216 protein-coding genes, 1 tRNA gene and 2 riboswitches (1 of these 219 only partly in view) are annotated in these 228,318 nt (G+C 69.1%); of the genes, 85 read left to right on the top strand and 132 right to left on the bottom strand.

Annotated elements, in window-relative coordinates; genetic code table 11:
* The 3 genes in view from AB0M48_RS26860 to AB0M48_RS26850 are tightly spaced (each overlapping or abutting the next) and all read left to right on the top strand, a layout consistent with a single transcriptional unit that may run on beyond the window.
* Positions 1-2,528 carry the 3' portion of an alpha/beta fold hydrolase gene (locus AB0M48_RS26860; RefSeq protein ID WP_363846953.1) on the top strand. 319 nt of this gene lie to the left of the window's left edge, so only the last 2,528 of its 2,847 coding nucleotides appear in the window; its start codon lies beyond the left edge, outside the window; its stop codon occupies positions 2,526-2,528.
* Positions 2,521-2,709: a hypothetical protein gene (locus tag AB0M48_RS26855; RefSeq protein WP_319982050.1), complete on the top strand. Its 189-nt coding sequence runs from the start codon at positions 2,521-2,523 to the stop codon at positions 2,707-2,709. Before AB0M48_RS26860 ends, AB0M48_RS26855 begins: the two co-directional genes overlap by 8 nt.
* Positions 2,706-3,632 carry an ABC transporter permease subunit gene (locus AB0M48_RS26850; protein WP_363846950.1) on the top strand — a complete coding sequence of 309 codons (927 nt, stop codon included), beginning with the start codon at positions 2,706-2,708 and terminating at the stop codon, positions 3,630-3,632. Before AB0M48_RS26855 ends, AB0M48_RS26850 begins: the two co-directional genes overlap by 4 nt.
* Before the next feature lie 156 nt (positions 3,633-3,788).
* On the opposite strand, the gene AB0M48_RS26845 is transcribed toward AB0M48_RS26850, so the two are convergent.
* Positions 3,789-4,181 (bottom strand): VOC family protein, encoded by a 393-nt coding sequence (locus AB0M48_RS26845; RefSeq protein ID WP_363846948.1) that lies wholly within the window; start codon positions 4,179-4,181, stop codon positions 3,789-3,791.
* Between the two features lie 171 nt (positions 4,182-4,352).
* Here AB0M48_RS26845 and AB0M48_RS26840 point away from each other — a divergent pair, with 171 nt between their 5' ends.
* Positions 4,353-4,520, top strand: coding sequence for a hypothetical protein (locus AB0M48_RS26840; protein WP_363846946.1), 168 nt, complete (start codon positions 4,353-4,355; stop codon positions 4,518-4,520).
* Here AB0M48_RS26840 and AB0M48_RS26835 read toward each other — a convergent pair.
* The 4 genes from AB0M48_RS26835 to AB0M48_RS26820 all read right to left on the bottom strand — a co-directional run bounded on the left by AB0M48_RS26835 (position 4,517) and on the right by AB0M48_RS26820 (position 9,059).
* Entirely contained in the window at positions 4,517-4,867 is a 351-nt protein-coding gene (locus tag AB0M48_RS26835; RefSeq protein WP_319982053.1) for an MmcQ/YjbR family DNA-binding protein, read from the bottom strand. The two genes, AB0M48_RS26840 and AB0M48_RS26835, sit on opposite strands and share 4 nt — an antisense overlap.
* Positions 4,868-4,874: 7 nt before the next feature.
* Positions 4,875-5,306: a MarR family winged helix-turn-helix transcriptional regulator gene (locus AB0M48_RS26830; protein ID WP_319982054.1), complete on the bottom strand. Its 432-nt coding sequence runs from the start codon at positions 5,304-5,306 to the stop codon at positions 4,875-4,877.
* A gap of 417 nt (positions 5,307-5,723) precedes the next feature.
* Positions 5,724-7,886, bottom strand: a complete 2,163-nt coding sequence (gene uvrB, locus AB0M48_RS26825) for an excinuclease ABC subunit UvrB (RefSeq protein WP_363846943.1) — start codon at positions 7,884-7,886, stop codon at positions 5,724-5,726.
* A gap of 66 nt (positions 7,887-7,952) precedes the next feature.
* A complete protein-coding gene (locus AB0M48_RS26820; protein WP_363846941.1) occupies positions 7,953-9,059 on the bottom strand; it encodes a DUF5685 family protein in 1,107 nt (368 codons plus the stop codon).
* Between the two features lie 50 nt (positions 9,060-9,109).
* Between AB0M48_RS26820 and AB0M48_RS26815 the strand changes: the two genes are divergently transcribed.
* Both AB0M48_RS26815 and AB0M48_RS26810 read left to right on the top strand, forming a co-directional pair.
* The gene (locus AB0M48_RS26815) at positions 9,110-9,619 is read left to right on the top strand and encodes a DUF402 domain-containing protein (protein ID WP_363846939.1); all 510 of its coding nucleotides are present in this window, start codon (positions 9,110-9,112) and stop codon (positions 9,617-9,619) included.
* Positions 9,620-9,761: 142 nt separating this feature from the next.
* On the top strand, positions 9,762-10,226 hold the full coding sequence (locus AB0M48_RS26810) for a hypothetical protein (protein WP_245983218.1): 465 nt from the start codon (positions 9,762-9,764) through the stop codon (positions 10,224-10,226).
* On the opposite strand, the gene coaE is transcribed toward AB0M48_RS26810, so the two are convergent.
* From coaE to rpsA, 3 genes are all read right to left on the bottom strand, one after another.
* A complete protein-coding gene (coaE, locus tag AB0M48_RS26805; RefSeq protein ID WP_363846937.1) occupies positions 10,202-11,350 on the bottom strand; it encodes a dephospho-CoA kinase in 1,149 nt (382 codons plus the stop codon). The two genes, AB0M48_RS26810 and coaE, sit on opposite strands and share 25 nt — an antisense overlap.
* 22 nt (positions 11,351-11,372) lie before the next feature.
* On the bottom strand, positions 11,373-11,990 hold the full coding sequence (locus tag AB0M48_RS26800) for a hypothetical protein (RefSeq protein WP_363846935.1): 618 nt from the start codon (positions 11,988-11,990) through the stop codon (positions 11,373-11,375).
* A 322-nt stretch (positions 11,991-12,312) separates the two neighbouring features.
* Positions 12,313-13,803 (bottom strand): 30S ribosomal protein S1, encoded by a 1,491-nt coding sequence (gene rpsA, locus AB0M48_RS26795; RefSeq protein ID WP_053737214.1) that lies wholly within the window; start codon positions 13,801-13,803, stop codon positions 12,313-12,315.
* A gap of 179 nt (positions 13,804-13,982) precedes the next feature.
* On the opposite strand from rpsA, the gene AB0M48_RS26790 reads away from it, so the two are divergent.
* The 6 genes from AB0M48_RS26790 to AB0M48_RS26765 all read left to right on the top strand — a co-directional run bounded on the left by AB0M48_RS26790 (position 13,983) and on the right by AB0M48_RS26765 (position 19,792).
* Positions 13,983-14,816 carry a class I SAM-dependent methyltransferase gene (locus AB0M48_RS26790; protein WP_363846932.1) on the top strand — a complete coding sequence of 278 codons (834 nt, stop codon included), beginning with the start codon at positions 13,983-13,985 and terminating at the stop codon, positions 14,814-14,816.
* 11 nt (positions 14,817-14,827) lie between these two features.
* Positions 14,828-15,748 (top strand): GNAT family N-acetyltransferase, encoded by a 921-nt coding sequence (locus tag AB0M48_RS26785; RefSeq protein WP_363846930.1) that lies wholly within the window; start codon positions 14,828-14,830, stop codon positions 15,746-15,748.
* A gap of 78 nt (positions 15,749-15,826) precedes the next feature.
* On the top strand, positions 15,827-16,456 hold the full coding sequence (locus AB0M48_RS26780) for a hypothetical protein (protein ID WP_363846928.1): 630 nt from the start codon (positions 15,827-15,829) through the stop codon (positions 16,454-16,456).
* Complete coding sequence (locus AB0M48_RS26775) at positions 16,453-18,369, top strand: YhgE/Pip domain-containing protein (RefSeq protein ID WP_363846926.1); 1,917 nt, start codon at positions 16,453-16,455, stop codon at positions 18,367-18,369. The genes AB0M48_RS26780 and AB0M48_RS26775 overlap by 4 nt, the downstream gene beginning before the upstream one ends.
* A complete protein-coding gene (locus tag AB0M48_RS26770; RefSeq protein ID WP_363846924.1) occupies positions 18,366-18,941 on the top strand; it encodes a TetR/AcrR family transcriptional regulator in 576 nt (191 codons plus the stop codon). Before AB0M48_RS26775 ends, AB0M48_RS26770 begins: the two co-directional genes overlap by 4 nt.
* A gap of 389 nt (positions 18,942-19,330) precedes the next feature.
* Positions 19,331-19,792, top strand: coding sequence for a hypothetical protein (locus AB0M48_RS26765; protein ID WP_363846922.1), 462 nt, complete (start codon positions 19,331-19,333; stop codon positions 19,790-19,792).
* Between the two features lie 3 nt (positions 19,793-19,795).
* Here AB0M48_RS26765 and AB0M48_RS26760 read toward each other — a convergent pair whose 3' ends face one another.
* The 6 genes from AB0M48_RS26760 to AB0M48_RS26735 all read right to left on the bottom strand — a co-directional run bounded on the left by AB0M48_RS26760 (position 19,796) and on the right by AB0M48_RS26735 (position 24,406).
* Positions 19,796-20,308, bottom strand: a complete 513-nt coding sequence (locus AB0M48_RS26760) for a hypothetical protein (RefSeq protein WP_363846920.1) — start codon at positions 20,306-20,308, stop codon at positions 19,796-19,798.
* Complete coding sequence (locus tag AB0M48_RS26755; protein ID WP_363846918.1) at positions 20,305-20,877, bottom strand: AAA family ATPase; 573 nt, start codon at positions 20,875-20,877, stop codon at positions 20,305-20,307. Before AB0M48_RS26755 ends, AB0M48_RS26760 begins: the two co-directional genes overlap by 4 nt.
* 106 nt (positions 20,878-20,983) lie before the next feature.
* Entirely contained in the window at positions 20,984-21,187 is a 204-nt protein-coding gene (locus AB0M48_RS26750; protein ID WP_030476842.1) for a cold-shock protein, read from the bottom strand.
* A 170-nt stretch (positions 21,188-21,357) separates the two neighbouring features.
* Entirely contained in the window at positions 21,358-21,873 is a 516-nt protein-coding gene (locus tag AB0M48_RS26745; protein WP_363846915.1) for a hypothetical protein, read from the bottom strand.
* 37 nt (positions 21,874-21,910) lie between these two features.
* The gene (locus AB0M48_RS26740; protein ID WP_363846913.1) at positions 21,911-22,957 is read right to left on the bottom strand and encodes a Gfo/Idh/MocA family oxidoreductase; all 1,047 of its coding nucleotides are present in this window, start codon (positions 22,955-22,957) and stop codon (positions 21,911-21,913) included.
* A 183-nt stretch (positions 22,958-23,140) separates the two neighbouring features.
* Entirely contained in the window at positions 23,141-24,406 is a 1,266-nt protein-coding gene (locus AB0M48_RS26735) for a Gfo/Idh/MocA family oxidoreductase (protein WP_363846911.1), read from the bottom strand.
* A 70-nt stretch (positions 24,407-24,476) separates the two neighbouring features.
* Here AB0M48_RS26735 and AB0M48_RS26730 point away from each other — a divergent pair, with 70 nt between their 5' ends.
* Entirely contained in the window at positions 24,477-25,382 is a 906-nt protein-coding gene (locus tag AB0M48_RS26730) for a nucleoside hydrolase (protein ID WP_363846909.1), read from the top strand.
* Between the two features lie 53 nt (positions 25,383-25,435).
* On the top strand, positions 25,436-25,933 hold the full coding sequence (locus AB0M48_RS26725; protein WP_363846907.1) for a hypothetical protein: 498 nt from the start codon (positions 25,436-25,438) through the stop codon (positions 25,931-25,933).
* Positions 25,934-25,997: 64 nt separating this feature from the next.
* On the opposite strand, the gene AB0M48_RS26720 is transcribed toward AB0M48_RS26725, so the two are convergent.
* Positions 25,998-27,470 carry a hypothetical protein gene (locus AB0M48_RS26720; protein WP_363846905.1) on the bottom strand — a complete coding sequence of 491 codons (1,473 nt, stop codon included), beginning with the start codon at positions 27,468-27,470 and terminating at the stop codon, positions 25,998-26,000.
* 170 nt (positions 27,471-27,640) lie between these two features.
* On the bottom strand, positions 27,641-28,147 hold the full coding sequence (locus tag AB0M48_RS26715) for a GNAT family N-acetyltransferase (RefSeq protein WP_363846903.1): 507 nt from the start codon (positions 28,145-28,147) through the stop codon (positions 27,641-27,643).
* A gap of 77 nt (positions 28,148-28,224) precedes the next feature.
* Here AB0M48_RS26715 and AB0M48_RS26710 point away from each other — a divergent pair, with 77 nt between their 5' ends.
* Positions 28,225-28,671 carry a helix-turn-helix domain-containing protein gene (locus AB0M48_RS26710; RefSeq protein ID WP_266041747.1) on the top strand — a complete coding sequence of 149 codons (447 nt, stop codon included), beginning with the start codon at positions 28,225-28,227 and terminating at the stop codon, positions 28,669-28,671.
* Positions 28,672-29,187: 516 nt separating this feature from the next.
* On the opposite strand, the gene AB0M48_RS26705 is transcribed toward AB0M48_RS26710, so the two are convergent.
* A complete protein-coding gene (locus AB0M48_RS26705) occupies positions 29,188-29,790 on the bottom strand; it encodes a TetR family transcriptional regulator C-terminal domain-containing protein (protein WP_363846901.1) in 603 nt (200 codons plus the stop codon).
* A gap of 63 nt (positions 29,791-29,853) precedes the next feature.
* Between AB0M48_RS26705 and AB0M48_RS26700 the strand changes: the two genes are divergently transcribed.
* A complete protein-coding gene (locus tag AB0M48_RS26700) occupies positions 29,854-30,300 on the top strand; it encodes a DUF1453 domain-containing protein (RefSeq protein WP_363846899.1) in 447 nt (148 codons plus the stop codon).
* Positions 30,287-31,504 (top strand): aminotransferase class V-fold PLP-dependent enzyme, encoded by a 1,218-nt coding sequence (locus AB0M48_RS26695; protein ID WP_363846897.1) that lies wholly within the window; start codon positions 30,287-30,289, stop codon positions 31,502-31,504. Before AB0M48_RS26700 ends, AB0M48_RS26695 begins: the two co-directional genes overlap by 14 nt.
* On the opposite strand, the gene AB0M48_RS26690 is transcribed toward AB0M48_RS26695, so the two are convergent.
* The 4 genes from AB0M48_RS26690 to polA form a co-directional block, all read right to left on the bottom strand.
* Entirely contained in the window at positions 31,485-32,537 is a 1,053-nt protein-coding gene (locus AB0M48_RS26690) for an Hsp70 family protein (RefSeq protein WP_363846895.1), read from the bottom strand. The genes AB0M48_RS26695 and AB0M48_RS26690 overlap by 20 nt on opposite strands.
* 55 nt (positions 32,538-32,592) lie before the next feature.
* Positions 32,593-33,717 carry a DUF2716 domain-containing protein gene (locus AB0M48_RS26685; RefSeq protein ID WP_363846893.1) on the bottom strand — a complete coding sequence of 375 codons (1,125 nt, stop codon included), beginning with the start codon at positions 33,715-33,717 and terminating at the stop codon, positions 32,593-32,595.
* Positions 33,714-34,358, bottom strand: coding sequence for a precorrin-3B C(17)-methyltransferase (locus tag AB0M48_RS26680; protein ID WP_363846891.1), 645 nt, complete (start codon positions 34,356-34,358; stop codon positions 33,714-33,716). The genes AB0M48_RS26685 and AB0M48_RS26680 overlap by 4 nt, the downstream gene beginning before the upstream one ends.
* Before the next feature lie 423 nt (positions 34,359-34,781).
* Complete coding sequence (gene polA, locus AB0M48_RS26675) at positions 34,782-37,454, bottom strand: DNA polymerase I (RefSeq protein ID WP_363846889.1); 2,673 nt, start codon at positions 37,452-37,454, stop codon at positions 34,782-34,784.
* Between the two features lie 106 nt (positions 37,455-37,560).
* On the opposite strand from polA, the gene AB0M48_RS26670 reads away from it, so the two are divergent.
* Complete coding sequence (locus AB0M48_RS26670) at positions 37,561-37,920, top strand: hotdog fold thioesterase (RefSeq protein WP_266041867.1); 360 nt, start codon at positions 37,561-37,563, stop codon at positions 37,918-37,920.
* Between the two features lie 76 nt (positions 37,921-37,996).
* Entirely contained in the window at positions 37,997-39,169 is a 1,173-nt protein-coding gene (locus AB0M48_RS26665; RefSeq protein WP_363846887.1) for a lipase family protein, read from the top strand.
* A gap of 54 nt (positions 39,170-39,223) precedes the next feature.
* Here AB0M48_RS26665 and AB0M48_RS26660 read toward each other — a convergent pair whose 3' ends face one another.
* From AB0M48_RS26660 to AB0M48_RS26640, 5 genes are all read right to left on the bottom strand, one after another.
* On the bottom strand, positions 39,224-39,940 hold the full coding sequence (locus tag AB0M48_RS26660) for an ABC transporter ATP-binding protein (RefSeq protein WP_363846885.1): 717 nt from the start codon (positions 39,938-39,940) through the stop codon (positions 39,224-39,226).
* Positions 39,937-40,755 carry an ABC transporter ATP-binding protein gene (locus tag AB0M48_RS26655; RefSeq protein ID WP_266041734.1) on the bottom strand — a complete coding sequence of 273 codons (819 nt, stop codon included), beginning with the start codon at positions 40,753-40,755 and terminating at the stop codon, positions 39,937-39,939. The genes AB0M48_RS26660 and AB0M48_RS26655 overlap by 4 nt, the downstream gene beginning before the upstream one ends.
* Positions 40,752-42,464, bottom strand: coding sequence for a hypothetical protein (locus AB0M48_RS26650; protein ID WP_363846883.1), 1,713 nt, complete (start codon positions 42,462-42,464; stop codon positions 40,752-40,754). The genes AB0M48_RS26655 and AB0M48_RS26650 overlap by 4 nt, the downstream gene beginning before the upstream one ends.
* A complete protein-coding gene (locus AB0M48_RS26645) occupies positions 42,461-43,375 on the bottom strand; it encodes a branched-chain amino acid ABC transporter permease (protein ID WP_319982093.1) in 915 nt (304 codons plus the stop codon). The genes AB0M48_RS26650 and AB0M48_RS26645 overlap by 4 nt, the downstream gene beginning before the upstream one ends.
* Before the next feature lie 76 nt (positions 43,376-43,451).
* On the bottom strand, positions 43,452-44,681 hold the full coding sequence (locus AB0M48_RS26640) for a branched-chain amino acid ABC transporter substrate-binding protein (protein ID WP_363846880.1): 1,230 nt from the start codon (positions 44,679-44,681) through the stop codon (positions 43,452-43,454).
* 450 nt (positions 44,682-45,131) lie between these two features.
* On the opposite strand from AB0M48_RS26640, the gene AB0M48_RS26635 reads away from it, so the two are divergent.
* Positions 45,132-46,535, top strand: coding sequence for a hypothetical protein (locus tag AB0M48_RS26635; RefSeq protein WP_363846878.1), 1,404 nt, complete (start codon positions 45,132-45,134; stop codon positions 46,533-46,535).
* On the opposite strand, the gene AB0M48_RS26630 is transcribed toward AB0M48_RS26635, so the two are convergent.
* From AB0M48_RS26630 to AB0M48_RS26615, 4 genes are all read right to left on the bottom strand, one after another.
* Entirely contained in the window at positions 46,536-47,147 is a 612-nt protein-coding gene (locus tag AB0M48_RS26630; protein ID WP_266041729.1) for a response regulator, read from the bottom strand.
* 42 nt (positions 47,148-47,189) lie between these two features.
* Complete coding sequence (locus tag AB0M48_RS26625; protein ID WP_363846876.1) at positions 47,190-48,011, bottom strand: hypothetical protein; 822 nt, start codon at positions 48,009-48,011, stop codon at positions 47,190-47,192.
* Positions 48,012-48,215: 204 nt separating this feature from the next.
* Entirely contained in the window at positions 48,216-48,758 is a 543-nt protein-coding gene (locus tag AB0M48_RS26620) for a hypothetical protein (RefSeq protein ID WP_363846874.1), read from the bottom strand.
* 56 nt (positions 48,759-48,814) lie between these two features.
* Positions 48,815-49,171 carry a PLDc N-terminal domain-containing protein gene (locus AB0M48_RS26615; RefSeq protein WP_363846872.1) on the bottom strand — a complete coding sequence of 119 codons (357 nt, stop codon included), beginning with the start codon at positions 49,169-49,171 and terminating at the stop codon, positions 48,815-48,817.
* Positions 49,172-49,633: 462 nt separating this feature from the next.
* Here AB0M48_RS26615 and AB0M48_RS26610 point away from each other — a divergent pair, with 462 nt between their 5' ends.
* The 5 genes from AB0M48_RS26610 to AB0M48_RS26590 all read left to right on the top strand — a co-directional run bounded on the left by AB0M48_RS26610 (position 49,634) and on the right by AB0M48_RS26590 (position 54,237).
* Positions 49,634-51,220 carry a thiamine pyrophosphate-binding protein gene (locus AB0M48_RS26610; protein ID WP_363846870.1) on the top strand — a complete coding sequence of 529 codons (1,587 nt, stop codon included), beginning with the start codon at positions 49,634-49,636 and terminating at the stop codon, positions 51,218-51,220.
* Between the two features lie 28 nt (positions 51,221-51,248).
* Positions 51,249-52,628, top strand: a complete 1,380-nt coding sequence (locus AB0M48_RS26605) for a glycosyltransferase family 39 protein (RefSeq protein WP_363846868.1) — start codon at positions 51,249-51,251, stop codon at positions 52,626-52,628.
* Between the two features lie 110 nt (positions 52,629-52,738).
* Positions 52,739-53,572, top strand: coding sequence for a helix-turn-helix transcriptional regulator (locus AB0M48_RS26600; protein WP_363846866.1), 834 nt, complete (start codon positions 52,739-52,741; stop codon positions 53,570-53,572).
* A 12-nt stretch (positions 53,573-53,584) separates the two neighbouring features.
* The gene (locus tag AB0M48_RS26595; RefSeq protein ID WP_363846864.1) at positions 53,585-53,755 is read left to right on the top strand and encodes a DUF397 domain-containing protein; all 171 of its coding nucleotides are present in this window, start codon (positions 53,585-53,587) and stop codon (positions 53,753-53,755) included.
* A complete protein-coding gene (locus AB0M48_RS26590) occupies positions 53,752-54,237 on the top strand; it encodes a DinB family protein (RefSeq protein ID WP_363846862.1) in 486 nt (161 codons plus the stop codon). Before AB0M48_RS26595 ends, AB0M48_RS26590 begins: the two co-directional genes overlap by 4 nt.
* A gap of 3 nt (positions 54,238-54,240) precedes the next feature.
* On the opposite strand, the gene AB0M48_RS26585 is transcribed toward AB0M48_RS26590, so the two are convergent.
* Together AB0M48_RS26585 and AB0M48_RS26580 are read right to left on the bottom strand one after the other, a co-directional pair.
* Positions 54,241-54,429, bottom strand: a complete 189-nt coding sequence (locus AB0M48_RS26585) for a hypothetical protein (protein ID WP_363846860.1) — start codon at positions 54,427-54,429, stop codon at positions 54,241-54,243.
* A gap of 80 nt (positions 54,430-54,509) precedes the next feature.
* Positions 54,510-55,427 carry a LysR family transcriptional regulator gene (locus AB0M48_RS26580; RefSeq protein ID WP_363846858.1) on the bottom strand — a complete coding sequence of 306 codons (918 nt, stop codon included), beginning with the start codon at positions 55,425-55,427 and terminating at the stop codon, positions 54,510-54,512.
* Positions 55,428-55,508: 81 nt separating this feature from the next.
* Between AB0M48_RS26580 and AB0M48_RS26575 the strand changes: the two genes are divergently transcribed.
* The 6 genes from AB0M48_RS26575 (at position 55,509) to AB0M48_RS26550 (ending at position 62,151) form a co-directional block, all read left to right on the top strand.
* A complete protein-coding gene (locus AB0M48_RS26575) occupies positions 55,509-56,993 on the top strand; it encodes an aldehyde dehydrogenase family protein (protein ID WP_363846856.1) in 1,485 nt (494 codons plus the stop codon).
* Positions 56,974-58,134 (top strand): FAD-binding oxidoreductase, encoded by a 1,161-nt coding sequence (locus AB0M48_RS26570; protein ID WP_363846855.1) that lies wholly within the window; start codon positions 56,974-56,976, stop codon positions 58,132-58,134. Before AB0M48_RS26575 ends, AB0M48_RS26570 begins: the two co-directional genes overlap by 20 nt.
* 8 nt (positions 58,135-58,142) lie before the next feature.
* Positions 58,143-59,261: a Glu/Leu/Phe/Val dehydrogenase dimerization domain-containing protein gene (locus tag AB0M48_RS26565; RefSeq protein WP_363846853.1), complete on the top strand. Its 1,119-nt coding sequence runs from the start codon at positions 58,143-58,145 to the stop codon at positions 59,259-59,261.
* Positions 59,258-60,343, top strand: coding sequence for a CoA transferase (locus AB0M48_RS26560; RefSeq protein WP_363846851.1), 1,086 nt, complete (start codon positions 59,258-59,260; stop codon positions 60,341-60,343). The genes AB0M48_RS26565 and AB0M48_RS26560 overlap by 4 nt, the downstream gene beginning before the upstream one ends.
* 1 nt (position 60,344) lies before the next feature.
* Positions 60,345-61,505, top strand: coding sequence for an acyl-CoA dehydrogenase family protein (locus AB0M48_RS26555; RefSeq protein WP_363846849.1), 1,161 nt, complete (start codon positions 60,345-60,347; stop codon positions 61,503-61,505).
* A gap of 103 nt (positions 61,506-61,608) precedes the next feature.
* Positions 61,609-62,151 carry a helix-turn-helix domain-containing protein gene (locus tag AB0M48_RS26550; RefSeq protein ID WP_363846847.1) on the top strand — a complete coding sequence of 181 codons (543 nt, stop codon included), beginning with the start codon at positions 61,609-61,611 and terminating at the stop codon, positions 62,149-62,151.
* A 10-nt stretch (positions 62,152-62,161) separates the two neighbouring features.
* Here AB0M48_RS26550 and AB0M48_RS26545 read toward each other — a convergent pair whose 3' ends face one another.
* Genes AB0M48_RS26545 through AB0M48_RS26530 form a run of 4 tightly spaced genes read right to left on the bottom strand, consistent with a single transcriptional unit; the run spans position 62,162 to position 64,997 of the window.
* Positions 62,162-62,857 (bottom strand): peptidylprolyl isomerase, encoded by a 696-nt coding sequence (locus tag AB0M48_RS26545; RefSeq protein WP_363846845.1) that lies wholly within the window; start codon positions 62,855-62,857, stop codon positions 62,162-62,164.
* 50 nt (positions 62,858-62,907) lie between these two features.
* Positions 62,908-63,240: a hypothetical protein gene (locus AB0M48_RS26540; protein WP_363846843.1), complete on the bottom strand. Its 333-nt coding sequence runs from the start codon at positions 63,238-63,240 to the stop codon at positions 62,908-62,910.
* Between the two features lie 60 nt (positions 63,241-63,300).
* A complete protein-coding gene (locus tag AB0M48_RS26535; protein ID WP_363846841.1) occupies positions 63,301-63,927 on the bottom strand; it encodes a response regulator transcription factor in 627 nt (208 codons plus the stop codon).
* The gene (locus AB0M48_RS26530) at positions 63,924-64,997 is read right to left on the bottom strand and encodes a histidine kinase (RefSeq protein WP_363846839.1); all 1,074 of its coding nucleotides are present in this window, start codon (positions 64,995-64,997) and stop codon (positions 63,924-63,926) included. The genes AB0M48_RS26535 and AB0M48_RS26530 overlap by 4 nt, the downstream gene beginning before the upstream one ends.
* A 108-nt stretch (positions 64,998-65,105) precedes the next feature.
* On the opposite strand from AB0M48_RS26530, the gene AB0M48_RS26525 reads away from it, so the two are divergent.
* The 5 genes from AB0M48_RS26525 to AB0M48_RS26505 all read left to right on the top strand — a co-directional run bounded on the left by AB0M48_RS26525 (position 65,106) and on the right by AB0M48_RS26505 (position 70,722).
* Positions 65,106-65,789 (top strand): ABC transporter ATP-binding protein, encoded by a 684-nt coding sequence (locus tag AB0M48_RS26525; RefSeq protein ID WP_363846837.1) that lies wholly within the window; start codon positions 65,106-65,108, stop codon positions 65,787-65,789.
* Positions 65,786-67,561: an ABC transporter permease gene (locus tag AB0M48_RS26520; protein WP_363846835.1), complete on the top strand. Its 1,776-nt coding sequence runs from the start codon at positions 65,786-65,788 to the stop codon at positions 67,559-67,561. The genes AB0M48_RS26525 and AB0M48_RS26520 overlap by 4 nt, the downstream gene beginning before the upstream one ends.
* Before the next feature lie 58 nt (positions 67,562-67,619).
* Complete coding sequence (locus AB0M48_RS26515) at positions 67,620-67,814, top strand: antitoxin (protein ID WP_191302704.1); 195 nt, start codon at positions 67,620-67,622, stop codon at positions 67,812-67,814.
* 147 nt (positions 67,815-67,961) lie between these two features.
* Entirely contained in the window at positions 67,962-69,977 is a 2,016-nt protein-coding gene (locus AB0M48_RS26510) for an NACHT domain-containing protein (RefSeq protein WP_363846833.1), read from the top strand.
* Positions 69,978-70,029: 52 nt separating this feature from the next.
* Entirely contained in the window at positions 70,030-70,722 is a 693-nt protein-coding gene (locus tag AB0M48_RS26505; RefSeq protein WP_363846831.1) for a hypothetical protein, read from the top strand.
* 5 nt (positions 70,723-70,727) lie between these two features.
* Here AB0M48_RS26505 and recQ read toward each other — a convergent pair whose 3' ends face one another.
* Positions 70,728-72,725 (bottom strand): DNA helicase RecQ, encoded by a 1,998-nt coding sequence (gene recQ, locus AB0M48_RS26500; RefSeq protein WP_363846829.1) that lies wholly within the window; start codon positions 72,723-72,725, stop codon positions 70,728-70,730.
* A gap of 39 nt (positions 72,726-72,764) precedes the next feature.
* Positions 72,765-74,615 carry a Xaa-Pro dipeptidyl-peptidase gene (locus AB0M48_RS26495; protein WP_363846827.1) on the bottom strand — a complete coding sequence of 617 codons (1,851 nt, stop codon included), beginning with the start codon at positions 74,613-74,615 and terminating at the stop codon, positions 72,765-72,767.
* A 101-nt stretch (positions 74,616-74,716) separates the two neighbouring features.
* Between AB0M48_RS26495 and AB0M48_RS26490 the strand changes: the two genes are divergently transcribed.
* The 4 genes from AB0M48_RS26490 to AB0M48_RS26475 all read left to right on the top strand — a co-directional run bounded on the left by AB0M48_RS26490 (position 74,717) and on the right by AB0M48_RS26475 (position 81,707).
* Positions 74,717-75,655 (top strand): maleylacetate reductase, encoded by a 939-nt coding sequence (locus tag AB0M48_RS26490; RefSeq protein WP_363846825.1) that lies wholly within the window; start codon positions 74,717-74,719, stop codon positions 75,653-75,655.
* Positions 75,656-75,758: 103 nt separating this feature from the next.
* Positions 75,759-77,045: an alpha/beta hydrolase-fold protein gene (locus AB0M48_RS26485; RefSeq protein ID WP_363846823.1), complete on the top strand. Its 1,287-nt coding sequence runs from the start codon at positions 75,759-75,761 to the stop codon at positions 77,043-77,045.
* Entirely contained in the window at positions 77,012-79,492 is a 2,481-nt protein-coding gene (locus tag AB0M48_RS26480) for a DUF2156 domain-containing protein (RefSeq protein WP_363846821.1), read from the top strand. The genes AB0M48_RS26485 and AB0M48_RS26480 overlap by 34 nt, the downstream gene beginning before the upstream one ends.
* A 64-nt stretch (positions 79,493-79,556) precedes the next feature.
* On the top strand, positions 79,557-81,707 hold the full coding sequence (locus AB0M48_RS26475; RefSeq protein WP_363846819.1) for a LuxR C-terminal-related transcriptional regulator: 2,151 nt from the start codon (positions 79,557-79,559) through the stop codon (positions 81,705-81,707).
* Here AB0M48_RS26475 and AB0M48_RS26470 read toward each other — a convergent pair.
* The 4 genes from AB0M48_RS26470 to AB0M48_RS26455 form a co-directional block, all read right to left on the bottom strand.
* A complete protein-coding gene (locus tag AB0M48_RS26470) occupies positions 81,704-82,312 on the bottom strand; it encodes a LysE family translocator (protein WP_363846817.1) in 609 nt (202 codons plus the stop codon). The two genes, AB0M48_RS26475 and AB0M48_RS26470, sit on opposite strands and share 4 nt — an antisense overlap.
* 19 nt (positions 82,313-82,331) lie before the next feature.
* The gene (locus AB0M48_RS26465) at positions 82,332-82,940 is read right to left on the bottom strand and encodes a LysE family translocator (RefSeq protein ID WP_363846815.1); all 609 of its coding nucleotides are present in this window, start codon (positions 82,938-82,940) and stop codon (positions 82,332-82,334) included.
* A gap of 68 nt (positions 82,941-83,008) precedes the next feature.
* On the bottom strand, positions 83,009-83,494 hold the full coding sequence (locus tag AB0M48_RS26460) for a GNAT family N-acetyltransferase (protein ID WP_363846813.1): 486 nt from the start codon (positions 83,492-83,494) through the stop codon (positions 83,009-83,011).
* Positions 83,491-83,991, bottom strand: a complete 501-nt coding sequence (locus AB0M48_RS26455; protein ID WP_363846811.1) for a DUF4232 domain-containing protein — start codon at positions 83,989-83,991, stop codon at positions 83,491-83,493. Before AB0M48_RS26455 ends, AB0M48_RS26460 begins: the two co-directional genes overlap by 4 nt.
* A gap of 47 nt (positions 83,992-84,038) precedes the next feature.
* Between AB0M48_RS26455 and AB0M48_RS26450 the strand changes: the two genes are divergently transcribed.
* The gene (locus tag AB0M48_RS26450; protein WP_363846809.1) at positions 84,039-84,218 is read left to right on the top strand and encodes a hypothetical protein; all 180 of its coding nucleotides are present in this window, start codon (positions 84,039-84,041) and stop codon (positions 84,216-84,218) included.
* Here the strand turns inward: AB0M48_RS26450 and AB0M48_RS26445 are convergent.
* Both AB0M48_RS26445 and AB0M48_RS26440 read right to left on the bottom strand, forming a co-directional pair.
* A complete protein-coding gene (locus AB0M48_RS26445) occupies positions 84,203-84,874 on the bottom strand; it encodes a response regulator (protein WP_363846807.1) in 672 nt (223 codons plus the stop codon). The genes AB0M48_RS26450 and AB0M48_RS26445 overlap by 16 nt on opposite strands.
* On the bottom strand, positions 84,871-86,379 hold the full coding sequence (locus AB0M48_RS26440; protein WP_363847155.1) for a sensor histidine kinase: 1,509 nt from the start codon (positions 86,377-86,379) through the stop codon (positions 84,871-84,873). Before AB0M48_RS26440 ends, AB0M48_RS26445 begins: the two co-directional genes overlap by 4 nt.
* A 204-nt stretch (positions 86,380-86,583) precedes the next feature.
* Between AB0M48_RS26440 and AB0M48_RS26435 the strand changes: the two genes are divergently transcribed.
* Genes AB0M48_RS26435 through AB0M48_RS26425 form a run of 3 tightly spaced genes read left to right on the top strand, consistent with a single transcriptional unit; the run spans position 86,584 to position 89,535 of the window.
* Positions 86,584-87,558, top strand: a complete 975-nt coding sequence (locus tag AB0M48_RS26435; RefSeq protein WP_363846805.1) for a tripartite tricarboxylate transporter substrate binding protein — start codon at positions 86,584-86,586, stop codon at positions 87,556-87,558.
* Complete coding sequence (locus tag AB0M48_RS26430) at positions 87,555-88,046, top strand: tripartite tricarboxylate transporter TctB family protein (protein ID WP_363846803.1); 492 nt, start codon at positions 87,555-87,557, stop codon at positions 88,044-88,046. Before AB0M48_RS26435 ends, AB0M48_RS26430 begins: the two co-directional genes overlap by 4 nt.
* Entirely contained in the window at positions 88,039-89,535 is a 1,497-nt protein-coding gene (locus AB0M48_RS26425) for a tripartite tricarboxylate transporter permease (protein ID WP_363846801.1), read from the top strand. The genes AB0M48_RS26430 and AB0M48_RS26425 overlap by 8 nt, the downstream gene beginning before the upstream one ends.
* Here AB0M48_RS26425 and AB0M48_RS26420 read toward each other — a convergent pair.
* Complete coding sequence (locus tag AB0M48_RS26420; RefSeq protein WP_363846799.1) at positions 89,532-90,122, bottom strand: TetR family transcriptional regulator; 591 nt, start codon at positions 90,120-90,122, stop codon at positions 89,532-89,534. The two genes, AB0M48_RS26425 and AB0M48_RS26420, sit on opposite strands and share 4 nt — an antisense overlap.
* Before the next feature lie 10 nt (positions 90,123-90,132).
* A complete protein-coding gene (locus AB0M48_RS26415) occupies positions 90,133-90,924 on the bottom strand; it encodes an SDR family oxidoreductase (protein ID WP_363846797.1) in 792 nt (263 codons plus the stop codon).
* A gap of 129 nt (positions 90,925-91,053) precedes the next feature.
* Between AB0M48_RS26415 and AB0M48_RS26410 the strand changes: the two genes are divergently transcribed.
* Positions 91,054-91,422 (top strand): helix-turn-helix transcriptional regulator, encoded by a 369-nt coding sequence (locus AB0M48_RS26410; RefSeq protein WP_319982134.1) that lies wholly within the window; start codon positions 91,054-91,056, stop codon positions 91,420-91,422.
* A gap of 203 nt (positions 91,423-91,625) precedes the next feature.
* Here AB0M48_RS26410 and AB0M48_RS26405 read toward each other — a convergent pair whose 3' ends face one another.
* The 6 genes from AB0M48_RS26405 to AB0M48_RS26380 all read right to left on the bottom strand — a co-directional run bounded on the left by AB0M48_RS26405 (position 91,626) and on the right by AB0M48_RS26380 (position 96,299).
* Positions 91,626-92,216 (bottom strand): ATP-dependent Clp protease proteolytic subunit, encoded by a 591-nt coding sequence (locus AB0M48_RS26405; RefSeq protein WP_089917037.1) that lies wholly within the window; start codon positions 92,214-92,216, stop codon positions 91,626-91,628.
* Positions 92,213-92,827 (bottom strand): ATP-dependent Clp protease proteolytic subunit, encoded by a 615-nt coding sequence (locus AB0M48_RS26400; RefSeq protein WP_090012159.1) that lies wholly within the window; start codon positions 92,825-92,827, stop codon positions 92,213-92,215. The genes AB0M48_RS26405 and AB0M48_RS26400 overlap by 4 nt, the downstream gene beginning before the upstream one ends.
* Before the next feature lie 85 nt (positions 92,828-92,912).
* A complete protein-coding gene (locus AB0M48_RS26395) occupies positions 92,913-93,752 on the bottom strand; it encodes a cellulose-binding domain-containing protein (protein WP_363846794.1) in 840 nt (279 codons plus the stop codon).
* A gap of 178 nt (positions 93,753-93,930) precedes the next feature.
* On the bottom strand, positions 93,931-95,517 hold the full coding sequence (locus tag AB0M48_RS26390) for a LamG-like jellyroll fold domain-containing protein (RefSeq protein ID WP_363846792.1): 1,587 nt from the start codon (positions 95,515-95,517) through the stop codon (positions 93,931-93,933).
* Between the two features lie 374 nt (positions 95,518-95,891).
* Positions 95,892-95,965, bottom strand: a tRNA-Leu gene (locus tag AB0M48_RS26385).
* A 52-nt stretch (positions 95,966-96,017) separates the two neighbouring features.
* Positions 96,018-96,299 carry a metal-sensitive transcriptional regulator gene (locus AB0M48_RS26380; protein WP_090067635.1) on the bottom strand — a complete coding sequence of 94 codons (282 nt, stop codon included), beginning with the start codon at positions 96,297-96,299 and terminating at the stop codon, positions 96,018-96,020.
* Between the two features lie 324 nt (positions 96,300-96,623).
* Here AB0M48_RS26380 and AB0M48_RS26375 point away from each other — a divergent pair, with 324 nt between their 5' ends.
* Positions 96,624-96,965 (top strand): Lsr2 family protein, encoded by a 342-nt coding sequence (locus AB0M48_RS26375; RefSeq protein ID WP_030476951.1) that lies wholly within the window; start codon positions 96,624-96,626, stop codon positions 96,963-96,965.
* Positions 96,966-97,075: 110 nt separating this feature from the next.
* On the opposite strand, the gene pabB is transcribed toward AB0M48_RS26375, so the two are convergent.
* The 3 genes from pabB to AB0M48_RS26360 form a co-directional block, all read right to left on the bottom strand.
* Positions 97,076-99,061: an aminodeoxychorismate synthase component I gene (pabB, locus tag AB0M48_RS26370; RefSeq protein ID WP_363846789.1), complete on the bottom strand. Its 1,986-nt coding sequence runs from the start codon at positions 99,059-99,061 to the stop codon at positions 97,076-97,078.
* A 93-nt stretch (positions 99,062-99,154) separates the two neighbouring features.
* Complete coding sequence (locus AB0M48_RS26365; protein WP_363846787.1) at positions 99,155-100,006, bottom strand: hypothetical protein; 852 nt, start codon at positions 100,004-100,006, stop codon at positions 99,155-99,157.
* Entirely contained in the window at positions 100,003-100,500 is a 498-nt protein-coding gene (locus AB0M48_RS26360) for a SigE family RNA polymerase sigma factor (protein ID WP_363846785.1), read from the bottom strand. The genes AB0M48_RS26365 and AB0M48_RS26360 overlap by 4 nt, the downstream gene beginning before the upstream one ends.
* An 88-nt stretch (positions 100,501-100,588) precedes the next feature.
* On the opposite strand from AB0M48_RS26360, the gene AB0M48_RS26355 reads away from it, so the two are divergent.
* From AB0M48_RS26355 to AB0M48_RS26340, 4 genes are all read left to right on the top strand, one after another.
* The gene (locus AB0M48_RS26355; RefSeq protein ID WP_363846783.1) at positions 100,589-101,773 is read left to right on the top strand and encodes a metallophosphoesterase; all 1,185 of its coding nucleotides are present in this window, start codon (positions 100,589-100,591) and stop codon (positions 101,771-101,773) included.
* A 108-nt stretch (positions 101,774-101,881) separates the two neighbouring features.
* The gene (locus tag AB0M48_RS26350) at positions 101,882-103,048 is read left to right on the top strand and encodes a type III PLP-dependent enzyme (protein ID WP_030476956.1); all 1,167 of its coding nucleotides are present in this window, start codon (positions 101,882-101,884) and stop codon (positions 103,046-103,048) included.
* Positions 103,049-103,082: 34 nt separating this feature from the next.
* Positions 103,083-103,478, top strand: a complete 396-nt coding sequence (gene speD, locus AB0M48_RS26345; RefSeq protein WP_030476957.1) for an adenosylmethionine decarboxylase — start codon at positions 103,083-103,085, stop codon at positions 103,476-103,478.
* Positions 103,479-103,507: 29 nt separating this feature from the next.
* On the top strand, positions 103,508-104,323 hold the full coding sequence (locus tag AB0M48_RS26340; protein WP_363847153.1) for a spermidine synthase: 816 nt from the start codon (positions 103,508-103,510) through the stop codon (positions 104,321-104,323).
* Between the two features lie 62 nt (positions 104,324-104,385).
* On the opposite strand, the gene AB0M48_RS26335 is transcribed toward AB0M48_RS26340, so the two are convergent.
* The 3 genes from AB0M48_RS26335 to AB0M48_RS26325 form a co-directional block, all read right to left on the bottom strand.
* Positions 104,386-106,437, bottom strand: coding sequence for a prolyl oligopeptidase family serine peptidase (locus AB0M48_RS26335; RefSeq protein ID WP_363846781.1), 2,052 nt, complete (start codon positions 106,435-106,437; stop codon positions 104,386-104,388).
* 482 nt (positions 106,438-106,919) lie between these two features.
* Positions 106,920-107,690 carry a DUF1295 domain-containing protein gene (locus AB0M48_RS26330; RefSeq protein ID WP_363846779.1) on the bottom strand — a complete coding sequence of 257 codons (771 nt, stop codon included), beginning with the start codon at positions 107,688-107,690 and terminating at the stop codon, positions 106,920-106,922.
* Positions 107,687-108,913, bottom strand: coding sequence for a cyclopropane-fatty-acyl-phospholipid synthase family protein (locus tag AB0M48_RS26325; protein WP_363847151.1), 1,227 nt, complete (start codon positions 108,911-108,913; stop codon positions 107,687-107,689). Before AB0M48_RS26325 ends, AB0M48_RS26330 begins: the two co-directional genes overlap by 4 nt.
* Positions 108,914-109,073: 160 nt before the next feature.
* Here AB0M48_RS26325 and AB0M48_RS26320 point away from each other — a divergent pair, with 160 nt between their 5' ends.
* Positions 109,074-109,745, top strand: a complete 672-nt coding sequence (locus AB0M48_RS26320) for a hypothetical protein (protein WP_363846777.1) — start codon at positions 109,074-109,076, stop codon at positions 109,743-109,745.
* A gap of 162 nt (positions 109,746-109,907) precedes the next feature.
* Here the strand turns inward: AB0M48_RS26320 and glyA are convergent, their stop codons facing one another.
* The 8 genes from glyA to AB0M48_RS26280 form a co-directional block, all read right to left on the bottom strand.
* Positions 109,908-111,173, bottom strand: coding sequence for a serine hydroxymethyltransferase (gene glyA / locus AB0M48_RS26315; protein ID WP_363846775.1), 1,266 nt, complete (start codon positions 111,171-111,173; stop codon positions 109,908-109,910).
* A 13-nt stretch (positions 111,174-111,186) separates the two neighbouring features.
* Entirely contained in the window at positions 111,187-112,281 is a 1,095-nt protein-coding gene (gcvT, locus tag AB0M48_RS26310; protein ID WP_363846773.1) for a glycine cleavage system aminomethyltransferase GcvT, read from the bottom strand.
* 96 nt (positions 112,282-112,377) lie between these two features.
* Positions 112,378-112,472: riboswitch (glycine riboswitch) on the bottom strand.
* Positions 112,473-112,578, bottom strand: a riboswitch (glycine riboswitch).
* Positions 112,579-112,623: 45 nt separating this feature from the next.
* Positions 112,624-112,926, bottom strand: coding sequence for a DUF3817 domain-containing protein (locus AB0M48_RS26305; RefSeq protein WP_030476965.1), 303 nt, complete (start codon positions 112,924-112,926; stop codon positions 112,624-112,626).
* A 14-nt stretch (positions 112,927-112,940) separates the two neighbouring features.
* A complete protein-coding gene (locus AB0M48_RS26300; RefSeq protein WP_363846770.1) occupies positions 112,941-113,294 on the bottom strand; it encodes a hypothetical protein in 354 nt (117 codons plus the stop codon).
* A 201-nt stretch (positions 113,295-113,495) separates the two neighbouring features.
* Positions 113,496-113,987: a transcriptional regulator gene (locus AB0M48_RS26295; RefSeq protein ID WP_090012227.1), complete on the bottom strand. Its 492-nt coding sequence runs from the start codon at positions 113,985-113,987 to the stop codon at positions 113,496-113,498.
* Positions 113,988-114,151: 164 nt separating this feature from the next.
* Entirely contained in the window at positions 114,152-114,349 is a 198-nt protein-coding gene (locus tag AB0M48_RS26290) for a hypothetical protein (RefSeq protein ID WP_093597123.1), read from the bottom strand.
* 319 nt (positions 114,350-114,668) lie between these two features.
* Entirely contained in the window at positions 114,669-115,793 is a 1,125-nt protein-coding gene (locus tag AB0M48_RS26285) for a CaiB/BaiF CoA-transferase family protein (protein WP_363846768.1), read from the bottom strand.
* Positions 115,790-116,926 carry an acyl-CoA dehydrogenase family protein gene (locus AB0M48_RS26280; protein ID WP_363846766.1) on the bottom strand — a complete coding sequence of 379 codons (1,137 nt, stop codon included), beginning with the start codon at positions 116,924-116,926 and terminating at the stop codon, positions 115,790-115,792. The genes AB0M48_RS26285 and AB0M48_RS26280 overlap by 4 nt, the downstream gene beginning before the upstream one ends.
* Before the next feature lie 106 nt (positions 116,927-117,032).
* Here AB0M48_RS26280 and AB0M48_RS26275 point away from each other — a divergent pair, with 106 nt between their 5' ends.
* Genes AB0M48_RS26275 through AB0M48_RS26265 form a run of 3 tightly spaced genes read left to right on the top strand, consistent with a single transcriptional unit; the run spans position 117,033 to position 120,756 of the window.
* Positions 117,033-117,467 (top strand): GNAT family N-acetyltransferase, encoded by a 435-nt coding sequence (locus AB0M48_RS26275; protein ID WP_363846764.1) that lies wholly within the window; start codon positions 117,033-117,035, stop codon positions 117,465-117,467.
* A gap of 55 nt (positions 117,468-117,522) precedes the next feature.
* Positions 117,523-118,725, top strand: a complete 1,203-nt coding sequence (locus AB0M48_RS26270) for an acetyl-CoA C-acetyltransferase (RefSeq protein ID WP_363846762.1) — start codon at positions 117,523-117,525, stop codon at positions 118,723-118,725.
* A gap of 3 nt (positions 118,726-118,728) precedes the next feature.
* Positions 118,729-120,756 carry a 3-hydroxyacyl-CoA dehydrogenase NAD-binding domain-containing protein gene (locus AB0M48_RS26265; RefSeq protein ID WP_363846760.1) on the top strand — a complete coding sequence of 676 codons (2,028 nt, stop codon included), beginning with the start codon at positions 118,729-118,731 and terminating at the stop codon, positions 120,754-120,756.
* Here the strand turns inward: AB0M48_RS26265 and AB0M48_RS26260 are convergent.
* Together AB0M48_RS26260 and AB0M48_RS26255 are read right to left on the bottom strand one after the other, a co-directional pair.
* A complete protein-coding gene (locus tag AB0M48_RS26260) occupies positions 120,753-121,703 on the bottom strand; it encodes an AraC family transcriptional regulator (RefSeq protein ID WP_363846758.1) in 951 nt (316 codons plus the stop codon). The genes AB0M48_RS26265 and AB0M48_RS26260 overlap by 4 nt on opposite strands.
* A 206-nt stretch (positions 121,704-121,909) precedes the next feature.
* The gene (locus AB0M48_RS26255; protein WP_363846756.1) at positions 121,910-122,458 is read right to left on the bottom strand and encodes a DM13 domain-containing protein; all 549 of its coding nucleotides are present in this window, start codon (positions 122,456-122,458) and stop codon (positions 121,910-121,912) included.
* A gap of 62 nt (positions 122,459-122,520) precedes the next feature.
* Between AB0M48_RS26255 and AB0M48_RS26250 the strand changes: the two genes are divergently transcribed.
* Positions 122,521-122,871 carry a hypothetical protein gene (locus tag AB0M48_RS26250; RefSeq protein WP_319982155.1) on the top strand — a complete coding sequence of 117 codons (351 nt, stop codon included), beginning with the start codon at positions 122,521-122,523 and terminating at the stop codon, positions 122,869-122,871.
* An 849-nt stretch (positions 122,872-123,720) separates the two neighbouring features.
* On the opposite strand, the gene AB0M48_RS26245 is transcribed toward AB0M48_RS26250, so the two are convergent.
* Together AB0M48_RS26245 and AB0M48_RS26240 are read right to left on the bottom strand one after the other, a co-directional pair.
* Positions 123,721-124,746 carry a LacI family DNA-binding transcriptional regulator gene (locus AB0M48_RS26245; RefSeq protein WP_363846754.1) on the bottom strand — a complete coding sequence of 342 codons (1,026 nt, stop codon included), beginning with the start codon at positions 124,744-124,746 and terminating at the stop codon, positions 123,721-123,723.
* Positions 124,747-124,824: 78 nt separating this feature from the next.
* On the bottom strand, positions 124,825-125,847 hold the full coding sequence (locus AB0M48_RS26240) for a GNAT family N-acetyltransferase (protein ID WP_363846752.1): 1,023 nt from the start codon (positions 125,845-125,847) through the stop codon (positions 124,825-124,827).
* A 72-nt stretch (positions 125,848-125,919) separates the two neighbouring features.
* On the opposite strand from AB0M48_RS26240, the gene AB0M48_RS26235 reads away from it, so the two are divergent.
* Positions 125,920-127,119, top strand: coding sequence for an esterase-like activity of phytase family protein (locus AB0M48_RS26235; protein ID WP_363846751.1), 1,200 nt, complete (start codon positions 125,920-125,922; stop codon positions 127,117-127,119).
* A gap of 76 nt (positions 127,120-127,195) precedes the next feature.
* Here AB0M48_RS26235 and AB0M48_RS26230 read toward each other — a convergent pair whose 3' ends face one another.
* From AB0M48_RS26230 to AB0M48_RS26180, 11 genes are all read right to left on the bottom strand, one after another.
* Positions 127,196-128,602, bottom strand: a complete 1,407-nt coding sequence (locus AB0M48_RS26230; RefSeq protein WP_363846749.1) for a GH1 family beta-glucosidase — start codon at positions 128,600-128,602, stop codon at positions 127,196-127,198.
* Between the two features lie 36 nt (positions 128,603-128,638).
* Positions 128,639-129,463, bottom strand: coding sequence for a carbohydrate ABC transporter permease (locus AB0M48_RS26225; RefSeq protein WP_363846747.1), 825 nt, complete (start codon positions 129,461-129,463; stop codon positions 128,639-128,641).
* Positions 129,464-129,467: 4 nt separating this feature from the next.
* A complete protein-coding gene (locus AB0M48_RS26220; protein WP_363847149.1) occupies positions 129,468-130,367 on the bottom strand; it encodes a sugar ABC transporter permease in 900 nt (299 codons plus the stop codon).
* A 74-nt stretch (positions 130,368-130,441) separates the two neighbouring features.
* Positions 130,442-131,704: an extracellular solute-binding protein gene (locus AB0M48_RS26215; RefSeq protein WP_363846745.1), complete on the bottom strand. Its 1,263-nt coding sequence runs from the start codon at positions 131,702-131,704 to the stop codon at positions 130,442-130,444.
* 481 nt (positions 131,705-132,185) lie between these two features.
* The gene (locus tag AB0M48_RS26210) at positions 132,186-134,708 is read right to left on the bottom strand and encodes an FtsX-like permease family protein (RefSeq protein ID WP_363846743.1); all 2,523 of its coding nucleotides are present in this window, start codon (positions 134,706-134,708) and stop codon (positions 132,186-132,188) included.
* Between the two features lie 7 nt (positions 134,709-134,715).
* A complete protein-coding gene (locus tag AB0M48_RS26205; protein ID WP_363846741.1) occupies positions 134,716-135,468 on the bottom strand; it encodes an ABC transporter ATP-binding protein in 753 nt (250 codons plus the stop codon).
* Between the two features lie 119 nt (positions 135,469-135,587).
* A complete protein-coding gene (locus AB0M48_RS26200; protein WP_363846739.1) occupies positions 135,588-138,560 on the bottom strand; it encodes an AAA family ATPase in 2,973 nt (990 codons plus the stop codon).
* Positions 138,561-138,571: 11 nt separating this feature from the next.
* A complete protein-coding gene (locus AB0M48_RS26195; protein WP_363846737.1) occupies positions 138,572-138,727 on the bottom strand; it encodes a hypothetical protein in 156 nt (51 codons plus the stop codon).
* A 70-nt stretch (positions 138,728-138,797) separates the two neighbouring features.
* On the bottom strand, positions 138,798-141,632 hold the full coding sequence (locus AB0M48_RS26190) for a BTAD domain-containing putative transcriptional regulator (RefSeq protein WP_363846735.1): 2,835 nt from the start codon (positions 141,630-141,632) through the stop codon (positions 138,798-138,800).
* A 320-nt stretch (positions 141,633-141,952) separates the two neighbouring features.
* Positions 141,953-142,153 carry a DUF397 domain-containing protein gene (locus tag AB0M48_RS26185; RefSeq protein ID WP_363846733.1) on the bottom strand — a complete coding sequence of 67 codons (201 nt, stop codon included), beginning with the start codon at positions 142,151-142,153 and terminating at the stop codon, positions 141,953-141,955.
* A gap of 12 nt (positions 142,154-142,165) precedes the next feature.
* Positions 142,166-143,011 (bottom strand): helix-turn-helix transcriptional regulator, encoded by an 846-nt coding sequence (locus AB0M48_RS26180; protein ID WP_319982168.1) that lies wholly within the window; start codon positions 143,009-143,011, stop codon positions 142,166-142,168.
* Positions 143,012-143,175: 164 nt separating this feature from the next.
* On the opposite strand from AB0M48_RS26180, the gene AB0M48_RS26175 reads away from it, so the two are divergent.
* Together AB0M48_RS26175 and AB0M48_RS26170 are read left to right on the top strand one after the other, a co-directional pair.
* Positions 143,176-143,493, top strand: coding sequence for a hypothetical protein (locus AB0M48_RS26175; protein ID WP_089917134.1), 318 nt, complete (start codon positions 143,176-143,178; stop codon positions 143,491-143,493).
* Between the two features lie 382 nt (positions 143,494-143,875).
* Positions 143,876-146,104 (top strand): SulP family inorganic anion transporter, encoded by a 2,229-nt coding sequence (locus AB0M48_RS26170; RefSeq protein WP_363846730.1) that lies wholly within the window; start codon positions 143,876-143,878, stop codon positions 146,102-146,104.
* 55 nt (positions 146,105-146,159) lie between these two features.
* Here the strand turns inward: AB0M48_RS26170 and dacB are convergent, their stop codons facing one another.
* Positions 146,160-147,689 (bottom strand): D-alanyl-D-alanine carboxypeptidase/D-alanyl-D-alanine-endopeptidase, encoded by a 1,530-nt coding sequence (gene dacB, locus AB0M48_RS26165; RefSeq protein ID WP_363846729.1) that lies wholly within the window; start codon positions 147,687-147,689, stop codon positions 146,160-146,162.
* The gene (gene gndA / locus AB0M48_RS26160) at positions 147,686-149,116 is read right to left on the bottom strand and encodes an NADP-dependent phosphogluconate dehydrogenase (RefSeq protein ID WP_363846727.1); all 1,431 of its coding nucleotides are present in this window, start codon (positions 149,114-149,116) and stop codon (positions 147,686-147,688) included. The genes dacB and gndA overlap by 4 nt, the downstream gene beginning before the upstream one ends.
* 121 nt (positions 149,117-149,237) lie before the next feature.
* Here gndA and AB0M48_RS26155 point away from each other — a divergent pair, with 121 nt between their 5' ends.
* On the top strand, positions 149,238-149,540 hold the full coding sequence (locus AB0M48_RS26155; RefSeq protein WP_093597188.1) for a DUF2218 domain-containing protein: 303 nt from the start codon (positions 149,238-149,240) through the stop codon (positions 149,538-149,540).
* Here AB0M48_RS26155 and AB0M48_RS26150 read toward each other — a convergent pair.
* Positions 149,523-150,116, bottom strand: a complete 594-nt coding sequence (locus tag AB0M48_RS26150; RefSeq protein WP_363846724.1) for a LysE family translocator — start codon at positions 150,114-150,116, stop codon at positions 149,523-149,525. The two genes, AB0M48_RS26155 and AB0M48_RS26150, sit on opposite strands and share 18 nt — an antisense overlap.
* Before the next feature lie 60 nt (positions 150,117-150,176).
* On the opposite strand from AB0M48_RS26150, the gene AB0M48_RS26145 reads away from it, so the two are divergent.
* A complete protein-coding gene (locus AB0M48_RS26145) occupies positions 150,177-150,683 on the top strand; it encodes an Lrp/AsnC family transcriptional regulator (protein ID WP_363846722.1) in 507 nt (168 codons plus the stop codon).
* Here AB0M48_RS26145 and AB0M48_RS26140 read toward each other — a convergent pair.
* The 3 genes from AB0M48_RS26140 to pyk all read right to left on the bottom strand — a co-directional run bounded on the left by AB0M48_RS26140 (position 150,680) and on the right by pyk (position 153,789).
* A complete protein-coding gene (locus AB0M48_RS26140; protein WP_363846720.1) occupies positions 150,680-151,246 on the bottom strand; it encodes a Uma2 family endonuclease in 567 nt (188 codons plus the stop codon). The two genes, AB0M48_RS26145 and AB0M48_RS26140, sit on opposite strands and share 4 nt — an antisense overlap.
* Positions 151,247-151,348: 102 nt before the next feature.
* Positions 151,349-152,260 (bottom strand): acyl-CoA thioesterase II, encoded by a 912-nt coding sequence (gene tesB / locus AB0M48_RS26135; RefSeq protein WP_363846718.1) that lies wholly within the window; start codon positions 152,258-152,260, stop codon positions 151,349-151,351.
* 104 nt (positions 152,261-152,364) lie between these two features.
* Positions 152,365-153,789, bottom strand: a complete 1,425-nt coding sequence (gene pyk / locus AB0M48_RS26130; RefSeq protein ID WP_319982176.1) for a pyruvate kinase — start codon at positions 153,787-153,789, stop codon at positions 152,365-152,367.
* Between the two features lie 64 nt (positions 153,790-153,853).
* Here pyk and AB0M48_RS26125 point away from each other — a divergent pair, with 64 nt between their 5' ends.
* Both AB0M48_RS26125 and AB0M48_RS26120 read left to right on the top strand, forming a co-directional pair.
* Positions 153,854-154,201, top strand: a complete 348-nt coding sequence (locus tag AB0M48_RS26125; RefSeq protein WP_363846715.1) for a VanZ family protein — start codon at positions 153,854-153,856, stop codon at positions 154,199-154,201.
* Between the two features lie 53 nt (positions 154,202-154,254).
* Entirely contained in the window at positions 154,255-155,457 is a 1,203-nt protein-coding gene (locus tag AB0M48_RS26120; RefSeq protein ID WP_363846714.1) for a transposase, read from the top strand.
* A gap of 16 nt (positions 155,458-155,473) precedes the next feature.
* Here the strand turns inward: AB0M48_RS26120 and AB0M48_RS26115 are convergent, their stop codons facing one another.
* Positions 155,474-156,115: a DUF2461 domain-containing protein gene (locus AB0M48_RS26115; RefSeq protein WP_363846712.1), complete on the bottom strand. Its 642-nt coding sequence runs from the start codon at positions 156,113-156,115 to the stop codon at positions 155,474-155,476.
* Positions 156,116-156,190: 75 nt separating this feature from the next.
* Here AB0M48_RS26115 and AB0M48_RS26110 point away from each other — a divergent pair, with 75 nt between their 5' ends.
* A complete protein-coding gene (locus AB0M48_RS26110; RefSeq protein ID WP_363846710.1) occupies positions 156,191-158,110 on the top strand; it encodes a helicase-associated domain-containing protein in 1,920 nt (639 codons plus the stop codon).
* A 52-nt stretch (positions 158,111-158,162) separates the two neighbouring features.
* Complete coding sequence (locus AB0M48_RS26105; RefSeq protein ID WP_363846708.1) at positions 158,163-161,027, top strand: NACHT domain-containing protein; 2,865 nt, start codon at positions 158,163-158,165, stop codon at positions 161,025-161,027.
* Here the strand turns inward: AB0M48_RS26105 and AB0M48_RS26100 are convergent.
* From AB0M48_RS26100 to AB0M48_RS26085, 4 genes are all read right to left on the bottom strand, one after another.
* Positions 161,017-161,829, bottom strand: a complete 813-nt coding sequence (locus AB0M48_RS26100; protein WP_363846706.1) for a DNA/RNA non-specific endonuclease — start codon at positions 161,827-161,829, stop codon at positions 161,017-161,019. The genes AB0M48_RS26105 and AB0M48_RS26100 overlap by 11 nt on opposite strands.
* 158 nt (positions 161,830-161,987) lie before the next feature.
* Entirely contained in the window at positions 161,988-163,316 is a 1,329-nt protein-coding gene (locus AB0M48_RS26095; protein WP_363846704.1) for a SulP family inorganic anion transporter, read from the bottom strand.
* 12 nt (positions 163,317-163,328) lie between these two features.
* A complete protein-coding gene (locus tag AB0M48_RS26090; protein ID WP_363846702.1) occupies positions 163,329-163,802 on the bottom strand; it encodes a carbonic anhydrase in 474 nt (157 codons plus the stop codon).
* Positions 163,803-163,959: 157 nt separating this feature from the next.
* On the bottom strand, positions 163,960-164,277 hold the full coding sequence (locus AB0M48_RS26085; RefSeq protein WP_363846700.1) for a hypothetical protein: 318 nt from the start codon (positions 164,275-164,277) through the stop codon (positions 163,960-163,962).
* A gap of 249 nt (positions 164,278-164,526) precedes the next feature.
* Here AB0M48_RS26085 and AB0M48_RS26080 point away from each other — a divergent pair, with 249 nt between their 5' ends.
* The gene (locus tag AB0M48_RS26080) at positions 164,527-166,593 is read left to right on the top strand and encodes a toll/interleukin-1 receptor domain-containing protein (protein ID WP_363846698.1); all 2,067 of its coding nucleotides are present in this window, start codon (positions 164,527-164,529) and stop codon (positions 166,591-166,593) included.
* Positions 166,594-166,920: 327 nt separating this feature from the next.
* On the opposite strand, the gene AB0M48_RS26075 is transcribed toward AB0M48_RS26080, so the two are convergent.
* From AB0M48_RS26075 to dctA, 3 genes are all read right to left on the bottom strand, one after another.
* Complete coding sequence (locus AB0M48_RS26075) at positions 166,921-168,426, bottom strand: glutamate synthase subunit beta (RefSeq protein ID WP_363846696.1); 1,506 nt, start codon at positions 168,424-168,426, stop codon at positions 166,921-166,923.
* A complete protein-coding gene (gltB, locus tag AB0M48_RS26070; protein WP_363846694.1) occupies positions 168,419-172,942 on the bottom strand; it encodes a glutamate synthase large subunit in 4,524 nt (1,507 codons plus the stop codon). The genes AB0M48_RS26075 and gltB overlap by 8 nt, the downstream gene beginning before the upstream one ends.
* Before the next feature lie 541 nt (positions 172,943-173,483).
* Positions 173,484-174,845, bottom strand: a complete 1,362-nt coding sequence (gene dctA, locus AB0M48_RS26065; protein ID WP_363846692.1) for a C4-dicarboxylate transporter DctA — start codon at positions 174,843-174,845, stop codon at positions 173,484-173,486.
* Between the two features lie 112 nt (positions 174,846-174,957).
* Between dctA and AB0M48_RS26060 the strand changes: the two genes are divergently transcribed.
* Complete coding sequence (locus tag AB0M48_RS26060; RefSeq protein WP_363846690.1) at positions 174,958-175,857, top strand: TAXI family TRAP transporter solute-binding subunit; 900 nt, start codon at positions 174,958-174,960, stop codon at positions 175,855-175,857.
* On the opposite strand, the gene AB0M48_RS26055 is transcribed toward AB0M48_RS26060, so the two are convergent.
* Genes AB0M48_RS26055 through lgt form a run of 3 tightly spaced genes read right to left on the bottom strand, consistent with a single transcriptional unit; the run spans position 175,826 to position 178,933 of the window.
* Positions 175,826-177,199: a HAMP domain-containing sensor histidine kinase gene (locus tag AB0M48_RS26055; protein ID WP_363846688.1), complete on the bottom strand. Its 1,374-nt coding sequence runs from the start codon at positions 177,197-177,199 to the stop codon at positions 175,826-175,828. The genes AB0M48_RS26060 and AB0M48_RS26055 overlap by 32 nt on opposite strands.
* Before the next feature lie 48 nt (positions 177,200-177,247).
* The gene (locus AB0M48_RS26050) at positions 177,248-177,910 is read right to left on the bottom strand and encodes a response regulator transcription factor (protein ID WP_363846686.1); all 663 of its coding nucleotides are present in this window, start codon (positions 177,908-177,910) and stop codon (positions 177,248-177,250) included.
* A 3-nt stretch (positions 177,911-177,913) separates the two neighbouring features.
* Entirely contained in the window at positions 177,914-178,933 is a 1,020-nt protein-coding gene (gene lgt, locus AB0M48_RS26045) for a prolipoprotein diacylglyceryl transferase (RefSeq protein ID WP_363847147.1), read from the bottom strand.
* 555 nt (positions 178,934-179,488) lie between these two features.
* Here lgt and AB0M48_RS26040 point away from each other — a divergent pair.
* Positions 179,489-180,637 (top strand): FAD-dependent monooxygenase, encoded by a 1,149-nt coding sequence (locus tag AB0M48_RS26040; protein WP_363846684.1) that lies wholly within the window; start codon positions 179,489-179,491, stop codon positions 180,635-180,637.
* Here the strand turns inward: AB0M48_RS26040 and AB0M48_RS26035 are convergent.
* The 6 genes from AB0M48_RS26035 to AB0M48_RS26010 form a co-directional block, all read right to left on the bottom strand.
* Entirely contained in the window at positions 180,634-181,203 is a 570-nt protein-coding gene (locus tag AB0M48_RS26035; protein ID WP_363846682.1) for a Uma2 family endonuclease, read from the bottom strand. The two genes, AB0M48_RS26040 and AB0M48_RS26035, sit on opposite strands and share 4 nt — an antisense overlap.
* Positions 181,204-181,597: 394 nt before the next feature.
* Positions 181,598-182,389, bottom strand: a complete 792-nt coding sequence (trpA, locus tag AB0M48_RS26030) for a tryptophan synthase subunit alpha (RefSeq protein ID WP_363847145.1) — start codon at positions 182,387-182,389, stop codon at positions 181,598-181,600.
* Positions 182,386-183,606 carry a tryptophan synthase subunit beta gene (gene trpB / locus AB0M48_RS26025; protein ID WP_319982197.1) on the bottom strand — a complete coding sequence of 407 codons (1,221 nt, stop codon included), beginning with the start codon at positions 183,604-183,606 and terminating at the stop codon, positions 182,386-182,388. The genes trpA and trpB overlap by 4 nt, the downstream gene beginning before the upstream one ends.
* 35 nt (positions 183,607-183,641) lie before the next feature.
* The gene (gene trpC, locus AB0M48_RS26020) at positions 183,642-184,451 is read right to left on the bottom strand and encodes an indole-3-glycerol phosphate synthase TrpC (RefSeq protein WP_363846680.1); all 810 of its coding nucleotides are present in this window, start codon (positions 184,449-184,451) and stop codon (positions 183,642-183,644) included.
* Positions 184,452-184,583: 132 nt separating this feature from the next.
* Positions 184,584-184,985 carry a hypothetical protein gene (locus AB0M48_RS26015; RefSeq protein WP_363846678.1) on the bottom strand — a complete coding sequence of 134 codons (402 nt, stop codon included), beginning with the start codon at positions 184,983-184,985 and terminating at the stop codon, positions 184,584-184,586.
* Positions 184,975-186,513, bottom strand: coding sequence for an anthranilate synthase component I (locus AB0M48_RS26010; protein ID WP_363846676.1), 1,539 nt, complete (start codon positions 186,511-186,513; stop codon positions 184,975-184,977). The genes AB0M48_RS26015 and AB0M48_RS26010 overlap by 11 nt, the downstream gene beginning before the upstream one ends.
* A 38-nt stretch (positions 186,514-186,551) precedes the next feature.
* Here AB0M48_RS26010 and AB0M48_RS26005 point away from each other — a divergent pair, with 38 nt between their 5' ends.
* Complete coding sequence (locus AB0M48_RS26005) at positions 186,552-187,163, top strand: TetR family transcriptional regulator (RefSeq protein WP_363846674.1); 612 nt, start codon at positions 186,552-186,554, stop codon at positions 187,161-187,163.
* 4 nt (positions 187,164-187,167) lie between these two features.
* Here AB0M48_RS26005 and hisI read toward each other — a convergent pair whose 3' ends face one another.
* From hisI to hisF, 3 genes are read right to left on the bottom strand one after another with little or no spacing between them, the layout of a single operon-like run.
* The gene (hisI, locus tag AB0M48_RS26000; protein ID WP_363846672.1) at positions 187,168-187,518 is read right to left on the bottom strand and encodes a phosphoribosyl-AMP cyclohydrolase; all 351 of its coding nucleotides are present in this window, start codon (positions 187,516-187,518) and stop codon (positions 187,168-187,170) included.
* Positions 187,515-187,874 carry a hypothetical protein gene (locus tag AB0M48_RS25995; RefSeq protein ID WP_363846669.1) on the bottom strand — a complete coding sequence of 120 codons (360 nt, stop codon included), beginning with the start codon at positions 187,872-187,874 and terminating at the stop codon, positions 187,515-187,517. Before AB0M48_RS25995 ends, hisI begins: the two co-directional genes overlap by 4 nt.
* The gene (hisF, locus tag AB0M48_RS25990; protein WP_363846667.1) at positions 187,871-188,629 is read right to left on the bottom strand and encodes an imidazole glycerol phosphate synthase subunit HisF; all 759 of its coding nucleotides are present in this window, start codon (positions 188,627-188,629) and stop codon (positions 187,871-187,873) included. Before hisF ends, AB0M48_RS25995 begins: the two co-directional genes overlap by 4 nt.
* A 45-nt stretch (positions 188,630-188,674) precedes the next feature.
* Here hisF and AB0M48_RS25985 point away from each other — a divergent pair, with 45 nt between their 5' ends.
* The gene (locus AB0M48_RS25985) at positions 188,675-189,055 is read left to right on the top strand and encodes a PPOX class F420-dependent oxidoreductase (RefSeq protein WP_363846665.1); all 381 of its coding nucleotides are present in this window, start codon (positions 188,675-188,677) and stop codon (positions 189,053-189,055) included.
* A 379-nt stretch (positions 189,056-189,434) separates the two neighbouring features.
* The gene (locus tag AB0M48_RS25980) at positions 189,435-190,136 is read left to right on the top strand and encodes a Clp protease N-terminal domain-containing protein (protein ID WP_363846663.1); all 702 of its coding nucleotides are present in this window, start codon (positions 189,435-189,437) and stop codon (positions 190,134-190,136) included.
* Here AB0M48_RS25980 and priA read toward each other — a convergent pair.
* From priA to AB0M48_RS25945, 7 genes are all read right to left on the bottom strand, one after another.
* Positions 190,102-190,833, bottom strand: a complete 732-nt coding sequence (gene priA, locus AB0M48_RS25975; RefSeq protein WP_363846661.1) for a bifunctional 1-(5-phosphoribosyl)-5-((5-phosphoribosylamino)methylideneamino)imidazole-4-carboxamide isomerase/phosphoribosylanthranilate isomerase PriA — start codon at positions 190,831-190,833, stop codon at positions 190,102-190,104. The genes AB0M48_RS25980 and priA overlap by 35 nt on opposite strands.
* Positions 190,830-192,266 (bottom strand): hypothetical protein, encoded by a 1,437-nt coding sequence (locus AB0M48_RS25970; protein ID WP_363846658.1) that lies wholly within the window; start codon positions 192,264-192,266, stop codon positions 190,830-190,832. The genes priA and AB0M48_RS25970 overlap by 4 nt, the downstream gene beginning before the upstream one ends.
* Before the next feature lie 103 nt (positions 192,267-192,369).
* Positions 192,370-193,005, bottom strand: a complete 636-nt coding sequence (gene hisH, locus AB0M48_RS25965; RefSeq protein ID WP_363846656.1) for an imidazole glycerol phosphate synthase subunit HisH — start codon at positions 193,003-193,005, stop codon at positions 192,370-192,372.
* 10 nt (positions 193,006-193,015) lie between these two features.
* Positions 193,016-193,828 carry a hypothetical protein gene (locus AB0M48_RS25960; RefSeq protein ID WP_363846654.1) on the bottom strand — a complete coding sequence of 271 codons (813 nt, stop codon included), beginning with the start codon at positions 193,826-193,828 and terminating at the stop codon, positions 193,016-193,018.
* A gap of 8 nt (positions 193,829-193,836) precedes the next feature.
* The gene (locus AB0M48_RS25955) at positions 193,837-194,610 is read right to left on the bottom strand and encodes a hypothetical protein (protein WP_363846651.1); all 774 of its coding nucleotides are present in this window, start codon (positions 194,608-194,610) and stop codon (positions 193,837-193,839) included.
* 96 nt (positions 194,611-194,706) lie between these two features.
* Entirely contained in the window at positions 194,707-195,600 is an 894-nt protein-coding gene (locus AB0M48_RS25950) for a transketolase C-terminal domain-containing protein (protein ID WP_363846649.1), read from the bottom strand.
* On the bottom strand, positions 195,600-196,262 hold the full coding sequence (locus AB0M48_RS25945) for a thiamine pyrophosphate-dependent enzyme (RefSeq protein ID WP_363846647.1): 663 nt from the start codon (positions 196,260-196,262) through the stop codon (positions 195,600-195,602). Before AB0M48_RS25945 ends, AB0M48_RS25950 begins: the two co-directional genes overlap by 1 nt.
* A gap of 56 nt (positions 196,263-196,318) precedes the next feature.
* Here AB0M48_RS25945 and soxR point away from each other — a divergent pair, with 56 nt between their 5' ends.
* The 3 genes from soxR (at position 196,319) to AB0M48_RS25930 (ending at position 198,768) form a co-directional block, all read left to right on the top strand.
* On the top strand, positions 196,319-196,783 hold the full coding sequence (gene soxR, locus AB0M48_RS25940; protein ID WP_090009799.1) for a redox-sensitive transcriptional activator SoxR: 465 nt from the start codon (positions 196,319-196,321) through the stop codon (positions 196,781-196,783).
* An 858-nt stretch (positions 196,784-197,641) separates the two neighbouring features.
* Positions 197,642-198,166, top strand: a complete 525-nt coding sequence (locus AB0M48_RS25935) for an RNA 2'-phosphotransferase (protein ID WP_363846644.1) — start codon at positions 197,642-197,644, stop codon at positions 198,164-198,166.
* Entirely contained in the window at positions 198,163-198,768 is a 606-nt protein-coding gene (locus AB0M48_RS25930) for a class I SAM-dependent methyltransferase (RefSeq protein ID WP_363846642.1), read from the top strand. The genes AB0M48_RS25935 and AB0M48_RS25930 overlap by 4 nt, the downstream gene beginning before the upstream one ends.
* Here the strand turns inward: AB0M48_RS25930 and AB0M48_RS25925 are convergent.
* The 4 genes from AB0M48_RS25925 to hisD are packed head-to-tail and all read right to left on the bottom strand — an operon-like array spanning position 198,765 to position 201,935.
* On the bottom strand, positions 198,765-198,920 hold the full coding sequence (locus tag AB0M48_RS25925) for a hypothetical protein (RefSeq protein WP_319982214.1): 156 nt from the start codon (positions 198,918-198,920) through the stop codon (positions 198,765-198,767). The genes AB0M48_RS25930 and AB0M48_RS25925 overlap by 4 nt on opposite strands.
* Positions 198,920-199,519 (bottom strand): imidazoleglycerol-phosphate dehydratase HisB, encoded by a 600-nt coding sequence (hisB, locus tag AB0M48_RS25920; protein ID WP_030477039.1) that lies wholly within the window; start codon positions 199,517-199,519, stop codon positions 198,920-198,922. The genes AB0M48_RS25925 and hisB overlap by 1 nt, the downstream gene beginning before the upstream one ends.
* Positions 199,516-200,622, bottom strand: coding sequence for a histidinol-phosphate transaminase (locus AB0M48_RS25915; RefSeq protein ID WP_363846639.1), 1,107 nt, complete (start codon positions 200,620-200,622; stop codon positions 199,516-199,518). The genes hisB and AB0M48_RS25915 overlap by 4 nt, the downstream gene beginning before the upstream one ends.
* Positions 200,619-201,935: a histidinol dehydrogenase gene (gene hisD, locus AB0M48_RS25910; protein ID WP_363846637.1), complete on the bottom strand. Its 1,317-nt coding sequence runs from the start codon at positions 201,933-201,935 to the stop codon at positions 200,619-200,621. Before hisD ends, AB0M48_RS25915 begins: the two co-directional genes overlap by 4 nt.
* A 132-nt stretch (positions 201,936-202,067) precedes the next feature.
* On the opposite strand from hisD, the gene AB0M48_RS25905 reads away from it, so the two are divergent.
* On the top strand, positions 202,068-203,363 hold the full coding sequence (locus AB0M48_RS25905; protein ID WP_363846635.1) for a M14 family metallopeptidase: 1,296 nt from the start codon (positions 202,068-202,070) through the stop codon (positions 203,361-203,363).
* On the opposite strand, the gene AB0M48_RS25900 is transcribed toward AB0M48_RS25905, so the two are convergent.
* Positions 203,347-204,468 (bottom strand): aminotransferase class V-fold PLP-dependent enzyme, encoded by a 1,122-nt coding sequence (locus AB0M48_RS25900; protein ID WP_363846633.1) that lies wholly within the window; start codon positions 204,466-204,468, stop codon positions 203,347-203,349. The two genes, AB0M48_RS25905 and AB0M48_RS25900, sit on opposite strands and share 17 nt — an antisense overlap.
* A 27-nt stretch (positions 204,469-204,495) precedes the next feature.
* Between AB0M48_RS25900 and AB0M48_RS25895 the strand changes: the two genes are divergently transcribed.
* On the top strand, positions 204,496-204,984 hold the full coding sequence (locus AB0M48_RS25895) for a hypothetical protein (RefSeq protein ID WP_363846631.1): 489 nt from the start codon (positions 204,496-204,498) through the stop codon (positions 204,982-204,984).
* Positions 204,985-204,994: 10 nt separating this feature from the next.
* The gene (locus AB0M48_RS25890; protein ID WP_363846629.1) at positions 204,995-205,486 is read left to right on the top strand and encodes a hypothetical protein; all 492 of its coding nucleotides are present in this window, start codon (positions 204,995-204,997) and stop codon (positions 205,484-205,486) included.
* Here AB0M48_RS25890 and AB0M48_RS25885 read toward each other — a convergent pair.
* Positions 205,479-206,978: an ABC transporter substrate-binding protein gene (locus AB0M48_RS25885; RefSeq protein ID WP_363846627.1), complete on the bottom strand. Its 1,500-nt coding sequence runs from the start codon at positions 206,976-206,978 to the stop codon at positions 205,479-205,481. The two genes, AB0M48_RS25890 and AB0M48_RS25885, sit on opposite strands and share 8 nt — an antisense overlap.
* Positions 206,979-207,001: 23 nt before the next feature.
* Between AB0M48_RS25885 and AB0M48_RS25880 the strand changes: the two genes are divergently transcribed.
* Positions 207,002-207,781, top strand: a complete 780-nt coding sequence (locus AB0M48_RS25880; protein ID WP_363846625.1) for a carbon-nitrogen hydrolase family protein — start codon at positions 207,002-207,004, stop codon at positions 207,779-207,781.
* A 23-nt stretch (positions 207,782-207,804) separates the two neighbouring features.
* Positions 207,805-208,236: a hypothetical protein gene (locus AB0M48_RS25875; protein WP_363846623.1), complete on the top strand. Its 432-nt coding sequence runs from the start codon at positions 207,805-207,807 to the stop codon at positions 208,234-208,236.
* On the opposite strand, the gene nadC is transcribed toward AB0M48_RS25875, so the two are convergent.
* The 3 genes from nadC to nadA are packed head-to-tail and all read right to left on the bottom strand — an operon-like array spanning position 208,207 to position 211,684.
* Positions 208,207-209,055 (bottom strand): carboxylating nicotinate-nucleotide diphosphorylase, encoded by an 849-nt coding sequence (nadC, locus tag AB0M48_RS25870; protein WP_363846621.1) that lies wholly within the window; start codon positions 209,053-209,055, stop codon positions 208,207-208,209. The genes AB0M48_RS25875 and nadC overlap by 30 nt on opposite strands.
* Entirely contained in the window at positions 209,052-210,665 is a 1,614-nt protein-coding gene (locus AB0M48_RS25865) for an L-aspartate oxidase (protein ID WP_363846619.1), read from the bottom strand. The genes nadC and AB0M48_RS25865 overlap by 4 nt, the downstream gene beginning before the upstream one ends.
* Complete coding sequence (gene nadA, locus AB0M48_RS25860) at positions 210,665-211,684, bottom strand: quinolinate synthase NadA (protein WP_363846617.1); 1,020 nt, start codon at positions 211,682-211,684, stop codon at positions 210,665-210,667. Before nadA ends, AB0M48_RS25865 begins: the two co-directional genes overlap by 1 nt.
* 100 nt (positions 211,685-211,784) lie before the next feature.
* Here nadA and AB0M48_RS25855 point away from each other — a divergent pair, with 100 nt between their 5' ends.
* Both AB0M48_RS25855 and AB0M48_RS25850 read left to right on the top strand, forming a co-directional pair.
* Positions 211,785-212,453: an NUDIX domain-containing protein gene (locus AB0M48_RS25855; RefSeq protein ID WP_084401696.1), complete on the top strand. Its 669-nt coding sequence runs from the start codon at positions 211,785-211,787 to the stop codon at positions 212,451-212,453.
* A gap of 10 nt (positions 212,454-212,463) precedes the next feature.
* Complete coding sequence (locus tag AB0M48_RS25850; RefSeq protein WP_363846615.1) at positions 212,464-213,144, top strand: LON peptidase substrate-binding domain-containing protein; 681 nt, start codon at positions 212,464-212,466, stop codon at positions 213,142-213,144.
* On the opposite strand, the gene AB0M48_RS25845 is transcribed toward AB0M48_RS25850, so the two are convergent.
* Positions 213,141-213,854, bottom strand: a complete 714-nt coding sequence (locus AB0M48_RS25845; RefSeq protein WP_363846613.1) for an alpha/beta hydrolase — start codon at positions 213,852-213,854, stop codon at positions 213,141-213,143. The two genes, AB0M48_RS25850 and AB0M48_RS25845, sit on opposite strands and share 4 nt — an antisense overlap.
* Before the next feature lie 652 nt (positions 213,855-214,506).
* Between AB0M48_RS25845 and AB0M48_RS25840 the strand changes: the two genes are divergently transcribed.
* The gene (locus AB0M48_RS25840; protein WP_363846611.1) at positions 214,507-215,751 is read left to right on the top strand and encodes an MFS transporter; all 1,245 of its coding nucleotides are present in this window, start codon (positions 214,507-214,509) and stop codon (positions 215,749-215,751) included.
* The gene (locus AB0M48_RS25835) at positions 215,748-216,470 is read left to right on the top strand and encodes a putative hydro-lyase (protein WP_363846609.1); all 723 of its coding nucleotides are present in this window, start codon (positions 215,748-215,750) and stop codon (positions 216,468-216,470) included. Before AB0M48_RS25840 ends, AB0M48_RS25835 begins: the two co-directional genes overlap by 4 nt.
* A 20-nt stretch (positions 216,471-216,490) precedes the next feature.
* On the opposite strand, the gene AB0M48_RS25830 is transcribed toward AB0M48_RS25835, so the two are convergent.
* From AB0M48_RS25830 to bioD, 4 genes are all read right to left on the bottom strand, one after another.
* On the bottom strand, positions 216,491-217,084 hold the full coding sequence (locus AB0M48_RS25830) for a DUF2567 domain-containing protein (RefSeq protein WP_363846607.1): 594 nt from the start codon (positions 217,082-217,084) through the stop codon (positions 216,491-216,493).
* A gap of 13 nt (positions 217,085-217,097) precedes the next feature.
* Complete coding sequence (locus AB0M48_RS25825) at positions 217,098-217,286, bottom strand: hypothetical protein (protein WP_266043698.1); 189 nt, start codon at positions 217,284-217,286, stop codon at positions 217,098-217,100.
* Between the two features lie 11 nt (positions 217,287-217,297).
* Positions 217,298-218,314 (bottom strand): biotin synthase BioB, encoded by a 1,017-nt coding sequence (gene bioB / locus AB0M48_RS25820; RefSeq protein ID WP_191302858.1) that lies wholly within the window; start codon positions 218,312-218,314, stop codon positions 217,298-217,300.
* 70 nt (positions 218,315-218,384) lie between these two features.
* Positions 218,385-219,104: a dethiobiotin synthase gene (gene bioD / locus AB0M48_RS25815; RefSeq protein WP_363846604.1), complete on the bottom strand. Its 720-nt coding sequence runs from the start codon at positions 219,102-219,104 to the stop codon at positions 218,385-218,387.
* 36 nt (positions 219,105-219,140) lie between these two features.
* Between bioD and AB0M48_RS25810 the strand changes: the two genes are divergently transcribed.
* On the top strand, positions 219,141-219,383 hold the full coding sequence (locus AB0M48_RS25810; protein ID WP_363846602.1) for a glutaredoxin family protein: 243 nt from the start codon (positions 219,141-219,143) through the stop codon (positions 219,381-219,383).
* Here AB0M48_RS25810 and AB0M48_RS25805 read toward each other — a convergent pair.
* The 3 genes from AB0M48_RS25805 to dnaE are packed head-to-tail and all read right to left on the bottom strand — an operon-like array spanning position 219,356 to position 225,450.
* Positions 219,356-220,618 (bottom strand): adenosylmethionine--8-amino-7-oxononanoate transaminase, encoded by a 1,263-nt coding sequence (locus AB0M48_RS25805; RefSeq protein WP_363847142.1) that lies wholly within the window; start codon positions 220,616-220,618, stop codon positions 219,356-219,358. The two genes, AB0M48_RS25810 and AB0M48_RS25805, sit on opposite strands and share 28 nt — an antisense overlap.
* Before the next feature lie 4 nt (positions 220,619-220,622).
* Positions 220,623-221,828 carry a cytochrome P450 gene (locus tag AB0M48_RS25800; RefSeq protein WP_363846600.1) on the bottom strand — a complete coding sequence of 402 codons (1,206 nt, stop codon included), beginning with the start codon at positions 221,826-221,828 and terminating at the stop codon, positions 220,623-220,625.
* A 58-nt stretch (positions 221,829-221,886) separates the two neighbouring features.
* Positions 221,887-225,450, bottom strand: coding sequence for a DNA polymerase III subunit alpha (gene dnaE / locus AB0M48_RS25795; RefSeq protein ID WP_363846598.1), 3,564 nt, complete (start codon positions 225,448-225,450; stop codon positions 221,887-221,889).
* Positions 225,451-225,704: 254 nt separating this feature from the next.
* On the opposite strand from dnaE, the gene AB0M48_RS25790 reads away from it, so the two are divergent.
* Entirely contained in the window at positions 225,705-226,541 is an 837-nt protein-coding gene (locus AB0M48_RS25790) for an AsnC family protein (protein ID WP_363846596.1), read from the top strand.
* Here the strand turns inward: AB0M48_RS25790 and AB0M48_RS25785 are convergent.
* Positions 226,538-227,299: an inositol monophosphatase family protein gene (locus tag AB0M48_RS25785; RefSeq protein WP_363846594.1), complete on the bottom strand. Its 762-nt coding sequence runs from the start codon at positions 227,297-227,299 to the stop codon at positions 226,538-226,540. The genes AB0M48_RS25790 and AB0M48_RS25785 overlap by 4 nt on opposite strands.
* 23 nt (positions 227,300-227,322) lie before the next feature.
* On the opposite strand from AB0M48_RS25785, the gene AB0M48_RS25780 reads away from it, so the two are divergent.
* Positions 227,323-228,219 carry a LysR family transcriptional regulator gene (locus AB0M48_RS25780; RefSeq protein WP_363846592.1) on the top strand — a complete coding sequence of 299 codons (897 nt, stop codon included), beginning with the start codon at positions 227,323-227,325 and terminating at the stop codon, positions 228,217-228,219.
* Positions 228,220-228,318 lie beyond the last annotated feature (99 nt).

Raw genomic sequence — 228,318 nt, 5'->3', positions numbered from 1 at the left:
CACGTGGATTCGGCCGCAGCACGGGCCAGATCGCGCTGAACTCCGTCGACCGCGAGGTCCGCGACGCGCAGAAGCTCCTCGACTTCCTCGGCACCCGTGACGAGGTGGAGAAGGACAGCGGCGGCGACCCCCGCGTGGGCGTGACAGGCGCGTCGTACGGCGGTGCGCTGTCACTGCTGCTCGCGGGCGTCGACAAGCGCGTCGACACACTCGTCCCCGTCATCACCTACAACGACCTCGCGCAGGCGCTGCTGCCGAACTCGGCGCTGGCGACTCCGCGCGCGGACGCCACCCCGTCCGCCACGGCGTTCGGTGAGGACGGCGTCTTCAAGCGTTCGTGGGCGGGCATCTTCTTCTCCGCGGGCATGACGTCGATCGACCTCGCGTCGCCCACGGGTGACGCGCCCGAGCAGGGCCAGCGGGAGCCGAGCCAGAACTCCGTCCAGGCACCGCAGCAGCAGCCGGGCGGCAACTCCGGCGCCCAGGGCCAGCAGCCGCCCACGCCGTCCATGGGCGCTTGCGGCCGCTTCACGCCCGAGGTCTGCGCCGCCTACACCGAGGTCGCCACGACGGGCCGTGCCTCGCAGCAGACGCTCGACCTGCTGCGCAAGTCGTCCCCCGTCGCCGTGACCGACCAGATCAAGCAGCCGACGATGCTGGTGCAGGGCGAGCAGGACACCCTGTTCGGTCTCGACCAGTCCGACGCCACCGCGCGTCAGATCGCCGCGGCCGGTGCCCAGGTCAAGATGGTCTGGTACGCGGGCGGCCACGACGGCGGCAACCCCGGTACCGCGCTGCGCGGCCAGATCGCCGACTGGATGGACTTCCACCTGCGCGGCAAGGGCGCCGACCCCGGCACGGGCTTCGAGTACACGGTGCAGGGCGCGTTCCGCTCGTCCGGCCAGCCGTCGCTGCGCACGGTCGTGGCGCCGTCCTACCCCGGCCTCGCCCAGGGCTCCTCGACCGAGCGCAAGACGCTGAAGCTCAGCGGACGCGAGCAGGTCGTGGTGAACCCGGCGGGCGGCAACCCGGCGTCGATCAGCAACCTGCCGGGCCTCGGTTCGGCGCTCTCGCGGTCGTCGGCGATCTCGTCGCGGCTGTCGCTCGACATGCCGGGCCAGGCCGCGGTGTTCTCCTCGGACGCCCTGGACTCGCAGGTGCTGCTGACCGGTTCGTCCACGGTGAAGCTGCGCGTCGCGCGCGGTGACCAGAACTCCGGCGAAGCGATCCTGTTCGCGAAGCTCTACGACGTCTCCGCGGACGGCACCCGCACGCTGCCCGGCTCGATCGTCGCGCCGTTCCGCGTGGCGCTGCCGCCGGACGGGTCCGCCGCCGAGGTGACCGTGACGCTGCCCGGCACGGTCCGTCCCGTCGAGAGCGAGCACAAGCTGGCTCTCGTGGTGTCGACGACGGACCAGGCGTTCGCGAACGCCGAGCAGCCCGCCGCGTACCGGATCTCGCTGGCTTCCGACGAGATCTCGGTGCCCGTGGTCTCCGGCCGCAACGTCACCGAGGGCTTCCCGACGGGAGCCCTGTGGGGCATCGCGATCGCGCTGCTCGTGCTGATCGGCTCCGGCATCGTCGCGATGTTCCGCCGCCGCATGGCGCAGGACTCCGATCCCGACCTCGCCGACGTGCCGCTGGTCATCTCGAACCTGACGAAGGCCTACCCCGGCGGCGTGACCGCCGTGAAGGACCTCTCGTTCCGCGTCGAGCACGGCATGGTCCTCGGCCTGCTCGGCCCCAACGGCGCCGGCAAGACCACGACGCTGCGCATGGTGATGGGCCTGATTCACCCGTCCGAGGGCCACATCCGGGTCTTCGGCCACAAGGTCACGCCGGGCGCTCCGGTGCTGTCGCGCATCGGTTCGTTCGTCGAGGGCTCCGGCTTCCTGCCGCATCTCTCCGGCGCCGCGAACCTGCGCCTGTACTGGGCGGCGACGGGCCGGCCGGAGGAGGAGGCGCACGTCGAGGCGGCGCTGGAGATCGCGGGCCTCGGCAACGCGGTGCACCGCCGCGTGCGCACGTACAGCCAGGGCATGCGCCAGCGGCTGGCGATCGCCCAGGCGATGCTCGGCCTCCCGGACCTGCTGATCCTGGACGAGCCGGCCAACGGGCTCGACCCGCCCCAGATCCACCAGATGCGCGAGGTCCTGCGCCGCTACGCGGCGGCGGGCCGCACGGTGGTCGTGTCCTCGCACCTGCTGGCCGAGGTCGAGCAGACCTGTTCGCACGTGGTCGTGATGCACAAGGGCCAGCTCGTCGCCGCCGGCGAAGTGGCCGACATCGCGGCGGGAGGCGGCGAGGCGACGTTCCGCGTCGACTCCCCCTCGAAGGCAGCCGATGTCCTGCGGAGCCTCGAAGGCGTGCACGACGTGCACGAGGACGAGGGTGCCGTGCACGCGTCGATGAACGGTGTCCCGCGCGCCGCCGCCCTGTCTGCCCTCGTGGCAGCCGGCGTGGCGGTGGACCAGGCGGGCCCGCGACGCAGGCTGGAAGACGCGTTCTTGGAGCTGGTCGGTGAATGACTTCCTGATGGCAGCGGCGTCCGCCACGGCGGACGCCCCGAACCCCGCCGCCGTCGAGGTGCTGGCCGAGGCCGGCCTCGACGTGGCGGACGAGATCGCGGCGACGCCCGCGTTCGCCCCCGTGCGGACCGCGAACCCGAACCGCACGAAGGCACCAGTCCCGCAGGAGGTGGACCGATGAACGACAACAGCGTCCACACCGATCCAGGCGCGCTCAAGGACCTCACCGACGCGGCCGCCCAGCAGCACACGAAGGTGGCTCCGGACGGCTCGTCGGTCGGTTACAAGGCGCGCCGCACCCTCCGCATCCACGTGGAGCTGCAACGGCAGATCCGCCGCCGCAGGACCCAGCTCGTGCTGGGCTTCCTGGTGCTGCTGCCGTTCATCCTCGCGGCGAGCTTCGAGATCGGGCAGTCCGACCCGAACCGCCGCTCCGGCGGCTTCGTGGACCTCGCGACCGCCAGCGGCATCAACTTCGTTGTGCTCACGCTGTTCGTGAGCAGCAGCTTCCTGCTGCCGATGATCGTGGCGCTGTTCTTCGGCGACACGATCGCGTCCGAAGCGTCGTGGTCGAGCCTCAAGTACCTGCTCGCCGCACCGATCCCGAGGCACCGCCTGCTGCGCCAGAAGGCCATCAGCAGCGGCATCCTCAGCGTCTTCGCCCTCGCCCTGCTCCCCGCGGTGGCCTTGGGCGTGGGCGTCGCCTGGTACGGCACGGGCGAGGTGGTGAGCCCGACCGGCGAAGCCGCCCCGTTCGGCGACGGCGTGCTCGCCATGGCGTTCGCCGTCATCTACATCTCGATCAACCTGTTCTGGGTCGCGGGCCTCGCGATGTTCCTGTCCGTGTCCACCGACGCGCCTCTCGGCGCGGTCGGCGGCACGGTGCTCGTCTCGATCGTGTCGCAGATCCTCGACCAGATCGAGCCGCTCGGGGACCTGCGCAACTACCTGCCGACGCACTACGCGATGGCGTGGGCCGACCTGCTCTCGACCGACATCGACTGGTCGGAGATGGCCCGCGGCACGTTCTCCGCGCTCGCCTACGGCGGCATCTTCACGCTGCTCGCGGCACGGCAGTTCAAGACGAAGGACATCACGAGCTAGTGGTGTGGCCCGGAACGTTGCCGGGCGAATTCGCGGTCAGACGGGTGCATCGTGGTGCCGCCCCTACGCCTCATACTGGATGTATGGGCGTGGGGGCGGTGCCGCGAGGCGCCCTGCTGAGCGTGAAGTCGCTCGCCAACGGGCCGGGTCGCACCACTAACTAACGCAGAACTCGTTGCCTTCAGGGTCGAGCATCACGACCCAGTGGCCCGTCTGGTCGTTGTGCTCACGCACCCGCGTCGCGCCCAGCGAAACCAGGTGGGCCACTGCGTCGAGACCGGGCCGGATGTCGAGGTGGACGCGGTTCTTCGCGGTCTTGCCCTCGGGCACCCGCTGGAACAGGAACCGCGGCCCCTTGCCGTCCGGGTCGATGATCGCCGCGTAGTCGTCCACCGAGTCGAACGGGATGTTGTTCTTCACCGCGAACTCCTCCCACGTGGCGAAGCCGGGAGGCGGCGGCTGCTGGACGTAACCGAGCGCCTGCGCCCAGAAGTCGGCGAGCTTGGGCGGGTCGGCGGCGTCGAACGAGATCTGCATTTCCGTTGCCATGCGGCCACCGTAGAGACCAATGCGGACAACCACTGTCCGGAGTAGCGCGCCCTCTCATGTCACGTCCTGTGCACTTCGTGACCGGCGGCGACGACCAGCCCGGCGTGAACGGCGGCCTGCTCCCGCCGGGGCCCGGACCCGGCCCCGGACGCACCGGTCGACGGCTACGTCATGACGATCAGCGTGGCCGACATCGACGTGACCATCGCCGCCATCGAGGTCAACGGCGGCACCGTGGCCCTGCCCGAGGACAAGATGCCCGGCGTCGGCCTGCTCGCGTACTACAAGGACACCGAGAACAACAACATCTTCGGCATCATCCAACCGGAAGAGCGCTAGACAGCAGGCCGCCTCCCCTTGGGCAACCGCGCGACGACGGCCTCGTAGGAGCCGTCGACCAGCTCCAACAGGTCGTCGTCGGGCACAGACCCCTTGAGCGCGATGGTGTTCCACCCGTACCGGCCGACGTACCCGCTCACCGTGACGTCCCCGGGAAAGCGCTCTCGCCACACCGAGGCAGCCTCGGCGTCGGCACCGCACTTCAACCCGACGGTGTGCGCGTCAAGCCCGATGAAGGCGAACGCCTTGCCACCGACCTTGCACACCAACTCGGCCTCGCCCCACGGATACGTCTCCTCGGCACCAGGCTTGCCGGCGCAGTAGACGATCAACTCATCCAGTGTCACAACAGAATTATCGCGCGCCGAACACAGCAACGAAACGAGTGAGCAACCGGGCGAACACCACCCGCTCCTCCTCACTCCAGTCCGCCATGGCGACAGCACAAGCACTCTGCCGCGCCCGATGCAGCTCAGCGGACGTAGCCCGCCCCCGAGGCGTCCGCACGAGCAACACCCGCCGCCCATCGGCCTTGTCGGCGACACGGGCCACCAACCCGGCCTCAACGGCACTGGTGACGAGCTTGCTGGCCCGAGGCTGATCAACGTGCAAAGCCAAGGCAACACTGGAAACCGTGGCCTGAGCCCCGGTCCGCTCAGCCGTCTCCACAACATCGAGCACGTCGAAGGCAGGCACAGCCAACTCGGCCAAAGCCCGACGAGACTGACTACGCCGCACAGCGATCAGCGCCTGCTCCACCGCGGCAAGGTGGGAGTCCACATCCACCCCGAGATCATGGCGGCCCACGGCCCTGACGAAAGCGGTCCGCCAACATCTCACCCCAGAGGGCGATTTACGGGAAGCACGCAAATCGTTACAAGCGCACAGGATTACGCACCGACACGGCGATCTAACCCACCGCACGCAACACGCATCCACAGTGGACACGCGACCCAGCCCCAAGCGATGCCACCCAGACCACGCGATGCCGCAGGCGAGCAGTCATTCCTCAAGGGAGCGGGGCAGCCACCACCCAACGCAACAGCACGCCGCCCGAAGCAACAGGCGTGCCATCTACCCGCGCGCGGCGTGGGACCGGCTCCTTTGGGAGTGCCGGGAGTCTGAGGGCAGAGCCCTCAGGGGGAAGCACGCAACGCAAGCCGCCGCCCGCAAGGCAACCACCTCACCCGGCCGCGCCAAAGATCACTTGACCCCAGCCGCGTCCATCCCCCGCAACTCCTTCTTCAAGTCCTGGATCTCATCCCGCAACCGAGCCGCCAACTCGAACTGCAGATCCCGGGCAGCGTTCATCATCTGATCACTCAAGGACTGCACCAGATCAGCCAACTCCGACCGGGCCATCCCAGCCCGCTCCGCCGAAGCCACCACCCCGGAAGACCGGCCACTCTCCCCAGCGGCCCGCTTCCCCCGGGACTGGTTCCGCCCAGATCCACCAACCGGAACCTCGTCCTCGATCTCGGAGTACACCGCCTCCAGGATGTCGGTGATCTTCTTCCGCAGTGGCTGCGGATCCAGCCCGCGCTCAGTGTTGTAAGCGACCTGCTTCTCACGCCGCCGGTTGGTCTCCTCGATCGCGTGCCGCATGGAGTCGGTGATCCGGTCCGCGTACATGTGGACCTCACCGGACACGTTTCGAGCGGCACGGCCGATCGTCTGCACCAGAGAGGTCCCGGAACGCAGGAACCCCTCCTTGTCGGCGTCGAGGATCGCCACCAGCGACACCTCGGGAAGGTCGAGGCCCTCCCGCAGCAGGTTGATGCCGATCAGCACATCGTACTCGCCGAGGCGGAGCTGACGCAGCAACTCCACCCGGCGCAGGGTGTCGACCTCGGAGTGCAGGTACCGCACCCGGATCCCCAGCTCCAGCAGGTAGTCCGTCAGGTCCTCGGCCATCTTCTTCGTCAGCGTCGTGACCAGGACCCGCTCGTCGCGTTCGGCCCGCTCGCGGATCGAGTGCACCAGGTCGTCGATCTGGCCCTCGGTCGGCTTGACGACGACCTCGGGGTCGATCAGGCCGGTGGGGCGGATGACCTGTTCGACGAACTCGCCGCCGGTCTGCCCCATCTCGTACGGGCCCGGGGTGGCCGACAGGTACACGACCTGGCCGATGCGGTCGGCGAACTCCTCCCACGTCAGCGGGCGGTTGTCCATCGCGGAGGGCAGCCGGAAGCCGTGCTCCACGAGGTTGCGCTTGCGGGACGCGTCGCCCTCGTACATGCCACCGATCTGCGGCACCGTCACGTGCGACTCGTCGATGACCATCAGGAAGTCGTCCGGGAAGTAGTCGATCAACGTCGCCGGCGCCGTGCCGGGGCCACGGCCGTCGATGTGGCGCGAGTAGTTCTCGATGCCGTTGCAGAAGCCGACCTGCTTCATCATCTCCAGGTCGTACTGGGTGCGCATGCGCAGGCGCTGGGCCTCGAGCAGCTTGCCCTGGCGCTCCATCTGCGCGAGCGTCGTCTCCAGTTCGGCCTCGATGTCGCGGATCGCGCGCTCCATCCGCTCCGGGCCCGCCACGTAGTGCGTCGCGGGGAAGATGCGGAGCTCGGAGACCTCCTTCACCACGTCGCCGGTGAGCGGGTGGAGGTAGTAGAGCTTGTCGATCTCGTCGCCGAAGAACTCGACGCGGATGGCGAGCTCCTCGTAGGACGGGATGATCTCGACCGTGTCGCCGCGCACGCGGAACGAGCCGCGGGTGAACGACATGTCGTTGCGGGTGTACTGGACGTCGACCAGCAGGCGCAGGAACGCGTCGCGGTCGACCTCCACGCCCGTCTCCAGCGGGATCGAGCGGTCGAGGTACGACTGGGGCGTGCCCAGGCCGTAGATGCACGACACGGACGCGACCACGATGACGTCGCGCCGGGTCAGCAGCGACATCGTGGCCGAGTGGCGCAGGCGCTCGACGTCCTCGTTGATCGAGGAGTCCTTCTCGATGTACGTGTCCGTCTGCGGGATGTACGCCTCGGGCTGGTAGTAGTCGTAGTAGCTGACGAAGTACTCCACCGCGTTGTGCGGGAAGAGCTCCTTCAGCTCGTTCGCCAGCTGGGCGGCCAGGGTCTTGTTCGGCGCCATCACCAGGGTGGGGCGCTGCAGCTTCTCGACCAGCCACGCCGTGGTCGCCGACTTACCGGTACCCGTGGCGCCGAGCAGCACGACGTCGCGCTCGCCGGAGCGCACGCGCCGTTCGAGCTCGGCGATCGCCGCCGGCTGGTCGCCCGCCGGCTGGTAGTCGCTGACCACGCGGAACTGCCCGTCGGAGCGGACGATGTCGCCGACGGGACGGTGCTCGGAGTGCGCCTTGACGGTGCTTTCCTCTGGCGGGAGCTCGGTTGCGAAAGCCACGGGAAGCACGTTACGCCGGAGGTCTGACAATTTCCGATTATGCCTGGTCAGACCCCCTCGAAGACCTCAGTCGCAGGGGCAGCAGTTGCAGTCGCAGTCACAGTTCGGGCCGCAGTCGGGGCCGGGGTCGCAGCCGTCCCGCCGCTTGTCGCTCCAGGGCCCGGGGAACGGATCGCGGCAGCAGAACTGGCAGGTCCCGCACATGTAGAGGAACGCGCCGCAGCCCTCGAAGCACCCGCGCGGCTGCCGCTGCCAGTTGAGCCGGGGGTACGACCACAACCCGCTGCCGGGATCCGACCAGCGGGGCTTGCCCGGCGGGTACTGGTGCCTCTTGCGCTTGCCGAACACCCGGACGATCGACTCCTCCAGCTCGTGCACCAGCAGCTTGTGCACGAGCCGCGCGTCGGTGAACTCCACGTCGCCGAGCGCCAGCCTGATCCCCGCGACCGCGTCCAGGCACAGCCGGTGCGCCTCCTCGACGGACGTCCCGGTGGCGAGCAGCGGGTTCCACGCGCCGGAAGCGCGGTCCTCCTCCAGGTCCTCCACGGCGTCGATCAGGTGCGCCACCCGCCCGAACAGCCGTCCCACCTCGCGCAGCGGCTCCACGTTCCCGGGCCTGCCGGCGATGATCGCGGTCTGCCCGACGGCGAACGCGGTCGCGGTCTCCGTGGGTTCGGTGACCACGAGCACCGAGCTGCCGAGCCCTGCCCCGGCCTCCACCTCGGGCTGCCGCCGCACCGCGTCCACCATCACCGACGCGTCGAACCCGAGGTCGGACGCCGTCCCGAGTCCCTTGGAGGCCCAGCGCTGCGCCACCGCGCGCCCCGCCCACCCGAGCCGGCCCGCGAGGCCGTCGCCGTCGTCCACGTGGTCCTGGATCTTCAACGACGCGAGCACGAGCGACACCGAGGCCGCCAGCCGCGCACCGTCGCCGACGGCCACGTCCGCGGACTTCATGCCGCGCAACGCGCACGGCCCGGCGGTCCGCCGCGAGACGCCGGACTGCGCCTCCACCGCGGCCGAGATCATCAGCCCGTCGTAGTTGGTGACGAGACGCGAGAGATGACCGTGCTCGTCACGCAGCGACAGGCACATTCCACAAAGGTGTGAAAGCCACGCGGACCGCAGCTCAGCGCCCATTCTGTTGCGACAGGGGCGGATGATCCCGAACATGCGCGGCATCCTAAGTGGCCGCGGCGCCCGGCGATGGCAGTATCGCGGACGTGGCACACATCCATCCGCCGAAGATCGAGTACTTCGACCTGGACGCCAAGAGCAACACCGACCCCAAGGGGCAGCTGAGGAGGGTCGACGAGTTCCGGCTCACGCCGACCGGCCTCTACATGTTCCGGCCGCTCGCGGGGCATCCGAAGATCAGTCACTTCGAGAGCTGGTTCCTGCCGAAGCTCAACATCCGCGTGACGCGCCAGTCCTGGCACCCCGGTCACCAGCTGGACTTCGACTTCTACGTCGACGTCGTGGAGATCAACGCGATCGGCAGCGTCTGGAAAACGACCGATCTGTACCTCGACCTGATAGTCCGGACGGGCCGCAGCGTGACCGTTCTGGACACGGACGAGTTGATCTCCGCGGTGCAGCAGAACCTGATCTCCGCGGAGCGCGCGCAATGGGCTTTGGAAACCACCTACTCGGCGGTGTCCGGTATTTCAGCGCACGGTCACGATGTGGTCAGGTGGCTCACCTATTCGGGTTGTCCCACGACCTGGCGTTGATACACAGAGCGTGTTCGTCACCTGACCGTGACGTAACAAATCGATCCGGCGTGTAACTGCGAGCACATATTTGACTACGCTCGGCGGCGTGGGAGCGGTCACTACACCTCAGTTGGTCGATGTCGTCGACACCATTTCGGGCGTGCGCTCGTATTCGTCGGGCGGCTCGCGGACGCTCAGTTCGTGCTATCCCGAACGATGGGGTCTGCGAATCGAGCATCCCACTCCGGAAGACCCGTTCTCGGACTCCGAGGTCACCTGGCTGATGCCCGAACTGGGCCTGCGCCTGACCACCTACCGCCCGCGTTCGCGGCACGCGCGCAGCAGCCCGAGCGTGCTGTCCGCGGTGCGGGTCGAACGCGACCACCGCCACTGGCAGACCACCGACCTGCTGCTGGGCCTGGCCGTCCCCGGCGGCACCACGGCCCGCATCGTGCGCAGCGAGGACTTCGCCGCCGCGGTCGCGGGCCGCGTGCTGCGACCGGGCGACGCCGACCAGGCGCTGCGCACGGTCCACCGCACCCTCGAAGAGCTCAGCAACGTCAACCACAACCTGACGTCGTGGTTGACGTGGCACGGCATCTACGACTCCTGGCCGCCCCTGTAGGCCTCGACGCGCCCCACGGCCGCCTCCATCCACGGTTCCTTGGCCTCACCGTAGGCGAACCCGTTGGCGTCGGCCGCAAACCGTTGTGACAGCTCGAGCTTGAGATTCGCGTACTCCTCGCGGGCCTGCGCGTCGTGCCGCAGCCAGTCGCGGAAGTCGACCGCCCACCGCCAGTTCGGAGCACCTTCGACCCGCAGGTGCAGGTTCACGCGCCGCCCGGGGTCAGCCCCGGCGTGCAGCCGCTTGCTCCAGTCACCCTCGCCACGCGGCGTGTCCACGTACGGCCCGACGTACGGGAAACCGGCCTGGGCCAGCGCCTCTCGCAGATCGTCGGCGGTCTCCATGTCCTCGACGGCGAGCTGGAAGTCGAGCACGTCCTTGGCCGCGAGCCCCGGCACCGCCGTCGACCCGATGTGCTCGACGTGCCGCCCACCGGCCGCCACGCTGATCCGCCGCGCGATCCGCCGCGCCTGCGCCGGCCACCGCTCGTCGTAGGGCACGACGATCGGCGACCCGGACGCGTACGAGCCAGTGCGCACGTTCTTCTCGAAGCCCACCAGCCGATCCCACAGCGCCGTGACGTCCGGAACCTCGCCGCTGTTGTCCAGCCACACGTCCGCAACGGCCCGGCGCTGCTCGTCGGTGGCCTGCGCGGCAATCCGGTTCTCGGCGTCCCGCCGGTCCATCCCGCGGCTCGTGACCAGCCGCTCCAGCCGCGTGGCCGAGTCCGCGAAGACCACGATCACCAGGTGGTACACGGCCGCCATGTCCCGCTCCACCAGCAACGGGATGTCGTGCACCACGACGGCGTCCTCAGCGGCCTCGGACATCCGCTGCCCGGTGAGCGCGCCGATGCGCGGGTGCGTGATCCCGTTGAGCGTCTGCCGAGCCTCCTCGGTGGCGAACGCCTTGGCCGCCAGCGCCGCCCGGTCCAGCGTGCCGTCCGCGTTCAGCACGTCCTCACCGAACGCCTTGACGACCTCGGCAAGCCCGTCCGTGCCCGGCTCGAGCACCTCCCGCGCAAGCTTGTCCGCGTCGATGACAACGGCACCGTTCTCCGCCAGCAGCCGCGCGATCGTCGACTTGCCGGACCCGATTCCCCCGGTCAACCCCACCCTGAGCATGCCGGTCAGGTTAGCCGGACGCTCACACCGGCGGCGTCATCGACTGCACGGCCAGCACCGGCAGGATCGCGATGAGCTTCTCCTTCGGGATGAAGTTGTGACGGTTGCGCACCACGAACGTCGACTTCCCGAGCGACCCGATCAGCAACTGCTCGTCCGTGCCCTCGACCAACGTCCCCTTCTGCTTGCCGACGTCGACCTCGGTGATCTTCGCCCCCGCGGCCCGCTCGGCCTCGACGCTCTCATTGACGCGAGTACGAGCAGTCAGGTCGTCGGTGTAGGTGGACAGCCCGATGACGATCTTGGCGTCCGGCAGGTTCTTCTTCTCGGGAATCCCGTAGTAGCAATCGATCTTCCCGGTCCGCCCGATCCCCGGCTCCTTGATGCCGACGATGATCCGCGGCTCCCCGGGAAGCTCCTGCCCGAGCGTCGCGTTCATGACGTCGACGGGCACCACGAGCTCACAGTCGTCAGGCAAAGCCCGGTCCACCATCAACGGCACCCGCGAGGGAGTCGTGGACGGCGTGATCCTCGGAATCTGAGGTGGCGGCGCCTGAGTCTGCGGCGCGGGAGCCGAACAGGCGGCGCAGACCGCCAGCACACCCACACCCAGTGCCACGAAGATTTTGTTCCCACGCATAGGTTCGCCAACCTACACAACGAGGTTGAGCCTCCACCACAGAGTGAACGGCAAGCCGGATCAACGCGATGCCGAAGGCGAGCCGTCCTTCCACAAGGGCCAGGCGCACCCTCCAAGCAACCGGCGGCCGCCCAACGCAACGGGCGTGCCATCTACCTACGGGCGGCGTGGACCCCTGATCAGATCGCCGGGGTCTGGGGCAGAGTCCCAGGGGAAGCACGCAACGCAAGGTCGCCCCCCGCAAGCCGACCACCAACCCGCAAACGACAAAGGCCCCCACACCCAAAGGGGTGCGGGGGCCTTCGAAGGTCTAGCTAGCGACTCACATGCCGCCCGACAGCTTCTCGCGGAGCGCCGCGAGCTGCTCGTCGGAGGCGAGCGTGCCACCGGACTGAGCCGGCGCACCCACGGACGTGGAAGGAGCGTCGCCACCGGAGGTGTAGTTGCCCGCACCCTCGGCCGAAGCCTCTTCCTCGGCCTCGGCGGCCTTGCGGATCTGCTTCATGTGGGCCTCGTAACGAGTGTGCGCCTCGGCGTACTGGCGCTCCCACTCCTCACGCTGCTTGTCGAAGCCGTCCTGCCACTCCTGGGTCTCCGGGTCGAAGCCCTCGGGGTAGATGTAGTTGCCCTGGTCGTCGTACTCGGCGGCCATGCCGTACTGGGTCGGGTCGAACTCGGTGTCGACCGTGAAGCCCTCGTTGGCCTGCTTGAGCGACAGCGAGATGCGGCGACGGTCGAGGTCGATGTCGATGACCTTGACCATGACGTCGTCGCCGACCTGGACGACCTGCTCCGGGATCTCCACGTGGCGCTCGGCCAGCTCGGAGATGTGGACCAGGCCCTCGATGCCCTCGTCCACGCGGACGAACGCACCGAACGGAACCAGCTTGGTGACCTTGCCCGGCACGATCTGACCGATCGCGTGGGTGCGGGCGAACTGACGCCACGGGTCTTCCTGCGTCGCCTTGAGCGACAGCGACACGCGCTCGCGCTCCATGTCGACGTCGAGGACCTCGACGGTGACTTCCTGGCCGACCTCGACAACCTCGGACGGGTGGTCGATGTGCTTCCAGGACAGCTCCGACACGTGGACGAGACCGTCGACGCCACCCAGGTCCACGAAGGCACCGAAGTTGACGATCGAGGACACGACGCCCTTGCGGACCTGGCCCTTCTGCAGCTGGTTGAGGAACTCGCTGCGGACCTCGGACTGGGTCTGCTCGAGCCACGCGCGGCGGGACAGGACCACGTTGTTGCGGTTCTTGTCCAGCTCGATGATCTTCGCCTCGAGCTCACGGCCGACGTACGGCTGGAGGTCGCGGACGCGACGCATCTCGACGAGCGAGGCGGGGAGGAAGCCGCGGAGGCCGATGTCGAGGATGAGACCACCCTTGACGACCTCGATGACCGTGCCCTTGACGGGCTCGTCCTTCTCCTTGAGGGCTTCGATGGTGCCCCACGCGCGCTCGTACTGGGCGCGCTTCTTGGAGAGGATCAGACGGCCTTCCTTGTCCTCCTTCTGGAGAACAAGCGCCTCGACCTCGTCACCGACCTTGACGACCTCGTTGGGGTCGACGTCGTGCTTGATCGACAGTTCACGCGAGGGGATGACGCCCTCGGTCTTGTAGCCGATGTCGAGCAGGACCTCGTCCCGGTCGACCTTGACGATCGTGCCCTCAACGATGTCGCCATCGTTGAAGTACTTGATCGTCTTGTCGATAGCTGCGAGGAAGTCCTCCTCCGTCCCGATGTCGTTGATCGCGACCTGCTTGGGAGCAGCGGCAACGGGGGCGGTGGTGGTGTCGGTGGACATTAGGTAGGTGGCTCCGGTACGGATTGGCATTGATTGGCTGGTAGTGGTGCGCGCGCAGCGACACAGCGACCTGGAATCCCGCGGTTCTGGATCATGGGCAGCACTAACCCACTACGCACGCGATATCGTACGCGGCCGCGAGACGCGCAAGCAAACCAGCCCCCATGTGAAGGAGCAGTGTGTCCAACCAGCACGCGAGCGCGGAGCAAGCGCTCGGCACCACAGGCATCGTCAAGCGCGGGGCGGACGCCGCCGAGTCGCGCGTGGCGAACCGGATCTGGTGGGACGCGGACGCCGACGACTACCACGAGACGCACGGCGAGTTCCTCGGTGCGGCGGACTTCGTGTGGTGCCCGGAGGGCCTGCGCGAGTCCGACGCCCGGTTCCTGGGTGAGGTCGCTGGTCGGCGCATCCTGGAGGTGGGCTGCGGCAGTGCGATGTGCGCCCGCTGGCTCAAGGACAACAAGGCCGACGTCACCGCCTTCGACATCTCCGCGGGCATGCTCCGCCACGCCCGCAGGAACAACGCCGAGACCGGCATCGACGTGCCGCTCGTCCAGGCCAGCGCGGACCAGCTGCCGTTCCGCGACGACTCCTTCGACGCCGCCTGCAGCGCGTTCGGCGCCGTGCCGTTCGTGGCGGACGTGCGGGAGGTCTTCAGCGAGGTCGCCCGCGTGCTCAGGCCCGGCGCGCCCTGGGTGTTCGCGGTCAACCACCCGATGAGGTGGATCTTCCCCGACGACCCCGGCCCGCTCGGTCTCACCGTCACGCAGTCGTACTTCGACCGCACGCCCTATGTAGAGGTGGACGACGAGGGCAAGGCGACCTACGTCGAGCACCACCGCACGCTCGGCGACTACGTCCGGGCGCTCACGAACACCGGTTTCGTGCTCGAGGACCTGGTCGAGCCCGAGTGGCCGAAGGGCCACACCCGCAACTGGGGCCAGTGGAGCCCGCTGCGCGGCAAGCTCTTCCCCGGCACCGCGATCTTCCGGACCCGCCTGACGTCGTAATCTCACGTGCCATGACCTCGGCACGCGGACTAGTGGCGGCCCAGTCAGCCCGTTTCGCCTCACTGGACCCGTTGCTCCCGCCCGCCACCGAACCGCCCGCGGACCGCCACGTCATCACGGCGGCGCTGGCGGACGGCACGCGCGTGGCCGCGGTCATCAGCCACCAGAGCTTCGAACCGCACACGACCACGCGGCTGTGGTCGGCCGCCGAGGTCTGGGAGATGGTGCCGCTCGTCGGCGAGTCCCAGGGCATGGACGCGCTGCTCACCCGCTTCCGGCGGTACCTCGACACGCAGGAAGTGCACGAGGACACGGCGTGCGTCGTGCACTGGCCGAGCCGTGACACGAAGGCCGCACGGGCGTTCCTCGACCACGGGCTCGTACCGCTGTCCGTGCTCGCCGTGCGCCTGCGGACTCCGGCACAGCACGTCTCGCGCACGCTCACGATGCGCCGTGCGACCCCGCACGACCTGGAGACCGTGCTGGAGCTGTCGCTCGCCGAGCTGGAGTACTCCTCCTACGTCGGCTCGACGATCGTGCGCCCGAACGCCGCCCAGGTGAAACGCCGTGCGCTGATCGAGCGCCTCAAGAACGCGAGCCCCATCTGGCTCGCCGAACGCGACGGCATCGCGGTGGCGCTCGCCGAGTGCGCGATCGTGTCGTCCGAGCCCGGTACGCCCGCGGCGGCGAGGCTGCCCCGCGGCCGCTGGGGTTACGTGAACTGCGTCTCGGTCCTGCCGGGGGCGCGCGGTGCCGGCATCGGCCAGCAGCTCCTCGCTTACGCCCACCAGGAACTTCACCGGATGGGCACGGTCGGCACGTACCTCTACTACAACCCGCCGAACCCTCTGAGCAGCGTCTTCTGGCCTCGCCAGGGCTACCGGCCGCTGTGGACCGTCTGGGAAGTACGCCCCGCCGCCGCCCTTAGGTGACCTATGTCCGAGTTGCAGGGCGCCGACGTCTGCGAGAGAATTTGTACTGACCGGTCAGTTTAAACGGAAGGTAAAGCCGTGGAGATCCGCGCCAGTCGCGCAGGCGTCAACGGGGGCCATGGTCCCCTGCTCCGGCCGACTTCGCTGACCGTGAAGCCCGGCGAGCTGACCCTGGTCGCGGGCGAGCCCGGCACCGGTCACACGGCGTTCGGCCTGCTGCTCTCCGGCCGCATGAAGCCCTCGACGGGCACCGTGTCCCCGGACGCGAAGACGCTGCGCAAGCGCGTCGTCCTGATCGACGCCCCCGAGGTGAACGAACCGGAGGAGGCGCTGAGCCTGTCCGCCGTCGTCGGCGAGGAGCTCGCGATGAACGGCATGCCGTCCGGCAAGAAGGCGGTGCACGACTGGTTGGTGGAGCACGCCGCCGATGAGCACGCGGACAAGCGCTTCGAGCACGTGCCGGCGCGGACGCGGTGCGCGGTGCTGCTCGAACTGGCCGCGTCCCGTCCCGGCGTGACGGCGCTCGTCCTCGACTGCCCCGACCGCTACCACCCCGACCCGCGCGAGTGGCTCGCACTGGCCCACGACCACGTGACCCCCGAACGGTCGGTCGTGGTCCTGTGCTCGAACTCCTCCGCCCACATCCTCGACATCCCGCACGCGCGCCTTGGTGAGGACAACGACACCAAGATGGAGATCACCGCATGAGCGCCCTTCGCATGGCCTTCAACGAGCTCCGCCGGGTCACCTCCGGCAAGCTCCCCAAGCTCGCCGTCCTGGCTCTGGCGCTCGTGCCCCTGCTGTACGCGTCGCTGTACCTGTACGCCAACAAGGACCCGTACGCGAACCTCAACCACGTCCCCGCCGCGCTGGTCGTGAAGGACAAGGGCGCCAAGGACCTCAACGCCGGCAAGGACGTCGCGGACGAGCTGCTCACCGGCAAGAAGTTCAACTGGAAGGTCGTCGACGACGCCGACGAGGGCGTGCGCAAGGGCGAGTACATCTTCGCGCTCACGCTGCCGGAGGACTTCTCCGAGGCGCTCACGTCCGCGGAGCAGAACAAGCCGCGCCAGGGCGTGCTGACCCTGACGACCAACGACGCCAACAACTACCTGGGCAGCACGATCGCGAACCAGGTCGTCAGCGAGGTGCGCCGGGCCGTCACGGCGAAGGTCTCCACCGAGGCCGCCGACAGGCTGCTGCTCGGCTTCTCCACGATCCGCCAGGAGACCACCAAGGCCGCCGACGGCGCCACGCAGCTCGCGGACGGCAGCACGACGCTGCGCGACAAGCTCGGAGAGCTCGACAGCGGCGTCCAGCAGCTCTCCACGGGTGCGGTGACGGCGGCCAACGGCGCCGCGCAGCTCCGCGACGGCACGCACGAACTCCGTTCGCAGACCGCACCACTGCCCGACGGTGCCAAGAAGATCGCCGACGGCGCGCGTCAGGTCGCCACGGGCAACGAGACCGCCGCGACCCAGGCCGAGGAGTACGCGAAGAAGGCGCAGGCACTCGTCGGCGTGCTCGACCAGGCCAACGGCGACATCGCGAACCGCTTGCGCGCCTTGGGTTTCACCGAGGAACAGGTGCAGCGCGTGCTGACCACGATCGGTCAGGTGCGCCAGCCGGTCGACGACGCCAACGGCAAGGTCCAGGGCGCCGCGGGTGATCTCCGCAAGCTCGCGACCGGCGCGGACCAGGTGGCCGACGGCGCCGAGCAGCTCTCGTCCAAGATGCCGGGGCTGGTCGCCGGCGTCGTCAAGCTCGACGACGGCGCGACCAAGCTCGCCGACGGCAACGCCCAGCTGCGCGACGGCCTGCAGAAGGCGGCCACCGGCACGCCGCAGCTCAAGGACGGCGCCGCGAAGCTCGCCGACGGATCGGCGCAGCTGCGCGACGGCCTGACCGGTGGCGTGAACAAGATCCCGAACCAGGACGACCCGACGCGGGCGGCCATCGCGCAGGCGATCGGCGACCCGGTCGCGGTGCGCGGCCTGTCCCAGACGAAGGCCGCCACGTACGGCGCCGGCCTCGCCCCGTTCTTCCTGGGCCTGGCGACGTGGATCGGCGCGTTCGTGCTGTTCCTGCTGCTGCGCCCGCTCTCACGCCGTGCGCTCGCCGCCGGTCAGTCGGCGCTGAGGGTCGCGGTGGGCGGTTGGCTACCGGGTGCGTTGCTCGGCATCGTGCAGGTGCTCGTGATGTTCACGGTCGTGCGGTTCGTGGTGGACATCGAGCCGTCGAACCCCGTCGGCACGTTCGGGTTCCTCGTGCTGATGTCGCTGACGTTCGTGGCGATCCTGCACGCGCTGAACGCCGCGTTCGGCGCCGTCGGCAAGTTCCTCGGCCTGATCCTGCTGATCCTCCAGCTGGTCAGCGCGGGTGGCACGTTCCCGTGGCAGACGATCCCGGTGCCGCTGTACCCGCTGCACTACGGCCTGCCGATGGGGTACGCGGTCGACGGCCTGCGGCACCTGATGTACGGCGGTGACCTCGGCAGCGTCGGAAAGGACGCCCTGATCCTTCTCGCCTGGCTGGTCGGAGCCCTAGCCTTGGCGTCCGTGGCGGCCTACAAGCAGCGCGTGTGGACAGCGTCCAAGCTGAAGCCGGAGCTCGTGCTGTGAGCGCGCGGACGACGGCGACGAAGCAGAAGCTCTTCGACGCGGCGTTGAAGCTGGTCGGCGAACGGGGCGCGGCCTCGGTGACGGTCGACGAGATAGCCGCGGAGGCGGGCGTCGCCAAGGGCACGATCTACTACAACTTCGCCTCGAAGGACGCCCTGGTCGAAGCGCTGCTGCACCACGGGGTGGAGATCCTCGCGGGTCGGCTGCGGTCCGCGGAGGGGTCCGAGGACTCGCTCGAGGCGCTGGTCGACCAGATGCTCGGCTTCTGGGCCGAGTACCCGGCGTTCGGCCAGCTCCTCGTCTCGGAGCTGTGGCGCACGCCGGGCCAGTGGCACGGCACTCTCTCGTTGCTGCGCGACGACATCGTCTCGATCGTGCGCGGTCAGATGAAGCGCCTGGCCGACGCGGGACGCCTGCCCGAAGGGGTCGAGGTCGGCACCGCGTCGGCGGCGTTGTTCGGCACGTTGCTCGTGATCGCGCTGGACTGGCAGGTGTTCCAGCCGGAGCGGTCACGGGCGGAGGTGCGCGAGTCGGTCATGCTGCTGGTGCGGGGGATGCGCTCGGCGCGTTAGAGCTGGGCAATCGTCTCGGCCGTTGCAGCGCGGAGACCTGGGCGATCACGACGACGAGCGCCTCGGCGAAGTCGGCCGGCATCATCGCGAGGAACGCGTACTGCCAGGCCTGATCCACGGGCTGGGCACCCGCTGCTCGAACGTCCTGTCGTGTTGCGCCACGTCGGGTCCACTCGACGCGTCCGCCACCTGCCTGCCGTCGCACAGCCCGATGGCCATGGCGTTGTCAGAGGCGTGCCGGCCTCATCCCGAACGCGACCGCGGTGGCGGCATCAGCAGCGGCACGATCAGTCCCACTTCGCCTCGCCCGTGCTCAGACGGTGTCGATGCACGATCGAGCGACGCGTTCGACCAAGCAGTGCCCTGTGCCCGCCGGTACGAACGAAGACATGCCGAAACTGCTGAACATCGCCGCTGCCCTGCTGGCGACCATCGCCCTCACGGCCTCCCCGGCGCTGGCCGAGCCCGAGGCGGTGCAGGCCACCGCAGACTTCCAGGAGGCGCTGTTCAGCCCTGTCGACGGCGTGCTCGACCTCGAGGAGACAGCCGAGGGCGTCAAGGTCACCGGCAAGTTCCTGAAGGGCTTCGCCTCGGACGTGCCGTCGGACTACCAGCTGGTGGTCCTCGACGGCGCGGAGGTGCTGCTGGACTTCAGCAAGGACTTCCACCAGGTCGCCGAGATCGAGGCGGCCGAGGTCGCGGAGTTCGAGTTCGTCACGGAGACCGAGCAGAGGATCGCGGACATCCGCAACGAGGACGTGGTCGTCCGCCAGCTCGTGGAGGTGGCGGCCGGCGTCAAGGTGCAGGCGGAGATCGGCCGGGCCGAGATCGTGAAGACCGAGGTCCGGTAGGCGTCAGAGGGCGTCCTCGTGGTGCAGCGAGGGCGCCCGTCCCTCCAGTCCTCGTTCGACGGCCTGCAGCACCGCACGGTTCGTGCGCAGCGTGGCGTCGTGAGCGAAGTGACCGAGCAACACCTGCTGCGTCGGGTGCGGGAGCACGGGGTCAGGTACGGGCGCGGACGTGTGCACCTCCACCACCGGCGCTCCCTCTGCGAGAAGGTGCCGCACGGCGTTGAGGACGCTCACGCGATAGCTGTCGTGCACCCACGCCACCAGCAGGTTCACCAGGTGGCCGTCGAGCTCGTACTCGACCTCCGCCGCGAGCTTGGCGGGCTGGGCCCAGTCGGCCCTCACCCACGTCGGCCGGTGTCCCCTGGAGATCGACGCCCGCGCCGCCCGTCCGGGCCCGTCGTCGGCCATCAGCGGTTGTGTGCGCGACGGCAGCACGACCCGCCATCCGCGTGCCACGAGTTGGCCCGCGCAGCCGGCCAGCATGCCTGTGCCTCCGAGCACCAGCGCCGTTCTCACCGAGCACGCTCCTCCCCGACCGAGGCGAGCGGTCCCGAGAGCCACCGCTCGACCTGCCCCTGCCCGCGCAGCCGCACGACCACCACGTCGTCGACCAGGGCGAGCACCCTGGCACGGTTGCGCAGGTAGCTCTTCCAGCCCCACCGCAGGATGTGCCCGGGGTCGGTGAACGCCGACCACAGCGACGACTCCCGGTTACCGTTCCACAACTCCACGCCCGCCGCGCGACGTCTGACCGTGCGACTCACCAGCCGTCCCATCACGACCGGGAACCGGTGGTCGAGCCACACCACGGTGTCCGCCCTGGCGAGCAACGCGGGCCGCGCCGCCTTGTACTGGTACTCGGTGACCCAGTGGTCCTCCTGCGCGAACGCGGCGACCTCCGCGAAGAACTGCGGCCGCGGCGTCCACTGTGGACCCCAGTAGAGGCTGTCGAGCTCGACCCGCCGCAGGTCGTGCTGCTCGGCGATGCGCCGGCACAGCGTCGACTTGCCGGATCCGGCGTTGCCGGCGACGAGGATGCGCCGGGGCACGTGCGGCAGCGGATCAGCTGGTCCGAGCAACGGCATCGGGTCAGGCTAGCGAAACCCGATGATCAGGACACGGGCGCGGAGCGAACCCGGAAAAGCCCGAAGGGCCCCCGGAAATCCGGAGGCCCTTCGGGGTGAAACAACGTCAGAGAGCGGTGACGTTCGTCGCCTGCGGGCCCTTCTGGCCCTGCGTGATGTCGAACGAGACCTTCTGGTTCTCCTCGAGGCTGCGGTAGCCGCCGCCGTTGAGGGCCGAGTAGTGGACGAAGACGTCAGCGCCGCCGTCCTCGGGGGCGATGAAGCCGAAGCCCTTTTCAGCGTTGAACCACTTGACGGTGCCGTTTGCCATGTACTGCTTCTCCTTGATTACTGAAGAGCGAGCCGCACTGTGCAGCCGCTCCGTGGTTGGTCATGAGCCTTGCCCCAACCGTGAAGAAGGAGAAGCACTCGCAACTGAAGTTTGGCGAGCGTGAAAGACACGAACACGAAACTGCAACCAACGAAGAACTATACCCCAACTCAGCCGCGTTTGCGCTGAGGTACCGCGAACCGCTGCTGCATGAGCGAGATGCGCAGGACGAGGAAGCACGCGAGCCCGCCCGCGCCGATCGCGCACAGCGTCGACAAGGTGGAGAACACCACGTAGAAGGGGGTGTCGAGCAGCAGCGACTCGAACACGTCGCCCAGCACCATGGCGAGGAACGCGTACTGCCAGGGCTTGATCAGCGGGCTCGCCACGCGCTGGGCGAACGGCACCTCGCGCTGCGCCGGGTCGCTCGCCTTCCACACCTGCGAGACCGTCCGCACGCCGTGCAGCGCGATCGCCTCGGCGTTGTGGGTCACACCGCGGAACCACACGATGGACGCCACGCCCGCGGGCACCACCAGCATGATGGCGAGGAAGCTCCACGACGACGAGCCGCCCCGCCAGTCGTTGATCGTGCCCCAGATCGACTCGACGACGACCAGCGCGATCAGGCCCGTGCTGACGTAACCGGTGACCCGGACGTCCTTCAGGTCGATGTAGGTGTCCAACGCAACTCTCCCCGAACGCGGCGACCTGCGCGGCAGACTACCGCCCGAATCCGCAGCCCAGCTCCGTGAAAGTCGCGATCTTCTCGGCCGCCCGCACGACGAGCTCGTCGATGCCGTCGAGCACCACCCGTTCCCCGACGCGGCGGGCGGGCAGCAGCGGCACGTCGGCCTTGCCGCACTGCTCGGCGATCGACGTGAACGCCCGCGCGGCGGCCAGTGGGGCGACCAGGGGCTCGCCGGTCTGCCGGTGCCGGATGAGGTTCTCCAGCAGATCGGCCGACCGTGCCACGGCCATGCGGTGGTCGTTGACCGTCAGCCTGTCGTCGTCGTACCACCACACTGCTTGCCCGAGCGTTCCGTGCACCAGGACGACCGGTGGCAACGATGTCGTGGCACAGAGAGTGGTGGCGACCACGACCGGCGGCGCGCCATCAGCCGTGACTCGGACACAGGCCGTGTCGTCCGCACTGATCGTGTCGCGGCACCGGTACAGCTCCAGTTCGACGGCGATGTCGGCTCGTTCCTCGACATCGGCGAGCAGCAGCGCGTTCTGCAGTGCGTGCGCGAACGGGTTGACGAGCGCCCCGTCCTCACCCTGCCGCCCCGCCCACTCGGAGCGCTCGTAGTAGGAGTCCGAGCGCACCCAGCGCCCGGCGGCGCCGATGCCGGTGATGTCGCCGAGCGCGCCGGAGCCGATCAACGAGCAGAGCCGCCGGTACGAGCCCGTGCCCTGGGCCTGGAAACCGACCTGGCACACCAGGCCGCGATCCGACGCCATCGCGGAGATCTCGTCGAAGTCGGTCACCGACAGCACCGCCGGCTTCTCGACGAGCACGTCGCAGCCCAGTTCGAACGCCGTCAGCACGAGATCGCGGTGCGTCGAGGGCGGCGAGGAGACCACGACGACCTCGGGGTGCAGCTCGGCCGCCAGCGACGGCAGGTCGGGGTAGGACGGCACCGGCACGTCGACGTCCGCGACGTCGACCACCCCGACGAACGTGGCGAGCCCGTCGTGGCCCAGCCGGACCAGGTTCTCCACGTGCCGCGCCCCATGTCCCCGAGCACCGACCAGCGCAACACGCATCGCTCTCACCCTTCTAGGGCGGACTCCGCCACCAACGCGGCCACCAGCATCGGGCGAGGTGCCGGTAATTTCAATGCGCCGCGCCAACCAAGACTCGTTTGCGACAGCATCCCGGCACCCAGCGGCGCCAAAGCGTCAACACAGCCACCCGAACGGGCAATGGCGCCGGGAGCACGATGACCGCTATCGGAGGTCGATGACGTCGGCGACGCGGACCGCCTGCCCGGTCTCGAAGCTGCGGTTGGCGGCGAACCCGGTCAGCAGGGAGAGCACGCCGTCGTGGTGCGTCGCCTTGCGTCCTAGCGGATCCTCTTGCCCAGGGGGTCCGTACAGCGCGTCCACCATGCGCTGGTCCGCGCCACCGTGCCCGTCCCGGTCGTACTCCAGCGGGATGTCCTGCCGCTCCTCGAACAGCCGTTGCACCGACAGCTTCGCCCATCCCTGCTCCGGGTTGGCGCTGACGCCGTGCACCGACGGGTCCTGGCCCGACACCCAGGAGTTCTCGACGACCTCCAGTTCGAGACGGCCCCTGCTGCCGTTGACCATCAGCCGGTAGCCCTCCCACGGCGAGTAGGCCGTGAGGTGGTAGGTCAGGTTCGCACCGCTGGCGTAGCGGACGAGCACCGACATGTCGTCCTCAATGGACACACCAGGCTCGAACGGGTTCTGGTCGCGGCGATAGCCGTCCTCGTGCCGTGCGTCGACGTAGAGCTTCTTGAGCCAGGCGTTCTGCTCCAGCTCGATGTCGAACCTGCTGTCGTGCGTGTAACCGTGACGCTCGCCGTTCTCGTTGCCGTAGAAGAACAACCGGCCTTGTGCGTACACGGTTTCGGGAACCGAGCCGACCCACCAGTTGAGCAGGTCGAAGTGATGGGTCGCCTTGTGGACCATGAGACCACCGGAGTTGGCCTTGTCGCGGTGCCAGCGGCGGAAGTAGTCGGCGCCGTGCCTGGTGTCCAGCAACCATTCGAAGTGGACGGACCCGATCTCGCCGACAGCACCGTCCGCGAGCAGCGCGCGCACCTTCTCGTGGATCGGGTTGTAACGGTAGTTGAAGGTGACCGTGACGCTGCCTTCGTTGCGGTGCACCGTGTCCAGGATCTTGCCGGCCGACGGGACGTCCGTCGTCATCGGCTTCTCCGTCACGACGTCACGACCGGCGTCCAACGCCTCGATGATGTACGTGTCGTGGAAACGGTCGACGGTGGTCACCACCACCACGTCGACCCGTTGCTCGTCGAGCATCTTCAGGAAGCCCCGGGCGTCGTACGTGGGGACCGGCTCGACCCCCAGTTCCGCGAGGCGGTCGTTGTGGACGTCCATCCTGGTCCGGTTCACGTCGGCGAACGCCACGAGCTCGCAGGTGTCCGCGTGTTCGACCGCGATGGCGTGGACGTGCCGCTCCGCCCGCGAGCCCGTGCCGACCACCGCGTACCGCCTGCGCGCCATCCCCGGCCTCCTCTGCAAACGCTCTCCCCAACGCTAGCCGCACCGGCCCTGAGCTCGTCAAGATGAGGTCATGCCGACTCCTGTGGTGCTCGACTGCGACCCCGGCCACGACGACGCGATCGCGATCCTGCTCGCGGCCGGCTCACCCGAGATCGACCTGCGCGCGATCACCACCGTGGCCGCGAACCAGACGCTGGACAAGGTCACCGCGAACGCCCAGCGGATCTGCTCCGCCGCCAGCATTGCGGTGCCGATCGCGCGCGGGTGCGCACAACCGTTGGTGCGGCCGCTGTACGTGGCGGAAGACATCCACGGAGAGTCCGGAATGGACGGCCCGGCGTTCGGCCCGGTGACCGTCGACGTGGTCGGGGAGCACGCCATCGACGTGATGCACGCCCACATGCCGGCGACGCTGGTGGCCACCGGCGCGTTGACGAACGTGGCGATGTACCTGCGGCGGTACGGGCCTGCCGCGGTGCGCGAGATCGTGCTCATGGGCGGGTCGACCGAGCGCGGCAACACCACGCCGTACGCGGAGTTCAACATCTACGTCGACCCGGAGGCGGCCGCGATCGTCTTCGGCAGCGGGGTGCCGATCACGATGATCGGCTTGAACGTGACGCACCAGGCGTTGGTGACGCCGGAAGTCGTGGCTCAGTTGAACGCCCTGGGGCCGCTCGGGCGGACGTGCGGGGAGTTGATGACGTTCTTCGCGGCGACCTACCGCGGCGTGTTCGGGTTCGCGGCACCACCGCTGCACGACCCGGTGGCGGTGGCCCGGGTGATCGATCCTACGCTGGTGACCTGCGTCGAGGCGTTCGTGGGGATCGAGACGACGGGGACGTTCACCCGCGGCGCGACGGTCGTGGACCTGCACGGCAGGCTCGGCCGGGAGCCGAACGCGCGGGTCGCCGTCGGGCTGGACGTGGACCGGTTCTTCGCCCTGGTGGTCGATGCCGTGTCCCAGCTCACGTAACAACGTTGACGGTCCGGCGATGATAGGCCCAGGGGGACTTCCTTGGGGGAATCATGACCAATCCTGTTTTCGATCCGCAGCAGTCTGCGGACACCACCGTGCAGCAGCAGGACAGCGCGCCTGCCGGGCCGGAGTTCGAGGTGTACACGCCTCCCGCGTTCGCGCCGCCGCTGCAGCAGCAGCCCGTCGCGCCCGCACCCGTGCCGACGAAGCCGAAGAAGACCGGCATCGTCGTGTTGTCGTTGTTCGTCGTGCTGCTCTTCGGCGCGGGCGGCGCGTTCGGCGTGCTCTTCTTCCAGGAGAAGGACCGCTCCGCCGACCTGTCGAAGCAGGTCGAGGGCAAGGACCTCGAGATCGCGGACCTCACCAAGAAGGCCAAGAACAGCGCGGAGGACACCGACCGGGCGGTGGCCGCGCAGAAGAAGGCCGAGGCCGACGTGGTGAGTTCGCAGAAGTGCAAGGACGCGGCGAAGGAGATCAAGTCCGCGCTCGTCGCCAACGACGAGACGAAGGGCGAGGCGGCGATCAAGAGCCTGCTCGTCGAGTGCTGATCTGAGCTCAGACGAAACGGGGCGGCGACTCATCAGAGTCGCCGCCCCGTTCAGTTCGTCCAGATCAGGACACGGACTTGTCGCTGAGCTGGGCCCACTGGCTCCAGCCCGCCTTCTCCTTGTGGAAGCGGCGGATCAGCTTGCCGTCTTCGGTGCGGGCGAAGACCTCGACGGTCTTCGTCTGCGCGTGGTACATCGCGGTCGGCGCCTGGGAGACCCTGGTGGTGCCCAGCTTGGCCCACGGGGACCAGCCGCCGTCGGTCGCGCGGGAGTGCTCGACGATGCCGCCCTCACCGAGCTGCACGACGTCGATGGACCCGGTCGTGGAGTTGAAGACCGCCGACGGCGCGCCGGTGCCCTTGCCGCCCAACGACTTCCAGACGCCCGCCGCGTACTGCTCGACGCTGCCGGACTCGGTGCGCACGAAGACCTGGTCGACGGCGACGCTCGGGTCGCTGACGATCTTCTTGTCGCCCTGGTCCGCCCAGGTGCCGCCGTCCCACTTCACGAGCTTGCCGTCGGCGGAACGCGCGTAGACGTCCTTGTCTGCGACGGCGGGGTTGCCCTCGATCTTGCGGTCGCCGACCGGCGCCCACTTGTCGGTGAAGCGGAGCAGGAGGCCGTCCGTGCCGCGGGCGAGGACCTCGACGGCCTTCGTCTTGTCGTTCCAGAACAGCGTGGGCTCGCCGGCGACGGCCGTGTCGCCGAGCGCGAGCCACTTGCCGTCGACGCGGCGGTAGATCTTGTCGTCCGTGCCGCGCGCGAACACCTCGACGATCTTCGTCTGCGGGTTCATCAGCGCGACCGGCTCGCCGGCGAAGAGCTCGGGGCCGAGCTGCTGCCAGCCGTTCCAGCGGCTCGTCTTGTGGAAGTTCGTGACGATCGTGCCGTCGGTGGCGCGCGCGAAGATCTCGAGCTGCTGCCGGCCGGTGTTCGAGATCTGCGGGCCGGCGCTGACGACGAGCTTGTCCGTCACCGGCGTCTCGCTGCCGGTGCCGCCACCGCTACCGGCTTCGAGGATGTTGTTGTAGCGCAGGGGCACGTACTTGCGAGCAGTGCTGGCACTCCACACGCGCTGCACGGGCCTGCTGCCGTCCGGCCCGGCCTGCTCGCGCACGATGGGCCGCGTCTTGCTCGCGTCCGCCCAGCCGATGAACAGCGCGACGTGGTTCTCGCGGTCGTTGAGCGCATCGCCGGGACGGAGGTCCTCCCAGTCGATGCGGTGCGCGACCTGCTCGAGGATGTGCGTGGTGTAGGAGATGCGCAGGCCCCAGGCCATCGAGACGAAGCCGGAGCAGTCGGTGCGGTAGGCGCCGTACTTGTTGCCGAAGCAGTCGCTCTGGCTGTAGGGCACACGGGCGCTGATCCACGTCCGGGAGCGCGCCAGGACCTCGCTGCGCGTGATCTTGGAATTGGTCTCGTACGTCCCGCAGATCACCCCGCCCTCGGCAGCGGCGACCGCGACGTCCGGCATGGCCAGCGTCGAGCCGAACGTGATGGCCGCCGCGGCGACCGCCAACATCCCCCACGATCTCATGCCGGTCACCGTAGCAAGGCGATGTGAAGTTTTGGTCCGGTCGAACGTCCTGTGTTCCGACCGTCTTCGGCTTGTCGGCGCCATTCACACCGTCAACCGTGAACGCGCGGACACCGAACGTGACTCGTGTGGACGATCGTCGAGCTTCGTCGCACACCGGGACCGGATCCCTACCGCAGGCTCTGGACGAGGTCGGCGTCGCTGATCTCGGCGGTGACCCAGGCCAGCGGGTAGCTCAGTTCGATCGTGTCGGCCTCCCTGATCAGCCGTACACCGGGAAGCACCTTGCGCACGAGCGCGAGCATCGCGCGGTTGTCGGGCAGGACGTTGCCGTGCAGTTCGGCGACGCCCATCCGGGCCGCGACCGACGTCAGCTCCTCCAGCAGGAGACGGCCGACGCCGCGGCGCTGCCACAGGTCGATCACGGCGACCGCGATCTCCGCGCCGCACCCGCCGGTCTTGATGACCCGCGCGATGCCGATCGGATCGCCGCCGACCGTCGCGCACACGGCCGCGTGCCGTTCGCCGTCCACGTCGGTCAGCACCCGGCGCGCGGACGCGGTCAGCCGGGGCGTCGGCGAGTGGAACCGCAGGTAGCGGCTTCGCGCGGACAGTCCTTCGAACACCGCGTCGACAGCTTCCGGCGCGGTGTCGCGGTTGAGCTCGGTGACGCGCATGAGGATCGACCCCTCTGAGTTCGGAATCCGAACTGTAGCTGAGTTCGAAAATCGAACGCAAGGGATATCCTTGGTTCATGCCGTACTCGAGTTTCGCGAGCATGCCCTGCACGCTGAGCCGCCCCGCGGCGTTGCTGGGCGAGCGCTGGACGCTGCTGCTGCTCCGACAGATCTTCCTGGGCACCCGCCGCTTCGAGGACTTCCAGGCGACGATGGACATCTCGCGGAGCGTCCTGACCGATCGCCTGAACGTGCTGCTGCAGGAGAACGTGCTCAAGCGCGTGCCCTATCACGAGGATGGCCGCACACGGCACGAGTACCGCCTCACGGAGAAGGGGCGCGACCTCTATCCCGTGCTGATGGCGCTGCGGACGTGGGGCGAGAAGTGGATGGCTCCGGAAGAAGAGGAGTCGTTCCACCTGCACCACCGCGACTGCGGCGGAGGCGTGCGGGCGAAGGTGGAGTGCACCGAGTGCGCCGCCGAACTGACCGCGCGCGACGTGCAGGTGACGGCCAAGCAGTGAACTTGTACTGACAACTGCGTGCAGCTCGACTACTTCTCGCACTACCTGCAGGAAGGCACGCAGCGCGGCGCGGTCAGCGTGTCGTTCGACGGCGGCCCCGGAGCAGGTCGTCCGGACCCACAACTCGGACGGCCTCGCCCAGCAGGTCTCGCTGACCGTCGCCGTCCCGGCGGGCGCCCGCACGGCGCGCGTCTCCTGGTCAGGCAACGGCACGCTTGAGGGTGCGGAGAACCGGAACTCCCCCACTCCGTCGAGGACTCCGGCGCACTCGGTCTGGTACCGGTAGAGATCGCCGCTGCCGCGACAGGTCACGCCGGCGACCAGGTTCGCCGGGCCTGTCGTGGCGGCGGCGAAGTACACCTCGGGGTGGGTGGCCAGGGCGGCTCCGGCCACGGCGAGGTGCCGCGGCTGGACGCGCATCCACAGCCTGGCCTGCACGGCGAAGCCGACCTGGGCCGGGTCGGCGTCCAGTTGCAGCTCGAGCGCCCCGGTTCTGTTGCTCATCGAGAGGCGTGGCTACCGCAGCGAGTCGAGGTGCCTGCGCAGCAACGACACCGTGAGCTCCGGCGTCATCCGGTCAGGGTGCAGCACCCCGTCCACGGTGAGACCGTTGAGCAACGACGCGAGCCGTTCGGACTCCAGGTCGAGGTCGTGCGTGGCCGCGACGGTCCCGGCCTCGGTCATCACGGTCAGTGCGCGGCGGCAGAGCATGCGCAGGCCGTCGTAGATCCGTTCGGCGTGCGGCACGAGCGACGGCCGGGTGCGTGCGGCGGTGACGAATGCCAGCCACAGCACGGCTTCGTCGCGGCGGCGCTCGTCGAGCGGGAGCAGCTCGGAAAGCACGCGTTCGGCTGGCCTGCGCGGGTCACTGCGGTCCCGCAAGGCCTGCACGTGGGTGAAGACGCGCTGGTCCACCGAGTGGATGAGAGCCTCGACGGCGAAGACGATCATGTCGTCGTGGCTGTCGAAGTAGTGGCGGATCGAACCGATCGCGAGGCCCGCCTCCTCCGCCACGTTGCGCAGCGAAGCCTGTTCCACGCCGTCGCGCACCACTACGCGGAACACCGCCTCGGCGACGGCTTGGCGGCGGACGGCGGGATCCACGACTCTCGGTGACACCTCCCTTTTGTAGCATGACCCTGCTAGTTTAAGTAGCATGGTCATGCTACTTAGGGGGAAATGATGACATATCTGCTGATCGCGGCCGGTGTGCTGTACGTGCTCGTGCGCCGGTTCAGGGGAGAACCGCTCAACGCCGGGGACCTGTTGGCACCGCCGGCGTTCCTGCTGTTCCTCGGTATCCGCGCGGTCGACGAGTTCCACCTGATCTACCTGCTCCCGCTCGCCGCGGGCTTCGCGTTCGGCGCGCTCCGGGGGATGACGATCAAGCTGTTCGAGCGCGACGGCCACCTGTGGCAGCGGTACACGCCGTGGACCTTGCTCGTGTGGGTGATGTCGATCGGCGCGAGCTTCGGCTTCGTGGTGCTGCTCGACCACCACGCGCCGACGCAAGTCTCCATCGGCGTGAGCATGCTCGGCGAACTGTGCGCCGTGGGCGCGAAGGCGTTGCGCACCGGCCTGCCGTTCGCGCCGGAACGGGTGTCCAATGGCAGGCATGGAACGTCGTGACTTCCTCGTGGGGGCAGGGCTGCTCGCCGTCGCACCGGCCGCGTCGTCAGCCGCGCAGGGAGTGGACTGGGGTGCGGTGCGCCGCGAGTTCCGGCTGGACCAGGGCCTGACCAACCTGGGGCTGTTCTACCTCGCGTCGAACCCGCGCGAGGTGCGGGACGCGGTCGAGGAGTTCAAGCGCAGACTCGACGCCAACTCGCACGACCTGATGCCCGAGCAGGCGCAGGAGGTCGCCGTCGCGCTCGGGCAGTACGTCGGTGGCGCCGCGGACGACATCGCGTTCGTGCCCAACACCACCATGGGGCTCTCGATCGTCTACGGCGGCCTGAAGCTGCGGCCGGACCAGGAGGTGCTGCTCAGCGACCAGGACCACGCGTGGCACCAGCAGGCGGCCAGGCTCGCGGCGGCGCGGATGGGCGCGAGGGTCAGGATCGGCACGCTGTACGAGAACCCGGCGAAGGCCACCGAGGACGAGATCGCGACGCGGCTGCGGAACTCGATCACACCGCGGACCCGTGCCGTCGGCATCACGTGGGTGCAGTCGAGCACGGGCCTGCGCATGCCGGTGCGAGCCTGCGCGCAGGTCGTGGCCGAGGCCAACAAGGGCCGCAAACAGGAAGACCGCTGTCTCCTCGTCGTAGACGGGGTGCACGGACTGGCAGCCGTGCACGACGACGCGGCGCGCATGGGCGCGGACGTGTTCGTCGCCGGCACGCACAAGTGGTTGTTCGGACCGCGTGGCACCGGCATGGTGTGGGTGAATCCCGAGGTGCGCGGCGAGATCGTGCCGATGCTGCCGAGCCTGAGCGACCGCAGCGAGACGGCGTTGCTCGGCCCCGGCGGCTTCCACGCGTTCGAGCAGTACTTCGGGGTGCAGGCGGCGGTGCGGTTCCACCAACGCCTCGGCCGCGACCGCGTGGCGTCCCGGATCGCCGAGCTGTCCGGGCGGTTCTCCGACGGGCTGGCCGAGATCCCCGGCGTCGTCGTGCACACACCACGTGACCCGGCGACGTCCGCGGGCATGGTGTGCTTCGACGTCACCGGCCACACCGGCCCCGAGGTCGTGGAGCTGCTGGCGCGCAAGCAGATCCAGATCACCACGGCGGCCTACCGGATCCCGTACGCGCGAGTCGGGACGTCGATCCTCAACACACCGGAGGAGATCGACCGGACGGTGCGGGAGATCAGCGCCCTGGCGCGCTGATGCGGGGCAACTCGGCCGTTCCCGGTGGTTCGAGCTGCACGCTGGTGTTCTCCATCCTCACCTGAGGCTGGTTCATCGCGTCGTGCGCGAACCACCCTCCTCCGAGAACGAGCACGAGCAGCCCCGCCGCGATGAACGGCGTGGTCGGGATCCGCTTCTCCTGCTCAGCCTGACGCGGCAGCGGCACCTCGACGGTGGACTGCTCGGCGGGTTCGGGTTCCAGCTGCCTGGCTTCGAGATACGCACCCGTCGCGGCCGCACCGTCCGGGGCCCTCATCACCGGAACGTGCAGCCGTTCCGTGATCTCCCTTGCCACCAACGGAATCCGCGAGGACCCGCCCACGAGCAGGATGACGTCGGGCAGGCACAGCCCCGCCACGCGTTCCAGCGCGTCGATCACCATCTCGACCGACGGCCGGACGACGGCCTCGAACTCCAGCCTGCTCAACCTGACCTCGCGCACCTCGCCGTTCGTTGCGACGTAGGGAATCCGCACCTCCGGATAGCTGCCCAGCAGTTCCTTCGCCTCGACGCAGCTCCGCACGAGCTCCCGGCTGTGCGTGCCGATCTTCGCGATCACGTGCTCCGCCACCAGCTCGTCCAGGTCGAAGCCGCCGACCTCCACCCGTTCCGGCTGCCCGGCCAGCAACAGCACGCCCTGCTTGCGCAGCACCGTGACATCGCATCCAGTGGCACCGAAGTCGAACACCGCCACCGTGCTGTGCTCGGGCATCCGCACGTCGGTGTCGAACGCGATGGCGGCGGCGTGCGGCGCGGGCACGAACAACACATCCGCGCGCCCCTCGTTGATGAGGCTCTGGCGCAGCTGCTCGAGATGCTCGTGCGGCCAGCACAGCGGATGCGTCATCGCGACGCGGCTCGGCGGCTCCCCGTGCCGGTGCGTGAGATCGTCGAGGACGTACGCGATCTCCTTGGCGTGAGCCTGCTGACGGCGGCTGCTGGTCGTGACGCCACTGCTGGTGGCGACGGTGGTGCCTGCGGATCCGAGATCGAGCCCAACCTGGTACGACATTGCGGGTCACCCCTCACTGCGGACACCCACCACACGTCGTCTCAGCTCGTACGGTTCAGTTCTTCTCGCCTCCGGTGCGCAGGCGGGGCATCAACGCGTCCAGTTGCTCGCTCACCTCGGCGAGGAGGTCGGCGCCCCAGACGCACAACGAGTCCTCGTGGTGCCGCCCGAAACTGCCGAACCGCAGGTCGTACGGCGCGTTGATGGCCTGGTCACCGTTGCCGACCACGGGCTCGTCCCACTCCGGCCGGCCGATGCCGCCGACGCGGCGCAGGTCGCCCGCGATCCCGATGTGCCGGGGATCGGCCCAGCAGATCAGCTCATCCGGTTTCGCACGCGTGGCGAGGCCACGCCTGACCACGTTCGTCACGGCCTCCTCCGCGCTGGACGCGTTGCCCCAGGTCACCGAGTCCTCTGGTTCGACGTCGAACTTCTGCCGGAAGCGGTCCAGGAGGTCCCGGTACTCGACGGCACCGATCGGCCTGATCGGCCGGGTCGTGCGCGGCTCTCCCTCCGGAGCCCAGCGGAACGTGCGGATCGCCGTCAGCTCGCTGAACCCGTTCCGCGCCAGGAGATCACACACCTCGCGGGTTCCCTCGGCGAGCAGGTACAGCTGGGCTCTTGTCCGGTTCGGCGCCATGGCCTGTGGCAACGGGCCGAACTCGGCGTGTGCGCCGGTCATGCCGAACTCGATGAACCTGTCACCGATCTCCTCGCTCCACCAGAAGACGCCGGCGGGTTCCCGGACGCACCAGGTGACGCCGCCCGCCGCGTCCTCCCAGAACCGTTGCAGTGCAGGCGTCGCGAGCCGGATCTCGTCGGCCTCCTGCTTGTCCGGCCAGTGCATGCTCTCCGGCAGTTCGTGCGTCGACAGCGCGCGATCACGTCCGGTGAACATGACGTGGGTGGGCTCGTCCTCGGTGAACCCCGCCTCGATCAGAAGCTCTGCGAGCCCGTGCGCGGCGAGGTGCCGGTGGATCCGCCACTCGACGTGCTCGATCCGTTCCGCCGCAATGCTCGCCTGGCGTGCGACCAACGCCTTCAGGTCGCCCGTGACGGCGTCGGCGTGCTGGATCGTCACGTGCGTGCCGTGGTGGTGACGAACGAGTGGGCCGTCACGCTCGGTGAAAGCACCGCACGGCGTTCGGCGGAGTCTGCGCTCGTCGTAGTCGTGGATCATCGGCCGACCAGTTGCCTCGCGAGCTGATCGGCCTGGTCCGCGGTGAACCGGCCGGTGATCTGCGTGGTGCCACCGGTGATCGGCGACTGGATCCTCGGCGCGCTGAGCACCCGTCCGTTGATCAGCATCGCGACCTGGTTCCCCACGTTGGCGGTGGTGAAGTCGCTCCAGGTGCGTGCTCCCCCGTCGTCGAACTCGACCGTCACCACGTGGCCGTCGCCGTACTCGCTGGGACTGGCCTTGGCCTTGACGACGCGGTCACCGTCGAGGAAGACCGGGCCGAGGTCGTACTTGGCCCCTTCGGCGTCGCAGGTCACCAGCGGGGCGGCCACGTCGTCGTTGCCGGCGAGCGGGTCCGGGGCGGCGCAGTCCAGCGTGCCGAGCGCCAGCTCGCGGACGGTGGCGTCCGGGCTCTGCCGGGTCGCCCGCACCGTCTGGACGGCCGGGTCGCCGGCCACGCTGCGGGGCACGGGGTGAGCGGACGACGGGGAGGACGACGGGGCCGACCCCGGCGTGATGCTCTCGACCTTGCGGAAGGTCAGCTTGCCCGTGAGCCACGCTTCCTCCTTCGGCTCACCCTGCTGGGTGGGCGTGCAGGCGGCGACGGCAAGAAGCAGCAGCACCACGGCAAGGATCTTCATACCGTTGACATACCACGCGGCTACCGCCTGCATCTGGCGAATTACAGCGCCATCAGCCGTTCCGCCGCGTCTCTCGCACCGTCCGTACGCACCTGCACGGCGGTCTTGGCTGCCTGCTCCCAGTGCCCGCCGCCGCGGCCGTCGCGGTCCTGGGCGTCCTCGGCGAGCTTCAGGCCGGCCAGTCCGAAATGGACCGGTTGCTCGCCTGCGTCCAGGAACGATTCCAGGTCCGGACTGAACGGGCGGTGGTCGTCGATCAGCCCGGCGCCGGTCTGGACGACAGCACCGGGTCAGCGGCGAGCCACGGCGCGTCGCCGAAGATGTGGTCGCGGAACTGTTCCCTGACCGACTCCTCGGCCACCCTGCGCAGCCCTCAGCCCGCCCGAGCACTCGGCTCGGACGGGCTGATTCGCGTCACGAACCCTAGTGAGCGGCGTCGTCCCAGGAACGACCCACGCCGACCGAGACCTCCAGCGGCACCTCGAGCTGGTAGGCGTTGCCCATCTGGTCGCGCACGAGGGCCTCGACGGCCTCGCGCTCGCCCTCGGCGACCTCCAGCACCAGTTCGTCGTGGACCTGCAGCAGCATCCGCGAGCGCAGGCCGGACGACTCCAGCGCGCGGTAGACGCCCAGCATGGCCACCTTGATGATGTCCGCGGCGCTGCCCTGGATCGGCGCGTTGAGGGCCATCCGCTCGGCCATCTCGCGACGCTGGCGGTTGTCCGACGTCAGGTCCGGCAGGTAGCGGCGGCGGCCGAGCACCGTCTCGGTGTAGCCGTCCTTGCGGGCCTTCTCCACGATCTCGTTGAGGTAGTCGCGCACGCCGCCGAAGCGGGAGAAGTACGCCTCCATCTGCTCACGGGCCTCTTCGGTCGGGATGCGCAACTGCTGCGACAGACCGAACACCGACAGGCCGTACGCGAGGCCGTACGACATCGCCTTGATGCGGCGGCGCATCTCCCCCGTCACCTCGGCGGTGGGGATCGAGAACGCCTGCGAGGCCACGTAGGTGTGCAGGTCCTCGCCGCTGTTGAACGCCGCGATCAGGCCCTCGTCGCGCGAGAGCGTCGCCATGATCCGCATCTCGATCTGGCTGTAGTCCGCGGTCATCAGCTCCGCGTAGCCCTCACCGACGACGAACGCCTGGCGGATGCGGCGGCCCTCGTCCGTGCGGATCGGGATGTTCTGCAGGTTCGGGTCCGTCGAGGACAGTCGGCCGGTGGCGGCGATCGTCTGGTGGAACGTCGTGTGGATGCGGCCGTCGTCGGCCACCGACTTCAGCAACCCGTCCACAGTGGACTTCAGGCGGGTGACGTCGCGGTGCGAGAGCAGGTGCTGCAGGAACGGGTGCTCGGTCTGCTCGAACAGGTTCTGCAGCGCGTCCGCGTCCGTGGTGTAGCCGGTCTTGGTCTTCTTCGTCTTCGGCATGTTCAGCTCGTCGAAGAGGACCGTCTGCAGCTGCTTCGGGCTGCCGAGGTTGATCTCCTTGCCGATGACCGAGTACGCGTCCTGCGCCGCCTGCTTCACACCGGCCGCGAAGTGCGCCTCCAGCTCCGAGAGGTGGTCGACGTCGATCGCGATGCCGACCGCCTCCACCTCGTCGAGCACGTTCATCAGCGGCAGTTCGAGGTTCGCGAGCAGGTCTGCGCCGCCGATGGTCACGAGTTCCTCGTCCAGGCGGTCGGCGAGCTCGGCGACGGCACGCGCGCGCAGGATCGTGCTGGTGGCGACCTTCTGCGCCTCCTCGGACTCGTCGGAGAGCAGCGACAGCTGACCGTCGCCGGACTCCTCGGCCCGCAGCTCGCGCTTGAGGTAGCGCAGCGCCAGGTCGTCGAGGGCGAACGAACGCTGGCCGGGACGCACCAGGTAGGCGGCCAGCGCCGTGTCGGAGGACAGGCCGCGCAGCTTCCACCCGCGGGCGCGCACGCGCCGCAACGGCAGCTTCAGGTCGTGGCCCGCCTTGGACACCGACTCGTCGGCCAGCCACGCGGCGAGCGCCTGCTCGTCGGCCTCGTTCAGCTCCTCGACGGCGACGTACCCGCCCTCACCGGTGGCGGTGCACAGCGCGACGCCCTCCAGGTCGGTGGTGATGCGCAGCGCGACACCGACCCGCGTCTTGCGGGCGTTCTCGTCCAGCCACGTCGCGAGCGTGCCCGCGGGGATCGCGCCGCCGGAGACCTCGAAGCCCTCCTCGGCCTCGGGCTCGGCGGTCGTCAGCGTCTGGAACAGACGGTCGCGCAGGACGCGGAACTCCAGCTCGTCGAACAGGCGGTGCACCGCGTCGCGGTCCCACTGCTGCACCTCGAGCCCGTCGATCGTGTACGGCAGCTCGACGTCCTTGATCAGCTCGGTGAGCTGGCGGTTCATGATGATGTTCGCCAGGTTGCCGCGCAGGGCCTCGCCGACCTTGCCCGGCACCTCGTCGACGCGGTCGACGAGCTCGTTGAGACCACCGAACTGGTTGAGCAGCTTGATGATCGTCTTGGGGCCGACGCCGGGGGTGTTCGGCAGGTTGTCCGAGGAGTCGCCGCGCACCGCCGCGTAGTCCGCGTACTGGTCCGGGCGCACGCCGTGCTTCTCCTCGACGTACGCCGGGGTGAAGCGGCCCATCTCCGAGACGCCCTTGACCGGGTACAGCACCGTGACCTTGTCGTTGACCAGCTGGAACGCGTCGCGGTCGCCGGTGACGATCTCCACCTCGACGCCCTGCGCCACGGCCTGCGTGGTCAGCGTCGCGATGATGTCGTCCGCCTCGTAGTTCTCCTTCTCCATGGTCGGGATGGCCAGCGTGGCCAGCACGTCCTTGATCAGGGAGACCTGGCTGCGGAACTCGTCCGGCGTCTTCGTGCGACCGGCCTTGTACTCGGGGTACTGCTCGGAGCGGAACGTCTTGCGCGACACGTCGAACGCCACCGCGACGTGCGTCGGCTTCTCGTCACGCAGGATGTTGATCAACATGGACGTGAACCCGTACACGGCGTTCGTGACCTGGCCCGTCTTCGTCACGAAGTTCTCGGCGGGCAGGGCGTAGAACGCTCGGTAGGCCATCGAGTGACCGTCGATGAGCAGGAGCCGCTTCACGTCTGAGGTAGTCACGGGCCCGAGTCTAGGGTGGGGGTCTGACAGTTTTGCTTGAGCCCTTGGAGCACGTGTGACCCCCGACCTGCCTATCGAGTTCGCCGACGAGCAACTGCACGTCCGCATGGGCATCGAAATCACCCAATGGGATGTGCAGGAGATGATCGGCACGATGCCGGTCAAGGGCAACCGGCAACCGTTCGGCCTGCTGCACGGCGGCGCGAACGCGGTCCTCGCCGAACAGCTGGGCTCCGTCGCCTCCGCGATGCACGCCTCGCAGTTCGACTGCATCGCCGTCGGGCTCGAGCTGTCCTGCACCCATCATCGAGCGGCGCGCGAGGGCACCGTCACCGGCGTGGCGCGCCCGATCCACCTGGGCCGCAGCACGACGACGTACGAGATCGTCGTGACCGACGACGAGGGCAAGCGCACCTGCACCGCCCGCCTCACGTGCCTCATCCGCCCGAAGCCTCCCGGCGCCTAGTACTGGGGTAAACCACACCCTTGTTGTGCGGTCAGCCCCAGTGTGCGACCAAGATCAGCGCGACATCGTTGGCCGCATGACCCTCACGACTCGACTGACAGCAGCAGTCCTGTGCGGCGCGGTGGTCGCGGCCTCGGTCCCGGCCACCGCCTCCGCCCGCCCGGCCCGCGGCAGCCTCCTCGACGTCGTCCCGGTGTCCACGATGGACACCAACCAGCTGGTCACATACCTGGGGGACCACGCCTTGGACGCCTCGCGCGTCCGCTTCGCCGTGGACGCGAAGCGCATCACCTACCGCACCGTCGACGCCTTCGGGAAACCGACGACGGCGAGCGCCCTGATCGCCCTGCCGCGCAACGGGGACCGAACGCCCCGGCAGGCCACCTGGCTGCACGGCACCACCGGCTACCGGGGCTCCGTGGCCTCGGTGGCGGACGGCAACGACAGAGCCGCCACCTACCTCTTCGCCGCCGCCGGCTACCTCACCACGGCTCCGGACTACCTGGGCCTGGGCACCGGACCCGGCCACCACCCGTACGTCGACGCCCCGTCGACCGTCACCGCCTCGGTGGACGCGCTGCGCGCCACCCGTGAGTTCGCCGCCCGCCGAGGCCTCCGCCCCGACCCGCGGGTCATGATCACCGGCCACTCGCAGGGAGGCCACGCCGCCATGGCGCTGGGGCGGGCCCTGCACCGCGGCGCCGACCCGCGCCTGGAGGTGGGCGCCCTCGCCCCCATCGGCGGCCCGTTCAAGCCGAGCCTGCTCGTGGCCAGGGCGATGAACGACGAGATCGCCAACGGCGTGGCGTACATGGCGTACTGGACCGTGGCCTGGAACCGCCTGCACCACCTCTACGAAGACCCCGCCGAGGCCTTCCGCGACCCCTCGGTCGAGGCGCTCTTCGACGGCGACCACCGCAACGAGGACATCTTCCGGCACCTGCCGGCGACCATGGCCGAACTGCTGACCGAGTCCTACCTGGAGCGCGTCAAGCACCCCACGGGCGTCCTGCGCGCGAAGCTCCGCGAGGCCGACGGCTACTGCGACTGGCGCCCCGCCGTCCCGGTGACGATCTACTCCTCGGCGGGCGACCGCGACACGCTGCTCGAGACCTCCGCCCACTGCGACCAGCGCCTGAAGCGGCACCACGCCCGCAGCACGCTCGTCGACCTGGGCGCCGACGTGAACCACGGCAGGGCCGCCAAGCTGGCCTTACCCCGGATCCTGGCCGACTTCGACCGCTCGTAGAACGAAAGCGGGGCGGAGGGAAAGTCCCTCCGCCCCGCTCCCCCAAGCCGAACCTCAGTGAGCCTCACCCAGGTACGCGTCGCGCACCCGCTGGTCGGCCAGGAGCGAGTGTCCCGGACCGTCCAAAGTGGTCCTGCCGAGGTCGATCACGTACCCGTGGTCCGACAACGCCAGCGCCGCCAGGGCGTTCTGCTCCACCAGAAGAATGGTGGTGCCCAGCGACTGCAGCTCCTTGATGGTGTCGAAGATCTTCTGCGTCATGATCGGCGAGAGACCCATCGAGGGCTCGTCGAGCATCAGCAGACGGGGCTTCGACATCATGGCGCGGCCGATGGCCAGCATCTGCTGCTCGCCACCGGAGAAGAGCCCCGCCTTGTTGTGACGGCGCTCCCCCAGCACGGGGAAGAGGTCGTACACGCGCTGCATGTCGGCCTGCACGCCGTCGTCCTTGCGGACGTAGGCGCCGAGATGCAGGTTCTCCTCCACGGTCATCCGCGGGAAGAGACGGCGGCCCTCCGGCGAGTGCGAGATGCCCATGCCCAGGATCGCGTGTGCCGGCTCGCTGTGGATCGGCTTGCCCTGGAACAGGATCTCGCCGGCCTTCGGCCGCAGCAGACCCGAGATGGTGCGCAGGGTCGTGGTCTTGCCCGCACCGTTCGAGCCGATCAGCGACACGATCTGGCCGGCCTCGACGGTGAACGAGATGTCGCGGACGGCCTCGATGGCGCCGTAGGCGACCGAGAGGTTGCGGACTTCGAGCAGCGCGTTCATGCCTGCTCCTCCTCAGCTGCAGCAGCGGCCTCGACGTCGTGCTGGACTTCCTCCGGCGGCTTGCCGAGGTAGGCCTCGACCACCCGCGGATCCGCCCGCACGACCTCGGGGCTGCCCTCGACGAGCAGTTCGCCCTGCACGAGCACGGAGACCGAGTCGCACAGCCCGAAGATGAACTTGATGTCGTGCTCGATGACCACGACGGACACACCCGTGTCGCGGATGCGGAAGATCAGCTGCTGCGTCGCTTCCGTCTCCTGCGGGTTCATACCCGCGGTGGGCTCGTCCAGCAGCAGCACCGCCGGGTCCGTCGCCAACGCGCGCGCGATCTCCAGACGGCGCTGGTCGCCGTACGGCAGGTTGCGCGACAGCTCGTCCTCGACGCCGTTCAGGCCGACGAACGCGAGCAGCTCCCGCGACCGCTCGCGGGCCGCCTTCTCGCCGCGCTGGTAGGCCGGGCCGTGGAACAGCGAGGCCAGCGGGCCCTGCTTCATCCGCACGTGCCGGCCGACCATGACGTTCTCCAGCACGGTCATGCTGGGGAACAGGCGGATGTTCTGGAACGTGCGGGCCACGCCCGCGTCCGTCACCTTCGCCGGGTCGCCGGGCAGGACGTTGCCCTTGAGCAGCACCTCGCCCGTGGTCGGCGTGTACAGACCCGTCAGGCAGTTGAAGAACGTCGTCTTCCCCGCGCCGTTCGGACCGATCAGGCCGACGATCTTGCCTTCTTCGAGCGTCAGTGTGACGCCCTTCAACGCCTTGAGGCCACCGAAGACCATCGAGACGTCACGCGCTTCCAGTACAGGCGTGCTCATGCCTTCTTCGCCTCCACATGCGCCTCTTCGGCGTTCTCATCAGCGCGCTCGACCATCTCAGCGCGCCTGTGCGCATCGGGGATCAGCCCCACCGGGCGGAACCGCATGATCAGGATCAGCGCGAGGCCGAAGATCATGAGGCGGTAGTCCTCGAAGTCGCGGAGCTTCTCGGGCAGCACGAACAGCAGCGCGGCACCGAGAACGGCACCGGGGATCGAGCCCATGCCGCCGAGGATGACCGCCGCGAGCAGCGTGACCGACTCGAGGAACTTGAACGACTCGTACGAGACGGTGCCGTTCTTGTGCGCGAACACCGCGCCCGCGAGACCCGCGAGCATGGCACCGATGAGGAACGCGAGGATCTTCATCTTGCCGGTGCGGATGCCCATCGCGCGGGCGGCGTCCTCGTCCTCGCGGATCGCGATCCAGGCACGGCCGATGCGGCTGAACTTGAGGTTCGCGAACACCGCCATCGTCGCCGCGACGAGCAGCACGATGAGGATGTAGTAGAGGACACCGGCGGGCAGCTTGACCGCGCCGATCGAGATCGACTTGTTGAACTCCGCGCCGAACAGCGACAGCGCCGGAACACCGGGGATCGCGTTGGAGCCGTTGGTGAAGCCACCGATGTCGTTCTGCGCGGAGCGGGTGAAGATCTCACCGAACGCCAGCGTCACGATCGCCAGGTAGTCACCGCGGACCCGCAGCGTCGGCGAACCGACGATCGCGCCGAAGATGCCGGCCACGACGGCCGCGATCACGGCGGCGACGGGGAACGGCAGGGCGAAGCCGAAGTACGCGGTGGCGGCACCGGAGAAGTTCGCCGCCACGAGGGCGCCGATACCCATGAACGCCACGTACCCGAGGTCGAGCAGACCCGCGAGGCCGACGACGATGTTCAGGCCGATCGCGGTGGCGGCGTAGATGCCGATGTTCGCCGCGACGGTCATCCAGTACTCGTTGCCCGCCTCGGTGAACGGCAGCAGCAGCGCGCACGCCGCCAGCACGATCACGCTGAACACGCGGTGCTTCTCGGACAGCGCCGAGAGCCAGCGGATGTAGCCGATGCCGCTGAGCGCACCGATCACACCGGCGGCGAACCCGAGGAACGACAGGAAGATCGCGCCCGCGTACGGGTTGGCGGAACCGACGCCACCGGTGGTCAGCATCGCGGCGACGGCGTAGAGCACCGCACCGAACGACAGCAGCAGCACCAGGTACGCGACCGGGGTGGAGACCTTGAACTTCCACTCGCCCACCGGCTCGATGCCGATGCCGTAGCCCGCGAGGATCGTCAGCACGCCGGCGACGAGGCCGACGACACCACCGAACGCGGTGGCACCGTCGAGGGCCGTGATGGCACCGAGGCCACCGCCCTTGACCGTGATGTACGCGGCGTTGATGAACGACACGAGGGTGAGGCCCCAGCCGAGCGCCCGGACGACGCGGCCCTTGGAGGGAACCGGTGCGAACGCGGCGACCAGGATGAGGACGCCCAGCAGCAGGACGTGCCAGCGGAACCCGGTGACGAGGAACGGGGCGTCGAAGAACTGCAGCGTCGACTTGTCCGGCCAGTTGCCGTCGTTGAGCGTGAACGTGACCCACGGCAGCAGCGCCGCGATGATGCCCAGGACGCCGCCGGCGGCCGCGAACGGCTTGCCGAGTGGTGCGAGCGCGGAACGCTTCGCAGAAGTGTCGACCGTACTCATGCGCGCACCCTTTCCGGCTCACCGAACAGACCCTGCGGGCGGAAGACGAGCACGAGGATCAGCACAACGAAGATCCACACGTAGTCGTACTGGGTACCGCCCGGCATGTACTGACCGGCAACGGTCTTGATCAGACCGATGATGAACGCGCCGATGACCGCGCCGCGGATGCTGCCGACGCCGCCCAGGACGGCCGCCGTGAAGGCGAAGATGCCGTTCTGGAAGCCCATGTCGATGTTGATGTTGTTCAGGTAACCGCCGAACATGATGCCCGCGACACCGGCGAGGACGGCGCCGATGATGAACGTCAGCACGATCACGCGGTCGGGGTTGACACCCATGAGCTTCGCGGTGTCGGGGTCCTGCGCGGTCGCCCGCATCGCGCGTCCCATGCGGGAGCGGTTGATGTAGGTCTGCAGGATGACGGCGAGGCCGACCGAGAGCACGACGAGCAGCACACCGGTCCACGAGATGTTGACCGAGCCGATCGTGAGGTTGCCCTCGGGGAAGACCTTCGGGTAGGGCAGGTTGGACTTGGCGTTCGGGTAGAAGACGCGCACGGCCTCCTGCAGGAACACGGACACGCCGAGCGCTGTGATGAGCGGCGCCAGCCGGGGCGCGTTGCGCAGCGGCCGGTAGGCGAACCGTTCCATGATCACGGCGACGACGACCGCCACCACGATGCCGCCGACGAACATGAGCGGCAGGGCCACGGCAGGCGACTTCTTGAGGTCGTCAGGAAGAAGCGTGAACGTGGCAAGGCCTCCGTACGAGGCCACCATGAAAACCTCGCCGTGGGCGAAGTTGATCAGCTGGATGATGCCGTACACCATCGTGTACCCGAGGGCGATCAGGGCGATCAACGCACCCTGAATGACCCCGTTGGCCAGCTGTTGGAGCAGGACTGACACGACTACCTCCGTAGACGGCGGGGGCGAGCAAAGAACGCCCGCCCCCGCCGTGGCTCAATCAGTTTTTCGGTAGTCGTCAGCCGGTGAAGGTGCCGGTCTGAACGTCCTTCCACTTGGCCGAGGTGACCTGGTAGACGGTCAGCACCTTGTTCGTGCTGTCGCCGTACTGGTCGAACTTGACCTCACCAGTGGCACCGGAACCGGAGTAGGCACCGACGTTGGTCAGCATGGCGTCACGCTTCGACTCGTCCCACGCGGCGCCACCCTCGAGGGTCTTGCCGAGGGCACCGATGATCGCGTTCGCGGCGTCGTAGGAGAACGCACCGTAGGCGGCGTAGTCCTCCTTGCCGAACTTCGCCTTGTACGCGTCGACGAAGGCCTTGGCCGTGGCCAGGGACTCGGTCGGGGCACCGACGGAGGTGGCGAGGTCGCCCTCCTTGCCGCCGAGCTCGATGTACTTGCCGTCGAAGATGCCGTCGCCGCCCATCAGCGGAACGTCGAGACCGGCGTCCTTCATCTGCTTGGACAGCGGGCCGGCGACCGGGTACTCACCGCCGTAGTAGACGGCCTCCGGGGCGAGGGCCTTGATCTTGGCGATGACGCCGGAGAAGTCGGTGTCCTTCTCGCCGACCTTCTCGGAGCCGACGATCGTGCCGCCCTTCTTGGCGACCTGCTTGGACAGCTCCGCCGCGAGGCCCTCACCGTAGGTCTTGCCGTCGGTGATGATGGCGATCTTCTTCTTGCCGGCCTTCTCGACGAGGTAGTTGGCCGCGTACGGCCCCTGCAGGTCGTCGGTGGTGCAGACGCGGAAGTAGTTGTCGAACTGACGCTTCGGGGCCGTCAGGAAGTCATTGCCCCTGGTCAGCGACGGGTTCGTGTTGGCGGGCGACACCTGGGGGATCTTCTTGTCCCGCAGGATGGGCTGCACGGTCTGGGCGACCGACGAGTTCAGCGTGCCGACGACACCCACGACGTTCGGGTCGGTCGACAGCTTCGTGGCGGCCTGGGCACCCTTGGCGGGGTTGGCCTCGTCGTCCTGGGCGGACACGGTCAGCTTGAAGCCCGGGACCGTGCACTTCTTGTTCGCCTCGTCCACGGCGAGCTCGGCGGACTGCTTGATGCCGACGCCGAGAGCGGACAGGTTCCCGGACAACGGGGCGACAACACCGACGGTCAGAGTGCCCTTCGACGTGTCGCAGCTGCCCCCGCTGGTGCCGCCGCCCTCGGTCTTGTTCGAGCCACAGGCTGCAAGAACAAGCAGCGAGGCGCCGACGATCGCTGCGGACTTCACAGAGTGCTTACGCACGTGATGTCCCTCCTATATTCCTGCTCCCGGCTACGCGAGATCTCCGCGCGCCGCTCCATCACCCTCTCCTGAGGGATGGCCGGAACCTAGGCGATGACTGTGACCGCAGTCATCAAAGCCAATGGGCTCGTGACCATAACGCAACTCGGCGTTATGTTTTACTTAAGCAATGTCACAGACCGTAGCTGTCGTTCACTCTTTGGACGGCTGCCATAGCGTGAACGTATGACTCCGCGTCGTCGGGTGATCATCGCGATCGGCGTCGTCGCGGTTCTGGTCGCTTCGGTGCTGGTTCTGCGCGCTACCGATGATGCCTCGAAGAAGCCCAGTTCAGGGGCAGTTCGCTTAACTAAGTACACAGCGGATTTCGTCGATGTTTCGGCTCCGCCCGCGAGGCCCGGCGCTCCGTCCACCGTTTGGAGCAGCGACGGACGAGTCCAATGGACTCCCGTGGAGGGCGCGGCCGGCTACGAGGTCTCCGGGAAGCTCGTCGCGTCGCCCGAGGTCGCGGGCTCCGGACGGCCCGAGGTGCGCGCCGTGGACGCCTTCGGCCAACGGTCGCCACCGGCCAGGGCCGAGGAACGCCCGAGCGACGACGGCTGGCGCCGGAAGATCAACGGCTGGATCGACGACTTCGACGACACGTACCTGGAACGCCGCTACCACCTGAGCGGGCGGCGGGGGTGCGTGAACCCCGGCTCGGGCTCGGGTGGCCGCCTGGTGCTCGACATGCCGTGCGGAAACGACACGGCCGTGTTGCGCGCACGGACGCTCCTGGGGTTGAACGAGTCCGGCGAACTGGGGCGCGTGGTCGTGGTGACGGACGCGGCAGGACCGCGCGGAAAGCTCGTGCTCGACCTCGTGCCCGGAACCCCCGATCGCCTCGGACCCATTCCTCCCGCCGATGCGATTCGCGTGGTGCTGGACGACCTCGTGGCTCCCGGAACGCGCGGAGCAGGCGTTCTGCATCGATTCGAAGCGGTGCTGACAGATAACGATGTGCGCGTTGTGCAAGATGGCGTCCAGATCGCGACGGTGCCGGTCACGCCGAAGTGGCGCGAGGCGACCGTGTTGATCAGCGTGACCCCGCCGCCCGGCTATCCCGGACGTGTGGAGATCGACGCCGTGGGCATCACCGGATCGCGTGGCCCGATGGACGAGGTGATCGAGACACCGCTGGTACCGGGGACGTTGCGCGTGCTCGAACCCGACGAGGAGGCGCCGGGCATCGGCATAGCGCGCGCACCGTTGCGTGCCGCCCGTTCAGCGCGATTGCGGACGACGGTGCGGTTCGGCGACGGCGGCGACCCGAACGGCCTGGTCGCGCAGCTCGGACCGGCGAAGCTGCCGTTGCGTCCGGCGGTGAGCGGCTGGTCGGCCGCGCAGGACAGCGAGTTGACGCTGGTCGGGGACGTGCCCGCCGAGCTGCTCGGCGAGGCGGGAACGGACGCGCTGACGCCGTTCGTGCTGCGGATGCCCGGCGCGTCGCAGGCCCAGGTGCTGGAGAGCTACCTGGAGGTGCCGGGGCGGTCGCCGGTGAAGCTGGAGCTCGCCCCGGGAGAGCCGCCGCCCGTTTTGCCCGTCATGACCGCTGAGTTCGCCGCTACGGGCCCGAACGACGCGACGCTGGTGATCACCCTAGACGCATCCTCCGCACGCTCTGTGGCGCCGATAGCGGGCTTCGAGGTGTACGTGGACAGCTCTCTCGCGGCGACCGTGCCGATGCCCGGCGGCATAGGTGGAACACACGAGCTGCGGTTCTCACTGAAGGGCACCCACAACGTCGAAGTCCGCCTGCGTCCCGAGGATCCGGGACGGCAGACGGACTCCGTACTGCTCGAACTCAGACGCTGATCAGCCGAAGTTCTCGATGACGGCCTCTGCGACGGCCTTCATCGTCGTGCGGCGGTCCATGGCGGTGCGCTGCACCCAGCGGAACGCCTCCGGCTCGCTCAGACCCTGCTTGGTCATGAGAATGCCCTTGGCCCGCTCCACGACCTTGCGGGTCTCCAGGCGCTCGGTGAGCCCGGCGACCTCCTGCTCCAGCGCGGCCAGCTCGTTGAACCGGCTCATCGCCAGCTCGATCGCGGGCACGAGGTCCCGCTTGGCGAACGGCTTGACCAGGTAGGCCATGGCGCCCGCGTCGCGGGCGCGCTCGACCAGGTCGCGCTGGCTGAACGCGGTGAGGATCACGACCGGCGCGATCCGATTGCCCGCGATGTGCTGCGCCGCCTCGATCCCGTCGACCTTGGGCATCTTGACGTCCAGGATCACCAGGTCGGGGTCGAGTTCGGTCGCGAGCTTGATGGCCTCTTCACCATCTGCGGCCTCGCCCGCCACGTCGTAGCCCTCTTCGCGCAACATCTCCACGAGGTCGAGGCGGATCAACGCCTCGTCCTCGGCGACGAGCACGCGGGGGGCCTTGCGCGTGGCATCGGACTGGGCCTCGGCAGCCTGCTGGGTCACCGGGGTCCTCCTGACGATCGTTCCTGCGGGCGAAAGCGCAGTCTACCGGCGGCCGGGCCGCTGATCGGGCTGACCAGCCGTGACGGCAGACACGAACTCCTCAGGCCACGGATAGGACCGCATGCCCTCCTCGACGTCCTCGGCCGGCGCGTCGATGCGGCGCACCGTGATGTCGCGGTTGGTCCCGAAGTCCGGGTGGCCGAGCTTCTGCCGGATCTCGCCCTCGGCCGGACCACCGGCCCACTCGACGAACCAGGCCCCGCCCATCGGGAGTGCTCGCAACCAGCTGGCGTCATGCCACAGGTGTACCCGGCGCAGTAGAGCGCTCCCAGTGGCCGATTCCGCGATCTCGTCGTCGTTGCCGCCGCCGTCGGTGTACTCGACGCCGCGGTGCTCGTGCATCCAGCGCACGTAACGCATGCCGAGGTCCCACGCCTGCTCGTCGACGCCGGCCAGCACGACGCCGGCGTCACCGATGGTCAGCTCGGACGACCTGCGGTACTGCCGGTGCTCGAGGCCGGCGACGCCCATGCCGAAGCCGCCCTCGGTGCGGGGCAGGAGTTCGAACAGCAGCGGGCCGAGAGCCCTGTCGCTGAGGTGCAGCCGAAGGGTCTCCCCCGGTTCCACCGTCCGGAACGCGTGGGCGGGCCTGATGATGCTCGCGGGCGGCATCAGCTGGAGCATGCTCGCGGCGGCGCACCCCGCGAGCAGGACTTTGGCCTCCAGCGCGCGCTGGGCCTCGGTGGTGGCGTCGGGCAGCACCGAATCCCCGTCGCGGACGGCCGGGACCGCCTGGGACAGGTTCTCGCCCGTGTAGATGCGGCGCAGATCGGCGAGCTGGTCCGTGGTGGACAGACGTGCCATGACAGCAGTCCTCGTTTCCGCCGCCCGGCTCGGCCGACAAGGACGCATGTGTCACGCGTCTACGTGGTCAGTTCGCTTCAGCGAGCAGGAGTTGCTGAACACTGCGGCGGAGAGTGCCGCTCACTGCCGGGGAGCGGCTCCAGCCTCACGTCTGCTCGGACGCCGTCCACCACGGTACCGGACCGGAGCACCTCATTTTCCGCTCTAGTCGGCGCCCACGATGAGCTTGTACCTCACGTCGACGTTGTCGCCTTCCGCCGACCCGCGGATCACGAGCTCGTGCTCACCGGACGCCGGCGCGGGGATCCACGCGTAGAGACCACAGCCGACGGAGTTGATCCGCCCGGCCGAGGTGCCGTACGGGTTGCCCGCGCGGGCTTCGTAGGTGAACGGCGTGGCGGACACCTTCGTCAGTGCCTGCGTCGAGCCGTCCAGCAGCACCTCGCCCTGCGCGCTCTTCATGAACTTCTCGCAGGAGGCGACGTCGCTCGCGAGGTTCACGACCGGCACGAGCAACGGCTTGTCGGCGGGGACCCGGCACTGCCGCTCGACCGGCTCTTCACCGAGCGACCCGGCGAGCAGCCAGACCTCGACGGGCTGGTCCCGCATGCAGAAACGCCCGGAGGTGTCGGACATCGGGTTGGTGCCCGAGGGTTGGGAGGCCCATGTCCACCAGCGCGCCTGGAAGTCGGCCGGCGCCAGCTTGTCCGAAGTGGACGAGGGAGAGGTGGGGGGTTGTGCCGCCATTTGCGCGTTTCCGCCACAGCCGGCGAGCAGTAAAACCAAGAACAGCAGGACAATCCTCACTGGTTCTCGCGTCCCTTGCGTCGTTGTTCCTCCGCGCGCTCACGGCAGCGGCGCAGGAACTCCTGATCGTCGTCAGCATCGGTGGCCGCGACCCGTCCCGGCCGGTCGTACTCGGGAAAAGCGGGAGTACCTCGTTCGTGCGTTCCGAATCTCGCGCGTCCGGTCCCCACCACCGGACGGCCCGCGACGAACCACGCGATCGAACCCACCAACGGGAACAGCAGGACCAGGAGGAGCCACATCATCTTCGGCAGATTGCGAACCGAGCCCTCGTCGGTCGTGATCACGTCCACGACAGCGAAGATCAACAGTCCTATCATCAGCACTCCGAACAGCCCACCGAAGTACAGCATCTCCACCCCCAGGTCGCGCGGTCGCCGCACATGGTGGCACAAGGGGCCACTGCCTGAACACAGTTCAGTTGTCAATCATCTCGAGGTCAATTCACGAGGCCGTGAATCCACCGAAACAATAGCCGCGACAACACCGGAAATGCCGTCCGGTGGCGCGAGGGCCGTACCAGACCGAACCTCGCGTGCACCACGTCCCGTTGGGCCGTCAGGTCCACCGGCACTGACGGCCGAGCCGCCCAGCCAAATCGCCCTTCAGGACGAAAAGGCGCGGTAGCGCAGTTGAAATCGGCACGTCTCCGCACCGGCCCGAATTGCGTTTCACCGGAATCGAGCGAGGTTTCCCGGACCGGAACGTTCACACCGTCCCAGTTGGACTGGAGTTCGTGAGGGGAGCTGACGCTGAGCACCAGACCTGCTGCGCACCCGTTGCCGCGGCAGTAAGCGAGCCTTAGCGTCGGGCGCATGCCGAAGGGTGCCGAGAGCTTGCTGGCTGTGCTGGCCGCGCACGACGTCGAGGTGGTCTTCGGACTGCCCGGTGTGCACAACCTCGTCATCTGGGAGGCACTGCGGAAGCACCCTGACATCCGCATGATCGGTGTGCGCCACGAGCAGACGGCGGTCTACGCCGCAGACGGCTACGCACGCGCCACCGGCAAGCTCGGTGTGGCGGTGGTGACGACCGGCCCCGGCGCGGCGAACACCCTGGGCGCCACGGGCGAGGCGTGGGCGTCCGGCAGCCCGCTCCTCGTGATCGCCACGGACATCCCCTCGACGCTCCGGCGGCCCGGCGTGTACCGCGGCGTGCTGCACGAGACGCGCGACCAGAAGGCCATGTTCGCGCCGGTCACGAAGGCGTCGTTCGACGTGCCGTCCGCCCAGGATCTCGGCGCGTACGCCGACAAAGCGGTCCAGCAGGCCACGCGAAGCCCGCACGGCCCTGTGTACCTGGGCGTCCCGACGGACTTCCTGTCCGCCGACGCCCCGCACCACACCGTGACGAAGGTCGAGCCGACCCACGCGGTCGTGGACCTCACCAAAGCCGAAAAGCTCATCGCCGAGTCTTCGAGGCCCTTGATCTGGGCCGGCGGCGGTGCGGCACGGTCAGGTGCGGGAGCAGCCATCGGTGCGTTGGCCGCCAAGCTGCAGGCACCCATCATCACGACGTACGGCGCCCGCGGCCTGACGGACAGCCCTTACGTCGTGCGAGGTCCAGTGCACGCACCGCCCGTCGGAAAGCTGTGGGACGACGCCGACCTCGTGATCGCGATCGGCACCGACTTCGACGGCATGATGACCCAGAACTGGTTGCAGCCGAAGCCGCGCACCCTGCTCGCCGTCAACGTCGACAAGGCCGAGGCGACCAAGAACTACCCGGCCGACGTCACGCTCGAAGGCGACGCCGCCACCGTCACCACCGCCCTCGCCGCACGAGTGACGGCCAAGCCAGCCTCCGTCGACGTCGAAGCCGTCAACGCAGAGGTGCGCGCACTGGCCGAAGCCGACTCCCCCGAAGCCACGAAGCTGTTGCAGGCGTTGGAAGACACCGACGCCACGATCGTCGCCGACATGTGCATCCCCGGCTACTGGATCGGCGGCTTCCACCACGTCACCAGACCGCGTGGCCTCGCCTACCCGGTCGGCTGGGGCACGCTCGGCTTCGGTTTCCCGGCGGCCATCGGCGCGGCCGTCGAACACCGCACCATCGCGGTCGTCGGCGACGGAGGCTTTCTCTTCGCGTGCGGCGACCTCGCGACGTTGAAGCAAGAAGGCCTGCCGCTCACCATCGTGCTCGTCGACGACGGCGGCTACGGCATGCTCCGTTACGACCAGCAGATCGCGAACCACGCCATCAGCGGCGTCGACCTGACCCGCCCGGACTTCGCCAAGCTCGCCGAGAGCTTCGGCATCCCCGCCGTCACCCTCGACGGCTTCGACGACCTCAAGTCCGCCCTAGCCGACGCCGAGGGCCCCACCATGATCGTGGTGAACGCGAGCCTCAAGCCCCCGATCAACACCTCCCCGCGCTGGTACCGCAAAAGCACCTCCTGATCAGGGACGCGCTGGGTACCGTCCGTCCATGGGACGTGGGCTGGGGATCGTGCTCGCCGTGCAGGCGGTGGTGCTGACCGCGTTGTCCGGCCGCTACGGCTTCCACCGCGACGAGCTCTACTTCATCGCGGTGGGCAAACGCCTCGACTGGGGCTACGTGGACCAGCCTCCGATCACCCCGGTCCTCACCCGCCTCACGACGGAGGTGTTCGGGGAGACCCCGGTCGGCCTCCGCGTGATGGCCACGCTCCTGGCCCTGGCCATCACGGTCGTGGTCGCCCTGATCGCGCGGGAACTGGGCGGCGGCTCGGTCTTCGCGGCGGCCGCCTCGGCGACGTCGACGTTCGTCCTGGCCGTGAGCCACATGCTCTCCACCGCCACCGTCGACCTGCTGGTCTGGGTGCTCATCGGCTACTTCGCGATCAAGCTCCTGAAGACCGGCGACGGCCGCTGGTGGCTGGCCCTCGGCGCAACGGCCGGCGTGGGCTTGGCCAACAAGTGGTTGCTGCTCCTGCTGCTGACAGCCATGACGATCGCCCTGCTCACCGTGGGCCCGCGCAACGTCCTGCGCACCTGGTGGCTCCTCGCCGGGCTAGCGGCGTGCGCGGTGCTCGCCGCCCCTGCCGTCATCTGGCAGGCACTGCACGACTTCCCGTTGCTCACCGTCGCCCAGGGCATCAGCGAGGACGACGGCACCGAGAACCGCATCATGTTCATCCCCATGCAGATCGTGCTGCTCTCACCACTCCTGGTACCGGTGTGGCTGATCGGCTTCCGGAACCTGTGGCGCGACAGGACCTTCCGCTCGATCGCACTCGCCTACCCGATCCTCTGCGCCCTGTGCCTGATCACCGGAGGCAAGCCCTACTACGCCGTCCCGCTGCTCCTGGTGCTGATGGCGACAGGAGCACGCCAAGCCCAGGAGTGGCTGTCGCGCCGCAGGACCACCGGCAGCGTCCTGGTCGCCCTGAGCGTCGTGCCGGCTTTGCTGGGCTCGTTGCCGATCCTGCCGCCCAGCGCACTGGCCCCGGTCATCACCATCAATCCCGAACAGGGCGAACAGGTCGGCTGGCGCGAGCTGGCCCTGACCGTCCAGGAGGCGTTCTTCGCGAACGACCACCCGACCGTCATCACCCGCAACTACGGCCAGGCCGGCGCGATCGAGGCCTACACCGGGGTGCGCGTCTGGTCCGGGCACATGTCCTTCTACGACTGGGGACCGCCTCCGCCCGGCCGCGGGAAGGTGCTCCTGGTCGGGTTCCGCGAGCCGCCGTTCGACGACTGCAAGGTCGTCGCCCGGCACCACAACCCGGCGGAGAACGAAGAAGACGGCACGGAGATAAAGCTGTGCACGGCATCAACGGAACCGTGGGAAACCCTCTGGCCAAAACTCCGCCAGTACTACTGAAACAACACCGGCCACTTAGGACGTTGGACCACTTCCAACACGCACCCCTCTTCGGCTGAATTCAGCCGAATCTGTTGGAATCACACGATCTGTGGCCCTAGCTTCATTTCATGCCAAAGAGAGACTCCACGGTACGAGGACGTGAGTTCGGCGCGGGCATACGCGCGGCCATCGACAAAGCGGGCCTGACCGGACGCGGCGCCTCGCAACTCGCCGGCTGGGACCCCGCCAAGCTGTCCGACCTGATGAACGGCAAGGGCGGCGTCAGCGAACACGACCTCATCCGGTTGCTGGGCGTCTGCCGCACCCCGCTGGACGAGTCCGACCACCTGCTGACGATGTACCGCGAGGCCGACCGCTCGGGCTGGCTCCAGGTGCACGGCGAACGCCAGCCGATCTTGCCTCGCACGATCGGCGAGCACGAGGCGGTGGCCACAGAACTCCTCTGCTGGAGCATGAATCTGATCCCCGGCGCGCTGCAGCTTCCCGACTACATGCGGGCGTTGATCGAGGGTAATCCGAACTCACCGTCCGAAGAAGCCGACTCACGTGTGACCGCACGCTCCGTGCGACAACAGGTGTTGATCCAGCGCCGCTGCGCGATGACCTTCTACATCCACGAGCAGGCGCTCCTACTGCCTGTTGGCGGACCGGACGTGATGTCCGATCAACTGGACCACCTCATGACCATGAGCAAGCGTCTGTACATCACTTGCCGAATAGTGCCCATCTCGGCCGGCGCACACGCGGGACAGGCTGGCTCCTTCACGCTGATGAGGTTCGACAAGCTCGATCCAGTCATCTTCATCGACGCCGAGAACCACGGTGTGTTCCTGGACGACAAAGCCTCCGCCAAGGCGTACACGAACATCCTGAAGGCGCTCGATCGAACGGCACTGGATGCGGAACAATCCAGGGAGTTGATCGAACGCATCGCCTTGTGAGGAGCCTGCCAGATGACTGAATGGCGGAAGAGCAGCTACAGCGCCAACGGCACGGACTGCGTGGAGGTCGGCCACAGCGTTGGGCTGCGGGACAGCAAGGCTCCTGCCTCCCGCATCGCGATCGGAGCGGAGGCCTGGTCCGCGTTCCTCACGGCCACGAAGGCTGACAAACTCGCCCGGTGACCCGAACCTGGCCCGAGAAGCGCGCCGCTGACGAAAGCGCGCTCGCCTGGGAGTTCCTCGACTTCCTCCGCAAAACCGCCGTGCTGAAGGTCGACGGCCTGACCCGCGACCAGGCCGCAGCGGCCCCGATCGCCACGTCCCCGAAGCTGACGGCGCTCGGCGTGCTCAAGCACCTGACGGCCGTCGAGCGGTACTGGTTGTGCATCGCGGGTGCCGGCCTCGATCTGCCGTCGCTCTGGAAGGGCGACCCGGACCCGTCCTGGAACCTCGAAGACGACGACACCCCGGCGTCGCTCATCCAGGCCTACCGCGAGGAATGGGCGAACGCCGAGGCGCTGAAGAAGCTGCCCCCTGACGCCACGGCCGCGGACGGCGAACGCACCGTGCGGTGGATCCTCGCCCACGTGGCGCAGGAAACCGCGCGCCACGTGGGCCATCTGGACCTTCTCCGCGAACTCGCCGACGGGCAGACCGGCGAGTAGAGATCAGTCGGTGCGGGCCCGGCGGGCCCGCCACCAGTCACGCAGTTCGCTGAACGCGATGCCGATGAGCAACAGCACGAACTGCCCCACGAACCACGCGAACGCCAGCCAGAAGGTGGTCCGCAACCACAGCACCAAGCTCGACAACAACCAAAAACCCATCAAGATCACGAAGACCAGCACACGCTCCATGAAGAACTTCTTGAAGCGTTCAACAGCATCCATCGCATCCCCCAAGTCCGGCCGCGGCCGGGCCGGGCCGCATTTCTCCTTCACGGCTGGTGCAGGTGACCGGCCACGGCGTTCCGGCACACTTCCTGGAGTGCGTGCACCGCGTCGCGCAGCAACGGATTGGTGTTCGCCGTGCGGTGGACGACGTGCACGTGCCTGCGCAAAGGCTTGTGGCGCAACGGCATCGCGTGCGTGCCGGGCAGCTCCCTGTACCCGAGCGCGGGCACGAGTGCGACACCCACACCGGCCGCCACGAGCGACTGCACGACCTCGTAGTCGTTGCTCCTGAAAGCGATTCTGGGAGCGTAGCCCGCCGCCGCGCACAGGCGCGTGAGGCAGGTGGCACCGGAGGTGCCGTCGCGTGACGCGATCCAGCGCTCGTCCTTGAGATCTTCGAGTTTGACGTTGTTCTTCGCGGCCTGGTGCCCGGCAGGCACCATGACCAGGAGGGACTCGTCCAGCAACGGCAGCACGGTCAGCTCCTCCGGCCACGTGCGCGGCACGAGGTCGTACGCGTAGACCAGCGCGAGGTCGAGCTCGCCGGACAGCACTAGCGGCAGCACGTCGTCCGGCTCCGCCTCGTCCAGGCGGATCTCGGCGCCTGGCAGCTCCGCCTGCAGCTTCGCCAGCGCCTTCGGCACGACCCGCGCGCTCGCCGTGGGGAACGTGCCGATCCGCAGGCGCCCGCGCAGGCCCTGCACCATCGCCTTCACCTCGTGCTCGAACCCGTCGAACGCGGCGAGCAACTCGCCACCGCGATCGGCGATCAGCAGGGCGGCGGCGGCAGGCCTGATCGAGTGCGCCTCACGTTCGAAGAGCGCCACGCCGACCGCCCGCTCGAACGCCGAGATCTGCTGCGACACGGCCGACGACGTGTAGCCGAGACGGCGGGCCGCCTCGGCGAAGGAACCCGTCTTCACGACCTCGACGAGCGTGCGGAGATGAACCGGGTTGAGCACCAGGCCAGCTTATGCTCGACGTCGCGAGATCTCGTTCTGCGACCTCTGGCGCATCCACCGCGCACCTACCAGGGTGAATGCATGCCCTACATCTCCACGAACCCGTCGAACACCTCCGACGTGGTCGCCGAGATCGAGCTCGGGACCAGCCGCGACTTCGTCGACGCCGCTCAGCGGGCCAAGGCCGCCCAGCGCGCGTGGGCACGCGTACCCGCGCCCGTGCGCGGCCAGGTCATCGGCAACATCGGCCGCCTCGTCGAGGCGAACTTCGAACCCCTTTCCCAGCTCGTGACCCGCGAGATCGGCAAGCCGATCGCGGAGGCCCGCGGCGAGGTGCAGGAGATCGTCGACACCGCGAACTTGTTCCTCGGCGAGGGCAGGCGCCTCTACGGGCAGACGGTCCCCTCGGAGATGGCGGACAAGCAGCTCTTCACGTTCCGCAACCCGGTCGGCGTCGCGGCCATCATCACCGCCGGCAACTTCCCGGTCGCCGTACCGTCCTGGTACATCATCCCGGCACTGCTGTGCGGCAACTCGGTCGTCTGGAAGCCCGCCGAGTACTCCGCCGCGTCGGCCCAGGCCTTCTACGACGTGTTCCAGGCCGCCGGCATCCCGGACGGCGTGTTCGAGATCGTCTTTGCCGAGGGCTCGGAGACTTACTCCGGACTCGAACAGTCGCTGCAGCGAGGTCTCGTCGACAAGGTCGGCTTCACCGGGTCCAGCGAGGTCGGTGTGCGCATCGGCGAACTGTGCGGACGCCACCTCCAGACGCCGTGCCTGGAACTCGGCGGCAAGAACCCGATGGTCGTCACCGAGGACGCGGACCTCGACCTGGCCGTGCAGGGCGCGTTGTTCGCCGGCTTCGGTTCCGCGGGCCAGCGCTGCACCTCGCTCGGCACGGCGATCGTGCACGAGTCGGTGTACGACGAGTTCCTGACCCGGTTCGTCGACGCCGTCGCCACTGCCACCGTGGGCGACCCGACCGGTGACGTCCTCTATGGACCGTTGCTGGACGAGAAGTTCGCGCTGGCGTACGAGAAGTACCTCGGCTGGATCGGCGAGCACCACACGGTGCACGGCCCGACCGGCCGCATCTCGGCCACCAGTCCTCGCAACGGCTTCACTGGTGAGAACGGCTTCTTCTACCACCCCGCAATCGTTTCCGGTGTGCGCGACGACGACGAACTGTTCCTGCAGGAGACGTTCGGCCCGCTCGTCGGCGTCATGAGGTACTCGGACCTGGACGAGGCGATCGAGCTCGGCAACAAGCCGGGCTACGGCCTCTCCTGCTCGATCTACACCACGGACCCGAACAAGGCCTTCCGGTTCCGCGCCGGCATCTCCGCCGGAATGGTCAGCGTCAACAACTCGACGTCCGGGGCCGAGGCGCACCTGCCGTTCGGCGGCAACGGCAAGAGCGGCAACGGCTCCCGGCAGTCGGGCGTGTGGGTGCTCGACCAGTTCACCCGCTGGCAGTCCATGAACTGGGACTACTCCGGGAAGCTGCAGAAGGCGCAGATGGACACTCTCGCGATCGAGGCGAACCTTGACTTCCGCCTCGCCTGAGCTGCCCGCTCAAGCAGAGGTCGTCGTCATCGGCGGCGGGGTGATGGGCACATCCATCGCCTTCCACCTCGCCGAGGCAGGAGTCCGGGACGTCGTGGTCGTGGAGAGGGATGACCTGGGGTCCGGCTCCACCTGCAAGGCAGCGGGTGGAGTGCGCGCCCAGTTCTCCGACGAACTGAACATCAGGCTCGGAGCTCGATCCATCGAACTGTTCCAGCGCTTTCCGCAGCGCCCCGGGCAGGAGATCGATCTGCACCAGGTCGGCTACCTGTTCCTCCTTTCCTCTCGGGAACACGTCACGGCGTTCGAGCGCAACGTCGATCTCCAGAACTCCCTCGGCGTGCGCAGTCGCATGCTGACTGTCGAGGAGGCCCGGCGGATCTCGCCGCTGATCGAAACGGACGGCCTGCTCGCGGCGACCTTCTCGCCCGACGACGGACACTGCACGCCTGAGTCCGTCGTACTGGGCTACGCCACCGCGGCCCGCCGATCCGGTGTCCGCTTCCACACCAGAACAACCGTGAGATCGATCGTAGGGACGGGGTCCGACAGTTTTCGCGTCGAAACCGACCGCGGGGCGGTTTCGGCGGCGACTCTGGTCTGCGCGGCGGGCGCCTGGTCCCGGGAGATCGGCGAGATGGTGGGCGTTGACCTGCCCGTTTCTCCCCTGCGACGGCAGATCATGTTCACCGAGCCCATGCCGGAGCTACACGATCGGGTGACTCCCTTCACCATCGACTTCGGCAGCACCTTCTACTTCCACCGCGAGGGCCAGGGGCTGCTGTTCGGCATGTCCGATCCCGACGAGACACCGGGTTTCAAGCTGGACATGTCCGACGCGTGGCTGCCACGCCTCACCGAGGCGATCGGCAGGCGTGCGCCGAGACTGCTGGACGTGGGCGTGCGCGACGGGTGGGCCGGGCTGTACGAGGTGACGCCGGACCACAACGCGCTGATCGGTTCGGTGGGCAGGTTCTTCTACGCCACGGGCTTTTCCGGACACGGGTTCCTGCAGGGGCCCGCGGTCGGCGAGGTCGTGCGCGACCTCGTGCTCGGCCGCGAGCCCTTCGTCGACGTGTCCAGTTTGGACGCCTCCAGGTTCGCCGCCGACCAGGCACGGCCGGAACTCAACTGCGTGTGAGGAATGTGATGGACGTTCTCGAGCTCATGGACGAGTGGGGGCCGGAGAAGGTCGTCTGCGTGTCCGACCGGCGCACCGGCATGAAAGGTGTGCTCGTCATCGACAACACCGCGCGCGGCATGGGCAAGGGCGGCACGCGGATGAGCCCGCACGTGACGGTCGCGGAGATCGCCCGCCTCGCGCGCGTGATGACGTGGAAGTGGGCCGGCGTCGACCTGTTCTTCGGTGGTGCGAAGGCGGGGATCGTGTTCGATCCTTCTTCTCCTCACAAGGAAGCGGCGCTGCGGGCGTTCGCGCGCAAGCTCTCCAACGAGGTGCCGCGCGAGTACGTGCTCGGCCTCGACATGGGCCTCACGGAACGGGACGCCGCGATCGTCCAGGACGAACTGTCGGACCGCGGCGCTATGATGGGCGCACCGGCTCAACTCGGTGGTCTTCCGTACGACGAGCTGGGCGTCACCGGGTACGGCGTGGCCGAGGTGGCGGACGAGTTGGTGGTGCTGCGCGGCACACGCGTGGCGATCCAGGGTTTCGGCGCGGTAGGTGCCGCGGCGGCGAAGCGGTTCGCTGAGCTCGGCGCTGTCGTCGTCGCCGTGTCGTCGGTGCACGGGGCGCTGGTGGACCCCGGCGGCCTGGACGTCGCACGACTGCTGGAGCTGCGAGGCGAGTTCGGTGACCTCGCGGTGAAGGAGTACGGCGCCGTCCGCGCGCTCGGTGCCGAGCTCCGGGTGCCGTGCGACGTGCTGGTGCCGGCGGCCCTGCAGGACGTGATCGACGCGGAACTCGCGGGTGAGCTCGACACCACCCTGGTGGTCGAGGGCGCGAACCTGCCGACTTCCGCTGCGGCGCAGGAGGTTCTGGCGGCGCGCGGGATCACGGTCGTGCCGGACTTCATCGCGAACGCCGGCGGCGTGGTCGCGGCGGCGTTCGGGATGGACGCGCGGTACTCGCCGTTCCCGGTGAATCCCGCGACGGTGCTGGAGGCCGTGTCCTCGAAGCTGAGGGCGAACGCGGCGAACATCATCGCCGAGGCGCGAAGTCGTGGCACCACTACACATGTGGCGGCGCGCGAGCTGGCGCAGGAACGCGTGCTGGCCGCGATGACGCTGCGGGGGCGGGTCGCATGAGCTCTCTCGAGGGCGTGGTGATCGCGGACTTCAGCCGGGTGCTGGCGGCGCCGTACGCGACGATGGTGCTGGGCGACCTCGGTGCCGAGGTGGTCAAGGTCGAGCAGCCCGGCAGGGGCGACGAGACCCGCGCGTGGGGTCCGCCGCACTACGAGGACGAGGCGACGTACTTCCTGTCCGTCAACAGGAACAAGACGTCGGTGCAGATCGACCTGTCGACCGAGGCGGGCCGGGAGCAGGCGCGCGAGCTGATCGCGCGGGCGGACGTCGTGGTCGAGAACTTCAAGCCGGGCACGATGAAGAAGTTCGGGCTCGACTACGAGTCGCTCGGGCGGGACGACCTGGTCTACTGCTCGATCTCGGGGTTCGGTTCGGGCAAGGGCGCGGACCTGCCCGGCTACGACCTGCTCGTGCAGGCCGTGGGCGGGTTGATGAGCGTGACCGGGCCTGGCCCGTACGAGCCGGTGAAGACCGGTGTGGCGCTGGTCGACGTGCTGACCGGGTTGCACGCGTGCGTCGGCATCCTGGCGGCCTTGCGGCACCGGGAGGCGACGGGGCTGGGCCAGCTCGTCGAGCTCGACCTGCTGACGGTGTTGTTGTCGAGCATGGTGAACCAGAGCGCGGGCTTCACCCTGGCCGGGTCGGTGCCGAAGCCGATGGGCAACCGGCATCCGTCGATCGCGCCGTACGAAGTGTTCCCGACGGCCGACCAGCCGATCGTGCTCGCGGTGGGCAACGACCGGCAGTTCCGCCGGCTGTGCTCGGTGCTGGACGTGCCCGAGCTGGCGACGGACCCGCGGTTCGTCACCAACTCCGACCGGGTGGAGAACGTGGACGAGCTGTTCGAGGTGCTCGCGGCGAGGCTGCGGGCGCGCCCGGCGCAGCACTGGTTCGAGACGCTGACACCACTGGGTGTCCCGTGTGGTCCCGTCAACGATGTCGCGCGCGCGTTCGCGCTGGCGGAGTCGCTGGATCTCGGCCCCACCGCGACGATCGACGGCATGACGCTGGTCGCGAACCCCATCCGCCTGTCGCGCACGCCGGTGACCTACCGGCTGCGCCCGCCGAAACTGGAGCAGTGACGTGCAGGACCCGTTGGAGTTGCTGGACATCCCGTCGTTGCTGGGCGACGAGGAGCGCGACATCCAGGCCACCGTCGCGGCCTACCTGTCCGACCACGTCCGGCCGCACATCGCCTCGTGGTTCGAGGCGGGCATCCTGCCGCGCGAGCTGGCGGGGGAACTCGGCAAGCTCGGCGTGCTGGGCATGCACCTGGAGGGGTACGGGTGCGCGGGGACGTCCGCGCTCGCGTACGGGCTCGCGTGCCTGGAGCTGGAGGCCGTCGACAGCGGCATCCGCAGCTTCGTGTCCGTGCAGGGCTCGCTGTCGATGTACTCGATCTGGAAGTACGGGTCGGAGGAGCAGAAGCAGGAGTGGTTGCCGCGCCTGGCCGCCGGTGAGGCGATCGGGTGCTTCGGGCTGACCGAACCGGACTTCGGCTCGAACCCGTCCGGCATGCGCACGCGCGCCGTGCGCGACGGCGCGGACTGGGTGCTGAACGGCACCAAGATGTGGATCACCAACGGTGGTCTCGCGGACGTGGCGACGGTGTGGGCGCGAACCGAGGAGGGAATTCGAGGATTCCTCGTTCCCCGCGGTACGCCCGGATTCTCCACGCGGGACATCAAACAGAAGCTGTCGATGCGAGCATCCGTCACCTCCGAGTTGGTCCTGGAGGACGTGCGGCTGCCGGAAAGCGCCCGGCTGCCGCTCGCGACTTCCTTGCGCGCACCGCTGACGTGTCTGAACGAGGCGCGGTTCGGGATCGTGTTCGGCGCTGTCGGTGCCGCGCGGGATTCGTTGCAGGCGGCACTGGACTACTCCGGTACGCGCATCCAGTTCGACCAGCCGATCGCCTCGTTCCAGCTCACCCAGCGCAAGCTCGCGAGCATGACGGTCCAGGTCAGCAACGCGATGCTGCTGGCGTTGCACCTCGCGCGGCTCAAGGAGGCCGGCACGCTCAAGCCCGAGCAGATCAGCGTCGGCAAGTACAACAACGTCGAGGCGGCCATCGCGATCGCACGGGAAAGCCGGACCATCCTCGGCGCGAACGGCATCTCGCTCGAGTACTCGCCCTTGCGTCACGCCAACAACCTGGAATCCGTACTGACTTATGAGGGCACTTCCGACATCCACCTGCTATCCATCGGCCACGCGTTGACCGGAATCGCCGCATTCCGTTGATCGTTCGCCCTATCCTGCACTCCGCAACGGGGTTCGCGGGTGGGAGGACGTTCTGCCGGAGGAGACAAACAACCGCAGTGACGCGCGTCGCAACCGCAAGCGATTGCTGGACGCCGCGACGCACGTCCTGCGGGGTGAACCAGCAACGGCGACGATGCAGTCGATCGCGCGCAAGGCCGCGCTTTCGCAAGCGACGGCGTATCGGCACTTTTCCTCCGTGGAAGCGCTCGTGGTGGCCTATCACGAAGACGTCATAGCGTCGTTGGTCGAGCACGGCGAACGGTCTCGCAAGACCGGCAAAGAACTGTTCGAGCACCAAGCAACGCGGTGGGTGAAGCTGCAGAACCTGCACGGCCCGGTGATAGTGCGGTTCTCGTCGCAGCGCGGGATTCTGGAACGGATGCACAACGCCGAGGAAGTGGCGGCGTTGACGTGCAGCGCGTGGGACCCGGCGTTGCGGGGCGTCCTGATCGACCTGGCACTGCCGGACGGGATGCTGAACGTGGCGCGGTTCCTGCACCACGCGTTGTTCGACCCGCGGGAGATCCTCGACCTGACGAAAACCGCCGGACTCCCTGACGATCAGGTGGTCCGGCGGCTCTCAGACGCGTTCTACGGCGCGTTGAAGGGCTGGGCTTCGCACTAGCTCCCGTGCGCTAGATGCCGAGCGGGAGCACCCACTTCAGCTCGGACTTGACGTTCGGGCGGCCGTCGAGCGGGTTCTCCCCGGCGATGCCGCCGGCCGCGATCTTGTCCAGGGTCTTCAGCCCCTCGGGGAGGATCTGGCCGAACACGGTGTAGTTGGGGCGCAGGATCGAGTCCGACTGCACGAGGAAGAACTGCGAGCCGTTCGTGTCGGGGCCGGCGTTCGCCATGGCGAGCGTGCCGCGCGGGTAGATGCGGCGCTGACCGGTCGGGTCGTTCGGCGCGGGCTGCAGGTCGGTCGGCAGCTCGTCCTCGTACTTGTAGCCCGGGCCGCCCTCACCCGTGTTGGACGGGTCGCCGCACTGGAGCACCTTCAGCGTCGGGTACGCGGTGAGCCGGTGGCACTCGGTCTGGTTGTAGAACCCGCGGTGCGCCAGGTGGATGAAGCTGTGCGTGGTGCACGGGGCCTTGGAGCGGTCGAGCACCAACGGGATGTCGCCCTGGTTCGTCTTCACCTTGACCAGGACCTTGCCCTTGGTGAACCACGGGTCGTGCGGGATCGACACCGGACGCGCGGCCGGTTCCTCCGGGGTCGCGGTGTAGCCGCAGTCGGGCCGGGCCGTCTGGACCTCGGCGGACGCGGTGCCGGTCGTGATGAAACCCACGGCCAGCGCCGCCACTGCCAGTCCAGCTGCGATTCGCCTCATGCGCGTTTCCTAGTGGAGCCGGGGTGGAGGGGCAAGGTTTAACGGATCACTCAGTTGTCCGTGGACTCGGTGATCTCGTACGCGCATTTCGCTTCCGCGCCGGCGTTCGTGATCTCCTTCTCCTTCTCCACGCGGAGTTTGCACGTCGCCTGGCCGGTCTGCGGCTTGACCGTCAGCATGATCTTTCCCAGGGCGTTGGCGAGCATGGCGCGGTTCTTCACCGGCAGGTCGACGGTCTCGGACTGGGACGCGCCTCCGGGGACGGTGAGCGTCAGCTGCGCCTTGCCGGTGCCCTCGACGTCGTAGAACGCCTCGTAGGTGTAGCTCTTCGGGCCGCACGCGGTGAGCGCCAGCACGGGGATCAGCAGGAGGAGTGTCTTCATGGCTCGAATTCTGGTGGTGGACGCGGCACGCGGCTTCTGTCCGCAGGCCGGTTGTGGGTCCTACCTTTGGCCGACCAGACGGGTCTCCCAGGCCCAGGCGGCGATCTCGACGCGGTTGCGAGCGTCCAGTTTGGCCTGAACGCTCGCCAGGTGCGTCTTGACCGTGCCGACCGAGATGAAGAGTTCCTGCGCGATCTCGGCGTTCGTGCGGCCGATCGCGGCGAGCTTCACCACGTCCAGCTCGCGCGCGGAGAGGGTGTGGGGTTGTTGCTGTGGCGGCGAGTTCAAGTGCTGCAACAGCCTGACCGTGATCGACGGACTGATGAGCGCATCGCCCGTGACGGCCGCACGCACCGCCTCGACCAACAGGTTCGGACCGGCGTCCTTCAGCAGGAACCCGCACGCACCGTTCTTCAGCGCTGTGTGTACGTACTCGTCGTGGTCGAACGTCGTGCACACCACCACGTGGACGTCGTTCGCGATCTGTTTGAGCGCTTCGAGCCCGTCCATGCGCGGCATCCGGATGTCCATCAACGCGACGTCCGGCCTGGTGCGCCGTGCCTCGGCGACGGCCTCGACGCCGTCCCGCGCTTCGGCCACGACCTCGATGTCGGACTCGGCCCCCAGGATCATGCCGAACCCCGTGCGCACCATCGCCTGGTCGTCCGCGACGAGAACCCTGATCACGCGGTCGCCCTTCCTGTCGGGAGCGCGGCTTCGACGACCCATCCGCCGTCGATGCCCGGCCCCGCCTTGATCCTGCCACCGAGCGCCTGCACGCGTTCGGTGAGTCCGACGAGCCCGAAACCGTTGCCCTGCCTCGCGGACTTGCCGTCGTTGGAGACCTTGACCGTCACCCAGTCCGGCGTGGTCTGGATCTGGACGTCCACTGTGGTCGCTTCCTGAGCGTGTTTTCTGATGTTGGTCAACGACTCCATGACGACGCGGTGGACCGAGCCGGCCACTTCGAGCGGCAGCGCCGCGGTGTCGCCGTGGATGTCGAGGGTGGCGCGCGGTTCGGCCGCGACCAGCTGCTCGATGTCGGCGATGCCCGCGACCGGTGCCACGGGGGCGTCGTCGCGGAGCATGCCGATCATGCGGCGCATGGCGGCCATGGCCTCACCACCGGCCTCCTCGATGCGGTCGAGGGCCTGTCTGGCCTGCGCCGGGTTGCGTTCGACGATTCGGCCGGCACCCTGCGCGAGCACGACCATGCCGGTGATGTGGTGACCCACGAAGTCGTGGAGGTCGCGCGCGAACTCGGCCTTCTGCTCGGCTTTGACGGCCGCCACCTGCTTCTCCCTGGCATCGGCCAGCAGCCGCAGGTAGCCGACGGACGCGACCACGCCCGTGGCGACGACCACCAGGGCCATCGCCAGGGTCAGCTCGGTGGGGCCGAGCGGGAACCGCAGCGGCTGGGTGACCAGCGCGATCACGATCCAGCCGATCAGCGGCGCGTCCCGGCGCGACCTGGCCTGGTGGGTGGTGACGGCCAGGACACCGGTCAGCGCCAGCGTCTCGGCCAGGCCGAACTCCTTGTCGAGCGGGTTGACCAGGGTGAACGCGAGGCTCGCGGTGGCGGCGACGGCCGCCAGGGCTCGATGAGGGCGCAGCCAGGCCGACACGGCCAGCACGATGCACCCGAGCGCAGCCCAGCCTGTCCACGGGTAGAGGCCCGGCGACCTGAACAGGCCGTAGTAGAAGTCCACGAACGCCGCGGCGAGCAGTGCGGCGATCGCGCCGAACCTCCAGAGCATGGCCATGACCTTATGCACTTGTGCCCTGTCCGCAGATCGGCCGAAAGACAGAGGCGAACCCTGCTCGGGACCGAGGTTTCCACCTCCACTCCGGACTTTGCTGACCGTGTGAACAACTTCGCTTCCGCCGCGGTCGACCTCGTGAAGGTGTACGGCTCCGGTGACACCGCGGTTCGAGCACTCGACGGGGTGACCGTCGGGTTCCGGCCCGCTGCCTTCAGCGCGATCATGGGGCCGTCCGGCTCCGGCAAGTCGACGCTCCTGCACTGCCTGGCGGGCCTCGACACGGCCACGTCCGGCGCGGCCCTGCTCGGCGGCAAGAACCTGACGCGTCTGTCCGACACAGCGCTGACCAAGGTGCGCCGGGACCGCATCGGGTTCGTGTTCCAGGCCTTCAACCTGCTGCCGACGCTCACCGCCCGGCAGAACGTCCTGCTGCCGTTGAGCCTGGCCGGACGGCAGGTCGACAAGGCCTGGTTCACGCAGCTCGTGGAGGCCCTGGGGCTGTCGTCACGGCTGTCGCACCGGCCCTCGGAGATGTCCGGCGGCCAGCAGCAGCGCGTGGCGCTGGCTCGGGCGCTGGTCACCCGGCCCGAGGTCGTCTTCGCTGATGAACCGACCGGCAACCTCGACTCGCAGTCGTCCGCGGACGTGCTGAACCTGCTGCGTCAGGCCGTGCGCGACTTCGGTCAGACGATCGTGATGGTCACGCACGACGACAGGGCGGCCTCTTACGCCGACGCAGTGGTGCACATGGCCGACGGACGGGTCGTTCAGGCGGTCGCCGCATGAGGAGGTTCCTTCCCGTCCTGTCGATCACGATCGCGGCGTTCTTCGCCTACTCGACCGTGCTCGCCAAGGACGTCACCGAACGTTCCCTGGCGGTCGGGGCGGCCCGCCTGGTCGAGGTGTTCGCGCTGCTCGGCGCGTTCGTCACGGTCGCCATGATCGTGGCCGCCCTGGTCTCCACCTCGACGTTCCGGATCGTGTTCGCGCACCGCATGCGGGAGCTCGCGCTGGTGCGGGCGGTCGGTGCTTCGCGCGCACGGCTGGCGCGTGGCCTGGTCGCCGAGGGGGCGCTGACCGGGTTGCTGGCCTCGGTCGCCGGTGTCGCGCTGGCGGCGGGCGCCGGGCAGCTCGTGCCGCTGGCAGGCCTGGTGGCGCCGGGCTTCCCGCTCACACCCGCGTTGGTCGTGGTGTTCGGGTCGTTCGTGCTGACGACGCTCGCCGTGCTGGCCCCCGCGTGGTCCGCGGCCAAGGTCTCTCCGCTGGAGGCACTGCGCACCTCGGCCGTGCAGGACGCGAAGGGCCGGATCGGCCGGCCGCGCTGGGTGCTCGGACTCCTGATGGCCGCGGGCTCGGTCGCGCTGGTGGTCACCGTCGCGATCGACGGCCTTGCCAGCAAACGCCGGCCTAGCGGGATGACCGAGGACCTGCTGCTGCGCACCACCATCAGCGGTGCGCTGGCGTTCGGCGCGTTGATCACGCTCGGGCCCGTGTTGATCTCACCGGTGCTGAGGTTGATCGGGCTTGCGTTGCGGCGCAGCACCATCGCGTCGCTCGCGGTGAGCGGTGTCGGTGGCGCGCCGCGGCGGGCCGCCTCGATCACGGCGGTGGTGGCGTTGGGCGTCAGTCTCATCATCGCGACGCTGACTGGCGCGAACACGTTGCAAGGTCTGGGGAAGGCCGAGATGGCGAGTGCCTACCCGGCCGACCTGGAAATCGTCGGCCCGGTCGACGCCGGGGCGTTGGAAGCCGCCGGGCTCACGGACGTGCTCCCCTACCGCCGCACCGAGATCACCATCAACGGCACGCTCACAATGCGCGCCACCGACCTCGACATGACCAAGCTCCGCGGCCTCACGGACTTCCGCGTCGACTCCGGTGCGCTCGGGGACATGGGTCCGCGCAAGATCATCCTGTCGACCTCCACCGCGAGCCGGCTCGGGTTGACCGCGGGGTCACGCGCCGATGTGAACGGCGTGCGGATGACGGTGGCGGCGACGTTGTTCGGTGGAGTCCCGCTCGGCAGCGCCTTGCTGCACTCGTCCGATGTGGAGGGTGAGCCCGTCGGCGTGCTCGCCAACGGCGCCAAGGAACGCGTGCCGGCGGGGCTGGAGGTCGAGTCGCTCGCCGATCGTCGGCTGGCCCAAGAGGACTGGTTCACCTCCTTGGTGGCGATCGCGGTCGGACTGCTGTTCCTCACGGTGCTGATCGCGGTTGTCGGGGTCGGCTCGACCACCGCGCTGTCGGTGCTCGAACGGACCCGTGAAGCCGGTCTGTTGCGAGCGATCGGCCTGACCCGCAGAGAACTCGGCCGCATGGTCACGACCGAGGCCGGCCTCTACGGGGTCGTGGGCGCGGTGATCGGACTCGCCATCGGCGTCCCCTACGCGTGGCTCGCGATCATCTCGCTCGGCATCGAGTGGCCCTTGCAGGTGCCCGTCGTGCCCGTCGGCGTGGTGGTGCTCGCGCTAGCCGTGCTCACCGCGGGCGCGGGGCTGCTGCCCGCCCGCCGGGCCGCGCGGGTGAGTCCGGTCGCGGCGCTTCACTCGATCCAGTGACGTGCGTGTACCTGGTCCGAGACGGGGTAGCCGCACTGCATAGGGAGGTTATGCAGTCATGGGATTCGACGAGTTGAAGAACAAGGCCAAGGACCTCATCGGCCAGCACGGTGACAAGGTCGACGACGGTGTCGAGCGCGCGGGCCAGTTCGCCGACGACAAGACCGGCGGCAAGCACAGCGAGCACATCGACAAGGGCGAGGACAAGCTCAAGGAAGGCCTTCGGAACTTCGGCGGCCAGCAGCAGCAGTGACGGGACCTACTCAGCGTGGGTTCCTGAGGCGGCACAGGCGATTGGTTCGCGTGTGAGTTAAGCCTGATCGGATTCACTTCCGCGATCCCGGCGGCCCGGTTACCGTCGTTCGCCGGGATCGCGGAGGTGAAGGTGGATCCAAGCGGGGTGACGAGGGCTGCACGGCTGACCGCGTTGGCAGCGTTGTGCCTGGTCACCGTCGTTTTGCTGTTACCGGCGGCCATCAGCGTGAGCACCGGTGGGGCCGTGCCGGGGTTCATCGGCGAGTTCGGCCGGTGGTTGTGGCCCGCGGTCGGCGTGATGGTTCTCGTCTCCGTCGGCCTCGCTCTCTGGGAACGCGGCCGCGGCCACGAGACCAGCAATCGCACCGCCGCCCTCGCGCGGGTCGAGTCACGGGTGAAGGCGCTGCTCGCCGCCTCGCTGGCCGCCCAGACGCAGATCAAGCTCGGTGTCCTGAAGCAGCCCGCGATCTCCGTGCGGGTCGACGGCGAAGAGGTTTCCTCACGGGACCTGGAGGCCGTCTACGACCGCCTCGGCCACAGCATGGTCCTGGTCGGACCGGTGGGCAGCGGCCGGTCGACGTTGCTGCGCGAACTGTGCCTGACGCTGGTCGAACGGGCACGCAACGACCCGCAGGCGCCCATTCCGGTCGTCGTGGACCTGGCGACGTGGCGGGCGTACGGCGCGCGCAAGCCGACCGAGTTCACCGCGTGGCTGTTGCGCGAGATGAACCGGCGCTACGGCATCAGCCGCTCGGCCGGCACGATCTGGCTGCGCCGCGAGCGGGTCGCCGTGCTCATCGACGGACTGGACGAGGTGCCGCGCGTCGACCGCGCCCTCTGCGAGTCCGAACTCGCTCCGTTCGCCTCCGTCGTGAGCTCGACCGGTCCGATCGACAACCTGCCGTCGGTGTTCGTCGAGCCGCTGACCCGCGGTCAGGTGCTCGAGTACATCGCTTCGGTCAGTCCCCGGCTCGACAGCCTGGAGTCGGCCCTGACGCCGGAGATCTGGGAGCGGCTGGACTCACCGCTGGCGTTGAACCTCCTGGCGCTGACGCACCTGGACAAGCAGGTCGACACGATCGGCACCGACTTCGTGGGTTCCTTCGTCGTGGAAAGGCTTTCCGGCCAACGCGGCGCGGGGCCCACCATTCGGGCGTTGAAGTTCCTCGCGCGGTTGGGCCGGCCCGACCTCGGTGCACCGGTGCACATGCCTCACCGCCGTGCGTGGCTTCCGCTGCTGCCCACTCGTCCGTTGTGGTTGCTGTTCGTGCGCGCTGTGCCTGCGGCCTATGCCGGTGGTGTGTGTGCTGTGTCGTTCCTGACCGCGCTGCGCTTCGGATTGTGGCCCGCCTTGGTTTTCGTGGTCGCCTCTTCTTCGTTGCTCGTGCTGGTGAACAAAGTGCCGCGCGTCTTTCACCCGCCTGGGCGTGCGCACGGCATCGTGACTGCCGCGCTGGGATTCCTCGCCGGTCTGTTCGGGGGATTGCTGGTCGGTCTGACCGGTTTCTGGCTGGGGGAAGTCGGAACGCCGTGGCCCTACTTCGTGGCGTACGTGTTCGTGGTGGTGGCGTCGTTCTTCTTGGCGTTGGGTTTCATCCCGGGTGACGCACCTGTGCCGTGGGCGTTGCTGATCGCCGCCGCGCCGGGCGTCTCGATGATCTGGGCTGGTCCCTACGAGGTGATGGCGGGCATGGGGGTCGGCTTCTCCGCAGGCGTGGCTGGCGGGATTTTCGCTGCCGCCGTGGGGCGGGTGTGGCGCACGGTGCGCCCGGTGCAACAACAACGCATGCGGCAAGGGCGGCCGTGGTGGGTTCAGCCGGCTGTCCCGGTGCTCGGCACGGTCGGACTGCTGGGCGGGATCGGTGCGCTGGGGTCCTGGGGAACCGCGCTGGGAGTGGCACTCGGGCTGCTGGTCACCCCGACCGCCGCCCGCGACTACGTCTGGCCGTTCGACGCGGTCGCCGAAGTCGCCGCCGAGGGCATCACACGACCGCTGTCGCTGGGCGAGTTGTCGTTTCGCCGCAAGGCTTTGCTCCACCTCGCTCAGGACCGGCTACTGCTCACCCGCGTCGACGGCGAGTACCGCTTCGCGCACGTCGCCCTGCGCGACCACCTGGCGTCGTGCGACCCGACGGCGCTGGTGCGAGCCACGCGCCGTTGAACCTTCCCGATCTGCGGGCCGTACGGCCTGAAAGAAGGGTCGGGTGTTGTGCATGTGCTGGTCGAAGGGCTGGATCGCGGGAGCCGGGGGCCTCTCGGTCGTCGCGGCCATCGGGGGTACGGCCTTGGCTCTCGCCGGACCCGGTGCGTCCTCGTCGCAGCCGGGCGTGGCGGGCAAAGAGGTCTGCGGCGGGCAGCAGGTGAGGACGACGAGCGTCAAGGGGCCGGCGACCGTGCTGTCGGACAAGTTCCCCGTCGGCACTTTGTTGCGGGTCACGAATCCCGCCAACGGGCGGGTGATCACCGTCTCGGTCACCGGGCCGGCGACCGGCTGCGCTGTGCTGAACACAGCGGCATTCGATTCGCTCTCGTCCGCCGAGACCGGCGAAGTGGAAAGCGTTCTCCGGCGCATTCGGGTGGAGATCGTCGGAAACGCGCCGGCGCCGGTGTCCACCTCCCCCACCCCCGTCTCGCGGGTGCGGGCTTCAGGAACAGTCGGGCCTGTCGTCTGCGACGGCGCGACCGTCGGGTTGTCGGCCGTCGGCGGAGCGCCTGGCGCGTTCTCGGCACAGCTTCCGGTCGGAACCTCGGTGCGGGTCACCAACCTCGACAACGGAAAGCAGACGATCGTCCGCGTCATCGGCGTGGGGCCGGCCTGCGTCGTGTTGAACAGCGCTGCCTTCGACCTCGTCGGTGAGTCGGGGAAGAGCGTGATCAAGCGGGTGCAGATCGAGAAGGTGACCTGACCGCGTCACCAGTCCATCGGCTCGTCCGGCTCCTCCGGCTCCGGCCACTCGTCCACGGCGTCGCCCGAGCCCCACGCGGCACCGCCGGGGCTCGTGGTCTTCGGCTTGGAGTTGGGGGCTTGCACCGCAGCGGGTGCGGCGGCTTCCGGTGCGGAACCGCCGGCCGCCACCACCTCCAGGATCTGCTCGCCGTACTTGGTGAGCTTCGCCTGGCCGACGCCGCTCACCGCGCCCAGGGCGGTGAGGGAGCCGGGGCGCGACGCCGCGATGGACTTCAGCGTGGCGTCGTGGAAGATCACGTACGCCGGAACGCCCTGTTCGCGGGCCTGGCCGGCCCGCCACTCGCGCAGCGCCTCGAAGAGCGGGCCCGCGTCGGCCGGCAGGTCGATCTTCACCTTGGCCGCGCCGGACGAGGAGGACGCCGTGCGCGTCGTCGAGCGGGCGGGCGTCGGGTCCTTGCGCATCTTGACTTCGCGCTTGCGGCTGAGGACCTCGGAACTCGCTTCGGTGAGGACGAGCGTCGAGTACTCGCCCTCGACGGCGAGCAGGCCCTGCGCGAGCAGCTGGCGGATTACGCCGCGCCACTCGCCCTCGCTCAGGTCCTCGCCGATGCCGAACGTGCTGAGCTGGTCGTGGTCGAACTGGATGACCTTGGCGGTCTTGCGGCCCAGCAGGATGTCGATGGCCTGACCGGCGCCGAACTTCTGGTTGCGCTCCTTGCGCAGCCGGTAGACCGTCGACAGGACCTTCTGCGCCGCGACCGTGCCGTCCCACGACTCGGGCGGGGTCAGGCAGGTGTCGCAGTTGCCGCAGGCGGCACCACCGGGTTCGTTGAAGTACTCCAGGAGCCTGGACCGGCGGCACGTGACCGTCTCGCAGAGGGCGAGCATCGCGTCGAGGTGCGCCTGCGAGCGGCGGCGGAACGCCAGATCGCCTTCCGACGACTCGATCATCTTGCGCTGCTGCACCACGTCCTGCAGGCCGTAGGCGAGCCACGCGGTGGACGGGAGGCCGTCGCGACCGGCGCGACCTGTCTCCTGGTAGTAGCCCTCGACCGACTTCGGCAGGTCGAGGTGGGCGACGAAGCGGACGTCCGGCTTGTCGATGCCCATGCCGAACGCGATGGTGGCGACCATGACGAGGCCGTCCTCCCGCAGGAAGCGGGCCTGGTTGCGCTGGCGGACCGACGAGTCGAGCCCCGCGTGGTAGGGCAGTGCGGGAATCCCGTTGGCCACGAGGAACTCCGCCGTCTTCTCCACCGACGAGCGGGACAGGCAGTAGACGATGCCCGCGTCGCCCTGGTGCTCGCCGCGCAGCAGGTCGAGCAGCTGCTTCTTCGGTTCCTTCTTGGGAACGATGCGGTACTGGATGTTCGGCCGGTCGAAGCTGGAGACGAACTGCCGCCCGTCGCTCAGCTCCAGGCGCGTGAGGATCTCCTTGCGCGTCGCCTCCGTGGCCGTGGCGGTGAGCGCGATCCGCGGCACCTTGGGCCAGCGCTCGTGCAGGTGCGTGAGGGAGAGGTAGTCGGGCCGGAAGTCGTGACCCCACTGGGAGACGCAGTGCGCCTCGTCGATCGCGAACAGCGCGATCTCACCCTGCTCCAGCAGGCGCAGCGTGGCCTCGGACGTCAGCCGCTCCGGCGCCAGGTAGAGCAGGTCGAGCTCGCCGCTGACGAACTCGGCCTCGACCATCCGGCGTTCGTCCCAGGACAGCGACGAGTTCAGGAAGCCCGCGCGCACGCCGAGGGCACGCAGCGCGTCCACCTGGTCCTGCATCAGCGCGATGAGCGGCGAGATCACCACGCCCACGCCCGGCCGGACCAGCGCCGGCACCTGGTAGCAGAGGGACTTGCCACCACCGGTCGGCATGAGCACGAGCGCGTCACCACCCGCGATCACGTGCTCGACGATGGCGGCCTGGTCGCCGCGGAACTCGGGATACCCGAAGACGCGCTGCAGGACCTGCAGCGCGTCTCCGAGAACGACACCGTCGGTTGACACCATGCCGCCGATGCTAGCGAGCAGCACCGACAGTCCGATTGGCTAGCCCAATGCGCCCTTCGTACCAGCGGAAACGCTGCCGGCGACCAGCGGAGCGGACGAGGCGGCCGGCACCGAGCCCTTCAGCGGGATCCGCACCGACGTGTCCGCCAGGTCGACGGTCAGCCTCGGCAGCTGGCTCGGCCGCACGATCGCGGTCGAGTCGGTACCGCCGACGACCAGGCCCAGACGATGTCCAGCCTTGACCAGGTGGTCCGTTGTGGACAGTCGGAACGTCATGCGGTACTTGGTTCCCGGCGTGATCGTGCTGGGAGCCGAGAGAGACTGGTAGTTCGCGAGGTCCGCCCAGCCACGCGCGATGATCTGCGCGTCGACGTTGCCCGTCGTCGCCTCCGTGTCGCGATAACAGGCGTCATCGCCCGTGCGGCTCTCACCCCAGCACGACTCCGTGGTCAGCGTGCGGATGCCCTCGCCGGTCCGCACCGTCGCCGGTCCGTAGTCGACGAGGTACGCCGTGAGGTGCGCGGTCGGCGTCGAGGACGACACCCCCACCGTGATCGAGGACGTGCCCGCGATGCGCAGGTCGGAGGTCAGCGGCGCCGTCGAGTAGATCGCCCTCCCGGTGTTCGAGCCGGAGAGCCAGTTCGCCGGCGTACCGCTGCCGTTGTCGGTGAACGCCGACGTGCCCGTGCCGGGCGTCGTGCCGAGTCCCGAAGAAGAAGGACGCAACACGGTGCTGACGGTGCCCGCAGGAGGCCACGTCTGGTCGTCCGCCCACTGGTTGGGCGCACGTTCCGCCGACACCTGCGGTTCGTTCTCGATGCCGTTCTGCACGTTCAGCAGCCAGCGGTCGAACCACCGGTGCAGCGTCGGGACCCACTCGCTGCGCCGGAAGTCGAACGGGTCGACGTGCGCCGTCTGCGAGAACCACAGCTTCTTCGGCACCGACGCGGGCACCGCGTCCCAGAACTGGCCGTACTGCAACGTCTTCACGTTGAGGTCGTTCAGCCCGTGGATCGCGAAGATCGACGCCTTCACGTTCGACGCCTTGCGCACGAAGTCACGCGTCTGCCACATCGCCGTGTAGTCGCCGTTGGCGGGAGAACCGTTCGTCATCTGCGTGCGCACCGCACCACACCGCGAGCGCGCGTTGGTGTTCTCGAACTGCGAACCCAGGCCGGTCGGCGAGCTGTAGCCGGGGTAGGCGACGCCGTCCGAGCGGAACCAGTCGTACCAGGAGCTGATGGCCGCGATCGGCACGATGGTCTTCAGCCCGTCGATGCCGGTCGCCGCGACGCCGTTCGCGATCGAGCCGTCCCACGACTTGCCGATCATGCCGACGGCACCGGTCGACCAGGACGCGGTCTTCGTGGTGGCGCCGGTCAGGGACGAGTAGCCGGTGCGCCGGCCGTTCAGCCAGTCGATCACGGCCGTGCCGGAGGCGATCTCCGACTGACCGCCGACGTCGACGCAGCCGCGCGACCGGTTCGTGCCGAGGAAGTCGACCAGCACGACGGCGTAGCCGCGCGGCACGAAGTAGTTGTCGTAGAAGAGCGGGAACTTGACCGGCACCCCGGCGGAGTCGTAGGTCTTGACCTCGCTCTCGTTGCCGCGCCCGGCGCTCTGGTAGTAGGGGCTGGCGTCCATGATCACGGGCACGCGCCCGGTCGTGGACGGCCTGATGATGTCGGCCGCCACCCGGTCGCGGGTGCCGTTGCCGTCGAGGTCGAGCCCGGAGTCGACGTAGACCGTCTCGCGGACCGCGTCGGCCATCGAGTGGATCGGCGCGGTCACGCCTCCGGACAGGCTGAACGCTGGTGTCGCCGCTGTGGCAGGGATCGGCGTCAGGGCCAGGGCCCCTGCTAACGCCACTACAACACGAACACGCTTCATGAAGATTCACGCTAAGGAGTGACGAAGTCACCTCGTCAGAGCCGAAAGGCTTGACCCTGCGCTGTTGCGCCGGGAACTCCGCTCACGAATATTCATTCCTCGTGAGCTTCACCTTCGAACCCGGCCGCACCCGCGTCGTCTTCGGCCGCGGCACCGTGTCCTCCGTGCGCGCCGAGGCCGAGCGGTTAGGCGCGCAACGCGTGCTGCTGATCGCCCGGCACGGTGGCGACAAGGTGGCCGCCGAACTCGGCCCGCTGCTGGTCACCCGGTTCACCGGGGCGGCCATGCACACGCCGGTCGAGGTCACGGAGCGCGCGCTCGCGTCGTTGCGTGAACACAGCGCGGACTGCGTCGTGTCGGTCGGCGGCGGGTCGAGCACAGGGCTGTCGAAGGCGCTCTCGGTGCGTGCGGGCGTACCGCAGATCATCATCCCGACGACCTATGCAGGTTCCGAGGTCACACAAGTGCTCGGCGAGACGGCGTCAGGGCTGAAGAAGACACGGCGTGACCCGGCGATCCAGCCGGACACGGTGATCTACGACGTCGACCTCACGCTGGACCTGCCGCTCGACGTCACGGTGACGAGCGCACTCAACTCTCTCGCGCACGCCATCGCCGCCCGAGGCAACGAGAACCCGCTGATCGACGCCATCGCGACCAGGGCGATCGAGGGCGTTTTGCACGCTTTGAGCGGAAATCCGTCCACTGTGGATGCGCGGACCGAGCTGCTGTCCTCGGCGTGGCTCGCGGGCACGTGCCTCGCGTCCGTCCCCATGGGACTGCACCACAAGCTCGCGCACGTTCTGGGCGGTACGTTCGGATTGCCGCACGCCGCCACCCACACGGCACTGCTGCCCCACACGGCACCGTCCGATCTGGCCACCCGCGTCCACGACACGGCCACCCGGTTCGGCGCGGCGACCTCGTTGCGGGAACTGGGGATGGCGGAGTCCGATTTGTCCCGTGCCGCGGAGATCGCCGAGCATCCGGACGCCCTGCGGGTGCTGACGAACGCCTGGCGCGACGCGTCGAAGGACTGAGCGGTTGTCATTCTTCAGGCTGATGTTCACAGCTCTGAACCGAGACCAACACCCGATGTGCTTCCTGAAGAGTTCCTGAAGCATCGGAGGCATGCTCAGCCCGTTGGATCTGTCTCTGATAAACGGACCGATCCCCAAGCTCGCCACGGCCGCCGCTGTGCTCGCCCTCACGTACCTGGCGATCCGGGGAAACCGGACGTGGTGGGTCCGCGTGCTGCCGATCGTCGTGCTGACGTGCGCACTCGTGGTGACCGGGCTGGTGCTCGTCGTCGACCACGTGTGGAAACCGTGGCCGGAGCCGCTGCCGACCGTTCTGGCGGTGTGGCTGGGCGCGGCACTCGTGGCGTTGACGCTGGCTGCGGTGCGGCTGCGCTCCGGCCGGTGGTACGGACGTGTCTTCGGCGTGCTCCTGGCGCTGGGCGTGACGGCGAGCGCGGTGGTCGCGACGAACGCCCACTTCGGGCAGTACCCCACCACGCGCGCGGTGCTGGACGTCTTCAGGAACGACACGGTCGGCCTGAACGAAGCCGCTCCCCCGCCCACGGGCGTCGTCGAGGTGCCCGCGGGCCAGAAGCTCGCCAACGTCTGGCAGCGGCCGGCGAACCTGCCGGACAAGGGCGTCGTCACCGAGGCGGAGATCCCCGGCGCGTTCAAGGCGCGGCAGGCGTGGATCTACCTGCCTCCCGCGTACAACACGACCCCACGCCCGCGGCTGCCCGTCATCGTCCTGATGGCGGGTCAGCCGGGCAGCCCCCGCGACTGGTTCGACGGCGGCCGGATCCTCGACAACCTCGACGCGTACGCGCGTCAGCACGACGGGCTCGCGCCGATCGTGGTCGTGGTCGACCAGCTCGGCACGTCGACCGCGAACCCGCTGTGCCTCGACTCGAAGCTGGGTCAGTCGGAGACGTACCTGGCGCGTGACGTGCCCGCGTGGATCAAGCAACGGCTGACGGTCGACGAGCGCCGTGAGTCGTGGACCGTCGCGGGCTTCTCCCAGGGCGCCACGTGTTCGGTGCAGCTGGCCGTGCGCGCGCCGGACGTGTACGCCAACTTCGTCGCCCTTGCTCCCCAGCCCGAGCCCTCCCTGGGCACGCGGCAGGAGACGGTCAAGGCGGCGTTCGGCGGCGACGAGGCCGCGTTCGTCCGGGTCAACCCGATGGACGTGCTCGCGCGCCAGCGATTCCCGCAGACCGCGGGCGTGGTCGTCGCCGGACGCGACGACGTCACGTACCGCAAGGCGGACGCCGAGGTCTTCGAGGCGTGCCAGAAGGCCGGAATGGACGTGCAGTGGAAAGAACTGCCGAACAACCACGACTGGAACATGGCCCGCGAGGGCCTCTTCGGGTCCCTGCCGTGGCTCGCGCAGCGGACAGGGCTGGTCAGATGATCGCCCGGCTGTTCCGCACCGCACCTCTGACGTGCGCGTTCCTCATCGTCTTCTGGACGGTCGGGGCGTTGACCGGGGCGATCGGCGGTGCGAGCGACGAGCTGCTCACGCGGACCGGGTTCGGCACCGAGAGCCCGTGGTGGACGGTGCTCACCTCGGCGCTGTGGTCGATGGACCTGCTGGGCTACGTCGCGACCACCGTGCTGCTGGCCGTCACCGGACCGCTGGCGGAGCGCGAGTTCGGTGCGCTGCGGACCGTGGCGGTCTTCCTGGCCACGCACGTGCTCGGCTCGTTCCTGGGGCTCTGGCTGGTGCTGGTCGGCGGCGACGTGCACTGGGGCTGGCTCGAGTCGCTCGTCGGCGAGTCGGCGGCGGGGCCGTCGATCGGCGGGGTCGGGCTCGCGCTCGCGCTGACGTTCCGGATGCCGCCGCTGTGGAGGCGGCGCGTCCGGCTGATGATGATCTTGTCGGTGCTGGTCCTTACGCTGTACTCAGGTTGGCTGGAAGACCTGCTCCGACTGTCCGGTGGCGTGGCCGGGTTGGTGGTCGGGGCGTTGTTCCTGAAGAGCGGGCCGGTGCACAAGGCGCGCTCGCTGCAGGAGACACGGGTGCTCGTGGCGTTGCTGCTCGCGGCGTCGGCGCTCGGGCCGGTGGTGTCGATGATGTCGCCGTACCCGAACGGGCCGCTGTGGTGGTTCGCGGACGTCGTCGCGGTCGCGCAGCCGTCGCAGGACGACGTCGACGCGATGTGCGCCTCGGACGCGGTCGAGCTGTGCCGGACGATGGTGGTCCAGCTGTCGTACGGACGGTTCCCCGCGCTCGTGATGTCGTTGCTGCCGGCGTTGCTGCTGCTCGTGCTGGCGGAAGGACTGCGGCGCGGACGGCGGTTCGCGTGGCGGACGGCGCTCGTGTTCAACGTGGCGTTCGCGGCGTTCATCGGTTCGTACGTCGTGCACGTCGCGCAGTTCCCGGACGCGAGCGTGCTGGAGCTGGCGGTCTCGTTCGGTGTGCCGATGCTGGCACCGCTCGCGATCACCGTTGTGTTGTTGTTGACGCGCAGGCATTTCGACGTGCGTCTTCCTCGGCATGCCGTCGTGCGGTTCTGGCGGTTCACGGCGATCAGCGTCGCGTTGCTGTCGGCGCTGTACGTCTTCGGCGGGTACCTGGTCCGCGACCAGTTCACGCCGGAGCCCGGGTTCGGTGCGCTGCTCGCGGACCTGCCGACGCGGTTCCTGCCGCCCGGCTACCTCGACCTGGTGCCGCTGCGGTTCTCCGCCGAGGGGTTCGTGGGCACGCTGCTGTTCGAGTACACCGGCGTGGTGTTCTGGCTGATCGTGCTGGCCGGTCTGCTGATGGCGTCGTGGCGGACGTGGCCGTCGTCGTGCGAGGAATCGGCGGCGCACGCCCGTCAGCTGATGCGGCGCCACGGCGGCTCGTCGTTGTCGTACATGACGACGTGGCGCGGCAACCAGTACTGGTTCACGCCCGACGGGGAGACGGCCATCGCGTACCGCGTGGTGGCGACCATCGCGCTGACGGTCGGCGATCCGATCGGGCCGGCGCGGGTGGACGCCGTGCGCGGGTTCGCGGAGTTCTGCGCGCGCAACGGCTGGACGCCGTGCCTCTACAGCGTGGGCGCGGAGACGCGGGCCGCGGTGGAGGAACTCGGCTGGTCGACGGTGCAGGTGGCCGAGGACACGGTGATCGAGCTCGACGAGCTGAGCTTCACCGGCAAGAAGTGGCAGGACGTGCGCACGGCGTTGAACAAGGCCGCCAAGGCCGGGATCACCGCCGAGTGGTGCACGTACGCCGACGCGCCGTACGCGATCACCGACCAGATCCGCTCGATCTCGGCGGAGTGGGTGGCGGACAAGGGCCTGCCGGAGATGGGTTTCACGCTGGGAGGCCTGGAAGAGCTGGCCGGGGACGGGGTCCGCTGCCTGCTGGCGGTGGACGGCGACCGGACGGTGCACGGCATCACGAGCTGGCTGCCGGTGTACGCCGACGGCGAGGTCGTCGGGTGGACGCTCGACTTCATGCGCCGCCGCTCGCACGGCTTCCGCGGCTCGATGGAGTTCCTGATCGCCTCGGCGGCACAACAACTCCAGGCGGAGGGAGCGCGGTTCCTGAGCCTGTCCGGAGCGCCGCTCGCACGGCTGGACCGCGGTGAGCGGCCGCGGGCCTTGCAGCGCGTACTGGACTTCACCGGGCAGGTGCTGGAGCCGGTGTACGGGTTCCGCTCGCTGTTCGCGTTCAAGGCGAAGTTCCAGCCGACCTATCAGCCGATGTTCATGGCGTATCCGGACTCGGCGGCGCTGCCGCGCATCGCGAACGCGGTGAGCCGGGCGTACCTCCCGCACCTCAACGCACGGCAGGGACTCCGGCTCGCGACCAAGATGATCATTCGGACGCGCGGGCGCGTGACCACGCCCGGCGGAACTCGCTAGTCCGAAAGGGTGGAGAGGTGATGCTCGTCAACCCACTCCCGCGCCACTAGGCGAAGATGCGCCGATGACCGTGCGGGGCGATCTCCCTCCCCAGACGACGACGTTCATCGGCCGCCGGGCGGTGCTCGCCGAAACCGAGGCACTCCTGCGCCGGTCCCGGCTGGTCACGCTGGCGGGTGCGGGCGGTACGGGCAAGACCCGGATCGCCGTGGAGACGGGACGCGCGCTGGCTCGGGCGGGGGCGTTCCAGCACGGGGTGTGGCGGGTGCGGCTCGCCGACGTCCACGCCCCGGCGGGGCTGTCCCGCGCTGTCGCGGCCGAGCTCCGGATCGTCGACAACTCGCCGGAGGCCGGGCTCGGCAGGCTCGTGGAGGCGTTGTACGACAAGCACTTGTTGCTCGTACTGGACGGCTGCGAGCACCTGCTGGAGGCGGTCCGGCACCTGGCGCACCACCTGTTGCGCGACTGCGAGGGGCTGACGGTCCTCGCGACCTCGCGGGAGCCGCTCGGCGTCTACGGCGAGCTGCTGCTGCGGGTTCCGCCGCTGGACCTGGACGAGGCGGTGGAGCTGTACCTGGACCGGGCGCAGGTGCCGCCCGGCTCAGCTGACGTCACGACGCTGTGCCAGGCGGTCGAAGGGCTGCCGCTCGCGATCGAGCTCCTGGCAGCGTCACCGGCCGACGTGGTGCTCCCCCAACGGCCTGCCACTCTGGAGCAGGTGCTCGAGTGGGTGGCGCGGCAGTGCACGGACGAGGAACGGCTGTTGTGGGCGCAGTTGTCGGTGTTCCCCGCGGACTTCGACCTTGCCGCGGCCGAGTCGGTGGCGGACGTGCTGAAACCGTTGTCCGCGTTGGTTCACCGGTCGATCGTGGCGTCGACGACGAGCCCTGTCACCGGTGAGACCCGCTATCGATTACCGAACACCGTGTCGCAGTTCGGTGCCCGTCTGCTGACGGATGCGGACGCGCCGTTGCGCCGCCACGCCTTGCACTACAGCGAGTTCGTGGACGAGGCCGCTCGCTCGTGGTTCTCGCCCGGCGAAGCGCCGTGGACGGGCCGGCTGCGGGAGGAGTGGCCGAACATCCGCGCGGCCGTCGGACACGCACTCCGGACACCCGGCCTGGCCGCGGCCGGCGCGGTCATGACGATGAACGTGCAGCGGGCGCGCTTCACGTCCTCCGCGGGGATGCTCGGGCAAGCGTGGGACATGCTGGCGGCGGCCCGCGAGGTGATCACCGAGGCACCGCTGCGGACGTCGTTGCTGGCGCACAGCGCGTACATGGCGCAGGTGCGGGGCGATTCGGCGGTGGCGTTCCCGTTGATGAGCGAGGCACGTGCGTTGCCGCGGCAGCCGATCACCGACGTGCACCTGGTACTCGCCGAGGCCACACATCTCTTCTTAGTCGAGGGCTCACCGGACTGTGTGCCGTTGTACGCGCACGTCGTCGAGCTGTGCCGTCAGTACGCGTCGCCGGGCGACATCTACGTCACCGAGCTGCTGCACGCGATGGCGGTGTGCTTCCTGCTGGACGCCGAAGCCGCGGACAAGGCCACGACAGCGCTCGCCAGGCAGGCCGAGAGCAACGGCGTGAACTGGTCGCACGCCTGGGGGCTGTGGCATCGCGGCCTCTACGAACTGCTGCACGGCGACCCGGCACAGGTGCACCCGCTGGTGATCGAGGCGTTGCGGATCCAGCTGACGCTCGGCGACACGTGGGGTGCGCCGTTCAGCCTGTGGCTGCTCGCCTGCACGTGCGCCGAACTCGGGGCCTTCGACCGCGCGGCGCGGTTGCTCGGCGCGCTGCGGTCGCAGGAACGGAACTCGCGGATCTCGTTCGGTGGCATGAGCCCGTTCCACCGGCTGCTGGACCGCGCCGACCGGACCGTCCGCCGCTCGCTGGGCGACGACTACCAGGTGATCTCGACGCTCGGTGCCGACCTGCGGCCGGAGCAGGCGATGGCGTTCGCGCTCGAACCGGTGCCGGACTCCGAACGCCGGCGGGCGAAGCCGCTGCTGCCCGGTGGCCTGACCCGGCAGGAGTTCACCATCGCCGGGCTGGTCGCGGACGGGTTCACGTCGAAGCAGATCGGGACACGGCTGTTCATCTCGCCGCGCACCGCGGACCGGCACGTGGTCAACATCCGGACGAAGCTCGGCCTGCCGAGCAGGGTCGCGCTCGCGGCCTGGCACCGCTCGGTCACCGGAGAGCGTTAGCGCGCCTCGAACGCCAGCCTCAGTCCCAGCGCGACGAACACGGACGCCGTCAGCCGGTCCAGCAAAGCCTGCTGGCGCAACAGGAACGTACGAGCGCGACCGGCCACCACGATCAGGATCGGCAGCCACACCAGGCCCAGTCCGAGGTGGACGGCGACGAGGACGGCGCCCCACGCGGGCTCACCGGCGGGCATGAACTGCGGCAGCAGCGACAGGTAGAAGACGCCGACCTTGGGGTTGAGCAGGTTCGTCAGCAGTCCGACGCGCAACGACGCCCCGGCGCCCGGCACCGGACGGGAGTCGTCGAGGGACACGGACTTCCGCGAGTTCCACAGGGCCTTGGCGCCCAGGTAGATCAGATAGGCGGCACCGAGCCAGCGGACGACGTCGTAGGCCAGTGCGGACGCCTGCAGCAGTGCGGTGAGGCCCGCGAGGCTCGCCACTGCCCAGACCAGGCACCCGAATGTGATGCCGAGGACCACGCCCATCGCCGCGCGCCTGCCACTCAGCAACGCCGTGCGCAACACCATCACGGTGTCCAGACCGGGTGTCAGGACGGTGAGCAGCGCGACGAGCGAGAAGCTCAGGAGTGCGGCGGTCGACATGCGGGCATCACATCACACGTCAGCGCGCGTCCGCCGCCGTTTTCAAGCCGAACGCGATCAGCGCTGAAGCGGACAACCGGTCCAGCAGAAGCCGTTGCCGCAGCAGGAAAGCACGAGCGCGGCCGGCCGCGGTGATCAGGATCGGGAACCACACCAGCCCGATGCCGAGGTGGACGGCCACGAGCACCGCGCCCCACGCGGGCTGGCCGACCGGCAGGAACTGGGGCAGCAGCGAGATGTAGAAGACACCCGGCTTCGGGTTGAGCAGGTTCGTCAGCAGGCCGACCCGCACGGCCGCGCGCGCCGACGGCACGGGCGCGGGTTCGTCGGTCTCGACGGGACGCCTGGACTGCCACAGCGCCTTGACGCCGAGGTAGACCAGGTACCCCGCGCCAAGCCAGCGCACGACGTCATAGGCCAGTTCGGACGCCTGCAGCAGCGCCGTCAGGCCGACCAGGCCCGCGACCGCCCACACGAGGCAGCCCAGCGTGCTGCCCACCACGACGCCCATGGCCGTGCGGCGGCCGACCAGCAGAGCCGTGCGCAGCACGAGCAGGGTCTCGAGGCCCGGCGTGATGACCGTCAGCAGCGCGACGAACGTGAAGCTCAGGAGCGCGGTGGTCGACATGACGCCATGAAAACACGGAAGAACAGCGCCACGACGAGATTTAACAGACCCGACACGAGGGCATCCGGTCAGGAAACCGGATCCACGGGCTTGGTGTAGCGGTGCGCCTGGACCGGGATCGGCCCGTCCGGGTGCGGCGCCCGGTGGTCGAACAGGCCCTCGTCGACCCAGCCGTGCCGCTCGTAGAAACGGCGGGCCCGTGCGTTCCCCGCGACGACCGCGAGCCACGCGCGGGAGTGCCCGTTCGCCGCCACCGCCTGCTCGGCGGCGGCCAGAAGTGCCTGCGCGACACCGGATCCGCGGTGGCCGGCCGAGACGTAGACCTGTTCGACCTCGTCACCGGCGACCATCACGAACCCGGCGACCTCGCCGTTCACGGTCGCGACCGTGGTCTCGCCGACGTGCTCCAGCGCGCGTGGCTCGAAGGACTCCTCCGGCCGTGCGTCGACGAGCCGCCGCGGCACGTTGCCGAGGTGCGCGTCGCACCAGCCCGGATACCAGATCCGGGCCACCGCGGCGGCGTCGTCCGGGGTCGCGCGCCGGAGCTCGATCACTCGCGGTGCCAGGCCTGGACGCCGATCCGCCCGGTGCTGCCCAGGTCGATCAGAACGGATGCCTGCTGCGACGTCGGCACCAGCGGTTGCCACGTGTCACCCGCTGCCGCCGCGATGTCGACATGCTTGCCGACCAGCGGCGGGTCCATCGACGTGTGGGTGTTCCGCCACAGGAACCCGCTCTTCGCGCTCTCCCCCGGCGCCACCGTGATCGGCTGTGGCGCGTCGTCGAAGCCTTCGATTGCCGCGATGCCACCGGATCCCTCGAGGATCGCGACGTCCAACTGCTCGTGCTCCGCGTCCAGCACCTTCACCTGCGGATACCCGTTGAGCTGCAACGGTTCGCTGCCGCAGTTCGTCACCTCGACCGACATCAAGCGCAGGCCCATCGCCGCGCTGGTGTCGTTCGTGGTGAACCGCAGACCTGTCTCGCACGACGGTTCTTCCGCCTGCGACACCGCTGTGCCCGCGACCAAGCCGGCGAGCACGGCGATCATGACGAGAATTCTGCCCCCAGATCTCATGCACTCGATACTGCCACGGCTTGAGGATCTTCGGCCGAAACCTTCACAAGCGGAGCGCCGTCCGCGTCAACAGCAACAAGCGCGGCATCGGCCCGATCACCCGGTTGCTCATGCCACTCGTCATGAAGACCGTGGGCAAGACAGCATCCACGCGAGACCAGAACTACCGCATCGACTGGGACGCTCAGGTCAGCCGGTAACCGTGCGCCGGTCGGTTCGCCATGCCGTACCGCGGCTGCACCTCCGCCTTGCCGATCGTCACCAGGTGCTCCAGGTAGCGGCGGGCACTCACGCGGGACAGTCCCGCCCGGTCCCCGACCTCCTGGGCCGACAGGTCGTTCTCGCTGTCCCGCAACGCATCCGTCACCAGACGCAGCGTCACGGCGGACAGTCCCTTGGGCATGGCCAGGGTCCGCGGCCGGTGGTGCATCAGCGAGTCGACCTGGTCCTGGTCCAGCACCTGCCCCAGCCGCTGCACCTCGATCCGCTGCGCGAGGTACTCCCGCATCCGGTCGAGGAACGCCGTGCGCGTGAACGGCTTGACGAGGTAGTTGTCGACCCCGCGGGACATGGCCTGCCGCACGGTCTCCCGCTCGCGTGCCGCCGTCACCGCGATCACGTCCACGGGCGGCCCGCCGCGAGCGCGCAGGCGCGACAGCACCTCCAGCCCGGACATGTCCGGCAGGTGGATGTCGAGCAGCACCAGGTCGGGCCGCAGCGCCTCCACGGCCCGCAACGCCTCACCGCCGCGGTGAGCCTCGCCGACCACCTCGAACTCGGGCATCGCCTCCAGGAACCCGCGGTGGATCGCCGCCACGGCGAAGTCGTCGTCGACCACGAGCGTTCGCACGCTCATCGGTTCCCCGTTTCCGGCAGCCACACGTCGAACGACGCGCCGCCGAGTTCCGAGTCGGTGATCGCGACCCGGCCGCTGCGCCGGGTCACCACCCTCGACACCAATGCAAGACCTATTCCTCTGCCGTGCGCGCCCTGGGCGTCCTTGGAACTCACGCCCAGGTCGAAGATGCGGCCGCGTTGCGACTCCGCCACTCCCGGCCCGTCGTCGTCCACGACCACCCTCACTCCGGTGACCGACGAGCGCACGAGCACCCGCACGGTTCCACCGGTCTCCACGGCGTCGACCGCGTTGTCGACCAGGTTTCCCAGCACGGTCAACGCGTCGTCGCCCGCACGAATGTCGACGGAGCTGCCGGGATCGAGCCGGAGCTCCACACCTCGTTCGTGCGCGGTGGAGGATTTTGCCAGCAACAACGCCGCGAGGGCAGGGTCGGCGTTCGCTCCGTCGATGATGTCGGCCGTGACCGAGCCGGCGCCGCCGACCCGTTCGATGTAGGCGACGGCGTCCGGACCGCGGTCCAGGTCCAGCAGACCGCCGATGACGTGCAGGTGGTTCGAGAACTCGTGGGCCTGTGCGCGCAACGCCTCCGTGACGGTGCGCTGGCCGTCGAGCTCGCGCAACGCGTCGTGCAGCTCCGTCCGATCGCGCAACGTCAGCACGACGCCGACCGCGCGTTCGTTCGTCTTGGCCGTCATCCGGTTCGCGACCAGCACCCGTTCTCCTGCCAGGACGAGCCGGTCCGCGACGTCGTCGTCACCACGGGCGAGGTCCAGCAGGCCGTCGTCGAGCACCTCCGCCGCCGGGCGTCCGCTCGGGTTCTCGGCCAGGCCCAGCAACCGCAGCGCCTCGTCGTTGACCAGCGCCAGCCTCTCCTGGTCGTCCACGGCGACCACGCCTTCGCGGATGCCGTGCAGCATCGCGTCCCTGGTCTCGAGCAGCTGCGCGATCTCGGCCGGTTCGAGCCGGAACGTCCGCCGCCGCACGTGCTGCGTGATCAGCGCGGCACCGAGCACACCGACCAGCGCGGCCGCCGCCAGCCAGCCGATCAGCTCCGGCAGGTCCTCGGCGAGGTCGGCCGAGAGCTGGCTCTCCAGGATGCCGACCGACGCCATGCCGATGACGCGCCCGTCCTCTGTCCGCACCGGCACCTTCGCGCGGAGCGACGTGCCGAGCGTGCCCGTCTCCGTGCCGACGAAGACCTCGCCGGACAACGCGCTGGTCGGGTCGGTCGACACCCGCTCGCCGATGCGCTTCGGGTCGGGGTGGGCGTAGCGGACGCCGTTGTGGTCGGTGACCACCACGTACGTCACGTTGGACGCCTTGCGGATCAGCTCCGCCAGCGGCTGGATCGTCGCGGACGGGTCAACGGATTCGAACGCCTCGATCACCGTCGGTAGCCGCGCCACGCTTTCCGCGACGGACAACATCCGGTCCTTGTAGGAGTCGCGGATCCGGTCGCTCTGCAGTTTGGCGGCGAACAGCCCGGCCGCACAGGTGGTCATGAGCACGATGACCACCTGCAACGCCAGAAGCAGCGCCCCAAACGAAACAGACCGACGGAACATGGTTGGAATTCTGACGCATCAGCTGTGAAACAGGTCACGAACTAAACGACCAATACGGAACTTACGACCTAACCCTTACGGGCCACCCGGCCGTTACCTAGCGTCCCCGCCCAACGTTCGCAACGAAGCGAGGAGTACTCGATGGGTACGGCATGGAGACGAGCGGTGGCGGTCGCCGCCGCCGGACTGGTGCTCGCCGGATGCGGTCAGGGGGCCAAGAGCGCGAGCAGCGGTGACTCCATCGCGAAGCTGGAGATCATGGCGCCCGCGGACCCCGGCGGCGGCTGGGACCAGACGGCGCGGTCGATGCAGTCGGCGGTGAGCGGCGCCAAGCTCGCCAACTCGGTGCAGGTCACCAACGTCGGCGGCGCGGGCGGCACCGTCGGGCTGCAGAAGCTCCTCAGCGAACGCTCCGAGTCGTTCCTGATGATCACCGGCCTGGTCATGGTCGGCGCGGTGGAGACCAACGCGTCGCCGGCCCGGCTGGAGGAGACCACGCCGATCGCCCGGCTGACGGCCGAGGACGAGGTCGTCGTGGTGCCCGCCGACTCGCCGCACAAGACGATCGACGACCTGCTGGCCGCGGTCGCCGAGAAGGGCAAGGGCGTCTCGATCACCGGCGGTTCGGCCGGCGGCACCGACCACATCCTCGCCGGGATGCTGCTCAAGGCGAAGAACATCGAGCCGGCGAAGCTGAACTACGTGCCGTACTCCGGCGGCGGTGAGTCGCTGGCGGCGCTGCTGGGCAAGAAGGTCGACGCGGGCATCTCCGGCGTCGGCGAGTACAAGGAGCAGATCAAGGCGGGCAAGCTGCGCGCGCTCGGCACGTCCGGCCCGAACCCGGTGCCCGACCTCAACGTGCCCACGTTCAAGGACCTGGGTGTCGAGCTGATCAACTGGCGCGGTGTCGTCGCGCCCGCGTCGATCTCGGCCGAAGCCAAGCAGCGGCTGACCAAGCTGGTCACCGACATGCACGCGAGCCAGCAGTGGAAGGACGAGCTGTCCAAGAAGGGCTGGACGGACACGTTCCTGACCGGCAGCGAGTTCTCCACGTTCCTGGCCAAGGAGATCGGCCGTGTGAAGCCGGCGCTGCAGGACATCGGGCTCGTCAAGTGATTGCTGCAAAAGTCGAGGAGTACGCGTTCGGCGGTCTGGTCGCGGCGGTCGGGGTCTTCACCCTGGTCGACGCGACCACGATCGCCGGGCGCGACGACAACGTCGTAGGACCACGCGCGTTCCCTTACGCCGTGGGCATTCTGCTCGTCGTGACGGGCATCGCGGCGATCATCGCGACCGCCCGCGGAAAGCTCGGCCAGGCCGAGGAGGCCGAGGACGTCGACGAGAACGTCCGCACCGACTGGCTCACCGTGGCCAAGCTGGTGGCCGTGCTGATCGCGCACCTGGTGCTCATCGACGTGGTCGGCTGGCCGGTCGCGGCCGCACTGCTGTTCTTCGGCGCGGCCTGGACGCTGGGCGCGACCTGGTGGCGGGCACTGCCCGTCGCGGTGGTGCTGGCGCTGCTCGTGCAGGTGGTGTTCGCGTACGGCCTGGGCCTGTCGCTGCCCGCCGGGATCTTCGAAGGGGTGCCGTTCCTCGATGGATAGCATCACCATGCTGCTGGAGGGTTTCGCGACCGCCGCGCAACCCGAGTACCTGCTGTACGCGCTGCTGGGCGTCACGCTCGGCACGGCCGTCGGCGTGCTGCCGGGCATCGGACCGGCGATGACGGTGGCGTTGCTGCTGCCGCTGACGTACACGCTGGAACCGACGGCGGCGCTGATCATCTTCGCCGGCATCTACTACGGCGGCATGTACGGCGGCTCGACGACGTCGATCCTGCTCAACACACCGGGCGAGTCGGCGTCCATCGTGACTGCCTTAGAGGGCAACAAGATGGCGAAGGCCGGGCGCGGTGCGGCCGCGCTCGCGACGGCCGCCATCGGGTCGTTCGTCGCGGGCACGATCGCCACGGTGCTGCTCACGCTGCTGGCGCCGACCATCGCGGACCTCGCGGTGCAGCTGGGTCCGGCGGACTACGTGGCGCTGATGATCGTGGCGTTCACGACCGTGGCCGCGCTGCTCGGCTCCTCTCCCGTGCGCGGTCTGGCGTCACTGGGACTCGGCCTGTTCATCGGGCTCGTCGGCACCGACACGCTGACCGGTCAGCAGCGCTTCACCCTCGGGGTGGCGACGATGTCCGACGGCATCGACGTGGTCGTGGTGGCGGTCGGCGTGTTCGCGGTCGGTGAGGCGCTGTACGTGGCGTCGCGGCTGCGGCACGGGCCGATCGAGATCATCCCCGTGGGCGGCAGGTGGATGACGCGCGGCTTCTGGGCGCGCTCCTGGAAGCCGTGGCTGCGCGGCACGTTCATCGGCTTCCCGATCGGGACCGTGCCGGCCGGCGGCGCGGACGTGTCGACGTTCCTGTCGTACGCGGCGGAGAAGAAGCTCTCGAAACGGCCCGAGGAGTTCGGCAAGGGCGCGATCGAGGGCGTGGCGGGCCCGGAGGCGGCCAACAACGCCGCCGCGGCAGGCGTTCTGGTGCCGTTGCTGACGCTCGGGCTGCCCACCACCGCCACGGCGGCGGTGATCGTGGCCGCGTTCCAGAGCTACGGCATCCAGCCGGGGCCGTTGCTGTTCACCAACAACGGTCCGATGGTGTGGGCGTTGATCGCTTCGCTCTACATCGGCAACGTGATGCTGCTCGTGCTGAACCTGCCGCTGGTGAAGATCTGGGTGAAGGTGCTGCAGATCCCGCGGCCGTACCTCTACGCGGGCATCCTGCTGTTCGCGGCGCTGGGCACCTACGCGGTGAACTTCGTCGTGGACGACCTGATCGTGCTGCTGGTGATCGGGCTGATCGGCTTCTTCATGCGGCGCCACGGTTATCCGGTCGCACCGCTGGTCGTCGGCCTGATCCTCGGGCCGATGGCGGAGGAACAGGTCCGGCGCACGCTGCAGATCAGCGAGGGGAAGCTCAGCGCGTTGGTGACCAGCCCGTTCGCGGCGGTCGCCTACAGCATCCTGGTCGTGCTGCTGGTGGTGGCGGTCGTGCTTCGGTTGCGCCGCAAGAAGTCCGAAGTGACGGTCTAACCGCGCACGGCGGCAAGCGCCTGTTCGTACAGCTCGAACGCATCAGCCTTGCCGCCGTGGCGGACCCACAGTTCCGACGCGGTGTCGACGCACGCGAACACCGTGGCGATGACGCCCATCGCGCGGGCGTCCGGGATCTCACCGGACTCGATGCCCATCCGCTTCTCGATCACGGGTGCGAGCGCCCGCTGCCACTTCAGCCGCTTCTCGAAGTACCGCGAGCGCAGCGGCGGGTTCTCGAAGATCAGCGTGGAGATCTCCAGCACCCGTTGCGGGGTGTGGTTCGACGCGGTGAGGATCGCCGTGAACCCGGCTCGCAGAGCGTCCCAGGTGGACACTTCGGGCGCCTGCGCCTCGACGGTGGCGACCAGCAGGTCGCCCAGCGCCTCCTGATCACCGCAGACCAGGTCCTCCTTGGTGCCGAAGTAGCGGAACAACGAGCGCTGCGACACTCCCGCGCTCGACGCGACCTGGGCCATCGTGGTCGCCTCGTACCCCTGCTCCGCGAACAACTTCAGCGCCGTGTCGACGATCTCCGCGACCACGGCCTGACGCGACCGGTCCCACAGCGTCGACGGCTTCTCCATGAACCCCACTCTAGCTCTGCCGGACCATCCGCCCGATCATCCTGGCGCCCATGGCACGCGAGGTGAGATGCCGTCCGGCGAACGCCAGCACCCGGTTCATCCGGCCCGAGATGACGCCCACCGGCGTGACGCGGCGTTCCAGCGCGCGCATCGCCGTCGCGACCACCTCGCCGGCGGTCTGCATCCGCAGGCCTGCCGCCATGTCCTCGCTGCGGGAGACCTCGAAGAACTCGGTGCGCGTCGCACCGGGCGACAGCACCATGACGCGCAGGCCCGTGCCGCGCGACTCGACCCACAGGCCCTCGGTGAAGCTCACCACGAACGCCTTCGTCGCGCCGTAGACCGACGACCAGGGCGTTCCCTGGTAGGCCGCCATGCTCGCCACGTTGACGAGGAAGCCGTGACCGTTGGCGCGCAACGACTCGATGAGCGCCCTGCTGATCTCGACGACGGCGTTGACGTCGACCGCGACCTCCTGCCGCAGCCGCTGGGGCTCCTCCTCGTGGAACGCCCCGAAGTTCCCGAAGCCGGCGTTGTTGACGACGCTGGTGACGCCGAACCCGGCGACCTCCGCCGCCAGTCGCTCGCCGATGCCCGGCTGGGCCAGGTCCGCCGGCACGACGTGCACCGTCACGGGGTGCGCCGCACGCAGCTCCTCGGCCAGTTCCTCCAGCCTGTCCTTGCGGCGTGCGACGAGCACGAGGCTCGATCCCCGCGCCGCGAGTTGCCGCGCGAACTCCGCGCCGATGCCCGAACTCGCCCCGGTGACCAGCACCGTTTGCTTCCTGAAGTCGACTCCCATGCCGACACCGTACGCCTGACTGGCAGTCACTGCCAACCTGTCGTTATCTGACTCAACCTTGAGTGGTGGTCTTTCTGCTCCTAGCAGAACGGCCCTTTGCGGTGGTCGGCGTGCTGTCACCATGACGACATGGCGGAGATCCTGGACTTCAAGCGCACCCCGGAACCCCTGTGGCGTGAAGCCCTGGGCCGCAAGCTTCGCGAGACGCGGGAGGAGCGCGGCGACCGCCTGGTCGACGTGGCCGACCGCGCGGGCATCTCGGTGCAGTACCTGTCCGAGATCGAGCGCGGCCGCAAGGAGCCGTCGAGCGAGATGATCGCGGCGGTCGCCGGTGCCCTGGGCATCGACCTGGCCGATCTGCTGATCGGCATCGCCGGCCAGGTCCGCAATCTCCGCGCGTCCGGCTACCTGCGGACGGGCAGCCAGTTCCACACCTCACGCCCGACGGGCCGCCCCTCGGGTCCGGTGGCGATGGTGGGCGCGTTGATGGCCGCCTAGGGCGTGTCCCGTAAGTCCGTTCGATGAGAGTCACGGTCGAGAGTCCCGGAGGCGGTGCCGCCGCGATGCCCTCATACCGGGCTTATTCGGGCTTTGCGGCCGTGCCGTCTCCGGGGCCCTCGGCCGCGACTATCGCGGACAAGACTTACGGGACACGCCCTAGGGCTGCCGCGCCCTTCCACTCACGAGCGCGCCCCACCGGCTCACGCTCGCTGGTCCAGCACCCGGTCCACGAGCCCGTACTCGACGGCGCCCGCCGCGTCGAACACGCGGTCCCGGTCGGTGTCGTGGCGCAGTTCGGCCACGGTCCGGCCGGTGTGCCTGGCCAGGATCGCCTCCAGCTGCGTGCGCACCCGCACCACCTCGTCCGCCGCGAGGATGAGGTCCGGGATCGTGCCGCGTCCCTGCGCCGCGGGCTGGTGCAGCACGACCCTGGAGTGCGGCAGGACGGACCGGCGTCCTTCCGCGCCCGCGGCCAGCAGCACCGCTCCCGCCGCCACCGCCTGCCCCACGCACGTCGTCGCGACCGGTGCCTTGATGTAGCGCATGGTGTCGTACAGCGCGAGCATCGCCGACGGGTCGCCGCCCTCGCAGTTGATGTAGAGGTTGATCTCCAGGTCGGGGTTGTCCGCTTCGAGGTGGAAGAGCTGCGCGATCAACGCGTTGGCGACGCCGGAGTCGATCCCGGTGCCCAGGTAGACGATCCGCTCGGACAGCAGGTGCGAGTAGACGTCCATGACCCGCTCGCCGCGCGCGTCCCGCGTGATGACGTTGGGAATGGTGTAGGTGCTCATGCCACGGCTCCCGAGTGCAGTCCCAGCTTGTGCATGCGGACGGGGACGACCTGCCCGAGGTCGCTGACGACGTGGTCGATGAACCCGTACTCGCGGGCCTGTTCCGTCGTGAACCACCTGTCGTGCAACGAGTCGGTGAAGATCCGGTCGAACGGCTGCCCGGTGTCCTGTGCGATCAGGCCGAGCACGGTGTCCCTGGTGTGCCGCAGGTCGTCCGCCTGCACCTCCACCTCGACGGCCGAACCGCCGATGCCCGCACTTCCTTGGTGCATCAGGATTCGCGCGTGCGGCAACGCGAACCGCTTGCCCGGCGTTCCCGCCGACAGCAGGAACTGCCCGGCGCTGCAGGCAAGGCCGAGCGCGAGCGTCGCCACATCGCACGGCACAAGCCGCATCACATCGCGGATGGCCAGCATCGAGGGCACCGAACCACCCGGCGAGTTGATCCACAACGCGATGTCCTGCCGCGGGTCCTCGCTCGCCAGCGACAGCATCTGCGTCGCCAGCACCGTGCCGTTGTCGTCGTCGAGCGCGCCGTCGAGAATCAGCACCCGCTGACCGAAGAACCGTTCCCGCAGCCCTGGGCTGAAGAGCTTCTCGCTGTTCGTCATGGCACCGACGATGCCCGCCGCCCAAGGGGTTCGCCGCTTTCTCTGCTGAGGGCAGATCAGCTCACAGCAGGCGCGGGGCCACCAGTCAGCCGGTCGTGCAGGCCGTCCCGTTGAGAGTGAACGACGCGGGCGCGGTGTTCCTGTCGCGGAACGTCCCGAGGAACCCGATCTCCACGTGACCTCGCGGCGAGATCGACCTGGCCTGGTCGACGCCGGTCGCGGCGACGGCCGAGCCCCGCTGCGACACGGAGGCGTTCCACATCTGCCGCACGCTCTGCCCGTCGGCGAACGACCACCTCAACGTCCAGCCGTTGATCGGCGCACCGCCGGTGTTGCTGATCGTGATCCTGCCCTGGAACCCGTCCTGCCACTGGCCTTCGACCCGATAGGCGACCGCACAGGCCGGCGCCGGCGGAGTGCTCGTCACCACGGGAGACGGCACCGTGGTCGTGGGCTTGGACTCCGGTGACTCGACGCGCTGCGCGGAAGGGGCGGCAGTCGTAGTGGTCGTGGTCGTCGTCGGCGTGGCATCCATGCCGTTGCACGGCGCTCCCCACAGACCGCGGTCTTCCCGCGCGGCACCGAGTTCGGCCTCCGCGAGCGACCCGGCCGCGGTCTGGGCCCTCAACACGCCCTCCCGCACGGCGAGCGACGCGTAGTCGGTGCCGTCCTCCAGCCGGAGGTTCACCTCGCCGGGCGTCAGCGCGGTGACGCGCACTGTCTTGCCCAGCAACCACTTCTCAGCGAACGCACGCGCTCCGGCAGCCCAGCAGGCCGCGGGCTGTGCCAGCAACGAGACCTCGACGCGCTCACCGCTGTCGAGCTCGACCGTGCGCCCGTCGACCACCGCGCGCACCACAGCCGGCACGTCTCCACGCGACTCGTTGACCAACGTCGGCTGACGCACCTGCGCCGGAGCGGACACGGAACGCGACGGACTCTCGGTCGTGCAAGCGCACACCAAAAAGACCAGGACAACAGACAAGGACTTCCGCAACACCAGGGACTCCCGCGCACGATCATGCAACCTGCACGACCGTAGCGGTCTCCGGGCGCCGATCACATCCACCGTTCGGCCTTGATCAACGCCCGGAGTCCTGTTCCTACGAAACGACGCCCTGCAGCGCCTTCAGTTCGTCGATCCCGCCGACGAACGACGTGCCGACGGTCAGCACACCGTCCGAGTTCCAGCCGGCCACCCGCGCGACAGTGCTCTTCTGCACGTCGGGCGTGTCCTGATAGCCGACCGCAAGGCTCAGCGTGCGCGCGTTCGCGTCGTACGTCGCCACGAGGTGCGTCCACTTGCCCGCGACGGCGTCACCCTTGGCCCGCCACACCTTCGTCGGGTTCACCGCGGCGTTCGGCATCTCCGCGCTCCACTGCGCACCGTCGTACCTCAACGCGAACGGGTCCACATCGGACGGGCCGCGCTGCGCGACGACCGTGCCCGGTGTACCGGTGGCGTCGAGCTTGGCCCACACGTTGACCGTGAACGACTGGTCGGTGTAGAGCACGGCGTCACTCGTGCGCGCGGAGCCGCCGCCGTCGAACCGCAGTCCCGACGAGCTGACGCCCGGTCCCCACGTGGCGCCACTGAGGGTCATGTCGTGTGCGTAGTTCGTGGAGTCGACCGCGACCGTGTCGTTGCCGTCGTTGAACAACCAGTGGCCGACCCCGGCGACCACGGCCAGCTCCCGCACTTCCCGCGGAGTGATCGCACGGTTCCACGCCAGCATCTCCGTCAGTTCCCCGTGCCACGCCTCGGTGGCCGCGGAGCCGCGCAGCGCCTTGCCGATCCACAGCTCGCCCTCCGCCGCGAACCCCTTCTCGACCACCGCGACCTTCTCCTGCACGACACCGTCGACGTACAGGCGGACCTCGCCGCTCGCGTCGTCGTAGGTACCGGTCAGGTGCGTCCACACCCCGGTCACGGCCCGGGCCTTCGACCGCACGGTCCGCTGGGCGGAGTTCGCGGCGTCCTTCTCGGCCAGCGCGAACGTCCACCGGCGCGTGCCGGCGTCGTAGCCGAGCCGGAACGCCGACTCCACCGCGCCCTGCTGGCTCACCACGGTCCGGTCCACCGCGCCGTCCGTGAGCCGGACCCACGCCGACACCGTGATCCCCTGGGTCGTGTCGAGCACCTTCGCGGTGGTCGCGCCACCGGCGGCCGCTCCGTCGAACCCGACCGTCGGCGACCCGCCGACCGTCCGCCCGGCCCTGGCGACGTCGAGCCCGCTCAGCACCAGGTCATGACCGTTCCCCGACCCGTCGAAGGCGGGGTCGTCACCGCCGAACCAGTACGCCTCACGCGGCTTCGGCGCCCTCACGAAGAAGCTGAACGTGCTGAGCGTGGACGCCCCGGCGCTGTCGACCGCGTGCACGCGAAGCAGCTTCGGCCCGGCCTCCGCGGGCGCCCAGCGCACCGGCACACCGACCGCCACCTCGTCGGTCGGGAACTCCGTGAACCCCCAGCGGAACTTCACGACGTCGGCCGAGGTGCTGGAGAACAAAAACGTGTCCTCCACCCCGATCCCGCCGCACCCCTCAGGAGCGCAGCCGGAGGTCTTGTAGACGGACGACGTGTACGAAGGCGCGTCCGGCGCGGCGACAGCCACCGGAACCGCCACCCCTTGCAACAGCGCGGCCGCCGCGATGATCACACCGACGCGCAGCCCGAATAGACGTCTCAAGCCAAAGCCCCCAAAGCAATCCGCGCGCGCCCCCCGACAACACGCGAACGTCATTGCGCGGCAGCCTTACACGCTCCCCCCACCAGCACAACAACATTCAGCGACTCCACATTGGAATCACAAGACGAACCCAACCAAACGAAGCCCAGACGAGGAGGACGAGCGAAACGAAGACCGGCGAGGGTCGCGAAACGAAGCCCCGGCTGGCAGGTCAAGCGAAACGAGGCCCTGGCTGGTGGGTCGAGCGAAGCGAAGACCCGGCGGGGGTCCGGGGGCGCAGCGCCCCGGCTGGGGTCTGGGGGCTCGGCCCCCAGAAAACACCACGGGCGAGGTACGGTCCGCGCTTTCCGCAGACATACCTCGCCCGAAGGTCGTGCCCCCGGTGCGACTCGAACGCACACTGGACGGATTTTGAGTCCGCTGCCTCTGCCGATTGGGCTACGGGGGCGTAGCAGGGTGAACTGTAGCGGATCACCCCAGCGAGTTTCTTGTGGGGACCCCTACGACTTGACGAGCCTGCCGATCGCCGCCGAGGCCTCTGCCAGCTTCTCCTCGGCCACGGCACCGCCTTCCGCCGCGGCCTGCGCGACACAATGCTTGAGGTGCTCGTCGAGCAAGCCCAGCGACACCGCTTGCAGCGCCTTCGTGGCGGCGGAGATCTGGGTGAGGACGTCGATGCAGTATTCGTCGTTCTCGACCATGCGCTGGAGACCGCGGATCTGTCCCTCGATGCGGCGCAGTCGCTTGAGGTATGCGTCCTTGTCGGCGGTGTACCCGTGCATCGGCCCCTGACCTTCCCTACCCCTGGCGGGTATGTCGAGGATACCTGCACCGGATGGGGGTGCGTTATGTCCGGCGCTGCTCCGTCAGCTGGAATGGGGAAGCGTCCGGCAAGCCCAGCAACGGGTCGAAGTGAGACGACTAGCAGCACATTTTGGACCCATAACACCCGTGTGGTTTACCGGGTAAATGCCCCGACCGGGGGGTCGGGGTCACATTTTAGCTGCGAAAGGTTCGCCGTTTTTCGTCGTGTGTACTACGGTGTTGTCGAAGCACGTGGTTACGTCGAGGATCCGCGTGCTATGTGAGTACCCAACGGAGGAACAGTGGCACAGCAGACCGTCGTCCAACTCATCGACGACCTCGACGGCGGAGAAGCCGACGAGACCGTGACCTTCGCACTTGACGGTGTCGAGTACGCCATCGACCTGTCGAAGGGAAATGCGGAGCGGCTTCGCGAGTCGCTGGCGGACTTCGTCGGCAAGGCTCGTCGTGCAGGTGGCCGCAAGCAGCGCAAGGGCACCGGCAAGTCCACGGTCAAGGCCACCGACAAGGCTGAGGCGCAGCGCATTCGTGACTGGGCTCGCGCGCAGGGGCACCAGATCTCGGACCGCGGTCGCATTCCGCAGAACCTGGTCGTGCAGTTCCAGGAAGCGCACGCCTCCTGACCTGCGCGGACACGCGAGGTTTCCACACGTCGGCCGGTTCGCCGGCCGACGTGTTAACCCGAAAGACCCAGCACATACCGGTTCGTTCACACCATCCCCGGAACGCGGGATCAACGGCCTGGAAAGTGCGCTCCGAACAGCCGTGACACGGCAGTGGCCTTGACCGCTGTCTCCTCGAATTCCTCGTCAGGGTCGGACAGCGAGATCACCGCTCCACCCACACCGAAACTCACCCGGTCGCCGTTGCCGACCAGCGTTCGGATGACGATGCTGAAGTCGGCTGCTCCGTTGAGCGAGAAGTAACCGAGCGCTCCCGAGTACACCCCGCGTGGACCGGCTTCCAACCCATCAAGGATCTGCATGGTCCGGATCTTCGGGGCACCGGTCATGGAACCTCCGGGAAACGCGGCTCGAACACATCGGACGGCAGAACTGTCCGGCCGAAGTCGAGCCCTCACGGTGCTCACCAATTGGTGTACGGTCGCGTAGGTCTCGACCTCGAACAACCGCGTCACCTCGACGGAACCCACTTCCGCGCACGTGCCGAGATCGTTGCGGACGAGGTCCACGATCATCAGGTTCTCCGCGCGGTCCTTGACAGATCGCGCCAACGTTGTGCGCAACATCTCGTCCTCGAGCGCATCTACACCTCGGGGCCGCGTCCCCTTGATCGGCGATGACTCCACGACGCCATCTCGGTCCACCCTGATAAATCGTTCGGGTGACGTGCTGAGCACGGAGAGGTCACCGAAACGCAGCAACGCCCCGAACGGAACGGGATTAGCTGCACGAAGCAGCCGATATGTGTCCCACGGGTCGAGCGACGCGCGCCACGACATCATGTTCGTCAGACACACCTCGTACGTCTCCCCCGCCGTGATCGCTTCCTGGCAGGCACTGATCAGCTTCAGGTAGTGCGCGCGCGGATGGCGCAACGTGACGTCGGAGACGACAGGCCGTGAAGGTTCGGCCAATGGTGTCAACCGGGTCAGAACCGCCGAAACCTGGTCGAACCAGCCGTCATCGGACAGCGACAGCAAATAGACGCAATCGTCGGCGTGATCGATGACGACGGCGCGGTCCGCGAAGACGAACGACGCGTCCGGTTGTTCCGCGCGGTGTGCGAAGTCGCCACCGCACTCCGCCTTCAGCTCGTAGCCGAGGTATCCGACCCATCCCAGGGCGAAATCGAACGGGACGTCCGGCTGCTCGACGCCCTGCGACGCGAGATCGTCGTCCAGCCAGGAGAAGAAAGAAGGACAGGGACGCGGTGTGCCGTCGAGCGTGAGCACCTGGTCCTGCACCGAGTACTGCGCGACGCGCGCCAGAGGCCCCGAAGCGTCTCCCATGAAGGAGAACCGTCCGCCGACCCCGCTGTCCAGCCAGAACGCAGCCTCAGAAGCTCCGTGGAGCGCCGCGAAGGCCTCCTCCGCGCGCACGGCCACGGGGAGCTTCCGGACGTGCACAGGGCGCTTCTGAGGCGTCGGGCGAACCAGCACCGGTTCCGGCACGGCGGCGGTTCTCGTCGGGGTGAGCGCGGCGAAGTTCGCGAGCATCTCGCGGCCGAAGGCCGTGCAGATCGACTCGGGGTGGAACTGCACGCCCCACGCGGGCCGGTCGAGAGCGCGAACACCCATCAGCACCGAGTCGTCGCTCCACGCGATCGCCTCCAACGAGGAAGGCAGATCCGTGACCGCCAGCGAGTGGTAGCGCACGACGTCGAACGGCGAGGGCAGTCCCGCGAACACGTCGACGCCCGTGTGCGTGACCGGAGAGACGATCCCGTGGCGTGGCACGGGCGCGGGCCCCACGACGGCGCCGTACGACAGGCACAACCCCTGGTGCCCGAGGCACACGCCCAGCAACGGGATCTCGGCGTGGTCGATCACCGCGCGGCAGAGGCCGAAGTCGGCGGGGTTGCCGGGCCGGCCGGGGCCGGGCGAGATCACCACGTGGTCGAACGACCGCAGTGAGGACAGCCGGAAGCGCGGGTCGTCGTTGTGGACGACCACGGGCTCGGCGCCGTTCACCTCAGCCAGGTGCTGGAAGAGGTTGAACGTGAACGAGTCGTAGTTGTCGATGAGCAGAGTCCGCATTGCAGGACGGCACTCTACCTGGCAAAACACCCGAAAAGAGCAACGAGAGAGGGCGGCCACAAATCGTGACCGCCCTCGACCCGCGATGTGATCTCAGCTGCCGAGCAGGAACTTCGGGTCAGCCGCGAGCGCCGCCAGTTCCGGCGCGAAGAACGGCTGCCTGTCCAGGACCGGATACCCGGCGTGGGGGTATTCCTCCTCCTGCACGACCGTCACCGTCCAGCCGTTGGCCGCCGGGTAGGACGCCCAGGTGGCGTCGTGCTGGCCGGGGGTCGTGGAAGAAACGACCCCGACCTGCTTTCCGGCGACGTCGTAGACCTTGCAGCCGGCGCCGGCGCCGCCCTTGAACCGCGTGACGAGCGCACAGGGTTCGACCGGGTCGTTCGGGTTCGGCGTGGTCACGGTGACGGTCAGCCGGCCGACCTTGCCGTCCTTGCGCACCGGCACGTAGGCCGTGTACTGCCAGATCTCGGGCGACTCACCCTTGTCGCTCGAGATCTGCGCCTGGGCGCGGAGCATGCCGCCGTGCATGGTGGGATCCGTGTACTTCAGATCGGGCGCCTCGTACCCGGCCGGCACGGACGCCTTGGCCAGCTCCAGCAACTGCGTGCCGCGGTCGGCCTGCGGACCGTTGGTGGCCGTCCGGTCGGACTGCCCGACCGGCCACTTCTCGCCCCACTGCGTGTCCGGCAGGCCGGGGTGGGAACTGCTGCTCTGCCCCGCTCCCACCACGTAGTCCTTCGTGCCCTGCGGGTTCAGCGCGAACGCCGACCCGAGCCCGACACCGACCACGAGCACCGCGACCGCGGCCCCCGTGACGGACGCACGCCGCTTGGAACGGGCTTTGTGCGCCCGGTCGAGCGCGGTGCCCGGATCCATCGAGGGCGGCGGGCTGCTCGCCACCACCACGTCCTCAAAAGCTCGCTTCAGGTCCTGTTCGTTCATCGAACCCTCTCCTGCTCTGAGAGCAGGCCGCGCAGCGTCTGCAGCCCCCGCGCGGCCTGGCTCTTCACGGTTCCTTCCGAACACTTGAGGACGACGGCCGTCTGTTCGACGGACATGTCCTCCCAGTACCGCAGCACGAGGCACGCACGCTGCTTCGGAGGCACCTTCGCCAGAGCCTCCAGCAGCACCATCCGTTCCTCGGGGTGGACGCCGGGCGGAGCGGCCGAGTCCGCCACGTCGTCCGTCGCCGACTCGAACCGGAACCACCCGCGCCGTCGCTCGGACAGGAACGTCCGCACCAGGATCTGCCTGGTGTAGGCGTCCAGCGACTCGTGCCGCTCGATCCGTCTCCAAGCCAGGTACAGCTTGGTGAAGGCCTGCTGCACTAGGTCTTCCGCGCGATGCCAGTCGCCGCACAGCAGGTATGCCGTGCCACGCATGGCGTCGGAACGGGCCGCGAAGTACTCCTGGAACGCGGCGTCCCGATCACTCATCAGGTCTCCCCCTGTCTGCGGTGCCGGGTTAGTCACGCCACGTGGGGCCTGGCGGGTTGCACGAGTTCTCGAAACGCATACTGATGAGGTGATTTTCCTTTTGCTCCTCGGCGTCCCGGTCGCCTTGGGCCATCTGTACCTGTGGCGGCGGCTGGTCGTGGACACGACGCAACCCCGCACGCTCGGGCGCCGCATCGGCGCGGTGGCGATCGTCGGTGCGTTCCTGATGCTGATGAGCGCGCTGGTCGTGACGCGCAGGGTGCCACCGGAGTACGGGAAATTCTTCGCCTGGCCCGGGTTCATCTGGCTCGCGGTGCTCTTCTACCTGGCCATCGCGCTCGGCGTCGCGGAGGTGCCGCGCCGGATCCTGCTCAGGCGCGCCACGCTCGCGCCGGTGCCCGTCGCCGCCGGTCCCGCGCCCGCCGAGCCGGTCGAGATCGTGCCGGACCCGTCGCGGCGGCTGTTCATCTCGCGCTCGGTGGCGATCGGGTCCGGCATCGCGGCGGGCGGGGTCGTCGGCTACGGCATGACGCAGGCGCTGGGCGCCCCGCAGCTGCTCAACGTGCCGGTGACGCTGGACAAGCTGCGGCCGTCGCTGTCGGGCTTCCGGATCGCGGTCGTGAGCGACATCCACCTCGGACCGCTGCTCGGGCGTTCGCACACCGAGCGGATCGTGCGGATGATCAACGAGCAGGAGGCGGACGTCGTCGCGATCGTCGGCGACCTGGTGGACGGCACCGTGGCCGAGCTGGGTGAGGCCGCGGCACCGTTGCGGGACCTGGTGTCCAAGCACGGCAGTTTCTTCGTCACGGGCAACCACGAGTACTTCTCCGGTCACGAACAGTGGATCGCGGAGCTCGACAGGCTCGGCGTGAACCCGTTGCGCAACGAGGGTTTGACGGTCGCCGGCGGCATCGAGGTCGTGGGTGTGAACGACGTCACCGGCAAGTCTTACAACGACGGACCGGACTTCGACCGCGCCCTCACGGGACGTGATCGCAACAACCCCGTAGTCCTGTTGTCACACCAGCCCGTGCAGGTGGCAGACGCGTCTTCACGCGGCGTCGACCTCCAGTTGTCCGGTCATACACACGGCGGACAGATGGTCCCGTTCAACTTCCTTGTGCCGCTGCAGCAACCCAGCACCGCCGGGCTGTCGAAGGTGGACGGCACCTGGCTCTACACCAGTCGTGGCGCGGGTTTCTGGGGTCCGCCGGTGCGCGTGGGCGCTCCTCCGGACATCACGATGATCGAGCTGCGTTCTGCTGGGTAAATCACACTCGCCTGGACTGGCTTGCGCAATTGCGGTGTCCAGGCCGTAGAGTGGACGGCCGTGCCCGCGTACGGAACGCGAGGCGGATGAAGGGGGACCCCTGGGGAAATGACCGAGAGCTTCGCCGTTGATCGGCGCAACGAGGCAGAGGCTCGTATTCGGCGTTTCCTGGACCAGGAGAACCCGTCGACACCATGTCTGGTGATCGACCTCGAGACGATTCGCGCGCGCTACCAGGCGATTCGCGCGGCACTGCCGTCCATCGACATCTTCTACGCGGTGAAGTCGAACCCGGAGTCCGACGTGGTCGGCACGCTGGTCGCGGAGGGTTCGCACTTCGACGTGGCGTCACCCGCGGAGATCGACCTGTGCCTGGCGCGCGGTGCCGAGCCGTCGTCGATCTCCTACAGCAACCCCATCAAGAAGGCCGCCGACATCGCGTACGCGTACTCGCGTGGCGTGCGGATGTTCGTGTCGGACAGCGAGCAGGACGTCCGTTTCGTCGCTTCCCACGCGCCCGGTTCGTCGGTGCTGGTGCGGATCCTCGTCCACAGCAAGGGTTCCACCTACCCGTTCGGCAACAAGTTCGGTTGCGATCCGGAGATGGCGACGGATCTCTTGCGGCTGGCGCACGAACTGGGACTCGTTCCTCTCGGCGTCGCGTTCCACGCGGGCTCTCAGCAGCTGTCCGTCGAGGGCTGGGACTCCGGCATCGCCGACGCGGCCCTGATCGCCGCGAAGCTGCGCGCGGAAGGCATCGAGACGTCGACGGTGAACCTCGGCGGTGGCCTTCCGGCCGTCTACCAGGAGGCCACGCCGTCCCTGGAGGCCTTCGCCACCGCCATCGAGGCTTCGGTCGCGCGGCACTTCGGCGCCGCACGCCCGAGGGTGATGATCGAGCCGGGCCGGGCGATCTCCGCCGAGGCGGGGATGATCCGCTCCTCCGTCGTGCTGGTGTCACGGAAGTCCTATTCGGACGAACGCCGCTGGGTGTACGTCGACATCGGCCGCTACCAGGGCCTCGCCGAGACCGAGGGCGAGGCGATCGCGTACCGGCTGCGGACCTCGCGCGACGGTGGCCCGGTGGGTCCCATCGTGCTGGCCGGCCCGACGTGCGACGCGGACGACGTCATCTACCAGCACACCCGTTACGACCTGCCGCTCGACCTGCAGGCGGGCGATCACGTGGACATCCTCCACGCGGGCGCCTACACCTCCTCCTATTCGTCCGTGTGCTTCAACGGCTTCCCGCCGTTGGCCACGTACTGCATCTAAGCCCGTCTGCAATTCACATAGTTTGGAGTGATTGATGTCCGAAGCGCCCTGTCAGACCGAGGAGACCGTCGGTTTGTTCGCGGGACAGCACGTACTTGCAGAGCTTTCGGGCGTGAGTGCCGATCTGCTCGACGACGAGCAGTTCCTCAAGCACGCCCTCGGTGAGGTTCTCACGCAGGCCGACGCAACCGTTCTGGAGGTGATCTCCAAGAAGTTCGATCCCCAAGGAGTCACCGTGCTCGCCCTGCTGTCGGAGTCCCATGCGTCGATCCACACCTACCCCGAGGTGGGTTCGGTGTTCGTCGACGTCTTCACCTGCGGTACTCGTGCGAAACCCGCGCTGGCCGTCCAGCTACTCGCTGACGCTCTGGGCGCTGCTCACGTGAGCACGGACCTCGTCACTCGTGGCGTCAAGGAGCATGTCGCGTGAACACGATCAACGAGCCGCTCGCCGATGGCATGACCCGCCACTGGCAGGTGGACGAGGTGCTGGTCGATACCAAGACCGACTTCCAGCACCTGGTGATCGCCCGTACGGCGCAGGGCGTGTCGCTGTTCTGCGACAACGACCGGCAGTCGACGGAGTTCAGCCAGCTGACCTACCACGAGGCCCTGATGGTGCCGGCGCTGCTGCTGGCCGACACCGTCGAGCGCGTGCTGGTCATCGGCTCCTCCGAGGGCGTCGTGTGCCAGATGGCCGTCCAGCACGGTGCGACGGTCGTCGACCACATCGACATCGACGAGCAGGCCGTCAAGCTGTGCGCGGAGCACCTGCCGTACGGCTACACGTCCGAGGAGCTGGCCGAGGCGGAGAAGGGTTCCGGCCCCATCCGCGTGCAGTACATCGACGGGTTCGAGTACATCCGCACGACGTCGGAGAAGTACGACATCGTGCTGGTGGACCTGCCCGACGAGCGTGAGGAGGAGGCGCAGCACAACCGCCTGTACGGCGCGGACTTCCTGCGCATGTGCAAGGCCCTGCTGCGTCCCGGCGGCGTCGTCGTCAACCAGTCCGGTTGCCAGACGATGTGGCGCAACACCACGCTGATCCGCTCCTGGCAGCGGTTCAACGAGGTGTTCGACACCGTCGCCTACTACGGCTCGGACGAGCACGAGTGGGCGTACCTGTTCGGTCGCGCGGACGTCGTCGAGGACCCGACCGGCCTCATGGTCGAGCGGCTGAAAACGGCCGGGTACCAGCCGGAGTCGATCGACGACCTGGCGCTGCTGGGCAACAGCATCCCGCCCTACCGGGTGCGGCAGTCGCTGGCCTGATCGCAGGCTTGGAGAAAGGGGCGCCTCCCGTTGCGGGAGGCGCCCCTTTCGCTGTTCCCGGCTCAGACGAGCGACTGCTTGAGGAACTCGACCTGCAGCAGGAGGAGGTTCTCCGCCACCTGTTCCTGCGGGGTCATGTGCGTGACGCCCGAGAGCGGCAGCACGGTGTGCGGGCGGCCGGCGGCGAGCAGGGCGTTGGACAGGCGCAGGGTGTGGGCGGCCACCACGTTGTCGTCGGCCAGGCCGTGGATGATCATCAACGGGCGGGAGAGCTTGTCCGCGTCGGCGATGAGCGAGTTCGAGTCGTAGACCTCGGGCCTGTCGTCCGGGTGGCCCAGGTAGCGCTCGGTGTAGTGGGTGTCGTAGAGGCGCCAGTCGGTCACCGGGGCGCCGGCGATGCCCGCGTGGAAGACGTCCGGGCGGCGCAGGACGGCCAGGGCGCTCAGGTAGCCGCCGTAGGACCAGCCCCGGATCGCCACTCGGGTGAGGTCGAGGTCCGGTTCGAGCGCGGCGGCCGCGTGGAGGGCGTCGACCTGGTCCTCCAGGGTGGCGCCGGCGAAGTCGAACGCGATCGCGCGCTCCCAGGCGAGGCCCCGGCCCGGCGTGCCGCGGCCGTCGGCGACGAGGACCGCGAAGCCCTGGTCCGCCAGCCACTGCGAGGCCAGGAAGGCGTTCTGGGCCGACAGGACGCGCTGGGCGTGCGGGCCGCCGTACGGGTCCATCAGCACCGGGAGCTTGGTGCCCGGGACGTGACCGGTGGGCAGCAGGAGCGCGGCGCGGATGGAACGTTCGCCGAGGGTCAGCATGCGCGGAGATGCCTTGAGCACCGGCGTGTCCGCCCACGACTCGATGACGTGGTCACCGACCCGCACCCGTGCGCCGAACCAGTCCAAAGTGGCCGACACGAGGACAACCGTGTCATCGCCCCGAACCGCGGAGTGCACACCGTCCTCCGAGGACAGTCGCTCGACGCCGTCGCCGACCGAGTAGACGTGCACCTGCGTCGGGTCGCCGGCTTCGGAGGCGGCCACGAGGATCGAGTCGTCGGCGATGTCGAGCACCCGGCGCACCTGCAGGCCCGAGGTCAGGACCTCGTCGCCCACCCGGAGCGCGTACTCGTCGCCCTCCCCCACGATCCGCACGAGACGGCCGTCCGGAGTCCACGCCGGAGCGCCGTCGCTGACCTCGAGCCACGTCGGGTCGGTCTCGACCGCGAGCTCGGTGACGGCGCCGGTCTCGGGGGACAACGTGTAGATCCGGCGGGTGCGCTGGTCACGGGTCTGCGTCGTGATCAGCGGGGCGCCGCCGGACGACCAGTGCACGTCGTTGAGGTAGTCGAATTCCAGCAGCACCGGGACGAAGGTGGTGTCGAGCGACACCACGTGCAGCGACACCGCGGCGTTGGCCGTACCCGCCGCCGGGTAGGCGATCTCGGTGGCGGCGGTGCCGGGGTTCGCCGGGTCTGCGATGTACCAGCGCTGCACCGGAGCGTTGTTCACGCGCGCGGCGATGAGGCGGTTGCCGTTCGGCTCCCACCAGTAGCCGCGGTAGCGCGACATCTCCTCGGCCGCGATGAACTCGGCGAGACCGAACGTCACGTCGTCGCCGTCCGGCTCGGCGACGGCGTAGTCCTCACCGGAGCCCAGCTCGACCACGCGCAGGGTGCCGTTCGTGACGTACGCCACCCGCCGCCCGGTCGGGTCGACGCGCGGGTCGACGACGCCACCCCGGGTAGGCAGCTCACGAGCGGTACCGCTCACCAGGTCGGCCACGAACAGGCGGCCGGACAGCGCGAACGAGGCCACCGAAGCGTCGCGGGAGAGTGCGTAACCGACGATGCCCGCACCGGACTCACGCGTGCGCTCGCGGCGTGCCTTCTCCTCCGCCGGCAGGTCCTCCGGATCGGACAGCAGCGTCGCCGGATCGACGAGCAGCCGTTCGACGCCGGTGGTCGTGTTCAGCTCCCAGAGCCCGTTCGCACGGCTTGTGGCCGTGGCCGGGCGCAGGAAGAAGACACGTGCGCCGTCCGCCGACACCGCGAAGGTCCTCGGTGCGCCGACGGTGAACCGCTGGGTGCGCGCCTGTTGGCGCGGGAAGGAGATGTCGTTGCCCACGCTCCAACATTAACCCGCGCACGCGCGGCGCACGGGCGCTGTGACGTGCACTGCCTCTGACGACGGGCGCTGCCGAGCCGTCCGTGGGAGGCACGGCAGGACACCCGGCACGCCGCCGAGTGGACGCGGGCCAGGCTGCCTGTCGAGGCTGCGGCGAGGCGCATACACGCCGCCGGAGGACACCGCGGCAGGCCGCCCGTGGGAGGCGTGGAAGACCGCCGACACGTCCACGGAGGGATTGCTGGACATCGCGGCTCCGCGGTCGACACCGAAGCGCCGACCGCTGCGGCGAACACGAGCCTCCGGCAGCCACGACGAACGCCAGAACTCCGGCCGAGGCCACCGCGGCGAGCCGAAACTTCGAACACCACCGCGCGCATCCCCGCCGCCGAACGCCAAACCCCGCGACACCTGCCGACCGCGGACCCGCGACCCGTCCCGAGACGAACCGCGCCACGCCGCCGCGCGCCCCACCGCGTCCGCTACCCCACGCGACTCTTCGGAGGCAGCGGGACGAAGCCGCTGGTGCGCCGCACGTACTCGGCATAGCCGGGACGACGCGACACGATGTCCTTCTCCAGCAACGGTTTGCCGCTGCCCTTCGCGAGCAGCCACGTCATGACCACCGGACCGATGATCGTGAGCGCGGTGAGCCACGACTGCAACGCGAACAGGTACAGGCCCCACCACACGACGGAGTCACCGAAGTAGTTCGGATGCCTTGTGTAGCGCCACAAACCGCGGTCCATCACGGCGCCCTTGTTCGCCGGGTCCGCCCGGAACCGGGAGAGCTGCCAGTCACCCACGGCCTCGAAGACGAAGCCGACCGTCCACACGCCAGTGCCCAGCCAATCTAGCACTCCGAACGGGGCCGAAAGGTGCTGCGCGGCCTGGACGGGCAGCGACACGATCCACATCAGCACGGCCTGAAGCAGGTAGACGCCGTACATCCGCAGGCGTGGATTTCCCTTGGCTCGCCTCATGATGTTCTGATAGCGCGGATCTTCGTCCTTGCCGCGGTTGCGCGAGTGGATGTGCACGCCCAGGCGTACGCCCCACACCACGGTGAGAGCGGTGACCACCCACTGCCGAGTGGGTTCGCCTTCCGCGAACAGCAACGTGATCACCGCGATCACGGCGAAGCCAGGGCCCCACACCGAGTCGACCAGGTCGTAGCGCTTGCGGGAGTCCGCGTACAGGAACAGGCCGCTGAGCAGTGCCGGCACCACGACGAAGCTGATCAGGAAGCTCACCGGGCCACCAGCTCACGACGCACGCGTGGCATGCCGCTGCGGCCGCTCTCGCTCCTGCGCACCGCGAGGATCTGATCCACCCCCATCCGGCCCTCCTCGAACGTCAGCGCGCCGCCCGCGAGGTACAGCCGCCACACGCGCGCCTGGCCCTCGCCGACCAGGGCGACGACCTCGTCCCAGCGCTCTTCGAGAGTCTGTCCCCACGCCCGTACGGTCCACACGTAGTGCTCGCGCAACGCATGCACGTCACGGATCTCCAGGCCGGCGTCTTCGAGAAAACCAGTCGTGGCACTGACCGGCCGCATGTGCATGTCCGGCGCGACGTACGACTCGATGAACGCCCCACCGCCCGGTGCGTTGCGTCCGCGCGACATCTGCTGCAGCAGCAGGCGGCCCTCCGGCTTGAGCAGCCGGTGCAGCGTCGAGGCGTACTCGGGGTAGTTGCTCTCGCCGACGTGCTCGCCCATCTCGATCGTGGAGATCGCGTCGAACGGCTCGTCGCGCACCTCGCGGTAGTCCTGCAACCGCACCTCGACCCGGCCGGTCAGTCCTTCGGCCTCGATCCGGCCGAGGATGTGCGCGCGCTGCTGGGCGGAGATCGTCACCCCGGTCGCGCGCACGCCGTAGTGCTTGGCGGCGTGGATGATCATCGAACCCCACCCGCAGCCGACGTCCAGCAGGCGCATGCCCGGCTCCAGGCCGAGCTTGCGGCACACGAGGTCCAGCTTGTTGTGCTGCGCCTGCGCGAGCGGCTCGTCGTCGGACGTGAAGTACGCGCACGAGTAGGCCATGCTCGGGTCGAGCACGAGCCGGTAGAAGTCGTTGCTCAGATCGTAGTGGTGCGAAATGGCGTCACGGTCGCGGCTCTTCGTGTGCAGCGCCCCTTTCAGCCGGGCTTCCTCCTTCGGCGCGTCCGGGTTGGGCCCCAGGACCTTCAACCGCCACGCGAGCTTCGCGACCTCCGAGAGCCGGGGCCGCCGGGTGACACCCCGCCGCACGAGTCCCCAGATCTGCGAGAGACCGGTGGCGAGATCGCCCTCGACGTCGAGCTCCCCGCTCACGTACGCGCGGGCGAGCCCCAGTTCGTTCGGACTCCAGACGAGCCGCCGCAACGCGTCGCGGGAGCGGATCACGAGCACCGTGCCGTCCTGCGGTCCGGCCACACTTCCGTCCCAGGCCCGAAATCCGATCGGCAACGGTGCACCCAGCACTCGTTCGGCCATTCCTGCCAGCTGACCTGCGACGACCACCCTGCACCTCCTGTGTGACCTGGCTCCGCCAGACGTTCGAGACGGGACGAGGTTCGGTTCGTTTCTGAACCGAGACGCAACCCCGGCCGTATGGCCTGGATAGAGCGAACGGATGGACGAGGAGGACATGAGTGTGATCCGACGTAACCGCATTGCCATCGGGCTCGCCGCGGGACTGGCAGTTGTGCTGGGTCTGGGTGTCTGGAGCGCCACTGGCAGTGGCACGAACTCCAAGCCGGTGGCACAAACCGAAACCGACCTGGGCGTCCTCGGTGACTACGGCGACGTGGGTCAGCCCCCGGTACTCCAGGAGCCCGCGCAGGCCCCCGAAGCCCCTGTACAGCAGCAGGCCCCGGAAGTTCCGGCCGCGCAGCCCCCTGCGGCGCAACCCCCGGCAGCAGCCCCGGTCAGCACGTTGAAGCTGGTCGGCAAGCCCGTCGACAAGATGGGCCTCGTGGTCCAGGACGGCGACGGCCGCACCCTTTACCGCTTCGACAAGGACACCCCGAAGCCCGAAGGCAAGTCGAACTGCAACAACCAGTGCGCCGTGACGTGGCCGCCGCTGATCGCGGACACGATCCCGCAGGTCGAAGGCGTCGACGCGAAGCTCGTCTCGCTGATCACGCGCGCTGACGGCAAGAAGCAGGTCGCCATCGACGGCTGGGCCCTTTACACCTACTCGCAGGACCCGAAGCCGGGCGCGTGGAAGGGCCAGGGCGTTGGTGGCACCTGGTTCGTCATCCAGCCCGACGGCAAGCGCAACGTGGAGTGCCTGCCCCCTGGTGTCACGGCCCCCGCTGCGTAACCCCACAGCATCCCTTTAGGACGGTCCATCTGAAACACACATCACCCTGACACGGTGAAACCCCGGCCCTGGGGAAGGGGCCGGGGTTCCCGTCGTTTCGCTCTCGGGTCACCAACGCAAAGGGCGCCACCGGTTTTCGGTGGCGCCCCTCGTCGTTCAGCGTCAGAGCGTGGAGTACAGCGGGTGCTTCGCCGCCAGCACCTCGACGCGCGCACGCAGCTCGTCGATCGCCGCGTCCGGCTTCAGGGCCTCCGCGATCACGTCGGCGACCTCGGTGAAGTCCACCTCGCCGAACCCTCGGGTCGCGAGCGCCGGCGTACCGATCCGCAGGCCGGACGTGACCATCGGCGGGCGCGGGTCGTTCGGAACGGCGTTGCGGTTGACCGTGATGCCGATCTGGTGCAGCACGTCCTCGGCCTGCTTGCCGTCCAGTTCGGAGTTCACCAGGTCGACGAGGACCAGGTGCACGTCCGTGCCCCCGGTCAGCACCTTCACGCCGGCCGCCGCGACGTCCGCCTGCGACAGGCGCTCGGCCAGGATCCGCGCGCCCTCGAGCGTGCGGCGCTGGCGGTCCGCGAACTCCGGCGAGGCGGCGTGCTTGAACGCCACCGCCTTGGCCGCGATCACGTGCTCCAGCGGGCCGCCCTGCTGGCCGGGGAACACCGCCGAGTTGATCTTCTTGGCGATGTCGGCGTCGTTCGACAGGATCACGCCGCCACGGGGACCGCCGAGGGTCTTGTGCGTCGTGGTCGTCGTGACGTGCGCGTGCGGCACGGGCGACGGGTGCAGGTCGGCGGCGACGAGGCCGGCGAAGTGCGCCATGTCGACCATCAGGTACGCCTCGACCGAGTCCGCGATGCGGCGGAACTCGGCGAAGTCCAGCTGGCGCGGGTAGGCGGACCAGCCGGCGACGATCAGCTTCGGCCGGTGCTCCTGCGCCAGGCGCTCGACCTCGGCCATGTCGACGCGACCGTCGGAGTCCGCGACGTGGTACGGCACGACGTTGTAGAGCTTGCCGGAGAAGTTGATGCGCATGCCGTGCGTCAGGTGGCCGCCGTGCGCGAGGTCCAGGCCCAGGATCGTGTCGCCGGGCTGGAGCAGAGCGAACATCGCGGCCGCGTTGGCCTGCGCGCCCGAGTGCGGCTGGACGTTCGCGAAACCGGCGCCGAAGAGCGACTTGATGCGCTCGATGGCGAGGCGCTCGACGACGTCCACGTGCTCGCAGCCGCCGTAGTAGCGGCGGCCGGGGTAGCCCTCCGCGTACTTGTTGGTCAGGACGGAGCCCTGGGCCTGCAGCACCGAGACGGGCGTGAAGTTCTCCGAGGCGATCATCTCGAGCGTGCCCTGCTGGCGTGCCAGCTCGGCCGCAACGGCCTCGGCCACCTCGGGGTCGTACTCCGCGAGGGAGGCGTTGAACTGGTCGGACATCTGGAGGATCTCCCTACTTGGCGCGCTTGTAGAACGGAAGTGCGACGACCTCGACCGGCTGCTTCTTGCCGCGGACGTCCACCAGCAGTGAGGTGCCGGGCTCGGCACTGTCCTTCGACACGTAGGCCATGGCGACGGAGTAGCCGAGGGTCGGGGACAGCGCGCCCGACGTCACCTCGCCCACGACCTCGTCGCCGTCGAGCACCGCGTAGCCGTGGCGCGGGGCGCGGCGCTCGGGCGTCTTCAGTCCGACGAGGACCGAGTCCACCCCAGACTCGGCGACCTTGGTCAGCGCCTCGCGGCCCACGAAGTCGCCGGGCTTGTCGAGCTTCACCACGCGGCCCAGGTTCGCGTTGTACGGCGTCAGCGACGTCGTGAGTTCGTTGCCGTACAACGGCATCCCGGCTTCGAGACGCAACGTGTCGCGGCAGCCGAGACCGCACGGCTTGAGCTCGTGCGCCTCGCCCGCGGACAGCAACGCGGCCCAGACCGCGGGCGCGTCGGCGGGCGCGACGAAGAGCTCGAAGCCCTCCTCGCCGGTGTACCCGGTGCGGGCGAGCAGCGCGTCGACACCGGCCACGGTGGACGGGTACGAGGCGTAGTACTTGACCGCCGACAGGTCGGTCTCGGTCAGGCCGGAGAGGATCTCGACCGACTTCGGGCCCTGGATCGCGATCAGCGCGTAGTCCGTCGAGGCGTCCGTGACGACGGTGTCGAACCCGGCGGCGCGCTCGACCAGGGCCTCGGCGACGACCAGAGCGTTCGAGGCGTTCGCGACGACCATGAACTCCTCGTCGCCCAGGCGGTACACGATCAGGTCGTCGATCACGCCGCCGTCGGCCTGGGTGATCATCGTGTAGCGCGCCTTGCCGACGGCGAGTGCCGAGATGTGGCCGACCAGCGCGTAGTCGAGGGCCTCACCGGCCTGCGGTCCGGTCAGGACGATCTCACCCATGTGCGTGAGGTCGAACAGGCCCGCGGTCGTGCGCACCGCGTGGTGCTCCGCCAGCTCGGACGAGTAGCGCAGCGGCATCCGCCAGCCCGCGAAGTCGGTGAACATCGCGCCGAGCTGCTCGTGCTCGGCGTTCAGAGGCGTGAGGCGGGACATCAGAACGGTCCTCCAGGGTGCGCCGAAGAGCCGGACGCGGCCGGCTGAGGCATCAGAAGAATGACACGGTCCATCGGAGACTCCTCACTAGAGCGAGCCTCCCCCTCTGTCATGAGCCTGAGAGCTTCACCGCGCGGAGCGCGGCTTGCACCGTGGGCGAGGCTGCTGATGAGCCTGCTTTCCAGAGTTGCCTTCGTCGCGCGGTACCTGTGCCTGAGAGATTCCGGGGAGGGATTGCTCCTTCGGCGCCCGCCCGAGGTGATCAAAATCTCGAGGGGTCTCTTCCGCGCGACATCGACGGCCGTGTTCAGTTGTCAGCCCCAGACGCTAGCAGGCCAAACGTCACAGCGGGACGCCCTGAGCAGTCTTCTCGACCACCTTGCGCTCCGCCCAGAAGGACAGGAACGGGATCGTGCCGGCGAGCAGCACCAGCGCGGTGCCCTTGATCGACCAGCGCAGCTTCAGCGCCAGGTCGACCGAAATCACCAGGTAGATGGCGTAGAGGAAGCCGTGGATCGGGCCGACGACCTTCATCGCGCCGTCCATGTCCGCGGCGTACTTGAGCACCATGGCCACGACCAGGAGCAACAGGAAGACTCCGACCACGTAAGCCATGACCCTGAACCGGGTCAACGCACCCTTCATCTGCCCGCCTTCGCTCAACGACCGTCCCGCGCGTTGAGGTCCGCGAGCATGCGGTTGTAGGCCGCGAGCTCCGCGTCTTCTTCGTCGTCGAAGTGCTCGACAGGCGCGGGTTTGACGGCGTCAACGGTAGCCACCGGTGCGGGAGCGGGCGCAACCGGCTCCGGTGCGAGATCCGCGTCACGGTTCTGGCGCGCCAAACGGCGGAAACGCCACACCATGAAGAGGGGGAAGAGGCCGAAGAGCGGCCACTGGAGCACGTAACCGAGGTTCTGGAACGTGCCGCTGGCGGACTCGAAGCGCTGCCACTGCCACCACGCGAGCCCGCAACAGGCGACCAGCGCCGCCAGACAGGCGAACGCGATCAGCACACGCTGGGGAGTAAGGAGGCCGCGCACGACCTCCACACTACAAGTTGGAGATTGGGTGGGGCCTCCTGGGCGGAGGCCGACCCGTTGGGGGTCCGGGGGGCTTGCCCCCCGGCTGGGGCGTGGGGGCTCGGCCCCCACAAGACACGCGGAACAAGCTCGGCGAGCGCGTTCCGCGAGCATGCGGCTCCCGCTTGTGGAGCCCTATGCCACGCCGTCCCGGCGCTGCCTCTGCAGACGTGCGACGCACCAGGCTGCGGCAGAACCGCGGCGGAGGTGCTGGAGAACCGTCATCGGTCCCAGGCGCCGACCGAGGTCGGCAGGAGACAGGCCGGCCGCGCGGTAGTCGAGCGCGCGCTGGTCCAACGGGCTGATGCCCGCGTCCCACCACTGCTCGGCCTCGGCGACGTCGCCCACCAGCTGCCAGTAGCTCGCCGCGGCGGCGAGCAGTGCCTCGGGTGCCTCCGGCGCCCGCTTGCGCATCGCGGCCACGTAGGCCGGATCCGCCGAGTCGACCTTGACCAAGCCACGCGACCCGCTCCTGCCTCCCCGCTGCACGGGGATGCCTGGCGCCGAGGGGGGAGCCTCCGCGAGCCATGCGTTCTTGATCCGGTTCACCTCCTGCATCTCTGCGTCATCAGACCGTTCAGCCGCCCACTGCTGCAACAGCTCGTGGACCCCGGAGTCCTCGACCATATGTGCCTCCTCGTCGGTCGGGGATCGGCCATTGCAGCGGAAGGTATTCGGTAGGTCTGACAATCGCCAGACCCTGAATCCCCAGAACACCCGTTACCAGTGCGTGATTGGCCTCATTCCACCCGTCCGGCTCAACGCAGACAGCCGAGGATCACCCGCTGTCACTAGCTGATCGGGGTGGCCGTGCCGAAGAGGCTCCTGACGAAGGTGATGATCGACTCCGCGCCCTGACGCAGCCAGCCGAGTACCTGCTGCACCGCCGAGGCGGACTGCTCGGGCTGGGTGATCAGGAGGAACAGCACCAGCGCGACGCCCGCCAGCACTAGCACCTTCTTGAGGTTCACAGGTACCTCTCCGTCCATGTGGTTCACCGGTCGAGCGGCGGACCGCCCGTGTCACCCGCCATGGTCCCTCATTCACCCTTGCGATGAACAACGACCACGCCAAACTCGTCACAGGATCCACCGGCGACGCACGTCTGCACGACGGCCAACGTCACCCGAATGGCGGCTAAAGACAGGCGTCAGCAGCGCCGATGTCCTGGGCACGAGGTGAACACGGAGCCCCTCGCATCCCACAGCTTGGAAGAGAGACTGTTGCACCGGCCCTCACCCGGATGCCGAACGTCCCCCATCACGCACCGTCACGCGCTCGTGGCGTTATTAATGCACACCCGAACATTCATCCAATTACTCCAGACCGCCGCAGTTCCATAATGCGTTCGTCCGCCACACCCATGTCGGCAAGCACTTCCCCGGTGTTCACCCCGGCGGAAACCGGAGCCGTTGGAACGGCGGCCGGAGTGCGGTCGAAGCGAGGCGCCGGCGCGGGGTGCGGCGCACCGGACACGTCCACGAAAGTGGAGCGCGCCTCGTTGTACGGGTGCCGTGCCGCCTCGGCGGGGGTCAGCACCGGCGCCAGGCAGGCGTCCGTGTCCCGCGCGAGGTCAGCCCATTCGTCCCGCGGCCGGGTCTTCACCGCCGCCGCGATGCGCTCCCTCAGCTCGGGCCAGTTCGCCGGATCGTTGCGCGAGGGTGCGTCCTCCAGGCCCAGCACGCGCACGAGGTCCGCGTAGAACTTCTCCTCCAGCGCGCCGATCGCCACGTACTTCCCGTCCGCGGCCTCGTACACGTCGTAGAACGGCACTCCACCGTCGAGCATGTTCTCGCCGCGCCCGCCCGTCCACATGCCCGCGGACCGCATCCCGTGCAGGAACGTCGTCAGCAACGCCGCCCCGTCGACCATGGCGGCGTCCACGACCTGGCCGCGTCCGGAGCGCTCCCGTTCGTACAGCGCGGCGAGCACGCCGAGGGCCAGCAGCAGCCCGCCCCCGCCGAAGTCGCCGAGCAGGTTGATCGGGAACGACGGCGGCCCGCCGGCCCGGCCGAGTGGTTCCAGGGCACCCGCGACGGCGATGTAGTTGATGTCGTGGCCGGCGCGGTCGGCGAGGGGCCCGTCCTGGCCCCAGCCGGTCATGCGTCCATATACAAGGCGCGGGTTGCGGGCGAGGCACTGCGCGGGGCCGATGCCCAGCCGTTCGGTGACGCCCGGCCGGAAGCCCTCGATCAGCACGTCCGAGCGTTCGACCAGCTGCAACACCAGCTCGGCGCCTTCGGGCCTGCGGGTGTCGATCGCGATCGAGCGCCGGTTGCGGCCGAGGAAGTCGCCGGGGATCGTCGGCACGCTCCCCGGCTTGTGCACCTGGATCACGTCCGCGCCGAGGTCGGCGAGCACCATGGCACCGAACGGCGCGGGTGCGAGGCCCGCGAGTTCGACGACGCGAAGACCTGCGAGGGGACCGGTCACAGGGACCTCGCGATGATTTCCTTCATGATCTCGTTCGTGCCGCCGTAGATCCGCTGGACGCGGGCGTCGGACCAGGCACGCGCGATCGGGTACTCGTTCATGTAGCCGTAGCCGCCGAAGAGCTGCACGCACTCGTCGACGACCTTGCCCAGCCGGTCGCTGGCCCACCACTTCGCCATCGCGGCGGTCGGGATGTCCAGTTCACCCTTCAGGTGCTTCTCGACGCACTCGTCGATGAACGCCCTGGTCACAGCTGCCTCGGTGGCGCACTCGGCGAGCTTGAACCGGGTGTTCTGGAACTTCATCAGCTCCTTGCCGAACGCCGTGCGCTCCTTCACGTACTTCAGCGTCACGTCGACGGCCGCCTCGATGCCCGCGATGCAGCAGACGCCGATGATCAGGCGTTCCTGCGGGAGCTGCTGCATGAGCTGGATGAACCCGAGGCCCTCCTGGTCGCCGAGGAGGTTCGTGACCGGCACGCGGACGTCGTCGAAGAACAGCTCGGCGGTGTCCTGGCCCTTCATGCCGACCTTGTCGAGCACCCGGCCGCGCCGGATGTCGTTCTCCACGACCAGCAGCGAGATGCCCTGGGCACCCTGCGCCGGGTCGGTCTTGGCCACCACGATCACCAGGTCGGCGTGCACGCCGTTGGTGATGAACGTCTTCGAGCCGTTGATGACGTACTCGTCGCCGTCCCTGATCGCCTTGGTCCGGATGCCCTGCAGGTCTGAGCCCGCGCCGGGTTCGGTCATCGCGATCGCGCCGACGTACTCGCCGGACGCCAGCTTGGGCAGCCAGCGCTGCTTCTGCTCCTCGGAGCCGTAGGAGTTCAGGTAGTGGGCCACGATGCCGCTGTGGACGCTGTTGCCCCACGCGCTGTCGCCGGCCCGCGCCTGCTCCTCCAGCAACACGGCCTCGTGGGCGAAGGTGCCGCCACCGCCCCCGTACTGCTCGGGGATGCTCAGGCACAGCAGGCCGAGCTCACCGGCCTTGCGCCACAGTTCGCGGTCGACCTGCTTCTGCTCGGCGAAGCGCTCGACGTGCGGTGTGACCTCCTTTTCGAAGAACGTGCGTGCGAGCTGGCGCAACTGGTCCAGGTCACTGTCCATCCACCGCGATCGACGCTCTGCCATGCGGTCCACGAAACCACCGGGCGGTGATCCACGCCATGACCGCCGCGCCTGCGCAGCCCGGAAAAAGTGAGCGAAATTCCCACCCCGGTCGTACAGACTGCTGGGTATGCAGATCCACCAGGTCACGCCGGACGAGTGGGAGCTCTGGCGCGACACCCGACTGGACGCACTGGCCAGCGACCCCGGGGAGTTCGGCTCCACGCTGGCCCGCGAGCAGAGGTACGGAGAAGACGAGTGGCGTGCCCGCGCGGCGGAAGGCCTGAAGCTCGTCGTGCTCGATCCCCGCCCGGTCGCCCTGGTCGCCGCCACCGCGGAACCCGAGGGCCTCTACCTCTACTCGATGTGGGTGCGTGACTCCCATCGCGGCCGGGGGATCGGGGAAGCCCTGGTCAGGACGGTGCTGACGTGGGCGGCCGAGGAGGGCTGGAAGGTCGTGCGGCTGCGCGTGTGGGACGACAACCTGCCGGCGCGACGTCTGTACGAGCGGCTCGGGTTCGTCGACGCCGAGGAACCCGAGCACATGGAGTGCCGGGTGAGCTAATCGGTCACCCTCCACGGTCATGGCCAGGTCGAGAGGCCGGGCCTAGCGTGGTGTCATGAGCGAAGCCTTGATCTTCGACGCGGTGCGCACGCCGCGCGGCAAGGGAAAGCGCGGGTCGCTGCACAGCGTCAAGCCCGTCGAACTGGCCGCCGGTGTGCTGCGCGCGCTGTCCGAACGCAACTCCCTCGACACCTCCGCGGTGGACGACGTCGTGTTCGGCGTGGTGTCCCCGCTCGGTGAGCAGGGCGGCGACATCGCCCGCACCGCGGTGCTGGCCGCCGGGTGGGACCAGCGCCCGGCCGGGGTGCAGCTCAACCGGTTCTGCGCGTCGGGCCTCGAGTCGGTGAACCTCGCCGCGGCCAAGGTCGCGTCCGGGTTCGAGGACCTGGTGGTGGCGGGCGGCGTCGAGTCGATGTCGCGCGTGCCGATGGGGTCCGACGGCGGCGCGTGGGCGATCGACCCGCAGACGAACTTCGACCTGTCGTTCGTGCCGCAGGGCGTGTCCGCCGACCTGATCGCGACGCTGGAGGGCTTCTCCCGCACGGACGTCGACGCGTGGGCCGCCCGGTCGCACGCCCGCGCGTTCGAGGCGCAGAAGGACGGCCGGTTCGAGCGGTCCGTCGTGCCGGTCGTCGACCAGAACGGCACGGTGGTGCTCAAGGAGGACGAGACGATCCGTCCGGAGTCCACTGTGGAGTCGCTCGGCCGGTTGAAGCCGAGCTTCCAGTTCCACGGCGACCTCGGCTACGACACCGTCGCGATCGACCGCTACCCCACCGTCGAGCGCATCAGCCACGTGCACACGCCCGGCAACTCGTCGCAGATCGTCGACGGCGCCGCGGCGATGCTCATCGGTTCGGCGGCGACGGGCAAGGCCCTCGGCCTGACGCCCCGCGCCCGGATCGTGTCCGTCGCCGTCGTGGGCACGGAGCCGACGATCATGCTCACCGGACCGGCACCGTCCGCGCGCAAGGCGCTGGACAAGGCGGGCCTCTCGGTCGAGGACATCGACCTGTTCGAGGTCAACGAGGCGTTCTCGTCGGTCGTGCTGAAGTTCCTGCGCGACATGGACATCCCCGAGGACAAGGCCAACGTCAACGGCGGCGCCATCGCGCTGGGCCACCCGCTCGGCGCCACCGGCTGCATGATCCTGGGCACGCTGCTGGACGAGCTGGAGCGCCGGGACCTGCGCCGCGGCCTGGCCACGCTGTGCGTGGGCGGCGGCATGGGTATCGCGACGATCATCGAGAGGGTCTGAGGCATGCCGTTCCACTACGACAAGGACGCCGAAGGCATCGTCACCCTGACGATGGACATGTCCGGCTCCGCCAACGTGATGAACGACGAGTACCGGGGCCTGATGGGCGACGCGGTCTCCCGCCTCGAAGGCGACGAGATCACCGGTGTGATCATCACGTCCGCCAAGAAGACGTTCTTCGCCGGCGGCGACCTCAACGTGCTGATCGCGATCACGCCGGAGAACGCCTCGCAGGCGCTCGAAGGCGTCGAGGAGCTCAAGTCGCAGCTGCGACGCCTGGAGAGGCTCGGCAAGCCGGTCGTGGCGGCGATCAACGGGACCGCGCTCGGCGGCGGTTTCGAGATCGCGCTGGCCGCGCACCGCCGGATCCTGTTGAACGACAACAGCATCCGCGTCGGCCTGCCCGAGGCGACGCTGGGCCTGCTGCCCGGCGGCGGTGGCGTCACGCGCATGGTGCGCCTGCTGGGCGTGCAGAAGGCGTTGCCGTTGCTCATGGAGGGCAAGCAGCTGCGGCCGGAACGCGCGCTGCAGGCCGGAATCGTGCACCAGGTCGTGGACACGCGCGAGGAGCTGATCTCCGAGGCCCGAGCGTGGATCAAGGCGAACCCGGCGCCGACGCAGCCGTGGGACGTGCAGGGCGCGGGCGTGCCGGACCTGAAGTTCGGCGACCCCAACAGCTACGGCCTGCTCGCGGCGGCTCCGGCCGTGCTGAGCAAGAAGTCGCACGGCGTGTACCCGGCGCCGGAGAAGATCATGGCGACGGCCGTCGAGGGTGCCTACGTCGACTTCGACACGGCGCTGAAGATCGAGGGCCGCTACTTCGTGGAACTGGCTTCGGGCCAGGTCTCCAAGAACATGATCACGGCGTTCTGGTTCAACCTCAACGAGGTCAACGGCCGCGCGTCCGCCACGGGTCGTCGCGTGGCCAAGCTCGGCGTGCTGGGCGCGGGCATGATGGGCGCCGGAATCGCCGAGGTGTCCGCGAAGGCGGGCATCGAGGTGGTCCTGAAGGACGTCAGCCTCGAAGGTGCCCAGAAGGGCGCTCAGGGCCTGGAAGGCATCACGCCGACCGACTCCGACGACGACCTCGCGGGCTGCGACCTGATCATCGAGGCGGTCTTCGAGAACCGCGAGCTGAAGAACGAGGTGCTGCCCGCGGCCGAGGAGAAGGCGTTGCCGGACGCGGTGATCGCGTCCAACACCTCGACGCTGCCGATCACCGGCCTCGCGTCGGCGGTGACGGCGCCGGAGCGGTTCATCGGCCTGCACTTCTTCTCGCCCGTGCCGAAGATGCGGCTCGTGGAGATCATCCGCGGCGAGAAGACGTCCGAGGAGACGCTCCAGCGCGCGCTCGACTACGTGCGGCAGATCGGGAAGACGCCGATCGTGGTCAACGACTCGCGCGGCTTCTACACCTCGCGGACGTTCGGCACGTACGTGATCGAGGCGATCACGATGCTGGCCGAGGGCGTGGCGCCGGCGTTGATCGAGAACGTGGCGAAGAAGTCCGGCATGGCCGTCGGCCCGCTGGCGGTGTCGGACGAGGTGACGCTGTCGCTGCAGCTGAAGATCCACGACCAGACGCTCGCCGACGACCCGTCGCTCGTGTCGGAGAGCCCGGCCTACGACCTGATCCGCGAGATGGTGTCGCTGGGCCGCAGCGGGAAGTCGACCGGTGCCGGCTTCTACGAGTACCCCGAGGGCGGCAAGAAGTTCCTGTGGCCCGAGCTGGCGACCCGGTACGCGAAGGCCGACGCCGGAGTGTCCGAACAGGACGTGCGTGACCGGTTGCTGTTCGTGCAGTCGCTGGAAACCGTGCGGTGCCTGGACGAGGGCGTGCTGACGTCGGTGGCGGACGCGAACATCGGCTCGATCTTCGGGTTCGGCTTCGCGCCGTGGAGCGGTGGCACGCTGCAGTTCATCAACTCCTGCGGCGTGCAGGCGTTCGTGGAACGCGCGGACTACCTCGCCGACACGTACGGGGAGCGGTTCCGCCCGCCTGCCTCGCTGCGGGAGCGCGACAAGTTCTAGGCGCGGTAGGAGCCGGGTGAGGACCCGGTCCAGCGTTTGAAGGCCCGGTGGAAGGCGCTCGCCTCGGAGAACCCGAGGCGCAGCGCCAGTTCCTCGACCGACTCCCCGCCCCGCACCAGCGAGGCGACCGCCTGGTCACGCAGCAACTGCTCGCGCACCTCGCGGAACGACGTTCCCTCGGCCGCCAGCCTGCGGCGCAACGTGGGCGCCGACACCCCCAGCTGGGCCGCCACGGCCTCCAGCCCGGTCACCCCGCGCCCGAGCAGCCGCCGCACGTGCCCGGACGTGTCCGCGCCGTGGTCGCGCCGCGACAGCAGATCGGCCGGCGAGTGCCGCAGGAACCGCTTCAGCGCCGCCTCGTCCTGCACCACGGGCATGCGCAGGAACTTCGGGTCGAACGCGATCGTGGTGACGCGCGCGCCGAACCGCAGCGGGCACCCGAAGATCAGGTGGTACTCGGCGGCGTGCGCCGGTTCCGGGTAGCCGAACTCGGCGCTCTGCAACGGGATGCGGCGGCCGATGAGCCACGACGAGAAGCGGTGCCACAGCACGAGAAGCGACTCGGTGAGGAAGTGGTCGGGGTCGCCGGGAACGTGGAGCGTGAAGCGGCCGCCGTCGAGCGACAGCTCCAGCGGCTCGTCGAAGAGCGCGTAGAAGGCCAGGCCGCGCTTGAGCGCCGATTCGAGGTCCGGGCAGTGCACGGCCAGCAGGCACATCATCGCGAACGTGCCGCGCTTGGACGGCCGCGGTCCGAAGCCCATGAACTCGTCGTCGAGGACTTCCCAGAGCGTCTGGATGAACTTCGTGTACTGCGCGGGCGTGACGCGCGCACGGTCGTCCGCGAGAAGGCTCTGGGGGATGCCCGCACCGAGCAGGACGGCGGACGGCTCCGGGCACGCGCGGAGCGCCGCACGCACGTAATGGATCGCCACGGTCCTGGTGTGCACGACCCACAGTAAACGCCACCGGCGGTGGCGCGGCTCCGGGAGAGTTCGAGCCGCGTCACCGCCGCAGTGGGCCCACCCGGTGAGCCGTACTCCTCGCCAACGGGGCTTGCGCACGTCCGCCGGCAAGGGACGATGTGGTGTCCGCAGACGCTATGTGGTCTAGACCAAGAAAGTCAATGGTGAAAGAGTCGTCCGTTCTTGATGTTTCAGGCTTGTTCCAGCGGCGCTACCGCGAACCCCGCACTGAACCTCTGACACCAGATCACGACACTCCGAATGGTTGCCACATCCACGCCCGCCGGAATGTCGTACACCTGATCGCCGCGGTTTCCCTTCAACTTGCCCAGACTCGTGAATCCCTGACCAAAGGTCTTCTCCGACGAGCTCGACGCGTGCGGCGAGAGGTAAACGTACAGGTCAGGCCCGTCGCTCGTGTTCAACGAGGCGAACTGGACCGAATGCCCTCCGTCAGGCAGTTCGATGAGGCTGGCCTTACCGGTGGTCGCGTGCTCAAGTGAGCGCCACTCGCCGGCCGCGACCTCCTTGGGCGTTTTCGCGACGGGCGCGGGAGCACTGGAAGCGGCCGGCTGCGCCGTGGACGGAGCGGTCGACTGAACAGTGGCCGCGGGCACGAGCAACGCGTCACGCGTTTCACGAACCGTGAGCAACCGCCACGGCTGGAACAGGTACAGCCCGACCCCGAGAGCGACGACCAGGAAAACTGAGACGGGAATCAGGATTCGACGATGGCGCATACCGAAAATACTGGCGCAAACCGGACCGAAAAGAGCTTACGGAGTTGTTAGGGTGCCAAGCCGTGGCGACACAGGCGAGGATCGGCCAGGCCGTGCTCGGCGTCCTGATGATCGGCTGCGCCCTGACAGGCCTGTTCCCCAGACCGGTGCCACTCCTCTTCGCCATCGCGGCGATGGGCACGGCCAACGCCGCGTTCCCCGTCATGCGCACGTTCGGCTCCGCACTGCTGGGCGGCGTGGCAGCCTCCTCGATCGCCCTCTCGTCGGTCCCGTTCGTCACCTGCTCCACGGAACGCTTCACCGAGGTGTTCACCTGCACGGGTGACGCTCCGACGTGGCATTTGACCGGAACCGTGCTGGTGGCAGGCCTTTCCGGTGCCAGTTTGGTACTGGCCCGCATCACAGTTCAGTGACAGCGATCACTCAACCGGGGCCGTCAAGGAGCCGATAAGGCAACCAGGTGAGCGTTCTCCTGCGACCGGCCCAGCCGGTAATCTGCCGAAGAGAGTGACCGCCCGACTTCACACCGTGAGCATTTAGAGGAGGACTGCTGTGCGCGCACTGTGGGCCGCAGGCGGCTCCGCCGTGCTCGGGTCAGCGTTGCTCGGCGTGCTGGTAGGCATGGCGCTCCACGGAGCGGCAGGCGAAGACCCGCTGAGCAGAACCCCGGCATCCACGTGGATCTCGTCCACCCCCAGCACCCCGCAGAGCTCGACGGAGAGCTCGACCCCGAGCAGCAGCGCACCATCGAGCTACACCGGCTCGCCCCCGAGCACGCAGCAACCGCAGAAGACCACCACGCCACCCCCAGCGGCGACGAACCCGGCGCAGCCCCCACCTCCGCCATCACAAACGACGACGCCGGCACCGTCCTCGTCGGGCTGGCCGTGCAGTCCGCTGAACCCACTCCCGCCGCCCACCTGCAAGAGCATGGGCAACTAGCCGCCGGAGCGCAGGCTCGCGCAGGGGTCCTCTCGCGTTTCGGCTCCCCCGCGTCCCAAGGTAGCGGCGAGGTCTGACAGTCCCGCGATGACGAGCAAGGCCAAGCGATGCCGCAGGCAAGCAGTCATTCCTCAAGGGAGCGGTGGTGGCTCCCCCGTCTAGCGCTCCTGAGCTTTGCCGCCGCGCTAGACGAGGGGGCCACCACCCAACGCAACAGCACGCCGCCCAAAGCAACGGGCGTGCCATCTACCCGCGCACGGCGTGGGACCGGCTCCTTCGGGAGTGCCGGAGTCTGAGGGCGGAGCCCTCAGCCAGAAACGTCAGGCAGACTCGCGCCGAACCAGCACAGTCGGCAACATCTGCTGCTTCTTCTTCACAGTCTCATCCCGAAGCAGCTTCACCAGGTGCTCGACCATCACCTTGACCTGCTCATCGGAATCCTGCCGCACCGAAGTCAACGGCGGCGAAGTGTGCTCGGCAATGGCCACATGATCGTCGAACCCGACCACGGCGACATCCTCAGGAACCCGCCGCCCAGCCTCGTGCAACGTCTCCAGCGCACCGGCAGCCATCAGGTCGGAAGCCACGAAGACAGCATCGAGCGAAGGCACCCGAGCCAGCAACGCGGACATGGCCTTCCGCCCACCCTCCCGGGTGAACCCACCGTCCTCGGTGAGCCGGGCGACTCCCTTGTCGTCCAACGACATGGCCGACTTGAAGCCGTTCAACCGGTCTATGGCGGACAGTTCGTCCAAGGGCCCGGAGACGTGGACGATCTTCTTGCGCCCGAGCGACTTCAGGTGCTCGGTGGCGAGCACGGCGCCGCCCTCGTTGTCGTTGTCCACGAGGTGCATCCCCCGCAACGACCCCCACGGCTTGCCGGCGTACACCACCGGCAGCGGCAGCTTCTTCACGATCGAGACCAGCTCGTCGTTGCGGTGCGGTGCGAACACCAGGGCACCGTCGACGTGACCGCCGGCCAGGAACCGGTGTGCACGCGCCTGGTCGTCCAGCGAGTGCACCAGCATGAGGACCATCTGCACGTCGACGTCGGCCAGTGCCCGCGCCCCCGCACGGATCAGGCGCGCGAAGTGCGGGTCGTCGAAGATCTTGGGCTCCGGCTCGGAGAACAGCACGGCCACGGCGCCTGTGCGACGGGTGACCAACGCGCGGGCGGCGCGGTTGGGCTGGTAGCCCAGCGCCGTGACCGCGGCGTTGACCGCTTCCAGCGCCTCCGGGCTGACGCGCGGCGACGCGTTCAGCACTCGTGACGCTGTCGCGCGGGAAACCCCTGCCCTCGCGGCAACGTCTTCCAACGTCGGACGCGCGTGGTTGGACACGAGCACCACCACTCCTCGATGAAAACCTTTGATCCGCTAAGCAGCTTAGCCCCAAAGGATCTCCAAGGAGGGTTTCCGCGCTGTTCATCGTGTTTTTTCGGCGACCTCGACGGCTTCGGGCGTCTTCAGGGCACGCACGCGAGGCGTGATCGAAACACGGAGCAGTCCGTCTTCACGGCGTGTCGTGGTGGCGAGACCGGCGCGCGCGGCCGTGCGAACCAGGGCGGTTTCCGAAGGGAGGCACCACGCGACGAGCTCCGTGAACCCGGCCGCGCGGGCGCCCGACGCGAGGGCGCCGAGCAGTGCGGAGCCCACGCCTCGGCGTTGCCAGGCGTCCTCGACCAACAACGAGACCTCGGCGCAGTCCGGTGTGCCGGTGTGGATGAGTTGTCCCAGGGCCACGACCTGGTCGCCGCACTGACCGAGGACCGTGGTGCCGCGTGGCGGGTTGAGCAGGCGGTGCAGCCAGCGGCGGGGCACGGTGCGCATGCCCGAGTGGTAGCGGTTGAACATCGTCCTCATGGAACAGCGGGAGTGCAGGGCGGCGACGGCGTCCTCGTCCTCGTCGGACCCCGGACGCAGGACCAGCGCCGCGCCGTCGTCGCTGAGCACCGCCCGCATCGAGGGCCTCGGCGCGTCCACGAGGTCGAGCAACGCCTGCGCGCGCGTGAGTTCGACCTGGGTGAAGGGTGCCCAGCCGCGCCGGGCGGCCCACTCCCCCAGCTGGACCTGGCCGTCGGCTGCCTCGCCGACCGTCACGGAGTCGGCGGCCAGCACCTGGCGGAGTGCGTCGGCGGTCTGCTCCGGGTCGGTGAGCGCCATCCGCGCGGCGCGCAGCACCGCCGTCGGCTGGTCCACGAGGTCGCGCAGGTCGGCGCGGGTGATCCCGACGCGTTTGCCGCCCTCGCTGCGCACCGCCTCGACGAGATCTGCGGGGAGCACGCCGGGAGCCGCCCGCACGACGATCTCGTCCAGCACCCCTCCGGGCACGGGGATCACGTGCAGCGCGAGGACGTTGCAGTCGGCCGAGGCCAGCCGGACGGTGACGCGCGCGAGCGCGCCGGGGCTGTCGCTGAGTTCGAAGCGCAGGCGCCAGGTCGTCGTCATGACGTCAAGAGTTCATGGAAGTTGTTGCCGCGAGGCGAACCACGCGTAAAACGCTCGTCATAGGGTCGCCGCATGAGGAGAACACTGGCCGCAGGCCTCACTTTGCTCACCGTCACGGCACTGGCCACGCCCACCACCGCCGCTCCGGGGGTGACCGGCCAGAAGGGCCCCAGGCAGGCGACGCTGACGAACTTCGCGTTCCTCCCGGCAGAGACCTACCTTCCCGGCAGCGAACCGAGCGGCGCGGCACTGGGGACGGCCCCGATCAACGGGGTCACGCCGCCGTTCGCCGACCAGCCCATCCAGGGCTTCAGCGGTCTCGTGCGCAACAGCGACGGCACGTTCGACGCCATCTCCGACAACGGCTACGTCACCAAGGCCAACAGCGCGGACTTCCTGCTGCGGATCCACCGGATCGCACCCGACTTCGCGAGGAACACCGTCGACGTGCTCGGCGGCGTCACGCTGACCGACCCGAACGGCCACATCCCGTTCCCGCTGACCAGGCAGGACCGGGTGATCACCGGCGCCGACATCGACGTCGAGTCGGTCACCCGCGGCGCCGACGGCACGTACTGGATGGGCGACGAGTTCGGCCCGTACCTGCTGCACTTCGACCGCGCGGGCCGCCTGCTCACCCCGCCGGTACCGCTGCCCGGCGTGCGGGCTCCGGAGAACCCGGCCGGCAACCCGAACCTGGGCGGCAGCAGGGGCTTCGAGGGCATCACCCTCTCGCCGGACGGCAAGAAGATCAACGCGCTGCTGGAGGGCACCGTCGCCGGTGATACGCCGGGCACGCTGCGCCTCAACGAGTTCGACATCGCGAGCAACAGCTTCACCGGCAAGACATGGCGCTACCAGTTGGAAGACCCGAACTTCGCCATCGGTGACGCCATCGCGGTCGACGACAACCGGCTGCTGATCATCGAACGGGACAGCGCCCAGGGCGCCGACGCGATCGTCAAGCGCGTCTACCTCGCCGACAAGCGGGACAGGAACTCCGACGGCAAGCTCGACAAGACACTGGTCGCCGACCTGCTGAACCTCGCCAACCCGAAGCACGTCGGCGGGCAGGCGGATCCGTTCAGGTTCCCGTTCGTCACGATCGAGGACGTCACGATCCTCGACGACCGCACGATCGCGGTGCTCAACGACAACAACTTCCCGTCGTCGTCGGGCCGCACGCCGGGCAAGCCGGACAACAACGAGTTCATCACCATCAAGCTGGCGGAGAACCTGCACGCCGACCCACGGGTCCTGCGCAGGCGCTGAACGAGAGAGCGCTCTCACCTGCGGACAGAAGTATCTGCAGGTGAGAGCGCCAAGGCCCCTCGGCCCGTCCTGTCGGCTAAACGGTGTAACCGTGCGCGGGGAGCCCGTTCTGCCCGATGATCCGGGACAGCGTGGCCGCGCTCTCCTTGACCGTGCGCTGCTGCGTCTCGAAGTCGACGTGCACGATCCCGAACCGCTGCGAGTACCCGGCCGCCCACTCGAAGTTGTCGAGCAGCGACCACGCCAGGTAGCCGCGGATGTCGGCGCCCTCGGAGATCGCCCGGTGCACCGCGCGCACGTGGTCCACCAGGTACTTCGTCCGCTTGACGTCGTGCACGCGACCCGCCGGGTCGACGACGTCCGGGAACGCGGACCCGTTCTCCGTGACCACCAGCGGCACCCCCGCCGTGTCCCGGGACAGGCGCACCAGCAGCTCGGTGAACGCGTCGGCGTTCTGCTCCCACCCGAACCCGGTGAGCTCGCCCTGCGGCGGCTCGATGGTCACACCGCGCAGGCCCGCGTGCGGACCGGCCGGCACGAAGTCCGGGTCGGCCGGCGCGACGCGGGTCGGGTTGTAGTAGTTCACCCCGATCCAGTCGATCGGGGTCGCGATGGTCTCCATGTCCCCGTCGCGCACCACGTTCGTCCAGTCGCCCAGCCACGTCGTGTCCTGCAGGACGTCGAGCGGGTAGCCGCGGCCGAGGACCGGGTCGAGCAGGATGCGGTTCTGCAGGCCGTCGACCTTGCGGACGGCCTCCGCGTCGTCGCCCCAGATCGTGCTGAAGTTGAGCACGATCGACAGCCGGTGCGACTCCGGTGCCTGCGCGCGCAACGCCTGCGTGGCGAGCCCGTGGGCCAGCAGCAGGTGGTGCGCCGCCTCCAGGGACGCCACCGCGTCGGTGATGCCCGGCGCGTGGATTCCGTTGCCGTAGCCCAGGAACGCCGAGACCCACGGCTCGTTCAGCGTGGTCCAGGCCTGCACCCGGTCGCCGAGCCGTTCGTGCACGATGGCCGCGTACTCGGCGAAGCGGTAGGCGGTGTCGCGGTTGCGCCAGCCGCCGAAGTCCTCCAGGACCTGCGGGAGGTCCCAGTGGTACAGCGTGGCGAGCGGCTGGATGTCCTTCTCCAGCAACGAGTCCACCAGCCGGTCGTAGAACGCGAGCCCGCGTTCCTCGACCTGGCCGCTGCCGCTGGGCTGGATCCGGGGCCACGCGACGGAGAACCGGTACGAGGCCAGCCCGAGGGACTTCATCAGGTCCACATCGGACTGGTACCGGTGGTAGTGATCGCAGGCGGGGTCGCCCGTGTCACCGGCCAGCACCTTGCCGGGCGTCGCGGCGAACGTGTCCCAGATCGAGGCGCCACGGCCGTCCACCGTGGTCGCGCCTTCGATCTGGAACGCCGCGGTCGCCGCTCCCCAGAGGAAGTCCGGCGGGAAGGTCAGCACCTCCCGCCCGACCTCGACGTCCGAGTCGGTCGTCATACATTCACATCCTTGTGGCTTGATCCCTGCTGAGGTTCATCCCTTGAGCGCGCCCTGCATGATGCCGCCCACGATCTGGCGCGACAGCAGGACGAAGATCGCGATCACCGGCAGCACCGCGATGGAGGCGCCGGCGAGCATCAGGGAGTAGTCGGTGTAGTACCCGCTGGCCAGGGTCGACAAGGCGACCTGGACCGTCGGGCTGTCGTTGGGGTCAAGCACGATCAACGGCCAGAAGAAGTCGTTCCACGCCGTCATGAACGTGAACATGCCGAGCACCGCGGCCTGGGGCCGCACCGCCGGGAACCCGACGTGCCAGAACGTCCGCAGCACCGAGCAACCGTCCATGCGCGCGGCCTCGATCAGCTCGTACGGCACGGTCTCCTCGCACGCCTGGCGCATCCAGAACACCGCGAACGAGCCGATCAGCACCGGCACGATGACCGCCTGCAGAGTGCCGTACCAGTCGAGGTCGGACATCAGCATGTACAGCGGGATCACGCCGAGCTGCGTCGGCACCATCGCGGTGCCGAGCACGACGAGGAACAGCGAGTCGCGGCCCTTGAACCGCAGCCGCGAGAACGCGAACCCGGCCAGCGTGCCCAGCACGACGTTCGAGATCGCGACGCTCGACGCCACGATGAACGAGTTCTGCATGGCGAGCCAGAAGTCGACGGTGTCGAAGACGCGGGTGATGTTCTCGACCAGGTTGCCGCCGGGAACCAGCGGCGGGACCTTCTCGCCGAGGACCGAGTTGTCCTTCGACGCGACGATGAACGAGTAGTACAGCGGGAAGATCGACGCGGCGAGCACGGCGACCAGGAACCCGTAGAGCAGCGGCCCTGCCTTGGCGTTCTTCACTGGATCACCCCTTGCCCGCGATGCGCCGGGTCAGCGTGAAGTTGACCACCGCGACCACCAGGACGACCACGAACAACATCCACGCGACGGTGGCCGCGTAGCCGGCGTCGAACAACCGGAAGCCCTTCTCGTACATGTAGAGCACCAGCGTCTGGAACTGCCGGTCGGAGCCACCGGTGGAGTTGTTGGCGGCGAACCCGGGGTCGAACAGCGCCGGTTCCGCGAACAGCTGCAGACCGCCGATCGTCGAGGTGACGACGGTGAACAGGATCGTCGGACGGATCGACGGCACGGTGATCGACCAGAACATCCGCCAGCGACCGGCGCCGTCCAGCGTGGCCGACTCGTACATGTCCTTGGGCACGGACTGCATCGCCGCCAGGTACAGCAGCGCGTTGTACCCGGTCCAGCGCCACATGACCATGGTGGACACCGCGAGGTGCGAGGCCCACGTCTCGGCGCGCCAGTCGATCGGGTCGATCCCGACGAAGCCGAGCAGGAAGTTCACGATGCCGAAGTCGCGGCCGAAGAACTGCGCGAACACCAGCGCCACCGCGGCGACCGAGATGACGTTGGGCAGCAGCACGCCCGCCCGCCAGAACGCGCTGCCGCGCAGGCCCCGGTCCAGCAGCGCGGCGAGGCCGAGCGCGGCCAGCAGCTGCGGCACCGTCGAGAGCACGAACAGGCTCAGCGTGTTGAACAGCGCGTTCCAGAACTTGGGGTCGCCGAAGAGCTCGACGTAGTTGGCGAGACCGACGAATCCCTGGTTGCCGTCGATCAGCTGCCAGTCGTGCAGCGACACCCACGCCGTGTACACCAGCGGGTACAGCCCGAAGACGCCGAACACCAGGAAGAACGGCGCGATGATCAGGTACGGCGTGTACCTGGCGTCCCAGTTGCTCAGCCCGAAGCGCTTCGGTTCCTTGGAAGGCGAAACCGAGACGGCCGGGGCCGCCTCGGTCTCTTGACGCGTCACCGTCACTTGGCGGCGTCCGTCGCTTCCTTCAGGGCCTGCGTCCACGCCTCAGCCGCGGACTGCTTGCCCTGCTCCACGCGGGTCAGCGCGGTGGCGAACACCGGTCCGACCTTCGAGTCCTTCGTGCCGCGGTAGGTCGGCTTCAGCGACTCCGCCGAGGTCGCGAAGATCTTGCCCACCGGAGCGGAGTTGAAGTACTCGTTCACGGTCGCCTGCACCTCGGCGTCCTGGTAGACCTTCGGCTGGCTCGGCAGGTTGCCGGTCTCCTTGAAGATCCGCTTCTGCTGCTCGGGGGCCGTGAGCCACTTGGCGAGCTCGTAGGCCTCCTTGGGGTGCTTGCCCTGCTTCGGGATGGCGAGGAACGAGCCACCCCAGTTGCCGCCACCGCCGGGCGCCGTCGTCACGTCCCACTTGCCGGCGGCCGCGTCACCGGCACCCGCCTTGATCAGCGCGAGCGCCCAGGCCGGGCACGTGGTCGTGGCGAACGAACCCTGCTTCAGCGCGACGTTCCAGTCCTGGCTGAACGGCTCCAGGGCACCGGTCTGCTGCTTGGTGCCGAGCGCCGCCGCCGTCTCGAACGCCGTCTTGACCTTGTCGTTCTTCTCCGCGATGTACGAGTCATCCTTCGCGAAGTAGCCCTCCTCGGTCTGGTCCAGGATCGCCTTGTAGACGTTGCGGCCGGTGTCGACGAACTTCACGTTCGGCGTCTTGGCCGTGAACTGGTCGGCGACCTTCGCGTAGTCGGCCCAGGTCGGCCACAGCTTGGCGACCTCGGCGCGGTCGGTGGGCAGGCCCGCCGCCGCGAACAGGTCGGCGCGGTAGCAGAGCCCGAGGCTGCCCATGTCCGTGCCCAGCCCCAGCACGAACTCACCGCCGTCGGCGGTGCCCTGGTTCCACTTCCACCCGGCCCACTGGTCCTTCAGGTCCTTGGCGCCGTACTCCGCCAGGTTCACGAACTTGTCCTTGGAGGCGCGGAACTGCGAGACCACGCCCTCCTCGAGGGCCACGATGTCCGCGGCACCACGGCCACCCGCGAGCTGCGTCGCGAGCTGCGTGTTGTGCTGCTCCATCTTGACCTTGCGCTGCTCGATCTTGATGTTCGGGTGCGAGGCCTGGTACTCCTCGATGAGCTTGTCGTACCCGAAGTCGGAGAACAGACCCAGCGACAGCTCGATCTTGCCGTCGGCCCCGGAACTCCCGCCGCATCCAGCGACCAGAACCATCGCGAGGGTCGCAGCAGCGCTGCCGACCAGTCTTGTGCTCATCCGTCCTCCTCGACGACGCCGTGAGCGGCGCTTAACTGTGATGAGAGCGCTCTCACACTCAACCGGAGACGCGCGGGTGTCAAGCGGTCGACATCGTTCCGTAACTTTGTGGAGGCAGGCAACAAAAACCTGGACCGAAACGCCGAACGTGCCGGACGAGGCGACCAGAGGCCCTCGGAAACGACGAAGAGGGACGACCGGGCCCTCGCTCCGGTCGTCCCTCACCCCAGGTAGAGGGGCTTGCCGGCCAAAAGTGACGCGCGACCCCCAAGATTTTTCACGCGGGGCCCTTTCGTACTGCATGAGAGTACGAAAGGGCCCCGCGTGGAGTAGCAGTATTCCGGGATGCGGAAACAGCGGAGGTCCGGTGCCCCGACAGCACCGGACCTCCACCGATCCCCCCGGTCGTGCGGCCCCTGTTTCCGCACTCCCGGACCCGCCCGGCCGTGGCCCCCGGCAGCGAGGCCGGGCGGGGTGTCCCCTACGCCTCCGCCATGCCCGCGACCACGGAGTTCCTGGCCGCACGACGGGCCGGCAGGGCTGCCGCGATGACCGCCGCGACCACGGCCAGGCCGAGCATGATGCCGATCTGACCGAACGGGATGGAGAAGCTGATCCGGAACTCCGAGTTCGAGATCGCCTCGACCAGCAGCCACCCGAACCCGGCGCCGAGCAGCACGCCCACGACCGCGCCGATCAGCGCCATCAGGATCGACTCGACCACGAGCATCTGCCGCAGCTGGCCCCTGGTCAGGCCCAGCGCCCGCAGCAGGGCGGACTCGCGGGTCCGTTCCAGCACCGAGAGCGTCAGCGTGTTCGCGATGCCGAACAGGGCGATGATCAGCGCCAGGCCGACGAGGGCCCAGATGAACATCAGGATCTGGTCGATCTGCCCGTTGAGCTCCGCCTTGGTCTCGGCCGCGGAGTCCAGCACCGCCACCGGCGAGGTGGCGATGAACCGTTCCAGATCGGCGCGCGCCACCGTGATGTCGGTGCCGGGCGCGAGCTTGACCAGCACGTTCTGGTAGCCCTTCACGGGCTCCTTGAGCAGGGACTCGGCGGTCTTGAGCGTCACGATGCCGGTGCCGTAGCTGTTGTCCTTGATCAGCGCGACGACCTTGAGGTCCTTGCCGCTGATCGGGACGGTGGAGCCGATGGTGACACCGGCGTCCTTGGCCTCCTTCTCGCGCATGGCGAGCTCGCCGTCCTTGAGCCCGGCGAGCGTGCCACCGGCGAGGTCCGGGCGCACCAGGGAACCGATCGCGTCGGACGGGTACCCGGTGACGTCTGCGTACTGCAGCTTGGGCGACTCGCCGTACGCCCTGAGCTCGGGCGCGACCTGCGCGACGTTGCGCACCTTGGCGAGCTCGTCGGCGAACTTCTGCGTGAGCGGCTGGCTGTAGACGTTCGACTTCACCGCGTAGTCGGCCGGGAAGCGCTTGTCCACCTGCTCGTTCATGGTGGCGCGGCCGCTGCCGGCGACGACCGTCACCATGGCGACGATGGTCACGCCGATCATCAGGGCCGCCGTGGTCGCGGCCGTGCGCTTGGGGTTGCGACCGGCGTTGGCCGAGGCCAGCTTCGCCGGGACACCGCGCAACGCCTTGCCGAACAGGCGGTTCACCAGCGGCACGTACAGCGGGCCGAGCAGCAGCACCGCGAGCAGGAGCACCATCGTGGCGGCACCGGTGATGAACATCGCCGGCTCTTCCTTCTCCTGCTGGAGTCCGAAGTAGACAGCGGCGCCACCGATCAGCGCGATCAGCGTCGCGGCGACGATCCGGATCTTGCCGGTGCGGGCGACGTCGTCGGAGCTGTCCGGCTGCGAACGCAGCGCGGCCACCGGGGCGACCTGCGTGGCACGGCGGGCCGGCAGCACGGCCGACAGCACGGTCACGACCACGCCGACACCGAAGCCGGCGGCGATGGTCACCCACGAGATCGGCAGGCGGATCGGGGCGTCCTCGCCACCGGGGCCGCCGCCGCCCACCGTGCTGATGAACGCCTGCAGGCCGGCCGAGACGCCGAGTCCGCCGAGGAGGCCGAGCACGGACGCCGCGAGACCCATGAAGAGCGCTTCGGCGAGCACGCTGCGGAACACCTGCGAGCGGTTCGCCCCGACGCAGCGCAGCAGCGCGAGTTCCTTCGTGCGCTGGGCGACGAGGATCGTGAAGGTGTTGTAGATGACCATGCCCGCGACGACGAGCGAGATCGCGGCGAACGCGAGCAGGAAGGTCTTGATCTCGCTCGCGGCGTCACCGACCTGCGCCAGCGTGGCCTGGGTCAGCTGCTCACCGGTCTGCACCTCGTAGCCGGCGCCGATCGACTTGGTGATGTCGGCGACCAGCTGCTGCTGCGAGACACCGGGCTTGGCGACCGCGACGATCTCGTAGATCCGCTGGTCCGGGATCACCGTGCGCAGGCCTTCCGGCGAGACCAGGACGTGGTCGCTGCCGGACATCGAGATGCTGCTGGCGCCCTGCTGGTAGGTGCCGACGATGGTGAACGCGTGCTCCGCGTTCTCCTCGTCGAGCAGCTTGAGCTTGTCGCCGACCTTGAGCTTCGCGACCTGGGCGGTCTTGGTGTCGATCGCGGCCTCGTCGGCCTTGACCGGGAACTTGCCGTCCTTGAGGTTGAAGTCGCGCAGCTTCTCCGTCGTCGGCAGCGGCTGCACCAGCGCGCTGCGCGCCTTGCCCTCCCCGCTGAGCAACGCGGCGCTGCCGAACTCACGGGAGTCCGCGCCCTCGACACCAGGGGTGTTGCGGACCTTCTGCAGGAAGTCGGCGGGGATGCCGTCCTCCCGGTTGGGGCTGTTCTCCCCCATGTGCACGGCCGCGTCGACGTTGCGGGCGCTGCGGGCGAAGTTGTCCCTCGTCTGTTCCCCGACCGCGTCGCCGAGCACGAGCGTGCCCGTCACGAACGCGACGCCGAGCGCGATGGCGATGCTGGACAGCACCAGCCTCGCCGTGCGGGCCCGCAGGCCCGCAAGGATCGTCTTCAGCATCGGTAGCTCACGCCCCCAGATGCGTGAGGGCGTTCACGACGGACTCGGTGGTGGGCTGGTGGATCTCGCCCGCGAGACGGCCGTCGGCGAGCAGCACCACGCGGTCCGCGTAGCTCGCGGCCACCGGGTCGTGCGTCACCATGATCACGGTCTGGCCCATCTTGCGGACCGACATGCGCAGGAAGTCGAGGACCTCGGCGCCGCTGCGGGAGTCCAGGTTGCCGGTCGGCTCGTCGGCGAAGATGACCTCGGGACGGGCGACGAGCGCACGGGCGCAGGCCACGCGCTGCTGCTGGCCACCGGACAGCTCGGTCGGGCGGTGGGTCAGGCGGTCGCGCAGGCCGAGCACGGTGACGATCGTGTCGAACCACTCCCGGTCGGGCTTGCGGCCGGCGAGCTCCAGGCCCAGCAGGATGTTCTGCTCGGCGGTCAGCGTCGGCAGCAGGTTGAAGGCCTGGAACACGAAGCCGACGCGGTCGCGGCGCAGCTTGGTCAGGTCCTTGTCGTTCAGCTTCGTGATCTCGGTCTGTCCGATGTGGATCTCGCCGCTGTCCACCGTGTCCAGTCCCGCGAGGCAGTGCATCAGCGTGGACTTGCCGGAACCCGACGGACCCATGATCGCGGTGAAGCGGCCGGCCTGGAAGGCGACGTCGATGCCGTCCAGCGCCCGCACCGCGGTGTCACCCTTGCCGTAGACCTTCACCAGGTTGTGGGCCGCCGCGGCGGTCCGGGTGCCGACCTCGGACACCAGTGCAGACATGTGGCTCGCCTTCCTCACAGGGGATGTTCCTTGCTGAGGAAGAAGCTATGAGGAAGCTGAGTACGCGGACATCAACTCCGCGACGCGTTGCGCATCAGCCTGAGGTATGACAACCGGGGCTACTCGAGCAGACCCCGGTCGTACGCGATGGCGACGGCCTCCGCGCGCCGCGACGCCCCCAGCTTGGCCATGATCCGGGAGAGGTGCACGGAAACGGTCTTCTCGCTGATGTAGAGCTCCTCGCCGACCTCGCGGTTCGTCCGCCCCGAGGCCACCAGGCCGAGCACGTCGCGTTCGCGCGGGGTGAAGAGGTCGACGTGGTCGCGCACCGGTTCGTCGGCCCTGAGGCTGATGCGGGCCCGCTTGGCGCACGACGCGACGGCCTCGGCGAGCGGCACGGCCTTGAGCCTCGTCGCCACCTCGTCGGCCTGCCGCAGCTGCCCGGCGGCCTCGTCGCGGCGTTCCGCCCCGAGCAACGCCTCCGCGAGCCGCCACCGGCACAGCGCCTGTTCGAACACGACCCCGTAGCCGAACTCGTCGATGGCCCTGCGCCACAACTCCGGATCTCCCGGACCCTCCAGCCGTGACTCCTCGGCGTTGGCACGAGCCAGCCAGGCGCGTCCCTCCGGACCGAGAACGCCCGCGCGGGGCTTGCCGTTCTGCGCGGTCAGCCGCACGTGCTCGGCGAGTTCGTGCCCGGCCGCGACCGCGTTCCTCTCGGCCTCGGCGTCGCGCTTGCGGCGTGCCTTCGCGGCGATCTCCGCGTGCGCCGCGATGCCGATCGCGCCGATCCTGATGCCCGCGAGCATCCACGGACCGCCGAGCTTGCGCGCCCACTCCAGCGCGTCGGTGACGCGTTCGACGGCCAGCTCCGGACGGCCGCGCCACAACGCGAGCTCCGCGCCCGTACCACCGTTGATCAGCGCGATCTGGATGTCGCGGTGCCAGTCGCTGCGCAGCTTCGTGATCATCCGCTCGGACTCGGCCAGGTCACCGCGCGAGACCGTGAGGTGCGTGCTCGCCGACGCCAGCCGCGCCAGCACCGTCGACGACACCGACATGCCGGGCGGTTCGCTGGCCCACGCCGCGTAGTCCCAGTCGCCGATGTAGTAGTGCACCAGCACCTGCAGGATGCGGATCTCCAGCCCGAACATGCTCCAGGTCAGGCCGGTCTCCTTGGCCCTGGCCCCCGCGAGGTTGTAGACGCGCGCCGCCTCGGCCAGTTCGCCGCGGTCGTAGTGCATCATCCCGTAGTAGTACCAAGCCCTCAGCTCGTTGTTGAACGCTCCGACCTCGCGCGCGTGCTGGATCGCGCGCTCGAAGCTGGCCTTGGCCTCCTCCGGCCGGTTCGCGTGGTCGTCGAGGATCGCCAGGGTGCCCAGGCCGTCCGCGATCGCACCCGGCGCGTTCGCCGTCTCGCCGTTCGCGATCGCCAGCTCGGCCGCTTCGCGCGCTTCGTCGTCCTTGCGTTGCTGGCGCAGGGAAGACGCCTTGCCCGCGAACACACGGGCGCGCGTGGGACTGGGCTCGCGGTCCCGCACGAGCTGGAGCGCTTTCGCGAGGACCAGGAAGTGCTCTTCCTCGTTGCCGTCGAGGATCGACAGCGCCTGCGAGAGCCGCAACCAGATCTCGGCGGCCTCCTCCGGCGTCTGCTCGGCACTGATCGCCTTGGTGGCGCTGCGGGCGAACGCGACCGCGCGCTCCGGCTGCCCAGCCGTGCCCGCGACCCAGGACGCGCGCCGCAGCAGCACAGACTCGTCCACATCGGACGGACGGTCCGCCTCGGCGACGGCGTTCCACAGGTTGAGAGCTTTTTCCAGGTACCGCAACGACTCCGCGGGCGCACCGGCGCGTTCGGCCTCCTTGGACGCCATGATCGAGGCGTTCAGGGCCGTCGGCAGGTCGTGGCTCTCGAAGGCGTGGTGGGCCAGCGCCGCCGCGGCACCGCGCTCCTCCAGGTGCTGGGCCAGGTGACGGGCGTAGGCGGCGTGCAGGCGGACCCGTTCGCCGGGCAGCAGGTCGCCGTAGACGGCTTCCCGGACCAGCGCGTGGCGGAAGGCGTAGACCTCGTCGTCGTGCACGACGAGCAGGTGGTGCTGGACCAGCTCGCGCAACGCCGTGTCGAACGCGAGGTCGGACATGCCCGAGACCTCGTGCAGCCGGTAGTGCCGGACCCGGCGGCCCCGTACCGACGCGACGCGGACGACGTGCTGCGCCTCGGGGCTGAGGCTCTCGACCCGGCTGAGCAGGACGTCGGCGAGCGCGGACGGCAACGACCTGGCGTCGTCACAGGTGGCCACCGCGATGAGTTCCTCGGCGAAGAAGGCGTTGCCCTCGGAGCGTTCCGCCACCTGCCGGAGGACGTCCTGCGGCAGGTCGTCGGACAGGGCCTCGACGAACCGGCGGGCGTCCGCGGCGTTGAACGGCGCGAGGTCCAGGCGGTCGACGGCGGGCAGCCGGACCAGCTCGGACAGCAAGGGGCGCAACGGATGGCTGCGGTGCAGGTCGTCGGCGCGATAGGTGCCGACGACCAGCAGGCGCTGGGAACGCAGGCGGGACAACAGGAACGACAGCAGGTACCGGGTGGACGCGTCGGCCCAGTGCAGGTCCTCGACGACGAGCAGCACGCGCTGCTGTTCGGAGAGATCACCGAGGAGCCCGAGCACGGCGTCGAACAGCTGCAGCTGGCCGACGTCCTGCTCCGGCCTGCGGCCCGGGATCAGGCTCGGCGCGATCATGCCCTCGGTGCCGGGCTCGCGCGCGGCCGGCAACGTCAGCTGCGGCAGCAACATCGCGAGCGCGGGCCGGTGCGACACATCGCTCTTCACCGTGCCCAGCGCCTCCGCGAACGGCAGGTACGGCAGACCGGTCTCGCCCGCGTCGAGACACCGTCCCATGAGGACGAGGGTGTCGTCGGCGCCGGCGGCCAGCTCGTCGATCAGCCGCGTCTTGCCGACACCGGCGTCACCCGCGAGCAGCACCGCCCCCGCGGTGCCCTCCCCGGCCTTCGCCAACGCGGCACGCAACCGGTCCAGCTCACGATCGCGCGCGACCAACGGGATTCCGGAACCAAGGCGCGCCACAAGTGGCATGTTTGCACATGTCATGAGCGGGTGCTGCCGTGTTTTCCAGAGGTGCGGTGCATCACGCGGCTGAGCCACGACGGCCCGCGGCCGTTCGACCGCCGCCAGTTGCACACCGCGTTCCCGCGCCGGTAGTCGATTTCCGCCTTGATCGCCTCAGGGGTCCATTCGGTCATGGACTTGAGGTTCGTCCTGAGGCCGCACCTCAGGCATCGGGCGAACACGCAGTCCTGCCCGCCGAACCCCTTACCCGACCGTCACCGCGCGGGTCCGGGCGAGCCGGGCGCGGACGCCGTCGGCCTCAGGCGCGCCGAGTTCGGTGAACAACGCCAGCGCCCGCTGCCAGTGCGCCGCCGCACCCGCCGCGCCCAGCTGCTCGAACACCGCCGCGAGCCGGTCGTGCGCCAACGCCTGGTGGTACGGCGAGACGGCATCGCACGCCACCGCCAACGCGGTACGGGCAGCCGACAGCGCGCCGTCGGTGTCGCCGGTCTCCAGCAGAGCCGTGGAGATGTCGACGTGGCAGGCCGCTTCCCCGCACTGCTCGCCGACCTCGTGGTACATCCGCAACGCCACGCGCAGCCACGGCATCGCGTCGTCGAAGCGTTGCATGCTCAGGTAAAGCAGACCCAGGTGGTGGTGGGCGTTGGCCTCGGCCCACTTCGAGCCCGCGATCCGCGAGATCTCCATGGCCTCGCGGTAGTGCGCCTCGGCCTCGGCGTGCCGGCCCAGGTCGTGCAACGTGCCGGCGACCGTCGTCAGGGCCCGCGCCTGCTGGTGCACGTCCTCCTTGCGGCGCGCCACCTCCAGTGCGCCCTGCTGGGCCTGCAACGCCTCTTCGAAGCGTTCGAACTGCAGCAGCGCGACACCGAGGTTGAACTGCATGACGAACCGGGCGTCGTCGTCGTTCAGGGCGATGGCGGCCTGCAACGCGGCCTCGGTGAGGCGCAACGAGGTCTCGCGCTCGGTCCTCAGCCACAGGTACCGCGACAACGTGTACGGCAGCTGCCACGCGTGCACGTGCCAGCCGGTACCCGACGCGAGCTCGGCGGCGGCGATCAGGTTCGCGCGCTCGGCGTCGAACCACGCCGTCGCGTCCGCGGCACCGGAGATCGCGGGCACGTGCACGGGCCGGTGCTCCGGCGCGACCAGGACGCTGCCGCGGTTGATCGGCAGCAACCCGTCCGCGAGATCCGCGCAGTGCAGGTAGTAGTCGAGCATCCGGCCGGTCGCGGCCCGGCGTTCCGGCTCGGACAGCTCACCGGCCAGCGTCTTGGTGTAGACGCGGACGATGTCGTGCGCGAAGTGCCGGCCGGGTTCGCTGACGGACAGCAGGTTCGCGGCCGTCAACGCGTCCAGGGCGCGTTGGGCCTCCAGCAACGGGACGTCGCCCATCGCCGCGACCACGTGCGGCGTGAGGTCCGCGCCGGGGTGCAGGCCGACGATCGCCAACAGCCGTGAGGGCTCCGCGGGCAACGCACGGCGCGAGGCGTCCAGTGCTGCTCGTACGGTGCCCTCTCCGTCCTCCAGGCCGAGCGCGGCCAGGCGGCCCTGCTCGTCCTGCAGTTCCTCGACCAGTTCGGCGACGCGCAGGCGGGGAGACACCGCCAGACGGGCCGCGGCGATCCGCAACGCCAGCGGCAGGCCGTCGCACAGCTCCGCCAGTTCACGCAGGGCGCCGGCCTCGATGTCGGACCGGCCGGCGATGCGGCCCAGCACGTCGACGGCGGCGTCCGGGTCGAGCATGTCCAGTTCGACCAGCTTCGCCTCGACCTGCGCGACGAGCCCCACCAACCGGCGCCGCGACGTCACGACGACGCACGACGGCGCGCCCGGCAGCAGCGGTAGCAGGTCGGCCGAGCTGCGGACGTTGTCGAGCATCACGAGCATCCGCCGGTCGGCGAGCAACGTGCGCAGCAACGCGGAGCGTTCGTCGACCGAGACCGGCGTGTCACCGGCCGGCACGCCCAGGGCGCGCAGGAACCGGTTGAGCACCTCGCCGATCTCCAGCGGCTCCCGGTTCGGGTCGTACCCGTGCACGTCGACGTAGAGCTGGCCGTCCGGGAACTCCTCGCGCACGCGGTGCGCCCAGTGCAGGGCCAGCGCGGTCTTGCCCACGCCCGCCGGTCCGGTCACCAGCATCACCGGGCCGTCGTGGCCGCGCAGCAACGCGTCCAGGTAGCCGAGCTCGGCGTCCCGGCCGATCAACGCGACGGGCGCGCGGGGCAGCTGCGCGGGCACCGTCACCGGCGCCGGTTCGGGGGTGGACACGTGCTGCGGCACGCGGACCGGCGCGCGTTCCGGCTCGGGGCTGTCCCCCGCCAGCACGGCCTGGTGCACGCGGCGCAGTTCGGGACCCGGCTCGACGCCGAGTTCCTCGATGAGCACGGCGCGGGCCTCCCGGTAGGCGGCCAGCGCCTCGGCCTGCCGCCCCGCCTGGACCAGCGCCCGCATCAGCAGCCCGTGGCCGCGTTCGCGCAACGGGTGCTCGACGACCACCGAGCTCAGCTGGGAGACCAGTTCCGGGCCCTGCCCGATCGCGAGCCCGAGCTCGGCGCGTTCCTCCAGCACCGCCAGCCGGCGTTCGACGAGCCGGCCGCGTTCGACGTCGGCGAAGAGACCGGACACGCCGCCCAGTGGCTCGGCGCGGAACAACGCCAGCGCGTCGTCCAGTTCGACCGCGGCTCCGGCCAGGTCACCGGCGGCGCGCATGCGGTTCGCGAGCAGCACTTGACGTTCGAAGACGTCTAGGTCCAGGGCACCGGGCTCGACGCGCATCAGGTAGCCGTCGCCGACCGACGTCAGCAGCTCGGCGGGAGCCCTCCTGGCACGGGTCGGTTCGAGGGCCCTGCGCAGCCCGGCGACATAGGTCTGGACCAAGTTGACCGAGCTCGAGGGCACGTTGTCCCCCCAGACCGCCTCGATGATGTGCCCGCGACTGACCGGCGTGTTGCGCGCCAGCAGCAGGACCGCGAGGACGGCACGCTGCTTCGCCGCACCGAGATCAACCTCTTGACCTGCGCGAACGACCCGGAGAAGGCCGAGAACCTCGAACCGAAGGGGTTCCTCGCCGTGCGTCACCGATCTGTCCTTCGCCTGTGGGCCACCTGGAGCTTGAAGATCACTTCAGTCGGGCTCCAGTCGTGCTGTAGAAGGCATTCTTACGCTTAGCGTGTCCAACCAACCACAGACGGCGAGATCAACGGAAACCCGAGATCTCGGAGTCGGAGCAGGTTGGACCGGACAGCGGAACACCCGCTGCTCCCCATGATCGACGTGGGTCGGCCGGCGTGCAAGGGGCATCCAGCCCGCGGCGGCGGAACGCCGGCCGACCCATGTCCCCTAACGCGAGAAGGCCCTGGCTGGATCATCCAGCCAGGGCCTTGCGCTGTGTCTGTCAATCAGCTGACAAAAGAGCCGGTCTTCGCGGCGGTGAGGAACGTGTCCCATCCCGCGCCACCGAACTCCAGCCGCGTCCCGTCCGCGTTCTTGCTGTCGCGGACGGCGGTGCCGGAGGGGACGAGCGCGATCTCCACGCAGTCAGGCCCACCGGCCGAGGATCGGCTGCTCTTGCGCCAACGCAAGCTTTCCACTCTGTTCACTCCCGATCGCAGTCACGCGAGAGTGCGAGCGATCTCCGTGATCAGGGTTGCCGATTCCCGCGGGGTCTGGGCGGAGCTCACGAGACGCTCGAACATCTCGGCGTAGGAATGGACGTCCGACTGTTGTTCCAGGTAGACGCCGCTTCTGGTGCTTTCGATGTACACGACGTCGGAGTCGAGCTGCTCGGGAAAGCTCAGGATGACGAACGGGCCGTCCATCGCAGCATGACCACCGGCGCTGAACGGCACGACCTGCATCGTGACGTTCGGCAATGCACCGACTTCGAGAAGACGCGCCATCTGCACGCGCATCACCTCGGCGCCGCCGACGAGCCGGCGCAGGGCGGCCTCGTCGATCACGACGTGCAGGCGCAACGGGTCGTCCTCGCTCAGCAGGGCCTGCCTGGCCTTGCGCAACCGGACGCGCCGGTCGATCTCGGCGGCGCGCGCGTCCGGCAGCACCTGGGAGATCAACGCCCTCGTGTACGCCTCGCACTGCAGCAGGCCCGGGATCATCAGCCCCTGGTAGGTCCTGATCGAGTCCGCGTCGGCCTCGTACCCCACGTAACGACCGGGCACGATGTCGCCGAACTCGTCCCACCACGCCTTGCGACGGGCTTCCCTCGCCAGCTGGACCAGTTCATCGAGGGTGGCGGCGTCCGCACCGTAGGCGCTGAGCATGTCCCGCACGTCACGCGGGCTCACCCCCACACGACCCGTCTCGATGCGGCTGATCTTGGAGGCCGAGCACTCCAGGCGCTCGCCCACCTCCTCGATCGTCAGCCCGGCCACTTCACGCAGTCGCCGGAGCTCTGTCACGAGCCGGCGCTTGCGCAGGGTCGGGCTGCTGCCCCGCATGACTCCTCCTGGGTGCCATCCACCTTCTGGTCGCTCTCAGTTTGAGAGCAAACCAGCGCGCCGCAAAGAGACGTCATCCATTCGTGTACTGCAACTTGCAGATCGCAGGTTCGGCGCGACAGTCTGCATGGGCTGCTTACGTAAGGACTGGAGCTCTGAGCCTGATGGCCGTCACGGTGTTCAGCCAACTGGACAAGTCGCTGCACTCCCACCTGGCCACACTCACCGACCTCGCCGAACGCGGCGACGACCAGACCGCTCTCGTACTCGCCAGGGTTGAGTTGCCGAGGGTGGTCGCGGTGGTGAAGGCGTTGCTCGACGAGCACCAGCCCGACGAGCACGGCCGGTGCGCGACCTGCAAGCGCGGCTGGTTCTCACGGCGGATGCCCGCACCGTGCCGTGCTTATCTGTCGGCGCAGCTGATCCTGACCGTCGTCGGCCAGGAGACTTCACACGGCAAGCACCTTCGCTCGGTAGGCTGAATTCGGAACTCGATAGTTCTTCAGTTCCGTCCCGACCTGGGCCGGCTCCGCACCCCCCGACCGGAGCCGGCCCTTCTACGTCATCACCTCGCGTGACGATGCCGGTCAAGATCAACACGGTTGGCTGAAAGATCTGCCACCACAGCGATTCCGGCCTCATCATGGACGTCGACGCAGCCTGGTCCGGCCCTCGATGCCTGTGCCGACACGGAGGTGTTCCCGTGCCGACCCCGCATGACCGCGCCGACGAGCTCGATGCCGTCCGGCCGCGCCGCTTGCTGCCCTTAGAGCGCCTCTAGAGCGCACCCTTCGCAGCTCCCCTCCCCCCGGCCCTGTGCGTCCGTCGCACAGGGCTGTGCCGTTGTCCAGCAAAGGGAAACCCGTGAACCATCTGACCAGGTCCAACGCCGGCGAGCACACCCCGCACGGTCCTCCGCTGATCTTGAAGCACGACCTGCCCGCGAGCTTCGTGCTGTTCCTCATCTCGATCCCGCTGTCGCTCGGCATCGCGCACGCCACGGGCGCGCCGCTGATGGCGGGCATCATCTCCGCGGTCATCGGCGGCGTGGTCGTCGGCGCGCTCAGCGGAGCACCGTTGCAGATCAGCGGGCCGGGCACCGGGCTCGTGGTCATCGTCGCCGGGCTGGTGGCGCAGTTCGGGTGGGCGGCCACCGCGGCGATCACGCTGGCCGCGGGCGTGCTGCAGGTGGCGCTGGGGCTCACCGGAATCAGCCGCGTGGTGATGTCGCTGTCCCCCGCCATCGTGCACGGCATGCTCGCGGGCATCGGCATCTCGATCGCCGCCGGGCAGTTCGTGGTGGTGCTGGGCGGCACGGCGGCGTCGTCCGTGCCCGCGAACCTCGCCCTGCTGCCGGGCGCACTGGCCGGCGCCTCGCAGGGCTCGGTGATCACCGGTGCGGTGGCGATCGCCGTCCTGCTGCTGTGGCCGCGCGTTCCGCGCGCCTCGCTGGTTCCCGCGCCGCTGGTGGCCGTGATTCTGGCGACCTCGCTGGCGATCGGGCTGCGGCTCGGCGTCTCCCACGTCGACCTGCCGGACAGCCACGCGCTGACGTTCCCGGAGCTGCCGCGGGGCAGCGCCGGCACGGTGGTCATGGCCGTCGTCACGGTCGCGCTGGTGGCGAGCATGGAGTCGTTGCTGTCCGCCGTCGCCACCGACCGGCTGCACGACGGGCCGCGCGCCCGGCTGGACAAGGAGCTCATCGCGCAGGGCACCGGCAACGTGCTGGCGGGCGCGCTGGGCGGGTTCCCGATCAGCGGTGGCCTGGCACGCAGCTCGACGAACGTCGCGGCGGGAGCCAAGACCCGGTACGCCGCGATCTTCCAGGGCCTGTGGATCGCGGTGGCGGTGCTGGCGTTCACCCCCGCCCTGGAGCTGATCCCGTTGTCCGCGCTCGCGGGTGTGCTGTTCGTCGTCGGGCTCAAGCTCGTGTCGCTCGAGCGGATGCGGAACCTGTTGCAGCACGGGGAGTTCGCGGTCTACGCCGCGACCGTCCTCGGCGTCGTCCTCTTCGGACTGCTGGAAGGCGTGGTCGCCGGGCTCGTCATCGCGTTGCTGCGCGCGCTTTACCGGTTGACGCACTGCTCGGTGCGCGTCGAGGGCAACCGCGTGTGCGTGCGGGGATCGTTGGTGTTCCTGGGAGTCGGACGGCTCGTGCGCGAGCTGCGCGCGATGCCGCAGGGCCAGACCGTCGTGCTGGAACTGCACATCGACTACCTGGACCACGCGTCCTACGAGGCGATCAACGACTGGCGCGAGGGCTACGAACGGCTCGGTGGGCGGGTGCGGGTCGACGAGGTGCACGACACCTGGTTCGATCAGGCCAACCAGGGCAAACCGGGGCGGCACAAGACGTTGCCCGGCCCGCTGCCGCGCTGGTTCGCGCCGTGGTCGCACTGGCAGGGCACGCCGGACGCCGTCACGTTGCCGGCCCAGCGGGCTTCGTCTGCGTCGATTCTGGCCGAAAGCGACCCGATGCTGCGCGGGATGCACGAGTTCGAACGCCGTTCCGCGCCGTTGGTGCGGCCGTTCCTGCACGAACTGGCGATGCGCGGGCAGCGCCCCCAGCAGCTGTTCATCACGTGTGCGGACTCCCGCGTGGTGCCGAACCTGATCACCACGTCGGGGCCGGGCGACCTCTTCTGCGTGCGCAACATCGGCAACCTGGTGCCCATGTCGTCCGCCGGCGACAAGTCGGTCGGGGCGGCGATCGAGTACGCCGTGGAGGTCCTGAACGTCAGCACGATCGTCGTGTGCGGACACTCCGACTGCGGTGCGATGAAGGCGTTGGTCAACGGGTCCGCGCCACGGGGATCGCACCTGCACTCGTGGCTGCGCAACGCCGAACCGTCGCTGATCCGGTTCCACGCGCCGACGGCGCCCGGCTGTGCGGAACTGCCGGTGGCGGACCGGCTCTCCGTCGCGAACGTCGCCCAGCAGCTGGACAACCTGCTCGGCTACCCGAGCGTGCGGGAGGCGATCGTGGCGGGCACGCTCACGTTGAAGGGCCTGTACTTCGACATCTCGAACGCCCGCGTGTACCTGGTGGACCCGGACCGCAACGGGCTCGAACCCGTCCGGGCGCCGGCGTAGCAGGACGAGGAGCCGCCCCGAAAACGCTCGGGGCGGCTCCACCTGGGACGTTCTGCTAGCAGGTGCCGATCCAGGAGCACTCCACGTCGAAGCGCTGCTGGGCGGGAACCTTCGCGCGGTCCTGCGCCGGGGCCTTGCGCTGCTGCGGCACCGACTGGACCTGCGGCGACACCGAGCCGCCCTCCGAGGCCAGGCGCACGGCGATCCTGTCCTCGACGTTCTTCGGGTTGTTGAAGAGCAGGACGTTGTTCTGCACCACCGAGAACACGAGGTCGCGGCCCGCCGCGGTCTTCACGTAGCCCGCCAGGCCCGAGACGCCCGAGAGCGATCCGGTCTTGGCCTTCACGTTGCCCGCGGCCGGGGTGTTCTTCATGCGGTTGACCAGCGTGCCGTCGACACCGGCGACGGGCAGCGAGGCCTGCCACGCGGAGAACCACGGCTTGGTCCTCGCCTTGATCAGCACCGACGTGAGGTCGTCCGGCGAGAACTGGTCGAGCCGGGACATGCCGGAGCCGTCGAAGACCTCGACCGCGTTCGGGTCGACGCCCAGGCCGGACCACTTGGTGCTGAGCTGGTTGATGCCGTTGGTGAACGAGCCACCCGCGGTCTTGACCAGCACCTCGGCCAGCATGTTGTTGCTGTCCTTGAGCAACGGCACGTTGAGCTCGCGGAGCGTCATCGACGTGTCGCTCGCGAGGACGGCGGCACCGGCCGGCGCCTTCTGCCGCTTCACACCGCCGTTGACGGTGATCCCGCTGGCCTGCAACGCCTTCTGGAACACCGACGTGACGAGACCGGCCGGGTCCTTGACCGACGAGAGCCTGGTGGTCTCGACGGAGGTCGACCCGCTGACGATGATCCGGTTCGTGCCGTGCTCGCGTTCCACGAAGAGGCCGGCGTTGCCGGTCGTCGCCGTGGACACGACCTGCACGTGGTCGTTCGCCGGTTCGGTCGTGACGACGGCCGGGGCGCCCGCCGCGGCGCCCGGCTTGACGCGCACGACCACCGTGCCCGCGCTGAACTTCGCGTCCGGCGAGAGCGTGAGCGCCGACGTCTCCGCGCTGTAGGAGAACGGCTCGTCGTCCCACGCCCAGCCCGTGCCGTACGGCTGCGCGTCGAACTTCGTGTCGTCGACGACCAGCGCGCCGTTCACCGTGGTGACACCGCTGGCCTTCAAGGTGTCCGCGAGCTGCTGGTAGCGCAGCCGGGACATCGTCGGGTCGCCACCACCGCGCAGCGCCAGGTCGCCGTTGAGCGTCGACCCGGACTTCGTGCCGCTCGACACGAGCTCGGTCTTCCAGCGGTAGTCCGGGCCCAGCAGGTCCAGCGCCGTCGCCGTGGTGAGCAGCTTCATGTTCGACGCCACCTGGGAACGCCTGCTGCTCTGCCTGGTGTAGATCACTTCGCCGGAGTTGGCGTCCCGCACGACCAGGCCGACGTCCGCGCCCTTGAGCGCGTTGTCGGCCAGGATCGTGTCGAGATCAGCCGTGAGGGCCTCGTTGCCGCCCGCCACGGCGCCGCCGCTGGACGTCAGGGACACCCCTGCCGCCACAGCGACGACCGCCCCCAGAATTCGAAATTTCACGCTTCCACCTCTGATCGATCACCCGACCACAACGTGTGGAAGCTACCGGGCTTGTCGGTGCGCCTGTACGTGTGCGCCCCGAAGAAGTCCCGCTGTCCCTGCACGAGCGCGGCGGGCAGTCGCTCGGAGCGAAGTCCGTCGTAGTAGGCCAAAGCGGACACGAAGCCCGGCGTCGGCACACCGGATTCGACCGCACGGACCACGACCCTGCGCCAGGCGGCCTCGGCGTTCTGCACCGCGTCGCGGAAGTACTCGTCCACCAGAAGAGACGCGATGTTCGCGTTCGCGTCGTACGCCTCGCGGATGCGGTTGAGGAACTGCGCGCGGATGATGCAGCCACCACGCCAGATCGTGGCCATCGCGCCGAGGTCGATGTTCCAGTCGAAGTTCTTCGACGCCTCGCGCATCATGTCGAAGCCCTGCGCGTACGCGACGACCTTCGACGCGTAGAGCGCCTGGCGCACGTCGTCGACCAGTTCGGCGTCCGGCTTCGCGACGACCTCGCTGGCACCGAACGCGTCCCGCACGGCCTTGCGCTGGTCGGTGTGACCGCTCAGGCTGCGGGCGAAGACGGCCTCGGCGATGCCGGTGACCGGGACGCCCAGCTCCAGCGCCTCCTGCACGGTCCAGCGGCCGGTGCCCTTCTGCTCCGCCGCGTCCTCGATGACCTGGACGAGCGGCGTGCCGTTCACGTCGACGTGCTTGAGGACCTCGGCGGTGATCTCGACCAGGTACGACTCCAGGTCGCCTGAGTTCCACTGCGTGAAGACCTCGGAGATCTCGGCCGGCGTCTGCCCGCCGATGCGGCTCAGCAGGTCGTACGCCTCGGCGATCAGCTGCATGTCGGCGTACTCGATGCCGTTGTGGACCATCTTCACGAAGTGCCCGGCACCGTCCGGGCCGACGTGCACGCAGCACGGCTGACCGTCCACCTTGGCCGCGATCTCCTCGAAGACCGGGCCGACGTGCTTGTACGACTCGGCCGGACCGCCCGGCATGATGCTGGGGCCGTTGAGCGCGCCCTCCTCGCCACCGGAGATGCCGGCGCCGACGAACAGCAGCCCCTTCTCCTTCAGGGCGGCCTCACGGCGGCGCGTATCGTTGAAGTGGGCGTTGCCGCCGTCGATGACCATGTCGCCGGGCTCCAGGAGCCCGCTCAGCTCGTCGATGACGGCGTCGGTCGGGCCACCCGCCTTGACCATGATGATGATCTGGCGCGGCGTCTGCAGGCTGTCCACCAGGTCCTGCAGCGTCTCGGCGCCGACGAAGTCGCCCTCGTGGCCGTGCTCGTCGAGCAGGGCCTTCATCTTCGCGGGCGTCCGGTTGTGCACGGCCACCTTGAAGCCGTGGCGCGCGAGGTTGCGCGCGAGGTTGCTTCCCATGGTGGCGAGACCGGTGACCGCGATACGTGCTTTGCCTTCCGTCATAGCGGACAGCCTGCCGTGTTCTTCCCGGTTTCGCGAGACGTCACAGGGTGTTCTCAGACTTCGTTTTGGCAGGTGAACCGCGTCACGTGCCGGTACGTATTGCTAGGCGTAAGTTGGCTTCATGACGGAATTCACGAGCGTGGGACGCTCGGCGACCGACCGTGCCCCCAGGTACGGATCGCAACTGGTGAAGCACTTCACGGCCAAGGACCTCGAAGGGTCCTGGGAGGACACCCGCGGCTTCGTCCGCTTCTCCGCGGGCCTCGCGGAGTTCGAGGCCTCGGACGACGCGCTGATCATGCGCGTGGTGTGCACGTCGGAGGAGGACGTGGCACGCCTGCGCGACGTCGTCGAACGGCACCTGGTCCGCTTCGGAACGCGTGACGAACTGTCCGTCACGTGGGACTCAGGTAGCGAGAACTGATGCCGCCAGCCCGATGAGAGCGGTCCCACAGACCCGCTCGAACACCGCGCGGGACCGGTGCCTGCTGAGCAGCCTGCCCAGCTGACGCGCGGACGGCACCACGATGACCCAGAACACCGCGAACACCCCGACCGTGACCGCGCTCAGCATCGCCGCCTGCGGGAGGGGCGCGGCGTTCGGGTCCATCGCCTGCGGGATGAGGCTCAGGAACGTGAGCATCACCTTGGGGTTCAACAGATCGCACAACATGCCGCGCAGGAACACGTTCTTCTGCCGCGGCTGGCTCTCGATCGGCTTGCTGGCGGACCTCAGCGTCATGAAACCGACGTAGGCGAGGTACACCGCGCCGACCGCCTTCACGACGAACAACGCCGTCGGCGCGGCCGCCACGAGCGCGGACAACCCGACCGTCGCGAGCATCCCGTGGATCAGCAGCCCGGTGAGCACGCCGAGCGCCGCCTCGACGCCCTTGCGGAGGCTGTGGACCGCGTTCCCCATGACCAGTACGAAGTCGGGACCGGGCACGACCGTGATCACCACGAGTGCCAGCAGGAACGACGTCCACGCGATGTGCATGGCGCAGATCGTCGACGGTTTGTTCGTGTGAGTTCCAGCAGGTCAGTACGATGTTCGATTATGCGCGAACAAGCCGAACTCGATTCGGTCGACTGGCACATCCTGGAGGAGTTGCAGAACGACGCGACCCTGCCCAACCGCGCCCTGGCGGAGATCGTCGGACTGGCGCCTTCCTCGTGTTTGCAGCGGGTGCGGCGGCTGCGCGATCTGGGTGTGATCACGGGGTGCCACGCGGTGGTCGACCCCGCGACCACCGGACTGCCCTTGGAGGCCGTCATCTCGGTGAACGTGCGGCCGCACACCCGGACCGTGGTGGCCGGGTTCCGGGCGTTCGTGATGGCCCAGCCGGAGACCCGCTCGATCTTCCACGTGTCCGGGCAGGCCGACTTCCTGATCCACATCGCCGTTGCCGATTCCACGCACCTGCAGGCGTTCCTGATGGACAAGATCGCTTCGCGGACGGAGGTGCGGAACCTGACGAGTTCGGTGGTGCTGGAGCGGGTGGAGACCCGTGCGCTGACACCGCCGGTGAACCTGCGGCCGACTCACCGGCGCCGGAAGATCTAACGCCGGCGCGTCAATGCGTCGAGATCGAACTTCAGCGGGGCGGGCCGAGTCAGCTCAACCTCGCCTACGCCATCTTCCACATGCTTGTAAATGCCATCCACGAGTTCGAACGCGGTCAGGCTGATCGGATCTCCGAGCTCGACCAACCAGTAGTGCGCGATTCCCGCTTTGGCGTACTGCATGGGCTTGGTGACGCGATCAACGCGCTCGGAGCCAGGGGACACGATCTCTACCGCGAGGATCACGTCCTCCGCTTCGAAGCGTTTCGGGTTGCGGTCCGCCGCTTCTGCGGTCACCACGACGATGTCCGGCTTGCGCACGGTCGGGCGCTGTGAGCCGTCGATCACGACATCGACGTCCTGGTAAGAGACCAAGCTCGGCGGCAGTTGCTCGTCGAGCCAGTTGTCCAGCCTGCTCTGAGCCTTCTGGTGCTGAGGTATTGCGGCAGCCACCACGTGCAGGACTCCATCTACGAGCTCGAGGTTCTTGTCCTCTGGCATCGCGTCCCACTCGTCCAAGGTCACCAGGTGCTCCGGCCAGGCTTGCGCGGTCAAGGCGCTCACCATCCCTCTGCTTCGAGCTCGACTACCAGACAAGTGTAAGCATCGGCTCGCCGAACAGGGAGGTTGATCACTCACTCAGGTGGTTCGAACGTTGGTGCGAACTCACACCTCATCGGGTGAAGACTTGATCACCCGGATCAGCCCCTCCTGCACCACGGTCGCCACCAGCTGCCCGTCCCGCGTGAAGAACCGCCCGGTCGCCAGCCCGCGGTTCCCGGAGGCGGTGGGCGAAGACGTGTCGTACAGCAGCCACTCGTCGGCGCGGAACGGCCGGTGGAACCACATCGCGTGGTCCAGGGAGGCGCCGAGGACCTTGTCGAGTCCCCAATAGACACCGTGCTTGGCCAGGACGCCGTCCAGCAGCGTCATGTCCGAGGCGTAGGTCATGATGCAGAGCTGCAGCATCGGGTCGTCGGGCAGCTTGCCGTCCGCCTTCATCCACACCCGCGACGCCGCCTCGCCCGGACCGTCCTCACGGGACTCCCACGGCGGCTCGGTCACGTAGCGGACGTCGATGGGGCGCGGGAACTTCAGGTTCACCAGCGGGTAGCTCTTGGCGGACTCGGTCCACGTCGGCAGCGACTCGGGGTCCGGCACCTCGGGCATCTCGGAGGAGTGCTCGACGCCCTGCTCCTCGGCCTGGAACGAGGCGGACAGGGCGAAGATCGCCTTGCCGTGCTGCACCGCCACGACGCGGCGGGTGGTGAACGAGCGGCCGTCGCGGATGCGGTCCACCTCGTACACGATCGGCACGCGCGGGTCGCCGGGCCTGATGAAGTACGAGTGCAGCGAGTGCACCCTGCGTTCCACCGGGACGGTGCGGCCGGCGGCCACCAGGGCCTGGCCCGCCACCTGGCCGCCGAACACGCGCACGGGCGACTCCGCGGGCGAGACACCGCGGAAGATGTTCTCCTCGATGCGTTCCAGATCCAGCAACGCGACCAGGTCGTCCACTGCGGATTGTCCGCTCAGGCCCGACGGGCTCGTAGCAGCGGCACGGGCGGCCTCAGTCACAGCAGAACTCCTAGCGTCTCAGCAAGGCAGCGGCCCCGCTCCCTCACAACCAGTATGAGGGCGCGGGGCCGGCATCACGACGTACCCGGCTGAGAGCCGGACCACTAGGCGTGGTCGTCCTCGCCCAGGCGGTGCACCCGGATGAGGTTGGTCGAGCCGATGGTGCCGGGAGGCGATCCGGCGACGACGACCATGAGGTCACCGGCCTGGTAGCGGCCGATCTCGATCATGGCGACGTCGACCTGGCGGACCATCTCGTCGGTGGACTCGACGCGCGGGACCAGGAACGTCTCGGTGCCCCACGTCAGCGACAGCTGCGAGCGCACGGCCGGCTCCGGCGTGAACGCCAGCAGCGGCAGGTGCGTGTGCAGGCGGGCCAGACGGCGGACCGTGTCGCCGGACTGCGTGAACGCGACCAGGGCCTTGGCGTTGAGGCGCTCGCCGATGTCGCGGGCCGCGTACGAGATCACGCCGCGCTTGGTGCGCGGGACGTGGGTCAGCGGCGGCACGACGACCGACTCGGTCTCGACGGCCTCGATGATGCGGCCCATGGTCTGCACGGACTCGATGGCGTAGCGGCCGACCGAGGTCTCGCCGGACAGCATCAGGGCGTCCGCGCCGTCGAGCACCGCGTTCGCGACGTCGGACGTCTCGGCGCGGGTCGGGCGGGAGTTGGTGATCATCGAGTCGAGCATCTGGGTCGCGACGATGACCGGCTTGGCGTTCTCGCGGGCGATCTGGATCGCGCGCTTCTGCACCAGCGGGACGTGCTCCAGCGGCAGCTCGACGCCCAGGTCACCGCGGGCGACCATGACGCCGTCGAAGGCGAGGACGATGGCCTCGAGGTTGTCCACGGCCTCCGGCTTCTCGATCTTCGCGATCACCGGGAGGCGCTTGCTGCCCGAGCGGTCCATGATCTGGTGGACCAGGTCGATGTCCGCGGGCGAGCGCACGAAGGACAGCGCGATGAAGTCCACGCCCAGCGAGAGCGCGAACTCGAGGTCCTCGATGTCCTTCTCCGACAGCGCCGGCACGGAGACGTCCATGCCGGGCAGCGAGAGGCCCTTGTTGTTGCTGACGGGTCCGCCCTCGGTCACCTCGCAGACGACGTCGGAACCTTCGACGTCGACGACCACGAGTGCGACCTTGCCGTCGTCCACGAGCATGCGGTCGCCGACCTTGGCGTCCTTCGCGAGCTCCTTGTACGTCGTCGACACGCGGTCGTGCGTGCCCTCGACGTCCTCGACGGTGATGCGGACGACGTCGCCGTTGTTCCAGTCCACCGGACCCGCGGCGAAGCGGCCGAGGCGGATCTTGGGGCCCTGGAGGTCGGCGAGGATGCCCACGGCGCGGCCGGACTCGTCGGCTGCCGCGCGGACCATGTCGTAAACCTGCTTGTGGTCGGCATGGCTGCCGTGGCTGAAGTTCATCCTGGCCACGTCCATACCGGCCGCTACCAGGTCACGGACCTTTTCCGGCGTGCCAGTGGCGGGACCGAGGGTACAGACGATCTTTGCGCGTCGACTCACGTGTAGAGAGAGTAGACCCCGTTCCTGGACCGATCCCGAACTACTCCTCGGTAATGTTCTGACAATGGGTCGAGTACTTCCGTTCGTGATCGCGGTGTCGCTCAGCGTCGTCGTGTTGTTCACCCCCGAGTCAGGTGTGCCGAGCTCTCCGCCCGGTACGGACAAGGTGGTCCACACGCTGCTGTTCGCCCTGCTCGCGTTCACCGGCCTGTGCGCGAAGATTCCTCACATTCTGCTCGTCCTGGTGGCCTACGCAGGCGTCTCCGAGGTGCTCCAGCAGGTCATCACGCCGCTGCACCGCAGCGGCGACGTCCTGGACGCCCTGGTGGACGTGCTCGGGATCGGTCTCGGCTGGCTGACCTTCACGAAGTTCTCGGCGTGGAGAACTTCACAACCAGACAAAGGCCGTTGAACGAGACGCAGGCCGACTCATTTGAACTCGAACGCGTGTTCTGTCGTGGATGAATGGACCACGCCCGCTACACCTACCGCCTTCGCATGTCGAAGCATGCGGAGGCGCTGCTGGTGGCGGAGTGGGGCCGCTGCAGGTGGGTCTGGAACGAGTGCGTGGCCAAGTCCCGGGAGCTGCACCTCGCGAACAAGGCGGAGACCGCTGACCTGGACAAGAGAACGTGCGGTCCGGCTGATCTCGACAAGATGCTGACGGACGCGCGCCGCTCGACGTCCTGGCTGCGGGAAGGCAGCAGTGTCACCCAGCAACAGACGATCCGTGACTTCGGACGGTCGCGAGCCAAAGCTCTGAAGGACCTCAAGGCAGGAGTCCCAGTCCACCGTCGTTCCGGCCTGCCCAAATACCGGAAGAAGCGCGGCACACGGCCGACCCTGAACTACACGAAGCGCGGATTTCGCCTCGTTCATCGGCAACTCTGCCTGGCTGGAGGCGCTTCGGTACGGCCAGTGTGGTCACGTGAACTTCCGGCGAGCCCGTCGTCCGTCCGAGTCTTCCAGGACAGCCTGGGCCACTGGTACGCGTCATTCGTGGTTCCAGCTCAGTTGCAGCCACTCGCACGAACCGACAGGGTGATCGGCGTTGACTGGGGCGTACGCGAACTGGCGACCACGTCCAGCCCTTCGCACAACCTGCCGCATCCAGAGCACGGCAAGCGCGCATCGGAGCGGCTGGCTCGGTACCAGCGCCAGATGGCCCGCCGAAAGCCAGCGAAAGGCAAACCTGCCTCAAAAGGGTACGAACAGGCCCGACGTCAGACCGCCAAGGCACACAAGCAGGTCTCCCGCCAGCGGCAGGACGTCGGCCGCAAATGGGCAAAGCGCCTGGTCACGGACTTCGACCAGATTGCGGTGGAAGACTTCAAGCCCAGCTTCCTGGCGAAATCCACCATGGCACGCAAAGCAGCCGACGCGGCGATTGGCGCAATCAAGCGCGAACTGATCGCGATGGCTGCCAAGCACGGACGAGACCTACGGCTCGTCAACCCCAGGCACACCACCACGGACTGCGCGAATTGCGGAGCGAGAAACAAGCACGCACTACCGCTCGGTCAACGCATCTACACGTGCGAGACGTGCGGAAACAGTCGTCCTCGAGACGTCAACTCCGCGCATGTCATGATCAACCGGGCAGGTTTCGTCCCGGCTGGTGCTGATCGCACAAGACCTGGCCGTCCGCCGGACGGCCAGGCAGCGTGAGCCAGGAATTCTCGCTTCAGCGAGAAGGAGACAAGCCGACGTGGTCCTCGCACCACGCGTTGAACTCCTTGAGCTGCCTCCACGACTTGCGCACCCGGTCGAGGCAGCCCGGCTCGTGCAGCACGTCGTCCGGCTCCCACACCTTGCGCACGTAGATCGACCGGTGCCGGAGCAGGTCGAGGTGCGGGTGGTCGTCGGCGAACCCGCGCGGCTTCGACTTCATCACGTCACCGGCGAGCTGCCATCCCTGCTTGACCAGCTTGTCCACGATCTTGCGCAGCAGGACGCCGTGGGCGTCCACCGAGGCGCGGTAGCGGGCGAGCTGGTCGGACTGCATGTGGAACGAGCCGCCACCGGTCATCAGGCCCTCGGGGCTGAGCTGCACGTAGTACGCGCCGCCCCCGCGGCCCTTCTCGATCACGGCGCCGCAGTGGTCCTTGTACGGCGTCTTGTCCTTGGCGAACCGCACGTCGCGGTACGGGCGGAAGATCTTGCCCTCGCCGAACTCCTTCTCGAGCGCGAGCATCAGCGCCTCCATCGGGGCGCGCACGTCGCGCAGGTAGGTCTCCTTGTTGTCGTCCCAGTACGCCTTCGAGTTGTCGAGGACCAGGCCGTCGTAGAAGTCAATGGCGTACTCGCCGAAACCGTCGAACGTCACCGAGTCAGCCTAGGCGGATCGCCCATGAGCGTGAAAATTCGTTTGAGGGCACACAATCAGGCCATAATCCGGTGAATGCCCCGCCGCATCAACGCGCTCGCGACCTGGCTCCTCCAACTCGGGCCGGACGAGGTGGCCGCGATACTCGTGCACCGTCGTGACATCGCCGACCGCTACATCCGGACGTTGAAGGACCTGGCGACGCAGCTGACCGACTCCGAGTCGGTGCACGCGGCCGAGGACACGCTGGACCAGGGCGCGCTCGACGTGCTCGGCGCGATCGTGGCGCAGAACAACACCGGGACGGCCGAGACGGTGTGCGCCGAGCTGCGGTGCTCGGCCGGCGACTTCGAGCGGGCGTTCGGTGAGCTGAAGCAACGGGCGCTGGCCTGGCCGGAGGGGCCGCGGCTCGTCGCGGTGAACTCCGTGCGGGCGAACGGAGCGGCGCAGGAGCAGCTGACGTTGCGGCCGAAGGCCCCCGGCAGGCGCAGGGCGTCCGAGATCTCGCCCATCGTCGCTGCCATGTCCACTGTGGACGGCGTGGCGCGGCTGCTGGCGCACTGCGAGCAGGACACGTTCGACGCCCGCTACACCGGTGGCGTGGCGACCGTGGAGATCCGGCGGGTCGCCAGAGCGCTGCGGGTCGCGGACGGCGTGCTGCGGCTGTGGCTGGAGCTCGCCGCCGAGGCCCAGCTGGTCGGGGTGGAACGGTCCCGGCTGCTGCCGACCGAGCAGGGTGACGCGTGGCTCGGCTCACAGCCGGGGGCACGGCTGTCAGCGCTGGTCGCGGCCTGGCGGCGGATGGACTGGCGGCCGGAGCCGGACCTGGCGCGGGCGGCCTTGCGGGACTACACCGGTGCCGCCGGACTGGTGCTGCGCCGCGGTGCGCTGGAGCGGTTCTCGGCGCAGGAGGCCTTCACGGACATCGGCGAACTGGTCGAGGACCTGGCCTGGGAACGCCCCGCCGTGCACGACCCCAGGGCGACGGCGGCGGTGATCGGCGAGATGGAGTCGCTGGGCCTGGTGGCCGGTGGCGCGCTCACGCCGTTGGGGGCGGCGGTGCTGCACGACGGAGACGTCGACGCCGCCGCGGACGCGTTGATGCCGCCGGCGACGGAGAAGGCCGCGTTCCAGACGGACATGACCGCGGTCGTAAACGGACTGCCGGCGCCGGAGCTGAGCGCGACGCTGAACCTGGTGGCGGACCTGGAGGACAACGACGCGGCACGGGTGTGGCGGCTGTCCGCCGGTTCGGTGCGGCGCGCGCTGGACTCCGGTCTGTCGGCCGACGAGGTGCTCGCACGGCTGAAGTCCGTGTCGGAGGCCGCGCTGCCGCAGGTGATCGAGTACCAGGTGCGGGACGTGGCGCGCCGGCACGGGCAGCTCACGGTGACGGACGTGGCGAGCTGCGTGCGGGCCTCGGATCCCCTGCTGCTGCAGGAGATCGTTAAGTCGAAGCGGCTCGGGTCGCTGAAGCTGCGGTTCCTCGCGCCGACGGTGCTGGCGTCGGACCGGCCGATGGCGGAGACGCTCTCGGCGTTACGCCGGTGCGGGTACGCGCCGACGGGGCTGGACGCGGGCGAGAAGTCCGTGGTGGAGACCGTCGAACGGCTGCGGGCGCCGGCCAGGGGTGAGCGCCGCCCGGAGCGGTCGTGGCGCACGGAGATGGACGACCAGGAGCTGACCCGGCTCGCGGTCCGGCTGGTCGAGCAGGAACGGCCGAGCGCGGGACGGGGCACCCCGCGGGCCGACGCCGCGCGGATCCTGCGCGACCAGAACGTCTTCCTGTGCGACGAGGAGGTCGTGCTGCTGTCGTCGGCGCTGGTCGACGGGAGCCGCGTCGAGATCAAGTACGCGAGCGGGCCGCGCCGGACCGAGACGCACGTGATCGTGCCGGCCAAGCACCTCGAAGGTGTGCTGACCGCGGACTGCGACGACGGCACGAGCCGGGAGTTCGCCATCGGGCACTTCCGCAAGGTCGCGCTACCGGAATGAACAGCTGGTGAAGTCCGCTCGGCTCCGGTGATCACGTGCTGATACTGGAGAAGTGGCCGACCCGTTTTCCGCCGGACTGCTGATGGTGCTCGAGACCGTGCTGGAGCGAGTGCTGCTCGGTCTCTTCGAAGTCGTGCACAAGGGTGCCAAGGACAAGAAGCGCCGGCGCGAGCTGACCAGGCCGGGACCGCTGGTCGAACGGGTCAGCACGGAGCTCGCGCGCGGTGAGCTGAGCACGGTCGAGGAGCACGAGTGGCGGGCCGCGGTGGACGCGGTGCGGGAGTCCATCGAGGCCTCGCTGCCGTTGCGTCCGGAAGAGGCGCTGCGGATCATGCTGACGCCCGAGTCGCTGCGCGCCCACGTGATGGCGAAGTCCGCGGCGATCCGGCGGGCGGCGGGGCTGTCCGACCAGGCGACGGCGGTCTACGACGCGTTGCTGCTGCGGGTGTGCGTCGCGATCGTGGAGCTGGTGTGGTCGCAGCCGGAGTACGCGCGGCGGCTCGCGGTCGAGATGTTCCGGATGGGCCGGGCGACCGCGGATGCCGTGGCGCGGCTCGCGGACCAGCGGCAACTGGCGCTCACGTCGTCGCACCGCGACTTCGAGGACCGCTACGCCGAGCAGGTCGCGCACGCGCTGGGCGGGCTGGAGCTGTTCGCGGTGTCGCGTGGCCGGGCACCGCGCAGGCAGTCGTTCGACACCTCGTACGTGTCGCTGGCGGTGGCGCGGGTCGGTGACACCGACGAGCTGACCGGGGCCGGGCTGCCGGTGGCGGCGGCGCTCGCGGACACGCCCCGGGTGCTGATCAGGGGCGGTGCGGGCGCGGGCAAGACGACGTTCCTGCGCTGGCTCGCGATGAACGCCCTGGGCGAGACGCGGACCTCGGGCAACGAGTGGCTCGGGCTGGTGCCGTTCTTCGTGCCGCTGCGGCAGTACACGACGCTGCCGAAGCCGGAGGAGTTCATCTCCTCGACGGCCTCGATGATCGAGGAGGAGAAGCCGTCCGGGTGGGTCACCGCGCGGCTCAGGGAAGGACGCGCGCTCGTCCTGGTCGACGGCGTGGACGAGCTGGTGTGGGAACGGCGGGCCGAGGCCCGGCTGTGGCTGGAGAAGCTCGTCAACGCCTATCCGCAGGCCCGGTACGCGATCACGACCCGGCCCGCCGCGGTGCCGGAGGACTGGCTGGAGGACCTGGACTTCGCCGCGTTCGACCTGTTGCCGTTGAGCGACAAGGGCGTGCGCGACTTCGTGGAGGCCTGGCACACCGCCGCCCGCGACGAGCCAGGGCTTTCCCGCGACGCGCGGGTGTGGCTGACGGAGTGCGAGGCGCGGCTGGTGGCGACGCTCGTGAAGCGGCCGGACCTGCGGAGGCTGGCGTCGAGTCCGTTGCTGGCGGGGCTGTTGTGCGCGTTGCACCAGGACCGGAACATGCACCTGCCACGCGATCGGCGGTCGCTGTACGAGGCCGCGCTCGACCTGCTGCTGGTGCGGTGGGACGAGGACCGCGGGCTCGCGCTGCCGTCGTTCTCCAAGGAGGAGCAACTCGTTCTGCTGCAACGGTTCGCGTACTCGCTGGTGCGCAACCGGGAGTTGATGGTGCCGCGCGAGGAAGCGGTGCACCGGCTCGGGAACGCGATGCGCGGGCTGCGGTCGCACGACATCGACCCGGACGAGGCGATGCAGCGGTTGCTCGAACGGGCCGGGCTGCTGCGGGAGGTGTCCCCGGAGCGCGTGCAGTTCGTGCACCGGACGTTCCGGGACTACCTGGCGGCCAAGGAGGTCGTGGACGCCGGCGACCTGAACCTGTTGGTGGACAGGGCACATCTGGACGAGTGGCACGACGTCGTGGTGATGGCGGTCGCGCACGCCCGTCCGCGCGAACGGGCCCGCGTGCTGATGGACCTGCTGGCGGGCAACGACGACACCCGCAAGGACGAGCGCGGCCGGGACAAGCTGCGACTGCTCGCGCTGGCGTGCCTCGACCAGGCCGACGTGATCGAACCGGAGACCGCGCGGGCACAGGTGACGGCCGCGGCCTCCTCGCTGATCCCGCCGAAGAGCTTCGCGCACGCCGACGCGTTGTCCGAGGCCGGGTCGTTCGTGGTCGACCTCCTGCCCGGCCCCGAGGCGTCCGAAGAGGCCGCGTACATCGTGCGGACGCTGGCCAACATCGGTGGCGAGGGCGCGTGGGAGCGGATCGCGGAGTTCGTCGCCGTGGACCACGCGATGGTCATCGACGAGTTGCTGCGGGCGTGGCGGAACACACCGGACGCGGAGTCCTACGCCCGGTCCGTGCTGTCCAAAGTGGATTTCGGTGACCGGCGGGTGGACGTCCGCGGCTGGCACCGGATCCAGTTCATCATGCACCTGGAGAAGCTGCGGTACGTGCGGTGCATCGGCAACATCGACCCGCTCGACCCGCTGGGCGCCATGCCCTCGCTGCACCGGCTGGAGTTGTGGCAGAACGAGGTCATGCGCGACCTCTCGCCGCTGAGCCCCTCGCGGTCGCTGAAGGAGCTGCACCTGAGCCGGTGCCGTCCGCTCGGCCGGATCGACCTGGCGCCGGTGAAGGACCTGGACGAGCTGCACCTGCACTTCAGCCGCGTCGACCTGGCGTCGCTGGAGGGCGGTTCACTGCGGCGGCTGCAGATCCGCGACTCGGGCACCGACGAAGGGCTGGCGGCGCTGCCGGCGTTGCCCTCGTTGCGCGAACTGGCGATCGACCACCGTCCGCCCTACCCGCTGGCGGGGCTGGAGCGGTGGCCGACCATCACGACGCTGGAGGTGTTCGGGGTGCCGGCGGCGGACGACCTGCGCACGCTGCCGAAGCTGGAACACCTGGTGGTGCACCAGCCGGAGTCGCCTGCCCGCCTGGAAGAACTGCGTCAGGCCCTGCCCGGCCTGACCGTCACCACCTGATGTCGGCGAGGCTGTCCAGCGGCTTGCGCTCGGTCTCGTCCAGCAGCTGCACGGACGCGGTGTCGGCGGCGTGCAGCTCGGCCGGGAAGGTGAGGCTCACGCGCTTCTCCAGCTCGGTCAGCGACACCTGGAACACCCGGAACTCGTCCAGGTCGAGGGCCTCGGCCAGCACGATGTTCTGGGTGAGCAGGAACGCGCTGCAGCGCAGTTCGCCGTTCACCACGAACGCGATCGCCTTGTAGAACTCACGCGGGATCGCGACGCCGCGGAACACCCTGTCGTCGGCGTTGAAGACCGGGCCGCCGTAGACGCTGACCTTGAGGTCGTCGACGTCGACGTCCGCGAGCACCGCATCTTCGAGCCTGCCCCAGAGCCCTTCCTTGGTGCTCTGGTTGAAGTCGTCCATCTGCGGCGTGATGTTCGTGAAGAAGAACGAGTCCCTGTTCGCCTTCTGCGCCTCGGCCTTCGGGCCCCAGCACAGGTCGGCGCGGCGCGCGAGGTGGCCGCGGTCGAGCCGGTTGTCGCGGTAGAGCTCGTCACCGGCCTGGAACTCGGCCGGGACGCGCGGGTCCTTGACGAACGGGATGCCGGTGCGGCTCAGCGCCTTCATCTCTCCGCCGTCGATGTTCCACGCGACCCAGCTCGCGAACTTGCGCGACTTGCTCATCGCGAGCGAGAAGTGCGTGTAGTCGATCGTGGTCGAGCCGTCGAGCTCGACCGCGTCGGCCGCCCCCGACTCGGTGAGGACGGGGATCCCGGCAGCGGTGCCGAGGAACTTCGCGTCGAAGCCTGCGCTGGTCATGTGTCGCCCCCTACTGGTTCATCTGCAGGGTCGACATCTCTCACACGGCCGTTAGCCGGATGCACCCGAACGGCCCAGTGTTCATCAGCTCTTCTCGACGAGTTTCCCGTCCGCGCAAGGCGCCGCGACCGCGATCCACACGGTCGCGGCGCCTTCCGCTACCTGCCGACCAGCTCGACGGTCCTGCCCGCCCGCCGGGACTGGTCCACCCACTGGTCGATCGCCTGCCCGCAGGCCTGGTCGAGGTGCCGGACCCCGCTCAGGTCCATCCGGACGTGCTCCCGGTCCACGCGGTCGAGCTCGTCCAGCAGCACGGGCAGCCGCAGGAACGTCGCGTTGCCCCGCAACGCCAGGCCCTCCGGTGTCACGACCACCGACAGCCGGGACACGTCCCACGCCGTCTTGATCACCGCGGCCAGCAGGCCGGCCACGGTGCCGGTGAGCAGATCGGTGCCCACGATGAGGCCCGCGGTCAGGACGAAGATGAAGCTCTCGGCCTTGTCCGTGCGCCACGACGCGACCACGTCACGCAGCCCGAGCAGCTTCCACCCGGCGTGCACCAGCACCGCCGCCAGCACGGCGACCGGGATCAGCGTCAGCAACCCCGGCAGCAGCACCACGAACAGCAGCAGCCAGAAGCCGTGCAGCACCCTGGACGCCTTCGTCCGGGCCCCGGCCGACACGTTGGCCGAGCTGCGCACGATCACGGCCGTCATGGGCAACGCGCCGAGCAGACCGCAGATCGTGTTGCCCACGCCCTGCGCGACCAGCTCCTTGTTGTACTGCGTGCGCGGGCCGTCGTGCATGCGGTCGACGGCGGCGGCACTGAACATCGACTCGGCGGACGCGACGAGGGCGAAGACCACCGCCGTGCCGATGACTCCCGTGTCCAGCAACGAGAAGTCGGGCAGGTGCACGTCAGTCGACAGCTCGCCGACGGTGATCCGGTCCACCGGCGACCCGAACGCCACCGCCAGCCCGGTGCAGACGACCACGCCGACCAGGATGCCCGGCACGACGCGCAACGGAGTCCGCTGCCACAGCAGCATGATCAGCACCGTGAGCAGGCCGAGCGCCAGCGCGACCGGCGACACCGTCAGGTGCCGGAGCTGACCGAAGATCAGCACCAGCCCGATGCCCGCGAGCATGCCCTGCACCACGGACGGGGAGATCGCGCGGAACCAGCGTCCGCACCTCGCTAAGCCCAGCGCCACCTGCAACAGGCCTGCGCCGAGCACGATCACGCCCAGCGCCGCGATCCCGTGCCGGGAGACGGCATCCGCCACCAACACCGTCAAACCGGCGGCCGGTCCGCTCACCTGCATCGTGCTGCCCGGCAGCAGGCCGACGACGATGCCGCCGACCACGCCGGTCACGATGCCGAGTTCGGCCGGCACCCCGGACGCCACCGCCACGCCCACGCACAGCGGCAGCGCCACGAGGAACACGACAACCGATGCGCCGAGATCGGTCCAGTTCTTCTTCATCACGTCGAACCCCTACAGCGGAAGGAAGGCGTGCTCGGCACACGCGGAGACCTGACCGGTCTCGATGTCGTAGAACCAGCCGTGGACGCGCAACTCACCCGAGGCGACCCTGTCGGCCACGAACGGGTAGGCCAGCAGGACCTCCAGCTGGGCGCGCACGTGGTCCTGCCCCTCCGCGCGCATCGCGGGGTCGGACGACTTGCGCGGCCGTCCGGGACGCAGCCAGCCGCGCATGGCGGGCAGGTGGTCGATGCCGCCGCCGTGCAACGCGCCGACCGCACCGCAGTGCGAGTGGCCGCAGACGACGATCTCGCTGACGCCGAGCTGCAGCACGGCGAACTCGATCGTGGCCATCTCACTGCTGGGCGCGGTGAGCGAATAGGGCGGGATCACGTTGCCCGCGGTCCGGAGTTCGAACAACGAACCGGGCTCGGCGCCCGTGATCGCGGCCGTCACGATGCGCGAATCAGCGCACGTGATGAACATCGTGGTGGGTTGCTGACCTGCGGCGAGCTCACGGCCGAGCGCACGGGAACGCGATGCGGCGTGTGCGCGGGCATGCTGAACAAAGCGATGGAAGTCCATGGAGTCCCTCACTGCATAAGTGGAAGTGTTCGGTTTGTGATCGGGTAGTGGGGACCGATCAGTTGCGAAACACCTGCAGCGCAGGAGGTGTGCGCCAGACCACCATTGGTTCGGCGTTGGACACGAGCACGAGAACACCGGGAACGGCGCGCGGGGTGAACACCCGGAAGAAGGTCGGACCGGCCTCTCTGGACGTGCGGTCGACGGACGCGACCAGCAGGCGCAGGCGGCTCGGCTCCCGCTCCTCGCGAGGTGCTTCCTCCTTGGGGGCAGAGGTCTTCGACTTCGGCGGCGGCGCGCTGATCGACGCGGTCGACACGGCCGGGGTGAGCACGGCGCACAGGGCGATGACGACAGCGAGAAGAACACTGCGCATGCTTCACCCCCCGACCGAGTTGATCTACAGCTATCAGTTTCGCCCGAAGTGGACAACCTTCGCGATATACGAAACTGAGTTCGCCCGCATCACACAGCAGTTTCACCCGAAAGTGTTTCCGGTTTCACGGAAACGTACGTATGCACAGAGTGATCCTCGCGCGTTGTAGTTGTGCCAATTAGTGGACAACCGGCCACCGATCCCTGCCAGATCTGCACAATCGGTGACCGAATGCCAAAGGAGGCCGTCGTGGCGAGGGTTTTCATCAGCCACGCGACGCAGAATGTGGCGATCGCGACACAGATCCGGGACTGGCTCGACCACGACCACGAAACTTTCCTGGAAGTTCATCCCGACGACGGGATTCAGGTGGGTGAGGCCTGGCGCGAGCGCCTGCACCTCGAACTGCGCAAGGCCGACGCCGTCGTGTGCGTCGTCAGCGAGGCGTCGGTCGTGTCGAGCTGGTGCACCGCCGAGGTCGCCATCGCGGACGCGCTGGGGTGCCTGCTGCTGCCGGTCCAGCTCGGCGGGGTCATCCACCCGTTGATCAGGCACCTCAACCACATCCCGCACGCCACCGCCCGCGAGCACCTGGAGAAGGCGCTGCGGCAGTTCGACGCCGGTGGCCGCAAGCTCGCGAAGGACCAGGAGCCGTTCCCCGGCCTGGACGCGTTCACCACGGCGTTGAGCGCGGTGTTCTTCGGCCGTGACGCCGAGACCCGCGCGCTCGCCCGCAGGGTGCGCCGTGCGCCCGGCCTGCTCGCCGTCGTCGGCCCGTCCGGCTGCGGCAAGTCGTCACTGGTCAGGGCCGGCCTGCTGGCCCAGCTGGCGGACGACCCGCGCTGGCTCGTCATGCCGCCGTGGCTACCGGGCAACGACCCGCTCGACGCGCTCGCCCGAGCGGTGCGCAAGACCGCCGAACGCGTCGGCCTGCGCTGGACGCTGGCGGAGACCAAGGACCGGCTCGTCCTCGACGGGCTGCGCGGCGTGGCCCAGGAGCTCGTGGACGAGGACCGCAGGTTGCTGATCACCATCGACCAGGCCGAGGAGCTCTTCACCCGCGCCGGCGAGAAGGACCGCCAGATCGTCGCGAGCCTGCTCAGGGAAGCGCTTGCGGACAACGTGCGGGTGATCGTCACGCTGCGGTCGGAGTTCCTGGACGACCTGCGGGCGTTGCCCGAACTGAGCGGCGTCCACCTCGGCGGCTACGTGCTGGCACCACTGGCGAGAGAGGTGCTCAACGTCGTCATCACCGGCCCCGCCCGCGTGGCCGGGCTCAAGGTGCACCCGGAGCTCGTCGCGCGGCTGGTCGAGGACACGGCGAACGGAGAGGCGCTGCCGTTGCTCGCGTTCACGTTGCAGCAACTGGCGATGGGTGTGCCCCGCGGCGGCACGCTGTCCAGCGAACGGTACGAGCACCTCGGCGGCGTGCACGGCGCACTCGCCCGTCACGCCGACGACGTCCTCGACAACGCCGTGGCGGAAACCGGGACGGGCAAGGAGGAACTGCTCGCCCGGCTCGCGTCCCTCGCCACGCTCGACCACACCGGCAGCCCGACCCGCAAGCGCGTCAGCCTGGCCCAGCTGGACTTCCGCACCCGCGACGCGTTCGAGGTGTTCGTCCGGCACCGCCTGCTCACCGCGAGCGGCGACCAGCAGGGCCGCTGGATCGGCGTGGCGCACGAGGCGTTGTTCACCGAGTGGCTGCCGCTGCGCGGCGCGATCGACGAGCGCCAGATCGGCCTGCGCGCCGCCCAGTCCGTCGAGCTGGACGCGTCGCAGTGGATCGAGGGAGAGTGCGCCGACCACCTGCTGCTCAACGAGGACACGTTCGCCGCCATCTCACCGCTGGTGGCCGACGACGACCTCTCCCCCGACGCCCTGCGGTTCCTCGCCGTGAGCCGGGACCACATCCACACGCTGCGGCACGAACGCCGGCGCGACCGCAGGCGCACGGTCAGCTGGCTGGCGGTGTTCCTCGTGGCCGCGGTCGGCGCGGCGGGACTCGCCGCCGCCCAGTGGTACAACGCCGGCGTCGACCGCGACAAGGCGACCGCCCGCGCACTCGTCGCGCAGGCACAGGTCGCACGCGTTTCCTCACCGCGGCTGGCACTGCGCCTCGGCTTGGCGGCGCACGCGGTGGCGCCCAGCCCGGACACGAGCGCCGAACTGGCCACCACGCTGCTCAGTGCGTTCGGGGAGGCGTCGCCCGGCGGCCTGTCCGCCCGCGCCTGCGAGGTCGCCGACGGCGGCCTCAGCCCCCACGAGTGGCGCAAGCACCTGCCGGGGCTGGCCTACCGCGACACCTGCGGCTAGGCACCCGTCAGAAGTCGCGTCCCGAAGCAGCTCGCACCAGCCTCCACGCTCCCGCCACCGCGGCCGGCACGCGGGGGCCTCGCGTGCCTTCTGACCGCACGAAAGGTCCCCGCGTGCGGTCGGAAACTTGAGCCGGAGTCGCTCAAGTCTGGCGCGTGGGTAGCCCGCCGTTTCGGGCAGACCTCCGGGCAGGTGCTTCAGCGGGTGATGCCCCGGACCTCTCCTTGATCATCCGCCCAGCCACGTCCCCTGGAGAAGGCGAACGCCCCGCGCGACGTCGTTGTCGCGCGGGGCGTCATGCTGCTCCCCGCTGGTCGGACGCCGTTGTCAGACCACAGCGAGCGGAAGCTGGTTCGGGATCACCGGCGAAGGCAGGTTCGAGGAACCCGTGAGGAAGCTGTCCACGGCGTTCGCCACGGACCGCCCCTCCGCGATGGCCCACACCACGAGGGAGGCGCCGCGGTGGGCGTCCCCGCAGACGAACACGCCGGGCGCGGTCGTCTGCCAGTCGGAGCCGCACGAGATCGTGCCGCGCTGCGTCAGGGAGATGCCCAGGTCGTCGAGCAACCGCATGTGCTCGACGCCTTCGAAGCCGATGGCCAGCAGCACCATGTCCGCGGGCAGGACCTCGATCTCGTCGGTCAGCGGCACCACCCTGCGGCGGCCGGACGAGTCCTTCTCGACGCGCACCTGCTGCAGCTCGATGAAGCGCACGTGACCGTCGTCGTCGCCCACGAAACGCTTGACCGCCACGGTGAAGCGGCGCTCGCCGGCCTCCTCGTGCGCGGGGTACGTGCGCAGGATGTGCGGCCACACCGGCCACGGTGAACGGTCGTCGTCGCGGACCGACGGCGGCATCGGGTACTGGTCGAGCTGCGTCACGGACAGCGCGCCCTGGCGGGTCGCGGTGCCGTAGCAGTCGGCGCCCGTGTCGCCACCGCCGATGACGATGACGTGCTTGCCCTCGGCCGAGATCGGGGACGGGCCGTCGCCCTCGACGGCGCGGTTCGCGGGGACCAGGTGGTCCATCGCGAGGTGCACGCCCTTGAGCTCGCGCCCCGGAGTCGTCTTGTCGTCACGGCCCCGCAGCGCACCGACGGCGAGCACGACCGAGTCGAACTCGGCCCGCAGCTCCTCGACGGTGATGTCGACGCCGACCTCGCAGCCGGTGACGAACTTGGTGCCCTCACGGCGAAGCTGCGCCAGGCGCCGGTCGAGGACCTTCTTCTCCATCTTGAACTCGGGGATGCCGTACCGCAGCAGGCCACCGAGCCGGTCGTCCCGCTCGTACACGACGACCTCGTGGCCCGCGCGGGTCAGCTGCTGCGCGGCGGCGAGTCCGGCGGGGCCGGAACCGACGATCGCGACGCGCTTGCCGGAGGACACCGTCGCCTGGGCCGGCTGCACGTAGCCGTTCTCCCACGACACGTCCGCGATGGTCTCCTCGACCCGCTTGATCGCGACGGCACCACCGGCGTCGTGCGAGATCGACAGCACGCAGGCGGCCTCACACGGTGCCGGGCACAGACGACCCGTGAACTCCGGGAAGTTGTTGGTGGCGTGCAACCGGTCCGAGGCGAGCTCCCAGTCGCCGCGGCGCACCAGGTCGTTCCACTCCGGGATCAGGTTCCCGAGTGGACAACCCGCCGTTCCGCTGTGGCAGAAGGGAATGCCGCAGTCCATGCACCGCGTGGCCTGCGTGCGCACGGCGTTGTTGCGCTCGACGGGGTCCTCGTGGAGGTAGACCTCGTTCCAGTCCTGCAGTCGTTCCGGCTTCGGACGCTTCGGCGCGTCCGAGCGGGTGTACTTCATGAATCCCTGTGGATCAGCCACGAGACGCCTCCATGACAGCCGCGTCAACATCCCGGCCCTCGGCGCGGGCGAGGCGCATGGCCTCGAGAACGCGCTGGTAGTCACCGGGCATGACCTTCGTGAACGCACCGGCCCGCCGGGTCCAGTCGCCGAGCAGCGACGCGGCGACGGCAGAGCCCGTCGCGTTGTGGTGCTTGGTGACGGCGTCCTTGAGCCAACGCAGGTCCTCGGCGCTGAGGCGCTGCAGATTCACCATCTCCTGGTTCACCGACAGGGGATCCAGGTCGAGCACGTACGCGATGCCGCCGGACATGCCGGCCGCGACGTTGCGCCCGGTCGGCCCGAGCACCACGGCCCGGCCACCGGTCATGTATTCGAACGCGTGGTCGCCCACGCCCTCCGCCACCAGCAACGCGCCGGAGTTGCGGACGCAGAAGCGTTCGCCGACCCGGCCGCGCAGGAAGATCTCACCGGACGTGGCGCCGTAGCCGATCACGTTGCCCGCGATCACCTGGTCCTCGGCGCGGAACGGCGCGTCGTCGTGCGGCCGGACGATGATCCGCCCGCCGGACAGGCCCTTGCCGACGTAGTCGTTCGCGTCGCCGACCATCTCCAGCGTGATGCCGCGCGGCAGGAACGCGCCGAGCGACTGCCCGGCCGACCCGGTCAGCTTGACCCGGATCGTGTCGTCCTCCAGGCCCTCGCCGCCGTAGCGGCGGGTGACCTCGGCGCCGAGCAGCGTGCCGACCGTGCGGTTGACGTTGCGGACGGGCAGTTCCAGGGTGACCTGGTGCGCGTCCTCCAGCGCCGCCTCGGCGAGCTGGATCAGCGTGCGGTCCAGGGCCTTGTCGAGGCCGTGGTCCTGGTCGCGGATCTTGCGCTTCGCCGTCGGGTACGGGGTCTGGGGCACCTCGAAGACCGGGTCCAGGTTCAGGCCCGCGGTCTTCCAGTGCTCGATCGCCTCGTCCTTGTCGAGCAGCTCCGCGTGACCGACGGCCTCGTCGATCGTGCGGAAGCCCAGCTCGGCGAGGATCTCGCGGGCCTCCTGCGCGATGAACTCGAAGAAGTTCACGACGTGGTCGGCCTGGCCGGTGTAGCGGGCGCGCAGGTCGGGGTTCTGCGTGGCGACGCCGACCGGGCACGTGTCCAGGTGGCAGACGCGCATCATCACGCAGCCCGCGACGATCAGCGGCGCGGTGGCGAAGCCGAACTCCTCGGCGCCGAGCAGCGCGGCGACCACGACGTCACGGCCGGTGCGCATCGCGCCGTCGACCTGGACGGTGATGCGGTCGCGCAGGCCGTTGAGCAGCAACGTCTGCTGGGTCTCGGCGAGGCCGATCTCCCACGGCGTTCCGGCGTGCTTGAGCGAGTTCATCGGCGAGGCACCGGTGCCGCCGTCGTAGCCCGAGATCAGCACGACGTCCGCGTGCGCCTTGGCGACACCCGCCGCGACCGTGCCCACGCCGATCGACGAGACGAGCTTCACGTGAACCCGTGCCTGCTCGTTCGCGTTCTTCAGATCGTGGATGAGCTGCGCCAGGTCCTCGATCGAGTAGATGTCGTGGTGCGGCGGCGGCGAGATCAGGCCGACACCCGGCGTGGAGTGCCGGGTGCGCGCGACCCACGGGTAGACCTTGAAGCCGGGCAGCTGGCCGCCCTCGCCGGGCTTCGCGCCCTGCGCCATCTTGATCTGGATGTCCGTGGCGTTCACGAGGTACTCGCTCGTGACGCCGAACCGTCCACTCGCGACCTGCTTGACCGCGGAACGCCGTTCCGGGTCGTACAGGCGCTCGCGGTCCTCGCCGCCCTCACCGCTGTTCGACCGGCCGCCGAGGCGGTTCATCGCGATGGCGAGGGTCTCGTGCGCCTCGGCCGAGATCGAGCCGTACGACATGGCGCCGGTGTTGAAGCGCTTGACGATCGAGCTGACGGGCTCGACCTCGTCGATCGGGATCGGCGTGCGGCCCTCGTTGCGGAACTTGAACAGCCCGCGCAACGTGCCGCCTTGCCGGGAGATGCGCTCGACCTCCGCCGTGTACTGGCGGAAGACCTCTTCCTTGCGCGTCTTCGTGGCGTGCTGCAGCAGGAACACCGTCTCCGGCGTGAACAGGTGCAGCTCGCCCTCGCGGCGGTACGAGTACTCGCCGCCGACCTCGAGCCTGCGGTGCGCGCGGTCGGTCGGGTTGTCCGGGTACGCGCGGCGGTGGCGCAGCGCGACCTCCTCGGCGAGCACCTCCAGGCCGGCGCCGCCGAGCTTCGACTGCGTGCCGGTGAAGTACTCGTCCAACAGGTCGTTCGACAGGCCGACCGCCTCGAAGATCTGCGCCGCGGTGTAGGCGCCGACGGTCGAGATGCCCATCTTCGACATGATCTTCAGGACGCCCTTGACGAGCGCCTTGACGTAGTTGCGCACGGCCTTGTGCGCGGGCACGCCGGTGATGGCGCCCTGGCTGATCAGGTCCTCGATCGTCTCGAACGCGAGGTACGGGTTCACCGCGGCGGCGCCGTAGCTCAGCAGCGCGGCGACGTGGTGGACCTCGCGGCAGTCACCGGACTCGACGACGAGCGCGACGCGCAGGCGTTCCTTGGTGCGCACCAGGTGGTGGTGCACCGAGGAGACGAGCAGCAGCGACGGGATCGGCGCCATGCGGTGGTCCGAGTCGCGGTCGGACAGCACCAGCGTCCGAGCGCCGTTCGCGATGGCCTCCGACGCCTCGCGACGCACGCGCTCGATCGCGGCGGCGAGGGCATCGCCCCCGCCGTCGACCTCGTACAGTCCGGAAAGGACCGTGCAGGCGAAGCCCGGCAGGTCGCCGTCGTCGTTGATGTGGATGAGCTTGGCGAGCTCGTCGTTGTCGATGACCGGGTAGTCGAGCGTCACGTGGCGGCACGAGACGGGGCCGGGGTCGAGCAGGTTCTGCTCGGGGCCCATCACGCGCTTGACGGACGTGACGATCTCTTCGCGGATCGCGTCCAGCGGCGGGTTCGTGACCTGCGCGAAGTTCTGCACGAAGTAGTCGTAGAGCAGCCGGGAGCGCTGGCTGAGCGCGGCGACCGGGGTGTCGGTGCCCATCGAGGCCAGCGGCTCCATGCCCATGATCGACATGGGCGTGAGCAGGATCCGCAGCTCCTCCTCGGTGTAGCCGAAGGTGAGCTGGCGGCGCACGACGGACTCGTGGCTCTGCACCACGTGCTCGCGGTCCTGCAGGTCGGCCAGGTCGAGCAGGCCGGCGTGCAGCCACTCGTCGTAGGGCGACTCCGAGGCCAGCGACGACTTGAACTCCTCGTCGTCGATGATGCGGCCCTGGGTGGTGTCCACGAGGAACATGCGGCCGGGCTGCAGGCGGCCCTTCGCGACGACCTGGTCGGACGGCACGTCGAGCACACCGGTCTCGGACGCGAGCACGACGCGGCCGTCGGCGGTCTGCCACCAGCGGGCGGGACGCAGGCCGTTGCGATCGAGCACCGCGCCGACGAGCTCACCGTCGGTGAAGGTGACACAGGCCGGACCGTCCCACGGCTCCATCAGCGACGCGTGGAACTGGTAGAACGCGCGGCGCTTCGGGTCCATCGTGGCGTGGTTCTCCCACGCCTCGGGAATCATCATCAGCACCGCGTGCGGAAGGCTGCGGCCGCCGAGGTGCAGCAGCTCCAGCACCTCGTCGAACGACGCCGAGTCCGAGCCGTCCGGGTTGCAGATCGGGAACAGCCGGGCGAGGTCGCCCGGGATGAGGTCGCTGTCCAGCAACGCCTCACGGGCGCGCATGCGGTTGCGGTTGCCGCGGACGGTGTTGATCTCACCGTTGTGCGCGACGAACCGGAACGGGTGCGCGAGCGGCCACGAGGGGAAGGTGTTCGTGGAGAAACGACTGTGCACCAACGCGATCGCCGAGTAGAGGCGCTCGTCGTGCAGGTCGGGGAAGAACGCCGGCAGCTGCTCGGTCGTCAGCATTCCCTTGTAGACGATCGTGCGCGCCGACAGCGACGGGAAGTAGACGCTGCCCTCGTGCTCGACCCGCTTGCGCAGGCAGAAGGCCAGGCGGTCGAGGGCGATGCCGGCCTCGTCCCGCGTGCCCTTCACGAACAGCTGCGCGAAGTGCGGCGCCACCGACATCGCGGTCGGGCCGACGTTCGCCCCTTCAGGGTCGACCGGGACGTCGCGCCAGCCGAGAACGACGAGGTTCTCCTGCTCGGCGATGCGCTCGATCTCCTGCATCGCGGTAGCGCGTTCTTCGGGTTCAAACGGCAGGAAAGCGATTCCCGCCGCGTACCGGTCGCGTTCCGGAAGCTCGAACTCGACCACAGCACGCAGGAACTCGTCCGGCAACTGCAAGAGAATGCCAGCACCGTCACCCGACGTGGGTTCGGCGCCGGCGGCGCCCCGGTGCTCCAGGTTCGCTAGCGCTGTCAAGGCATCGCTCACGATGCCGTGGGAACGCCTGCCCTGGATGTCGGCCACCATGGCGACGCCGCACGCGTCGCGCTCATCAGCCGGGTCGTAGAGACCCTGGGGGCCGGGGATGGCGGAGAAGATCACTGCGCAGACCTCCTTCGTCGTCCTCGCTAAAGAACAAAGTCCTCGTGCTCAGACCTCGTACCAACAGGTGGGAGCACGGGACGACGATGGCCCGCGTGTTGACGCGACTTTAACAGCCGCGAAACCCAGGGACACCCTCCAATGGGTGATCTAGGTCATCAAACTGTAACGATTCCCGGCTGCGGAACGACATTGCGGCCAACGTCGGCGTTCGTTACAGCCGGGTAAGCGTAACCGAACGTTCAACTTCGGCCAGGCCGATGAGAGTTGCGCGACATTCCCGGTTTGCCAGTGGATGAGCTGGGTAGAGAGCGGTTTTGGCTGTCCAGCCGCCTGCCGTCCCAGTTAGCGGACGCTCACCTCTTCCAGCGGAGGTCGAGCGGGCTCCGTCCATTCGGGCGGATCAGGATTGTTCCCCACCAAACGAGACCGAGGTCCCGTTCACCCCGCGCCGCATGCGGGGAGAGCGGGACCTCGGCATACATGGAGGCCGGGTCTCGTGGCTGGAGGCGGGAAGAGTCGCCTCCAGCCACGGACGTCGTCAGTGAGCCGCGACCGGCTCCTTCTTGTCGTCGCCCTCGGCGCCGGTCTGCTGGGCCAGCAGGTCGTCGACGTCGACGCTGTCGGGGTTGTTCAGCACCTCGGTCAGGCGCTCCTTGTCGAGGCCCTTCTGCCAGGCGGCGACCACGAGCGACCCGACACCGTTGCCGATCACGTTCGTGATGGCGCGGGCCTCGGACATGAAGCGGTCGATGCCGACGATCAGCGCGATGCCGACCGCGGGGATGGCCGAGTGGGCCTCGAAGGCCTGCAGCGACGCGGCCAGGGTGACGAGGCCGGCGCCGGTGACGCCCGCCGCGCCCTTCGACGCGATCAGCATGAACAGCAGCAGGCCGATCTGGACGCCGATCGACACGTCGTTGCCGGTGGCCTGGGCGATGAAGATCGCGCCCATGGTCAGGTAGATGCAGGTGCCGTCGAGGTTGAACGAGTACCCGGTCGGGATGGTGAGGCCGACGACCGACTTCTGGGCGCCCGCCGCCTCCAGCTTGACCATCATGCGCGGCAGCACGGACTCCGACGACGAGGTGCCGAGCACGATCAGGAGCTCGTCCTTGATGTAGCGCAGGAACTTGAAGAGGCTGAAGCCCGCGAACTTCGCGACCAGGCCGAGCACCACGATGACGAACAGGATGCAGGTGGCGTAGAACGAGCCCATCAGCCACAGCAGCTTGCCGAGCACGCTGCCGCCGAACTTGCCGACGGTGTAGGCGATGCCGCCGAAGGCACCGATCGGCGCGACGTACATGACGATCTTGATGATGCCGAACATCACCTTGGAGAGCGTCTCCATCGCGGAGACGACCTTGGCGCCGCGCTCACCCATGCCGGCGACCGCGACGGCCACGAGGATGGCGACCACGAGCACCTGGATCAGCTGGCCGTCGGTGAACGCGCTGACGAACGACTTCGGCACCAGGCTCAGGATGAAGCCGGTGATGCCCGTCTCTGCGGTCGAGGCGGACTTCAGCGTCGCGTCGGCCTGGCTCGCGTTGAGCGCGATGTCGCCGCCGTGGTGACCCGGCTGCACGATGTTCACGACGATGAGGCCGATGGCGAGCGCCACCGTGGTCATCGCGGTGAAGTAGAGAATCGTCTTGAGCGCGAGCCCGCCCGCCTTGGCGAGGTTTCCGAGGCCCGCGATGCCGACGATGATCGTCGCGAAGATGGTCGGCGCTATGACGACCTTCACGAGGTTCACGAACAGGTCGGCGAGCCACTTCATCTCGGACGCCTGTTTGGGGAACAGGAAGCCGACGGCCGCGCCCAGCACGATGGAGACAAGGACCCAGAAGTAGAGGTGCTTGTAGATCGGTTTGCGGCCTGTTGTGGTGGTCGCCACTTGTTCCTCCTTGAACTACGTGTTGGGAGAGAGAGTGAGCCGCGCCACCAGGCCCGACAAGCCGACCTGAGGAAACTTCAGACAGCCCTGACGTAACAGCTAGGCTTCGCCGGTGTCGCTCAGCCGTCGCACGCTTCTGCTAGGGGCCGGACTGGCTCTTGCCGGGTGCACCCCGCGCAGGGTCGAGGCACCCGCTGAACTGGTGCTCGCGACCGGGCCGGAGGGCGCGGTGTTCCGCGAGGTCGGAGGGGCCCTGGCGGCGGCGCTGGCCGAGCAGCTGCCCGGCACGAAGGTCACCGCCATCCCGACGGCGGCGTCGGTCGAGAACCTGCAGTTGCTGCGATCAGGTGAAGCCCAGCTCGCGCTGTCCTCTTTGGACCCGATCGACGACCCGCAGAGCGTCCGCGCGGTCGGCCGGCTCTACGACAGCTTCATGCAGATCGCGGTCCCGGCGGGGTCGCCGATCCGCACCTTCGGTGATCTCGCGGGCAAGCGGATCTCGTTGGGGCCCATCGGTTCCGGCACGGAGTTCACCGCCAAGCGGATGCTGGAGTTCTTCGGCCTGTCCGCAATGGACGAACGCATGGCGCACGCCGAGGCGTCCCGTCGCGTCGCGGACGGATCACTGGACGCGATGCTGGCGCTGACCGGCATCCCGACGCCCGCGATCACCGATCTGCAGGGCGACGTGCGGCTGGTCAACATCCCGCTGGAAGCGGTCAAGCTCGCCGAGAAGTACAAGGGCCCCTACATCCCGGCGACGATCCCCAGCACCACCTACGAGGACGTGGCGGCGAACCAGACGTTCGCGGTGCCGAACCTGCTGCTGGCACGCGAGTCGCTGAGCGCGGACGTCGTCGAGGTCGTGACGCGCACGGTGTTCACCGAGACCGCGCGGATCGTGGAGGGCCATCCGGAAGCGTCGCGGATCAACGTCCGCACCGGCATCGCGACCGGACTCGTGCCGCTGCACGACGGCGCTATGCGCTGGTTCCGATCCGTGAAGCGCTGAGGGCGACCTTCACGTCCAGTCCCGGGTCCGCGTCGTGCAGGGTGAGCGTGCCGCCGGCCGACTCGATCAGCTCGGCGCAGATCGCGAGGCCCATCCCGGTGCCCGCGATGTTCTGGTGCCTGGTGGCGCGCCAGAACCGCTGCAGCGCGAGCTCGCGCTCCTCGGCGCTCAGGCCGTCGCCGTTGTCGACGACGTGCAGCTCACCGTGCTCGCCGGTGATCGTGACCTCGGTGGCGTTGGCGAGCCGGATGGCGTTGCTGACGAGCTCGTCGAGCACGCTGCCGAGGCCGCCGGGCGGTTCCTGCATGGTGAGGCCCGCCGGCACGTCGATCTTCAGCGTGACACCGGACCGGCTCGCGAGCGCCTGCCAGGCCGCCCGGTGCGTCGCGAGCAGCTGGTCGATCTCGACGGGCTCGGTCTGCCGCGCGCTGTCGAGCCGGGTCGCGGCGAGCAGCGTGTCGAGCACGCGCCCCATCTCCTCGGCCTCCTCGACCGCGATCTGGTGCGCTTCCCTCGCGAGCTCGCCGTCCACGTGCGGCTCGAGGTTGTCCACGGCCAGCCGGAGACTCGCCAATGGGTTCCGCAGCTGGTGCGACGCGTCGGCCACGAACGCCTTCTGCCTGTTCAGGGCCTTGCCGACGACGTCGACCATGGTGTTGAAGCTGCGCGCGAGCCTGCGGAGCTCCTGCGGCCCGCCGACCTCGTCCGCCCGCACGTCCAGGTTTCCCGCGGCCACGGCGGCGGTCGCCTCGTCGAGCCTGCCGACCGGCCTGAGCACCCACCGCGACATGGGCCAGGCGGCGGCGACCACGGCCAGCATCGGCGCGAGCCCGGCCAGCGCCATCAGCCCCCACTGCCGCAGCACCTCGGTCCGCAGGCCCCGCGTCTGCGAGATCGTGACGACCGCGGCCACCACCTCGCTGTCCCGCCCGACCGGTTCGACGACGACCAGCGGCCCGGTGCGCCACGGCCAGCCCGTGTACTCGGGCTCGGGCCGCACGCCGCCGTTCAGCGCCGTGTTGAGCGACTTCGTGACCTCGGAATCGTTGCTGGGGTCGAACCCCTGCCGTGACGCCAGCAGGATCCGCTTGTCGGCGCTGACCAGTGCGACCGGGATGTCGTAGAGGTGGTCGTAGCGCTGGATCTCCTGGCTCAGCGCCTCCAGCCGGTCCGACTGCAACGCGCTCTCGCCGAGCGCCGCGAACCGGCTCGCGTCGCTGAGGCGGTCGAGGTAGGTCGTCTGGGTCTCACGCTGCACGACTGCGGACGCCAAGGGGATGCCGAGCGCCGCGACCAGGGCGACGAGCAGCGGAACGGTGATGACGAGCAGTCGGCGGAGCATCGGTTGTGATTGTTCCGCAACACCCTGTGGATGTCTCTCGGACACTCGTCACGTGGCGAGCCGGTAGCCCACTCCCCTGACCGTCTCGATCTTGACGTGGCCGCCGAGCTTGCCGCGCAACGCCGCGATGTGCGTGTCGAGCGTCCGCGACGGCGCCTCCCAGTGCGCCTGCCACACCTGGTCCACGATGAAGTCGCGGCTCACCACCTCGCCCTTGCGGGTCGCGAGGAGCGCGAGGAGGTCGAACTCCTTGCGGGTCAGCGAGAGCGGCTCACCGTCCACAGTGGCGACCCGCGTCGAGGCGATGATCCGCAGCGGACCGATCTGGATCGGCCCCTCGGCCTCCGGCTCCGCGCGGTGCGTGCGCGTCCTCCTGAGGACCGCCTCGATCCGGGCGAGGAGCTCCGACGTCCCGAAGGGCTTCACCACGTAGTCGTCGGCCCCGGCACGCAGGCCGAGCACGCGTTCCCGTTCCTCACCGCGTGCGGTCACCGTGATGACGGCGGTGCCCGGCCGGTGCCGCAACTCGCGCAGCACGTCGAGGCCGTCGCCGTCGGGCAGGCCGAGGTCGAGCAGCACCACGTCGGCGGGCGCGGCACGCAGCGCGTCGGCGGCCGTGGCCACCCGATGCACCTCGTAGCCCGCGTGCCGCAGGGCGGTCAGCAGGCCTCGGGCCACCCGGTCGTCATCCTCGACGACGAGCACGCGCACAGATCACTCCGGTTTGACGGACTCCGGGGAGTTCTTCTTGTCCTTCTCGGCGGCGTCGTCCTCGTTGTCCCCGGCGACGCTCTTGTCCTCCACGGCCTCTGCTCCGGTCACGTCCGTCGCATCCGCCGCTTCTGCCCCGGGTTCGGCGGGGTCTCCTCCGGTGCCGCGCAGCGCGGCGACGTCCTCACGCTCACCGCGGGACTTGGCGATGACGAAGTACGCGACCGCTCCGAAGAACACGATCGCCGACACGAACACGTTCACGCGCGTGCCGAAGATCAGCGTCGCCTCGTCGGTGCGCATGAGCTCGATCCAGAACCGACCGGCCGTGTAGCCCGCGACATAAAGCGCGAAGACCCGGCCGTGGCCCAGCCGGAACTTCCGGTCCGCCCACACGATCAGCAGCGCGACACCGAGGTTCCACAGCAGTTCGTAGAGGAACGTCGGGTGCACGACCTGGATCGGCGTGTGGTCGATGGCGATGCCCGCCAGCGCGTCCTCACGCCCCTCGGGCGTGACGCGACGGTAGATCTCCAGGCCCCACGGCAACGTCGTGTCGCCGCCGTAGAGCTCCTGGTTGAAGTAGTTGCCGAGCCGCCCGATGGCCTGCGCGACCACGATGCCGGGCGCGAGCGCGTCCGCCATCGCCGGCAGCGGAATGCCCCTGCGGCGGCACGCGATCCAGGCACCGACGGCACCGAGCGCGATGGCACCCCAGATGCCGAGGCCACCGTTCCAGATCTGCAGCGCCGCGAGCGGGTCCTTGCCCGGCCCGAAGTACTTCTGGTTGTCGGTGATGACGTGGTAGAGCCGCCCGCCGACGAGACCGAACGGCACCGCCCACACGGCGATGTCCGTGACCTCGCCCTTGATGCCGCCGCGCGCGACCCAGCGGCGCTCACCCCACCAGATCGCGACGACGATGCCGGCGATGATGCAAAGCGCATAGGCCCTGATGGGGAGCGGACCGAGGTACCAAACACCGCGGTCGGGACTCGGGATCGTGGCCAGAAGGGCGTCCAACACGGCGCCCACCGTACCGGTCGGCCTGTGAGCGTCTCGTGGGGGCGCACGATCGTTATCGAGCCCGAACCCTGTCGGTGCCGATCACTAGAATAGAAATTGGGGGTACCCGGCCTGGTGCGTGTGTGTGGTAGCTGTGCATAGGCGCGTTGAGCTCCGACTCCGGGACGCCGGGCCGTGCACCTTGTGGGCCGCTCGCCGGATGGTGGAACGGTGCCCGTTCACCCACCGCCTGTCTGCAGGGCGCTGCCCGCTCGCGGGACCGCCGCCTGCCTGCGGGGCGCTGCCTGTCTGCGGGGGGCGCTACCAGTCTGCGGGGAGCGCTACCAGTCTGCGGGGGCGCTGCCTGTCCACGGGACCGCTACCTGCCTACGGGGCGCTGCCTGCCCGCGGGCCGAACGTGCGATCTCAGGCGTTCATGATCGCGAAGACCCGAGCCGGGCAGTCCGCGAGTCGTGGCCCCTCCCCAAGGCGAGTCCGTCCTGCCGCGCCCACCGCCGGGCACGAACCGAAATACTCGGACGCGGTTCTGGGCGGACTCGGGAAAGGTCGGACATGACGGTCCTGGTGGTCGGCGGCGGTATCGGCGGGCTGGCGACGGCGCTCGGGCTCGCGCGGGCCGGTGTGCGGGTGACGGTGCTCGAAGCCGCGGCGGCGTTCGAGGAGATCGGCGCGGGCATCCAGGTCGGGCCCAACGGGTTCCGCATGCTCGACTCGCTGGGCGTGGGTGCCGCGGTGCGCTCCCGGGCCGTGCACGTGGACGAGTTGCGGTTGCGGTGCGGGGTGTCCGGGCGGCAGATCGCCGGGTTGCCGATCGACGCGGGTTTTCAGGCGCGATTCGGCACCTATGCGGTGGTGCACCGCAACGACGTGCTCGCGCCGTTGCTCGACGCCTGCCAGACCGAAGAGCGGATCGACCTCCGGGTGAACAGCGCCGTCGAGGGCTACACGCAGGACGCGGACGGGGTCACGGCGGTGCTGCGGTCGGGCGATCTCGTGCACGGGGAGGCGCTGATCGGCGCGGACGGCCTGCGGTCGGTGGTGCGGCGGCAACTCGTGGGCGACGGGGATCCGCAGGTATCCGGGCACACGACGTTCCGCGCGGTCATTCCTTCGCAGAACGTGCCGCATTCGTTGAAGGAGAACGTCGTCACGCTGTGGGCGGGGCCGCGCTACCACGTCGTCTGGTACGTGATCGCCGGTGGACGGTACGTGAACCTCGTTGCCACCACGGACAACGGCGCCGCGGAGCCCATGAACGGCAAGCCCGTCGAGCACGCCGAGGTGCTGAAGCACTTCACGCCGTTGTGCGACGACGCGGCTCGGATCATGGAACTCGCCGACGAGTGGCGTGCGTGGGTGCTGTGCGACCGCACGCCGATCACGGACTGGCAAAACTCACGCGTCGTGCTGCTCGGGGACGCCGCCCATCCCGTGCTGCAGTACGCCGCGCAGGGCGCCTGTCAGGCGCTGGAGGACGCCGTCTGCCTCTCCTCCGCGTTCGCCTTTCAGGACGTGGCCGGCTCTTTTGCGCGGTACGTGGCGCTCCGCTCGGAGCGGACCGCGCGCGTCCACCACGCCTCGAGGGCTATGGGTCGGGAGGTCTACCACCCGGTCGGCGAGGCAGCGAAGTCCCGTGACGCGATGTTCGCCTCGTGGACCGTCGCCGAACTGCACGACCGGCTGGAGTGGCTCTACAGCTAAGAGGGCAGTTCGATCGTCACCGGGAACGGCCGGTCGAACGTCAGCACGCCGGCGGCGCTGCGCGCGATCTCGACGTACTTCCCCTTATCTCCGAGCTCGAACAACTTCGCCTTGGGAACGTCCTGGGCCGGATCAATGATCAGGTAGTAGGAGACACCGGCTTCCGCGTACATCTGACGCTTGAGCACCAAGTCATTCACTTTGGTGCTCCGGGAGAGCACCTCACCGATGAGGAGTACCTCTGCCGCAGGCACGGTCAAGCCTTTCGCGCCCCGCTTCTTCAGCACTGTGAAGTCCGGGATGAACAACCGATCGCCGTCGAACTGGACGTTCAGCTCGATCGTGGTCTCGAACTCCTTCGGGCACGCTCCACGCAACGAGTACGACGCCTCGAACACCAATCGCTGGTGCACCGCGTTCCCCAGCGGGCTCACGTACAGCATCCCGTCAACGAGCTCGATGCGCTGACTGTTGTCCTCCGGCAGAGCAAGGACGTCTTCGAGCGTCCACGGCCCTTCGTGAGCGGGCAGCAGGACATCGGGCCGAGCTTCGGCTGGCGCCGCCATTGGGCATCACCTCCGTTGACCGCCTGCGTACCACCAGTGTGGCACGCCGGGCGAATGGCCGGCTTGTGCATGAGCCCACGATCGCAGCTCAGACCGGCAGTCAAACGGGGTTTTGGCCCCAACCGACTTGGATTCACTCGATCAGGTGTTCGAATCTGTGTCATGCTCTTGGTGGAACGTCAACGGCTCCGAAAGGAGGCAAGGCTCCCGACAACTTCACAGCCGCCATCCCGGCAACCACTCGATGGCGAGCACAGTGTCCAACCCGTTCAAGCAAGTCCGCGCCACCCGGCAACCAAGAAGTGAGGCCGTCGCTGCAGAGGCGGCTTCTCAAGCAGCGCAAAGCAAAACCGCCCGGCTATCAGGCCGAGCGGTTCCACCGAACAGAGGAGGTTCAGACGGCAGCGACAGCCGATCGCACACCCTTGGCGAGGTCAGCAGCCAGCGCGCGCACCGCGGCGTCGCCCTCGCCCGCGGCCGACACGAACGCCGACCCGACGATGACGCCGTCCGCGAACCCGGCGATCTCGGCGGCCTGCGCACCGGAGCGCACACCCAGCCCGACACCGATGGGCAGCGTGGTGTGCTCACGAACCCGCGCGACCAGCGCGGGAGCAGCGGACGACACGACGTCACGGGCGCCCGTGACGCCCATGACCGCGGTGGCGTAGAGGAAACCGGACGAGGCACGCGCGGTCATCGCGATGCGCTCCTCGGTCGACGACGGCGCCACCAGGAACGTCCGGTCGAGGCCATGTGCCTCGGATGCGGCCATCCAGTCCTCGGCCTCGTCCGGCACGAGGTCGGGCGTGATGATGCCGAGCCCACCGGCGGCGGCGAGGTCGCGCGCGAACGCGTCGACGCCATAACGCAGCACCGGGTTCCAGTACGTCATCACGACCGCACGCCCACCGGCGTCGGACACGGCGGCCACCACGTCGAACAGGTCCCGCACGCGGAAACCCGCGGCCAGCGCCTGCTCGGCGGCGGCCTGGATCGTCGGGCCGTCCATCACCGGGTCGGAGAACGGCAGGCCGACCTCGACCAGGTCACACCCAGACTCGATCATCGAACGGAGGTGGTCCTTGGAACCCTCGATCGTGGGGAAGCCCGCCGGCAGGTAGCCGATCAGCGCGGCACGCGACTCGGCCCGCGCGGCCGAAAACACGTCGGTCAACGACATCAGGCCTGTCCCCCGTCAGCGAGGCCGAAGTACTTCACGGCCGTGTCCATGTCCTTGTCACCGCGGCCGGAGAGGTTCACGACCAGGAGTCCGTCCGGCCCGAGCGACGGCCCGAGCTTCAGCGCGCCCGCGAGCGCGTGCGAGGACTCGATCGCCGGGATGATGCCCTCGGTGCGCGAGAGCAGGGCGAACGCCTCCATGGCCTCGGCGTCGGTGACCGGGAAGTACTCGGCGCGGCCGATGTCCTTCAGGTGCGAGTGCTCGGGACCCACGCCGGGGTAGTCGAGACCGGCGGAGATCGAGTGCGCCTCGGTGATCTGGCCGTCCGCGTCCTGCATGACGTACGACATCGCGCCGTGCAGGGAACCGGGCGTGCCCGCCGTCAGCGTGGCGCCGTGGCTGCCGCTGTCGAGGCCGGAACCACCGGGCTCGACACCGACCAGGCGGACGTCCGCGTCGTCGATGAAGCCGTGGAAGATGCCGATCGCGTTCGAGCCGCCACCGACACAGGCGACGACGGCGTCGGGCAGCCGACCGGCCTTCTCGAGGATCTGCTCGCGCGCCTCGATGCCGATGATCCGGTGGAAGTCGCGGACCAGCAGCGGGAACGGGTGCGGGCCGGCGGCGGTGCCGAGCAGGTAGTGCGTGTCGTCGACGTTGGTGACCCAGTCGCGCAACGCCTCGTTGATCGCGTCCTTCAGGGTGCGCGACCCGGACTTCACCGGGATGACCTCGGCGCCCAGCAGGCGCATGCGGGCGACGTTCAACGCCTGGCGCTCGGTGTCGACCTCGCCCATGTAGACGACGCAGTCGAGGCCGAGGAGCGCGCACGCGGTCGCCGTCGCCACGCCGTGCTGGCCGGCGCCGGTCTCCGCGATCACGCGCTGCTTGCCCATGCGCTTGGTCAGCAACGCCTGGCCGAGCACGTTGTTGATCTTGTGTGAACCCGTGTGGTTGAGGTCCTCACGCTTGAGCCACACCCGCGTACCGGCGTGCTCCGCGAACTTGGGGGCCTCGGTCAGCAGCGACGGACGGCCCGCGAAGTCCCGCAGGAGGCGCTTGAACTCGTTCACGAACTCCGGGTCGAGCCGCGCCTTGTCGTACTCGGCGGCCAACTCGTCCACCGCGGCGATCAGGGCCTCCGGGACGAACCGGCCGCCCCACGGGCCGAAGTGGCCACGTGCGTCGGGATCATGCGGTGTGGGCGTGAACTGGCCCATCGGGTAGCTCCTCTGGCGCTTGGATCAACCGTGCCCTACCGGCTGGGCCGGGGGCACGCGGGGTGTGAGCCCGCGGTCACGAGCTTGTTCACGGCGGCCTTGGGGTCTCCGCTGGTCACCAGGCTTTCGCCGACGAGCACCGCGTCGGCACCCGCGCCGGCGTACGACATCAGGTCGCCGGGCCCGGTCACGCCCGACTCGGCGATCTTGATCGTCTCCGAGGGTAGCCCCGGAGCGATCCTGCCGAAAACGTCTTTGTCGACCTCCAGCGTGTGAAGGTTGCGCGCGTTCACTCCGATGACCGACGAACCCGCCTCCAGCGCGCGGTCGGCCTCTTCGGCCGTGTGCACCTCGACGAGCGCCGTCATGCCGAGCGACTCGACCCGGTCGAGCAGCGACACGAGCGCGTTCTGCTCCAGCGCGGCCACGATCAGCAGCACCACGTCCGCGCCGTGCATGCGCGCCTCGTGCACCTGGTACGGCGACACGATGAAGTCCTTGCGCAGCAGCGGGATCTTCACCGCCCGGCGCACCGCGTCGAAGTCCGCCAGCGACCCGCCGAAGCGGCGCTGCTCGGTCAGCACGCTGATCACCGACGCGCCGCCCGCCTCGTACGCGGACGCGAGCTCGGCCGGTTCCGGGATCTCCGCCAGCGCGCCCTTGGAGGGGCTGCGGCGCTTGACCTCGGCGATGACACCCACGTTCGGCCCGCGCAGCACCGACAGCACGTCGAGCGGCGGGGCGGCCTTGGCCGACCGCTCCTTCACGACGTCGAAGGGCAACTTGGCCTCGCGAGCGGCGAGATCCTCACGCACACCTTCGAGGATCGACTCGAGAACCGTCACAGTGTTGTTCCCCTTCCCGCTAGGGGGATGCTAACCCCGCCGGAGTAACGCCCCAGCCACCGGGGTTCAAGTGTCCCCGCAGCTAACCGAGGCCGTACACGTGTCACATGCACGAACGTCGATGAATGATCTTCACTCGTTCGAGGTCGTCCCGCCAGGGGTCCTGTCGTCAGTCGGATCGTCCCCGCGCTCCAGCGCGCGCCACATGTCCGTCTCGGGGTCGTGCGCGCGGGTCTTCTGCCCGCCCACCCCGACCTTCGGCATCCGGGCGCCGAGCACCACCTGAAGCGCGCCGGAGGCCACCACGAGCACGCCTCCGGCGATCGCCAGCCAGTGGCCGGAGAACGCCCCGGCGATGCCGACGACGATCAGCAACGCGCCGAGGACCCTGCGCGTCACCCCGCTCAGCGCGACGACCGCCGCGACGGCCGCGAGGCACAGCAACGCGACCGGCACCGAACCGGCACCCCAGAAGGCACCCGCCGCGCCCACCAGCAGGAGCGCGGCGATCCACAGCGGCGAGCTAGCTTTCAACTGCCGGCGCCATCGTCTGCGCGGTGGCGATCGCGGCCAGCACCGCGCCCGCCTTGTTCAGGCACTCGTTGTCCTCGGCCAGCGGGTCCGAGTCGGCCACGATGCCGCCACCGGCCTGCACGTACGCCACCCCGTCGCGCACCAGGGCGGTGCGGATGGCGATGGCGGTGTCCGCGTCCCCGGCGAAGTCGAAGTAGCCGACGACACCGCCGTAGAGGCCGCGGCGCGTGGGCTCCAGTTCCTCGATGAGCTCCATCGCGCGCGGCTTGGGCGCACCGGACAGCGTGCCGGCCGGGAAGCAGGCGGCGACGGCGTCGTAGGCCGTCTTGCCCTCGGCCAGTTCACCGGTCACGGTCGACACGATGTGCATGACGTGGCTGTACCGCTCGACCTTGAAGAAGTCGACGACGTGCACCGAACCCGGCTTGCAGACGCGTCCCAGGTCGTTGCGGCCGAGGTCGACGAGCATCAGGTGCTCGGCGCGTTCCTTGTGGTCCGCGAGGAGGTCCTTCTCCAGCAGGGCGTCTTCCTCGGGGTCCTCGCTGCGCCAGCGGGTGCCCGCGATGGGGTGTGTGGTCGCCTTGCCGTCGCGCACCGTGACCAGCGACTCCGGGCTGGACCCGACGATGTCGAACCCGTCGAGGCGCAGCAGGTACATGTACGGGCTGGGGTTCGTCGCGCGCAGCACCCGGTAGATGTCGAGCGCGTCGGCGTCCGTGTCGATCTCGAACCGCTGCGACACGACGATCTGGAACGCCTCGCCCGCGCGGATGGCCTCCTTGGCCTTCTCGACGGCCGCGAAGTGCTCGGCCTGCGAGCGCCGGCGCCGGAACTCCGGCTTGGGCCGCGAGAACACGGCGGCCGTCGGCGGCGCGGGCGTGTGCAGCGCCGTCGTCATCTCGTCGAGGCGGCGCACCGCGTCGTCGTACGCGGCGTCGACCCGCTCGGCCGAGTCGTCCCAGTTGATCGCGTTCGCGATGAGCGTGACGGTGCCCTCGTGGTGGTCGAGCGCGGCGAGGTCGGTCGCCAGCAGCATGACCAGCTCGGGGATCTTCAGGTCGTCCTCGGCGATGACGGGCAGCCGCTCCAGCCGCCGCACCGCGTCGTAGCCGATGTAGCCGACCATGCCGCCGGTCAGCGGGGGCATGCCGGGCAACGGGTCCGTGCGCAGCACCTCGATGGTCTCGCGCAACGCCTGCAGCGGGTCGCCGCCGTCGGGCAGGCCGACGGGCCGCGTGCCCGTCCAGAAGGCCTCGCCGCCCGTCGCCGTGAGCGCCGCCGTCGACCGCACGCCGATGAACGACCAGCGCGACCAGGAGCGCCCGTTCTCCGCCGACTCGAAGAGGAACGTGCCGGCCTGATCGGCCCCGAGCTTGCGGTACAGGCCGACCGGGGTCTCCGCGTCCGCGAGCAGCTTGCGGACCACCGGGATGACCCGGCGATTCACCGCCAGCTCGCGGAACTCCTCACGCGTGGGACTCACGGTCCCCAGACCAGCGGCGGCCACAGCCCCGATGACGCTCACCATGCCGACAATTGTTGCATAAATTCAACATCTGTTGAACTATGGCCCACGTGGAGCAAGTCAACCAGAAACGCCGAGGCCGCCGCGCCGCGGGCGAGGACACCAAGGCCGCGCTCGTCGCAGCGGCCCGCGAGGTCTTCGTCGAGAAGGGCTACGACGGCGCCACGGTACGCGCGATCGCCGCCAAGGCGGGCGTGGACGCCGCGATGGTCAACCACTGGTTCGGCGGCAAGGAAGGCCTGTTCGCACAATCGGTGCTGCAGCTCCCGTTCGACCCGGCCGAGATCCTCAAGCGCGTCCTCGACGGCCCGCTAGAAGAGGCGGGCGAACGCATCGTCCGCACCTTCGTGACGGTGTGGGACGCGACCGGCGGCGGCACGTTCGCGGCCCTGATCCGCAGCGTCACCAGCCAGCCGGAGGTGGCGAACGCGCTGAAGTCGTTCCTCATCAACGCGATCTTCAAGAACGTGCTCGCCGAGATCGGCGCCGAACAACACGAACTGCGGGCCACGCTCTGCGCGACCCAGATGGTCGGGCTCGGCATCGTCCGGTACGTCGTGCAGTTCGAGCCGCTGGCGTCGACCGACGCGGAGACCGTGGTCAGGACCGTCGGCCCGAACCTCCAGCGCTACCTGACCGGCGACCTGGACTGACCGTTCACGCGTCGGCGAGCAGCACCGTGGCGTCGAAGCACGTGCGGTCGCCCGTGTGGCAGGCGGCGCCGACCTGGTCGACGGTCAGCAGCACCGTGTCGCCGTCGCAGTCGAGCCTGACCTCGTGCACGTACTGGGTGTGGCCGGAGGTCTCGCCCTTCACCCACAGCTGCTGGCGGCTGCGCGAGTAGTACGTCGCGCGGCGGGTGGTGAGGGTGCGGTGCAGCGCCTCGTCGTCCATCCACGCCACCATGAGCACCTCACCGGTGCCGCGCTGCTGGGCGACCGCGCACACCAGGCCGTCCGGGGTGCGCTTGAGCCGTTGGGACACGGCGGGATCGAGCGGGCTGCTCAACGGGGACCTCCCAGGTGTTCACGAGCCGGTCCGGTGTTGAGCAGGACCACTCCGTAGATGTGCACAGCGGACAGCACTCCGGACGCGACGCGGGCCCACGCCGGTCCCTCGGCCAGCACGATGACGAGGTGCAGCAGGGCGACGAGGATGAACACGATCATCGCCGGGTAGTGCATGAACCGGAGCCTGAGGAGCAGCGCCGCCGCGACGGGCAGTTCGAGGATCGCGATGAACGACGGGAGCTTCAGCACGTCCGGGTCGCCGGTCGAGCGCCACAGGACCAAGCCGATCACGAAGAACACCAGTGCGCCACCGAAAGCGACCGCCGAGGCGACCCGCACCTCGACGGGTCTCATCGCACCACGACGCCCGCCTGGCGCAGGCCGTCCTTGACCTCGCCGATGCGGAGCTGGCCGAAGTGGAAGACGCTCGCGGCGAGCACGGCGTCGGCGCCCGCGGCGACGGCCGGCGGGAAGTGCTCGATCGCGCCCGCGCCGCCGCTCGCGATCAGCGGGACGTCGACCTCGCGGCGCACCAGTTCGAGGAGCTCCAGGTCGAACCCGGCCTTGGTGCCGTCGGCGTCCATCGAGTTCAGCAGGATCTCGCCGACGCCCAGCTCCTGGCCCTTCACGGCCCAGGCGATCGCGTCGATGCCGGTGCCGGTGCGGCCGCCGTGCGTGGTGACCTCGAAGCCGGTGCCGCCGGGCACTCGCCGCGCGTCGACCGACAGCACGATGCACTGCGCGCCGTACCGCTCCGAGCACTCCTTGAGCAGTTCGGGGCGCGCGATGGCGGCGGTGTTGAGGCTGACCTTGTCCGCGCCGGCGCGGAGCAGCTTGTTGACGTCCTCGGGACTGCGCACGCCGCCGCCGACCGTGAGGGGGATGAACACCTGCTCGGCCGTGCGGCGGACCACGTCGAACGTCGTCTCCCGGTCGCCGCTGCTGGCCGTCACGTCGAGGAAAGTCAGCTCGTCCGCGCCCTCGGCGTCGTACGCCCTGGCGAGCTCGACGGGATCGCCCGCGTCGACGAGGTTCGTGAAGTTGACGCCCTTCACCACCCGGCCCCGGTCGACGTCGAGACAGGGGATGACACGGACCGCGACTGACATGCGCGAAAGCCTACAAGGCAGGCATGAGGACTACGCTGCGGCGCCATGATCACCGAGTTGGGCGAGGGCAAGTACCTGCTGCTGACGACGTTCCGCAAGGACGGCACCCCGGTGCCCACTCCGGTCTGGGTCGTGACGGGCGAGAGCGACGACGTCGTCTACGCCTGGAGCGCGCGGGACACCGGCAAGGTCAAGCGGATCCGCCGCAGCGGCGACGTGGAGATCGGGCCGTGCGACGTCCGCGGCAACCCGAAGGGCGAGTCGGTCAAGGCGCACGCGACGTTGCTCGACGACGACGCGAGTGACGTCGTGCGGTCGCGGATCACGAAGAAGTACGGGCTGTTCGGGTGGTTCACGGTGTTCGGCAGCAAGCTGCGGCGTGGGCGGACCGGGTCGGTGGGCATCCGCATCACGGCGGCGAGCTGACTGGTCGACGTCCGGCGCTCGACACAGGCCGATCAATGTCGACTCAACGTTGATCCGGTTGATCAATGTTGACGACCTCAGTCCGCGTCGACAACGCCGGTCCACGCTGACGGCGCCCCGTCCACATCGACCACGCCGTTCCACGTTGACTCGACATTGATTGCGGCCGATCAACATCGACCAAGCTCGAAATCAATGCACAGTTTACGCTGTCCACACTGATGACAACGTTGTCTCTTGTGCATGTCGACGGGACGGATCAACGTCGCTTTCACCCGTCGATGTTGACTCAACGTGGACCGGACCCGTCAAGATTGAGCCGAGGTCGAGCGTCAACCCGAGGTTGACCGGCGACTCGGCGTCAACCTAGAGTTGACGGATGATCCAGTTGACCGACCTCATCGTCACGGTCGCTCAAGAGGCCGACGACACTCTCCTGCGCCTGGCCAAGGCCGTCGAGATGAGTGGTCAGCTCAGCGAACTCGGCGACCACCTGATCGGCCACTTCGTGGACGAGGCGCGGCGCGGCGGGGCGAGCTGGGCCGAGATCGGCGAGAGCCTGGGCGTCACGAAGCAGGCCGCGCAGAAGCGGTTCGTGCCCAGGGAGTCGCCGGAGCTCAGCAAGCCGAGCACGGAGCGCTACACGCAGCGATCGAGAAGGGTCATCGCGCTGGCGAGGCACCACGCGCGGTTCAGCGAGCGGATCGGCACCGAGCATCTGCTGCTCGGGCTGCTCGACGAGTCGGCCGGACTCGCGGCCAAGACCATCGCGAAGCTGGAGTCGGGCGACGGCAGCACGCGCATCGCGACCCTCAACCGGCTCGACTCAGAGGCCAAGCAGCGGCCGGAGAAGCAGCCGTACACGACGCACTGCAAGAAGGCCCTGGAACTGGCCGTGCGCGAGGCGCTCCGGATGGGGCACATGTTCATCGGCACCGAGCACATCCTGCTCGGCGTGCTGCTGGAGGCCGAGGGGACCGCGGCCGACGTGCTGCACACCACAGGTGTGACGCACGCGGCCGCGGCCGCTCACGTGGAAGCCGTGGTCAACGGACCGCAGCGAGTGCTTCCGGGAGCGTGAAAGCGCCGGCGTACAGGGCCTTGCCGATGATCGAGCCCTCCACGCCGTCGCGCGACAGCTTCGAGAGCGCGACCAGGTCGTCCACAGTGGACACGCCGCCGGACGCGATCACCGGGGCGTCGGTGCGGGCGCAGACCTCGCTCAGCAGCTCCAGGTTCGGGCCCGTCAGCGTGCCGTCCTTCGACACGTCGGTGACCACGTAACGCGTGCAGCCGTCGCGGTCGAGCCGGTCGAGGACCTCCCAGAGGTCGCCACCGTCCGACGTCCAGCCGCGGCCCTTGACCCGGTGGCCCTGCTCGGTGATGCGGACGTCGAGGCCCACCGCGATCTTCTCGCCGTACGCGGCCAGGACCTTCGCGCACCACGCCGGGTCTTCCAGCGCGGCCGTGCCCAGGTTCACGCGGGCGCAGCCGGTGGCCAGGGCTGCCTCCAGCGACGCGTCGTCGCGGATGCCGCCGGAGAGCGCCACCTTCACGTCCAGCTCGCCGACGACGCGGGCGAGCAGCTCGCGGTTGGAGCCGCGGCCGAACGCCGCGTCGAGGTCGACGAGATGGATCCACTCCGCCCCGTCGCGCTGCCACTGCAGGGCCGCGTCGAGCGGCTCACCGTAGTTCGTCTCGGTACCGGCTTCGCCCTGCACGAGCCGGACGGCACGACCGTCGGCCACGTCAACAGCGGGGAGGAGTGTGAACGTCACCTGGGCAGCCTAGCGTCCCCGAGCACGAGGGCGGCCACGCGCTCCTGGGCTTCGGTGGCCCGCGGGAACTTCGACGGGACCGGCGTGCCCGGGCCCGTCGCGGCGGGTCCGACGCCCGTCCACGGCCCGAAGACCATGATCCCGACGAACGCGGGGTGCTGCCGCGCCAGCGCCATGTACAGGTACTGCGTGCTTTCGAGGTCCGCGTCGGTCTTGTCCGCGCACCCCGGCTGCGGTGCGGCCTCGGGGAACAGGAACAGCTCCTTGCCCGGCGCGCGCTCCGCCAGCTCGGTCATCCGCGCGTCCAGCGCCTCGTACCCGGAGCAGTACTCGTCGAAGCCGACCCAGTCGACGGCGGCGGGCACGGTGAAGGTGTCGTCGACCTCGACGCCCGCCTCGATCAGCATGACCTTCTTGTCCGGGAAGGTGTCCTTGATCCGCTGAGCGGAGAACTCGACGTCGGCGAAGCTCGCACCGTGGTGGAACGGTTCGTCCTGCAGCATGAACCCGGCCACGCGGTCGAGGTACGGCCGCACCTTCGAGGCGAAGGCCTGCCAGCGGTCGGCGGCCTTCGGGTGCAGCGGGCACCGGGCCGCGTCGCAGTCGAAGCACTCGTTGCCCGTGTGGACGACGCACCCCGCGGGAGCGCAGTCCCGCAGCACCTCGGGCCGGTAGGCGTCGACGTCGCTGATCTGCACCCAGTTCAGGTTGCTGCGGCCGCGCACCTCGGGCAGGTGGTTGCCACCGGCGGCGTTGAGCCGCGCCCCGAAGTAGCCGTAGTAGCGCAGCTGGGACCCAGGAAGCTTGCGCAGGTCGTCGGAGTTCATCCGCTCCACGCGCAAGTCGTCGACGAAGCTGACGGTTTTGCCGTTGTCGGAGTAGCGGCCGAGGTAGATCCACAGCCGGTCGGTCGGCACCGCCGTGCCCAGGTCGATCGTCCTGCTCGTGCCGTTGACCGAGAGGTCGAGCTTCGCTCCGGCCGGCGTCAGCGTCACGTCGAACGAGCCGTCGTCCTTGGCCGGGGCGAACGACGGCAGGTCCGCGACGGGCCTGCCGGCCTGGAAGACCTGCACGCCCCCGTTGGCGCGCACCAGGAAGCCGAGGTCGATGTCCTGATCGGACACGTAGCCCCGGCTGTTCGCCGAACGTCCCAGCGCGATCGAGGACCAGTCGCCGGACGTGCGGTCACCCGCCACCGGCGTCAGCGTCGCCGAGATCCAGGAGCCGGTGGACGGCGCGTCGAGCCGCACGGCCGTCGTGCCGAGGTGCATCGACAGCCTGCCGCGGTGGTTCGGGTGGTTGACCTGCGCGTACCACGGGCGTGGCACGTCATCGGTGTTCCACCTGCCCGACACCCGGCTGTACGTGACGGCGCCGGTCCCCTGGCGCTGCTTGAGGTTGTCATTCAGGCCGTAGGTGGGATCCGCGGCCACGGCACCGTCGAAGTCGTCGTGGAACGGTGCCGATGCGGCCTGCGCGCCCCAGGCACGGCGACGCCGGCGACCACGAGCGCGGCCACCGTCAGCAGTCGTGTGATCACGACAAGGTAGTCAACCAGTTCCGCAGCAGGTGCGCTCCGGCATCGCCGGACTTCTCCGGGTGGAACTGCGTGGCCCACAACGGGCCGTTCTCGACCGCCGCGACGAACTCGTCCCCGGCGTGGTCCGCCCACGTCACCAGCGGTGGCTTGAGGTGCTCGGCCGGCTCCAGCTCCCAGCGGCGCACGCCGTAGGAGTGCACGAAGTAGAACCGCGTGTCCTTGTCGAGGCCCGCGAAGAGCTTCGACTCCTCGGGCGCGCGCACGGTGTTCCAGCCCATGTGCGGCACGATCGGCGCTTCGAGCCGCTCGACGGTGCCGGGCCACTCACCGCAGCCCTCGGTCAGCACGCCGTGCTCGATCCCGCGCTCGAAGAGGATCTGCATGCCGACGCAGATGCCGAGCACCGGACGGCCGCCGGCGAGGCGCTCGCCGATGAGCCGGGCGCCCCGCACCGAGTTGAGACCCTCCATGCACGCGGCGTAAGCACCGACGCCGGGCACGACCAGTCCGTCCGCCTCACGGACGGCTCGAGGGTCCGACGTCACCTCGACATGGGCGCCGACCCGCTGAAGCGCGCGCTCGGCGGAGCGCAGGTTGCCGGATCCATAGTCAAGTACGACGACACGTGCCACGCCCACCAGGTTAGTCGGTCGGGATGGCACCCTGCGTGACCGGTATGACCGGCAACACGGTGTTGATCGGTTTCGTGCGCACGAGTCGGCGCCTGAGCGCGACCAGCAGCCCGGCCAGCACCGCGAGGAGCAGCACGACGACGAGGTAGTACACGACCGCCGGGATGTCGAACATCACCGTCACCGCCGCCGACAACACGATGAGCGGGAAGATCAGCCAGAGCGGCCACAGCTGCGCGCGCGGCGGTTCGAGCGTCCGCAGCACGCCGTCCGCCCTGCCCTGCTCGGTGAGTTCGGCGACCTGGGCGACCTCGTGCAGCCCCGCCTCGCGGAAGAAGTCCGGGATCGCCGCACGGCCGTTCCCGAAGTCGCGGATGCGTTCGAGCGTGCCCTTGCGGCTGGCCGCCGGGTACAGCGCGGTGAGCTTGTCGATGGCGTCGAGCTGCCACTTCTCCTTCTCGCGCAGGTCGACCATGCCCGCGGTGGCGCGGTCGAACGACTGGCCGACCGGCCCCGACTGCTTGGCCTGCGCGGACAGCCGCAGCACCGCCTCGCGCGATCCCCACATCGAGGCGCGGCCGAGCGACGTGGTGAACATGTAGAGCAACGCGGCCTCGTCGTTCCACACGGCCAGGGCGGCGCCGCGCCCGAGCTTGCGCACCCTGTTCGTCATGTACGCAGCCTCGCTGAGCTTGGTGCCGGGCGGAGGCAGCAGCACCGTGCCGGACTGCACCGGAACCAGCGCCGCGGGGCCCGCGTTGCCGCTGTGCATGGACTTCTGCAGCTCGGCGGCGTTCAACGGGGTCCAGATCAGCATTCTCACGTTCAACATCATTCCTGGTCTGCCTCGCGCGCCCATGCGGACATGCCAAGAACGTCGCGAACCGGGAACGCGTCGACGCGCCGGCCGCGACTCCACACCACCACGTTGATCCACGTCTGCAGCACCAGCAGCGCCGCCATCAGGAGGTGCAGCGGAGCCGCGATCAGAACCCGGACTTCCGCCGCCGTCAGGAGAAAGGAGACGAAAGCGGTCAGCAGGACCGTGCAGACGAGTGACAGGAGCGGGTTGACCCACGGCTGGTCCGACATCGCCTGACGTTCACCGGCCAGCCCTTCCCACCACTTCTTCTCGTGGTGCGGCACGGCTTCGTCGACCTCACCGCCGTCGATCCTGACCAACGCGGCGGCGTCCAGGAAGAACCCAGCGGCCTCCAATGCGATTCTCAACGCGCTGACGCCGTCGAGCACGCCGTGGTGCCGCACAGCTTCAGCGGCCTCGTTGAGCCAGCTGAGCCCTTCCGGCAGTCGTTTCGGCGGCTCCGGCTCGAAGTAGTCGTCCGGCCCGAACCGCCAGCCGCGGATCACCCCGTCGAAGTAGACGAGCCACGCCGTGGACTCCGTCCACATCAGACCGATCCGCCGGCCCTTCACCACGCGCAGGCCGTCGATCAGCGACTCGGACGTGTACGGGTGCGGGCCGAGCACGAACGTGCCGTGCGCGACGGGCACCAGCAACCGCGGGCGGGTCGGGCGCCGGGCCAGCTCCGCCCGCGTCGTCTCCAGATCTGAGGTGGTCCAGATGACCACGCGTGGGGTGTGCACGGTCAGGATTTTGCCTGACCGTGCACACCGCCTCACCTCTAAACGGCGCGAGAAGGCGCGCCGGTCCAGTCATCCCCCATGACTGCGAACATTTCTTCACCCCCTGAAGAAACTCCGCACAGCACTCCCCAGCCCCACCACGTCGAGATCATGTGCCGCGTCATGATCTTCAGCCGTGCCGTAGTTGCGGAGTTCTGCGTGTCGTTTGACACCTACAGAACGAACGCGGTGCGGGATTTGTTGCAGTGTCTCGGACACGAGATGAGAAGAAGTTCCCTCCAAGTACGGTTCCACCACCATCACGTCGGCGTGGTCGGTGTTCTGCACGGCCGTGCGCAGGCCGTCCGCGTCGAACGGCCGCACCGTGGCCGCGTACAGCACCGTGACGTCGGCGTTCTCGGAGTCGACGGCCTTGAGCACGCGGTCGAGCATCGGTCCGACGGCGAGCACGACGCCGCGCTTTCCGTGCCGGACCGTCGTGAATCCTTCGCCCACGGGATACGCCTGGGTGTTCTCGTGCAGCGAAAGCCTCACGTAGACGCGGTTGTCGTCCTTCAGCGCCTGCTGGAGCAAAGGCGTGACCTCGTCCGGATGTCCGGGCACGTGCACGGTCCAGCCTGGAAGCGTGTCGAACAACGCGACGTCACCCGGTGATTGATGCGTGCGGCCCCACACCGGGTCGTCATAGGACGCTCCGATGCTCACGAACACCGCGCCGACGTCCTGATGTCCGATGTCGAGCTTGATCTGCTCGTACGGCCGTTCGACCAGGAATGGCGCGTAGCTGTGCACGACCGGCCGCAGACCCGCCAACGCGAGGCCGCTCGCGACGCCCACCATGGTCTGCTCGCGGATCCCCACGTCCACGACGCGTTCGTTCTCCTGCGGGAACTCGTTGCTGGAGATCACCGCGGTCACCACGGCGATCCGCGGGTCGGCGGCGATCTCGTCGTTGACGGTCTCGACGAAGGCCTGGCGCATGGTGGTCATCAGTAGCTCTTCTCGATCTTGGCGACCACCGCGTAAGGGCGGTCGTGCGGCGCGGTCAGTGCGGCGAAGACGGCCTCGTGGTCGCGGCCGTCGATCTCGGCGGTCTGCCACCCCTCGACGGCGAACCGCCGCGCGATGCCACCGGGCCAGCCGTGCATCGCGGACTGGTTGTCGATCACGATCGTGGTGAGGTTGGCGACGTTCAGCCGCGCCGCCACCGCGATCGCTTCGTGGTTGCTGCCCTCGTCCAGCTCACCGTCGCCGACCAGCACGAACGTGCGGCCGCGACTGCCGGCGATCCGCTGCCCGATGGCCGTGCCCACCGCGATCGGCAGCCCGTGGCCGAGCGAGCCGCTGCTGATCTCCGCGCCCCGCACGAGCACCCGGTCGGGGTGCTGGCCGAGCGGGCTGTCCCACGACGTCCAGTCGTCCAAAATGGACTCGTCGATGAACCCCTTCTCCGCGAGCACGGCGTAGTACGCCATCGGCCCGTGCCCCTTGGACAGCAGGAACCGGTCGCGGTCGGGGTCGTCGACCGTCTCGGGCGTGACGTTGAGGACCTTGTCGTAGAGGACCCAGAGCACGTCGATCGTGGAAGCCGCAGCCCACTCGTGCTTCTCGTCCCCGGTCATCCTCGCGAAGAGCTCTGGTATCCGTTGCATGGCAACAACTGTTCAACCTCGACCAAACTGGAGGTCAAGCGGGTTACCATGATCTGGTGAGCAAGTTGCCGGAAATGCTGACCATCGGCCAGGTCGCCGAGCGCAGCGGCGTCCCCCACACGGCCCTGCGCTTCTACGAGGACAGGGGTCTGATCACCTCGGTCCGCACCGCGGGCAACCAACGCCGCTACCTGCGCTCGGTGCTGCGCCGGCTGGCGTTCATCCGCACCGCGCAACGCGTGGGCCTCACCCTGGAGGACGTCCGCGACGCCCTCGCCCAACTCCCGGACAACCGCACGCCGACGAAGTCCGACTGGGAACGCCTCTCGCGCTCGTGGAAGTCGGAACTCGACGCCCGCATCGACGCCCTGTACCGCCTGCGCGACCGCCTCACCGGCTGCATCGGCTGCGGCTGCCTGTCGCTGCGCAGCTGCGCCCTGCAGAACATCGACGACGAGCAGGCCTCACACGGGCCGGGCGCGCCCAAGCTCAAGCCCGCCGTCGAGGGTGGCACCGTCTAGGAACTCCCGCACCGCGCGTGGGTAGCCGTCGGGATCGTGGACGTGCGGCATGTGGCCCGCGTTCTCCAGGATCACGGCCCGCGCCCGCGGGATCAGGTCGAGCGTGGGCTGGACCAGGCTGACGGACGGGGAACGTCATGTCGTGGCGGCCGTGCAGCAGGAGTACCGGGATGTCGAGTCCGGCGATGCGCTGGGCCGCATCGGGATGCCTCGGGGTGACCAGGGTTCCCGCCTGGAGTTGGCAGCCACTCGGTGCCGATCCGGACGTCCTCCAGCCGCCGCAGGTAGCCGGGCATCGCCTCGGCGCGCCAGATGTTGGCGGGCGCCGCGGCGAACGCCTCGGCGCGCACGTCCTCCGGCGACAGGCCTTCACACCGGTACGGCTGCTCCCCGTGCGCTAGGAACTCGGCGCCACTGCCGCCGAGCCCTCGAAGGCATCCAAGAGCGTCGGCGGCGCGCTGCCGCCCGACACGATCAGGCCGTGCCCGCGATGGGCGGCCGATCGCGATCATGCGCGCCGACGCACACGTGTCCAGCCCCGTTCCTGGGCGGCGTCATCGCGACCACGCACCGGGCGTCCCGTGCGTCGGGCCGTCCGGTCTGCGTTCCTCGGCCGGCAGCGACGTGATCAGCGATCCCATGGCCGTCCACACGCCATCCGCTCCTCGACTACGTCGGTCCGCACACCCGCGCTCCGCATACTTGCGGGGGCGGTTGATCATGCATTCAGGACATCTACTAGACGGCGTCAGGCGTGGATCCGGACGAACATCACCTGTTCGAGTGAGGCCGTCGGGCTCGCCGCCTGTTCAGCGGGGCGCAAAACCGGTGGACGCGCTGTGGTTTCCTGTTGAGGAAATGGAAGACGAAAGAATGATCCGCCTCTCGAAGCGGATGTCCAAGGCGCTCCGGCACAAGCCCGAGCGCGTCGGCCTCACCCTCGACCCCGCGGGCTGGGTGCCGGTGGCCGACCTCCTGAACGCGCTCGGCATCTCCGAGGCCGACCTGCGCGAGGTCGTCGACCGCAACGACAAGAAGCGCTTCGCGATCGACGGCGACCGCATCCGCGCGAACCAGGGGCACAGCGTCGAGGTCGAACTCGGGCTGCCGACCGCGGTGCCGCCGGACCAGCTGTTCCACGGCACGGTCGCGCAGTACCTCGACGACATCATGCGTGACGGGCTGCGTCCCATGTCGCGGCACGACGTGCACCTCTCGCCCGACCGCGAGACCGCACGGCGCGTGGGGGCTCGGCGTGGACGGCCGTTGATCCTGACCGTCGACGCCGGGGCGATGCACGCGGACGGGCACGAGTTCCGGCTCAGCGCGAACGGGGTGTGGCTCGCGCAGCACGTGCCGGCGCGCTACCTGGGCACGGCGTGAAGCGGACGGTCGAGGACGGCTACGACGCCATCGCGCAGCGGTATCTCGACTGGTCCTCGCGGATCGCCGACGACCCGCGGCTGCGCTACCTCGCCGAGTTCGACGGGCGGTTGCCCGATGGAGCGCAGGTGCTCGAACTCGGTTGCGGCGCGGGTGTTCCGTGCGGCCGGAAGCTCGCTGAACGGCATGATGTGCTCGGCGTCGACCTGTCGCGCGAGCAGGTCGAACTGGCCCGCGCGAACGTGCCGCAGGCGCGGTTCGAGAAGGCCGACATGACCGCGCTCGACTTCCCGGAAGGCACGTTCGACGGCATCGCCGCGTTCTACTCGATCCTGCACGTGCCGCGCGCCGAGCAGCCGGCACTCTTCGCGAACGTAGCGCGCTGGCTGAAGCCCGGCGGCCTGTTCCTGGCCTCGCTCGGCACCGGCACGCCGGACATCACCGAGCAGTGGCTCGGCGTGGAGATGTTCTTCGCCAGCAACACTCCCGCCGAGAACCGCGCACTCGTCGCACAACACCTGGAGATCGTCGTCGACGACCTCGTGACCATGCACGAGCCGGACCCGGCGACGTTCCAGTGGGTGCTCGCCCGCAAGGACTAGAGCAGCCAGAGAACGGCGCCGCCGACCGCCACCGCGGTCAGCACCAGCAGGATGATCGCCAGGACCTTGGCGGTCTTCCAGGTGGTGTAGACGCCACCGGCCAGGAAGCCCGCGAGGGCCAGCAGGCCGATGACGACGACTTCCTTCGGCATCAGAGGACGCCCTTGGTCGACGGGACGCCGGCGACGCGGGGGTCGGGCTCGGTCGCGACGCGCAGGGCGCGGGCGATGGCCTTGTACTCGGCTTCCGCGATGTGGTGCGGGTCGCGGCCGTACTCGACGCGCACGTGCAGTGCGATCTGGGCGTGGAAGGCGAGCGACTCGAAGACGTGCCGGTTCAGCACGAACGGGTAGTTGCCGCCGATCACGAAGCTGTTGAACTGCTCCGGCTCGCCCTTGTGCACGGTGTACGGGCGGCCTGAGACGTCGACCGCGGCGTGCGCGAGGGTCTCGTCCATCGGGATCCAGCAGTCGCCGAAGCGGCGGATGCCCTTCTTGTCGCCCAGCGCTTCTCGCAGCGCCTGGCCCAGGACGATCGCGATGTCCTCGACCGAGTGGTGGGCGTCGATGTGCGTGTCGCCCGTGGCGCGGACGATCAGGTCGAAACTGCCGTGCACACCGAACGCGGTGAGCATGTGGTCGTAGAACGGCACGCCCGTGTTGATCTCCACCTGGCCGGTGCCGTCCAGGTCGATCTCCACGTAGACCGACGACTCCCTGGTGGTGCGCTCCACCTTGCCGACACGACTCACCGGCTGACCTCCCTGCTGGCCGCGAGGAAAGCGTCGTTCTCCTCGGGCGTTCCGATGGTCACCCGCAGGTGACCCGCGATTCCGACGTCCCTGATGAGCACGCCGTGGTCCAAATAGGACTTCCAGACCTCACGTGCGTTCTCGAACCAGCCGAACAGCACGAAGTTCGCGTCCGAGGGCACCACCTGGAAGCCCATCGCCGCCAGCTCGGCCGAGACGCGATCGCGTTCCGCGGCGAGCTTCGCCACCGAACCCAGCGTCTCCGGAGCGTGGCGCAACGACGCCCGCGCGGCCGCCTGCGTCAGCGCCGACAGGTGGTACGGCAGGCGCACCAGCTGCAGGGCGTCGACCACGGCCGGTGCCGCCGCCAGGTAGCCCAGGCGGCCACCGGCGAACGCGAAGGCCTTCGACATCGTGCGCGAGACGATCAGGCGCGAGCCGAACTCGTCCAGCAGCTTGATCGCGCTCTCCTGCGGGGAGAACTCCGCGTACGCCTCGTCCACGATGATCATCCCCGTCGAGGACGCGATCAGCAGGCGGAGGTCGGACAGCGGGATCGACTGGCCGGTCGGGTTGTTCGGCGACGTCACGAAGACGACGTCAGGCCGTGTCTCGGCGATGATCGCGGCGGCCTTCTCCACGTCGAGCGAGAAGTCGGAACGGCGCGGGGTCGGCGACCACTCGGTGCGGGTGCCGGCCGCGATGATCGGGTGCATCGAGTACGACGGCTCGAAGCCCAGCGCGACGCGGCCCGGGCCGCCGAACGCCTGCAGGATCTGCTGGAGGATCTCGTTGGAACCGTTGGCGGCCCAGAGGTTCTCCGACGTCAGCGGGATCGAGGTCGCGTCCGACAGGTACGCCGCCAGGTCCTCGCGCAACGCCACCGCGTCGCGGTCCGGGTAGCGGTGCAGCTCACCGGCGATCTCCGCGACGGCCGCGACGACGTCGGCCGCGAGGGCGTCAGTGGGCGCGTACGGGTTCTCGTTGGTGTTGAGGCGGTACGGGACGTCGAGCTGCGGCGCGCCGTAGGGCGTGCGGCCGCGCAGGTCCTCGCGCAGCGGCAGGTCGGTCAGCTCCACCCTCGCGCCGATCACCGGCTTCATCGCGTGAACCTCGCTGTGACGGCCTGCCCGTGCGCGGGCAGGTCTTCCGCGTTGGCCAGCGCGACGACCTTGCCGGCGACCTCCCGCAGTGCTTCCTCGGAGTAGTCGATCACGTGGATGCCGCGCAGGAACGTCTGCACGGACAGCCCGGACGAGTGCCGCGCGCAGCCACCGGTCGGCAGCACGTGGTTGGAGCCCGCGCAGTAGTCGCCCAGCGACACCGGCGAGTGCGCGCCGACGAAGATCGCGCCGGCGGCCGTGATCCGCTGCGCCACCTCGCGCGAGTCGTGCGTCTGGATCTCCAGGTGCTCGGCGGCGTAGGCGTTGACGACCCGCACGCCTTCGTCCACGGAGGACACCAGGACGGTGCCGGACTGCTTGCCGGCCAGCGCGGTGCGGATGCGCTCGACGTGCTTGGTGGCACCGATCTGGCGGTTCAGCTCGGCGTCCACCGCGTCGGCCAGCTCGGCGGAGTCCGTCACCAGCACCGACGCCGCGAGCGGGTCGTGCTCGGCCTGGCTGATCAGGTCGGCGGCGACGTGCACGGGGTCGGCGGACGAGTCGGCGAGGATCGCGATCTCCGTCGGTCCCGCCTCGGAGTCGATGCCGATCAGGCCGCGCAGCAACCGCTTGGCGGCCGTCACGTAGATGTTGCCCGGGCCGGTGACGACGTCGACCGGGGCCAGTTCGGCTCCGTCGGTGTCCACGCCGCCGTGCGCCAGCAGCGCCACGGCCTGCGCGCCGCCCACGGCCCACACCTCGTCGACACCCAGCAGCGCGGCGGCGGCCAGGATGGTCGGGTGCGGCAGGCCACCGAACTCGGCCTGCGGCGGCGAGCACACCACCAGGGACGCCACGCCGGCGATCTGCGCGGGCACGACGTTCATCACGACCGTGGACGGGTAGACCGCGAGGCCGCCGGGCGCGTACAGGCCGACGCGCTCGACCGGCACCCACTTCTCCGTCACGGTGCCACCGGGCACGACCTGGGTGGTCGTGTCCGTGCGGCGCTGGTCGGCGTGCACCCGGCGGGTGCGCTCGATGACCTCTTCCAACGCCTCGCGCACGGCCGGGTCCAGCGAGGACAGAGCGGACGAGATCTCGGCAGCGGGCACGCGGACGGAACCGGGACGAACCCCGTCGAACTTCTCCGTGTACTCCAGCGCCGCTTCGACGCCGCGCTCGGCGATCGCGTCCACCACGGGCCGCACGTGATGCAGAACCGCGTCCACGTCCACTTCGGCGCGCGGCACGATGGCGCGCAACTGAGCGGGGGTCGTGGTGCGACCTCGCAGGTCGATGCGGTTCAGCATGACCTACAGCCTAGTTCCTGCAGAAATCTGTCAACGGTCAGCCCGCTATCGGCGCTACTCAGCCTGTGACGGCCCGGCCACGCTCGGTCGAGCACCACTCCGTCGCAAACCCCTGCTGATGATGGAGGAACGATGTTCAGCAAGAGCCGCGGCAAGATCGCCGCAGTGCTCGCCATCTGCCTGCCCGTGCTGGTCGCGGGCATGGCGACACCCAGCACGGCCGATTCCGGCCGCTATCTGCTGGAGGTCACGGCGAACACGTCCGCCGAACGCACCCAGGTCGCCCAGATCGGCGTCGACGTGCTCGGCGCGACGAAGCTCACCACGATTTCGGTCGTGGCGGACAAGTCCCAGTACCGCGCCCTGCAGGCGACGGGACTTCCGATCAAGTACCTGGGCGACTTCGAGCAGCAGCTCAAGAGCCTGGGCAAGGTCGACTTCTCCGACCCGGTGCCAGGCCAGGTCGGCACCCAGGACTTCCCGTCCGGCTACGCCGGCTACCACAACTTCGCGGAGACGACCGCGGAGCTGCAGCAGACGGTCCGCGACCACCCGGCCCTCGCGAGCCTGCGCAGCATCGGCAAGAGCTACCAGAACCGAGACATCTGGGCGCTCAAGGTCAGTGACAACGTGGCCTCGGACGAGAACGAGCCGGAGGTGCTGCTCGTCTGCGGCCAGCACGCCCGCGAGCACCTGACCGTCGAGCAGTGCCTGCAGATCATCAAGCGCTACACCGACAACTACGCCAACTCGGCGATCAAGAACCTCGTCGACAGCCGCGAGGTCTGGATCGTCCCGATGATGAACCCGGACGGTGCCGAGTACGACATCGCCACCGGCTCGTTCCGCGGCTGGCGCAAGAACCGCCAGGGCAACGGCACCGACCTCAACCGCAACTGGGGCTACAAGTGGGGCTGCTGCGGCGGTTCCAGCGGCAGCAGCACGTCGGACACCTACCGCGGCACGGCGGCGTTCTCCGCACCGGAGACCGCCCGCATCCGCGACTTCGTGAACTCCCGCGTGGTCGGTGGCACCCAGCAGATCAAGACGTTCATCGACTTCCACTCGTTCTCGGAGCTCGTGCTGTGGCCGTACGGCTACACCCGCGCCGACACCGACACCGGTCTCAACGCGGACGAGGCACGCGCGTTCCAGACGCTCGGCCGGCAGATGGCCGCCACCAACGGCTACACGCCGGAGCAGGCGAGCGACCTGTACATCACCGACGGCAGCAGTGACGACTGGATGTGGGGCCAGCACAAGATCTGGGCCTACACCTTCGAGATGTACCCGAGCAGCGGCGGCCTCGACGGCTTCTACCCGCGCGACACGGTCATCGCCTCGCAGACGGCGCGCAACGACCGGGCCGTCGACCTGTTCATGAGCTACTCGGACTGCGTGAAGCGGGTCATCAACCAGACCTGCTGATCCTCTCCAGCGCCTGATCGATCTCTTCCGGCGTGACGAAGTAGTGCGGGGAGGCCCGCACTACTTCGTCCAGGCCCCGCCGGGTCATGTCGATCAGCGTCGACGCCTTCTGAGAGACCGTGACGGCGACGTTCTCCTGCCACAGCCGGTCTTTGAGCTCCGTCGCCGGCACCCGGTCGCTCGTGAACGTGACGATGCCGGAGCGCCGTTCACCGAGGTCCTGGACGGTGATGCCGGGGATGTTCGCCAGACCCTCGCGCAAACGCTTGGCGCGCTCTTGAACCTCGGCCTCGATCACGTCCAGGCCCTTGGCCAGCGCGTACTTCACGGCGGCGATGAGGCCCAGCCGGTCCGCGACGCTGCACTCCCACAGCTCGAACACCCGCGCGTCGTCGCGCGGCTGGTAGCGGTCGGGCGCGACCCACTCGGCGGCGCTGTGGTCCATCAGCCGCGGCTTCAGCCTGCGGCGCACCTCGTCGCGCACCACCAGCGCGCCCGTGCCGCGCGGCCCGCGCAGCCACTTGCGGCCGGTGCACACGAGCATGTCGTAGTCGAGGCCGCGCAGGTCGATCTGGCCGGTCGACTGGCAGGCGTCGAGCAGCACGAGCGCGCCGACCTCGTGCGCCTTCGCCGTGACCTCGCTGACCGGGTTGACCAGGCCGCCGTTCGTGGGCACGTGCACGAGCGAGATCAGCTTGACCCGTTCGTCCAGGTCGAGGGCGGCGACGTCCAACTGCCCGTGCGAGTCGGACGGCACGACCTCGATCGTCGCGCCGGTCTCCTCGGCCCGGAGCAGCATCGGCACCGCGTTGCCGCCGTACTCGACCTCGGTGACGAGGACGCGGTCGCCCTTGCCCAGCGGGACGGCGTCGAAGGCCGTGAGCCACGACCGGGTCGCGCTGTCGGTGAACGCGACCTCGGACGGCTCGCAGCCGAAGAACCCGGCCAGCACGCCGTACCCCGCCTCGACGTCGTCCCGCCGTTCCGCGGCGGCCCGGTAGCCGCCGATCTCGGTCTCCCGGCGGAGGTGCCCGATCACCTCGTTCACCACCTCGGCGGGCGGGATCGAGGAACCGGCGCTGTCCAGGAAGATCAGGTCGCTCACCCGCACCACTGTGCCACCATCGAGGTCATGGGGGCTCGGACTTTCGGTTACAGCGCACAGGTGAAGCCGTTCCTGTGGGTGTTCATCGTGGTGACACCGCTGGAGATCCTGCTCGTGGAGCTGATCGTGCCGTGGTTCTGGCTGCGGGCCGTGCTGCTCGTGTTCGGTGTGCTGAGCGCGTTGTTGCTGGGATGGCAGATCTGGATGCTCTCCAAGTTCCAGCACTCGGTGGACGATGAGCATTTGTGGCTGCGGTACGCGCGTGAGTTCGAGTACCGGATTCCGTTGGCGGCCATCGAGAACGTGACGCAGGGCACGACGAGCCGGACGCTGCACAAGACCCGGTCCGTTGTGGACGGAACGCTGGTGCTGGAGATCTCCGGCTCCACCAACGTCTCGTTGCGGCTGAGCGAACCGCAGGAGGTCGACCTGGGCCGGCGTGGCGCGCACGAGGTGACGAAGGTCGAGTTCTGGACCGACGACCCCGGCGGCATGGTGCGCGCGCTGCGAAAATAGGCTCACCCGCATGGTGGAGATCCCCTACGGCAAGCGCATGAAGCCGCGGTACGTGCGGTTCCTGATCATCACGGTGGTCGGGGTCGCGCTGGTCGCGTTCGCCCTGGACATCCCGTGGCTGCTCATCACGCTGATCGTCCTGGGCGTGCTGAACACGATTGTCTGCGCGGGTGCTCTCTACGTGCTGACCAAGCAGCCGCACACCGTCTCCGGCGACGAGCTGCGGCTGCGCCAGCTGGGGTTCTTCGACTGGCGCATCCCGACCGCGGACCTCGGTTCCGCCCAGATCGCCGAGCGCACTCACAAGGGGCAGCGCAGCGTCGAGGTGATCGGTGACGCGCTCGTCATCCAGTCGCTGACCAGGACGAACGTGTCCGTGCCGTTCCACGAGCCGCAGCTCGTGGACCTCGGCAAGACGGGCGTGCGGCGGGTCGAGCGCGTGGAGTTCTGGGCGGACGACCCGGAACGCGCCGTCCGCGAGATCAACGCCCGGACTACTTAGGCTCCCACTTCTCCAGGTTCCACCACGGGCCCCAGGCCAGCGCGCCGTAGGAGTTCGGGTCGACCACCGGCTGGTAGCCGTTCCACGAGTCGCGCATCACGTACGCGTGCTCGGGGAAGACCAGCACCGCCATCGACGGCGCGGCGACGAACGCCTGCTGGAAGAGCTTGTACGCCACCGCGCGCTGCGCCGGGTCGATCAGCCTGCGGCCGTTCTCGAGCGCGGCGTCGGCGGCGGGGCTGCCCTGGCCGCGCAGGTCGTAGAGCATCAGGTCGGGGTCGAACGGCGAGCCCTCGCCGTACAGCAGCGCGTCCTGGGCCATCCGCGGGCGGATCGCCTCCCACGACAGGCCCGCGAGCTGCACGTCGACGCCCACGGCCTTGGCGTCGGCCGCGAACGCCGTGGCCAGGTCCGCGCGCAGGTCGTCGCCCAGCGGGTACATCAGCGTGAAGCGGGCGGCGACGCCCTCGCGGACCCGGATGCCGTCCGCGCCGGGCACCCAGCCGCCGACGTCGAGCAGCCGCGTGGCTTCGGCCTTGTCGAAGCGGAACTTCGCGGTGGGGTCGAACTCCTCGGCCAGCGCGTCCGGCACCGGCGTGTACGCGATGGTGCCCTTGCCGTCGAGCAGGCTGTCGATCATGCCCTGGCGGTTCGCGGCGAAGTTCAGCGCGAGGCGGACGGAGGCGTTGCCGGTGACCGGGTTGGCCGCGGGCAGCCGCACGGCGCGGTAGTCGGCGCTGCGGTGGTAGTTCACCTGCAGGCCCGACCTGGCGGCGAACTGCGTGGCGATCTTGGGCGGCAGCACCGTGCCGTCGAACTCGCCCTCCTGCATGCGGCCGGCGCGCTGGTTGTCGTCGGCGACGAAGACGATCGTCGCCTTCTTGACCTTCGGCGCGCCGTCGAAGTAGCCCTCGTTGGACTCCAGCAGCAGCCGGTCGCCCTTCTTCCACTCGACGACCTTGTACGGGCCGGTGCCGACGGGCTGACCGTCCGGGGTCGCCTGCTCGCTGGGCAGGACGCCGAGCACGAGCAGGTGCGGGAACGCCGCCTGCGTCTGCGTGAGGGTGAAGCGGACCGTCGACGGGTCGACCTGCTCGACGCTCTTGAGCGTGCTGAACCGGTCCTTGATCGGGTTCTGCAGCGCCGCGGTGTAGGTGGCGACGACGTCCTCGGCACCGAACGTGCTGCCGTCGGTGAACTTCACGTCGCCGCGCAGCTTGACCGTCCAGCTCAGGCCGTCGGCGGCCGGCTGCGGCAGATCGGCCGCGAGCCGCGGGGTCAGGGACCCGTCCTGGCGGTGCTCGACCAGCCCGTCGTAGATCTTCGACACACCCTGCGCGCCGTAGCCGAGCAGCGGGTTCAGCGTCGTCGGCTCGTCGCGGTCGGCCAGCACGATCGACGTGCCGTTCGACCCACCGTCGGGGCGGGGCGGAGCGGTCTCGGTGCAGCCCGCGACGGCCAGCAACACGACTAGGAGCAGTGGGGAACGCACGTTCGGACCCTACAGTGATCCCCATGCGCGTCGCCGTGAGTCAGATCAGCTCGACCACCGATCCCCGCTCCAACCTGGAGCTCGTCCGCGACGCGGTGCGCAGGGCCGAGGGCGCACGGGTCGTTCTGCTGCCGGAAGCGACCATGTGCCGCTTCGGCGTGCCCCTCGGGCCGGTCGCCGAGCCGTTGGACGGGCCGTGGGCTTCAGCGGTGCACGAGATCGCGGTCCAGCACGACGTCGTGGTGGTGGCGGGCATGTTCACGCCGTCCGGCGACCGGGTGACGAACACGCTCCTCGTCACCGGGCCGGAGATCCACGCCGGCTACGACAAGATCCACCTGTTCGACGCGTTCGGGTTCCAGGAGTCGCGGACGGTCGCGCCGGGGTCCGGCGTGGTGACGTTCGAGGTCGACGGCGTGACGCTGGGGGTGGCCACCTGCTACGACATCCGCTTTCCCGAGCTCTTCCGCGCTCTCGCCGACAAGGGTGCGTCCGCCGTGCTGCTCGGCGCCTCGTGGGGCGCCGGGCCCGGCAAGAAGGAGCAGTGGGAGCTGCTGGTGCGGGCGCGGGCGCTGGACTGCACGTCGTTCGTCGTGGCCTGCGGGCAGGCCTACCCCGGGGATCTCGGGTCGTCGGCGCCCACCGGGATCGGGTACTCGACCGTCGCCGATCCGTTCGGGAACATCGTCGTGCAGCTGTCGGACCAGCCCTCGGACACGATCGTGGACCTCGATCTCGACTCGGTGGCACAGGCCCGCGAAGTGTTGCCGGTGCTGGCGAACCGGCGCTTGACCTCCAGTTAGGTCGAGACCACAGGATCGGGGACATGACACTTCCCGAGCTGCCCGCTTTCGTCCGCAACCGCAAGGAACTCGACGGCTTCAAGCTCTACCGCACAGGGGGAATGGCGTCCGGGAGCAGGCCCGTGGGGTGCGTCGTCCTGGTGACGATCGACACCGACGACGAGGCCACCGCACGGGCGTGGGTCGACTCGGTGTTCGTGGCGCTCGCCAGCGAGCCGAACCCGCACCCCGGCGGCATCTCCGCCGCCTTCCACATCCGGGAGGACGGCAAGCAGGTGATCAACTACGCGGAGTGGGCCAGCGCGCAGGACCACATCGACGCGCTGTCCGACGGCAACGGAGTCGGCTCGAACACCGCCGACTGGCGCCGGGTGCAGAACTTCCCCGGCGCCCGCGGGGTCGGCGTCGAGCGGTACCGGCCGCCGCTAGCGCAGGTCCAGGCCCAGGTCGAGTGACGGGCTGGAGTGCGTGAGGCCACCGACCGCGAGGTAGTCCACCCCGGTCTCGGCGTACCGGAGGGCCACGTCGAGCGTGAGCCCGCCGGACGCCTCCAGCTGCACGCCGTCCGGACGCCGCCGCACGGCCTGAGCGCACTGCTCGGGCGTGAAGTTGTCCAGCAGCACCAGTTCCGCGCCCTCGGCCAGCGCCTCGTCGAGCTGGTCGAGGCTGTCGACCTCGACCTCCATCAGCAGTTCGGGCGCGTGCGCACGGGCCGCGCGGATCGCGGCGCCGACCGAACCGGCCGCGGCGACGTGGTTGTCCTTGATGAGGATCGCGTCACCGAGGCCCATGCGGTGGTTCACGCCGCCGCCGGCCCGCACCGCGTACTTCTGCAGCAGACGCAGGCCCGGCAACGTCTTGCGCGAGTCGCGGACGGCCGCGCCGGTGCCCTCGATCGCGCTCACCCAGCGGGCGGTCTGCGTCGCGATGCCCGACAGGTGGCAGATCAGGTTCAGCGCCGTGCGCTCGACGGTGAGCAGGCCGCGGGTCGGGCCGGTCAGCACCAGCGCCGGCTCGCCGGGGACGGCCTTGTCGCCGTCGGAGGCCTCGGAGAGCACCTCGACCTCGGGCAGGTAGCGCTGGAAAGCCGTGCGGGCGACGGAAACGCCGCACAGCACGCCCGCCGCGCGAGGGGTGATCTCGGCGGTGGCCACGGCCTTCTCGGGCACCGTCGCCAGCGTCGTGGCGTCGAGGCCGTAGCGGAGGTCCTCCTCCAGCGCGAGCTGGATGACCCGGTTCGCGTCGTCCCAGTCGATGCTGCCGTCGATGGTCATGCGACACCCTCTGCGAGAACAGGATCGGCCAGCACGGGCTGACCGGTCGGGGTGAGCCGGACGAGCTGGCTGCGCCGCCACGCCTCGGAACGCTCGGTGAAGTCCGTGCGCACGTGGCAGCCGCGTGACTCGGTGCGTTGCTGCGCCGCCGCGATCAGGGCGCGGGCGGCCGTGGTCAGCGCCGCGTCCTCGACCAGTTCGCGCGACTCCAGCTGCTTGTCCACAGTGGACACGTCGAGCACCGAGCCGACGACGGCCAAACCCTCGGCGTCACGGCCGATCGCGGCGTAGCGGGACATCACGCGTTGCAACAGGTCCCGGTCGGCGACCGGCGCGGTGGGCAGCGCGGGCTCGACCGACCGCGCGGGCGCGATCAGGCCGATGGCGATGTCGGCGGCGACGGTCTCGGCGGCACGGGTGCCGCAGACCAGGCCTTCGAGCAAGCTGTTGGAGGCCAAGCGGTTCGCGCCGTGCAGGCCCGTGCGGGCGACCTCGCCGATCGCGTAGAGACCCGTCACGCCGGTGCGGCCGTCGACGGTGGAGACCACGCCGCCGCAGGCGAAGTGCGCCGCCGGGGCGACCGGGATCGGGTCCACGGCCGGGTCGATGCCCACCGAGACGCAGGCCGAGAACACGGTCGGGAAGCGGGTCGCCATGTCGTGCAGCGCCGTCGCGTCCAGGAAGACGTGGTCGTCGACGCCGCCGGGTCCGGCCGCCATGTGCCGGGTGATCGCGGCCGCCACGACGTCGCGCGGCGCCAGGTCTTCGAGCGGGTGCACGCCCTTCATCACGCGGGCGCCGGTCGCGTCGATCAGCACGGCGCCCTCACCGCGCACGGCTTCCGTGACGAGCGGGCACCGGCCGCGGGCGCCGCGGCCCGTGTACAGAACGGTCGGGTGGAACTGGATGAACTCGACGTCCGCGGCCAGCGCGCCGGCCCTGAGCGCCAGCGCCAGCCCGTCCCCCGTCGCCACCGAGGGGTTCGAGGTCGCCTGGTACATCTGACCGAGGCCGCCGGTCGCGAGCAGCACGGCGGGCGCGGTGAGCACACCGGGCACGCCGTTGCCGTCGAGCACGAGCAGTCCGGCCACGGCACCGAGCGGCGTCTTCACCGCGTCGACCGCGACGTGGTTCTCCAGCAGGGGAACCCGTCCGTCCACAGTGGCCTTGAGCAGGGCGCGCTCGACCTCGGCGCCGGTCGCGTCGCCACCGGCGTGCACGACGCGGAACGCGCTGTGGCCGCCCTCGCGGGTGCGTTCGAGCAGGCCGTCCGGCTTCGCGTCGAACACGGCACCGCGCTCGCGCAACCGGGCGACGGCCGCGGGGCCGTCGGTGATGATCGCCGCGACGGCCGCGTCCTCGCAGAGGCCCGCGCCCGCCGTCAGCGTGTCCTCGATGTGCCGCGCGACCGAGTCGCCGACGTCGTGCTGGTCCTCCATGACGACGGCGACGCCACCCTGGGCCCACCGGGTGTTGCCGTCGTCTCCCGCGGCCTTCGTGACGACCAGGACCCGAAGTCCCAGCTCACGAGCCCGCAGCGCGGCGGTCAGACCCGCCACGCCGGTGCCGACCACGATCAGGTCGGCTCGCGCCTCCCAGCGCGCGGCCATCACTCACCGCCGCCGGGCTGGCCGATCTCGATCATCCGCTGCACGGCACCCTGGGCGCGCCGGGCGGTCTCCAGGTCGACGTGCACCTCGTCCAGGCCGTCACGCACGCAGCGCAGCAGCGCGGCCGGCGTGATCATCTTCATGTAGGTGCAGGACGCGCGGTCGTTCACGGCGCGGAAGTCGATCTCCGGAGCGGCCTTGCGCAGCTGGTGCAGCATGCCGATCTCGGTCGCGACGAGCACCTTGGTCGCCTTCGTCGAGCGGGCCGCGGTGATCATGTCGCCGGTCGAGAGGATCTTGACCTTCTCCGCCGGGACGATGCCCTCGCCGCTCAGGTACAGCGCGCTCGTCGCGCAGCCGCACTCCGGGTGGATGAAGAGGTCCGCCTCCGGGTTCGCGGCGGCGCGCTCGGCCAGCTCAGGGCCGTTGATGCCCGCGTGGACGTGGCACTCGCCCGCCCAGATGTGCATGTTCTCGCGGCCGGTCTCGCGCTTGACGTGCGCACCCAGGAACTGGTCCGGGCAGAACAGCACCTCGCGGTCCGCCTGGATCGACCTGACGACGTCGACGGCGTTCGAGGACGTGCAGCAGATGTCCGTCTCGGCCTTCACCTCGGCGGTCGTGTTCACATACGACACGACGACCGCACCGGGGTGCTCCGCCTTCCACTCGCGCAGCTGCGCGCCCGTGATCGAGTCGGCGAGCGAGCAGCCCGCGCGCTCGTCCGGGATCAGCACGGTCTTCTGCGGGGCGAGGATCTTCGCGGTCTCGGCCATGAAGTGCACGCCGCAGAAGATGATGGTCTGCGCGTCGGACTGCGCGGCGATCCGGCTCAGCGCGAGGGAGTCGCCGGTGTGGTGGGCGATGTCCTGGATCTCGGGCAGCTGGTAGTTGTGCGCCAGGATGACGGCGTCGCGCTCCTTCGCGAGGCGCAGCACCTCGTCTCGCCACGCGGCGTTCGGCTCGACTCCGCCGTACACACCCGACGCGGTTCGCTCCACGGTTGCGGTAGCGACCATCACTGCCTCCTCGATCCGGGGTTTTCGCCTACTGGTCGAAAACGTGGCCGATAGTATCAGCCAGGTGGCAGGTGTGGGGCACGAAGTTCTGGCCGCTGTGTTGCGGGTGAGAGGTGCGTCACTCCAGGTCATGCTGTGGGAGCGCGCTCGGGAACCACACGCTCACCGCTGGTCGTTGCCGGGTGGGGAGCTGCGGGTGGACGAGGACGTCGAGTCCTCCATCCGCCGTCAGCTGGCGGAAAAAGTCGACGTGCGACAGTTGTCACACGTCGAACAGCTCGCCGTGTTCAGCGCGCCCGACCGCGTTCCCGGTCCCCGCGTCGTGGCGACGGCGTTCCTCGGACTGGTGCCCTCGGACGTCGATCCCGAACGGCCGGCCGACACGGAGTGGCACTGCGTGGAGAAGTTGCCCGCGATGGCGTTCGACCACGCGTCGATCGTGCATCGAGCGCGGCACAGGCTCGGCTCGAAGCTGTCGTACACGAACGTCGGCTTCGCACTGGCACCACCGGAGTTCACGATCTCCCTGCTGCGCGACCACTACTCCGCCGCCCTGGGCTACCGCGTGTCCGCGACGAACCTGCAACGGGTGCTGTCACGGCGGTTGTTGCTGGAGCCCACGGGCGGTACCGCTCCCCCCGGACCGTCCGGCGGCCGCCCAGCGGCTTTGTTCCGGTTCAGCGCCAAGGCAATCTTGGTGACTGATCCGTTCGCCGTGCTCAGGCCGCCCGGATCCGGCCGTCCGGCGGGCGGGAGTGGCACCACGTAACGTTGGGCGCGTGGCAGAGACGCTTCCGTTGTTCCCGCTGGGCACCGTACTGCTGCCCGGGGCGTCCTTGCCGTTGCACATCTTCGAACCGCGCTACCGGCAGCTCGTCGTGGATCTCATGACCGGTTCCCTGTTCGGCCGGACGTTCGGCGTCGTGTGCATCAAGCAGGGCTGGGAGGTGGGCGCCGACAACATCCACTCGCTGCAGGACATCGGCTGCTCGGCCGACCTGCTGGACGCGCGCCCGTTGCCGGAGGGCCGCTTCGACATCGTGACGCGCGGGGTGCGCCGCTTCCGGCTGCTCGACGTCGACACGACGGCGGCGCCGTACCTGCTGGCCCACGTCGACTACCTGGACGACGCTCCCGTGCCCGAGGCGGCGCAGGAGGTCGTGCCGATCCTGGAGCGCGGCGCCCGCGCGGCCCACGAGCGGTACTGCGGCGCCGCTTGGCACCGCGAGGACTGGTCGGCGCCCCGGGACGACGTCTCGCTGGGGGATCTGTCGTACCTGCTGGCCGCTGACTGTCTGCTGCCCGTGGAGGATCGGCAGCGGTTGCTGGAGGAGAGGTCGCCGGCTCGGCGGTTGCGGCTGGTGCGGCGGATGCTGCACCGGGAGACCGGGATCCTCTCGGCTTTGAAGGCCGTTCCGGTGCCGTTGACCGAGTTCGGGCACGTGCCCAGCCCGAACTAGCCGAGAAATCCCTGGAACGCGGGCAGCACCTGGTTCGGGTGCTCGCCGGGGGTGAAGTGGTCGGCTTCTGCCACGAGGACCTTCTCCGCGTGCGGGAGCAGGTCCGCGAGCGCGCGCAGGCCTTCGGTGAGGTAGTCCGGCGACTTGGTGCCACCGACCAGCAACACCCTGGCCTCGAGAGCCTGGAAGCGCCGCAGGTCCTGTGCGCCCTCCTCCGTGATCCGGATGTCGTGCAGGAGTGTCGGCAGGCGGTCCAGCAGGTCCCGTTCCTCGTCCTGCCCCATGCGCAGTACCGCGGCGAGGAGACGGCTCGGCACGAAACGCAACGCGCGTGGGCCGAACTCCAGGCCCTTGACCAACGTGACCAAGGCTTCCACGCTCTGGCCCGCGTTCAGCTCCTTCTCGAACCTCGCGATGACCGCGGCTTTGCGTCTGGCCACGGTGATCGGGGGCTCGTAGGCGATGATGTGGGTGACGCCGGGTGTGCGGAGGGCCGTGTGCAGCGCGATCACGGCTCCCGAACTGAGTCCCAGGACGCGTTCCGCGCCGGTGGCCGCCAGGACCGCCTGCGCGTCTTCGACCTCGGCGGCGAGACCGTGGCCGGGTGCAGGCGGGCCGCTGCCGTCTCTGCCCCGGCGGTCGAGGACGTGCACGGTGGACTTGGCCGCCAGTGCGTTCGCCAGGTCCTGGAGTCCTGCGGCTTCTTCCATCGGACCGGGGACGACCAGGAGGCCGGGTCCGCTGCCGGTGGTGGTGTGGGTGACGGTGGTGCCGTCGACCGAGGTGACGATGTCTGCTCCCGGTGCTCGTGGCGTGCTGCCGTGGTCTGTGCGACCTGAACGCGTGGGTACGCGCGGATTGTTGAGCCGTGTCGGGGTGACCGGATGAGCCGTGTCGGGGTGACGGGGCGACCGGATGAGCCGTGACCGCGCACTGTTGGACCGCCCTCGCCGGATGAAAGCGACCGGCCCTCACCGGTCGAGCCGCCGTGCCGCGTGACGAGAGCCCGACCGCGCCGCCTGTCGAGAGCCCGACCGCGCGGCCCCGTTGAGAGCCCACGCGGCCCCGTTGAGCCCACCGCCGCGCGGACCGCCGGGAGCCCCAACGCGCGGCCGTTGAGAGCCCACTGCCGAGCGGACCGCCGAAAAACGACCACGCGGACCGCCGAGAGCCCGCCGCCGCGCGGATCGCCGAAAGCCGACCGCGCGGACCGTTGAGCCGCACCAACCGACGCCACCCAGTCCACTTCCCCCCGCCGATCGTCGGATCGTTGAATTGTGGCCTTGTGGGATTGTTGAACAATCCTTACTCTGAGTCCCACATCACACTCGACCACTCCTCCACCACGCTGCGAGGTGTCCCATGAGCACGTCCACGACCGAGGACACAGGCCGTTTCGCCTGGTTCCACAGTCTCGGCCAGAAGGGCAGGCGCGCGTTCGTCGGCGCCTTCGGCGGTTACGGGCTGGACTCCTACGACTACTGGGTCCTGCCCCTGAGCCTGGTCGCGATCACCGGCTACTTCGGCCTCACCAAGGCGGAAGCAGGCATGCTGGGCACGAGCACCCTGCTGATGAGCGCCATCGGCGGCGCGGTGGCGGGCGTCATGGCCGACCGGCTCGGCCGCTCCAGGACGCTGATCATCACGATCGCGGCCTACGCGTTCTTCACGGTGCTGTGCGGCTTCGCGACCAACTACGAGACCCTGCTGGTCTTCCGCGCCCTGCAGGGACTGGGCTTCGGTGGCGAGTGGGCGGCCGGGGCGATCCTCGTGGCCGAGTACTGCAAGCCGAAGTACCGCGGCCGCACGGTGGCGTTCATCCAGAGCGCGTGGGCGGTCGGCTGGGGGCTCGCGGTCCTCATCAACACGCTGGTCGCCACGCTGGCGGACCCGGCGATCTCCTGGCGCATCATGTTCTGGACGGGTGCGCTGCCCGCGGTCCTCATCTTCTACGTGCGCCGCAACGTCGACGACGCACCGGAGACCAAGTCCCAGCCCAAGGAACGCGGCACGTTCCCGAAGATCTTCCGGGGCCCGATCCTCAAGACCACGCTGTTCGCCGCGCTGCTCGCGACCGGTGTCCAGGGCGGGTACTACACGCTCGCGTTGTGGCTGCCGGCGTTCCTGCAGACCGGGCGCGGCCTCACGATCATCGGCACGGGCGGGTACCTCGCGTTCCTCATCACCGGCGCGTTCATCGGGTACGTGTCCGGCGGCTACCTCACGGACTACCTGGGGCGCAAGAAGACCTTCACGGTGTTCGCCGTCGCCAGCGCGGTGCTGATCGTCGCCTACACGCAGATCCCCAACGGTGCCAACACGTTGGTCATGTTCCTCGGCTTCCCGCTCGGGTTCTGCATGAGCGCCATCTTCAGCGGCTTCGGCAGCTACCTCAGCGAGCTCTACCCGACCCGGCTCAGGGGTACGGGACAGGGCTTCACCTACAACTTCGGGCGCGCGTTCGGTGCCGTCTTCCCCGGCGTGGTCGGGTTCATGGCGGACCGGCTCGGCATCGGCGGTGCGATGCTGTTCGGGGCGGCCGCGTACGGAATCGCCGTCATCGCACTCGTCTGGCTGCCGGAGACGGTCAACAAGGAGCTCGAATGACGACCGCGGGACGAGCGCCGGGACAGGCGCAGGCCAACCTGATCGCCATCCCGAAGGACTGGGCGTACGACTTCCTGCTCTTCACCCACCGCAACCCCAAGCCGTGCCCGGTGCTCGACGTGCTGGACGCGGGCGAGACGGTCAGCGCGCTCAAGCGGGACGCGGACGTGCGCACCCACGCGCCGCGCTACCGGATCTGGGAGTACGGCGAGCTCACGGCGGAACCCGAGAACGCGACCGGGTACTGGCGCGACGACCTGGTGACGTTCCTGATCGGCTGCAGCTTCACGTTCGAGACGGCGCTCACCAACGCGGGAGTGCCGCTGCGGCACGTGGAGCAGGGCAGGAACGTCTCGATGTTCGTCACGGACATCCAGTGCAGGCCCGCCGGACGGCTGCACGGACCGATGGTCGTGTCGATGCGCTGGATTCCGGAGTCCCTTGTGGACATCGCGCACAAGGTCACCGCGCTCATGCCGTCGGTGCACGGCGCCCCGGTCGGTGCGGGCGACCCCCGGATGCTGGGGATCGAGGACGTCGGCGCACCGGACTTCGGGGACGCCGTCGAGCACGAACCTGGTGACGTGCCGGTGTTCTGGGCGTGCGGGGTGACTCCTCAGGCCGTGCTGATGAAGTCCAGGCCGCCGTTCGCGATCACCCACGCGCCCGGTCAGATGTTCGTGACGGACATGCCCGACTTCGCCTACCGGGTCGGATAGGCGCCCACGAGGGCGGTGCCTCAGCCGAGGCGCCGCCCCAGGTCGTCGAGGCCGTTCCAGGCCGCGCAGCACCCGTAGGCCAGCGCGGCGGCGAGCGGCCACGCCAGGATTCCCCACCCCGTCTCCAAAACCGGCGCCACGAGCAACGTGTCGTTCGGCTTGATCTCCGCCGGGCTCGGGTACAGGCCGCCGGCCAGGCTCCCGCCGAAGTCCTGCGCGAACCACGCCGCGGCGAACGAGCCCGCCGTCATCGCCAGCATCACCACGGGGCCGCGCCGCTGCCGCATCAGCCACACCGCGATGCCCGTGATCACGCCCGCTCCGAGGCCGATCAGCACGAACACCATCAGCGCGTCGAGCCGGTGGTAGCTCTCCAGGCCGATCGGGTAGAGCTTGTTGTCCTGCGGCGACACGACCTTGAGCTGACCCGGCGCCAGCCGCGACCAGAGGAACCCGGCGGGGAAGGCACCGATGAACGTCGTCAGCGCCACCACGAGGCTCGGCAGCAGATCCCGCTTCACCACCACCTTCGGCCGTGGCCGGGGGTAGTAGTGGTAGACGTACGGCGGCTCCGGCACGGGTTCGAGGCGCACCGGCGCTGCTTCGTCGTCCATTCGCGAGAGGTTACTACCGAGCCGAGGTGATCTCGCCGTGGCGGCTGCAGCGCGCCGCCCAGCCGTCCGGGGTCACCTGGACGACCATGCGGCGCGCGCACTCCGAGCAGTACCGCGGCGGGTCGATCATCGACAGCCGCTGACGGCAGAACCCGTGGTCGCCGTCAGCTTCCTCTTTGCCGCAGAACGAGCAGTACGTCATCTGAGTCGTCGTCACAGGGTCTGGCTCAGCGCCTTGATGGGCATCGACAGCTCTTCGAGCATGTCGAGGTCCTGCTGCGCGGGACGGCCGAGGTTCGTCAGGTAGTTGCCGACGATGATCGCGTTGATGCCGCCGAGCATGCCCTGCTTCGCACCCAGGTCGCCGAACGTCAGCTCACGGCCGCCGGCGAAGCGCAGGATCGTGCGGGGCAGCGCGAGCCGGAACGCGCCGACCGTGCGCAGCGCCTCGGCACCCTCGACGACCGGGTAGTTCTCGTACGGCGTGCCGGGGTTCGGGATGAGGAAGTTCAGCGGGACCTCGTCCGGCTCCAGCTCCGCGAGCTGCACGGCGAACTCCGCGCGCTGCGCCAGCGTCTCCCCCATGCCGATGATGCCGCCGCAGCAGACCTCCATGCCGGCGTCGCGGATCATCCGCAGCGTGTCCCAGCGCTCCTCCCAGGAGTGTGTGGTCACGACCTCGGGGAAGTGCGAGCGGGCGGTCTCGAGGTTGTGGTTGTAGCGGTGCACGCCCATGGCCACGAGCTCGTCGACCTGCTCCTGCGTCAGCATGCCGAGCGAGCAGGCGATCTGGATGTCGTTGCCGTCCTCGCGGATGGCCTTGATGCCGTCGCGCACCTGCGAGAGCAGCCGCTTGTCCGGGCCGCGCACGGCCGCGACGATGCAGAACTCGGTCGCGCCGGTGTCGCGGGTCTGCCGCGCCGCGCGGACCAGGCCGGGGATGTCCAGCCACGCCGAGCGCACGGGCGAGGGGAACTGGCCCGACTGCGAGCAGAAGTGGCAGTCCTCGGGGCAGCCGCCGGTCTTGAGCGAGACGATGCCCTCGACCTCGACCTCGGGGCCGCACCAGCGCTCACGGACCTCGTGCGCCAGCGCGAGCAGCTCGGGGATGCGGTCCTCCGGCAGCTCCAGCACCTTCAGCACCTGAGCCTCGGTGAGCCCGACGCCTCGTTCGAGCACCTGCTCACGAGCTTCGTCGAGCACGTCGATCTGTTCCGGTGCTGCGGTCACGGTCTCTCCTCCTCTGTGGCCTGGCGAGCCAGTGTGCCTCACTGAATCCTTCATCGTGCAGCGATGTAGGTCACTGGACCGCGAATTGAGCCGCGAACGTCTCCGGGTCGAACTCCCCGCCGAACCAGGGTGAAAACGATCTCTTGGCGACGGCCAGGAAGTCCACGGGACCGAGCTTCGTCACACCCTGCGGCAGCGCGCCGAGCAGCGGAGCGCCCGCCGCCTCCGGCAGATCGGCCAGGTTCGTGAGCGAGGCGAGGTCGGGGTGCGGCGGCCAGCTGCCCACCACGACACCGATCGACTCGAGCCCACGCCGCTGCAACGCCTCGGCCGTCAGCGCGGTCGCGTTCAGCGTGCCGAGCCCGGCCTGGGCCACGATCAGCACGGGCGCGTTCACCGCCCACGCGATGTCGGCCAGCGTCGAGCCGCCCTCGTCGAACCGCACCAGCAGCCCGCCCGCGCCCTCGACCAGCACCAGGTCGTGGGTCTCGTCGAGCGCGGTGACCTCGGCGGCGACGTCCTTGGGGTGGATGGTGGCCATGCCCGCGCGTCTGGCCGCGGTGGCGGGGGCCAGCGGATCGGGGTATCTGGCCAGCTCACGGGTCGTCACGTCGCCCGCCAGCCGCGCCACCTCCGCCACGTCGCCGGGCTCGCCGGGCAGCAGGCCGGTCTGCGCGGGCTTGAGCACCGCGACCCGTCTGCCTTCTGCCCTGGCCAGCGCCGCGATGCCCGCGGTGACGGCGGTCTTGCCGACCTCTGTCCCGGTTCCGGTGATCACCAGCACGCTCACAGGTCCTCACCTTAGGACGTCACCTAACGTGAGGGCATGACCGACGAACTGATCGTGATGTACGGCGCCGAGTGGTGTGGCGACTGCCGCCGGGCCAAGGCGTGGCTGACCCGCAACAACGTGCCGTTCACCTACGTCGACGTCGAGCACGACGACGAGGCGCGCGACAGGGCGATCGAGATCTCCGGACGCAAGCAGATCCCCGTCGTCGTGCTCCCGAACGGCGAGTTCATGGTCGAGCCGACCGACACTCAGCTCGCGGCCGCGATCACTCCCTGACAGATCGCCGCGACGTCGTCGTCCGTGCTGACGAACGGCGGCATCGTGTAGATCAGGTCGCGGAACGGCCTCAGCCACACCCCCGCGTCGACCGCAGCCTTGGTGGCACGGGCCATGTCGGCGGGCTCATGCAGCTGCACGACGCCGATAGCGCCCAGCACGCGCACGTCCCGAACGCCGGGCAACGCGCGTGCGGGCGCGAGTCCTTCGGCGAGCCCGGCGGAGATGCGGGCTACCTCGCGCTTCCAATCCTGCGACAGCAGCAGGTCGATCGACGCCAGCGACACCGCCGACGCGAGCGGGTTGCCCATGAACGTCGGCCCGTGGGCGAGCACCGGCACCTCGCCCTTGCTGATCCCGTCCGCCACCCGCGTGGTGCACAGGGTGGCGGCCATCGTCATGTACCCACCGGTCAGCGACTTGCCCAGGCACATGACGTCCGGGCTGACGTTCGCGTGGTCGGCACCGAACAGCTCGCCCGTGCGGCCGAAGCCCGTGGCGATCTCGTCGAACACCAGCAGCACGTCGTGCGTGTACGCCAGTTCGCGCAGCACGTGCAGGTAGCGCGGGTCGTGGAAGCGCATGCCCCCGGCGCCCTGCACGACCGGCTCGACGATGATCGCGGCGAGTTCTCCGGCGTGTTCCTCGATCAGGCCGGCGAGGTGCTGGACGTACGCGGTGTCCATTTCGGCCGGTGGCGCGTCCGCGAACACCTGCTGCGGCAAGATTCCACGCCACAGCGAGTGCATGCCGCCGTCGGGGTCGCAGACGGACATCGGGTTGAACGTGTCGCCGTGGTAGCCGCCGCGCCACGTCATCAGGCGGTGCTTCTCCGGCCGGTTCTGCGAACGCCAGTACTGCAGGCACATCTTCACCGCGACCTCGACCGACACCGAGCCGGAGTCGCAGAGGAACACGTGCTGCAACGGCTCGGGGGTGATCTCGACGAGCTTCGCGCTGAGCCTGATGGCGGGCTCGTGCGTGAGCCCGCCGAACATCACGTGGCTCATCCTGCCGAGCTGCTCGGTGACGGCCGCGTCCAGCACGGGGTGGCGGTAGCCGTGGATGGCCGCCCACCACGACGACATGCCGTCGACGAGCTCGCGGCCGTCCGCGAGTTCGAGCCGGACACCCGAGGCCCCTGAAACGAGCAACGGCTCCTGGGTGCCCGGCATCGGGCCGTACGGGTGCCAGACGTGCGCCTGGTCGAGCTTCAGCAGGTCGTCCACCCGCAGCACATTAGGCGAGGCGCACGGGCAGGGTGTGCAGGCCGCGGATCAGCGTGCTGTCGCGCCACGCCAACATCTCCGGCTCCGCGGCCAGCGTCAGGTTCGGGAACCGGTCGAGCAGCTGCGTCAGCGCCACGTCGAACTCCAGCCGGGCCAGCGGCGCGCCGAGGCAGAAGTGGATGCCGTGACCGAACGCCACGTGCCCCTGCGCGGACCGCGTCACGTCGAGCCGGTCGGGGTTCTCGTACTTCGCCGGGTCCCGGTTCGCGGCGATCAGCGACACCATGAGGATCTCGTCGGCAGGCACGGTGACGCCGCCGAGGTCGAGAGGTTCCTTGGTGTAGCGGAAGGTAGCGACGTTGACCGGCCCTTCCAGCCGCAGGAACTCCTCCGTGCTCGCCGGGATCAGCTCCGGGCGGTCCTTGAGGATCTGCAGCTGTTCCGGGTTCTTCAGCAACGACAGCACCGCGTTGCCGATGAGGTTCACCGTCGTCTCGTGGCCCGCCACGAGCAGCAGGAACGCCATCGAGATCAGTTCCTCGGTGTTCAGCCGGTCACCGGAGTCGTCGGCGTGCACGAGAGCGGAGAAGAACGTGTCGTTCGGTTCGGCCTCGGCGATGGCCGTGACGTGCTGGAACAGGAAACCGGCCATCGCGCCCGCGGCGGCCTGGACCTGCTCGGGCGTGCCGAAGGTCAGCAGCTGGTTGGACCACTCGCGGAAGTCGTCGCGGTTGTCGATCGGGATTCCGAGCAGCTCGCAGATCACCGTGATGGGCAGCGGGAACGCGAAGGCCTCCAGCAGGTCGACCTCGTCGCCGTCGTTCAGCTTCGCGATCAGCTCGGCCGCGATCTCCTGCACGCGCGGGCGCATCAGCTCGATGCGGCGGGCGGTGAACGCCTTGGTCACGAGCTTGCGCAGCCGGGTGTGGCCGGGCGGGTCCATGTTGAGCATGTGGACGGAGAGCGTGGGCTCGATCTCGCGGCGCACGTGCGTCTGGGTGGCGTGCTTGGCCATCAGGTGGCCGCCGGCCTGGACGTTCTTGCTGACCCTGGGGTCGGTGAGAGCGATCTTCGCCTCGTCGTACCGGGTGACGAGCCAGGCCTTGAGGCCGTGCGGCAGGATCACTTCCCGCGCCGGCCCCTCGGCGCGCAACAGGTCGTTCACCTCGTGCGGGTTCTGGACGTAGTCGGCGGTCAACCGGGTGAGTGTCGTCACCTCACCCAGTTAACCCCGTTTACTCAACCGTCGCCACTATTTCGAGTCCGGCCGTTCCCTAACGGTGGATCGTGATGCCGCGGATGGTCTTGAGGTCACCGAAGAGCGACGGCGTGGTGTTGACCCGGAAGTTGCCCACCACCATCATCTCCTTCGACTTGTCGCGCTTCTGCACCTCCAGGTGCACGGCGACCTGACCCTCGTGCGACTTGAACACGCTCTTCAGTTCTTCGATCAGCTCCGGCGTCAGCGTCTTGGTCTGCAGGCCGAGGACCAGGGGCGGATCCGCGCCGGGGTTCGCCTCCGCGTCGCTGATGTCGAGCGGGACGACTCCGTCGCCGAAGATCGCCATCTTGTCGTCGCGCCAGTTCACCCGGCCCTTCACGCACACGGCGGAGTCGAGCTCCAGGTCGTCGCGCAGGACCTCGTAGGACTTCGGGAAGAACAGGACCTCGATGGACGCGTCCAGGTCCTCGATCACCGTGATCGCCCACGGCAGGCCGTTCTTGTTCACCCGGCGCTCGATCGACGAGATCATGCCCGAGACGATCAGCTCGCCTTCCTTGGGCGGATCGTCGAGCACGACCGCGATCGGCCGCGGCGCGTACTTGCGCAGGATCCGCTCGGCGCCGTCGAGGGGGTGCGAGGACACGTACAGCCCCAGCATCTCCTTCTCGAGGCTGAGCATCTGCTTGCGCGGGTACTCGTCGGTGCCGAACTTGAGGTGCGCGAGCGGTGAGGTGCTGTCGTCCTGGTCGTCGGCGCTGTCGCCACCGAACAGGTCGAACTGCCCCTCCGCCTCCTTGCGCTTGATCGGGACGACGGCGTCGACCGCGTCCTCGTGCACCTGGATCAGCGACAGCCTGGGGTGGCCGAACGCGTCGAACGCGCCGGCCTTGATCAGCGACTCGATCACGCGCTTGTTGCAGGCGACGAGCTCGGACTTGTCCATGAAGTCCGTGAAGGACGTGTAGTTGCCCTTCTCCCGGCGGGTCTTGATGATCGACTCGACGACGTTCGCACCGACGTTGCGGATCGCGCCCAGGCCGAAGCGGATGTCCGTGCCGACCGCGCTGAAGCGCAGCGCCGACTCGTTGACGTCCGGCGGGAGGACCTTGATGCCCAGGCGGCGGCACTCGGCCAGGTAGACCGCGGACTTGTCCTTGTTGTCGCCGACCGACGTGAGCAGGGCGGCCATGTACTCGGCGCGGAAGTTCGCCTTGAGGTACGCCGTCCAGTACGAGATCAGGCCGTACGCGGCCGCGTGCGACTTGTTGAACGCGTAGCCGGCGAACGGGAGGATCGTGTCCCACAGCGCCTGGATGGCCTCGTCGGAGAAGCCGCGCGGGTCGTTGCGCATGCCCTCCCGGAAGCCCTCGAACTCCTTGGCCAGAACCTCGGCCTTCTTCTTGCCCATGGCCTTGCGGAGCACGTCCGCGCGACCCATCGAGTAGCCCGCGACCTCCTGGGCGATGAACATGATCTGCTCTTGGTAGACGATCAGACCGTGCGTCTCGCCGAGGATCTCCTTGAGCGGTTCCTCGAGCTGCGGGTGGATCGGCTTGACTTCCTGGCGGCCGTTCTTGCGGTCCGCGTAGTCGTTGTGCGCGTTCACACCCATCGGACCGGGGCGGTACAGCGCGCCGACCGCGACGATGTCCTCGAAGGTGGTCGGCTGCATGCGGCGCAGCAGGTCGCGCATCGGCCCGCCGTCCAGCTGGAACACGCCGAGCGTGTCACCGCGGCCGAGCAGCGCGTAGGTCTCCGGGTCGTCGAGCGTGAGCTTGTCGAAGTCCGGGACCGCGTCCTTGCCGCGGTTGGCCTCGATGTTCTCGATCGCGTCGCCCATCACCGTGAGGTTGCGCAGCCCGAGGAAGTCCATCTTCAGCAGGCCGATGTTCTCGCACGACGGGTAGTCCCAGCCGGTGATGAACGAGCCGTCGTCGCGGTACCAGAGCGGGATGGACTCCGTGAGCGGGTCCTTCGACATGATCACCGCGCAGGCGTGCACGCCGGCGTTGCGGATCAGGCCCTCGAGACCGAGCGCGGTGTCGAAGATCTCCTTCACCTGCGCGTCGGTCTCCAGCAGCGACCGGACCTCGGCGGCCTCGCCGTAGCGCGGGTGGCTCTTGTTGACGATGCCGTTGAGCGGGATGTCCTTCGCCATGATCGGCGGCGGCAGCGCCTTCGAGATCTTGTCGGCGATCGCGAAGCCCGGCTGACCGTGGTGCACGCGCGCCGAGTCCTTCAGCGCGGCCTTGGTCTTGATGGTGCCGAACGTGATCACCTGCGCGACCTTGTCGGCACCGTACTTCTCGCTGGCGTAGCGGATCATCTCGCCACGACGGCGGTCGTCGAAGTCGATGTCGATGTCGGGCATGGCGGTGCGCTCTGGGTTCAGGAACCGCTCGAACAGCAGACCGTGCGGGATCGGGTCGATGTTCGTGATGCCCATCGCCCACGACACGGCGGCACCCGCGGCCGAACCACGGCCGGGACCGACGCGGATGCCCACGCTGCGGGCGTAGCTGATCAGGTCGGCGACGATCAGGAAGTACGCCGGGAAGCCCTTGTCGATGATGACCTGGGCCTCGAAGTCGCAGCGCTTGATGTACTCCTCGGGCACTTCCTTGCCGGCGAACCGCCACTCGAGACCGCGCCGGATCTCCTTGCGGAACCAGGACGCCTGGTCCTCGCCCTCGGGGACCTCGAAGTTCGGGATGCGGTCCTTGACGGTCCAGATGTCCTCGTAGGACTCGACCATCGACGCGACCAGCAGCGTGTTGTCGCACGCCTCCGGGAGGTCCTTCCAGATCTCCCGCATCTCCTCGGACGACTTCAGGTAGTAGCCGTCACCGTCGAACTTGAACCGGTTCGGGTCGGTCAGCATCTTGCCGGACTGGACGCAGAGCAACGCGGAGTGCGTGTCCGCCTGGTCCTTGGTGACGTAGTGGCTGTCGTTGGTGGCGAGCGGCGGGATGCCGAGCTTCTTGCTGATCTCCAGCAGGCCGTCGCGGACACGGCGCTCGATCTCCAGGCCGTGGTCCATCAACTCCAGGAAGAAGTTCTCCTTGCCGAAGATGTCGCGGTAGTCGGACGCGGCCTGGAACGCCTCGTTGACCTGACCGAGCCGCAACCGGGTCTGCACCTCGCCGGACGGGCAGCCGGTCGTCGCGATGATGCCGTCGGCGTGCTGCGAGACGAGCTCGCGGTCCATGCGGGGCTTGTAGTAGTAGCCCGTCTTGCTCGCCTCGGTGTGCAGCCGGAAGAGGTTCCGCAGGCCGTCCGCGTTGCGCGCCCACATCGTCATGTGGGTGTAGGCGCCACCACCGGAGATGTCGTCGCTGCGCTGACCGGGGTCGCCCCAGGCGACCGGCTTCTTGTGCAGGCGGTTGTGCGGGGCGAGGTACGCCTCGATGCCGATGATCGGCTTGATGCCGGTCTTCATCGCCGTTTGGTAGAACTCGTCCGACCCGTACATGTTGCCGTGGTCACTCATACCCACGGCGGTCATGCCGAGCCGCTCGGCTTCCTCGAACAGCGGAGCCACCTTGGCCGCGCCGTCGAGCATCGAGTACTCGGTGTGCACGTGCAGGTGCACAAACGAGTCCGCCACCGGCAACCCCCTTGTATGGCAAGCGTTTTAGCGCGAATGAGGGGAACGGGAAGGCCCCTGGCGCTCGTCGAGACTAGCCGACTTGTTCCGGCTCAAGAAGCCGACCCGCCAGCGAACCCGCGTTCTCCCGCCACAGCGAAAAAAGGCCGCATCATACGCCCTTCGACGGCCACCGAAGGCGCACGACAGCGCACGTTGTCTTGATCTCGATCGGGTACGCGGTGACACGGAGATCCGGAGCGACGGGTAGCGTTTCTTTCGTGGTGCCCCCCGATCCCGTAGACGCCCGCCTGCTCGCCGTTCTCGCCGAGTCAGGTCGCGCCGCCGTGCACGAGATCGCCCAGCGCCTGGGCATGGACCCGCGCGAGGCCGCCATGCGCCTGATCACCCTCTCGGGCAGCGGACTGCCGTTGCTGGTCGGGGTGGAGTGCGACCCGAACGGTGTGCGCAGGGCCCTCGCGAACGCCGCCGCCTACGGCAACTACATGGGCGGCCCGCCGTCCGGCCCCTACGCGGTGCACCAGAGCGGCCCCCACCCGGTCCAGCAGCCCTACGGTCCGCAGGCTCCGATCAGCCAGCCGTTCCCCGCCCAGCAACCGCCGCAGGCGACGTGGGGCCCGCCCCAGTCCGCGGGCTGGGTGCGCGCGGACCAGCCGCAGCCCAAGCCCGTCGTCTCGCGGACCGGCAAGATCGGCTCGGCGCTGGAGGCGGACAGCCTCGAAGGCGCCCGGCTCACCATCCAGCTGGTCGAGGTCGTCGACCCGGCCGACTTCCTGTTCACGGCGGCCGGCTACAAGCTCGCCGAGGGCGAACGGTCCGTGGTCGTGCACACCGAGGTGACGAACACCTCGCAGATCCCCTACACCTCGCTGCCGGACATGTACCTGGTCCTCGTGACCAAGACCGGTGAGACCGTGACGAAGGCGCCGGTCTCGCTGTCCTCCCGGCCCGCGCACAAGCTCGGCGTGCAGCCGGGCGAGACGGCGGGCGGGCACAGCGTGTACGTGCTGCCGGAGGAGACCCAGGTGATCCAGGTCCGCTGGAGCGTGCGCCCCGAGGTCGACCTGAACACCCTCGTCTGGACCGTCGACGACTAGAGCAGTTCCAGTGCCGCCGCGTGCACGCCCGGCGCGGCCGCCAGGTACTCACGGCTGGTCAGCTCCCACGGCTTGCCGTCCAGATCGGTGACGACGCCGCCCGCCTCCTGCACGAGCAACACACCTGACGCGTGCGCGCGCACGTTGTCGTACTGCCAGTGCAGGTCCATCCGTCCGGCGGCGACCTGGGCGAGCTGGTGCGTCACCGGCACCGAGATCCGGACGTAGAGGGCCTGCTTCGCCATCGCGCTGTAGGAGGCGCCGACCCGATCGGCCATCTCCGGGCCCTGACCGGGCTGGGCCTGGCCGGTACCGGCCAGTGCGCCGTCCAGCGACGTCTTGTCCGAGACCGTCAACCGCACGCCGTTCAGGAACGCGCCGCCGCCCTCGGTGGCCGTGAACATCTCGTCGAACAGCGGGAAGTACACGACCGCGAGCACCGGGCGGCCGTCGCGGACCAGGCTCACGCCGATGTTCCAGTCGGTCATGCCCTGGACCGCGTTCATGTTGCCGCCGACCGGGTCGACGAGCCACCACTCCCCGGAGCCCAGGGCACCGGAGCCGTGCTCGTCGTCGAGCCAGCGCGCCCGCGGGTGGATCCCGGCCAGTTCCGGCCTCAGCAGGTCGACGACAGCGGCGTCGTTGGCTTGGACGGCTGCGACGAGTTCCGTGAGAGAGGACGTGCGGGATTCGGTCGAGTAGCGCTTCAGCATCCGCTCTCCGGCACGGCGGACGGCGGCGGTGGTGGCTGCGAGCACGGTTTCCTCCAAGATTGGCTGTTATGCAAGCGGATCTGAACCTGCTGACGGTGCTGGACGCCCTCCTCGAAGAGGGCAGCGTGATGGGGGCGGCGGAACGGCTGCACCTGTCGTCGCCCGCGGTCAGCCGGACGCTCGGGCGGATCAGGAAGGTGACCGGCGACGACATCCTCGTGCGGACCGGCCACTCCATGACGCCCACGCCGTACGCGCTCGGGATCGCCGACGAGGTGCACCGGCTGGTGCGGCAGGCCAACGCCGTGCTGGCGCCGAGCCGTGAGCTGGACCTGGCCGAACTGGAGCGCACGTTCACGATCCAGTGCCACGACGCCCTCGCCTCGTCGGTGGTGCCCGCGCTGATCGGGCGGATCGCGGAGCAGGCACCGGGAGTGCGGCTGCGGGTGCTCGCCGAGCACTCCGCCGACACCGACGACCTGCGGCACGGGCGGGTCGACCTGGAACTCGGCGGCGGCACGCCCGAACTCCCCGAGTTCCGCTCGGAGACCCTCGGCACCGACGCGCTCGCCGTGGTCATGCGGTCCGGACACCCGTGTGCCGAACTGGATCTGCGCGCGTACGCCGCCTATCCGCACGTGGTGGTCTCGCGGCGTGGCCGGCTGACCGCTCCGATCGATGACCTGCTGGCCGCGGAAGGGTTGCGGCGCAAGGTGATCGCGACCGTGGCGACGGTGCACTCGGCGGTGCAGATCGCGGCCGCGAGCGATGCGCTGGTCACCACCACGGCGATCTTGTGCCGGCCGTTGATCGAGGCGTTCGGGCTGGTCACCCGGCCGCTGCCGGCCGAGTCGCCGGAAGCGCCGATCAACTGCAACTGGCACCAGCGCTACGACTCCGACCTCGCCCACGCGTGGCTGCGCGACCAGGTGCGGACGGTCGTCGGCGAGGTCCTAGTGTCCTGATTCATTAATTCGTGTGCAGGCGTAGGGTTCGGTGGCATGCCGAACCCGAAGCTGCCTGAGTTGCTGCTGTCCGATGACGAGGCCGGCGTGTTGCGGGGC

The sequence above is a fragment of the Lentzea sp. NPDC051208 genome (assembly GCF_040682435.1).
Classification (GTDB): Bacteria; Actinomycetota; Actinomycetes; order Mycobacteriales; family Pseudonocardiaceae; genus Lentzea; species Lentzea kristufekii.
This window is presented reverse-complemented; position numbering and strand designations above follow the sequence as displayed.

Bases quoted from the DNA above. Each gene is read 5' to 3' on its own strand.
- AB0M48_RS26850 (WP_363846950.1), top strand. From the start codon at position 2,706: ATGAACGACAACAGCGTCCACACCGATCCAGGCGCGCTCAAGGACCTC.
- AB0M48_RS26845 (WP_363846948.1), bottom strand. From the start codon at position 4,181: ATGGCAACGGAAATGCAGATCTCGTTCGACGCCGCCGACCCGCCCAAG.
- AB0M48_RS26840 (WP_363846946.1), top strand. From the start codon at position 4,353: ATGACGATCAGCGTGGCCGACATCGACGTGACCATCGCCGCCATCGAG.
- AB0M48_RS26820 (WP_363846941.1), bottom strand. From the start codon at position 9,059: ATGTTCGGGATCATCCGCCCCTGTCGCAACAGAATGGGCGCTGAGCTG.
- coaE (WP_363846937.1), bottom strand. From the start codon at position 11,350: ATGCTCAGGGTGGGGTTGACCGGGGGAATCGGGTCCGGCAAGTCGACG.
- AB0M48_RS26800 (WP_363846935.1), bottom strand. From the start codon at position 11,990: ATGCGTGGGAACAAAATCTTCGTGGCACTGGGTGTGGGTGTGCTGGCG.
- rpsA (WP_053737214.1), bottom strand. From the start codon at position 13,803: ATGTCCACCGACACCACCACCGCCCCCGTTGCCGCTGCTCCCAAGCAG.
- AB0M48_RS26785 (WP_363846930.1), top strand. From the start codon at position 14,828: ATGACCTCGGCACGCGGACTAGTGGCGGCCCAGTCAGCCCGTTTCGCC.
- AB0M48_RS26775 (WP_363846926.1), top strand. From the start codon at position 16,453: ATGAGCGCCCTTCGCATGGCCTTCAACGAGCTCCGCCGGGTCACCTCC.
- AB0M48_RS26765 (WP_363846922.1), top strand. From the start codon at position 19,331: ATGCCGAAACTGCTGAACATCGCCGCTGCCCTGCTGGCGACCATCGCC.
- AB0M48_RS26755 (WP_363846918.1), bottom strand. From the start codon at position 20,877: ATGCCGTTGCTCGGACCAGCTGATCCGCTGCCGCACGTGCCCCGGCGC.
- AB0M48_RS26750 (WP_030476842.1), bottom strand. From the start codon at position 21,187: ATGGCAAACGGCACCGTCAAGTGGTTCAACGCTGAAAAGGGCTTCGGC.
- AB0M48_RS26740 (WP_363846913.1), bottom strand. From the start codon at position 22,957: ATGCGTGTTGCGCTGGTCGGTGCTCGGGGACATGGGGCGCGGCACGTG.
- AB0M48_RS26735 (WP_363846911.1), bottom strand. From the start codon at position 24,406: ATGGCGCGCAGGCGGTACGCGGTGGTCGGCACGGGCTCGCGGGCGGAG.
- AB0M48_RS26730 (WP_363846909.1), top strand. From the start codon at position 24,477: ATGCCGACTCCTGTGGTGCTCGACTGCGACCCCGGCCACGACGACGCG.
- AB0M48_RS26725 (WP_363846907.1), top strand. From the start codon at position 25,436: ATGACCAATCCTGTTTTCGATCCGCAGCAGTCTGCGGACACCACCGTG.
- AB0M48_RS26720 (WP_363846905.1), bottom strand. From the start codon at position 27,470: ATGAGATCGTGGGGGATGTTGGCGGTCGCCGCGGCGGCCATCACGTTC.
- AB0M48_RS26715 (WP_363846903.1), bottom strand. From the start codon at position 28,147: ATGCGCGTCACCGAGCTCAACCGCGACACCGCGCCGGAAGCTGTCGAC.
- AB0M48_RS26710 (WP_266041747.1), top strand. From the start codon at position 28,225: ATGCCGTACTCGAGTTTCGCGAGCATGCCCTGCACGCTGAGCCGCCCC.
- AB0M48_RS26700 (WP_363846899.1), top strand. From the start codon at position 29,854: ATGACATATCTGCTGATCGCGGCCGGTGTGCTGTACGTGCTCGTGCGC.
- AB0M48_RS26695 (WP_363846897.1), top strand. From the start codon at position 30,287: ATGGAACGTCGTGACTTCCTCGTGGGGGCAGGGCTGCTCGCCGTCGCA.
- AB0M48_RS26690 (WP_363846895.1), bottom strand. From the start codon at position 32,537: ATGTCGTACCAGGTTGGGCTCGATCTCGGATCCGCAGGCACCACCGTC.
- AB0M48_RS26685 (WP_363846893.1), bottom strand. From the start codon at position 33,717: ATGATCCACGACTACGACGAGCGCAGACTCCGCCGAACGCCGTGCGGT.
- AB0M48_RS26680 (WP_363846891.1), bottom strand. From the start codon at position 34,358: ATGAAGATCCTTGCCGTGGTGCTGCTGCTTCTTGCCGTCGCCGCCTGC.
- AB0M48_RS26670 (WP_266041867.1), top strand. From the start codon at position 37,561: ATGGGCATCGAAATCACCCAATGGGATGTGCAGGAGATGATCGGCACG.
- AB0M48_RS26665 (WP_363846887.1), top strand. From the start codon at position 37,997: ATGACCCTCACGACTCGACTGACAGCAGCAGTCCTGTGCGGCGCGGTG.
- AB0M48_RS26660 (WP_363846885.1), bottom strand. From the start codon at position 39,940: ATGAACGCGCTGCTCGAAGTCCGCAACCTCTCGGTCGCCTACGGCGCC.
- AB0M48_RS26655 (WP_266041734.1), bottom strand. From the start codon at position 40,755: ATGAGCACGCCTGTACTGGAAGCGCGTGACGTCTCGATGGTCTTCGGT.
- AB0M48_RS26650 (WP_363846883.1), bottom strand. From the start codon at position 42,464: ATGAGTACGGTCGACACTTCTGCGAAGCGTTCCGCGCTCGCACCACTC.
- AB0M48_RS26625 (WP_363846876.1), bottom strand. From the start codon at position 48,011: ATGGCACGTCTGTCCACCACGGACCAGCTCGCCGATCTGCGCCGCATC.
- AB0M48_RS26620 (WP_363846874.1), bottom strand. From the start codon at position 48,758: ATGGCGGCACAACCCCCCACCTCTCCCTCGTCCACTTCGGACAAGCTG.
- AB0M48_RS26615 (WP_363846872.1), bottom strand. From the start codon at position 49,171: ATGCTGTACTTCGGTGGGCTGTTCGGAGTGCTGATGATAGGACTGTTG.
- AB0M48_RS26610 (WP_363846870.1), top strand. From the start codon at position 49,634: ATGCCGAAGGGTGCCGAGAGCTTGCTGGCTGTGCTGGCCGCGCACGAC.
- AB0M48_RS26605 (WP_363846868.1), top strand. From the start codon at position 51,249: ATGGGACGTGGGCTGGGGATCGTGCTCGCCGTGCAGGCGGTGGTGCTG.
- AB0M48_RS26600 (WP_363846866.1), top strand. From the start codon at position 52,739: ATGCCAAAGAGAGACTCCACGGTACGAGGACGTGAGTTCGGCGCGGGC.
- AB0M48_RS26595 (WP_363846864.1), top strand. From the start codon at position 53,585: ATGACTGAATGGCGGAAGAGCAGCTACAGCGCCAACGGCACGGACTGC.
- AB0M48_RS26585 (WP_363846860.1), bottom strand. From the start codon at position 54,429: ATGGAGCGTGTGCTGGTCTTCGTGATCTTGATGGGTTTTTGGTTGTTG.
- AB0M48_RS26575 (WP_363846856.1), top strand. From the start codon at position 55,509: ATGCCCTACATCTCCACGAACCCGTCGAACACCTCCGACGTGGTCGCC.
- AB0M48_RS26565 (WP_363846853.1), top strand. From the start codon at position 58,143: ATGGACGTTCTCGAGCTCATGGACGAGTGGGGGCCGGAGAAGGTCGTC.
- AB0M48_RS26560 (WP_363846851.1), top strand. From the start codon at position 59,258: ATGAGCTCTCTCGAGGGCGTGGTGATCGCGGACTTCAGCCGGGTGCTG.
- AB0M48_RS26545 (WP_363846845.1), bottom strand. From the start codon at position 62,857: ATGAGGCGAATCGCAGCTGGACTGGCAGTGGCGGCGCTGGCCGTGGGT.
- AB0M48_RS26540 (WP_363846843.1), bottom strand. From the start codon at position 63,240: ATGAAGACACTCCTCCTGCTGATCCCCGTGCTGGCGCTCACCGCGTGC.
- AB0M48_RS26530 (WP_363846839.1), bottom strand. From the start codon at position 64,997: ATGCTCTGGAGGTTCGGCGCGATCGCCGCACTGCTCGCCGCGGCGTTC.
- AB0M48_RS26520 (WP_363846835.1), top strand. From the start codon at position 65,786: ATGAGGAGGTTCCTTCCCGTCCTGTCGATCACGATCGCGGCGTTCTTC.
- AB0M48_RS26515 (WP_191302704.1), top strand. From the start codon at position 67,620: ATGGGATTCGACGAGTTGAAGAACAAGGCCAAGGACCTCATCGGCCAG.
- AB0M48_RS26505 (WP_363846831.1), top strand. From the start codon at position 70,030: ATGTGCTGGTCGAAGGGCTGGATCGCGGGAGCCGGGGGCCTCTCGGTC.
- recQ (WP_363846829.1), bottom strand. From the start codon at position 72,725: ATGGTGTCAACCGACGGTGTCGTTCTCGGAGACGCGCTGCAGGTCCTG.
- AB0M48_RS26495 (WP_363846827.1), bottom strand. From the start codon at position 74,615: ATGAAGCGTGTTCGTGTTGTAGTGGCGTTAGCAGGGGCCCTGGCCCTG.
- AB0M48_RS26475 (WP_363846819.1), top strand. From the start codon at position 79,557: ATGACCGTGCGGGGCGATCTCCCTCCCCAGACGACGACGTTCATCGGC.
- AB0M48_RS26470 (WP_363846817.1), bottom strand. From the start codon at position 82,312: ATGTCGACCGCCGCACTCCTGAGCTTCTCGCTCGTCGCGCTGCTCACC.
- AB0M48_RS26465 (WP_363846815.1), bottom strand. From the start codon at position 82,940: ATGTCGACCACCGCGCTCCTGAGCTTCACGTTCGTCGCGCTGCTGACG.
- AB0M48_RS26455 (WP_363846811.1), bottom strand. From the start codon at position 83,991: ATGATCGCCGTGCTCGCCGGCTTGGTCGCGGGCACAGCGGTGTCGCAG.
- AB0M48_RS26445 (WP_363846807.1), bottom strand. From the start codon at position 84,874: ATGAGCGTGCGAACGCTCGTGGTCGACGACGACTTCGCCGTGGCGGCG.
- AB0M48_RS26440 (WP_363847155.1), bottom strand. From the start codon at position 86,379: ATGACCACCTGTGCGGCCGGGCTGTTCGCCGCCAAACTGCAGAGCGAC.
- AB0M48_RS26435 (WP_363846805.1), top strand. From the start codon at position 86,584: ATGGGTACGGCATGGAGACGAGCGGTGGCGGTCGCCGCCGCCGGACTG.
- AB0M48_RS26425 (WP_363846801.1), top strand. From the start codon at position 88,039: ATGGATAGCATCACCATGCTGCTGGAGGGTTTCGCGACCGCCGCGCAA.
- AB0M48_RS26420 (WP_363846799.1), bottom strand. From the start codon at position 90,122: ATGGAGAAGCCGTCGACGCTGTGGGACCGGTCGCGTCAGGCCGTGGTC.
- AB0M48_RS26415 (WP_363846797.1), bottom strand. From the start codon at position 90,924: ATGGGAGTCGACTTCAGGAAGCAAACGGTGCTGGTCACCGGGGCGAGT.
- AB0M48_RS26410 (WP_319982134.1), top strand. From the start codon at position 91,054: ATGGCGGAGATCCTGGACTTCAAGCGCACCCCGGAACCCCTGTGGCGT.
- AB0M48_RS26405 (WP_089917037.1), bottom strand. From the start codon at position 92,216: ATGAGCACCTACACCATTCCCAACGTCATCACGCGGGACGCGCGCGGC.
- AB0M48_RS26400 (WP_090012159.1), bottom strand. From the start codon at position 92,827: ATGACGAACAGCGAGAAGCTCTTCAGCCCAGGGCTGCGGGAACGGTTC.
- AB0M48_RS26380 (WP_090067635.1), bottom strand. From the start codon at position 96,299: ATGCACGGGTACACCGCCGACAAGGACGCATACCTCAAGCGACTGCGC.
- pabB (WP_363846789.1), bottom strand. From the start codon at position 99,061: ATGCGGACTCTGCTCATCGACAACTACGACTCGTTCACGTTCAACCTC.
- AB0M48_RS26365 (WP_363846787.1), bottom strand. From the start codon at position 100,006: ATGAACGAACAGGACCTGAAGCGAGCTTTTGAGGACGTGGTGGTGGCG.
- AB0M48_RS26360 (WP_363846785.1), bottom strand. From the start codon at position 100,500: ATGAGTGATCGGGACGCCGCGTTCCAGGAGTACTTCGCGGCCCGTTCC.
- AB0M48_RS26350 (WP_030476956.1), top strand. From the start codon at position 101,882: ATGACCGAGAGCTTCGCCGTTGATCGGCGCAACGAGGCAGAGGCTCGT.
- speD (WP_030476957.1), top strand. From the start codon at position 103,083: ATGTCCGAAGCGCCCTGTCAGACCGAGGAGACCGTCGGTTTGTTCGCG.
- AB0M48_RS26340 (WP_363847153.1), top strand. From the start codon at position 103,508: ATGACCCGCCACTGGCAGGTGGACGAGGTGCTGGTCGATACCAAGACC.
- AB0M48_RS26325 (WP_363847151.1), bottom strand. From the start codon at position 108,913: ATGGCCGAACGAGTGCTGGGTGCACCGTTGCCGATCGGATTTCGGGCC.
- glyA (WP_363846775.1), bottom strand. From the start codon at position 111,173: ATGTCCGACCAGTTCAACGCCTCCCTCGCGGAGTACGACCCCGAGGTG.
- gcvT (WP_363846773.1), bottom strand. From the start codon at position 112,281: ATGTCCCGCCTCACGCCTCTGAACGCCGAGCACGAGCAGCTCGGCGCG.
- AB0M48_RS26305 (WP_030476965.1), bottom strand. From the start codon at position 112,926: ATGAAGGGTGCGTTGACCCGGTTCAGGGTCATGGCTTACGTGGTCGGA.
- AB0M48_RS26295 (WP_090012227.1), bottom strand. From the start codon at position 113,987: ATGGTCGAGGACTCCGGGGTCCACGAGCTGTTGCAGCAGTGGGCGGCT.
- AB0M48_RS26290 (WP_093597123.1), bottom strand. From the start codon at position 114,349: ATGGACGGAGAGGTACCTGTGAACCTCAAGAAGGTGCTAGTGCTGGCG.
- AB0M48_RS26280 (WP_363846766.1), bottom strand. From the start codon at position 116,926: ATGGCAGAGCGTCGATCGCGGTGGATGGACAGTGACCTGGACCAGTTG.
- AB0M48_RS26275 (WP_363846764.1), top strand. From the start codon at position 117,033: ATGCAGATCCACCAGGTCACGCCGGACGAGTGGGAGCTCTGGCGCGAC.
- AB0M48_RS26270 (WP_363846762.1), top strand. From the start codon at position 117,523: ATGAGCGAAGCCTTGATCTTCGACGCGGTGCGCACGCCGCGCGGCAAG.
- AB0M48_RS26265 (WP_363846760.1), top strand. From the start codon at position 118,729: ATGCCGTTCCACTACGACAAGGACGCCGAAGGCATCGTCACCCTGACG.
- AB0M48_RS26255 (WP_363846756.1), bottom strand. From the start codon at position 122,458: ATGCGCCATCGTCGAATCCTGATTCCCGTCTCAGTTTTCCTGGTCGTC.
- AB0M48_RS26240 (WP_363846752.1), bottom strand. From the start codon at position 125,847: ATGACGACGACCTGGCGCCTGCGCTTCGAACTCAGCGACAGCCCCGGC.
- AB0M48_RS26235 (WP_363846751.1), top strand. From the start codon at position 125,920: ATGAGGAGAACACTGGCCGCAGGCCTCACTTTGCTCACCGTCACGGCA.
- AB0M48_RS26230 (WP_363846749.1), bottom strand. From the start codon at position 128,602: ATGACGACCGACTCGGACGTCGAGGTCGGGCGGGAGGTGCTGACCTTC.
- AB0M48_RS26215 (WP_363846745.1), bottom strand. From the start codon at position 131,704: ATGAGCACAAGACTGGTCGGCAGCGCTGCTGCGACCCTCGCGATGGTT.
- AB0M48_RS26210 (WP_363846743.1), bottom strand. From the start codon at position 134,708: ATGCTGAAGACGATCCTTGCGGGCCTGCGGGCCCGCACGGCGAGGCTG.
- AB0M48_RS26205 (WP_363846741.1), bottom strand. From the start codon at position 135,468: ATGTCTGCACTGGTGTCCGAGGTCGGCACCCGGACCGCCGCGGCGGCC.
- AB0M48_RS26200 (WP_363846739.1), bottom strand. From the start codon at position 138,560: ATGCCACTTGTGGCGCGCCTTGGTTCCGGAATCCCGTTGGTCGCGCGC.
- AB0M48_RS26195 (WP_363846737.1), bottom strand. From the start codon at position 138,727: ATGACCGAATGGACCCCTGAGGCGATCAAGGCGGAAATCGACTACCGG.
- AB0M48_RS26180 (WP_319982168.1), bottom strand. From the start codon at position 143,011: ATGCGGGGCAGCAGCCCGACCCTGCGCAAGCGCCGGCTCGTGACAGAG.
- AB0M48_RS26175 (WP_089917134.1), top strand. From the start codon at position 143,176: ATGGCCGTCACGGTGTTCAGCCAACTGGACAAGTCGCTGCACTCCCAC.
- gndA (WP_363846727.1), bottom strand. From the start codon at position 149,116: ATGACGGAAGGCAAAGCACGTATCGCGGTCACCGGTCTCGCCACCATG.
- AB0M48_RS26155 (WP_093597188.1), top strand. From the start codon at position 149,238: ATGACGGAATTCACGAGCGTGGGACGCTCGGCGACCGACCGTGCCCCC.
- AB0M48_RS26150 (WP_363846724.1), bottom strand. From the start codon at position 150,116: ATGCACATCGCGTGGACGTCGTTCCTGCTGGCACTCGTGGTGATCACG.
- AB0M48_RS26145 (WP_363846722.1), top strand. From the start codon at position 150,177: ATGCGCGAACAAGCCGAACTCGATTCGGTCGACTGGCACATCCTGGAG.
- AB0M48_RS26125 (WP_363846715.1), top strand. From the start codon at position 153,854: ATGGGTCGAGTACTTCCGTTCGTGATCGCGGTGTCGCTCAGCGTCGTC.
- AB0M48_RS26120 (WP_363846714.1), top strand. From the start codon at position 154,255: ATGGACCACGCCCGCTACACCTACCGCCTTCGCATGTCGAAGCATGCG.
- AB0M48_RS26110 (WP_363846710.1), top strand. From the start codon at position 156,191: ATGCCCCGCCGCATCAACGCGCTCGCGACCTGGCTCCTCCAACTCGGG.
- AB0M48_RS26100 (WP_363846706.1), bottom strand. From the start codon at position 161,829: ATGACCAGCGCAGGCTTCGACGCGAAGTTCCTCGGCACCGCTGCCGGG.
- AB0M48_RS26095 (WP_363846704.1), bottom strand. From the start codon at position 163,316: ATGAAGAAGAACTGGACCGATCTCGGCGCATCGGTTGTCGTGTTCCTC.
- AB0M48_RS26090 (WP_363846702.1), bottom strand. From the start codon at position 163,802: ATGTTCATCACGTGCGCTGATTCGCGCATCGTGACGGCCGCGATCACG.
- AB0M48_RS26085 (WP_363846700.1), bottom strand. From the start codon at position 164,277: ATGCGCAGTGTTCTTCTCGCTGTCGTCATCGCCCTGTGCGCCGTGCTC.
- AB0M48_RS26055 (WP_363846688.1), bottom strand. From the start codon at position 177,199: ATGCTCCGCCGACTGCTCGTCATCACCGTTCCGCTGCTCGTCGCCCTG.
- AB0M48_RS26040 (WP_363846684.1), top strand. From the start codon at position 179,489: ATGACGGTCCTGGTGGTCGGCGGCGGTATCGGCGGGCTGGCGACGGCG.
- AB0M48_RS26035 (WP_363846682.1), bottom strand. From the start codon at position 181,203: ATGGCGGCGCCAGCCGAAGCTCGGCCCGATGTCCTGCTGCCCGCTCAC.
- trpB (WP_319982197.1), bottom strand. From the start codon at position 183,606: ATGGGCCAGTTCACGCCCACACCGCATGATCCCGACGCACGTGGCCAC.
- AB0M48_RS26010 (WP_363846676.1), bottom strand. From the start codon at position 186,513: ATGGTGAGCGTCATCGGGGCTGTGGCCGCCGCTGGTCTGGGGACCGTG.
- AB0M48_RS26005 (WP_363846674.1), top strand. From the start codon at position 186,552: ATGGCCCACGTGGAGCAAGTCAACCAGAAACGCCGAGGCCGCCGCGCC.
- AB0M48_RS25995 (WP_363846669.1), bottom strand. From the start codon at position 187,874: ATGAGACCCGTCGAGGTGCGGGTCGCCTCGGCGGTCGCTTTCGGTGGC.
- hisF (WP_363846667.1), bottom strand. From the start codon at position 188,629: ATGTCAGTCGCGGTCCGTGTCATCCCCTGTCTCGACGTCGACCGGGGC.
- AB0M48_RS25985 (WP_363846665.1), top strand. From the start codon at position 188,675: ATGATCACCGAGTTGGGCGAGGGCAAGTACCTGCTGCTGACGACGTTC.
- AB0M48_RS25980 (WP_363846663.1), top strand. From the start codon at position 189,435: ATGATCCAGTTGACCGACCTCATCGTCACGGTCGCTCAAGAGGCCGAC.
- AB0M48_RS25950 (WP_363846649.1), bottom strand. From the start codon at position 195,600: ATGACCACCATGCGCCAGGCCTTCGTCGAGACCGTCAACGACGAGATC.
- AB0M48_RS25945 (WP_363846647.1), bottom strand. From the start codon at position 196,262: ATGCAACGGATACCAGAGCTCTTCGCGAGGATGACCGGGGACGAGAAG.
- AB0M48_RS25935 (WP_363846644.1), top strand. From the start codon at position 197,642: ATGGAAGACGAAAGAATGATCCGCCTCTCGAAGCGGATGTCCAAGGCG.
- AB0M48_RS25925 (WP_319982214.1), bottom strand. From the start codon at position 198,920: ATGCCGAAGGAAGTCGTCGTCATCGGCCTGCTGGCCCTCGCGGGCTTC.
- AB0M48_RS25915 (WP_363846639.1), bottom strand. From the start codon at position 200,622: ATGAAGCCGGTGATCGGCGCGAGGGTGGAGCTGACCGACCTGCCGCTG.
- hisD (WP_363846637.1), bottom strand. From the start codon at position 201,935: ATGCTGAACCGCATCGACCTGCGAGGTCGCACCACGACCCCCGCTCAG.
- AB0M48_RS25905 (WP_363846635.1), top strand. From the start codon at position 202,068: ATGTTCAGCAAGAGCCGCGGCAAGATCGCCGCAGTGCTCGCCATCTGC.
- AB0M48_RS25895 (WP_363846631.1), top strand. From the start codon at position 204,496: ATGGGGGCTCGGACTTTCGGTTACAGCGCACAGGTGAAGCCGTTCCTG.
- AB0M48_RS25890 (WP_363846629.1), top strand. From the start codon at position 204,995: ATGGTGGAGATCCCCTACGGCAAGCGCATGAAGCCGCGGTACGTGCGG.
- AB0M48_RS25880 (WP_363846625.1), top strand. From the start codon at position 207,002: ATGCGCGTCGCCGTGAGTCAGATCAGCTCGACCACCGATCCCCGCTCC.
- AB0M48_RS25875 (WP_363846623.1), top strand. From the start codon at position 207,805: ATGACACTTCCCGAGCTGCCCGCTTTCGTCCGCAACCGCAAGGAACTC.
- nadC (WP_363846621.1), bottom strand. From the start codon at position 209,055: ATGACCATCGACGGCAGCATCGACTGGGACGACGCGAACCGGGTCATC.
- AB0M48_RS25865 (WP_363846619.1), bottom strand. From the start codon at position 210,665: ATGGCCGCGCGCTGGGAGGCGCGAGCCGACCTGATCGTGGTCGGCACC.
- nadA (WP_363846617.1), bottom strand. From the start codon at position 211,684: ATGGTCGCTACCGCAACCGTGGAGCGAACCGCGTCGGGTGTGTACGGC.
- AB0M48_RS25845 (WP_363846613.1), bottom strand. From the start codon at position 213,854: ATGGAAGAAGCCGCAGGACTCCAGGACCTGGCGAACGCACTGGCGGCC.
- AB0M48_RS25840 (WP_363846611.1), top strand. From the start codon at position 214,507: ATGAGCACGTCCACGACCGAGGACACAGGCCGTTTCGCCTGGTTCCAC.
- AB0M48_RS25835 (WP_363846609.1), top strand. From the start codon at position 215,748: ATGACGACCGCGGGACGAGCGCCGGGACAGGCGCAGGCCAACCTGATC.
- AB0M48_RS25830 (WP_363846607.1), bottom strand. From the start codon at position 217,084: ATGGACGACGAAGCAGCGCCGGTGCGCCTCGAACCCGTGCCGGAGCCG.
- AB0M48_RS25825 (WP_266043698.1), bottom strand. From the start codon at position 217,286: ATGACGTACTGCTCGTTCTGCGGCAAAGAGGAAGCTGACGGCGACCAC.
- AB0M48_RS25810 (WP_363846602.1), top strand. From the start codon at position 219,141: ATGACCGACGAACTGATCGTGATGTACGGCGCCGAGTGGTGTGGCGAC.
- AB0M48_RS25780 (WP_363846592.1), top strand. From the start codon at position 227,323: ATGCAAGCGGATCTGAACCTGCTGACGGTGCTGGACGCCCTCCTCGAA.